Here is a 226,836-nt window from a genome sequence, read left to right as displayed (position 1 = left end):
CGGTGATGGCGGCCCTGTTCGCCGACCCGGCCACCCGGCGCGTGGTCGTGGAGCCGGACGTCCGCAACAAGGCCGTCCACGCGCTCAACGAGGCCGTCGGCTTCGTGCCGGAGCGCGAGATCACCAAGCCGGAGAAGGAGGCCCTGCTGTCCTTCTGCACCCGGGACCGGTTCGAGGCCGCGACCGGCATCTTCGCCGACGGCGAGGAGGCCGCCGCATGAGCATCACCGACGCCATCACCCACCTCTCCCCCGAGCTGTGGGCCCGCGCCAACCGCGCCCTGGTCCGCAAGGCGCTCGCCGAGTTCTCGCACGAGCGCCTGCTGACCCCGACCGCCCTCGGCGGCGACCGGTACGCCGTCCGCAGCGACGACGACACGGTGGAGTACTCCTTCACCGCCGCCCGGCACGCCCTGGACCACTGGGCGGTGGACGAGTCCACGATCACCCGCCACCGGGAGGGAGTGGCGGCCGAGCTCGACGCCATCGACTTCCACATCGAGTTCCAGCAGGCCCTGGGCCTGAGCCCGGAGGTCCTGCCGGTCTACCTGGAGGAGATCTCCTCCACCCTGGCCGGCTCCGCCTTCAAGTACACCAAGCCGCAGCTGACGGCGGCCGTCCTCGCCAAGTCCTCCTTCCAGGACATCGAGACCGGCATGACCGAGGGCCACCCCTGCTTCGTGGCCAACAACGGCCGGCTCGGCTTCGGCGTGCACGAGTACCACGCCTACGCCCCCGAGGCCGCGAGCCCGGTCCACCTGGTGTGGGCGGCGGCCCACAAGGAGGTCTCCACCTTCACGGCGGGCGCGGACCTGGACCACGACAGCTTCATGCGCGCCGAACTGGGCGACGCGGCGGTCGAGGGCTTCGCCGCGAAACTGCGTGCGATGGACCTGGAACCGGCGGACTACCACCTCTTCCCGGTCCACCCCTGGCAGTGGTGGAACAAGACGACGGTGACCTTCTCGGCCGAGATCGCCAACCGCCGCCTGGTCCTGCTGGGCGAGGGCGAGGACGCGTACCTCCCGCAGCAGTCGATCCGTACGTTCTTCAACACCACCACCCCCACCAAGCACTACGTCAAGACGGCGATCTCCGTCCTGAACATGGGCTTCATGCGGGGCCTGTCGGCGGCCTACATGGAGGCCACCCCGGCCATCAACGACTGGCTGCACGCGCTGATCGAGCAGGACGAGGTCCTGCAGTCGGTCGACTTCTCGATCATCCGCGAGCGGGCGGCGATCGGCTACCGCCACCGGCAGTACGAGCGCGCGACGGACCGCTACTCCCCGTACCGCAAGATGCTGGCCGCGCTCTGGCGCGAGTCCCCGGTGGGCTCGCTCAAGGACGGCGAGCGCCTGGCCACGATGGCCTCGCTCCTCCACGTGGACGCGGACGGCAAGTCCTTCATCGGCGCCCTCATCGAGGAGTCGGGCCTCACCCCGGCGGAATGGCTGCGCCCCTACCTCCGGGCCTACCTCCTCCCGCTCCTCCACTGCTTCTACCGCTACGACCTCGCGTACATGCCGCACGGCGAGAACACGATCCTGGTGATCAAGGACGGTGTCGTCGAGCGGGCGGTCTTCAAGGACATCGCCGAAGAGATCGTCATCATGAGCGGGGACGCCGTCCTGCCCCCCGAGGTCGAGCGCATCCGCGCGGACATCCCGGAGGACATGAAGCTCCTGTCCATCTTCACGGACGTCTTCGACTGCTTCTTCCGCTTCCTCTCCTCGATCCTGGTCACGGAGGGCATCTGCACGGAGCAGACCTTCTGGCAGGCCGTGGCCGACTGCGCCCACGACTACCAGGCCTCGATGCCGTGCCTGGCGGAGAAGTTCACCCGGTACGACCTCTTCGCGGACGAGTTCCAGCTGTCCTGCCTGAACCGCCTCCAGCTGCGCAACAACAAGCAGATGGTCGACCTCTCCGACCCCTCGGCCGCGCTCCAGCTGATCGGCACCCTCCAGAACCCCGTCGCGCCGTACGCGCGGCGGTGACCGGGGGAACGGGCGCGCGCACTCGAATACGGTCCCTCGGGCGCGCGCCCGTTCCCACCCCCGGACGGCGTGTCCTCCGGCCTGTCCTCACGTCCCCGAGGGGGGTGTGGGAAGCCCCTGTCCCCCGAGTGCGACGAGGGACAGGAGGGTGATCGAGCCCGTCCACGCGAGCGGGGCCACCGATGAGGGACTGCCCGTTCCGTCGACCTTCTCGTGCAGTTCGCCGAGTGGGTTCTTCTTGGAGATGAGCCAGTCCAGGATCCGCTCGGCCTTCGACCTCTCCCCCGTTGTGGCCCACGCCAGCGCGAAGAGCGACGTGCTGGGCGTCCAGGCGTTCCTCCCCCACGGTGCGGTGGGGGCGTTGCCGGGGGTGAGGCCTCCGTTGGGCATGAGCAGGGCCTTGTAGGTGGCGTCGAGCGCCCTGGCCAGGCCTGGCCGGGCCGTCGTGAAGGGCGGAGCCATGAAGGTGGCGGCGCTGTCGTGTCCGTGCCGTCCGTCGGCGGTGCGGCGGTACCCCAGGGGGGCGAAGTTCTTCGAGATGCCGGAGGACAGCCGCTTCGCGGCGCTTCGCCAGCGGGCCGCGTCCCCCGGATGGCCCGCTGCCACGGCAAGGTCTGCGGCCGAGTTCAGCCCGGCCAGCAGGGGCGCGGCGGTACCGATGTTCGGCGTGGTCGTCGCGAGCTCCCAGTAGTCGGGAGAGGCCGGCGGCAGGCCGTCGGCCCCCAGGGAGGACGCCGCGTAGTCGGCCGCCTTGCGGATCATCGGGTAGAGGACCGCCAGACCGGGCCGGCGGGTGACGGCAGGTGCCGCCTGGTACCACTGCCAGGTGGCCCAGGGGACCCAGCCGTTGGCGTCGAGCTGCCATCGTCTGCCGTCCGGCGGGCCGGATCCGTCGAGTTTGGTCCTCGCCTCCCAGGTGCCGTCGGGGCGCTGGGTGGCGGCGCTGTAGCGGAGGATCCGGAATGCCTCGGCGTGATGGCCGGTGTGGGCGAACGCCGCCGAGGTGAAGCTCGCGTCGCGGGGCCAGGAGTACTTCCAGCCGGGAGTCCACGCCGCCGCCAGGGCACCGTTCGGCTGCAGGAGGGCGCGCATGGAGAGCAGCGCACGCTCCGCACAGGCGCGCCGTTCCGGTGTGTCACCCGGCACCTTCCCGGCGGCCAGCCAGGCGCGGCTCTCCGCGATCTGCCGCCGGGCCGCCGGATCACCGGCCGCGACCACGACCGACACGGTCCGGCCTCTGGGAAGGTACTTCCACCTGCCCGACGGCAGCTGCAGTACGTTGCTCCCTTCGACGTACCGTGCGCCCCGGGCCGTCCATGCCGGGATGCCCTCGACGGAGGTCGTGTTGTACAGGAGGCCGACCGCGGGGACGACGGGGAGTGCGGGGGCGTAGCCGCCTTCGACGCCACCGGTCAGGCCGGTCATGTGGTGGCCCGGGGGGCGGACGGGGTACTCCGACTGCGCCGCGCCGCCGTGCCGGCCGGCGGCCGGGTGCCCCGGGACACACATGAGCAGGAGCGCGATCGCGAGGATCCCCGTGCCCGTGCCGACCGCCAGGCGGGCCGGCGAGGTCGCAGGCATGGCGGCTCCCTCCGTCGGCCCTTCGCGGTAGCCCTGACCGCCATCCTCGAAGCACGGCACGGCCCCGGCCACCGCATGTACGTCACCCGGGTGACGCGGGCCGTCAGGGAGACGCGAAGGCCCGCTGGAAGTCGGTCACGATCCGCCGGTACCCGGTGTGCCCGGTACACCGCGCATGCCGCAGCGCCCACACCGCGGTCGTGTCCTCCTCATCCGCCGGCCCTGACCCCGCATGGCACGAGGTGCACTCGACCTCGTGGATCGGCCCGCTCCCCGACCGGTCGACGCTCAACAGCCAGCAGCTCACCGGTCCTTCACGGACAGCTCGGCCCACACCCGCTTCCCCGGCCCGCTCCGCTCCCCCACGGCCCACCGGTCGGCCAGGGCGCTGACGAGGTGCAGCCCCCTCCCGCCGGTGTCCGCCCCCTCCCGGACCACCGGCCCGACCGGACAGGCGTCGTGCACCTCCACCCGGACCCCGTGTGCGAGCCGCACGTACCGCGTCTCGATCTCCCGGTCGCGGGGCGCGACGGCGTGCCGTACGGCATTGGTGACCAGCTCCGACGCGACGACGAGCGCATCGTCCTCCAGCTCCTGAAGGCCCCACCCGGCGAGCGCCTTGCGCAGCTCCGCCCTGGCGAGCGGCACGCACCGCGCCTCCCTCCGCCACCGCAGCACGACTTCGTTCCGGCCCTGGGGCTCACTCACCGGACCACCACCCGCCCGTGAATGACGCGGGGCCCGAGATCGATCCCGTAGGTGGCGAGCACCAAGACCTGCCGTCGCCACCATTGCCTCAGCGGTGACACCAACCCGATAAAATGCAACACGTTGACGCTCCTTCGTTAAGCGTTGGCCACGCCCCCGGACTGTTCGCGCAGTCGCGGGGGTTCTGCTTTCCGCAGCTTGGTCACGCATCGCAATGGCGCGCGTACCCCTTGCCACCTCAAGAGTGCTTGGGGCCAGTACAACTGGCAAGCCAAACTGCGTGATTGGCAAACTTGCCAAAACAACTTCCTTCCTGTGGGTGACGCTGTGCCAGCATGTGGATCGGTCGGGCGACGCAGGCAAGACTTGGCGGCAAGGAGCGAAAGGGCGGGTGGCCGTGACAGCACCAACCGTTCGGCGCAGGCGACTTGGATCCGAACTGCGCCGACTGCGCGAGGCCGCAAGGCTCACACTCGAAGAGGTGGAAGCACGGTCGGGTCTGAGCACTTCCAAGGTGTCCCGCATCGAAAGCGCTGCCCGAGGCGCAAAGCCGGCCGACGTCGAACAGCTCATGGACGTCTACCAGGTAGCGGACTCCGAGGTAAGGGCCTTCCTGAGCGCACTGGCCAGGGACGGCAGCAAGCGGGGCTGGTGGCAGACGTACGACCTCAAGCCCAGGTATGCCGACCTGATCAGCATGGAGCACGACGCTGTCACGGTCAGCACGTTCGAGCCGATGCTGGTCCCGGGCCTGCTGCAAACAGCCGCCTATGCCCGCGCCGTCATCGGCACGCTCAGCACGACGGCGACACCGCAGGAAGTCGCACGGTTGGTCGAGGTTCGAGTAGCGCGGCAGTCCGTTCTCACCAGGCCCGGACCGCTGGCACTGCACGCAGTCATCCACGAGGCAGCGCTCACCACCCGCGTTCCAGGTGCAGGCGTCATGCGCGATCAACTGCAACGGCTGCTCGATGCCACCGCACACCCGAACCTGACCGTTCAAGTGCTGCCGCTGGACGCCGAATTGCACCCTGGGGCCGCTGGCGGCTTCGCAACGCTCGGCTTCGGCCAACCCGCACTCGACGTCGTTCTCCTGGAGCAACTTGACCGCAGCCTGTACATCGAGGAGCCTCACGAAGTGAAGCGCTACGCAGATGCGTTCGAAACGCTCGCCGCGTTGGCGTTGACACCGGAGCAGTCACGCTGCTTCATCACAGCCAAGAAGGACGCCGTGCAGTGATCACTCAGACAAACCAGTCGCTCCAGGCACCCGAGCTCTGGCGCAAGAGCAGTCACAGCGGCGCCGACACCAACTGCGTCGAGGTCGCAAAGGTCGCAGACGGCGGGATGGCGGTGCGGGACAGCAATGACACCGCCCGCCCCGGCTTCCACGCCACTGCCCCGGCCTGGGCCGCCTTCGTGCGCGGAGTGAAGGGCGGCGGCCCGGTCTGATTCAGGTCGGCCTCATCTCCACCCGGAAGCTGCCGTCGTCCGGCAGTATGACCACCACCTCTCCGGACTTCCAGTCACGGGGGACGAGGTAGAAGTGTGTCGGTGACTTCGCCAGGGCGACAAAGCCGGTGTAGCGGAAGCGGTAGGGCCCGCTTTCGCTGCCCTCGTCCGCGACGGTGATCCCTGGTGCGTCATGGGCGATCTTCACGCGCGAATGGATCACAGCCTCCGGGTTGTTCTTGAATCCCTCGGCCGCGTCGCTTTCCGCATCCTGCCGGCCCGCGGCCGCTGCCTCCCCGGCCACGAACCAGAACAGCACCCCGGCCACCATCCCCACGTACATCACCTTGGTGAATAGCCACATTCGCCTACCACCGGGCGAAGTACGCCACGCCGCAGGCCCCACCCAGAGGCCGGAAAAGTACAGCGCAGATCCCATCGCCGTGACGAGTAGTGACACAGACGTACCCGGTTCTCCTCCCACCCACCAACCCAACACTGAGAACAGCCACGGGGCCAGCATGATGAGCATGCCGGAAACCAGGAGCCACCGTGCTACCACGCGGCGCCGTGCTACCAACCGGGGCGCTGCCAGCATGTTGTCGACCGACACCAGCAGCATGACCAAAGTCAGGCCGAAATAGAACAGGGGCCACACCGTGAGGAAGATCGCGCGTGGGCTCTTGACCAGGTAAGCCTGCACAGAGAGCTGCAGGTCACCTGGTGGAATCCCGAAGAAGGAGTAGTACGCCTCCGTGTACGTGTTGCCGTAGTAGTAGAGCAAGCCGATGACAGCGGTGCCCGGAGCGAGGACGTACGCCGCCATGTCGAGGAAGGACACCCGCCTCGGGGCCTCCGGCTGCGGCGACTGCTGCTCCGCCTGGCGCCCTCCGCCGCCACCAAGGGAGTCGGGCATGGTCACAATGTGACCAGCCATGCCCCCGGCCGCACGCCGGGCCGTTCCATCCGGCTGACGGCGGGTTGGGGCATCGGCGCGGGCGGGGCCGACGACGGCCATCCACGTAGCCGATACCGCGCGTCTCCCGACAGACACGCGGGTGCGATCCTGGGTTCTGGCTCAGCTCCTGCTTTCTGTGTGCGCGCACGCTGAGTGATCTCCGCTGGGAGACCAGATGGCCGAAGATGGATCTCAGGTGCAGACGATGGGGCAGCCACGCCGGATCGAGTGCTCGGCAGCGCGCAGGAACAGTGCGACGTAGAAGGCTGTGTCCAGGTCCTTGCTCCACGCTCCTGTTCGAGTCGTGGCCAGTTCCTGTGCTTGGTGCCTGAACCACATGCTCAGGTCGAGGTTGTCGCATGTCGCCGGGGTTTCGGGTGGCAGATCGACGGCTGCCGCCAGCTTCTCGGCGAGCGGTAGCACCTGGGGAGCGCCGACGACCATGGTCTCGTGGTCGCCGGAGTCGATGGGCAACCAGATCTCCTCATCGAGCGAGAAGGGCAGGAGCACGGCCCAGCCGCAGAGGATCTCCGTTTCCTCTCGTGACAGGTGCATCTGGCACAAGGCGAGGAACCCGGTCATGGAGGGGGTCAGTTTCTCCTCGAAGGCTTGCCCTGAGCCACGTGCGAATTCCGTCTCCGGGGGTACGTCCTCGTAGGGCGGCAGGCCCCGCCGCCTGAGTTCAGCGTTGAGCGCTGAAGCAACTGCGCCCCATCCGTCCTCCTCGTCACCGAACCATTCCTCCGCACCGACGCTCACCAGATATACACCCATGTCGGGAAGTTACAGCGCCCATCTGACATCGATCAGTGAGCCGACAGGACTCGCTTGCACAAGAAAAGTGAGGCCGGCAATGACGGCTTCACGGTAGCGGTCGATTCCCGTCTGACGGCCTCTGCCGGTCCGGCCCGGCATCGCGCTCGGAAATCCAGACGAATGCGGCGCGGGCGCGTGGTGGCTTTGCCTGAAGTCGGGGGCGATTCGTAGCCGACGGGTACCGCCACCAGCGACGATGCCCGGATGGCCACCGAGAAGGACACCGTTCCCGCTCCCTTTCCCGTACGTTCGGCGCACTCGGCGCCTGTGGTGTTCGGCGCGGGAGCGGCCATCGGCGTGCTGGGCGGGATGATCGGTCTGGGCGGTGCGGAGTTCCGCCTGCCGCTGTTGATCGGTCTGTTCGGGTTCGCCGCGATCTCGGCGGTCATCCTGAACAAGGCGATGAGCCTGGTCGTGGTCCTGGTCGCGCTGCCCGCCCGCCTGGCGGCCGTCCCGGCCGCCGCGGTGGCGGCGCACTGGACCGTCGCGGTCAACCTGCTGGCCGGCAGCCTGCTGGGCGCCTGGGCCGGAGCGACCTGGGCCGTACGGATGCGCAGCTCCACCCTCTACAAGGTGCTGGCCGCGCTGATGGTGCTCATGGCCGTCGCCCTGGTCGCCACACACACCACCACCCTCGCGACGCTCTCGCTGCCGCTGTGGGCACAGGTGCCGAGCGGGGTCGTGGCCGGCTTCGGCATCGGGGTGGTCGCGGCGATCATGGGCGTGGCCGGGGGCGAGCTGCTGATCCCGACGATCGTGCTGCTGTTCGCGGTGGACATCAGGACCGCCGGCAGCCTGTCGCTGCTGGTGTCGCTGCCGACCATGCTGGTGGCCTTCGCCCGCTACAGCCGTGACGGCAGCTTCACCGTGCTCGGCGCCAACCTCCGCTTCACCGCGGTCCTGGCCGCCGGCTCGATCGCCGGTGCACTGCTGGGCGGGCTGCTGCTCGGGGTGTTCCCGGACCTGGTGCTCATCCCCGCACTCGCCGTGGTCCTGCTCGTGTCCGCGGTCAAGCTCGCCCGACACGACTGACGGTCGGCCGCGACTCCCACGGCCCCGGCACAGGCGGGCCGGAAGAATGGGCGGCGTGACAGCTTCCCACCCGCTCGCCGGGATCGCCGCGGAGCCGGAGACGGCGGCCCGCTGGGCCCTGGGCCGCATCGCCTCGGCCGTCGCCGAGGACGTCCGCTTCGACGGTGTGGCCCGGTCGGTCGGGCACCGGGTGCCGGAGGACGTCTCCGGGCGTTACGGCTCCCACAGCACCGCCCGCTTCGGGAGCAGTGCGCCGGAGCCGGACGGCCACGAAGTGCTCGACGGCGCTTCGACGGCGGAGCTGCGTACGGACGTGTCCGTCGGGGTGGATCCGTGCCTGGCGCTCGCGGATCCGGCCCGGCTCGTCGGCGCGGTCGCCACCGCCACGGACGGGCGCCTCACCCGGCACGGCGAGCGGCCCGCCGTCGAGCTCGTCCTCACCCCCGACCCCGAGTCCGCCGACCCGAACGACCCCTGGCTCCCGCCCGGGGCGACCCGGCTCGTCGCCACGGTCGACGTCCGGACCGGCCTGCTCCTGGCAGCCCGCGTCTTCGACGCCCACGGCTGCTTCCGCAGCGGTGAGCTCCTCCTCACCCGCACCTCCGCCGACGCGGCAACCGCCGTACCCGCGTACGAAACGGGAGCCGGTGCCGTACTGGCCCGGATGGCGACCTCGCTCCTCGACCCGGTGCGGCTGCACGCCCTGGTCGAGGCCCGGCCCGGCGTCGACGCGCCACCGGCCGCGGCTTCGCTGCCGTCCCGGCGGGAGTGGACCGTCACCGTCCACAGCCCCAGCGGCACCCTCACCGCGGACATCAGCGGCCACTACCGCAGCGACCGGACATCCCCGGGCGCGGCCCGGCTCGCCGAGCTCCTCACCCCGGCCCGCATCGTGTCCCACCTCGCGTACGCCACGACGACCGGCTCCGCCTCCCTCCGCGCCACCGTCCGCCCCCTGCGCGGCTTCCCGCTCAGCGCCTGGGCCCCGGACGGGGACCTCACCTGCGCGTTCACCATCGACCCGGCGACCGGCGTACTCCTCCGCGCCCACACCACCGACGCCGCCTCCCGCACCCTCTTCCGCTGCGACGTCCAGCTCCACCGCCCCGCGTAGGGACGGCCGCGCAGTCAATACCGCCGGGGCCGTCGCGACCGTCCCCTCCGGGGGGAGCTAGTGCGCGCGGCCTGCGGCGGAGGCGAAGCCCAGCCAGGTGTGGCGGTTGCCCCACCAGCACCAGCCGACCTTCGGAGCGTCACGCCGCTCGCGGCCGTCCCGCCCGGTGCCGTTGCTGATCCAGATCGCCGGGGTGCGCGCGTCCAGGGCGCCGTTGGCCTTGCGCAGCCGGGAGCCGATGGTCATGAAGCAGTGGTTGCGCTCCAGGACCTCCGGCTGCTGGAGCAACCAGTGGATGCCTTCGCCGAGCAGCAGCGGGGTGCGGCCCTCCTTGGCGATGGCGGGCAGTGCCTCCTCCGGGCTCCAGTTGGCCATGTGGTCGCCGCGGTCGAGGCCGGTGACGACGTAGAGGGGGGCGTCGGGCAGCTCGACGGCGTCGGGGGCGAAGCGGTCGACGTCGGCCATGTCGGTGACGACGAAGCCGGGCTTGCCCTCGTGACGGAGCAGCGGTGCGAGGGCGGAGGCGGGAACCCGGTCCGGATGGATGGCGAGCAGGGCGTCTCCGGCGCCGGCCTCACCACCGGCGCTCTCCGCGAAGGTGCGCAGCTCGTCGGCGGGTATCCCCGCGAGCTCGTGCACCCCGAGCCGGATCAGGTGATCCGCCTGGGCGGCGAGCGCCGGGAGAAGGGGCGTGGCGGCGATGGACGGGGTAACGGACGGGGTATCGGACAAGGCACTCCTCGGTTCGCGGTTCGAGCAGTCGACTCGGGGCCAACGGCGAGGACGGCGGGAAGGTTCCCCGGAGTGCCGCGCCACTCCCGCGAGTTCAGCGGCCTGCCGGGCGCCGGAGCGCGTACCGCTGGAGCAGACGGGCGATGTCCCGTTCGGTGATGATGCCCGCCAGGGTGCCGGCGTCCGTGACGAGTACGTGGATGCTCGCGGCGGCCGGTGCCATGCGTTCCAGGACGTCCGGCAGGAGGTCGTCGGGGGCGCAGGTGGCGCACCGCTCCAGCGGGACCGCCACGTCGCGGACCCGGAGCTCCTCCCGCTGCGCGGGCGGGACCTTGGCGAGCCGGGCCAGGTGGAGCAGGCCGCTGGGGCGGCCGTCGAAGTCGAGCACCGGCAGCACCGCGTGGCGGGCGTGCAGGGCCACGTCCTGCACGCAGCGGTCCACGGTCAGCCAGTCCGGGCAGGTTTCCACCGGGCTCGACATGGCCTCGGCGGCCGGGACCCCGCGCAGGGCCGGCGCCAGCCCGGCGCGGCGGTGTTCCATGCCGGCGACGAAGAAGACGAAGAGGCCGATGAGCGCCAGCCACGCGCCGCCGGGAGTGCCCTGCAGCAGGGTCAGCCAGCCGACCGCGATCATCGCGGCGCCGAGGAACTGCCCGCTGCGGGCGGCCGCCTGTTCGGCCCGGTCCTGGTCGCCGGTACGCCACCACATCAGCGCCTGCACCACCCGGCCCCCGTCGAGCGGGGCGGCGGGCAGCAGGTTGAACACGCCGAGGACGGCGTTGATCCAGCCGAGCCACACCAGCACGGCCGCGGGCACGGACCACCCCGTCAGGGCGTCGAGCCCGACACCGGCCCCGAACGCCGCCGCCCCGACGACCAGGCTGGCGGCCGGTCCGCTCACCGCCACCAGGAACGCCGCGCGGGCGGCTCGCGGCCGGCCCATCTCGGTCACCCCGCCCAGCGCCCACAGCGTGATGCCCTGCACCGGGATGCCCTTCTTCCGGGCGGTGACCGCGTGGGCGGCCTCGTGCGCCAGCAGGCTGCCGAGCAGCAGGACCGCCCCGGCCGCGGCGGCGACCCCGTACACGGTCCCGGACCGGTCCGGTACCGAGGCGGGCAGCGTCCGGCTGCCCAGGCTGTACCCGAACAGCCACACCAGCAGCGGCACCGTCCAGTGCATGCGCAGCGGTATCCCGAAGACCCGCCCCATCGGCAACGAGTTCTTCATGGCCATCTCCTGCAAGCCGCCCCACTGACAGTCTTGCGCGGCGATGGCCGGGGTGGGCTGCGGCGGTGCGCTGGGCACCCAAACGCAGCCGGTCAGTAGAAGCCCAGCATCCCCGGGGCGTCAATGTCGACGGTGACGATGCCCGGCGGGTACGCCTCCTCGGTTCCGGTGAGCAGAATCGACATGCTCGCGAACTCCGCGCGCGGCAGCGCACAGTACAGAGCGTGGCAGGTGTCCGGACCTCCGTAGCCGTCACGGACCATCGTGCCCACGGTGACCGAGGCGATCGTGTCGAGATCATCGACGAGGACCGAGGAGAGGCCCAGCACACGGCGTGCTGCTCCCTCGTCCTCAACCTCGGCCTGCATCAGGCACAGGGCAGGGACGGTCAGATGGTCCCCCGGGGTCCGCGCCATGTTGCCCGCGAGCAGGCTCAGTGTCTTGTGACCGCCGGCCAGCGCCCGCACCGCACTGGTGTCGAGAATGATCACGCAGCATCCTGCCCGACCGCCCGGACCTTCTCAGCGGCGATCTTGTAGATGTTGGCGAGAACGTCCGGCGCCTGGTCGAATTCCTCGTCGCTGATGGCGACCCCGAGCACCTCACGCACCAGCTTCCGGTCGGCGGCGAGCCGCTTGTCGCGCTGTGCGGCGGTCAGCTGTTCGGCGGCCAGCGCCTCCACCAGCTGCCCGATGCTCAGTCCACGCTCTTTGGCGAGCTCCGCCAGGTGGTCACGGGTCTCTTTGGGAACCTGAATGGTCGTGGTTGCCATAGTCGCACTATAGGGCAGCCATAGCACCGGAGGGCCGACTCTTGCGGACCGGCCGTTCGACGCACCCCGGCGGACCCGTCAGCTGCGCTGGATGTCGTCGCGGGGCGGGAAGGGGGCCGTCGGGCGGGCCGCGGCCGGGGAGGGCAGGACCGGGGCGGGCCAGGGGACGTCGGGGGCGCGGAAGTAGTTGATCTGCTGGGCCTCCAGGCGGGGGCCGTGCGCGGCGAGGCGCTGGGCGTACGCCGGCCAGTCGAGCTTCCCGGCCGGGGACCAGCCGAGTTCGGCGAGGCCGAGAAGCCGGGGGAAGGCCATGTACTCCAGGTCGGCGCGGGTGGCGATGGTCTCCGTCCACAGCGGGGCCTCGACGCCGAGGATCGCCGATTCCGGGACGCCCGCGAAGTACGCCCCGGGGTTCCAGCCGTACGAGCGCCGCACCGGGACGTAGCCCGCCCACGCCAGACCCGGCTTGGTGTCCTTGTCGTACTTCATGTCGAGGTACGCGTGGTCGGCCGGGGAGAGGACGATCGGGTGCCCCGCCCTCGCGGCGGCGGCGACCCGGTCCCGCTCGGCCGCCGGGGTCCTGTCGTGGCCCCACCACTGGAGGACCGCGCCCGGCGCCGGGTCGGCCGCGGCCAGCTGGTGCCAGGCCACCACCGTCTTGCCGTACTTCGCCACCACCGCCTGCGCCCGCTCCATGAAGGCCGCGTAGTCCGCCGCCGGGGTGGAGTGCGCCTCGTCGCCGCCGATGTGGAGGTAGCGGCCGGGGGTGAGCTCGGCGACCTCGCGCAGCACGTCGTCGATGAACTCGTAGGTGATCTCCTTCGACACGCACAGCGAGCTGAAGCCGACCTTGGTGCCGGTGTAGCGGGCGGGGGCCCTGCCGTCGCAGTTGAGCTCGGCATAGGAGGCGAGGGCCGCGTTGGTGTGGCCCGGCATGTCGATCTCCGGGATCACCTCGATGTAGCGGTCGGCGGCGTACTCGACGAAGTCGCGGTACTCCTCCCGGGTCCAGTGGCCGCCGGCGCCTCCGCCGACCCCGCCCACCCCGCCGTAGGAGGCGAGCCGCGGCCAGGAGGCGATGTCCAGGCGCCAGCCCTGGTCGTCGGTCAGGTGCACGTGCAGCTTGTTGATCTTGTACTGGGCGAGCTGGTCGACGTACCGCTTCACCTGCGGGACGGTGAAGTGGTGACGGGCGATGTCGATCATCGCCCCGCGGTACCCGAACCGGGGGGTGTCGGTGACCGTGCCGCCGGGGACCTCCCGGCCGTCCGGGCCGGAGACCAGCTGGCGCAGGGTCTGCACCCCGCGGAACAGCCCGGCCGGGGCGTGCGCGGTCAGGGTCACGGCGGCGGCGGTGGACTCCAGGCGGTAGCCCTCCTCGCCGAGCCGCCCGTCGGACGTGTCCAGGCGCAGCCGGATGCCGTCGCCGCCGCCCGCCCCGCTGCCCGCCCCGCCGCCCGCCGCGTCGTCGACCACGGGCAGTGGCAGGCCGGTGGGGCCGCGGAGCTCCTCGGCGAGGCGTTCGCCGATCTGCCGGACCTCCTCGTCGCCGGCGCTGTCACCGGGGCCGGTACGGATCACCGTGCCGGGGGCGAGGCGGTGGGCGGGACCGCCGGGCCTGACCTCGGCGGGGGCCGGGAGCAGCCGCTCGTACGGCGGGGGGTCCGCGTACGCGAGCCGCTCGCCGGACTTCGCGTCGCCGGCCCCGCGGGCCTGGGAACAGGAAGCCGCGGCGGCGAGGACCAACAGGACACCGAACGTGCGCAGAACCCGATTCACGCACCCAGGTATAGGCCAACTGCCGTGATCGGCGCGGTGGAAGAATCGCAGGATGGCAGAAATCATCCAGAAGGACGGCACTTGGACCTTCGACGGGGACGCGGTGCGCATCGTGCCGGGCCACGAGAAGTCCACCGGGCTGCTGCGGCAGACCCTCGGCGAGGTCACCGTGCCCCTGCACGCGCTCGCCGGGATCTCGTACGAGCCGGGCCGCAAGGCGGGGCGGCTCCGGCTGAGACTGCGGGACGGGGCGGACCCACTGCTCCAGGTGACCGCCGGGCGCCTGCCCGAGGCCTCGGACCCGTACCGGCTGACGGTGGAAGGGGACCGGGGCGGGGTCGCCGAGTACTTCGTCGACGCGGTGCGCAACGCGCTGCTGCTGGACCAGGTGGATCCGGGGCCGGTGACGGAGTACCTGCTGCCGGGGCCCGCCGTGCCGATCACCGCGTCGGCCGGTGACGGGACGGCCTCGTTCAACGGCGACCGGGTCAGCCTGGAGTGGAACTGGAAGACGGAGGAGGCGAAGGCGTCCGGCGGGCCGCGGTCCTTCCGGGTGGCGGACATCACCTCGGTGGACTGGTTCCCGGCGGTCGGCCTGGAGAACGGCTGGCTGCGCTTCGTCCTGGCCGGGAACACGGCGAGCGCGCCCGCGGCCAAGTACGACCCGCACAGCGTGGAGCTCTTCGGGTTCAAGAAGGACCCGCTGATGGCGCTGGTCGCGGCGGCCGTGGCGGCCCGGATGCCGCATCCGGCGGCTCCGGCCGACGAGGCCCCGCCCGTGAAGGAGCTCACGGCGCCCGCGGCTCCGGCCGCGGCCGGAGCCGCGGCTCCTGGTGCCGAGGACCACGACGCGCTGCTGCGGCGCCTGCGCGAGCTCGGCGAGCTGCACCAGGCGGGGATCCTGACCGCCGACGAGTTCGGCACCGCGAAGGCGGCGGTCCTCCGCCGGTTCTGACCCTGCCGGTTCTGACCCTGCCGGTTCGACCCTGCCGGTTCTGACCGGAACCGGCGATTCTGGCCGGAATGACCCATTCCTTGGCCTGCACCATAAAGATCCTGCCCGAAATCGGGCAGGATCTTTGCGTTCCGAGGCGTGAGACGTCAGTATCTACGGGTGCTCGAACGCCGCCCGTCACATGACGACCTCGTCGACCACCTGGTGCGCAGCACCGCGCTGCAGCGCGGTGAGGCGGCCCGGGTGGTGCTCGACGTACTGGCGTACTTCGACGAGACGACGGAGGAGTTCGTCCGCCGCCGCCACCGCGAACTGCAGTCCGGCGGATCGGTGAACACGGAGATCTTCGACCGGATCGCGGCCGAGCTGCCGCACCGCGCCGTGGCACCCCCGGAGCTCTCGCTCCGGCAGCTGCGTCGCATCGTCTACGGCTGACCGCCGGCCGCGAACCGGCCGGACAGGACAGGGCAGAGCAGGGCACGGGCACACACGTAGGAACGTTCAGGAGGGGCATACACCCATGTGCGGAATCGTCGGCTACATCGGCAAGCGTGACGTCGCTCCGCTGCTGCTGGAAGGCCTGCAGCGGCTGGAGTACCGGGGTTACGACTCGGCGGGCATCGTGGTCAACAGCCCGAAGGCCAGCGCCCTGAAGGTGGTCAAGGCCAAGGGCCGCGTCCGCGACCTGGAGGCCCGGGTCCCCAAGCGCTTCGCCGGCACCACCGGTATCGCCCACACCCGCTGGGCCACCCACGGCGCCCCGAGCGACCACAACTCGCACCCGCACCTCGACCCCGAGAACAAGGTCGCCGTCGTCCACAACGGCATCGTGGACAACGCCTCCGAGCTGCGCGCCAAGCTCGAGGCCGAGGGCGTGGTCTTCGCGTCCGAGACGGACACCGAGGTCATCACCCACCTGGTCGCCCGCTCCGAGGCCGACACGCTGGAGGGCAAGGTCCGCGAGGCCCTCAAGGTGATCGAGGGCACGTACGGCATCGCCGTCATGCACGCCGACTTCGCCGACCGCATCGTGGTCGCCCGCAACGGCTCCCCGGTCATCCTCGGCATCGGCGAGAAGGAGATGCTCGTCGCCTCCGACGTCGCCGCGCTGGTCGCCCACACCCGCCAGGTCGTCACCCTGAACGACGGCGAGATGGCCACCCTCAAGGCCGACGACTTCCGCACGTACACCACCAGCGGGACGACCACCAACGCCACCCCCGAGACCGTGGAGTGGGAAGCCGCCTCCTACGACATGGGCGGCCACGACACGTACATGCACAAGGAGATCTCCGAGCAGCCCGACGCGGTCGACCGCGTGCTGCGCGGCCGGATCGACGACCGGTTCTCCACCGTGCACCTGGGCGGCCTGAACCTGGACCCGCGCGAGGCCCGCGCCATCCGCCGGGTCAAGATCCTGGGCTGCGGCACCTCGTACCACGCCGGCATGATCGGCGCCTCCCTCATCGAGGGCATGGCCCGCATCCCGGCCGACGCCGAGCCGGCCTCGGAGTTCCGCTACCGCAACCCGGTGGTCGACCCCGACACCCTCTACATCGCGGTCTCCCAGTCCGGTGAGACCTACGACGTGCTGGCCGCGGTCCAGGAGCTCAAGCGCAAGGGCGCCCGGGTGCTGGGCGTGGTCAACGTGGTGGGCTCCGCGATCGCCCGTGAGGCCGACGGCGGCGTCTACGTGCACGCCGGCCCGGAGGTCTGCGTGGTCTCCACCAAGTGCTTCACCAACACGGTCGTGGCCTTCGCGCTGCTCGCCGTGCACCTCGGCCGGATCCGCGACCTGTCCGTCACCGACGGCAAGCGGATCATCGAGGGCCTGCGCAAGCTGCCCGCCCAGATCAGCGAGATCCTGGAGCAGGAGGACGACATCAAGCGGCTGGCGGCCGAGTACGCCGACGCCAAGTCGATGATGTTCATCGGCCGGGTGCGCGGCTACCCGGTGGCCCTGGAGGCCTCCCTCAAGCTGAAGGAGATCTCCTACATCCACGCCGAGGCCTACCCGGCCTCGGAGCTCAAGCACGGCCCGCTGGCCCTCATCGAGCCCTCGCTGCCGACCGTCGCGATCGTCCCGGACGACGACCTGCTGGAGAAGAACCGCGCGGCGCTGGAGGAGATCAAGGCCCGCAGCGGCCGCATCCTCGCGGTCGCCCACCGCGAGCAGGAGAAGGCCGACCACACGATCGTCGTCCCGAAGAACGAGGACGAGCTCGACCCGATCCTGATGGGCATCCCGCTCCAGCTGCTGGCGTACCACACCGCCCTGGCCCTGGGCCGGGACATCGACAAGCCCCGCAACCTGGCGAAGTCCGTCACCGTCGAATAGCCGACGGCGTGCCGCAGCCCCCGTGCATCCGTGCACGGGGGCTGCGGCGTACCTGCGGCTGCGGGCGTCAGCCGGCGGCGGGGGCGCTGCGGCCCGCGCGGCCCAGGGACATCGGCCACTTCGCCAGGGCCGCGGTGGCGCCGTACCAGCCGAGGAGGCCCGAGACCGCGGCGACCCAGCCGCCGGCCTTGGCGAGTCCGCCGCTGTCCGCGAAGGCACCTATCGCGAGCAGGAGCAGGGAGAGGGTCAGCAGGGCGTAGACGCCCTGACTGAACAGACCGCTCGACGCGGCGACCGTGAGGGTCAGCGCGAGCAGCGCGAAGAGGACCAGAAACGTTCCGGCGGCCTCATCGGAGACCGTCGCGCCGGCACCCTTGGCCCAGGTGAACCAGAAGATGCCGAGGCCCGCGAAGGCAGTGCCGTTGAACCCGTTGCCGCCGCGGTACTCGAGGAGTCCGAGGAGGAAGAGGGCGACGCCTCCCACGTACATGGCGAGGAGGACGGAGTTGGCCGCGGAGACACCGTCGATCACGCCGGTGTGGCCGATTCCGAATGCGAGAAGGGTGAGACCCAGGGCCAGGTTCCCCAGGGTCGAAGTGGTGGCCGTGCTTCCCGCGGAGACGTCATTGTCCACGGCGGGCTCCCTTCGATCTGCTCTGTAATTGTGCTGCTACCCAGCGACTTTTATGTACCCTTTACGGCCCGGCACAACCGCACGATGCGCAGTCGCACGGTCACGGAATGACAACGGCACCGCGGGAGGGCGGTGCCGCCGGGAGAGGGCCGGTGGCCGATTGAAGACCGTCAGGGAATGAAGACCGTCAGGGAATGACGACGACGGGGCGCTGGGCCCGTTTCGCGAGGCGGCCGGCCACCGAGCCGAAGATGCGCCCCATGATGCCGTGCGTCGAGCCCACCACGATCGCGTCGGCCGAGTACTCCCGGCCGACCTCCTCCAGCTCGTGGCAGATGTCCCCGCCGCGCTCGACGAGGATCCAGGGCACCTCGGCCAGATAGTCGGCGCAGGCCAGTTCCAGTCCCAGCACCTCGGTGCGGTGGTCGGGCACGTCCACAAAGACCGGCGGCTCGCAGCCCGCCCAGACCGTCGTCGGCAGGCGGTTGGCCACGTGCACGATGATCAGCCCTGATCCGGACCGGCGGGCCATTCCGATGGCGTAGGCGAGCGCCCGCTCGCTGGAGGTGGAACCGTCGAAGCCCACCACCACGCCGTGCCGGAAGGCCGGATCGCAGGGCTGGGGGCGTGCCTCCTCGGCCGCGCGCAGATCGGCCGACGCGGCGTCGGCGAGGCGCTTGCGCTTGCGGTCCGCGGGTTCGGGGATGTCGTGACCGGCCATGGGTGTCTCGGCGTTCGGATCCTCGGGAAGCAACGGGCGGATTGACGACGCTGGGTGACGGGAGGGTGTGCGGGAAGCATCTTCCCAGGCCTTTACCCACCAGGGTACGGCGACACTCCTGTCCTGCACAGGGCTTGCCGCCCTTGGAGAGCGTCCCAGGGAGCATGCCGGAGAGGGCCCTCCTTGGCAATGGCGGTTGGCCCCTACAGGCAGTGACGAGCCACCCGTGCGCGCAGTGACCGGCGCCCGTCGAACGGCGTTGGACAAGAGTCCGACCGTGTCAGGAAGAGCCCGCAGGGAGTACAGCCGTGCCAGGCCGTCCCGTTCACCCCGCCCGCCCCGACCGGCCGCACCGGCCCGCCCGCGAGGACCCCGCCGGGGACGTGGTGCGCTGGGCGGCGTTCAGCTGTCTGCTCGTCCCGGTGGTCCTCGTGGTCTACGGGACCTCCTTCGGCGGCGCCGCCGTCGCCACCCTCGGCCTGGTCGCGGTGACGGCCGCGTGCCGGGTCATGCTGCGGCTCTCGGAGAAGAACGAGAGAGCCGCCCGGGTGCTCGCGGAACCCGCGGGCCAGGCCGCCGCCCCGCACCGCGGCCGGCACTCCCGGACCGGGGCGGGTACGCACCGCGGCTGTCACTCCTCCGGGGGAACGACCACCCAGGACTGACCGGTTCGCACACCCGCCCCCGCATGTTTTCAGCCAACTTCACTTTCGAGTACAACCCTGGGCGGAATCCCCCCACACCCCCCCTACCACCAGCGTCGACGGCGGGAGGGGGGTTCGGAGACCCTATGAGTACTGGCCACCGCCAACCCTTCCGCTTCCTCGCGAGGTCGCGGAGTGGAACGCTTACTGATCGAATGCTTTTCGCCAAGTTGCCAAGTCGACATAGCGCTGCGTGCTGAACTTGTCACGCCGACAGCACGGCACGCAGTAGATTCGATCATGTATTTACGGCGGGGGACACGTGCAAGGCCGAGGGGAAACGTGCAGGTGCGACCAGACCAAGGAGTCGCGACACCCAAGGGGGGCTTAGCGCCATGAGCCAGGACTCCACCGCCGTCGTCGCGGACGCCGGCCGGAAGCTCGCGGGGCGCCGCCGCAGGGAAATCGTCGCGGTGCTGCTCTTCAGCGGCGGACCGATTTTCGAGAGTTCCATTCCACTCTCCGTGTTCGGCATTGACCGGCAGGACGCGGGAGTTCCACGCTACCGACTGCTCGTGTGCGCCGGGGAGGACGGTCCGCTGCGGACCACCGGCGGACTCGAACTGACCGCCCCGTACGGGCTGGAGGCCATTGCCCGCGCCGGCACCGTGGTCGTTCCGGCCTGGCGGTCCATCACTTCGCCACCGCCACCGGAGGCGCTGGACGCACTGCGTCTGGCGCACGAGGAGGGCGCGCGGATCGTCGGACTGTGCACGGGGGCCTTCGTGCTCGCCGCCGCCGGTCTGCTGGACGGCCGGCCCGCGACGACGCACTGGATGTACGCGCCGACGCTGGCCAAGCGGTACCCATCCGTCCATGTCGATCCGCGTGAACTGTTCGTCGACGACGGCGACGTGCTGACCTCCGCGGGCACCGCGGCCGGAATCGACCTGTGCCTGCACATCGTGCGCACGGACCACGGAAGCGAAGCGGCCGGGGCCCTGGCCCGCAGGCTCGTCGTGCCGCCGCGCCGCACGGGCGGACAGGAGCGCTACCTCGACCGGTCGCTGCCGGAGGAGATCGGCGCCGACCCGCTGGCCGAGGTGGTGGCCTGGGCCCTGGAGCACCTCCACGAGCAGTTCGACGTGGAGACGCTCGCGGCCCGCGCCTACATGAGCCGCCGCACCTTCGACCGGCGTTTCCGGTCGCTGACCGGCAGCGCACCGCTGCAGTGGCTGATCACCCAGCGGGTGCTGCAGGCCCAGCGGCTGCTGGAGACCTCGGACTACTCCGTGGACGAGGTCGCCGGCCGGTGCGGCTTCCGCTCCCCGGTCGCGCTGCGCGGGCACTTCCGGCGGCAGCTGGGATCCTCCCCGGCCGCCTACCGGTCCGCGTACCGGGCGCGCCGCCCGCAGAGCGAGGTGGCCGCGGTGTCCGAGATCACCGGTGGTCCGCTGCCGCACCAGCGCACTCCGCAGCCCCAGCGGGCCGCGGCGGCCCTGGCGGCCAGCGGCCCCACGGTCACCGAGCTCTACGCGCCGGGCCGGGCGCTGCGCGAGCACGCGTGACCGTCCGCCCGCGCACCACGGCGCGCGGGCGCACCGCCTGAGGTCCCCGGATCGGTCCATGACCGATCCGGGGACCTTCCGCATAAGGTGAGACACATGAACGATCGCATGGTGTGGATCGACTGCGAGATGACCGGGCTCTCGCTGACGGACGACGCACTTATCGAGGTGGCCGCACTGGTCACCGACTCGGAGCTCAACGTGCTCGGCGAAGGCGTGGACATCGTGATCCGCCCGCCGGACGCCGCCCTGGAGACCATGCCCGACGTGGTGCGCGAGATGCACACCGCGTCCGGCCTGCTCGACGAGCTGGCCGGCGGCACCACGCTGGCGGACGCCGAGGCCCAGGTCCTGGCGTACGTACGGGAGCACGTCAAGGAGCCCGGGAAGGCACCGCTCTGCGGGAACTCGGTCGGCACCGACCGCGGTTTCCTGCTGCGCGACATGCCGGTCCTGGAGGACTACCTGCACTACCGGATCGTCGACGTCTCCTCGATCAAGGAGCTGGCGCGCCGCTGGTACCCCCGGGCGTACTTCAACAGCCCGCCGAAGAACGGCAACCACCGGGCACTCGCGGACATCAAGGAGTCCATCGCGGAGCTGCGCTACTACCGCGAGGCGGTCTTCGTGCCGCAGCCCGGACCCGACTCGGACACCGCCCGGACCATCGCCGCGAAGCACGTCCTGCCCGCCGAGTAGCGCGCGCCGGACGGACCCGGAGCAAGGCCGAGGGGTAATGGGTGCGCGAGCACCCTCGAGAACCCTGTACGCTTTTCTTCGGCCGGTCGGAATTCCGACCGGACATGGTGGGTGTAGCTCAGTTGGTAGAGCACCTGGTTGTGGTCCAGGTGGCCGCGGGTTCGAGTCCCGTCACTCACCCTGTACGAGGGCCCCGGTTCGCGGAAGCGGATCGGGGCCTTCTGCGTTGTCGGCTCCGACTGCCGCAGCTGTGAGACCGGTCACGCCGACTCCCGGACCACCAGCTCGGTGGGCAACACCACGGCTCCGGGTTCTCCCGTCCCGGCGATCCGCGCCAGCAGGGCCCGCACCATTTCCCGGCCCATGTCCCGCACCGGCTGCCGGACACTGGTGAGCGGCGGGTCCAGGTGCCGGGCCACCACCGAGTCGCCGAAACCGACCAGGGCCACGTCTTCGGGTATCCGCCGGCCTGCCGCGCGCAGTTCCCGTCCGGCTCCCGCGGCCATCGCGTCGGAGGCGGCGAACACCGCGTCCAGTCCCGGCCGCCGGGACAGCAACGCCCGCATGGCCCGCCCGCCTCCCTCCTCGCTGCCGTCGCCGGCCTCGGTCAGTTGCCCGTCGGGGGTGAACCCCGCGGCTCGCAGAGCCTGCCGGTACCCCTCCAGCCGGCACCCGGAGGCGTAGTCGCCCGGAGGCCCGGAGATGGCGGCTATCGAGCGGCGGCCGTGCGCGAGGAGATGCCCGGTGGCGGCCCGGCCTCCCGCCAGGTGGTCGAAGTCCACGCAGGGCAGGTCCTCGCCGGCGGACCGGCGCCCGTCGGCCACCACGGGGATCCCCATCCCGGCCAGCAGTCCCGGCAGCGGGTCTCCCGGGCAGGAGGAGACCAGCAGCACCCCGTCCACACGGTGCGCCGCCAGGTACCGGGCCGCCCGGCGCCGCTCCTGGTCGCTGCCGGCCAGGGTGAGCAGCAGCCGCATCCCGCTCTCGGCCAGGGCCCCGGCAACGCCCAGGATCAGTTCGTGGAAGTCCCGCTCGCCACAGGAACGGTCTTCGTGCCCGGGCACGACCAGCGCCACGGAGTCGGTGCGGTGGGCGGCCAGCGCACGCGCGGCCGGGTTCGGTACGTAGCCCAGCTCCGCCACGGCGGCCTCCACCACCGCCCGGCTGTGCTCGCTGACCCTGGCCGATCCATTGATCACCCGGGACGCGGTGCCCCGGCCGACTCCGGCCCGGAGCGCCACCTCTTCGAGGGTCGGCCGTCGTCCTGCGCGTCCCCGCCCGCCGTCCATGGCTGCCTCCCGCCTCCCGCGTCGCGGAGGACCATACCGGTCAGCCGGTGAAATCGGCGGCGTGGTCCTCGCACCAGGTCCGGAAGGAGCGGGCGGGGTGGCCGGTGAGCAGTTCGACATCGCCGGTGACCGGGACGGGAAGGCCGTCGGAGGCGGACCAGAAGTCGAGCAGGGCCTCGGCGTACGGGCCGGGCACGTACTCGGCGACGTCGGTCTTCCACTGCTCGGGGCTGACGGTCTCGACGGGTATGGGACGCTCCAGCACGCCACCGAGGATCGAGAGCTGGGTGGTGAAGGTCAGCGCGTGCGGTCCGGTGAGGGTGTACGCGCGGCCGGCGAGGGCGGGGTCGGTGAGGGCCGCGAAGGCGGCTTCGGACAGGTCCGCCTCGTGGACCGGGTCGGCGTAGGCACCCGGGTAGGGCAGGCGGACGGGGGATCCGGACTTGATCGGCCAGGCCCAGCCGCGGGCGTTGCTCGCGAAGGAGCCGGGGCGCAGCAGGGTGGTGCGCAGCGGTGAGGCGAGGAGCGCCTCCTCGACGGCGAGGTGGGAAGCGGCGATCGGGCTGTCGGCGGCGTCGGGGGCGAGCACCGAGGAGGACGACAGCAGCACGACGTGCTCGACGCCCGCGGCGACCGCCTCCTTGACGAAGGCGTCGATGCCGCCCGCCTCGGCGTACAGGAAGACCGAGCTCACTCCGCGGAGCGCGGCGGGGAAGCAGGCCGGGTCGGCGAGGTCGCAGTGGACGGTGCCCGGGGTGTCCGGCCGGCGCGAGGCCGGTCGGTACTCCACGCCGTGGCGGTCGAGCAGGCCGGTGAGGCCGCGGGCGACGGCGCCCCGGCCGCCGGTGACGAGGATCGTCATGGTCGTTCCCTCCGGTCGGTGTGACACGGCAGCGAGCGGATACACTTCTGGCGTGACACAGATTCTTCGCGACGCATTCTCTGCGTCACGCAGATAAATTTGGACCATGGGAGATGCCGATGTCAACCGATTCCCCTCGTTCGGGTGAGGAATGGACCCGGGCCGAGCTCCTCGCGCGGGTCGTCACCGAGAGCCAGCGGCACTACGCCGACTACTCGCTCTTCAACCAGGCCATGGCCGACCGGCTGCACCTGCACCCCACCGACATGCAGTGCATCGCCCTCCTCGACATGGAGCCCGGTCCGGTGAGCACCGGCGACATCGCCCGCCTCACCGGCCTGACCTCGGGCTCCGCCACCCGGCTCGTCGACCGCCTGGCCAAGGCGGGCATCGTGGAGCGCAAGGCCGATCCCCTGGACCGCCGCCGCTCACTGGTCTCCCTCAACACCGAGGCGCGGGAGCGGATCAGCACTGCCTGGGAGACCCCGGGCCGCGCCTTCGGCGCCGTCCTGGACAGCTACTCCGACGCCGAACTCGCCGTCATCGCCGACTACCTGCACCGGGCGGCCGAGGTCGGCCGGGCCCAGGCGGAACGCCTCACCTCCGGCGGCTGACCTCCGGCGCCCTCCGGCGCCCTCCGGCGACCGAACTCCGGCAGCCGACCTCCCGGCGACCGAACTCCGCCAACGGACCACAGACCACCGCCGGCGGATCACCGCCGGCGGACCGGGAGTGTCAGTGGCCTCCCCAGGAGCCTCCGCCGCCCGCCCCCTGGATGTGGAAGTTGAAGTCGGCGTGGCCGAGGCTGCCCATCAGCCGCAGCCAGATCGGCAGCAGCATCTCGGTGCCGCGCGCGGTCTCGATGCCGCCGAGGTCGAGGATCGCCCCCTCCGGCCACCCGAAGGAGAGCAGGAGTTCACGGACGGCCTTCTTCGCGTCCGCGTCCTCCCCGCTCAGGAACACGTGGTGGTCGCCGGCCACCCGCGAGGGATCGACCATCACCAGGCAGTTCATGGTGTTGAGGGACTTCACCACGCGCAGCCCGGGGAAGGAGCGCTGGATCAGTTCGCCGAGGCTGTCCGAGTCCACCGGGTCCAGCCGGGGCGGAAAGCCGTGGGAGAAGTCCAGCGGGTTCGCCACGTCGAGGAGCACCTTGCCGTCCAGGTGGGCGGCGTCCGCCTCGGTGAGGGCGGCGATGGAGACCTGCCCGCCGGTGGCGTTGACCAGGATCTCGCCGAACCGGGCCGCCTCGGCGAAGCCGGCCAGGCGGACCTCCGGGTGGTCCGCCTGCCAGCTGGCGTAGGGCGGGATGCCCATGGTCCCGGGTTCGGTGCGGGCCATGGTGGCTTCGGGGTCCCGGGTGCCGATGACCACGTCGTGGCCGAGGCCGGCGAGCCGGCCGGCCAGCGTGCGGCCCACGATTCCGGTGCCGAGTACTGCGTAACGCATTGGGGTTCACCCCTTCAGGGAGTGCGGCGTGCAGTGCGCCACACCTCTACCACGCGCCGTACGGCTTCGGGGGCGCGCCGGTTCAGCCCTTCCGGGCGTGCTGCGTGGCCGCCATGCCCTTCTTCATGTCCTCGTGGTTCATCACCGGCTGGACCTCGACCTCGGCGTGGAGGTCGAAGAACAGCGGCTCCAGCAGCGCCGGCAGGGCCGAACTGTCCGTCAGGTCACAGACGATCCAGAACGACCGGACCCCTTCGGAAGGGCCGAAATACGCCGCTTCCGGCTTGAGTTTTTCGATCAGGTCGTCCATCAGGCCGGGCAGCTTGCCTCCCTTGATGGCCTCGTTGCCCGCCACCGTGTCGACATGGCCCCGGATCATGACTCTCATGTGTGACTCCTTCCGTCACACCCACCGTCCGGCGGGCCCGGCGGACCGGCAAGCTGCCGGACGCCGTCCGGGTCAGGCCGCCGGACGCCGTCCGGGTCACCTGCGGCGCTTGCGCCGCCCGGCCCGCCGGCTCCCGGCCTGCCCCAGCTCCCGCCCGTCCAGCCCGATCCACACCCGCACTTCGGTGCCGCCGAGCACCGAGCTGCCCAGCCGTACGTCGCCGCCGGTCGACTCCGCCACCCGCCGTACGATGTCCAGCCCCAGCCCCGTGGAACCGGTCCGGCCCCCGTCGTTGCCCCGCCGCAGCGCCGCGTCCGGATCGGCGATGCCCGGCCCCGCGTCCGAGACCAGCACGATCACGGCGCCCGGGGTCTCGTGCACGTCCACCGCGAACGGCGTGCCCTCCGGGGTGTGCCGGAACACGTTGCCGAGCATGGCGTCCATCGCCGCCACCAGCTCGGGCCGCGCCACCGGGATCCGTATCGTCCGGGAGGCCCCGGCGAGCCGGACCTCGCGCCCCTGGTCCTCGGCCAGCGCCGACCAGAACTCCATCCGCTCCCGGATCACCTCCGCGGCGTCGCAGCCCGCCGCCGCGACCGTCGTGGACCGCTGCTCCCGGGCCGTCCGGATGATCGCGTCCACCTCGCGCTCCAGCTGCTCGACCGCCGCACGGGTCTGTTCCGCGGCCGGCCCGTCCCCGAGGGATGCCGTGTTGAGCCGGAGCACCGTCAGCGGGGTGCGCAGCCGGTGCGAGAGGTCCGCGGCCAGCTCCCGCTCGTTCGCGAGCAGCTCCATCACCTGGTCGGCCATGGAGTTGAAGGCCACCGCCGCCGACTGGAGTTCCTTGGGACCGTCCTCTGGCACCCGGGCGCCCAGCCTGCCCTCGCCGAGCTCCTGGGCGGCGTCCGCGAGCCGCCTGGCCGGGCCGATCATGCGGGCGCCGAGCCGGTCCGCGACCGCCACCGAGCCCACGACCAGCGCGGCCCCGACCCCGGCGAGCACCAGCCAGGCCGTGGTCACCCCGTTGCTGACCTCGCTCTCCGGAACGAGGATCTCCACGACCGCGATGTCCCCGGTGCCGATGGCCGTGGGCTGCAGCAGGGCGAACCCGCCGCCCGCGGCGCGCACGGTCCGCGCGGAGCCCTCCTGCCGGGTCCGCTGCACGGCGTCCGTGCCGGCCCAGCCGGGCTCGCCGATGATCACGGCGGCCTCGCCGTTCACGGCCGGCACGTGCACGGCCATCCGCCGGAGCGCGCCCATGTCGGTGCTCTCCACGGCCCGGTGCAGCTGCTGGGCGTCGGTCGTGATCGACAGGGTGGGGCCGATGGTGGCGGCCTGCCGCTCGGCGTTGGAGAACGCCCGGTCGCGGGCCATCTCCTGGACCACCATGCCCAGCGGCACTGCGAAGGCCACGACCACCATCACGGTGACCGCCAGACACACCTTGACCAGCGCCCACCTCATGCGGCGCGCACCGCGCTCACCGCGGCGGCTCCAGCTTCACGCCGACGCCGCGCAGGGTGTGCAGATAGCGGGGGCTGGCCGCGGTCTCCCCCAGCTTCCGCCGCAGCCAGGACAGATGGACGTCGATGGTCTGGTCGTCGCCGTAGGACTGCTGCCAGACCTCGGCGAGCAGTTCGCGCCGGGCCACCACCACGCCGGGCCGCCCGGCGAGGAAGGCCAGCAGGTCGAACTCCCGCCGGGTGAGGTCGAGTACGGCCCCGTCGAGCTCGGCCTGGCGGCGCAGCGGGTCGATCGACAGCCCTCCCACCCGGAGCACCCGGGAGGGCGGCTCGGCTCCGGCCGCGGAGCGCGCGCGGCGCAGCACGGCGGCCATCCGGGCGGACAGGTGCTCCACGGAGAAAGGTTTCGTGAGGTAGTCGTCCGCGCCGTCGTTGAGCAGCCGGACGATCTCGGCCTCGTCGTCCCGGGCCGTCGCGATGATCACCGGTACGTCGGTGATGCCGCGCAGCATCTTCAGGGCCTCGGAGCCGTCCAGGTCGGGCAGTCCGAGATCGAGGATGACCACGTCGAAGCGGTGGTGCGCGACCTCCCTGAGGGCCTCCAGCGCCGTCCCGACACTGCGCACGGTGTGTGCGGCATCGGTCAGGTGCCGGATCAGAGCGGAACGCACGAACTGGTCGTCCTCGACCACGAGCACACTTGCCATGGCCCGCACCGTACGCCATCCGGGGGACCCGGCGGGGTGGCGGGCGGACTCCGGGACGGGTGGTGCAGTATGTGCGCTGATGCAACGAGGACTTGTCCACGCACTTGCCTGGACGCTGGCGACCGGGGCGGCGGTGACGCTGTCCTGGTGGGGCGTGCGCACGGTGATGTCCGGGACGGCGTACGACCGGCCGAAGGCCATCCCGCTGACCGCCGGGCCGCTGTCCTCCTCCACGCACGGCACGAAACCGGAATCCCCGTCGGCGTCGGCGTCGGGATCGGCATCGGCATCGGCCGGCCCGTCCCCGTCCCCGTCGGCTTCCGCCCCACCGTCCCCGCCCGCGCCGTCCGGCCCGTCCGGGAAGCCGTCGCGGACGTCCCCGCGCCCCTCCCCCAGTGCCGGGAATCCCACCGGCGGCAAGAGCACGGGCTCGGGCCGGGTGGAGGGCCGTACGGTCGACGGCGGCCGGGTGGTCTTCGAGCTGGGCACCTCCTCGGCCGAACTGGTGTCCGCGACGCCGTCGCCGGGCTGGCAGATGCAGCTCTGGAAGCAGCCCACGTGGATCCGCGTGACCTTCACCAAGGACGGCCGCGAGTCGTCCGTCTTCTGCACCTGGCACGACCGCCCCCCGACGGTCGAGACCTGGCAGACCTGAGGCCCGCCCTGACCACCCCCACAGTGGTACGGTAATGCCGTACGTATCAGCGCTGTCAGGTGCGATCCGGAGGTCGGCGCATGCCCATTTCGGCGAACGAAGCCCGTCAGAAGTTCTACCCGCTGATCCGGAAGGTCAACGAGGACCACGTGCCGATAGAGGTCACCTCTCGGGAGCACGGCGACATCGTCATGATGTCGGCCGAGGACTTCCGGTCATGGGAGGAGACGGTCTATCTGCTGCGCTCGCCGCGCAACGCGCAGTCCCTGATGGAAGCCGTCGCCCGCGACAGAGCCGGCGAAGGAGCGGTCACCACCTCCATGGAGGAGCTTTCTTCCCTGACCGGTGACGAATGAGGAGCATTCACTTCGACCCAGCCGCGTGGGACGACTTCCTGTTCTGGTTGAGCGCGGACCGGAAGATGGCCCGAAGGATCACGCGGCTGATCGAGGAGATCCAGCGAACCCCCTTCGCCGGAATCGGGAAGCCTGAACCCCTGAAGGGGGACCTGTCCGGCTACTGGTCCCGCCGAATCGATGACGAACATCGACTGGTCTACCGGGCCGACGACAAAGAAGTGAAGATCCTCAAGGCCCGCTACCACTACTGACCGCCCGCACCCCTGGCGCAACCGCGATCACCGGAACACCGCCGGCGGTGGCGCCGGGGAGGCGGTAGCCGAGGCGTCCGTGACGGGGGCCGCGCCGCCGGCGAAGTCCGTGAGGGCGCGGCCGTGTTCGACGCGGCCGGGGTGGGGGTCGCTCGCCACCCGCCGGGTGAAGTCGGCGACCGGGAGGTCGGTGTCGGAGGCCACCAGGACCGCATTGCCGAATCGTTTCGCCCGCCAGACCACCGGGTCCGCCGCCATCGCCAGCCGGCCGAAGCGGGAGGCGGCGGTCGCGATCTGCCCTCGCAGGTGCGCCAGCGGCGGCCCGTCCGCGAGGTTCGCGACGTACCACCCGGTGGGCGACAGCACCCGCCGTACGTCGTCCAGGAACTCGGCGCTGGTCAGGTGGGCCGGCGTACGGGCGCCGCCGAACACGTCCGCGATCACCAGGTCCGCCCAGCCGTCCGGGAGCTTGGCCAGGCCGGCCCGGGCGTCCAGCGCGCGGACCCGGATCCGGGCCTGCGGGTCCAGCGGCAGGTGCTGCCGGACGAAGGCCACCAGCCCGGCGTCGATCTCCACGATCTGCTGGCTCGACCTGGGGCGGGTGGCGGCGGTGTACCGGGCGAGGGTGAAGGCGCCGCCGCCCAGGTGGACCACGTTCAGCGGCTGCCGGGCCGGTCCGGCCAGGTCGATCAGGTGCCCGATCCGCCGCTGGTAGGCGAAGTCGAGGCGGGTCGGCTCGTCGAGGTCCACGTGGGACTGCGGGGCGCCGTCGATCAGCAGGGTCCACGCGCGGGAGCGGTCACGGTCGGGGGCCAGCTCGGCCGTGCCGCCGTCCACCTGTCCGGTGACCGCCTCGGATATCCCGTTCTCGCGCTCGCCACCGCGCCGTCTGCTTCGTGCCACTGACCCATTATCGCCGGTCAGCGGCGTGTTCCGGATGTCGGACCGGGCAGGTCAGCGGCAGCTGTCCGCCGCCTCGATCAGCCGGGCCGCCTCACCGAGGGCCGCGCGCAGCACCTCCGGATCGGTCACCTCGCCGGCGCCCGCGTCCGGCGGGAGGAGCCAGCCGGTGCCCGCGCCGCCGGTGGTGGGGGCACCGCTCATCGCCGGGACCTCGTCGAACCGCATGCCGCGCCCGTTGGTCTGCGTACAGGCGCTGCCGGGGAGGTCCCAGGCGTCGGCGGTACCGGCCGGGACGAGGAATCCGAGGGTGTCGCCCGCACCGTCGTGGAGGACCGGGCCCACCCCCGTCGCGGAGGCGGCGGCGCGGCGGATGATGTCGACCGCCTCCAGCCCCTGCCGGGCGGGCACGGTCACGAGGTCAGGGGCGATGTCCGGCACGGATGCGGTGCCGGCGCTCGCTGCGAAGTTCTCCATCCCGGCCTCCAACAAGGGAACCCCTCCTCCTGCTCCTTGACCACTCCTCATGGTTCAACGCCCGGGAACGTCAACGGTGGCGGCGGTGAGCCGCCGCAAAGGATGGCAGTTCATGGCAGATCGCGGGTGAGATATCCCTTTTGTAGCCAAACAGTGTGTGGAGGCGGGGCACCTGGCGGTACGTTCATGCGCGCCGGACCCCCCACCAGAACCCGGCAGGAGTTCTCGCCAGAGAGGCCACGTCGATGACGGCGTCCCCCATCTCCCTCACGCCCAACACCTCCTTCCGGCGGCTGCGCGGCCGGCATTCCCCCGCCGAGTTCGCGGCCCTGGTGCGCCGGGCGGCACGGGAGATCGGAGAAACGGTTTCCTGCGACGCGCGCTACATCGGCCGCGTCGAGTCCGGCGAGATCCGCTGCCCCAACTACGCCTACGAGCGGGTCTTCCTGCACATGTTCCCCGGGCGCACCCTGGCCGACCTCGGATTCTCCCCACGCGAGGCGGTCCGTGGCCGGGACCGCCTCCGATTCCCCGCTCTGCCCACCGCATCCGTCTTCGTCCCGTCCCCCACCCCCTTCGAGGAGAGCGACGTGCTGCGTCGCGCATTCATGGCCGGCGGCTCGGCCACCGTGGCCGCCGCCGCGATCGACTTCAGCCCGCTGGGCGACCACCGCCGGACACCGGGCCGGGCCGGGGCGTCCGAGGCCGCCGCCGTCGAGGAAGCCGTACGCCGGATCCGGCTGCTGGACGACCGGCACGGCGCGGACGACCTGTACCGCCGGGCCGCCGAACCGCTGCGCGCGGCCTACGCGCTGCTGGACGCCGGGGCCATGCGGCAGTCCACCGAGGACCGGATCCAGGCGGGCGCGGGTGAACTGGCCCTCTCGGTGGGCTGGCTGGCGCACGACTCGGGCCGGTACGAGGACGCCCGGTCGCACTACGCGGAGGCGCTGGCCACCGCCCGGGTGTCCGGGGACGCCGGGCTGGAGGCCCACGCCTTCTCCAACACGGCCTTCCTGGCCCGGGACGGCGGGCGGCCGCGCGAGGCCGTCCGGGCGGCCCAGGCGGGACTGCGGGCGGCCCGAGGGCTGGGCTCGCCGCGGCTGCTGTCGCTGCTCTCGCTGCGGGAGGCCGGCGGCTGGGCGGGGCTGGGGGACCGCCGGTCCTGCGAGGAGGCGCTGAGCCGGGCGCACTCCCACTTCGCGCGCGGGGAGTCGCCCGCCGACCCGGAGTGGATGTCCTTCTTCGGGGAGGCGGAGCTGGAGTCCCTGGAGTCGCGGTGCTGGGCGGGACTGGGTGAGTACGGGCGGGCCGCGAGGCACGCGCGGCGTGCGGCGGACCTGCAGGAACCGCATTTCGCGCGGAACACGGCGCTGTACACCGCGGAGCTCGCCGAGGACCTGGCGCGGGCGGGGGCGCCGGACGAGGCGGCGTGGGCGGGCGAGCAGGTGCTGGACCGGCTGGCGGAGGTGCGGTCCACACGGGTGCGGTCGATGCTGTCGGGGACCGCGCGGGCGCTGGTGCCGCATCAGCGGTCGCCGCGGGTCGCGGCGTTCCTGGCGCGGCATGCGGAGGCGTAGAGCGGGGCGCGGCTGAGCTCGGCTCTGCGCGCTCGGCTCTGCGCGCTCGGCTCTGCCGGGCCGGGCCGGTCAGGCAGGGCCGGGCGCGGCGCGGGCCGTGGGGTGCGCTCCGGCTGGGCGGGGGTGCGGAAGCCGAGCGGGGTGTCCCGGTGTGCCCACCCGTCCCGCCCTGCGGGACGCCTGCCCACACCGGGGGTGGCTTACAGGTGGCCCGTGTCGTTCCAGCGGTCGAGGGCGGGGGCGCCGTATTGCCAGCCGAGGACCGACAGGGAGGTCGGGTCGAGGCGGATGCGGGAGCCGAAGAAGATGTCCTCGCCCAGCCAGCGGGCGGCCAGGCTGCGCAGGATGTGGCCGTGGGCGAAGACGAGGACGTCCCGCTCGGCCGAACGGGCCCAGGCCACGATCGCGTCGGCGCGCGCGGTGACCTCCGCGGTCGACTCGCCGCCGGGCGCGCCGTCGCGCCAGAGCAGCCAGCCGGGCCGGACCGCCTGGATCTCGGCCGGCGTCATGCCCTCGTGGTCGCCGTAGTCCCACTCCATCAGCGCGTCCCACGGCTCGGCCTGCCCGCCGAACCCGGCCAGGTCGCAGGTCTCGCTCGCGCGGACCAGCGGGCTGGTCCGCACCTCGACCCCGCGGAGCCCGGACCACGGGTCCCGGGCCAGCCGCTCGCCGAGCAGCTTCGCCCCGCGCCGGCCCTCCTCCAGCAGGGGGACGTCCGTCCGCCCGGTGTGCTTGCCGGAGAGCGACCAGGCGGTCTGTCCGTGGCGGGCGAGCAGGATGCGGGGGGGCATGTCGGTTTCTCCCAGGTTCGTACCTGTTGGATAGTCCGACAATCATCCATCACGTGAACGCGGGGCAACCCATCCGCTTCCGAGATCGTCTTACGTCGTATGACTGAACGGCACCGGCCCACCCGTTGGTGGGCCGAACTGCTGCTGCTGGGCCTCGTCTACGGCGTGTACTCAGGCGGCAGACTCCTCGCACGCGGCGACGTAGACCTCGCCGTGGAACACGGCCTCTCCATACTCCGGTTCGAGCACGTCCTCGGGATGGATTTCGAACGGCCCCTGAACCGCCTGTTCACCGAGCAGGCGTGGATCGGGGTGCCCGCCGACTTCGTCTACGCCTCCCTGCACTACCTCGTCACCCCGGTCGTGCTGGTCTGGCTGTACCGGCGCCGGCCCGCCCAGTACCGGTTCGCCCGCACCTGGCTGGTGTCCTCCACCCTGCTCGGTCTCATCGGCTTCACCCTGATGCCGACCTGCCCGCCCCGGCTGCTCGACGCCGCGCACGGGTTCACCGACACGATGGCGTACTACAGCGGCTACGGCTGGTGGGGCGCGGAGGCCAGCGCGCCGCGCGGCATGGGCGGGTTCACCAACCAGTACGCGGCGATGCCGAGTCTGCACGTGGGCTGGGCCCTGTGGTGCGGGGTGCTGCTCTGGGCGTACGGCCGGACCCCCCTGCTGAAAGCTTTCGGTCTTGCGTATCCGCTGGTCACGACGGTGGTGGTGATGGGCACCGCGAACCACTACTTCCTCGACGCGGTGGCCGGCGCAGCCGTCATGGGGGCCGGATTCCTGATCGCCCAGCGGATCGGTTCCCGAAGCCGCACCCGGATTGTCAGTGGCGGATGGGACACTTCCGCGGGTGAGCTCCTACCCAAGCAGCGTCCCGCCGCCGAAGACGACTCTCCGGCAGCGGCTCGCTGACCTGCGCGGCCCCGCCGTGCCACCCCGCCCGCTGGACGCCCGGGCACTGGCTGCGCTCGCCGCCAACCCCGGCTGCGGCAGACGCGCCCTGCTCGACGGCGCCGGGGTGGACAAGACCGCGCTGGCCACGGCCCTCGGCACGGCGGCCGCGTTCGGCCAGTCGCAGTTCGCCATCGTCCGCGGGCACTCCTTCGAAGCCGCCGTCAAGGGGGACGGCGGCTCCGCGCTGCTCCGCCTGGTGCACGACCGGCTCGGCGCCGGCAGCGAACCGCCGGGCCGGTCGGCCCGTGTCCCCGACCTCTCCGCGGCGGGCCCCGAGGGCCGGGCCGGGCGGACGGCGCTGGCGCTGCGCGAGGCCACCGAGGCGGCACTCACCGAGGGCGTCTGGACCCTGCTGGACCACCCGATGCTGGCGCTGGAGGTGGCCGGCACCCCGGCCTACCTGGAGCCGGACGCGATCGTGGCGCACCCCGACGGCCGCTGGACGGTCGTCGAGATCAAGTCCTTCCCGATGATCGACGGCACGGCCGACCCCGCCAAGGTGGGGGCCGCCGCCCGCCAGGCCGCCGTCTACGTGCTGGCCCTGGAGAAGACCGCCGCCCGGCTGGAGGGCGCCGAGGTCGCCCACCGGGCGCTGCTGGTCTGCCCGAAGGACTTCTCCAACCTGCCGACCGCGGCCGTGCTCGACATCCGCAAGCAGCGCGCGGTCACCCGGCGCCAGCTGGACCGGCTGACCCGGGTCGAGGACCTCGCCGCCGGACTTCCCGAGGGTCTCAGCTTCGACCCGTCCCGGCCGGCGGAGGAACTGGCCGAGGCGGTCGGAGCGGTGGCCGCGGCCTACGCCCCCGACTGCCTGGCCGCCTGCGAACTGGCCTTCCACTGCCGGGAGCGGGCCCGCGAGGACGGCTCCGTGACCGTGCTGGGCCGGTCCGTGCGCGCCGAGCTGGGCGTCCTGACCACGGTCGGCGAGGCCCTGGCCGCCGCCGACGGGACTCCGGCCCCGCCCGCCCCCGCCGAGTGCGCCGCCGACACCGACCGAGCCCCCGGCGGGGCGGAGCAGGATCCGACGGTGGAGGCCCTGCGGTACGCCGCACGGCTGCGCGCCGAAGCCCTGCACATCGCCGGCACCCCCGGCGCCCGCCCGCAGCACCGACCGGAGGCTCCGGAATGTCCCTGCTGAGCACCCTGGCCCGGCTGGAGGCCCTCCGCGCGGGGCGGGCCCGGCCGCTGGCGACCGTACGGCACCGGCATCTGAGCGAGCGCCCGCTGGTCTTCGTACCGCTGACCACCGCCGGTGAGGCCGGCGCCCCGCTCGGCGCGATGCTGGGCACGGACCCGGAGGAGCCGCGGATCCTGGTCATACCGCAGCCCCGGGACCGGGACCTGCGCTGGGAGTTCCTGGCCGACCTGGCCGCGTACGTGATCCCGTACGTCGAGGGGTTCGCGGACGAGGTGGAGCCCGCCGAGCGGACCGAGACCGACCCGGAGACCGGCAAGCGGGTCAAGGTCGAGACGGAACTGTGCACGGACGCCCCGCAGATCGTCGTGCCCAGCCGGGCGGGCATCGACTACGTACGGCTGCTCGGCCGCTCGATGCGGTTCCGCCGGACGGCGGAGGAGGACCCGGAGGCCCCCTACCCCGCGCCCGAACGGGTGCCGCTGCTGGGGCGCTGGTTCACCCATCTCGCCGAGCGGTCCCGGGTACCGGGGTCCTCGATGCTGGTCTCGGCGACGGACCTGCTGTCCCGGCACTGGGCGACCGGCCAGAGCAACCTGGAGGACCAGCACCTCGGTTCGCTGCTGGGCTGGATCGATCCCCCCGAGGGGGTTCCGGGTGAGGAGGCGGCACGACGGGCCGAGCTGGTCCGGGACGCGGCGGGGCAGCTGCTGGTGCCGCCGGCCGGCCCGGCCACCGACCCCGCCTTCGACAACAAGCTGCTGGCCCCGGCCATGGCCCGCTTCGACGCGGCCCGGTCGCACGGGGAGCCGCGCGACGCGGACGGTCCGCGGCTCACGGAGCGGGCGCTCCGGGAGCTGGTGGTGTCACAGATGGAACCCACCTGGCGGGCGGTGTGGCGGTCGCTGGACCTGGTCCGGGACCTGCCGCCCGGCGAGCACACCGAGGAGCGCTGGACCCGCGACCGCTGGTCGTTCACCGGGCACCGGGACCGGGTGCGCGCGGGTGAGCCGCCGCAGCCGCGCCGCGACGACGCGGTGACGGCGGCGCAGAAGCTGGCCTCGCGGGAGACCGAGCAGACCCGGCTGGACGCGCAGGAGGCGCTGGACGACCCGCTGGTGATGGCGGGCCGGAGGCTGTCCGGCGAGGCCTTCGCGGGCGAGGTCACCGAGGTGGTGATGGAGTGGACGGAGGCCAAGTCGCCCAAGCCGCGTCCGCTGGTGATCGTGGCCACCGACGACCGCCCGCAGCTGCCGGAGGGCGGCGGCGGGAAGGTGTACCGCTCGCTGGACGGGCGCCCGCAGGCAGCCCTGTTCGTGCGGCGCGAGGAGGACGGCCGGCTGGTGCTGCGGCTGCTGGACAAGATGGGCCGGGGACGGGACCCGGAGCCGGGCTCGGTGCCGGAGAAGGGCGACCGGGTGTGCTGGACGCTGTTCGAGCACGACGCGCGCGGCGGCCCGAAGCTGCCGGACCCGGATAACACCCCGTGGACGCACGGCGGCCCGCCTGGCGCCCTGACCGCCGCGATGCCGCAGGGCGCGCCCGACCCCGTGACCGACGAGGACCTCCTGTGAGCCGTCAGACCACAACCGCGTTCGATCCGGGCGCGGCGGCCGAGCGCGCCACCGCGGCGATCCTGCACGACACCCTGCACAGCCCGCAGCGCGGCGTGGTCGTCGACTCCCCGCCGGGCGCCGGGAAGTCCACGCTGGTGGTGCGGGCGGCCCGGGAGCTGGCCGCGACCGGGCGCCGGCTGATGATCGTCGCGCAGACCAACGCACAGGTGGACGACCTGGTGCTGCGGCTGGCCGAGAAGGACCCGGAGCTGCGGGTGGGCCGGCTGCACAGCAGCGACGCCGACGCCTACGACCCGGCGCTGCTCGGGCTGGAGTCGGTGGTGCTGTCGGCGAAGCCGGGTGACCTGGCCGAGCTGCCGGTGGTGATCTCCACCGCGGCGAAGTGGGCGTACGTCCAGGGCGTGGAGCCCTGGGAGCACGCGATCGTCGACGAGGCGTACCAGATGCGGTCGGACGCGCTGCTGGCCGTGGCCGGGCTGTTCGAGCGGGCGCTGTTCGTGGGTGACCCGGGGCAGCTCGACCCGTTCAGCGTGGTCGGGGCCGAGCAGTGGGCGGGGCTGTCGTACGACCCGTCGGCCTCGGCGGTGTCCACGCTGCTCGCGCACAACCCGGAGCTGCCGCAGCACCGGCTGCCGGTGTCCTGGCGGCTTCCGGCGTCCGCGGCGCCGCTGGTCTCCCGCGCGTTCTACCCGTACTCGCCGTTCCGCAGCGGCACGGACCACGGGGACCGGCGGCTGGGCTTCGGCACGGCCTCGGACGGCTCGGGGCCGGACCGGGTGCTGGACGTGGCGGCGGAGTCGGGCTGGGGCCTGCTGGAGCTGCCCGCCCGGCACACCCCGCGGACGGATCCGGAGGCGGTCCGGGCGGTGGCCCTGGTGGTCCGGCGGGCCCTGGACCGCGGCGCGGTCACCACGGACGAGCGGTCGCCGGACCCGGCGCCGCTGACGGCGGACCGGATCGCGGTGGGCACGGCCCACCGCGACCAGGCGGCGGCGGTGCGTACGGCGCTGGCGGAGCTGGGGGTGTCCGGGGTCACGGTGGACACGGCCAACCGCCTGCAGGGCCGCGAGTACGACCTCACGGTGGTGCTGCACCCGCTGTCCGGCCGGCCGGACGCGACGGCCTTCCACCTGGAGACGGGCCGCCTGTGCGTGCTGGCCTCCCGGCACCGGCACGCCTGTGTGGTCGTCGCCCGCGCGGGCATCGCCGACCTCCTCGACGAACACCCGTCGGTGGAACCGGTCCAACTGGGCGCGGCCGTCAAATTCCCGGACGGCTGGGAGGCGAACCACGCTGTGCTGCAACAACTCGCCGAACACCGCGTGGCCTGGCGGCCCTGAGGCAAGGGCTGCCAAGTGGTGATGACGGCCGGTCAGTCGAGGGACTTCCAGAATCCGTAGCGGTGGTCCTTCGCGAAGTGCACCGGGCGGATGCCGTTCGGGCCCGAGGCGAGGGACAGCGCGTTCACCGCAGCGGGGGTGGTGGGCTTCCAGTCCGCCGTGGAGCCGGGCGTCCCGGTGCGGGCGAAGTCCGTCCAGATGCGGATCATGTCGTCGGACAGGGCCCGCTGGGCCGGGGTGAGCTGCTCGTGCGCGGCGAGTTCGAAGATGTAGGGGAGTTCGAAGGTGTGCGGGGCGCCCGTCGGCCCGGCCGGCTTCGGAATGCTCGGGCCGGCGTACCAGGGGACATCGTTCTCGGCGAACTCGTAGGTGTACGTGCGGGTGCGCGCGGACAGCGCGCGGCCCATGTCCACGGTGTAGCGGGACCAGTTGCCGTCGGTGAGGGCGGCGGCCAGGGCGAGGGCGTACGAGCCGTCGTACGCGTCGGCGGGGTAGCGGGCGGCGATGGCCCGGGCCCGCTCCGCACCGAACTCCGGTTCCAGGAAGGCGAGGACGTCGGCCTGGTCGAGCCGGGCGTCCGGGTCGCCCGTCGTCGCCTTCTTCTGTCCTTCCATCGCGTACACCCGGCCGCGTTCCTCGTCCCGGTTGGTGCCGAGCAGCACCGGCACCCGGTTGAAGCGGCCCGAGGCGAAGGCCTCGCGCGGGGTCCGGGGCAGCAGCGTGCCGCCGTAGGACGGTGCGTACGCGGGCTCCTGTCCGAACGGGGCACGCACCAGGTACTCGGTGTCGGCCGTGCGCCAGTCGGCCGGGGCACCGGCCTGCTTGAGCCGGTCGGTGATCCCGGCTGCCGTCCGCTCGCCGTCCGCCAGCGCGGCCGCACGGTCGCGTCCGCCCTCGTCGCCGGTGCAGGGGGCGCTCTGGAGGATGACCCGGTCGAAGAGCCCGGCGGAGGACGGGGCGACCATGTGGGCGCAGCTGCTGTGGCCGCCGGCGGACTCGCCGAACAGGGTGACGTTGTGCGGGTCGCCGCCGAAGGCCGCGGCGTTGCGGCGGACCCAGCGCAGGGCTTCCTGCTGGTCGAGGAACCCGTAGTTGCCGGATTCGCCGCGCTTTTCGAGGTCTGGGTGGGCGAGGTAGCCCAGGGCGCCGAGCCGGTAGTTGACGGTGACGGCGATCACGTCGCCCTGGGCTGCCAGCCGCCCGGCGCCGTGCATGGCACCCGCGCCGTCGTTGTGGTCGCCACCGTGCAGGTAGACCATCACGGGCCGGGGCCGGGCCGGGCTGGTCCGCGGGGTGGTCACGTTCAGGAAGAGGCAGTCCTCGTTGTCGGAGAACGTGCCGAGGGGTGCGATGACTCCGGTCTGGGGGCAGGCGGGGCCGGGCCGTGTGGCGTCGAGGATGCCGGCCCGGCGCGGGGCCGGGGCGGGCGGGGCCCAGCGGCGTTCGCCGGTGGGCGGGGCGGCGTACGGGATGCCTTGGAAGGTGCGCACCGTGTCGGTGACCGTGCCGCGCACGAGGCCCTGGTCGGTGCGTACGGTCGGGCCGTCGGCGTGGCGCGCCGCGGCGGCCGTCCCGGAGGTGCCGGCCGCGCCGGCGGCGGTGCCCGCGGTGAGCGCGAGGGTGACGCCGACGGCGAGGGCGAGGAGAGGGCGTGCTGTCCGCTTCAACATGTAGACAAACGTATGGATCTGACGGTCCGGCGGTCAGCCGGACAACCCCCGGGCGCGGGGTGGGGCTACCCCCCCCGCCATCGTCAGGTGCGCCAGGGAGGGGAGTCGTTGAAGGCGGCTGCGAGGGTGTCGCCGAGGGCGGCCAGCGCCTCCAGCTGGTCGGGGGTGAGGAGGTCGATCAGGTGCCGGCGGACGGATTCGACGTGCATCGGGGCGGCCTCCACGATGACAGCGAAGCCGGCCTCGGTGAGGACGACCTCGGCCCCGCGGCCGTCCGCGGCCACTCCCTCGCGGCGGACCAGGCCTCGCTGTTCCATGCGGGTCAGCTGGTGGGAGAGGCGGCTGCGGGACCACAGCATGAGTTCGGCGAGGCCGCTGATCCGGCGGCGCCGGTCGGGGCTGCGGCTGAGCATCGCCAGTACGTCGTAGTCGGATTCGGAGAGCCCGCTGTCGCGGGCGAGGTCCCGGGCGATCGCGGCGTTGACCAGCGGGACCGCGCGCCGCCAGGCCTGCCAGGCGCGCATTTCGGCCTCGTCGAGCCAGCGCGGCTCGGGCTCCGGTCCGGACGGAGCGTGGGAGGTGTCGCTCATGGGGCCACTGTATCCAGGTAGGTGATATGTCATCTAGATGGTTGACACGTCATCGACTCACGGGTTTTATTGATGACACGTCAACTACTGGCGCCTGATCAACGGGGGTTCTCCATGCCGCGCCTGCTCGTCATCTCCACCAGCACCCGCCCGGTCTCCACCGGCCGCCCGCTCGCCACCTGGATCGGCGGGGTCGCCGAACAGCACGAGGGCTTCGAGGTCGTCCCGGCGGACCTCGCCGAGATAAACCTGCCCCTGCTCGACGAGCCGGCGGCGCCCGCCTCCGGCGAGCCGTACGTCCACCAGCACACCAAGGACTGGAGTGCGCTGATCGAGTCCGCCGACGCCGTGCTCTTCGTGCTCACCATGTACAACGGCGCCTTCACGGCCCCGCTGAAGAACGCCGTCGACTTCCTCTACCGCGAGTGGCAGGGCAAGCCGGTCGGCCTGGTCAGCTACACCGCCGGCCCGTCCGGCGGCACCCAGGCCGCCGAGGGCATCGCCACCGTGCTGACGCGGCTCGGCGCCCGCGTGGCCGAGAGCCGCGCCGCGGTCCCCAGCATCTACGGCCTCCTCGGCGACGAGGGCTTCACCGCTCCGGAGGGCCTCGCCGAGCAGGTGGCCGAGGTCCTCGACGAGCTGGCCAAGCTGGCCACCGAGGAGTCCGTCACCGCGTGACGAGCGCCCCCGCCAGGTGGTCGTAGGCGATGTGGGCGTGCAGCCGGACTCCGGTGACGAGGGTGTGGTCGTCGGCGTAGAAGCCCGGGTGGTGATTGCGGACGACTCCGCGGCCACCCGGCTCCGGCACCGCCTCCCCGTGCTCGTCCAGCACGGAGTCCTGCACGCCGAGCATCACGTACAGGCCGCCGAAGCGGTCGATCAGCTCGGACACGTCGTCGTAGCCGAGGGTGCCGCCGGTCTCGACGAGCCGGCCCTGACCGGCCACCCGGCGCAACGTGGGCAGCGCCGCCGTCACCCAGGCCTCGCTGTTGTGCACGGCCGGCACGTCCTGCAGGTACTCGACGGCCGCCGTGCAGCCGTACGCGCGCGCCGTGTGCTCGGCGAGCACCGTCAGCCGGGACCGGACCTCCGCCATGTCCTTCTCCTCCGCGCACCGGACGGTGCCCCAGAGGGTGACGGTCTCGCCGATGACGTTGAACCGGCCCACGTCCTCGATGTGCCCGATGGACACCGTGACCGGCGTGAACGCGGAGACCTGCCGGTAGAGCTGGCCGATCCCGGTGAGGAGCGCGCCGGCCGCCGGCATGGGGTCGACGCCGTGCCAGGGCGTGGAGCCGTGCGTCTGCTTCCCGTCGACGGTGATGCGGACCAGGCTGGACGCCGCGTACTGGTTGCCCACCCGGTAGCCGACGCACCCCTTGGGGTGCGGGGTGACGTGCATCCCGAAGGCCATGGTGGGCACGGGGTCCGCGAAGGCGCCCTCGGCCACCATCCGGCGGGCCCCGCCCTCCTCGTCCACCGGCGGACCCTCCTCGGCCGGCTGGAAGACGAACAGCACCGTGCCGGGCAGCCGGTCCCGTACGCCGGCCAGCACGACGGCGGCGCCGAGCAGCATCGCCGTGTGGCAGTCGTGCCCGCAGGCGTGCGAGACGCCCGGGACGGCGGAGGCGAAGGCGGTGCCGCAGCGGTCGGGAACGGGCAGCGCGTCGGTGTCGGCGCGGAGCGCGGCCACCCGGTGCCCCGGCAGACCCCCGCGCAGCACCCCGACCACGCCGTGGCCGGCGATGCCGGTGCGGACCTCGTCGAGTCCGAGGCCGCGCAGTGCCGCGGCGACGGTCCGGGCGGTGGCCTCCTCCCGGTTGGACAGCTCGGGGTGCCGGTGCAGGTGGTGCCGCCAGGCGATGACCTGCGGTGCGGCCCCGGCGGCCAGGCGGTCGAGCTCCTCGTGCATCCCCGCTCCTCCTCGATGTGTCGCTTCCCCCGGTCTGCCCGGCCGCACCACCCGGGTACTCCCCCGTCTCGCACTTCGGGCGGTCTTGCGCGGCGTTGGACAATAGAGGGTGGCCCGGAAGGACCGGTGGACCGCGAGCGCAGGAGGACACGCATGGCAGAGCCCGAGCGGACCGAGCGGAGGCTGCGGCCCGCGCCGCTGCTCTTCGAGCCCTCGGAGGCTGCCGCGGACCCGGAGCACTTCTTCGATCTCGAGTCCATCGACGACCCCCAGGAGCTGCTGGTCCGCGCGACGGAGCTGGCGCTGGCGTTCCGGGCCGCCCAGGACCGGGCCATGGAGTTCCAGGCGGTGGCCGCGGCCCAGCTGGCGGACCCCCGCCGGTTCGACCGGCTCTCGGCGGCTTCCATCGCGGAACGGGTCGAGTGGACCGAGGACTACGCCCGCAAGATGATCGAGTTCGGCGAGGACCTGCTCAAGGGCCACCCGGACGACTGATCGGCGCCGCGCGCCCGCTGCGCTCACGGCACCCACCGCCCCCACCGCGTCCCACCCATCCGGCGGCATCCCGGGCACCTGGCATATGCGGCGCGCAACATACCCCACCCCGGGTCGGCGTGTGGCCATTTCCGGTAACTCCGTGAAACCGGTTGCGCACGCGCGGTACTCCTGGATCCATGACGACGACGCTCACCCCGAACAGCGGCTGTCCCGCCCTCGAGTCCGCGCGGGTCGCGCAGACCACGCAGGTCACCCCGGAGGGTGCGGCCTGGCTCGCCTCCGCGTCGGCGTACCCGCAGAGCACCCTCTCGCTGTGGCGGCAGCGGCCCTCCGCACCCGCCGTGCTGCCGTGCGGGACGGCGTTCGACATCGTCAACGTCCCCGCCGTGTTCGGACGGCGGCTGCTGGACCTGCTGTGGGGCGAGGGGCCCGGCTCCGGGCCGGTGGCCGTGCACCGGGGCCGGATGCTGCTCTTCGCCGCGCCGGGGACCGCCCAGCGGCTCCCCGCCCTGCTGGACTGGGAAGAGTGGGGGGACTCCGTCCCCGCGCCGATCTGCCACGGGCGCGGCGATGCCGTGACCGTCCCGGCCCTGGTCCCGCCGACGGGCCCGTCGCGCTGGCTGGTCGCCCCGGACACCCGCAGCCCGTGGCTGCCCGGGCCCGAGGCCCTGCTCTGGGCCTGCGTCCGGGCCGCGCGGGCCACGTCCACCGCTTCCGCCGCCGACCTGCGGGTATCGATTTTTCCTTCGGCGGATCGGGATGCTAATGTCTACGACGTCAGCAGGCGCCGCTAGCTCAGTTGGTTAGAGCAGCTGACTCTTAATCAGCGGGTCCGGGGTTCGAGTCCCTGGCGGCGCACCGACGGAAGAAGCCCCTCGCAGCAGCGAGGGGCTTCTTCGTTGTCCGATCCGGTCCGGTCCGGTTTGATCCAGTCGGATCCGGTCGGGTCCGGTCGGGTCCGGCGGCCGCTCAGGTGGTGATCTTCACCGTGTAGGCCCCCGAGGGGGTCCGGTCGGCCACCTCGATCGTGATCCGCTCCCCCGGGACCGTGTACGTCTCCCCCACCTCCAGCGGGGCGTCCGCCAGCGGCGGGTACACCGACCGGTCCCAGCACGCCTCCGACTCCGGGTGCCCGTCGAGCACCTCGATCGGGCCGCCGCCGGAAGGCGCCTCGTTCCGGACCCGGTAGACGAGCACGCCCTCGGTGCAGGTGTCCCCGTCGTTGCCGGCCGACCCCCGTGCCTCCACGGCGATCGCGCTGCCCGGCCCGGTACGGATCACCGCCAGCCGGGTACCACCGCTGCCGCCGCGCGGCACCTCCTCGCCCAGCGGCTCCAGGGTGTGCCGGGAGGAACCGCTCTGCACGCAGTCCACCTGGCCCGTGCCGAGCCAGCCCAGCTTCCACTTGTGCCAGGCGAACAGGTCCGGGGCCATGCCGAACTGGCTGCCCATGACGTCCCAGTCGCCGACGTAGGTGTCCCAGTCGCCCTTGCCGTCCGTCGGACGGTGGTAGAGGTCCGGCAGGTCGAAGACGTGGCCGGTCTCGTGCGCGAGCACGTTCCGGTCCGGCGGGTGCTGTTCGAACACCGTCACGATCCGCCGGAGGTCGGCGCCGTCCGCGCGGATCGGCCGGTCGAAGTTGACGACCTTGGTGGCGTCGGAGTCCACGCCCGGGGCGTCCGGATCGGCGACGAAGTAGACGATGTCGTAGGCGGAGAAGTCGACGGCCCGGTCGGCGGCGGCGACCGCGTCCCGCAGGTAGGACGCCCTGTCGTCCGGGTCCCAGTCACGCTGTATGCGGTACTCGGTGGACGGCTTCGGCATCCGGATCCACTCCTTCCCCGGATGCGCGGCCAGCCGGAACCTGCCGTACGAGGCCCGCTCGAAGAACTCGCCGGTGGCCGGGAAGTAGTCGGCGGTCAGCTCCTTCGGGGTGGTCTTCGGTACGGCGTCCGGGAAGGACAGGAAGACCATGACCGCGTCGAGGGTGCGTTCCGGCTTGGGGTAGGCCCGGTTCCAGGTGTCCAGGCCCACCGAATGGTGCGCCGCCGTACGGGTGAGCGCACACGGGCCGGCGCCGGTGTCGGCGACCGCGGGTCCCGCGACGAGAGACGTGGCGGCGAGCGCCGTCATCGAAGTGAGGGCCGCCGCCGCACTGCGCATACGACGGTCCACTCCCCCGGGTGTCTGCTGTCGCGGCACGTCGACCTCCGGTGGGTGGGATTCGATCCATCCCAACCACCTTGCGGCGATTGTCCTACTTATGTCCTGTTCCGCTGCCCCACCTGAGTGAGCGACAGCGGCGGATCCTCTCGCACACACCCGAACTGGAGATTACGAAGCGTCACGACCGATCACGCGCGCGCCCTCTGTGTTCAGAGCCGCGCAGAAACGATCGGGCGGTGCGCGGGCACCCCCGGCCGACCCGCCGTCAGGAGGGCGTCAAGACGCCGATGCGCCCCGCCCGGGACGGCGACGCCGCTGGATAGGGCCTCCCGGCTGGCTCTATGATCGGCACACTTTCCTGCGCGGACATCACGAGCACTGCGGGAGCGAACGGTGGGCGGAACCTCAGAGGGAACCGGTTCGGCGGCCGACAGCATCCGACCGGCCACTACGGAGCGTGAACTGCGCGACTACCGGGCGGCCTTCAACGCGGCCCATCTCCCGATGGCGGTCGTCGACCGGAACGGCTTCGTCGTCGCCGCGAACGAGGCCTTCGGCGGACTGCTCGGCACGGAGCCGCACGAGCTGGTCGAGCAGTCCGCGGCCGACCTCGTCGACCTGGCCGCCGAGGCCCGGACCTGGCAGGCCTACCGGGAGGTGCTGCGCGGACGGCAGGCCAGACTGCGCTGCACCCGCCGGCTCAAACACCCCGACGGGCACACCCTGTGGACCGAGGTGACCCTCGGGCCGGTGCCCGGCACCCGGGACGTCCTGCTGTCCGTCGCGGACATCAGCGACCGGCGCGATCTGCAGGCCCGGCTCCGGCACCTGCAGATGCACGACCCGGTCACCCGGCTGCCCAACCGGGCACTGTTCTTCGAACGGCTGTCCGCCGCCCTGGAGGCGTCCTCGTACGAGCACGGCGGCACCGGCCGGATCGGGCTGTGCTACCTGGACCTCGACGGGTTCAAGGCGGTCAACGACACCCTGGGCCACCGGGTCGGGGACCGGCTGCTGACGGCGGTGGCGGCCCGGCTCACCCAGTGCGCCGACCAGTCCGGGTACGGGCGCACCGGCGGGCACCTGGTGGCCCGGCTCGGCGGCGACGAGTTCGCGCTGCTGGTCGAGGACTCCACCGGAACCGAGGAACTGGCCGACCTGGCCCGGTCCGTGCTGGCCGCCGTACAGGAGCCGTTCGACCTGGCCGGGCAGCGGCTGTCGGTGTCGGCGTCGATCGGCGTGGTGGAACGGGCCGCGGCCGGCACCTCGGCCACCGGGCTGATGCAGGCCGCCGACACGACGCTGTACTGGGCGAAGGCGGACGGCAAGGCCCGCTGGACGCTCTTCGACCCGGAGCGCAACGCGCACCGGATGACGAGGCAGGCGCTCAGCTCCACACTCCGTCCTGCCGTGGAACGGGGCGAGTTCGCGCTGGAGTACCAGCCGCTGGTGGACCTGGAGAGCGGGGCCGTACGGGGCGTGGAGGCCCTGGTGCGGTGGAATCATCCGCAGTTCGGATCGCTGGCGCCGAATCGGTTCATCGGAATTGCGGAAGAGGACGGCTCGATCGTCCAGTTGGGGCAGTGGGTGCTGCGGACCGCGTGCCGGCAGGCCAGGCGCTGGCAGATCGAGCACCCCAGTGATTCCCCGGTGTTCGTGTCGGTGAACGTGGCGGTCCGGCAGGTGTGGGACTCGGACCTGGTGGGCGACGTGGCGGAGATCCTCGCGGAGACCGGGCTGGCCCCGCAGCTGCTCCAGCTGGAGCTCACCGAGTCTGCGGTGATGGGTTCGGCGGGCCGGCCGCTGCAGGCCCTGCAGGCCCTGAGCGACATGGGCGTCCGGATCGCCATCGACGACTTCGGCACCGGCTACTCCAACCTCGCCTACCTCAGCCGGCTGCCGGTCTCGGTGCTGAAGCTGGACGGCTCCTTCGTCCGTGGCTTCCGCTACGAGGAGGGGACCCACCCCAATCCGGCCGACGAGACCATCGTCGAGGCGATGGTCCAGCTCGCCCACCGGCTGGGGCTGACGGTGACCGCCGAGTGCGTGGAGACGGCCGGCCAGGCGGCCCGGCTCCGCCGGGTCGGCTGCGACACCGGCCAGGGCTGGCTGTACTCGCGGGCGGTCGCCCCGGAGCTCATCGCGGAGATGATCAGCGGGCGCTCCGGGGGTGGTGCGGGCGGGAACGGCGGCACGGGCGGCGCCGGCAGCACGGGCAGTGCCGGCGGTACGGGCGCCACCGGCGGGACCTGACGCGGCAGAGCCGCCCCTGCCCTGGGGTGGGCGGGGGCGGCTCCTTCTCCGCTCGGCGCGAGGTGGGGGGATCAGCAGGCGCCGAGGTCCTTCCAGACACCCCATTCACCGGTCGTGCCCGGCTCTTCGTTCTGCGTCCACCACTGGGCCTTCCACTTGCGGCCCTTGTGGGAGACCTCGCTGCCGCCGGTGTAGACGGTGCCCGCCGTGTAGGCCGGGACGGAGCCGCAGCCGGTGGTCGGCGGGGTCGTCGGCGGCGTGGTGGGCGGGGTGGTCGGCGGCGTGGTGGGAGGCGTGGTCGGAGGCGTGGTCGGCGGGACGGTGGTGCCGCCGAGCGCGTCGTTGATCTGGTTCAGCAGGGTGGCGTTGTTGTCCAGGCCGAGGAGGGAGTACATCATCGCGCCGGCGAGGCCGCGCTGCTTGCCGTAGGCGACCCGCTCCTGGATGGACTTCTGGTTCAGGCCGGTGAAGAACTCGCCGTCCTTGTAGAAGTACGAGGACTTCGAGGCCTCGTCCCAGAAGGTGGTCGCCGGGTTGTCGACGATCCCGCCGAGCTCCTTGTAGTGCGCGATGCCGGCCTGCTGGCTGAGCGGACGGGCGCCGGAACCGCCGGTGGCGGGCTGGGCGAGGCCGTTGGTGGTGCCCGCGGGGACGCCCTTCCAGCCGCGGTAGTAGAACTCGTAGCCCAGGGTCAGCTTGCCGGCGGGGAAGCCGCCCGTGATGCCGTAGGCCGGGTTGCCGTCGATCCAGGAGTCGATGGCGTTGTCGATGCTGTACTTCTCGGTGCCCGGTGCGATCGGGTCGGTCGGGTCGGCCGCGGACGGGTACAGCGGTGACTGGTGGTACGTCGGCCCGTCGCCGTCCCAGGCGCCGTGCATGTCGTACGTCATGATGTTCGCGTAGTCCAAGTACTGGCCGATCTTGTCGGTCTCGATGTACTTGATCTTGTCCTGGCCAGCCGGCAGAGCTGCCGTCAGCAGGTACTTCTTGCCGCCGTTGGCCGCGCCCTCGGCGTCGAGCTGCTTGCGGAACTCCTGCAGCAGCAGGGTGAAGTTCTGCTTGTCCTCGGGGCCGTAGCGGTTGCCCAGGTGGCCGCCGGAGGAGCCCGGGTACTCCCAGTCGATGTCGATGCCGTCGAAGATGCCCGCGGCGGTGCCGGGGCCGCCGAAGCCGCCCTCCACCGGGAGGTCGCCCTTGATGTACTGCTTGATGCAGGAGGCGACGAACTTCTTTCGGGAGGCGTCGGTCTTGGCCGCGTCGTGGAAGTACTTGGAGTACGTCCACCCGCCGATCGAGATGTTGATCTTCAAGTGGGGGTACTTCGCCTTCAGCTCCTTGAACTGGTTGAAGACGCCCACGATCGGCTGGTCCCACTTGTCGGCGACACCGTCCACGCTGTCGGCCGCGCTGAAGGACTTCTGGTAGTCGGCGTAGCTGTCGCCCGCGCCGTCACCGGCGTTCGGGTTGTTGTCGTCGCCGGCCGCCTTGTTGGCCTCGAAACAGGTGAGTTCGGTGGGGTGGATGTTGCCGAACGAGTAGTTGATGACGTCCAGCTTGCTCGCGATGCCCCGGGTGTCGAGGTGCTTGGGATAGAAGGCGTTCCCGTACACGCTCCACTGGTCGTAGTAGGCGATCCGGACACCGCCGGCGGCGGCGGTCGAGGTGTCCGCGGCCTGTGCGGTGCCGAGGCCCGCGAAACCGGCCAGCGCTCCGGCGGCGAGCGCGGCCGTGGCGGCGGCCGCGACGAGGGGTTTACGGATGTGCATGAACAGCCTCCGGAGGTGGGAGGGGAGGACGTGGGGAGGATGTGACAGCCCGGGTGGGAGAAGTGATAGCGATCACCGGATGACCGCGTCAATGGTTTGAGCCAAAGAAGGACTAGACCATTCGCGGCGCAATTTCCCAGGTAGAAGGGCTGGAGACGCCTCGGAGACCGCCTGCCACCCCCGGTGACAAGCGGTTTAAGACTCCCTTGAGGAAGCCCGGCGCAAGGTTTCGGCAACAAACCAGCCGAACTCCGTTCATCCCCCGTCAGCCTCCGTCAGGCTCCGGAAACCTCCAGTCCGGTCATCCCGTACGCATCTGCGACGAGCTCGTACGAGCGCAACCGGGCAGCCCCGCCGTGCACGTTGGCGGTCAGCATCAGCTCGTCCGCGCCGGTGCGGGCCACCAGTGCGTCCAGCCCGGCCCGCACCCGGTCCGGGGTTCCGTGCACCACGTTCGCGAGCCAGTCGTCGATGAACTCCCGCTCCGCCGGGGAGAAGGCGTACCCGGCGGCCTCCTGCGGGGTCGGGACCAGTCCGGGCCGTCCGGTGCGCAGCCGCAGCATCGCCAGCGCGCCGGTGAGCACCTGGGCGCGGGCCTGCTCCTCGTCCTCGGCGGCCAGTACGGAGACGCCGATCAGGGCGTAAGGGGCGGCCAGGACGGCGGAGGGGCGGAAGCTCTCCCGGTAGAGCCGGAGCGCGGGCAGGGTGCCGGCCGCCGAGAAGTGGTGGGCGTAGGCGAAGGGCAGGCCGAGCTCGCCGGCCAGCCGGGCGCTGAAGCCGGAGGAGCCGAGCAGCCAGACCGGGGGGCGGGCCGTGGCTCCCTGGACCGGCCCGGGGACGGCGTGCACGCGGGCGTAGGGGTGCCCGTCGGGGAAGTCGTCGTCGAGGAACCGGGTCAGTTCGGCGAGCCGGCGCGGGAACTCGGCGGCCTCGGCGTCGGGGCGGCCGGTGCCGCGCAGCGCGGCGGCGGTCCGGCCGTCGGTGCCGGGCGCGCGGCCCAGTCCGAGGTCGATCCGGCCCGGCGCGAGGGCCTCCAGGGTGCCGAACTGCTCGGCGACGGCGAGCGGGGCGTGGTTGGGCAGCATCACCCCGCCCGAGCCGAGCCGGATCCGGGAGGTGTGGGCGGCGAGGTGGGCCAGGATGACCGCCGGGGAGGAGCTGGCCACACCAGGGAGGGAGTGGTGCTCGGCGACCCAGTGCCGGTGGTAGCCGCGGGACTCGGCGAGCCGGGCCAGCTCCACACTGGTCCGCAGGGCCCGGTGGGCGGTGCTGCCGCTGCCCACGGTCACCAGGTCGAGCACGGAGAGCGGGACCGGGGCCGTACCGCGGGCTGTGCCGTGGATGCCGTGGATGCCGTCCCGTGCGCCGCCCTCCGGGGCACCGCCGTGGATCCCGTCCCGCCTGTCACCCATCGTCGCTCCCGTCACAACATCTACCGTCCGGTACGGCGTACGGAGATCTCGAACCGGGGGTGGGCGCCGGGCATTCCCGGCGAGTCGGGGCACCGCCCTTGACCTTGGCATATGCCAGCGGAGTAGATCCAGGCCGAAGGGCGTGATCGAGTCATCAATCTCATCAACAGGCGCTCCACGTGGGCCTCTTGATGGCTATCGTGGTAGGGCAAGCGGTAACAACCTGCTAGGGGGAAACCGTGGCGCTGAAGCCCGAGCCGACCGCGCCGTTCCACTCGGTGCAGTACGCCCTGCGCGTGCTGGAAACGATCGGACGGCACCCTGGTGGCGTGACCGATACGCAGATCGCCCGTGAGACGGGCCTGCCGGCCGTCCACCTCGCCCCCATGCTGCTCATGCTGCGCCGCGAGGGATACGTGCTCCAGGTTTCGGACGGCGCCTATGCGATAGGCGACTCGCTGGTGCTGCTCGGCTCCGGCACCGACCGGCAGCAGGCCCTCCAGAACAAGCTGCAGGACACCCTGGACCGGCTGCGCGATTCGGTCGGCGCCGCCGTCTACATCAGCCGTTACGTGGACGGCGAGGTCAGGATCACGCAGTTCGCGGACAGTCCCCGCACCCCGAAGGTGCACGAGTGGGTCGACTTCCGCTCCGCCGCGCACGCGAGCGCGGTCGGCAAGTGCCTGCTGACGCAGCTCGACGTGAACGGGCGGCGCGACCACCTGTCCCGGCACCGGATCGCCCGGCTGACCTCCAAGACGATCACGAGCGAGCGGGTGCTCTTCTCCAAGCTGGACAGCCAGCCCGCCACCGTCCCCGTGCTGGACCTCCAGGAGTACGCGGTGGGCACGGTCTGCGCGGCGGTGCCGATCACGGCCGGGGCCTCGGTGGGCTGCCTGGCGCTGTCCATGCCCGTGGAGCACGCGCACCGGCTGCGGGCCGCGGCGGACGCGCTGAACCGGAAGGCCGCTCCCCTGCTGCTGTCGCTGACGCTCTGAGTCGCGGTCCGCGGCCGGTCCGCCGCCGGTCCGTGCCGCCCCGGCCCGCGCTCGGGCAGGCCGGGGAAGGCCCCGGCGAGGCTCCCGGAAGGGCTTCGGAGAGGCCCCGCAAAGCACTCAGGGCGGTCCCCGGTGAACCGGAAACCGCCCTGAGATCAGGTGCGCCGCCAGGGACTCGAACCCCGGACCCGCTGATTAAGAGTCAGCTGCTCTAACCAACTGAGCTAGCGGCGCCTGCTGACAGAGAAAATACTACCTGGTCCCAAGGGGTGCTCGTGACCAGCGCCCGTTCACCCCGTGGCTACCCGGCGGGAACGCCGGAAGGCCCGGCGTCCGGTGGTGGCGCGGGAGGGCGGAGGGCGATCCGGACGGCCCAGAGGACGGAGACCAGCGGGACGGCGACGACCGCGCCGACCACGCCGGCGGCGGTGGCGCCGGCCAGCACCGAGACCGCCACCACCAGGGGGTGGAGGCGCACCGCCCAGCTCATCACCAGCGGGTGCAGGAGATGCCCCTCGATCTGGCCGATGATCACGATCAGGGCGAGGACGACGGCGGCCGTCCACGGGCCGTTCGCCGCGAGGGCGACCACCGTCGCCACGGCCAGGGCCACCGGCGACCCCACCAGGGGCACGAAGGCTGCGAAGAACTCCAGCAGGGCCAGCGGCACCGCCAGCGGGACCCCGAGCAGGTAGAGGGCCACGCCGACCAGGATCGCGTTCGTGGCGGCGACCAGGACGATGCCGTGGGTGTACCCGGTGAAGGTGCGCCACGCGGCCCGCCCGGCCGTGTCCCAGCGGGGGCGGGCCCCCACCGGGAGCTGTGCGCAGAACCAGGCCCAGTGGCGGTGCCCGGCGTGGATGAAGAACACGGCGGAGAACAGCGCCAGCGCGAGCACGGCCAGGACGTGCGCCAGCGTGCCGGCCCCGCTGAGGGCCGTGCTCAGCAGCGTCGACCGGTGGGTGGAGACGTACTCCCCGATGCGGGACTGGAGACCGGTGAGGGCGTCCTCGTCCAGGTGGAACGGCGGCCTCGCCAGCCAGTCCTCGATCCGGTCGAGGCCCACCCGGAACTCCCGGACCAGGGTGGTGCTCTCGCCCGCCACCGCCTCACCGACCAGGGCCAGCACACCGAGCACCAGCGCGATGCTGCCGAGCAGCACGATCGCGACGGCCGCCCCGCGCGGCACCCCGCCGCGCACCACGATGTCGGCGGCCGGCCGCAGCATCGCCGTGATCACGAGTCCGAGGAAGAGGCCGACGCCGATCTCGTGGAAGCGGCCGAGCACGGCGAAGACGGCGTAGACGGCGGCACCGACGACGAGCAGCCGCCACGCGTGGGCCGCGGCCGAGCGGAGCAGCGGTGAGACGTGCGGTCGCATGCCCTTCCCCGTACCACCGGGGGTGGCCCGTGCCACGGCCCGGGCGGAGGATTGCTCCGACCGGGGGCCCGGACGCCCCGGTCAGACGGGGTCGTCCGTACGGGCCAGGACCAGGACGCCCGCGGCCACCAGGGCCACCCCTGCCAGCTGCGGCACCAGCCACCACCCTCCGCGTACCTGCTCCTCGTACAGCAGCACTCCCAGGAGCAGGCCGGTGCAGGCGTCGCCCAGGGTGAGGGCCGGCTGCGAGGCGACCAGCGGGCCGCCCTGCATGGCGTTCCCGAAGAGCAGCAGGGCCGAGATGCCCGTCACGACCATGCCGTACGTCGGCCAGCCGGTCAGGAACGCCTCCCACCCGCCCTCGTCGAAGTCGTGCACCGCCGATTTCATGAGCGCGGCCGTCAGCGCGTAGCAGAGGGCGGTGGCCAGGCCGAGGCAGACAGCCCGGATCCGGCCCGGCGGGCGGCGCAGTCCGGCCGCGGTCAGGGCCAGCACGGCACCGCCGCCCGCCACCAGCGTCGGGATCCAGCGGTCCAGCGGTACGTCCGTTCGGTTCCCGGTGGGCGAGAGCGCCGCCAGTGCCACGCCGAGCCCGCCCACCACTCCGGCGACGGCCGCCCACTGCGCGCCGGGCAGCGGCCTCCGGGCGAACAGCGAGGCGATCAGCAGGGCCAGCGGCAGTTCCAGCACGAACAACGGCTGTACGAGGGCCAGGGCGCCCGTCGCGAGGGCCGCTGCCTGGCCCGCGCCGGCGGCGATCACCGCCAGGATGCCGAACAGCCAGACCGGCTGCCGGACCAGGTCCAGGAACAGCCCGGGACGGAAGCCCGAGCTCTGCGGCACGGTCAGCGCGGCCCGCCGCTGCAGCACGGTGGCCAGCGCGTTGCTGCACGCGGCGAACAGCGCGAAGACGACCGGCACGACGAACCCCATGCGCCGATCCTGACCGCCCCGGGCCCGCCCGGCACCCCGGCGCGGCCCGCCCGTGGCGTCCGGCGGCGGCTACCGGGACAGCAGGTCGGCCCGTCCCTGGGCCTCGTACCGGGCGAGGAGCGCTTCGAGGTCGGGGGCGGTCAGGGGGCGGTAGGCGGCCCCGCCGTGCGGGCGGTGCCAGACCACGTCGGGGGCGACGGCGGTGGCGGGGGTGCCGGAGGTGGCGGGGGTGCCCTCCGGCGTGGGCCGGGGGAGGAAGGCGGCCCGGCGGAGGGCGACCCGGTGGACCTTGTTGGTGGCGGTGACCGGCATGGCGGGGACCACCCGGACGTACCGGGGTGTCATTTTCGTGCCGAGGTCGGGCTGCGCGGCCAGGAAGGCGGCGAAGGCGGCCGGGTCGAAGACGGCGCCGGGACGGAGCGCGAGCGCCGCCATCACCTGGTCACCGGCGACCTCGTCCGGGACCGCGTACACGGCCACTGCGGCGGCGTCCGGCCAGCGGGCGAGGATGTTCTCGATCATCGCGGCGGCCAGGTTCTCGCTGTCGACGCGGAGCCGGTCGTCGGTCCGCCCGGCGAAGTAGAGGTGGCCGTCGGCATCGCGGAAGAACAGGTCCCCGGTCCAGTACCAGCCGTTCCTGGTGCGGGCGGCCTCCGCGTCCGGGTTGCGCCAGTAGCCCTCGAACATGCTGCGGCCGCGGTTGACCAGTTCACCTATGGCCTCGTCCCCGTTGAGCAGCCGGCCCGCCGTGTCCAGCCGGGCCGGGGGGCATTCCCGGCCGGTGGCCGGGTCGACCACCGCGAGGTCGTCGCCGGGTGCGGCCCGCCCGAGGGCGCCGGGCGGGGTGCCGGGGCCGCGCTGGACGGAGGCGCCGCCCTCGGTGGCGCCGTATCCCTCGACGAGCCGGACCCCGAAGCGCGTCGCGAACCGGGCCGCGTCCACCGCGCCCGCCTCGGTGCCGAAGCCGAGGCGGAGCGGGTTGTCGTGGTCGTCGGGCCGGGGCGGGGTGGCGAGCAGGTACTGGACGGCCCGGCCGACGTAGGTGAAGTAGGTCGCCCCGTAGGCCCGTACGTCGTCCAGGAAGGCGGAGGCGGAGAAGCGGCGGCGGAGCGCCACCGAGGCACCGGCCGCGAGGGCGGGCAGCCAGTCCGCGATCACGGCGTTGCCGTGGAACATCGGCATGCAGACGTAGTGGACGTCGTCCGGGGTGACGGAGAAGTGCCGGGCGAGGGAGTGCCCGGCGGCGGCGAGCCGGCCCTGGGAGCAGACGGCCGCCTTGGGCGCGCCGGTGGAGCCGGAGGTGAAGTAGAGCAGGAGGCGATCGGCGGGCTCGGGCCGCCGTGCGGCCAGGTCCTGCGGGGTCGCGCCGGCGTAGGGGGCGAGGAGGCCGGCGTACTCCTCGCCGTCCGTGACCAGGACGCGTACGCCGGGCAGGTCGAGGCCGGCGAGCAGCGGCAGGTGGGCCCGTTCGGTGACGAGCAGGGCGCACTCGGTGTGCAGGATGTCGCGGGCGAGCTCGGCGCCGCGCCGGGTGGGGTTGATGCCGGCGACGGCGGCCCCGGCGAGGGCCGCCGCGCCGAGCCAGAACGGGAACTCGGGGGTGTTGTCGAGCAGCACGCCGACGTGCGGTTCGGCCTTCCGCGGCAGCAGGTCGGTGAGCAGTGCGGCACGGACGGCTGCCTCGCGGGCGGTCCGGTGGTGGCTGAGGACGGTGGTGCCGTACCTCAGCCCCGGCCGGTGGTCGCCCCACTGGCGTGCGATGAGCTCCGCGACGGTCGCGGGCGCTGACGCAGGTACGGCGTCCGCGCTTCCCCTGGCGCCGTCGATCCCCTTGGTCCCCATGCGCGGACCATAATTGACGGATCGTCAGAACTGAACGTCGGAGCAGGCGTAGAAGGCCATCGGGGTGTCGTGGACGGTCCAGACGGCGAGGATCATGTGCCGGCCGGACTTGCCGCCGGGCAGGTTGCCCTGGTGGGTGAAGGTCATGGGCGGGCGGGCGCCGTTGTAGGCCACGGTGAGGAAGGGCTGGGACTCCAGGGCGGACCGGGTGAGCGGCCTGGTCGGGTCCCAGCCGTCCTTGGTGACGAAGTACTTGAAGTCGGTCGTGGCGTGGTTGGCGGTGAACTGCCAGCGGAAGGTGTGCGGGGCCCCGCTGGTCAGCTTGGTCGCGGGCCAGGCGCCTCCGCGCGGGTTGTCGAGTTCGGCGAAGCGGGCGTTGCCGCCGGCGCAGATGGTGCCGTCGGAGGGGCCGAGGGCCGGGAAGCCCTTGAACCCCTCGACGCTCTGCGGTTCCCACTGGATCTCTCCGCAGTCGCCGACCGTCCTGTTCGCGCACAGTTTCTGTCGGCTGATCGGGCTGTCGGTGTATCCGTGGCCGCTCGCTCCGGGAGCGGCGAGGAGGGTGACCCCGGCTATGACGCCGAGGCCGAGCGCGGCGGCGCCGGCCCGTGCGGCGGTACGGGTATTGCGCATGGATGCTCCTTGAGCGTGGGGGGAGTCCGGTGAGCGTGCGCACGCGGGGGATCCGCGATCCGTGGGTGGGCGGATCACGGATCGACCGATCGACCCATCGATGGATCGATGGATCGATGGATCGATGGATCGTTCGAGGCGTAGGTCTAGACCAAGTCACAGATTATTTCCGGAAGTTGGCCATGTCCAGACCAATCGGCCGACCGATCCCCGCCACGGGGGCGGGGGCCGGCCGGCCGATCGGAAGGCCGTGCTCTTCTGCTGCGGTTACTCGGGGCGGCCGGTGTAGAAGGCCACGGTGAGGTCCTTCACCAGCGCCTTGCGTTCGTAGTCGTCGAGCTCGACGAGCCCGCGCGAGGTGAGCCGGTTGACGGTGTCGTCGACCGCGTCCACGACCGAAGTCAGCACGCTGTCCCGGTGTTTGGCATCGATCGCGGCCACCCGGCGGCGGCGCATGGCGGCGGCGACCTCGGGGGCGTACTCGATCCGGGTCGGCTGCGCGGAGAACACCTCGATCCCGACCGCCTCGGTCTCGGCCGCCAGCATCCGGGTGAGCGCCTCGCCGACCGCCTCCGCGTCGCGCAGGGTCGGGGCGTCCTCGTGGAAGGCGTCGGCGGGCAGCTGGGACAGCACCCGGGCCAGGGCGGATTCCACCTGCTCGGCGAGGTAGGAGGTGTGGTCGGCCACGGCGAGGGTGGCGCGGGCGGTGTCCCGTACCTGCCACACCACCTGGACGACGACCTGGAGGGCCAGCCCGCCCGCGTCGACGGCGGGCAGCGGGTCGCTGCGCCAGTGCCGCAGGCGTACGTCGACCCTGCGGCGCAGGAGCAGCGGGCTGATCCAGATCAGGCCGGTGCGCCGCACGGTGCCGCGGTAGCGGCCGAACAGGGTCAGCACCCAGGCGTGGCCGGCCTTGCCCCGGCCGAGACCGCCGAGGGCGAGCAGGGCCACGATGCCCAGGAGGGCGAGCGGGGGCCAGTGGTGCGCCTGCAGCCCGTGGTACGGGCGGGGGGCCGCGCCGAACGCGGCCACCAGGGAGCCGGGGAGGGCACCGGCCCGCCAGAGCGCGGCGACGCACCCGGCGAGTGACAGCGCGCCGACGGTCGCGGCGGCCCAGCCGGGCAGCGCGGGGCCGCGACGCTCACACAGCCGGTCGTCCCCGCCCGGCACCCGGCGCACCACCGGCCCGCGCGGGCGCTGCGGGGCCGGCAGCGGACGCGACCGCGCGTCGAAGCGCGGGGCGGGGACGGCGGCGGAGGCGGGGGCCGGGGCGGGCGCGAGTGCAGGCTCGGGAACGGGTGCGGGCTCGGGTGCGCGCTCGGGTGCGGGTACGGCGACCGGGTCCCGGAAGAGCAGGTGCACCGGGATCTCGGTGGGGGCGACGGGCCGGATCGCCCCGACCCGCGGCGGGTCGTGGGCGTCACCCCCGGCCATGCCCCGGGCGAGCGCGTCGGCGACGATCACCTCCACGCCGGGGCCGGGAATCCGCACCTCGGCCCTGCGGTCCGCTGTCTCCCCTTCCGCCACTTCGTCCGTCGCGGTCGGGTTCGGGGCGCTTACAGGCGATTCCGCTTGGGCCGCGGACGCGTGCACGGCGACGACCGGCTGCGTCGCAGCCACGGTCGTCTCGGCGGCTCCCTCCGTTTCCGCCGCCGCCCCGGCGCAGGACCGACCCGCCTCGGCCGGTCGCGGCACCTCCGCTGCTGCCGGTGCCGGTGCCGGCGTTGATGCCGGCACCGACACCGGTTCGGGTGCCTGCACCAGTTGCGTCCCGGCCTCGCCCTGCTCCGCCCGGACCAGCCAGGGCGGCAGCTGGAGCCGCGCTGCCGCGGCCTCCTCGGCGACCGCCCCGACCGGGACGGGCCCGCCGGTCGCGACGCACTCCGCCTCGCGGACGACCGCCGGAGCCGACCGGGGCGCGCCGGACTCCGCCTCACCGGGGCCCGGCGCGCCGTCCCCGGCCGCGATCGGGCAGGGGGCCGGGGGCGGGGCGGCGGCCTCGATCCGGCCCGTGGCCTCCGGGGCCGGGGCCACGGCGGCCGGTACCGGGCTCGGGGCGGCCGGGGACCGCTCCGGAGCGGGAGCGGGAGCGGCTGCGGGCAGGGGCATGGTGCCCGTCGTGGACGTGGTGCGCGTGGGGAACATCGTTTCCTCCGTCATGCGAACAGCCGTCGCCAGGTTTCCGGCCCCGGGTAGCCGTCGGCCTCGGCGCCCCGCCAGCCCTGCGCGCGCTGGAACGCCTCGACGGCTCGCCGGTCCGCCTCCGACCAGCGGGGTCCAGGGCCCGACCGGTAGTACTTGCCGAAGCCCTTCAGGGCCAGCCGCCGGCCCAGCGCCTCGATCGCCGGGTGGGTCTGCCCCGGCCTGAACACCCCGGCGCCGGGGAAGGGCGGCACCTTCACCGGCTTGACCGGCCGGGTGCCGCTGCCGGTGCCGGCGCCGGTCCCGGCAGCCGGGGGCGCCGTCGGCTTCGCCGGCTTTGGCGGCTTCGCCGGCTTCGGCGGCGTACCGCCCGCCACCGTCGGGACGATGTCCATGCCGTACCCGTCGACCAGCAGCTTCCACGTGTCCGGTCCCGGGATCCCGTCCGCCTCGGCGTCCGTCCACCCCTGGGCCTGCTGGAACGCCTGGGTGGCGAGCCGGTCCGCGTCCGTCCAGCGGGTCGACGGCCCGTTCGGGTAGAAGCGCATTCCGCCGCGGTCGATCAGCATCCGCCCGAGCCGGGCGACGTGCTCGTTGTCCGCTCCCGGGCCGAACTTCGACGTGCCGGGGTAATCGGTCGACGCGATCGGCTTCACCGGCGGTTTCGCGGGCGGCCCGCCCGGGTTCGCGTCGTCCGGACTGATGCCGCCCGTGACCCCGTTGAAGCGGTACGGGATGTACTTCGCAGCGTTGTTCCAGTACCCGTACGGCGTCGCCAGCCTCCGCGTGCCCGGCTTGGTCTGCTCGTACGCGATGTAGTGCGTCCGCGTCTCGTCCACCCAGCCGCCGAAGAGCACGACGTGCGATCCCTTGTTCGGGTTCGACGGGTTGTGGAACAGCATCATGTCGCCCGGCAGGAGATCGTTCCTGGAGATCCTGGTCGCGAACTTGTCCAGGCTCCCCGTCCACTCGTTCGTCCCGAGGTTCCAGGCCATCGAGACGTAGCCGGAGCAGTCCTGCCGGTACCCGTCCGACCAGTACTTCTCCATGCTGTACGGGACCTGCGCGTCCAGCCACAGCTTCGCCCGGTTGATGATCGCCGCCCGCTCGATGCGCCGGACCGTCGGCACCTTCGCCGGCGTGGTCCTCGGCGGTCGCGCCGACACCCCCGACGGGCCGTGCAGCGGACCGCTCTGCCCTTGCGGGGTGCCGGGGTCCTCGGCGACGGGGCCGCCCGGTGGCACCGGCTCCGTCGCCGCCGCCGAGGTGACACCGCCGCCGCCCAGCACCACCCCGGCGGCCGTCGCCAGCACCAGCGCGCGCCTGGCACCGTGCGCCCCGGGGTGCCCGCCGTCCCGGAGCGGTACGGTGCGCCCGGCGGCCATGGCCCGGCGCCGCTGGACGCATCCCCGGCACGGGCAGTCGCCTGCAGGCTCGTACTCCTCGAAGACCGGCTCCCGGATCACCGGCATCTCTGTCGTCGGCGGCTGCGCCTGCGTCTGCGTCGTCATGCGGTTCCGTCCACTCCTCACCCAGCCCGGAGAAACCTGGCGCATCGTCAGATGCGACGCGACCAAGAGATATAGTGCACGGAAAAGGGCCGGAATATGGGTTAATCGGACAAGCCGGGCGTGGCTGGTCACGCGCACCGCGAAACGTGGGGTAGAGTTTTCTCTGTCAGCAGGCGCCGCTAGCTCAGTTGGTTAGAGCAGCTGACTCTTAATCAGCGGGTCCGGGGTTCGAGTCCCTGGCGGCGCACCGACGGAAGAAGCCCCTCGCAGCAGCGAGGGGCTTCTTCGTTGTCTCCCGCGTTCCCCCTGCCGGTCAGGACCGCGCGGTCCCGGTCAGGTACGCCGACACCACCACGTTCGCCGTGTACTCCTCGGCCGCCTTGTCGTATGTCCCGCCGCAGGTCACCAGCCGGAGCTCGGCCCGTCCCGGCACCTTCGGCCCGTACGCCTTGTGCGCGTCGAAGGACCGGCGCTCGTAGACCTGGACGTCCTCGACGGTGAACTCGGCGACCGTGCCGTCCGTACGGGCGACCCGGACCTTGTCCCCCGGCTTCGCCGTGCTCAGCCCGTAGAACACCGCCGGCTTCGACGCGGTGTCCACGTGCCCCACCAGCAGGGCGGCCCCCGCCTCTCCCGGCCGGGTGCCGCCGCCCCACCAGCCGACCGTTCCGGGGCGGTCGAAGGGGGGCGGCTCGATCGCCCCGTCACCGTCCAGGCCCCGCGGGATCAGCGGGGCGCGGATGCCCATCGAGGGAACGTCGACCCGCTTCGGGAGGGCGGGACCCAGCGGGGCGTGCGCGGCGGGCAGGCCGGCCGGGGCCATCGCCCCGGCCTGGCCCGCTCCGCCGCCGGGCCGCACGTCGGTGATCTCGCGTCCCCACAGCCACAGGCCCAGCACCAGGACCGTCCAGGCGGCGACGGTCAGCACCCGGCCCCCGCCGGAGGACCTCGGCTCGGTCACTCCCCGCTGCGGCGGCGCCGCAGCTTCAGCGCCCGGCCCGCCACGGCGAGGGTCGCGGCGGCCGCCAGGAACGCGCCGATCAGGGTGTGCGGCAGGCCCGGGCCCTGCGGCGCCGGGTGCTTCTTCGCCGCGGCGAGGTTCTCGGCGGCGGGGTTCCCGGCGGGCTTTCCGGCGGCAGGGAGCTGCTCTGCGCCGGGAAGCTTCCCGGCCATGCCGCCGCCGCCCGCGTGGACCGGCCAGCGGGGGGTGTGGTGGGCGTACGGCGGCCGGTCGTGGTCGGGCTTGCCGTGGTCCGGCTTGTCGTGGTCCGGCTTGTCGTGGCCGCCGCCGCGGTGCGGCACCACCTGGATCGAGCCGGTCGCCCTGCCCGCCCCGCCCTCGCAGTGCGCCTCGATGGTGTGCCAGCCCGGCTTGGCGTGCGAGCTGATCATGGCCTCGCCGAAGAGCTCGCCGCCGTAGACGCTGCGGCCACCGTGACCGCCCCGGCCGTGCAGCGGGACGGGCGAGACGAAGACCGGCGACTTCGCGACCCCCTTCCCGCCGTCGCAGCCCAGGACGCGCAGCTCGACCTGCGCCCCCGGCTCGGCCGTGGTCGGGGTGGCCCAGACCGTGCCCCGGTTCCCCTCCTCGGCCAGGGCGGCGGGCCCGGCGAACACGGAGACGGCGGTCAGGGCGGCGGCCGCGCCGGTGGCACGGAGAGCGAGCAGAGCAGTGCGCATCGTGAACCTCCTCGTGCAAGGAGGTTCACTCGCGGAACACGCCGCCGCATCCGGGACGCGGCAGACGGGTCAGCCGGATCAGCCGATCAGACCAGGTCCACCAGATCCGCGATGGAGTCCACGGTCTTGGTCGGCCGGTACGGGAACTTCTCTGTGTCCTCGACCGTGGTGAGCCCGGTGAGCACCAGGAAGGTCTGCATGCCCGCCTCGAGGCCGGCCAGCACGTCGGTGTCCATCCGGTCGCCGATCATCGCGCTGGTCTCGGAGTGCGCCCCGATCGCGTTGAGGCCCGTACGCATCATCAGCGGGTTGGGCTTGCCGGCGAAGTACGGCTTCTTGCCGGTCGCCTTGGTGATCAGCGCGGCCACGGCTCCGGTGGCGGGCAGCGGGCCCTCGGTGGACGGGCCGGTCTCGTCGGGGTTGGTGCAGATGAAGCGGGCGCCGGCGTTGATCAGGCGGACGGCCTTGGTCATCGCCTCGAAGGAGTACGTCCGGGTCTCCCCCAGGACGACGTAATCGGGCTCGTGATCGGTGAGCACGTAACCGATGTCGTGCAGGGCGGTGGTCAGACCGGCCTCGCCGATCACATAGGCGGTGCCGCCGGGGCGCTGGTCGTCCAGGAACTTGGCGGTGGCCAGGGCCGAGGTCCAGATGTTCTCGACGGGCACGTCCAGCCCCATGCGCTGGAGGCGGGCGTGCAGGTCGCGCGGGGTGTAGATGGAGTTGTTGGTCAGGACGAGGAAGGGCTTGCCGGACTCGCGCAGCCGCTTGATGAAGGCATCGGCGCCGGGGATGGGAGTGCCCTCGTGGATGAGGACCCCGTCCATGTCGGTGAGCCAGGATTCGATCGGCTTGCGCTCTCCCACGGACTTCTCTCCGCTCTGGCCTCGCCGGCCATTGACCTGTGGTCTGTACCACCACCCTATCGGTGGAGCGTGACGGCGTGTGGCGGCGTCCGGTGCCCGGACGTGGCCTCAGCGTGAACGTTCCAGGACGATCACCTCGAAACCGGCACAGACGACGAGCTCGCCGCCGGGGCCGAAGGCCACTGCTCTGGGCGGGACGGGCAGCGCAATGCGGTGCAGCAGCCGTCCGGTGGTGAGCTCCCTCACCCATACGCCCCCGGTCCCCGCGATGGCAAGCGCATCGACGCCGCCGAAGACTCCGCAGGCGATGTCGGAGGCCCAGGACGGGCCGTCGGACATGGCGTGCAGCGGACGGCCGGTCCGTGCGTCCCAGCAGACCGTCCTTCCCGACACCGCGGCGATGACCAGGTGGCGGTAGCCATCGGAGCCGCAGGCCACCGCGCCGACCGGGCCATCCACGGGGAACTCCCGGAGCCGTTCCCTCCGGGCCAGGTCCCACAGGTGGACCGCGTTCGGGGCAAGAAGCCGATGCGCCACTGCGGCAACAGGCACGCCGTCCCACACCGCGGTGGCGACCTTCCCTCCGAACCTCAAGCCCGTACCGATGCTGCCCTGATATCGACCCGATGCCACGTCCCACAGCGCACACTCGTCGGTGTGCGCTTGCTCGGAGTAGGCGCCGGTCACGGCGAGGAGCCGACCGTCAACCACGGCACACGCTACAAGCGCCCCCTGGATCGGTGAGAAGCGCGCCTGCCGGGTGCGCGTGGCGAGGTTCCAGACCACCACCGAGGCGTCCTCGGAGGCTGAGAGGACCACCGGTGTTCCGTCGACCGTGGCGCAAGCAACGGAGGTGACAGTGCCGTGGTGGCCCCGCAACAGGACGAGTTCCCTGCCCGAGGCAAGCTCCCACACCCGGACCGTGTGGTCGACGCTGCCCGTGACGGCCACCGGTTCACCCTCGATGACGGCACAGGAGACGGACACGGCGGAGCCCATGTGGGCTTTGCGCGGCCCGGGCTCGTCCAAGGCCTCGAGATCCCACAGTCGGACGGTGCCGTCCTCGCTGCCCGTCGCAACGTGCGCCACCCCGTCGATCGTGAGGGTGGCCATGGAGACGATGCTGGCCGTGTGACCGTTGAGCAGCCCGAGCGACCGGCAACCGACCGGGTCCCATACTCCCACCGTGCCGTTCCAGCAGCCGACCAAGATGACTGCGCTGCCTCCCAGTTCGGCGAGAGCCAGAGTACGGAAATGGGTGAGTGCGAGCGTCCGCTCCGTCAACCGTTCGCCGGCTTCGATGTCCCACAGTTCGAAGCCGACGAAGTCGCCGACCACAAAAAGCACTCGGCCGCCGATGTCGGCTGCGGCCACCGGCGGAGCCACCCCTTCCAGCAGCCCCTCGACCCGTACCTCTGCCATGTCACCCGTGGCCGGCATCCAGCGGAAGACCCCATCCGTGACAACGAGGACGGCCGTCTCTTCCCCGGTCCCCGCGCACACCATGGCCAAGCGACTGCTCGCCGGCAGCCGCCCGTGTTCCATGAACTGCCGGACCTCTCCGGTCAGCAGGTCCCGGGCCCAGACGGGCCCTCCGCGCTCACAGCCGACCACGACCGGTCGGCCCACCAGCCTGGTGCACGCCAGGCCACGAACCCTGGTGGCCACCTGAAACCGGATCCGCTCGGCAGCGGCGGCCAGGTCCCAGACGCGCACCATGTCGTCGGAATCGGCGGTCACCACAAGGGTTGTACCGTCCGCCTCCGTGCCGGTAATGGCCCTGAGTGGGCCGTGGTGTCCCTCGAGTGTCGCCAGCAGCAGCCGGTCCCTTGGTTCCCATACCGAGACTGTGCCTTCGTTGCCTGCCGTGAGCAGCACATCCCGCCCGTCCCACCGCACGGAGGCCAGCAGCCCCGGATTGACTTCATGCCCGGAGACGAGCACGCCTCGGAAATGCGGGCTGGCCTGGCTCCCAGTAGCCCAGCGCACACCCCACCCGAGCCTCGCCGACAGCGCGGCCCGGTGTCCCTCCAGGCCGTACCGGGCGGCATCCACCGCCAGAACCTGTGCACGGTCGGCGGTTGATGCGCCTCGGTGCAGGTGTGCTGACGTCCGGTACATCGCGCGGACGGGACCCGGCGGCATGGCCGCCAGCAAGGCGTCCGGGTCCGCGTGGACGAGGAACCAGGCGTCCTCCACGAGCCGTTCCAGATCGCCCGAGGCATCGGCGTGACCCGTCAGGTGAGCGAGGAGATACGGGTGGGCGCGGGCCCAGTCCGGGTCGCCCTGGGAACGGGACGGGACCGAGGCGAGCAGGGCTGCCGTCATACGGCGCTGGTCCTCGCGGGCGCGGCGGGGGTCGCGGAGATGGTCTGCCAGAGCCTCGTGATAGAGGCGGAAGACCGAGCGGCCCTCGTTCAGTGGGACTTCGAGGATGTACGCACCCGCATTGCGCAGCAGCCAGTCCACGTCGTCGTCGGTACACGGGACGCCGGACAGGGCCGTGACCAGAGGGGCCCACAGGGAGTCCCAAGGAAGACCGGTGCCTTCGGCGTAGGCGAGGGGGCGGAGGAGGCGCCGAACCTTGGGCTCGTCGTCACCGTAGCGGGCGAGGTAGGCATCGAAGGCCTGGCCGACTTCCGAAGGGAGGTCCGCCTCCCAGCCGGGGCGGTCGACGTCGACCGCCAGGTCACCGTGGACCAGCGCTCGTACGGTCATCCGCGCGACCAGGAACGAGCGGCCCGCCCTGCCTGCGACCGCCCTTGCCAGCGCCTCGCGGTGCACTGGCTCCGGCAGCAGGCCGGCGGCGTACACCTCGATGTCCTCGCGGCCCGTGTACGCGTCCGTGTCCAGGTCGATGATCTCGACGGCCCGCCCCAGGTCAGCGATGCCGCTGCGGCGGGTGCCAATGATCAGGCGGAGGTGCGGGAGAGCTGACAGGGGGCGGAGTAATTCCCGTGCGATGCGCTGGGGTTCGCGGCCGCCGACGCCCGTGCCCGCTTCGTCCAGGGCATCGATGAGGACCGTTCGGATTTGGTCTCCGTCCGCCAGTGCGGCCAGCAGCTCCGGCGGGGAGTCCGCGTCCACCGCCAGGGCCGTCGCCAGGCGGGACGTGAGCTGTTCCAGGGTGGTGCCGTGGGCGTGGACGGCCACCGTGACGCAGCCGACCGGCGGGAGGAGGTGCGCCGGCGCTTCGGGGCGGTCCTCTCGGGTCAGGGCCAGCAGCCGGCCCAGGACCGCCGACTTGCCCGAGCCCGGGTCGCCCGTCACGACCCGGGCGCGGGCGTCGTGGCGCGGTTCGCGGAGCCATCCCGTCAGGGTGGCCAGCGCCTGGCGGCGGCCGGTGAAGTGGTCGCCCTTCTCGCTCGCGTACTCCACTCCCCGGCCGCACGGGTCGAAGTGGGCCGTCCACTCGCGGGCCGATTCCACGTCCACGGGGTGTTCGGGAAGGCCCGGGCGGTGTTCCCGGTTGGGGAAGAACGGCGGCACGGCTTGGCCGGACGCGGCGTGGTAGGTGGCCCGCTGGTCGGGGCGGTGCTCCGCCAGGTGTGCGTTGATCCGGGCCGTGAGCGTGGCCACGTCCAGGTAGCGCGGCCGCATCCCGGCCGCGCCGTTCCGGACCGCCCGGTCCAAGCCGTCCACGAAGGCGTGGTCGTGGGCGATGCCCCGGGCGCGGGCCGATGCGAGCAGCCACAGGCCGTCCGCGTCCGGCGGGCGTACGTCCACGAGCTCTGCGGCCGCCTTGGTGATCCCGGCCGCGCCCAGTTCGGCGTAGCAGGTGTCGAGGATCAGGAGGGCGTGGCCGACGGGGGATCCGGCGAGCAGTTCGGCGAGCTCCGAGGTGCGGATCGTGCTCGTCTGCCGGTCCTGGCGGCTGGTGCGGCAGGTGAGCCGGTGGTGGGTCTCGCGCAGGCCGTGGCCGGCGTAGTAGACGGTCAGGACGTCCGTCTCGGTGCGCGCCGGGTCCTGGAGCCAGTCCTCCAGGCCGGCCAGGACCTGGCCTGCGTCCGGTGCGTCGCGGAGCTCGGGGAGGATCGGCCGGTAGCCGAGTCCGGAGAGGAGCTCTCCGACGCGGTGCAGGTCGTCCGGCACGCCCGGCAGGTCGGGCAGGTACGGGTCGGCCGGATAGGTGCCCGAGCCGAAGGCGAAGAGGTGGCGGGTGAGGCCGTCGGCCGTGCCGCCGGTCACGCCAGGAGCCCCGCCGCGATCGCCGTGCCCGTCTCCGCCGCCGTCAGGTACGCCGCCATGCTGTGCATCTGCGCGCCGTTGTCGACGGTGCCGTCCTGGACGCCGGGGCCGAAACGGGGTGCGAGTTCGCGGACGAGGGCGACGACGTCTCCCTCGTCGGCCAGGTTGTGCCAGGTCTTCACGGGGCCCGGCCACGTGCCCCGGCCGCCCTCCGGCGGCGGCTGGAGGCGGTCGAAGACCAGGTTGCCCAGTCCCAGCGGGGAGCCGAGGGTGACCAGGGTCAGTGGCTGCCACTGCGGGTGCGTGCACAGGGTCTCGTAGGCGACGACCGAGCCGAGCGAGTGGGCGACGACCACCCTCGTGTCCGGGGTGATGCGTTCGGCGACCCGGTCGCGGGCGGCCTGCCGGAGCTCCGGCTCGGAGAAGTAGCGGCGGACCTGCTTGAGGTCGGAGATCAGCAGCCGGTCGGAGACCGCGCCGAAGAACCGGTTGCGGGTGAGGGCGTCCAGAGCGCGCCGGATCAGGGCGAGTCGGAGGGGGCGGCTCGCCAGGTGTCCGACGGCTCCCCTGCCCTCGGCGCCGGGAGGTGTCACGGCCGGGTCGAGGCGGGCCGCCTCCCGCCACCACTCCAGCAGCAGGTCGGTCTCGAAGCCGGGCTCGACGTCCTCGGCGGCGTAGTGGGGTTCGCCGCGGGTGCCGGACTGCCGGTAGAGGTCTCCGTAGCCGGCGCAGGCGATGTCGCCGTGGGTGACCGCGGGCAGGGACGGGTCGTGACGGCGGGCGAGTGCGGCCCCGCCGAGGAGGGCGGGGCCGACTTCGGCCAGGAGCGTCTCGGCGGTGCCGAGTTGGTGTCCCACTCCGTGCACGACCACGATCCGGCTCACGGCGGCAGCCCTCCCCTTGTGGTGACAGGTGGTCAGGCTACCGCCGGTGGGCGGCCGGTGTGCGGCCTGTGGATATGCGGCCTGTGGATGTGCGGGGGTCAGCTCAGGGTGACGTTGTCGACGGTCCAGAACCAGTTGTTGGTGCCGGTGTAGCGGAAGCGGACCTGGACGTCGGTGGCGCCGACCGGGACCTGGAGGGTGAGGGCCTCGGACTTGGCCAGGGCGTCGGCCGTGTGGTTCTTGACCACGGTCGCGGCGCCACCGTTGTAGGAGACGAGGACCTGGGCGGTCTGGCCGGCCTCGTGGCGGTAGTGGGTCTGGTAGCGCAAGGTCTTCGTGGTGCCGCCCGTCACCGCCCACTTGGGGGTGATCAGGGTGGAGTCGAAGGTGCCGGTGTGGGTCTTGTCGTCCCACTCGTCGGAGTCGGCGACGGCGAACACGTCGCGGGATCGCACGTTCAGCTCACGCCACTGGTCGCGCTGTGCCTGGGACCAGAACTCGTCGGTGGCGAAGGCCCATCCGGCCCACTCCCGCACACCTCCCGTGCCCATCTTCGAGTTGTCGACCGACCAGCCGGCCGGCGGGGTGTGGGTGAAGCCCTTGGTGCCGGCCGGGATGCCGGTCTCGTCCAGGCGGGCCTGGAGGCTGGGGCGCAGGGTGTCGAAGGGGTCACTGTCGGGGGCGTTCAGCGGGACGCCGTCGAGAGTGGAGGGGGCGGCCACGCCGACGTGCTGCAGGGCGATGGCGGCGACGTCCACCAGGCGGACGTCGTCACGGACCGAGCCGGCCGGGATGCCGGCGCCCCTGGCGATGACGAAGGTGCCGCGCTCGGCGATGGTGGAGCCGCCGTGGCCGCCCGCGGCGGTGTGCCCGTGGTCGGTGGTGACCAGGATCTTCCAGTTCTCCTGGGCGTACGTCGGGCGCTGCTGGACCGCGGTGAGGAGCTGGCCGACGAGGGCGTCGACCCGGGCGATGGCGTCAAGGTACGCCTGGCTGGAGGCGCCACTGGAGTGGCCGGCGGCGTCGACCTCGCCGAGGTAGACGAAGGAGGCGTCGGGGTTGGCGTCGCGCAGTTCGGCGGCGGCGGCCGCGGCGACCTTGGGGTCCTCGTTGCGGTAGCCGTCCCGGTCGCCCTTGAGGGAGAGCCGCTTGTCGACCTTCGCGGAGAAGATCGGGCCGTTCTGGTCGGTGGAGGTGATGGGCTCCCAGTCGGCCGCCGCGTAGGTGTTGAGCGCCGGGGAGGCGTTCTCGATGCGGGTCAGGAAGTCCGGGTAGGCGGTGTAGTTCTTGCCGGTGAAGGAGTTGTCCTTCACTCCGTGCTTGTCGGGCCAGACGCCGGTGGCGATGGTGGACCAGCCGGGGCCGGAGGAGGTGGCGGCCATCGGGTTGGCGTAGAGGGTGCTCTTGGCCGTGAGGCCCTGGGCCATCAGGCCGTTGAGGTTCGGGGCGTTGGCGGCCTTGATGCGGTCGAGGACGACCCCGTCGAGGCCGATGACCAGGACCTTGTCGGTGCCGGCGGCGGCCGCCGCGGGCGCGGGGGCGGCACCGGCGGGGGTGGTGGCGGCGAGGGTCGCACCGAGCAGGGCGGCCGCGGTGGCGCTCACCGCAGCGGTGCGGCGGCGTCCGGTGGGACGGCGTCCGGGCAGGGCTGTGGACACGTACTCCTCCAGGAGCATGCGGTCGGGGGTGCTGCGGGGGGGGGCTGAGGGGGGACTGCGGGGGGGGGGGAAGGAGAGAGGGCGCGCAGGCAGGTCCGGACCGAACGGTGCGGGCGTTCGGTCCAGACCCGTTATCTTCGTGTCACACAATGGCGTCCGAGGGTGACCGCCGGGTTACGGCTCAGCTGCCGGTTGCGGACTTCCACGCGTCGACGTACGCCGTCAGGTTCTTGTCGATGTCCGCCCAGTCCGGCTCGAAGATCTCCACGCCGTTCATCAGCTTGGTGAGCTCGACCGCGTTGGCGTCGGTGGGCTTGACGTCCGTACGGGCCGGGAAGCCGCCGCCGACCTCGCTGACCAGCTTCTGGGCCTCCTCGCTGAGCAGGTAGTCGAGGAGCTTCTTGCCGTTCTCGGTGTGCGGGGCGTCCTTGACCAGGCCGGCCGCGTAGGGGAGGGCGAAGGTGGTGGGCGCGCCGCCTTCCTTGGCCGGGAACCAGATGCCCAGGTTCGGCATGGACTTGGACTGGGCGAAGTTCATCTGCACGTCGCCGTTGGCGACGAGGATCTCGCCCTTGTCGGTCTTCGGCGCCAGCTTGCTGGTCGAGGACGACGGACCCACGTTGTTGGCCTGGAGCTTCTTCAGGTACTCCATGGCCGGCTCCTTGCCGGCGAAGTCGTGCATCGACTTGATGAGCACGGCCGTGCCGTCGCCGGCGACACCGGGGGTGGAGTACTGCAGCTTGCCCTTGAACTTCGGGTCGAGCAGCTGCTCCCAGGTCTTGGGGGCCTCCGGGAGCTCCTTCTTGTTGTAGACGAAGCCGAAGTAGTTGTTGACCACGGAGGTCCACTTGGCGTCGGCGTCCTTGTCGCGGCCGTTGACCTTGTCGGCGCCCTGGGGCGCGTACGCCTGGAGGAGTCCCTTGCCGTCGGCCTGCTGGATGAACGGCGGCAGGGTGATCAGTACGTCGGCCTGGGTGTTGGTCTTCTCGCGGACGGCGCGCTGGACCATCTCGCCGGAGCCGCCCTCGACGTACTTCACCTCGATGCCGGTCTTCTTGGTGAAGTCGGCGAAGACCTTGTCGTACCAGCCGTCGCCCTTCTCGCCCTTGAGGCCGTCGGCGCTGTAGACGAGGACGACCTTCTCGCCGCTCTTGGACTCGGTGGAGGAGGCGTCGCAGGCGGTGAGGGCGGAGGCGAGGGTGAGGGCCGCGGTGACGGCGGTGGCGGTGCGCAGGAGCTTGCGGGACATGGGGGTTCCTTCGGGAAACTTTTCGGGGGCTCTTCGGGGACTCTTCGGGGGACTTTTGACGGACGGGCAGACGGGGGTTCAGCGGTAGGAGGCTCTGGTGCGGATGCGGGAGACGGCCAGCAGGACCAGCAGGGTGGTGGCCATCAGGACCACGGCGACGGCGGAGCCGCCGAACAGCGAGCCGCGGTCGGTCGCGGTGAAGATCCGGACGGGGAGGGGCGTCCAGTCCGGCGGGTAGAGCATCATCGTGGCGCTCAGCTCGCCCATGGAGAGGGCGAAGCAGAGACCGGCGGCCGCGTTGAGGGAGGGCAGCAGCAGGGGGAGTTTGACCCGCCACAGGACGTACGCGGGGCGGGCGCCCAGGCTGGCGGCCGCCTGCTCGTACGCGGGGTCGAGACGCAGGATGGCAGCCGAAACCGACTGGTAGGCGAACGCCGTGACAAGAATGGTGTGCGCGAGGACGACGATGCTGCTGGTGCCGTTGAGCAGCAGCGGCGGCCGGCTGAACGCGACTAGGACGGCGAGGCCGACGACCACGGACGGCACCGCGACCGGCAGCATGAACAGGGCGTCCAGGGACCGCTTCCCGCGCCGGCGCAGGCCCGCGGCGGCGAGCGCGGCCCAGGCGCCGGTGGCGAGCGCGAGCAGGCTCGCGGTGACGGCGGTGACCAGGCTGGTGGTGAGGGCCTGGAGGGATTCGCCGCGGACGGCGGAGGCGTAGTGCTCGGTGGTGGGACCGGAGGGGAAGGCCCCGGACCAGTGGGTGGCGAAGGAGGCCGCGACCACCACGAGCAGCGGCAGCGCGAACAGCGGCAGGAAGAGGACGAGGAAGAGGGCCCAGGCCGCCCAGCGGCCCGCCCGGCTATGCACCAGCACGCTTGCTCACCACCCGGTAGAGGCCGAACAGGCCCACGGAGATCGCGATGTTGACGACGGCGACCACGCATGCGGCCGGGTAGTCGGATTCGAGGATGGCCTTGCCGTAGACCAGCATCGGGAGGGTGGTGACACCCTTGGCGCCGGTGAAGAGCACGATGCCGAACTCGTTGAGGCACATCACCAGGACGAGGCTGCCGCCGGCGGCGAGGGCGGGCAGGGCCTCGGGGAGGATCACCCGGCGGACGATCCGGAGGGGCCGGGCGCCCAGGCTCGACGCCACTTCCAGCTGCGCGGTGTCGATCTGGGAGAACGCGGCGAGCAGCGGGCGCATCACGAAGGGGGTGAAGTAGGTGATCTCCGCGAGGAGTACGCCCCAGGGTGTGGTGAGGAAGTGGAAGGGCCCCTCGGTGGCGCCGGTCGCGTCGGTCCACAGGCCGTTGGCCATGCCGACGTTGCCGTAGATGAAGAGGAGGGCGAGGGTGATGAGGAAGGAGGGGAAGGAGAGGAATACGTCGATGAACTTGGCGACGGAACGGGCGCCGGGGAACGGTACGAAGGCGATGACCAGGGCCAGCACGAAACCGAGCAGCAGGCACCCGGCGGTGGCACCGACGGCCAGCCACACGGTGGTGCCGAGCGCGTCGCGGAACGCGGTGGAGCCGAAGACCTTGGCGTAGGCGCTGAAGGCGCCGCCGCTGTCGGGGGTGAGGGACTGCTGCACCACGAGCGCGAGCGGATAGAGGAAGACCAGCCCGAGCACGGCGACGGGCGGCAGCGCCCAGACGCTGCGCGGCACCCGCAGTGCCCTCCGGCCCGGTCCGGCCCGGTCCGGCCTTTGCGCGTGCCTCGGGTCCGGCACGCGCTGTGCGTCCGCAGGGGCCGGGGCCGCGCCGGAGAGCACCGGCCGCGTCGCGGAAGACAACCGCTCAGCCATCCGACACCCCAGCCGACGCCCCGGCCGACGCCCCGGCCGACGCCCCGGCGGACACCCCGGCCGACAGCAGCACCGCGTCCCGCGGTTCGAAGTGCAGCGTGACCTCCTCGCCCAGTGCGGGGGTGTCGCGCAGCTCCGGCAGGTCCGCCTTGACCCGGTGCCCGTCCACGTCGACGTACAGCCGGTGGGTGGAGCCGCGCCACTGGACCTCGGTGATCCGGCCGCGGAGGGCGTTGGGGCCGTCGCCCAGTCCGAGCAGGTGTGGCCGGACGCACAGGGTGGCCTGGGAGCCCGGGGCGGCGCGGCCCCGGTCGAGCGTGAGGTCGCGGCCGGCGAACACCGCCCCGGCCTCGGCGACGGTGACCGGCAGCAGGTTGGCGTTGCCGACGAACGAGGCCGTGAATGCGGTCCGCGGCGACCGGTACAGCTCGTGCGGGGTCCCGCAGTCCTGGAGCCGGGCCCGGTCCATCACCGCGATCCGGTCCGCCAGGGTCAGCGCCTCGACCTGGTCGTGGGTGACGTAGAGGATCGACACGTCCGGGAGTTCCCGGTGCAGCCGGGCGAGTTCCGTGAGCATCCCGGAGCGCAGCTGGGCGTCGAGCGCCGACAGCGGCTCGTCCAGCAGCAGTACCCCGGGGCGGATGGCGAGCGCCCGGGCGATCGCCACGCGCTGCTGCTGGCCGCCCGACAGCTCCCGCGGGTAGCGACGGGCGTAGGCGCCCATGCCGGTCATCTCCAGGGCTTCGGCGACCCGCCCGGGGATCTCCGCCTTCGGGGCCTTCTGTGCGCGCAGCCCGAAGGCGACGTTCTCCTCGACCCGCATGTGCGGGAACAGGGCGTACTGCTGGACGACCATGCCGATGCCCCGCCGGTGCGGCGGCAGCGCGGTGACGTCCCGCCCGCCGATCAGCACCCGTCCCGAGACCGGCCGGACGAAGCCGGCCACCGCCCGCAGTGCGGTCGTCTTCCCGGACCCGGACGGCCCGAGCAGCGCCATGACCTCGCCCGGCTCGACGGTCAGGTCGAGCGAGTCCAGGACGGTGGTGCCGCCGTAGGCGACCGACACCGAGTCGAACCGTATGCCGCTCACGCCCGCCGCTCCCGTGCGTCCAGCAGGCCGGGGAGTTCGGCGACCGATCCGAGGACGTCGGTGGCGCCGTTGGCCGACAGGGCCTCCCGGTCGTGCGCGCCGGTCAGCACCCCGGCAACCACCCCGGCCCCGGCCCGGCTCCCGCTGAGCATGTCGTACGCCGTGTCCCCGGCCACCGCCACGTGCCGTACGTCGTCCACCGCGCCGGTGCGCAGCAGCGCGGCCAGCACCATGTCCGGGTAGGGGCGGCCGCGGCCGCCCGCGTCGGCGGGGCACAGGGTCAGCTCGACCAGGTCGCGCCAGCCGAGGGCGTCGAGGATCGCGTCCTGGGTGACCCGGGCGAAGCCGGTGGACAGGACGACGGTGCGGCCGGCGGCGCGGAGCTCCTCGATGGCCTTGCGGGCGCCGGGGACCTCCGCGATCAGGCCGCCGTCGACGAGTTCGCCGTAGGCCTCCTCGAAGGCGGTGTTGGCCTGCCGGGCCGCCTCCTCGGTGCCGAAGAGGTGGCGGAAGACGGAGATCTTCGACTCGCCCATGGTGTCGCGGACGTACCGGAGCTTCGCGGCGTGGTCGGCGGAGCCTGGCTCGACGCCGAGGCGTTCGGCGGCCCGCTCGAAGGCCCGATCGACGAGGCCGCCGTCGGCGACGGTGGTGCCGGCCATGTCGAGGACGACGAGGCGGTAGGTGGTGTTGCTGCTGCTGTTGTCGGTGGGGTTGTTCACGGTGTCACCAGCCCAGTTCGTTCGCGGTGGTTTCGGCGATGGCCGGGGAGCAGGTCATGCCGCGGCCGCCGGGTCCGGTCACCAGCCATACGCCGTCCCGGAGTTGCTCGCGGTGCACCACCCGGGTGGTGTCGGTGCACTGCGCGTACACGCCCGCCCAGCGGCGGCGGACCTTCGGCAGCGGGCGGCCCAGGAAGGACTCGACGACCTCGGTGAGGTGGTCGTAGGGGTCCTCGAGGGTGTCGAAGGCGAAGGGGTGCTCGTACTCGTGGGTGTCGCCGATGGTCAGGCCGCCGTCGAGGCGCTGCACCATCAGCAGCTGCATCCTGTGCGCGGCGGCGGTCTCCGTCTGGGCCTGCTCCGCGTTGAGTTCGTCGAGCGCCGCCGAGCGGTAGGCGGGGTAGTAACGGAAGCTGTCGGCGTCGGCGACCGAGGTGGTCAGCCGCTCGCCCAGCGGTTCGGTCTGCATCATCTGCAGGCGCACCCGGCGGACGGGCAGTTCGGGGGCGAGTTCGCGGACCAGGCCGGACAGCCAGGCGCCGGTGGCCAGGATGACGGCGTCGCCGGCGTGGACCTCGCCGTGGTCGTCGCGGACCGCGCCGGGGCCGACGACGTCACGGACCTCGCGGCCGGGGAGGAAGGTGTAGCGGCCGGTGGCCCGCAGCGCGGCGCGCAGGGCGGGTTGGGCGGTGCGCGGCTCTACGGCCGCGTCGCGCTCGCACCACAGGGCGGCCTCGAAGGCGCCGCGCAGGGCCGGGTTGGCCGCACGGGCCTCGGCGGCCGTCAGCACCTCGTAGCCGCGGGCGGCGGCATCGGGCCGGCGGGTGGCGGCCTCGGCAACCGCGTACTCACGGTCGGTGCGGACCGGGGTGAGCGAGCCGTTGGCCCGGAATCCCAGGTCGGGGACCTGCGCCCCGATCTCCTCCCAGAGCTCGCGGGCCCGGAGCGCGGTGTCGAGCTCCTCACCCCCGGCCCGCCCGCTCACCCAGATCTGGCCGAAGTTGCGCAACGAGGCGCCGCGCGCTTCCGCCTCTCGCTCGATCTGTACGACCTCGTGGCCGCGCTGGACTGCCTGCCAGGCGTGCATGGTGCCGACCACGCCGCCTCCGACGACTATGACTCGCATGGCGTCCAAAGTGGTGGCGGGCGGTGACCCGGAAGGGGCGGAGCGGCGACGCGACGGTGAACAGCCCCCGACACTTGGACTAGACCCGTTATCATACCGTGATAATGTAGCGCCCCGGATGTCCGTAAATGTGGCCCCTCTGTGGCCCTACTGGGCCTTGAGGTGGGTCGTGAAGCTGAATCGATCACCACGGTAGAGCGAACGCACCCGCTCCAGCGGCCGCCCGTCCTGGTCGCGCGAGAAGCGGTGGATGAGCAGCATGGGCAGTGCGGGCGGGGTGCCGATGAGCAGCGCCTCGCGGGGGGTGGCGAGGACCGTCTCCAGCTTCTCGTCGGCGTCGCCGAAGGCGATCCCGAGCCGGTCGCGGAGGTACCCGTAGAAGGAGGAGTCCGGCTGGAAATCGCTGTCCAGGCGCGGGACCCGGGCCACCCGGACGTACGTGCTCTCCAGCCCGACCCGCTCGTCGTCGGCGAGCAGCACCCGTTCGAGGTGCCAGACCGGTTCGCCCGGTTCGGCGCCGATGCCCGGGGCGAGCTCGGGCGGGCAGGGGAACTGCTCCAGCCCGATCAGGTTCCGGCCTGGCCTGCGCCCCTGCCGCCGTACGCCCTCGGTGTAGCTGGCGAGGGACAGCGGCTGCTCCAGCTTGGGCCCGGCGACAACGGTGCCGCGGCCCGAGCGGCGGAGCCGCCCTTCGAGCAACAGCTCGCGCAGGGCCTGCCGGACGGTCTCGCGGGCCACCTCGTAGCGCTCGGCCAGGTCCCGTTCGGTGGGCAGCAGTCCGCCCTCGCCGAGCTCCTCGATGAGCTCGGCGATGCGGGCCTTGACGGCGTAGTACTTCGGGATCCGGCCGTGCTCGGGGATGCCGGAACGGACGGGCGAGCCGGGGCGGTGATCGTTTGGTTCCACGCTGGGACTGTACGCGGCGGGACGGGCGCTCTGCCCGGACGGCGGGGCCCGGGGCGTGGTGCGGGGCCCAGGGTGTGCTGCGCGGGGGGCTCAGGGTGTGGTGCGGAGCCGCCGGGCGAAGAGGAGCAGGCCGCCGCCGGCCGCCAGGGCGGCGCCGGCCAGCCCGGCGGTCACCCACCGGGCCCGCTCGCGCGCGCGGTCGACGGCGGCGGCGGCGCCGTCGTCACCCGCGCCACCGGCTGCCCGCCCCGTCCCCTCTCCGGCACCGGTACCGGTACTGGTGCCGGTATCGGTACCGGTATCTGCCAGCGCCCCGGCTTCCCCTGTTTCCGGTGCCTCGCCTGACCGGCCCGCGCCCTCCGAGGCGCCCTCGGCCGACTCGTCGGGCCCGTCGACGGAGAACCGGTACCCGCCGCTCTCGCCGATCCATTCGCCGTCGTCGCCCTTGCGCTGGACGAGGGCGGCATCGGCGACCACCTCGCCGGCGGGTGCGCCCCGGTCGAAGGAGAGGCCCACCTTGACGGTGACCGTGGCACCGGGCGCCACGGAGAAGCCGGGGAAGGCACTGCCGCCGTCGAAGACGGCGATGACCTCGTCGCGATCGGTGCGCTCCATGCTGACCGGGTAGGTGCCGCCGGCCGTGTCGAACTCCATCCGGAGGTGCTCGGGCCGCAGGGCGCGGGCGGAGTCGGTGAACACGACCACGGGGTGCACCGCCGTACAGGGGGCCGGGCCGGTGTTGGCCAGGTCCAGGTACCAGCTCTGCGGTCCCCCGCCGCTCCGGTACACGGCGGGTCCGCCGCGGATCCGGGCACCGATGGGGAACTCGGTGCTCTTGCCCTCTCCGCACTCGGCGGCCCGCAGCCGGGCGGGGAGGGCGGGCGCGGGCTTGGCGCCGGCACCGGCGCCGGCACCGACGTCCCGCGTACCGGCGCCGGGGGCAGGGGCGGGGGCGGGGGCGGCGGCCCCGGTCCGGGTCCCGGGCGTGGGGCCGGTACGCGGGGGAGCGGACGGAGGAGAAGCGACCGGAGCGGCGGCGACCGCAGAGGCGACTTGCGGGGCAGCTGCCGCGCCGGGCCCCGAGGTGAGCACTGCGGCAGAAGCGGCGGCCGGCCCGCCGAGGCCGAGCAGGACCCCCGAGAGGGCCAGGGCTTCGCGCAGTCGCATGGAGGGCTGCCTTCGCTGCTTGCCGGACGATGGTCGGACCAGGTGACTATCACCCTGCCCGGCCCGCAGCCTCGCACGCGTACGGATACCCTCCAGCCTGCCACGCCTGCCTCACCCCGGTTTCCGCCCGTTCGGCCCCGGCCGCCGACCTACGGCCGCGCGGGTCATGCCGCCGAGGCGGCCAGGGACACCAGGAACCGGGCTTCGGCCTTGCGGCGAACGGCACCAGACGCCGCGGGCCGATCCGGCCTGATCGACAAGACACCCCCTAGCCGGCGCGGCCGAAGAGGGGCGCCAGCACCAGCTCGGCCGCCCCCTCCGCAACCCCGGCCCTCGCCGTCAGCACCTCCGCCGCGCCCCGCGCCCCCACGGCCCTCGCCACGCCCGCCACGAAACCGTCCGGGTCCGCCTCCACCACCCGTCCGCCCAGCAGCACCCGCTCCACGTCCAGCAGCGCGACCAGGTTCGCCACCGCCTCCCCGATCACCCGGGCCGCCTCGGGCAGGTCTCCCCGCGCCACCGCCTCCAGGCACAGCACCTCCACGCACCCCCGCGCCCCGCACCGGCAGGGCGGGCCGTCCAGCAGCAGCACCTGGTGCCCGAACTCGCCCGCCGCCGAGCGCCTGTCCCGACCGCGGTACACCTCGCCGTCCAGCACCAGCCCGGCGCCGACGCCCGTGGCGACGTGCACGTACGCCGTCGGGCCCGGGCGGCCGGCGGCCGCGGCGGCCGCGGCCCCCGCGTTGGTGTCCTTGTCCAGGTCCACCGCAGTCCCCAGTCGTTCGGCCAGCGCGTCCCGGAGCGCGAAGCCCTCCCACTCGGGGTGTCCGGTGACCCGGCCCAGCACCCCGGTCCGCCGGTCGAGCGGGCCCGGTGCCGCCACCCCCACCCCGAGCAGGACCGGCCACGCCGCGCGCCCGAGCGCACGTACGTCCACGCGTACGTCCACGGCGGCCGGGCCCTCGTCGGACGCACCCGCCCCGGGGGCGGCCGGCCAGGGATCCGACAGGAAGGCCATGCCGTCCCCGACGTGTACGCCCACCTCCCGCACGCCCGCCACCACCGCGTCCACCACCGGCTCCGGCCCCGCCGCGAAGTCCACGGCCGACCGTGCCTCCGCCACCACGCGCCCGGCCAGGTCCACCCGGACGACCCGGAGCGCGTCACGGTCGAGGTGGACGCCGACCGCGTACCCGGCCTCCGGGACCAGTCTGAGCAGGGTGCGGGGCTTGCCGCCGGTGGACTCGCCACGGCCGGCCTCCGCGATCAGGCCGTCCGCCCGCAGCCTGGCCGCGATCTTGCTGACGGCTTGCGGGGTCAGCCCCGTGCGCAGCGCGAGTTCGCCGCGTCCGAGTCCCGCCGCCCCCGCCTCGCGCAGCAGCCCCAGCACCAAGGCGGCGTTGTGTCCGCGCAGCCCCGGCAGGTTCGCTCCAGTTCCCCTGTTCACCCACCCATTCTCCGCCCCTCCTTGCACTTCGGCAACACTGTTGCGAAAGTGGCGCCATGAGCACCAGCAGCACGAGCAGCCCAAGCCCAAGCAACGGCTCCCGACCCGGCAGCCCCCTCCGCGTCGGCCTCATCGGCTACGGACTCGCCGGTTCCGTCTTCCACGCCCCCCTGGTCGCCGCGACCGACGGGCTGGTCCTCGACACCGTGGTCACCACCCGCCCCGACCGGCGCGAGCAGGCGCGGGCCGAGTTCCCCGACGCCCGGATCGCCGCCACCGCCGACGAGCTGTTCGCGCGTACCCCCGCCGTCGACCTCATCGTGATCGCCTCCCCCAACAAGACGCACGTACCGCTGGCCACCACCGCCCTGAAGGCCGGCATTCCGGTGGTCGTGGACAAGCCGCTGGCCGCCACGGCCGCGGAGGCCCGCGCCCTGGCCGAGCTCGCCGAGCAGCGCGGCACGTTCCTCTCCGTCTTCCAGAACCGCCGCTGGGACAACGACTTCCTCACCCTGCGGCGGCTGATCGCGACCGGCGAGCTGGGCGAGATCCAGCGCTTCGAGTCCCGCTTCGAGCGCTGGCGGCCGCAGCTGAAGGGCGGCTGGCGCGAGTCCGGCGCGCCGGAGGAGATCGGCGGCCTGCTCTACGACCTGGGCAGCCACCTGGTCGACCAGGCGCTGGTGCTGTTCGGGCCGGCCGTACGGGTCTACGCCGAGACCGACACGCGCCGCCCGGGCGCGGAGACCGACGACGACACGTTCATCGCGCTGACCCACGCGAACGGGGTCCGCTCCCACCTCTACATGAGCGCGACCGCCGCCCAGCTGGGACCGCGCTTCCGGGTCCTGGGCTCTTCGGCGGGCTTCGTGAAGTACGGCCTGGACCCGCAGGAGGCGGCCCTGCGCGAGGGGCGCCGGCCCACCGGCCGGCCGTGGGGCGAGGAGCCCGAGCACTGCTGGGGGACGGTCGGCTCCGGGGAGTCCCCGCTGACCGGCGGCGGGCGGCCGGAGCCGACCGCACCGGGCGACTACCCGGCGTACTACGCGGCGGTGGCGGCTGCCCTGCGGAACGGCGGCCCGGCCCCGGTCACCGCGTACGAGGCGGCGCACGCACTGGAGGTGCTGGAGGCGGCGCGCAGGTCCTCGGCGGAGGGCGTCACCGTCCCGCTCGGGAACTGACGGCGGACCACCGGAACGGGCAGACCACCCGACCACCGGACCACCGCAATGCGCGGCAGGGGTGGGCGCCGCCCGAAGGCGGCGCCCACCCCTGCACCCGTCGGCAGCGAGCCGACTACGCGCTCTTGAACTCCTGGCGCTGACGGCCGAGGCCCTCGATCTCGACCTCCACGACGTCCCCGGCCCGCAGGAACGGCTTGGGCTCCGGCTGCCCCGCAGCCACACCCGCCGGGGTGCCGGTGACGATGACGTCGCCCGGGTGGAGGGTCATGAAGTGGCTCAGGTACCGCACGACCTCGCCGACCGGGAAGATCTGGCTGGCGGTCGTACCGTCCTGCTTGAGCTCGCCGTTGACCCAGAGCTTCACGCCCAGCGCCTGCGGGTCCGCGACCTCGTCGGCGGTGACCAGCCACGGGCCGATCGGGGTGAAGGTCTCGCAGTTCTTGCCCTTGTCCCAGGTGCCGCCGCGCTCGTTCTGGAAGGCGCGCTCGGTGACGTCGTTCACCAGGGTGTAGCCGGCGACGTGGGAGAGGGCCTCCTCGGCGGAGGACAGGTAGCGGGCGGTGGCGCCGATGACGACGCCGAGCTCGGCCTCCCAGTCGGTCTTCACGCTGCCGCGCGGGATCAGCACGTTGTCGTCCGGGCCGACGACGGTGTCCGGGGCCTTCATGAAGACGATCGGCTCGGCGGGCGCCTCCGCGCCGACCTCGGCCGCGTGGCAGTGGTAGTTCAGGCCGATGCCCACGATCTTGCCGATCCGCCCGACGGGCGACCCGATCCGCTGCCCCTCCGCGTCGAGCGCCGGAAGCTCACCGGAGGCCGCCGCGTCGCGTACCCGGGACAGGGCGGAGTCGTCGGCGAGCAGCTCGCCGTTCACGTCCGCGACAAGGCCGGACAGGTCCCGGAGGGTCCCGTCCTGGTCGAGCAGTGCGGGGCGCTCAGCACCCACCGGACCGACACGCAGCAGCTTCATGGGCATTCTCCCGTGGTCGAGGGTGGTCGGCCCTGGGCATGCCCCGGGCCGGACGATGGGTTGCGGCCATCGGAGGATTGGTTGATCCTCCAAGGTTCCGGTCGAATGCGCAAACCTTGTTCACAGACTGGACCGTAACCTTCCACCCTCGCCCCGCTATGCCCCGATTCCGGCCTTTTCCTTCTCCCCGCTCTTCCCCTCCTCCCTCTTGGCCCAGCGGTACTGGAGCCAGGCGCGCTCGCCCGCCGTCCAGGCGGTGGTGGTCAGCAGGTAGAGGCCCGCCGCGAGCGGCACGACGGCCGCGGTGACCAGCGTCCCGAACGCCATCAGCGGCATCACCTTCACCATCCGCCGCATCACCGCCGCCCCCGGCTCGTCCGCGCCGGACCCGGCAGCACCCTTGCGCCCCGCACCGCCGGCGATGGGCAGCACCGGGCCGTTCCCCGCCGCCATGGCCCGCCGCGCCCGCAGCACCGTCCACGCGGCCACCGCCGCGATCGCCGCGAACAGCCCGAGGAACACCAGCCCCCTCGCACCGAGCAGGCCGCCGTCACCGAGGGCGTCCCCCCACGTCCCGCCGAGCGGGGCACCGAACAGCTCCTCGCCGAGCAGCCCGTTGACCTCCCCGTCGACCTTCCCCGACGAGAACACCCGGTACATCACGAAGAACACCGGCAGCTGCACCAGCATCGGCAGGCATCCGGCCAGCGGAGACGTGCCGGCCTCCGCATGCAGGTCGAGGACGGCCTTCTGCAGCCGGTCGGCGTTCTTCGGCCCGGGATGGCGGCGCTTGAGCTCGGCCAGCCGCGGCGCCAGCGCCGCCCTGGCCCGCTCGCCGCGGAAGGCGGCCCGGGTCAGCGGGTGCATGGCGACCCGTACGAGAACGGTGAACACCACGATCGCGACCGCGGTGGCGGAAGCCGCGAAGACGGGGTCGAGCACCTCGGCAAGCCGGGAAACGAGCAGACCGAACACACCAAAAACGGACACGCGAACCCTCCGGGGTCAGTCCTGCCGCCGTGCACGGCCACAAGGCCGCACGGGCACGGCGGCACCGAAAACATGGGATCTCGGCGTGACGAACCACGAGGGGCGGCGCTCCTGACCACAGGAGCGCGAAAGGACGAACGGGAAACCGGAACGGAACCCCTACGCGGCCGTCAGGGACGGCCGGCCGGGCGCCCTGGGCCGGGCCCGGCCCGAGGCGTCGGGATCACGCTGCGGAAGGAAGGCCGTACGCTGCTCGCGATCACGGATCGCGGTACGTATGCGGGTGGGCGGCACAGGCGAGGCGGCCCGCGCGACGAGGGCGACACAGCCCAGCACGGCCGTCGCCGCGAGGCTCACGGCAGAGATCAGCCCGCCCTCGCCCAGCACGGCCGAGCCCACCAGGGCCGACCCGAGCAGGAGCGCGAAGAACACCAGGAGAGCGGGCCCGGCGACCGGCCCGAGCCGCACGAAAGCACCGCGGAACCCCTTGCCCATCCCTTCCCCTCCGCCCCTGCGACACACCTCCACCGGACCACCCGGCACTGTCCCCCACAACGCACCCCGCCGACGCCGAGTTCCCGCCCCCGGCAAAACTTCACCGCAGCGTTCCCCACACCACCAGCCGGTACTTGGAGCTGTACTCGGGCGTGCAGGTGGTCAGCGTGATGTACGACCCGGGGCCGTCGTACCCGTACTCGGGCCGCACCAGACTCCTCGGCACCTCCGCGATCACCCCGGTGTCCCGCGGCGAGGTCTCCGGCAGCACCTTCCCCACCACGTAGACGTACCTGCGCCCCCGCACGTCGACGAAGATCTCGTCCCCCGCCCGCAGCCGGTTCACGTACCGGAAGGGCTCACCATGCGTGTTGCGGTGCCCGGCCAGCGCGAAGTTCCCCCGCGCCCCCGGCTCCGCCGTCCCCGGGTAGTGCCCCACGTACCCCTTGTCGAGCACCCCCCGCCGCCCGATCCCCTCGGCCACCGGCACCACGACCCCGAGCCGCGGTATCCGCAGCACGGCATACGCCCCCCGCTCCCGCGACCCCCCACCCACCCCGGGGCCAGCACCGGAGGACGAACCGGAACCGGGGCCGGAACCGGCATCCGACCCGGACCCGAAATCAGGCGCATTCGGAGACACAGGCGCAGACGCAGACTCCTCAGATTCAGACTCAGCCGCGGACTCAGCCGCGGACGGCCGTGGAGACGGAAGAAGCGGAGGCACCCCCCACTCCTCCTCCAACACCGCCACCTGCTCCCTCGCGCCGGCGACGGCCTGCCGGTTCGTCCACCACACCTGATGCACCACCAGCAACAACACAACCACCCCGAAGGTGATCGCCAGTTCAGCCCCACCCCACAACCCCCGGGCCAGCACCCCGCGGCTCCGCCGCTGCACCACCACCGGTATGCGATCTCTCACGGCCGGCACCCTAGGACCTCCCCCCTCAACTGACCAGCGGCAGTACGGTGTGAACCATGCGCCCCGACACGCCTGCCGAGCACATCGCCGAAGCCGAGCGTCTGATCCGCACGGCGACCCGTTACCCCGAGGACCAGGAGCCACTGCTCCTCCAGGCCGCGGCCCACCTGGAACTGGCCGACGAACGGGACCGGGCGAGCACCCTCTACGACCAGCTGCTGTCCTCCTCCCCCGCCGACCCCCACCTCGTGAAGGCCCTGCAGGCCGCCAATCTCTGGGAGTACGGCCACGAGGCGGAGGCCCGCGCCCTGATCTCCGGCATCCGCGCCGCCGCACCGACCGACCCGGCACCGTGGGAGGTGATCGCGGAAGCCCTGGAAGCCCACGACGAACTGGCCGCCGCCGAGGAGTGCTTCACGGAAGCCGCCACCCTCCTGATCAAGGAACCGGAACCCCTCACTCCGGCAACCACGGCCCTCCTCACCGGCCGCCACCGGGTCCGCCGCCTGCTCGCACTGCCGCACGACGAATGGGACATGGTCGCCGACACCCGCCACACCGGCCCCGTCCCGCTCGACGAACTCCACGACCCCAAGCGCATCTGGGCCCTGGGCTCCAACGACCCCGCCGAACTCCGCGCCGAGATCGCCCGCCTCCGCGCCGAACTCGGCGACCGCCGCGCCGCCCTCTCCCGGCCCTTTCCGGTCGCCCTCCTCCACTGGCCCGTCGAGGAGCTCACCGAACTCCTCACCGCCTACCCCACCCTCGCCACGGAGTACCCCTCCCACGCGGCCCACCTGACCGCCGTCGAGACCTCCCTCCGCACCCTCGCCGCCTCCGGCACCCACAACCTGGGCATCGTCACGGGCAGCGTCCCCTCCTACGAAGCCTTCGCCGCCTCCGAGAAGACCTCCCCGGCCTCCCCCTCCCTCCTGGCCGAGTACGCCACCACCCTCGCCGCCCGCGGCAAAGCCACCCCCTGGCCCCCCTCCCCCACCTCCCCCTGCTGGTGCACCTCCACCAAGCCCTACGCCACGTGCCACGGCATCTGAATCTGCCGATGCCCCAAGCCTCGGTCTCCCACTTCGGCCGTTCCCCCTCTGCCGCGTGCCGGGTATGAGTACTACGCTCGTGCCCGGCACGAGACGACACCAAGGCAGGAAATGACAGATCGCTGGCAGTTCGAGGTACCGACCACCGGGACCAAGCACCTCCCTCCGGACGCCCGCTACATGGAGGCGCTGAGCAGCCAGGGCTACGGCTTCGAGGTAGCGATCGCGGACCTGGTCGACAACTCGATCGACGCCGGCGCACGCGACGTGGTCATCCATTTCCTGCGCGACGCGGACCGTCTCGTCAGCCTGCTGGTGATCGACGACGGCAAGGGCATGACCGAGGATGAGCTCGACGTGGCCATGACCGTGGGTGGCCGGCGTGACTACGACGCCAACGCCCTGGGCATGTTCGGGACCGGACTCAAGTCGGCCTCGCTCAGTCACGCCTCCGCGGTCACCGTCGTCACCAAGACGCGACGCACCCGCGCGGTCGGCCGGCGCTGGCTCATGGAACGGGCCGTGAACGGCTACCAGTGCGACATCGTGGCCCCCGACTACGCCCAGACCCTGATCGACCGCTACTCCGAGCGACCCATCGTCTGGCAGGGCACGGTCATCCGCTGGGACGGAGTGAAGAACTTCCCCGCGCACGGCGGGGGCGGGCAGACCGACCGCTACCTGCACCGCACCATCAACCGCCTGGGAATGCAGCTGGGCCTCTCGCTGCACCGGTTCCTCGCCCTTGACGACTTCAACATCACGATCGCCGTGGAGGACGTCAACACCGGAACCGAGTACATGAACTTCGGTGTCGACCCCTTGGACCCCTTCGGTTACCCGACGCCCGGCCACCCGGAGTTCCCACGGAGGTTCACGGCCCCCCTGCCCTCGGTGGGGGGCGTGGTCCTCGACGCCCACGTCTGGCCCGCCAAGTCCACCCTGGACGAATACAAGGCGGTCGGCTCCGTACTCGATCGTCAGGGGTTCTACTTCTACCGCCACAACCGGCTGGTGCAGGCGGGCGGCTGGAACAACTTCCGGCAGCCCGACCAACACCTCTCACTCGCCCGTATCGCAGTCGACCTGCCGGAGAACGGCGACGGCGTCTTCCGACTCACCGTGAAGAAGGACGGAGTCGAAACGTCCCCCGAGTTCGCCGATGCGCTGAACGAAGCCGTGGACTCCGACGGCCGTCCGTTCACCGAGTACGTGGGCGCGGCCGAATCCGTGTACCGGGAGGCCCGCAGGAAGGCGGGTACGACCCGAAGGCCGGTCATCGGACCGGGCAAGGGATTCGACCCCGCGTTGCGCGAGGCGATGGAGGACGAGCTTCCGGTACTGCCGTACGAGGACCCCATCTCGGTCCGCTGGGAGAAGCTGGACAACGGCAACTTCTTCGACATCGATCGAGAAGACCGCGTCATCGTGCTCAACCGGCACTACCGCTCCGCTGTCCTCGGTGGGCGGCGTGGCGGACTCAACGACGCGCCGACACTGAAGTCCCTCATGTACCTGCTCCTACACCAGGTGTTCGAGAAGGAGTACAGCGGCTCCCGGGAGAAGGACAACCTCCAGCTCTGGCAGTCCATCCTGGTCGCCGCGGCACGGGCCGAACTCGAACGCATGGCCGACGATGACTGAGCCCCGGCTCCCCTGGTCGACCGTCGAGTACTACCTCGGTCTGCGCCAGGCGGCCAGCTACCGTCTTTCGGCTCCCACCGCGGAACGAACCGTCTCCTACGAGATAGACGACGACGGCCGCGGGATAGCACTGCACGTGGAGCTCGGGCACAACCGGCAACCGCCGCGTTCCCCGGTGCCGGCAGTGGCCATCGACCAGGTCGCCCACCGGGGCATGCGCATGGCCCGCGTCCGCACGACTCAGGTCGAACTCATGAGGGACTTCCACGATCTGCTGATGGCCGTCGCCGACCGCATCGTCAGCGGTGAGCGCGAACTGGGGCAGGCGCTGGACGAGACCCTCGACGCCTGGGCCGGGTTGCTCTCGCGGCCCCGCGGACTGGGCGCCCAGCGGCGCATCGGGCTGCACGGTGAGCTCGCGGTCCTGCTCTCGGTGGCCCGAACGCACGGCTGGGAGGGGGCCGTCACCTCCTGGACCGGCTCCCGAAGCGAACAGCATGACTTCGGTCTGCCCGACTCGGACGTCGAGGTGAAGACGACCTCGTGCGAGGACCGCAGACACACCGTCCACGGAATCGGCCAGCTGGAGGAGACGAACGGGCGCCCTCTCTGGCTGGCGTCGCTGCAGCTGACCCGCGGCGGGACGGGCGGGCGGTCGCTCCAGGAGTCCGTGGCCTCGGTCGTCCGGGACGCACGCGCTGCCTCCCGGATCGCGGGAGCGCGCCTGGAAGAAGCTCTCGGCCGGACCGGCTGGAGCCCGACCGAACCGGACGACGAGCGGTGGACCCTGCGCAGCGACCCGCTTCTGGTGCCCGCGGACAGGCTGCCCCGCCTCACCCGGGCCATGCTGCCGCCCGATGTCCGTGATCACGTGCTGTCGATCGACTACGACATACGGCTGAACCACTTGGGCCCCGTGCCCGGGGCCCCCGTCGACCTCACCGATTTCCGCCTCCCGTGACGACCCCAGGAACCGCGATGACCACCCCCGAAGACCTCAGACTCGAACTGCACCGCGCCGTGCTCGCGGACCTGGACGGCAGCCGCCCGAAGAGCCTCGCGAAGGCGCTCGCGTACCAGGTGGACGACATGGCACCGGAAGCCGAGGCACACGCCTCGGAAGCCGACTTCCGGGAGGCCCTGGGAACCGCGCACGCCACGGATCCGGTGGTCGAGCTGTGGCGCCGGCAACTGACCAAGTGGGACTACGCGGAGGACCCCGCCTGGTCCTCGACCGCGCCCCGCACCGACGAGCGACGCACCGAGGTGTACGGGCTGCTGAGGGTCGACGCCACGACGGGCTCCCTGCTGGACGACCTCGTTCCCGTTTCGAGGACGGCCGGCCCGCTGGTCATCAGCGACACCCCCCGTCCCTGGTACTCGCCGACGTCCCCGGCGTCCCCGCCCTACTACTGGCCCGCGTACCGGCGCCTGCTCACGGACAAGGGGTGGCCCGCCCAGGCCGTCGCCGATCTGGACGAGGCCACGGACCGGGTCGTCGAGCGCCTGGCCGACCCCACGGCCGAGGCGGCGTACCAGTCCAAGGGGCTCGTCGTCGGTTACGTCCAGTCGGGCAAGACGGCCAACTTCACGGGTGTCATCGCCAAGGCCTTCGACTCCGGATACCGCCTGGTCATCGTGCTCGGCGGAATCATCAACACGCTGCGGGCGCAGACCCAGCGCCGCCTGGACATGGAACTCGTGGGGCGGGAGAACATCCTGCGGGGCAGCGCCGAGGCGGAGGCGGACTACGCGGACGACCCCGCCTGGCAGGCGGGGCGCTTCCTGTCCTTCGGGGATCTGCCGTCGGCCCTGGGTGCCTTCGACATCGTGCGGATGACCACCCGCGACGACGACTACAAGAGCCTCCTCCAGGGGATCACGGCTCTGGAGTTCCACAAGCGCAAGCCGGGCCGCCCGCTGTACGACCCGGAGAACCTCCACGCCTGCGCGGGACGGCTCATGGTCGTCAAGAAGAACAAGACCGTGCTCTCGAAGCTGGTCAAGGACCTCGGGAAGATCAAGACCCCCCTGGACCAGATCCCGGTCCTGATCATCGACGACGAATCGGACGAGGCCTCGGTCAACACCACCAGGCCGGAGGCCGAGAAGCGCAGCGCCATCAACGAGCAGATCTCCAAGCTGCTGAGGATGCTGCCGCGAGCCCAGTACGTGGGGTACACCGCCACCCCGTTCGCCAACGTCTTCGTCGACCCCAGCGACACCGAGGACATCTTCCCCAAGGACTTCATCATCTCCCTCCCGCGTCCGGCGGGTTACATGGGCGCCCGTGACTTCCACGACCTCGACTCCGCACTGGAGGAGGGCGAACGCACCCTCGCCAACTCCAACGAGCTGGCCCACGTCCGAGACATCGGCGCGGGCGCCGACGACGACGACACCTGCCTGCGGGAGGCCATGGACATGTTCGTCCTCACGGCCGCCGTGAAGCTGTACCGGGAGCAGGTCGGCGGACTCGGTGACGGCCACTTCGAGCACCACACGATGCTCGTCCACGAGTCCGTCCGGACGAACGACCACCGCGAACTGCACACCCGGGTGCTCGGCCTCTGGGAGAACGCCGGGTACACCGGCCCGAGTGGGCACGCGCGGCTGCGCAAGCTGTTCGAGACCGACATCGCACCGGTGTCGGCCGTGCGCGCCGACGGTCATGCCGTGCCCCCGACGTACGACGACCTCATCCCCTTCGTGGGACCGGCCGCCATGCGCATCGGCCGGGACGACAGGCCCGTCATCGTGGTGAACGGGGACAAGGACCTGGAGACCGGCGAGGCCGACTTCGACAAGCGGCCCATCTGGAAGATCCTGGTGGGCGGTCAGTTGCTGGCGCGCGGCTTCACCGTCGAGGGGCTCACCGTCTCCTACTTCCGTCGCCGGGCGGGCAACGCGTCGGCCCTGATGCAGATGGGACGCTGGTTCGGCTTCCGGCGGGGGTACCGGGACCTGATCCGCCTCTACCTGGGGCGCAACGAGGCCGGCACGGGCAACAACAAGGACAAGGACCTCGACCTGTACGAGGCGTTCCACGCCCTGTGCCTGGACGAAGAGGCGTTCCGCGGCGAGTTGGAACGCTACTCCGTGATGGTCGACGGACTGCCGCAGATCACGCCGGACAAGGTTCCGCCATTGGTGTCGCAGCACCTTCCGTGGCTGAAGCCGACGAGCCCGAACAAGATGTACAACGCGAGGCTCGAACTGGTGCGGTCGGCCGGTCGGTGGGAGGAGCCGACGGCCTATCCGCAGAAGCGTGCGGACCTCGCGGGCAACACCGGGCTGTGGGTGCCCGTGCTCGACTCCCTGGGCCGGGACGCCGGGACGTACGCCTGCACCCTGGAGGACGAGAAGGCGGGGAAGGTGGTCCACCGCTACCGCGCGCTGACCGGCACTCTCGGGGCGGACGACTTCCTGTCGCTCGTGAGCGAACTCGTGTGGGAGCACCCGCAACAGTTCGCTCCCCACCTGCGTTACATCGAGGAGATCACCAAGAAGGGTCTGGTCGAGGAGTGGGTGGTGCTGGCGCCCCAGCATGCGGGAGCCCACGGAAAGAGCGTGGTCCTCGGCTCGGAGGGACGCCGTTACTCCTGGTTCGAGCGTGACCGCCGTCGGGACCGGTTCCCGCTCTTCGGTGCGATCAGCGACAAGAAGCACCGTGGTGTGGCCCACCGCATCGCCGGGGCCCTGCCCGACTCCGGCGACCCGGCGACGGAGTCCCTGGTCGCCGACCGGCGGGGCGCGGTGGTCCTGTACCCGATCGTGGAACGGGAGCACCGGGAGTCGTTCCAGGACGGGAGCATCGACGCCGGCAGGCTCGTGATGGCCTTCGCGTTCGTGGCCCCTGCGGCGGCCCACAGCGCGAACGGCCAGGTTGTCCAGTTCACGACGATCTCGTCGAGCCAGGATGCGATCATCGACGTCTCGAAGATCGCCGTTCGGTGATCTGCTCGTCGGGGTCGGCTGCGGGTGTCGGGGGAGACGCGTGAACGATCGGGAACCGGGGCGACTGCGCTCACTTGACGTCTGCTCCGGGGCAGGTGGGCTCGCGCTCGGCCTGGAGCGGGCGGGCTTCGACCCGGTGCTGCTCGTGGACGATCGTGACGTGGCATGCGAGACGCTGCGGTCGAACCGTCCTGGGTGGAGCGTGCACGAGGGTGACCTCCTGGCCTTCGACCCCTCCGAGCACACCCGGACGTACGACGTCGACCTGCTGTCGGCGGGGCTGCCCCGGGTGAAGGCGACCGCCACGGTGAACCGCAAGGACAGCGAGGCCGAGGTGCGCCTGCTCCAGGCGACGATTTGGCTGCTCCACGGTGTACAGCCTCGGGCGCTGCTGATAGAGAACGTCCCGCACCTGGTCAGGAGGGCCGACTACGAGCCTCTCCGCGACTACATCGCGGAGGAGTTGGCGCACCTCGGCTATCGCCACAGGTGGTTCGTGGTCAACGCCGCCGACTTCGGGGTTCCGCAGATCCGCCTGCAGGGCATCCTCGTCGCCTTCAAGGGGGACGCGCTGGACGCGTTCGTCGAACCCTCGCCGACCGTGAAGGAACACCGGACGGTCGGCGAGGCCCTGGGTCGGTCCATGGCCACGCGGGGCTGGGCGGACGCCGAGCGCTGGGCCCGCCAGGCGGACGAGCCGGCCCGCACCATCGTCGGAGGGTCCTGGGACCGCGGTGGTGGTGACCTCGGACCGAGGGGGACGAAGACGGCCTGGGAGCGCATGGGCGTGTACGGCGGCAGCATCGCGGACGCCGTACCGGACCGCTCCTTCGTCTGGGATCCCGGTCTGGGCCGCGAGGGCCTGGTCAGGCTGACCACGGAACAGACCGCGATCCTGCAGGGTTTCCCGGAGGACTGGGCTTTCGCCGGCCGGAAGACCGCCCGGTACCGGCAGATCGGCCATGCCTCACCGCCGCCGGTCGGGCAGGCCCTGGGGGCGGCGATCGCCGCCGCCCTCCGGGCGTGAGGAACCGCTCCCGCCTTCCACAACGACCGGGATGACCCGGCTTGACAGTGATTACACTTGGAACCCATGACCAGCACGCAGCCCCAGGCATCACATTCCGGACAGGTCCGAGTAATGGACCTGTTCGCCGGGGCAGGTGGCTTTTCTGCCGGTTTCGCCACGTATGAACCGAAGAGTGGCGGCAACCCGTTCACGCCCGTCGCCGCAGTCGAGTTCGACGCGGCCGCTGCATCGACGTACGCCGCCAACTTCGGTCGCGCTCACGTCTACCCGGGCGACATCGCCAAGTTCGACGCCACGGAGTTCAAGGGCGAAGTCGACGTGATCATGGGCGGTCCGCCCTGCCAGGGCTTCTCGGGCCTCGGCAAGGAGGACCCCGACGATCCGCGGAACGAACTGTGGCAGGAATACGTCAAGGTGGTCGCCAAGGTCCACCCCAAACTGTTCGTCATCGAGAACGTCGACCGGTTTCTGAAGTCCCCGCAATACCAGGACCTCTGCACCGCGTCGAAAACCCCGGGGCATCCGCTCCACGACTACACCGTGGTCCCCGCACTGCTCAATGCCGCCGACTACGGTGTTCCCCAGGCCCGCAAACGGGTCATAGTCATCTGTACGCACAAGGATTTCGCGGAACCGCTCGTCCACCCCGACGCGACTCACGACAAGCGCGGGGACGCTCCCGAGGCGGACGGGGCCCAGGCTGCCCTTTTCCAGGCCGGCGGCACCGAGGGCCCGGGGAAGCCCCGATGGAATTCGGTTCGGGACATCTTCGAGAAGTCCGACAAGAAGTCACTCGCGGACGGGCTCCCCGAACCCCGGGTCGGCGAGGAACCCCTTGTGGCCGGAGTTCCCGGCCATTACCTCACCAGGGACCTGCATTTCGGCCGCAATCCGGTTACACTTTCCCGGGCCCGGTACAAGGCGATTCCCGAAGGTGGGAACCGGAAGAACCTTCGCGGGGTCTACTACCGGCTCGATTCGAAGGGCGAGATCCGACTCTCGACGGACGCCGGATACGAACTCCTGAACACCCCCGAGCACCCCCTGTCGACCGAAAGCTGGGACAAGCACAACTCGGGATCGGGCGATGTCATGGGCCGGCTTCGGTGGGACTCGCCCTCCGTCACGATTCGCACCGAGTTCTACAAGCCGGAGAAGGGGCGCTATCTGCACCCCTCTGATCCCCGGCCCATCACCCACTACGAGGCCGCCTTGATCCAGGGGTTCCCCGAGGGCTTCAAGTGGTTCGGGACCAAGACCCAGATCGCCCGGCAGATCGGCAACGCGGTGCCCGTCGGACTCGGACGGGCCCTGGCCGAGTCGATCCACCGGTTCCTTGCCCCGGGGTCCTGATCCTCCTCGGCCTGGTGATCAGCTCCGGTCCGTGGCCTTCACCAGGGACACCCCGGCGGGTGTCCGGGCCGCGGGAACCCTGACGCCCTTCGACCGGTTCCTCAGCGGAGCGCTCTTGAGGAGCTCTTCGAAGATCGGGACGAGAGCATCGACCGCCCCGGCGCGGACCGGCCCGTCGTCCGGTCCGTCGGGCAGGGCGTCCCAGGGCACCGGCGGGGCGTCCTCGGAGTCGTCGATCCAGTCCCGCAGAGCGTCGGTGTCCGGTGTCTCGTCCGGCGCCAGCACGTCGTAGACCAGGGTGCTGCCCGCCGTGTTCACCGCCGCGGAGAAGGCGTTGACGCGATCTCCCATGCGTGTGGCGCCCTCGGCCATACGGCGCTCGATCACCCGCAGCATCGCCTGGGCGGTGGGCCGGTGGTCGATCACGTCCAGGCGCATGGTGGTCTGCAGGACGTCCTGCACCCGGCAGGCGGTCTCCACCGGCCGGTAATCGGATCCATCGCGGAACAGCTCGGCGGCCCACCACAGACGCGAGAAGGCCTGGGTGTAATGCGGCCCTCGGAAGCGAGCGGCCTGGACCGTCCCCAGCCCGTCCTCGGAGTCGGCTCCCCTGTGACGCCAGGACACGTAATCGGGAGCCACGACCATGGCGAGGAAGTTCCACAGACGGCTGTCCGCCGCCTCGGAACGCGTCATGCGCAGGGTGGCATGCAGGCGAGGAGCCAACCAGCCGTCCGCCTCGGCCCTCCTCGAATCGAACCGTTCCATGGCCTTGTCGACCAGCTCGCGCACTGGTTCCGTCTGCCAGCGCCGGGCCGGACCGAGTGTCTCCGAAGCCCGCCGGAGTGCGACCTGGGGCGGCCTCTGCTCACCGGTCTGCACGGCAAGGGACAGATGCCGCGCGGCCGCCATGTCGGGCAACAGCCCGAGGGTGGGCGGAAAATCGTGGACGTCTCCGCGGCTCATCGATCCCCTCCCGCTTCGAGCGCGGCGCCCAGCGAGCGAACCGCGGTGGTCAGGTTCCTTCCGTTGCGGCTGCGCCGGCCCGCGGCGAACTGCACGCCGGTCTGGAGCTCCGCCCAGCCGTAGCCCTTCTCCCGACGCTGCAGGATCTCGTGCAAGGCATCCGCGGGCTGAAGTCCGGGCAGTACGTGGGGGAGCATGGAGCGCAGCACCGACTCACGCCAGCCGCTCGGCATGATCGGGGTGCCGTCCTCGTCGGTGTCCAGGTCACCGGCGGCGCTGTGGAACATCGCCGTCCACGCATCCTGGGCGATCATGCTGTGCGTCATGTCGCGGACCGCCCGCTCTGCCGGTGTCCCACCGCGCGCGTGGAGAAGCTCGATCAGTCCCTCCACCGCCGCCGTGTTCAGGTAGACGGTGGGCATGTCACCCGTCGTCTCGACGATCCACACCGATTCCCGGTAGGGGCGCAACCACTCGTGTTCTCCACCGCCGAAATCGGTCTCGACGATCTCGATCTCCTGACCCCGTTCCGGGGTCGAGGCACGGAGATCCACATACCAGGGTTCCTTGCCGGAACCGATCAGTCGTCCCGCGACCCCGTCGACGGTCGCCACGACGGACACACCCAGCGTGACCCGGTCATGGTGACGCGCCCGGTCCAACTCGACGGTGCCCTCGACCGTCCCGCCTGCGGTCCTGTGAAGCACCCCGGTGGCCCGGGCATTGGTCGCCTTCTCGGACAGGGTCGCGAGGAACACCACGTCCGACCAGGGCCCGTCGGCCAATTCCGAGTCCGGAACGGTCACCGCCACCCGGAGACGAGCCCGTTCCCACGAGCCACGACCGGCCTGGTGCAGGGCGACCGTACGCCCCGACGGAGAGATCATCGAATAGGGAAGTTCGTCACCGTCCACCCGAACGGAGAGGACCCGGACGGCGACGTCGCCGAACAGGACGGGATAGGGGAACGCCCGGATCACACGGCACCTCCGCGGGTCTTCTGGACCTCGACGACCAAGCGGGCCAGAGCACCGGGCACGGGGTGACTGGCGGGATCGGTGATTCCCCGGAACTCCACCCGCCGGACTCCGGCATCGACCACCAGGTGTCCGCGGTCGATCCGGCAGTTCTCCGTGGCGGCCAGGCTCGCCCAGTCCACCACCGGCTTTCCTCCGGACCTCACGTCGAACTTCGCGACCGGCGTCAGGAGCCACGGATCCTCGGCGGCGGGCAGCTTGACCGTCACCGTCACGCTCCACGCGCCGGACGGCTCCACACGGGCATCGAGCCTGTCCACGGTCGGGAACGCCGTCGATCGGCGTTGCGCCGGCACATCGTGATCCAGACGCAGCAGTTCCCGCAGCCCCGCCGGGCCTTCGGTGCGCGGGGTCGCATCCCGCTGCACCAGACCGCGGACGGCCTTGTCGATCTCCGCCCGAAACTCCTTCAGCCGGGTGAGCGCACCCCGTTCGTAGAGCGAGGTGAGCTCCTCCGTACGGTCCCAGCGGTCGTGCTCCGGCGGCTCCGACGCACGCAGGAACGCCTCGGCGAGCGCGACGTCGTCCCCCTCCCGCTCCGTCGCGTACCCGGCCAGCAGCACGGCCTGGAACGGAATGGAGCCCGGCGGCAGCTCCCGCGGCCGGTGTTCGGTGATCGTCATGCGGTTGCCCCGCATGCAGACGACGCGACTGTGCCTCTCGTCCCCGTCGGCCGCGGGGGTGAGCAACAGGACCGCCTTGTGCTCCCGCCCCTTCGCACGCGCACCGGCACGCCCCTTGAGAGGGGTCACCACGAGCGGTACGTCGACCACGGCAACCTGCTCCTCCGACGTGAGCGCCGCCACCGTGTCGCCGTCGAGGTACGCCCGGAGCGCACGGCACAGAGCCGGGTGCCGGATCGAGGGGTCCACGCGCTCCTCGGGCACGACCTCCTGTCCGTCCCGCAGGGTCCGCACGGTCGCCTGCAGCAGCGCACCGGCCTGTCGTCCCCCGACCATCGCGGCCCAGAATCCGTCCGCGAGGGAACGGACCAACTTGTCGTGCAGCTCCCGGAGGTCTTCCGCGTCTCCCGACGCGTCGTGGGCGCCGACGATGAGGAACGACGTTCCCGGTTCGGCACCACGTCGTTCGAGATGGAGGTCCCGGACCGTCTGCCCCTCGGCCCACCAGGACCGGGACACGTCCCGGTGCTCGGCGGCCGTGTCCGGCTCGCCGAACCAGGCCGGTCCCGCGTACGCGATCCCGTCGACCTCGTGCCACGGGAGGTCGAGACGGCCGATCACCCGGCGGTCGGTGCGCCCTTCATGCGCTTCGGACAGGGTGGAGTTGACCAGCACCAGACCGAACCGGCTCGTCGCCCAGAGGGTGGCCTTGCCCAGGCCGTAAGAACCGCCCGCCCGGCTGCCGGACTCCTTGCGGCTGTCCAGCTGCCGCCGGACCACTGCGGCGAACCGACCGTCCTCGTACTCGGGACCGGTGAGACCGGTCGCGTTGTGGTCGTCCACCCTCAGCAGGAGCAGCGAATCCGCCGTGCGCAGCTCCTCCAGTGCCGCGCGGAGGCTCCGCGAGACCTTCTGCTGTGCTGCGGCGGCCTGCTCGTAGTGCGGGCGGAGTTCGTCCCAGTGCAGGGCCGCGAGGAATTCCCGCAGGCGCGTACCGGTGAGCTCGTGCAACGTGTACTCGACCCGCACCGGCGCACGTGGATCGAGCCGTTCGTCCAACGAGTTCTGGGTCGCCTCTCGGGTGAGGACCGCCATGTCCGCGTCGAAGGCGAACGCCGCGGCGTTGCCGTACTCCCGACCACCGTCCGCGTGGGCACGGCGGTGGTACCACCGCAGGGGGCCTGCGGTGACGGCGTCGGGCACGCCGCGCTCCGACGAGGGGGGTGCCGATCCGAAGATCTCGGCCAGGGCCGTTCTGGTGTCCTCACGGGGCTCCGAACGGCCGTCGGCCCAGGCGGAAATCATCGCGACGGTGAAGCCCAGCCGCTGGGCCAGTTCGCCCCGGGACATGTCCAGACGATCCAACTGTCCTTCCAGCCAAGGACCGAAACCTGCCCTGCTCTCCCCCACTGAACGCCCCCGTCCGTACCCGACACGCTCTTGGAAACGCTCAGCGTATCAGCGACATTTGACAGATTTCGGCTGTCAAATGAACTTACCCGCCCTGCGCGTGGCCCGCCGGAGCGCCGCCGCCTCGCGACGCTCCGCGACGGCCTCGATGACGCGCTCCGCCGCCACCGTCGCGTCCTCGTGCTCCCAGATCCGTACGGGCAGCCAACCCGCCTCGGCGAGGCGGACGTCCGTGTCCACGTCCCGCCGGCGATTGCCCTCGATCTTCGTCCGCCAGAACTCGGCGTTGTTCCGTGGCCAGGTCGCGTGTTCCGGGCAGCCGTGCCAGAAGCAGCCGTCGACGAACACGGCCACCTTGACGGGCCCGAACACGATGTCCGCCTCCCGACGCACCCCCTTCATCGGGCGCCGGTGGATCCGGTAGCGCAGGCCGGAAGCATGCAGCAGCTTCCGCAGGGCGACCTCGACCCCGGTGTCACGGCTCTTCTGGCTGCTCATGCGTCGGCGCACTCCGGCCGTCGTCTGGAGTTTCTCCACACGTCCATTGTCGACGCCCCGATCCGGGCGATCACCAGGTCAGGGGGAATTCGAGCTGCTGATGGCCGCGGGCGAGGGCCGATGGAGGCGCCGGGCGGGAGGTGGTCAGGGTGAGGAGGGTGCGGAGGGCGGAGATGACGGTTGTGGGGGTGGTGCGGAGGAGGGAGGGGGTGGTGGATACGACCAGGATGCCGTGGGATTCCAGGCGGAGGCGGCGGTGGAGGGTGGCGTGCCAGGCGTCGCGGGTGAAGTGGTATTCGACTGAGTCGATCTCCAGGGCCACGCCGTGGTCCGGCCAGTACGCGTCCGGGGTGGCGAGGAAGTGGCCGTCCGGGGTGTAGAGGCGGGCGTTCCAGAGGGGGGTCGGGAGGTCGGTCGCCGCGAGGGTTTCGCGGGCCTGGGCCTCGGCCGGGGAGCGGGTTCCGGCGAGGAGTTCGGCGGCCGCCTCGCGGGCCGCGGGGCGGTTGAGGAGGCGGGCCGCGCGGAGTTCGGCGTGGAGGTCGGCCGGGTGGCACCAGCCCGACTGGACCACGTGGGCCAGGACCGAGCGGACCAGATCCGGGCTGTCGGTGCGGGCCGCGAAGTCCGCCGCGGCGCGGAGCGGGCGGGCGCAGGGGATGCCGGTGACGGACAGGGTGACCGGCCAGCGGGTGGTCGGCCACGGCCGGGTGTCGGCGGCCGGCCGGAGCCGGCGCGGGGCGCGGATCAGGACGTCGTACGGGGCCGATGGCGCTTCGCGTACGCCGAGCAGGGCGAGGGCGGCTCCGCCGGTGAGGGCTGCGGTCGCGCCGGAGAGGGGGTCGCTCGTGGTGGGCCCGGCGGCGTAGAGGACCGCGGCGAGGGCGCGCTGGCGGTGGTCCGGGGGGCCGGTCTGGAGGAGGTGGACCCGGGGCAGGAGGCGCTGCCAGGGGCCGCCGGGGCGGCAGCGGTTCCTGATGGTGGAGGGCGCGATTCCGGCCTCGCGGAGTTGTCGGTGGGTCGCCAGGTTCAGCTGTCGCTGCGCGACGGCCGTACCGTGCCGCCCGTCGGCCCCGGGGCGCCGGTGCCCACCGCCGTACCCGGCCTGTCCGTGCCCACCCTCCGGAGCCTCCCGAAGCCTGTCCGCCCCGGACTGTCCGCGTCCGCCTTCCCCGGCCGCGGGGCGGGTGGCCACCGGGGCCGCAGGATGGCCGGGCTCCGGGTGCGGCCCTCGGTGGGTCGGCCGACGGGGCCGGGCGGCCCGGGGTGGGGCCTCGTGTGGCGGCCCGGGCCGGAGCGGGGGGTGGTGGGGCGGCTGTGCCGGCGGGGGTGTTGTCGTCGTCATGGGGCGGGGATGCCCCGGGGGCGGAGGTTCGTAACGCTCAGTGACCGGGGTGGTGCGGGGAGAGGAAGACCACGACGGCGTTGTGGGTGCCCGGGAGGGGGGCGACCTCGTGCCAGCCGAGGCGGTGGTACGTGGCCACGGTGTCCGTCGCCGTGCGGGAGGTGAGGAGCCAGGCGCGGCGGGCCGGGGCGTCGGCGGTGATCTCGGCGAGCAGGGCGCGACCGGTGCCCTGGCCGCGGGCGTGGGGGCGTACGGCGAGTTCGTCGATCTCCAGGGCTCCGACCAGGAGGTCGCGGACCCGGTCCGGACCGAGCTGGGCGGCTACCTGGGCGTAGCCGCGGTCCGTGGGGAAGGAGGTCTGGGTCAGCCAGCCGGTGGCGAAGCCGTCGATGCCGGCCTCGGACTGGGCGAGGGCGGTACGGAAGCCGGTGCGGCGGGCGTCGGCGGTCAGCCGGCCCGCGAACTGGCGAATGGTTTCTTCGTTCTCGTTCCACGGCGGGGCCGAGAACACCTCGGCGTAGGCGTCGAGGAGTTCGTCCGCCAGGTCGAGGACCGTCGGTCCGTAGCAGATCACCGGTTTCATTCCGATCCTGGGATGGGTGGGGCATTTACTCCCCTATGGAGAGTGAATGTAGGGCCGGGGCGTTCCCGGAGTCGCGGGATCGGCGGATGCGGCGAGTGTGCGACAAATCCACCCGTGTCGGGTGCCCGACGGCCCGTTCGCCCCGGCCCGTGTCGGGCGGCCGCCCGGGGCGTTGGACGGGCATGGAGAGACTGGTCGGCGCGCTCGGCGCGTGTGCCCTCACGTTCCTGCTCGTGCTGGGGTTCCTCGCGCTGCTGCCCGCGCCCGTGCAGGAGGCCGTGCCCGATGCCGTGGTCGGTGGCGTGGTGCTGCTGCTGGGATTGCTGGCGGTACGTCGTTTCGTACGACGATCGCGTTAGCCTCGAGAGCTCACGAGACGGCTCATGACGTCTTGGACGAATTCCGGCGAAGGGACAGGATTCATGGCTCAGGTTCCGACCTCAGCAGTGGCCGCCGCAGGGCTGGTCGGCGGCTATGCGGTCGCGCGGTTCACCCGGAAGCGCCCGCTGGGCGGGGTCGTGCTCGGCGCGGCCGGGCTCGCGGCCGGCCGCGAGTGGTACCGCCGGGCGGGCACCCCCGCCGCGGCCGCGCTCGGCACGCTGTACGTGGCGGCGTTCGCCGGGTCGCACCCGCTGGCCAAGAAGATCGGGGCCTGGCCGGCCGTGCTCGGCGTCGCCGGTGTCGTCGCCACGGCCTCCTGGGCCGTCGCCGACCGGGGCTGACCCGCCGCAGGGGGGACGCGGGCGGCGGGATCGCCGCCGCTCCGTCACCCCCGTCACCCCGTCACCCCGTCTCCCCGTCACGGCAGTCGCGTCACGCCCCCAGCGCCTGCGACACCGAGTAGATCAGCAGGCCCGCCAGGGCGCCGACCACCGTGCCGTTGATCCGGATGAACTGCAGGTCGCGGCCGATGTGCGCCTCGATCTTGCGGGAGGTGTGCTCGGCGTCCCAGCCCGCCACCGTGTCCGTGATCAGCGAGGTGATCTCGGCCCGGTAGTTGGTGACCACGTACACCAGCGCCCCCTCGATCCACCCCTCCACCTTGTCCTGGAGCCGTCCGTCCGACGCCAGCCGCGCCCCCAGCGACATCAGCGAGGACCGTACCCGGAGCCGCAGCTCGCTCCGCTCGTCCTCGGCCGCCGAGAGGATCATCGACCGGATCGCCGACCAGGCCGAGGCGATGACGTCCTGGACCTCGCCGCGCGCCAGGATCTCCGACTTCAGCCGCTCCACCCGGACCCGGGTTTCGGAGTCCGCCTGCAGATCCGCCGCGAAGTCCCGGAGGAATCGGTCGACCGCACCGCGCGCCGGGTGCTGCGGCATGTCCCGCATCTCCGTGACGAACCGCAGCAGCTCCTTGTAGACGCGTTCGCCGACCTTGCGGTCCACGAACCGCGGGGTCCAGCCGGGCGCACCGCCCTGCACCGCGTCCATCACGGAGTCCCCGTGCAGGACCAGCCAGTCGGCGGCCTTGGCGCACATCAGGTCCACCACCCGCCGGTGGCCGCCGTCCGAAACGATCCGCTCCAGGGTCTTGCCGACCCCGGGCGCGATCTCGGCGGTCTCCGCCCGCCGCGTGATCGCCTCACCGACCACCGCCTGGACGTCGGAGTCCCGCAGGACGGTGAGCGCGCCGCGCAGGGCCGTCGCCAGCTCCGCCGTGACCCGGTCGGCGTGCGCGGGCTCGGCCAGCCAGGACCCGAGCCGGCCGCCGATGGAGAGGGCGTGCAGGCGGGCGCGTACGACGTCCGGGGAGAGGAAGTTCTCCCCCACGAACTCGCCCAGCGAGACCCCGAGCTGGTCCTTCTTGGTCGGGATGATCGCCGTGTGCGGGATGGGCAGGCCGAGCGGGCGCCGGAACAGCGCCGTGACCGCGAACCAGTCGGCCAGCGCGCCCACCATGCCGGCCTCGGCGGCGGCCGCGACGTAGCCGGCCCAGCCGCCCGCTCCCCAGGCGTTCTGCGCGACCTTCGCGAGGACGTAGACCAGTGCGACCAGGAGGAGCAGGCCCGTCGCCGTGGCCTTCATACGGCGGACGCCGCGTCTGCGCTCCTCGTCCGCGGCGTTGAACACGAAGCCGCCGCCGGGGGTGCCGCCGCGGGGCGGGCCGGAGCCGCCGGGGCCGCCGCCGGGGCCGGAGCCGCCGCCGGAGCCGCCGCCGGCCGGGCTGCCCGGGCCGCCCGGGCCGGAGCCGGTACCGCTGCCTGGTGCGACGGCCGCGCGTCGCGCTGTGCGTTCCACGTGCTCCTGCCTTCCCCCGGGGGCGCCGGGGCGCCTGCTTTGTCTGCATAGCATCCGACTCCCGGAGGGCTCCAGGAGTTCCCGGCACGCCAGTGGGGCTTCTCGGGGCCCTCGTGTCCTCCGTGCGCGGGTTCGGTGCCCGGCTCCAGCGGAGCGGTGCGCTTCGGCGGAGCAGGGTTTCCGCTGAGCGGCGTGCGACCGCTGAGCAAGGTGCAGCTGCCGGGGGTGGGTACGACCGCTGAGCGGGGGTGTCCCGGTGTGCCCACCCTCCCCCAAGCTCTCGACTGCGCTCGAGCAGGGGGGACCCCCATCGCCCTGCGGGACGCCTGCCCACACCCGGGGGGCCGACGTCTGCCCACCCCAGGGGGCGGCAGCCGGACCCGCTAGAGCTCCTTGCGCAGGGAGGGGCCTGCGGGTGGCAGCTCCGGGTCCGTCGGCGTCTTCGCCGACTTCGGCGCCTTCGCCGACTTCGGCGCCTTCGCCGACTTCGCGCCCTTCGGCGCCTTCACCTTGACCTCGACCCCGCCCCAGAAGGCGAAGCCCGTCACCACCACGCGCGGAGCGCCTGGTTCCGCCGGACCGGGGAAGTCCTTCTGGTCGAAGGCTCCCATCAGGCCGAAGCCGCGTACGTCCAGCTCCACGCCCGGCGGCACGACGACCTCGATGCCGCCCATGACGGCGAAGCAGTTGATCACGACCTCGCGTTCCGCGAACCGAGCCTCGCGCAGGTCGATCTTCCCGCCGCCCCAGAACGCCACCGCGTCGAACCGTGCCGGCACCGTCCACCGTCCCGCACGCCGGAAGCCCGCCATGACCGCGACCGCCGCCGACGAAGTCCCCGACCCGCCGATCCGGACCGGCCAGGAACCGGCCCCCGCACCCGCAGCCGCCCCCGCAGCCGGCGGACCGGCTCCCGGCCCGCCCGCCGGCGCCGCCGGAAGGTCCCTGGTCAGCGGCTCCAGCTCGGCGTACGTACGGGCGCTGAACGCCGCCTCCAGCCGCTCCTCGAACTCCTCCATGTCGAGCCGCCCCTCGGCGACCGCATCGCGCAGCCGCTCGGCGACCCGTTCGCGGTCCGCGTCCGAGGCCCGCAGATCGGGCAGGTCCCGCCGGTCATCGCTCATGACCAACAGCCTAGCCATTCATGCGAGTTACGTGACCCGGACCCGCAGCGCACCCCGACGCGCAGCGCACCCCGACCAGCAGCGCACCCCGCCCGGCAGCGCACCGGTCACCCCCGCCCCGCGTACATCCGCGCGATCACGTCCTCGATGTCCGGCTCCCGCACCGACAGGTCCACCAGCGGATACGCCGCCGCCACCGCCGCCACCAGCGGAGCCGCCGACTGCCCGGCCGGAAACGCCAGCCACTGCCGCGGCCCCTCCACCCGCACCGTCCGCGCCCCCGCCACCTCGATCGGCGGAAGCTCCCGCTCCAGGTCCACCACCAGGGTCCGCTCGCTCTCCCCCGCGCCGCCCGCCGAGTGCAGCCCGCCCAGCGGCCCGTCGTACATCAGCCGGCCGTGGTCGATCACCATCACCCGTTCGCAGAGCTGCTCGATGTCCTGCAGGTCGTGCGTGGTGAGCAGCACCGTCGTCCCGAGCTCCTCGTTCAGCTGCCGCAGGAAGCCCCGCACCTTCGCCTTGCTGATGACGTCCAGCCCGATCGTCGGCTCGTCCAGGTACAGCACGTCCGGGTCGTGCAGCAGCGCCGCCGCGATGTCCCCGCGCATCCGCTGCCCCAGCGACAACTGCCGCACCGGCACGTCGAGCAGCGCGCCGAGGTCCAGCTGCTCCACGCACCGGTCCAGGTTCCGGCGGAACCGCTCCTCGGGGATCCGGTACATCCGGCGCATCAGCCCGTACGAGTCCTTCAGCGGCAGGTCCCACCACAGCGTCGTACGCTGCCCGAACACCACCCCGATCCGGCTCGCCAGCCGGGTCCGCTCGGCCGACGGATCGATCCCGGCGACCCGCAGCCGGCCGCCGCTCGGGGTCAGGATCCCGGTCAGCATCTTGATCGTCGTCGACTTCCCGGCGCCATTGGGCCCGATGTAGCCGACCACCTCCCCCCGCGCGACCTCGAAGCTGATCCCGTCCACCGCCCTGACCTGGTGTTTCTCCCGCCGGAACCGCCCGGCCCGACGCCGTACGTCAAAGACCTTCGCCACTTCGTGCAGTTCGATCAACGCATCCACGTGCTCAGCTCAGCTCCCCGTACTCCGGTACGAACGAAGGCCCGCCCGCCACGCCAGCGACGCGGGCACGAACACCACGAAGGCGACCAGCGGACTCAGGTACGCCACCCAGCCCGGCAGCCCCAGCGGATCCGGCCGCCCCAGCACCTCCAGCGCCGGCAGCCAGTTCACGAAGGCCAGCGGCACCACGAAGGTCACCCCGCGCAGCAGGTCCCGTGCGAAGACCGTCGGCGGGTACTGCAGCATCGTGGCCCCGCCGTACGTGAACGAGTTCTGCACCTCCGCCGCGTCCCCGGCGACGAACTGGAACGCCCCGCCCGCCACGAACACCGCAGCGAAGATCGCCGCCCCGGACAGCACCATCACCGGGACCAGCAGCACCCGCCCGAGCGTCCACTCCACGTCCAGCACGGCCAGCGACCAGACCAGCACCGCCAGCCCCTGCGTCACCCGGCCCAGCCGGCGCAGCGCGAACCGGTCCGCGGCCACCTGCGCCAGCACCGGCACCGGCCGCACCAGCATCGTGTCCAGCGAGCCGTCCCGCACCCGCTGCCCCATCCGGTCCATGTTGCCCAGCAGCAGGTCCGTCAGCCCGAACGAGGCCGAGCAGGACCCGTACAGCAGCGCGATCTCCGGCAGCGAGAACCCGCCCAGCGTGTCCACGTGCCGGAACATGACGTAGATGCCGGCGAAGTCGAGCAGGGTGATCGCCGCGTTCCCGACCGTCGCCAGCAGGAAGGACGTCCGGTACGTCATCGTGGCGCGGATCCACATCGCCACGATCAGCGCGTACCCCCGCAGCCCCTCCCCCAGCCGGGCGGCCCACCGCCGGCCGGCCCACCGGCGGCCGCCCCGGGGCCCGTCCTCCGCCGCCGGCCCGTCCCCGCCGGGCCGGCGCACCAGCGTGTCAACCACCCTGGACCACCACCTTCCGCGTCGCCGCCGCCTGCACCAACCGCCCCGCCGCCAGCAGGGCCAGCGCCCAGCCGGCCTGGAAGGCCAGCGCCCCGGCCGCCGCCCCCGCCCCGGAGTGCTTGCCCAGCAGCACGTCCAACGGCACCTGGAGCATCGCCGACCAGGGCAGCATCCGGACCAGTTCGCCGAACCAGCCCGGGAAGACGGTCAGCGGCAGCAGCACCCCCGAGAAGGCGATCATGACGACGGTGGCCACCATGTTGATCCCCGACCCGTCGAGCAGCCAGAACGCGGCCAGCCCGATCAGATAACGCACCGCGAAACTGACCACCAGCCCCAGCAGTACGGACACCAGGAACAGCAGCCACCGCTCCGGGGCGACCGGCAGCGCCAGCGGAAAGACCAGCGCCCCGACCAGCAGCGGCACCGTGCCGCGGCCCAGCAGCTGGAAACCGGCCCGCCCCAGGTCGGCGGCCAGCCACCACAACTGGAGGTCGGCCGGCCGGTACAGGTCGACCGCGATGTCACCCGTACGGATGCGCTCCTGAAGTTCCTCCTGGAAGCCGCCGCCGATCAGCGCGGCCGAGGCGAGCAGCGACTGGCTGACGAAGACGAAGGCCAGCGCCTCCGCCCGGTCATAGCCCCCGAGACCGGGCCGCTCCGACCACAGGGCGATGTAGGTGTACGCCACGATGAACCCGAAGACGGTGTTGGTGAAGACCCCCGCCGCAGTGGCGGTTCCGTAGGTGGCGTAGCGGCGGAACCCGCCCGCGGCCACCGCGAGATAGAGACGCACCGTTTCTCTTCCACTCCCGCTCTCGTTCCCACGTCGGCCAAAGGGCGCGAGCTTAGTGCGGAGGGGCGATCCACGCGACGCAATTACGCCCTCACGGAACGGAACCACCCTCCGTCGGGTAGACACACCAGCAGGTACAGACACGTCATTGGGTATGTGCGCGGACAATTCGTGCGCAGCGCCGAGGAGCCCTGGAGATGAGCGACCCGTCACCACCACCGGCCTGGTCTCCCCGCGACCCCGACACCCCCGCCACGGGAACGCCGGCGAACGCGAAGAAGCCGAAAGGCCCGGACAGGGCAGGGAAGAAGCCCCAGCGGAAGCGCACCGGCCTGCGCCGCCTGATCCCCACCTGGCGCATGTTCCTCGGCGCTTTCCTGCTGTTCGCCCTGCTCGTCATCGGCGCCCTCACCGCCGGCTACCTCCTGGTCGACATCCCGCCCGCCAACGCCGCCGCCACCGCCCAGTCCAACGTGTACCTGTACGCCGACGGTTCACCACTCGCCCGCGACGGCGAGGTCAACCGCCAGAACGTCGCCCTCTCCGAAGTCCCCCGGACCGTACAGCGCGCCGTACTCGCCGCCGAGGACCGCGACTTCCACTCCGAACGCGCCGTCGACCCCGCCGCGATGCTCCGCGCCGCCTGGAACACCGCCACCGGCAAGGGCGTCCAGTCCGGCTCCACCATCACCCAGCAGTACGTCAAGAACTACTACCTGGGCCAGGAACAGACCATCACGCGCAAGGCCAAGGAGTTCTTCATCGCCATCAAGCTCGGCCGGGAGAAGTCCAAGGACTACATCCTGGAGGGCTACCTCAACACCAGCTACTTCGGCCGCAACGCCTACGGCATCCAGGCCGCCGCCCAGGCCTACTACGGCAAGGACGCGAACCGGCTCACCACCACCGAGGGCGCCTACCTCGCCACCCTCCTCAACTCCCCCAGCGCCTTCGACGTCGTCACCCACCCGCAGAGCCGGGACCGGGCCGTGGCCCGCTGGAACTACGTACTCGACGGCATGGTCAAGAAGGACTGGCTGAGCCCGGCCGAGCGCGCCGGCGCCCGCTTCCCCGAACCCGAGAAGGTCCGCCCCGCCTCCGGCCTGTCCGGCCAGCGCGGCTACCTCGTCGAAGCCGTCAAGGACCACCTCACCGCCCACGGCATCCTCGACGAGAAAACCCTCGCCGAAGGCGGCTACCGGATCACGACCACCATCGACAAGCGCCGCGAGACCGCGCTCGTGAACGCCGTCGAGGAGCAGCTCGTCAGCCGCCTCGACCCGCAGACCCGCGGGGCCGACCGCCTCGTCCGGGCCGGCAGCGCCTCCATCGACCCGGCGACCGGCGAGGTCGTCGCCCTCTACGGCGGCATCGACTACACCCGGCAGTACGTCAACAACGCCACCCGGCACGACTACCAGGTCGCGTCCACCTTCAAGCCGTTCGTCTTCGCCTCGGCCGCCGAGAACGGCTCCCGCACCCAGGACGGCCGCCGCATCACCCCGGACACCTTCTACAACGGCGACAACAAACGCCCCGTCACCGGGAGCCGGACCCCCTACGCACCCGAGAACGAGGGCCAGGTCTCCTACGGCCCCATCACCGTCAGCACCGCCACCGACCTCTCCGTCAACGCCGTCTTCGCGCAGATGGTCGTCGACGTCGGCACGCTCAAGGTCAAGGACACCGCCGTCGCCCTGGGCATCCCGGCCGACACCCCCAACTTCGACCTCGGCCCGGCCATGGCCCTGGGCACCCTGCAGGCCTCCGTCCTCGACATGACCCAGGCCTACGCCACCCTCGCCGACCACGGCCGGTACACCCCGTACACCCTCGTCAAGAAGATCACCAAACGCGGGGACAGCATCCCGCTGCCCCCGCGGCAGCCCCGCCAGGCCATCAGCCGGGAAGCCGCCGACACCACCACCTCGATGCTGGTCAGCGTCGTCGACAACGGCACGGGCACGGCGGCACTGGCAGCCGGACGGCCGGCCGCCGGCAAGACCGGCACCGGCGAACTCGACCGCTCCGCGTGGTTCGCGGCGTACACCCCGGACCTGGTGACGGTGGTCGCCATCATGGGCCAGGACCCCGACACCGGCACCCTGGAGTCCCTCTACGGCGCCCTCGGCCAGAACCGCATCAGCGGCGGCGGCTACCCCGCCCGGATCTGGGCGGCGTACACCCGCGACGCCCTGGAGGGCTCGGAACCGGCCGAATTCGACCTCGAACTCCAGCCGGACGCGTACCGGCCGGTGCCCCCGCCGCAGCCCTTCCCGCCGACCGGGCCGGCCTCCGAACCACCCCGCACCGGCCGCCCGCCGAACGGCACCCGCCCCCCGGCCCCGGACCGCCCGACCCCGAGCCTGCCGGACGGCCAGGACCAGGGTGGACAGACGGACGGCGGCCAGGACCAGGACGGGCAGGACAACGGCGGCCAGAACCAGGGAGGCCAGGACAACGGCGGGCCCACGAACGGCGGCCAGACGGAGGGTGGTGAGACCCAAGGCGGCCAGACGAACGGCGGACCGACGGACGAAGGCGGGACCGACGGCGGAGGCACCAGCTCCGGCCCGGCCGATCAGTGACCTGAGGTCGCCTTCAAACCCACCACCGCGACCAGCAGCAGACAGATGAAGAAGATCCGGGCGGCGGTCACCGGCTCACCGAGCACCACCATCCCCAGCACCGCCGCACCGGCCGCACCGATGCCGACCCACACCCCGTAGGCCGTACCGATCGGCAGCGACTTGGCCGCGTACGACAGCAGCACCATGCTGGCGACGATCCCCGCACCCGTGAACACGCTCGGCCACAGCCGCGTGAACCCCTCGGTGAACTTCATGCCGATCGACCAGCCCACCTCGAGCAGACCGGCGAGCAGAAGCAGAACCCAGGCCATGACAGGCACCTCCGGAACGAGTACGGAACGGGGGTGCGTCGTCTTGTCGTACCCGGTACGGCGCGTCTCGTCGGGGTTCTCCCCCACCGTAGCAAAGGGCACGCGAAAGGGCCGGTGACCCCGGTCACCGGCCCTCTCGGAGGATCTGGCGGAACTACAGGTAGAGCCCGGTGGAGTCCTTGGACCCCTCCAGCCGCTCCGCGGCCACGGCGTGCAGGTCCCGCTCCCGCATCAGCACGTACGTCATGCCCCGGACCTCGACCTCGGCCCGGTCCTCGGGGTCGTACAGCACCCGGTCGCCGGGCTCCACGGTCCGGACGTTCTGCCCGACGGCGACCACCTCGGCCCAGGCCAGCCGCTTGCCCACCGCCGCGGTCGCGGGAATGAGGATGCCACCGCCCGAGCGGCGCTCACCCTCGGGCGAATCGGACCGTACGAGCACGCGGTCGTGCAGCATGCGGATGGGCAGCTTGTCGTGGGTGGGGTTCTCGCTCACGTCAGTGAACCTACCTGCCCCGGTCAGCCGCGCCTGCGCCGGGCCGACAGGGCGAGCAGCCCGATCACCCCTACGGCGAGCAGCGCGACCGGCACGACCCGCTCCGGGCGGGGCGCGCCGGAGTGGTCGAACAGCCCGCCCTTGACGTCCTCGACCACGCGGTGGACGTGGGCGAAGGCACGGCCGAGGGTGTGGTCCACCTGGGAGACGGCCTTGGCCTTGGCGTCCCCGATGATCGTCTTCGGGTGCATGCGCACACCGATCTCGTCGAGCGTCTCGGCGAGCTGCTCGCGCCGGCGCACGATGTCCGCCTCGATCTGCGCTGGGGTCCTGGCTTCGGGCACCGCGCCGCCTCCGTCGTGGTGTGTGGTCACTGTCCGGTCACTGTCCTGTGAGATCAGTCTGTCAGCTTACGCTCGGGGAGGTACCGATCCCCTCCCGAGGAGACAGTGAGACATGAGCGAGCGACTGCAGCCGGGCGACACCGCACCCGCCTTCACCCTGCCCGACGCGGACGGCAACGAGGTCTCGCTCGCCGACCACCTCGGCCGCAAGGTGATCGTCTACTTCTACCCGGCGGCGCTGACGCCGGGCTGCACCAAGCAGGCGTGCGACTTCACGGACAACCTGGAGGTGCTGGCCACCGCCGGGTACGACGTCATCGGCGTCTCGCCGGACAAGCCGGAGAAGCTGGCGAAGTTCCGCGAGGCGGAGCACCTGAAGGTCACCCTGGTCGGCGACCCGGACAAGGAAGTCCTGGCGGCGTACGGCGCCTTCGGCGAGAAGAAGCTCTACGGCAAGACGGTGACCGGCGTGATCCGCTCCACGGTGATCGTGGACGAGGAGGGCAAGGTCGAGCGCGCCCTCTACAACGTCAAGGCCACCGGCCACGTAGCGAAGATCATCAAGGACCTGGGCATCTGATCCCGCCCCCCTCCTCCGGAGCGGCCCGCACCAACGACCGGTGCGGGCCGCTCCGTTTATCGGACGGAATGCCCCGTAACCGTCCGACTATCGGCCCGTTACTCCATGCGAGGGCCGCACAGGCGGCCGAAACGGAGGGGTGGGCACATGCCGGTCAGCCAGTACACACGGGAACGCCTCGAAGAAGCGGCGCGCACGTCGCGGACGCTGAGCGAGGCGGTCGAAAAGTTGGGCGCAGAGCCCAGCCCCGGCAAACGGCGTTACGTCCGCGACCGGATGAGGAAGCTGGGGTTGGACACATCACATTTCGAGCGGGAGGGGGTGAAGTGGACGAGGGATGTACTGATGGAGGCCGTGGCGGCCTCCGGCAACATGTACGAAGTGCTGCGCCAGCTCGGCCTGGAGGCGGTGGGCGGCCACCACACTCACATCAGCCGCAAGGTGAAGGCATTCGGCATCGACACCAGCCATTTCACCGGCCCCAGCCGGACAGAGCGGATGCACGACAACCGGCGACGGCGTACGGCGGATGAGATCCTCCGCGAGGAGACCTCGGCCATGCCGACCCGCGTGCCAAACTCACGACTGAGGCGCGCGCTCCTCAAAAGCGGCACAGAAGAACGGTGTGCCGAATGCGGCATCGAGGCCGTCTGGTTGGGCGACCCGCTACCCCTGGAGGTCGACCACATCAACGGGGACTGGCGCGACAACCGCAGGGGGAATCTTCGGCTCCTGTGTCCCAATTGCCACTCCACAACGGACACCTACCGCGGTCGCGGCAAGGGGCGGCGACGGTGACGCGAAGGTCATACACACCTGAGGTCCTGGCTGAAGCCGCTGCTCACTGCACCAGCATCGACGAGGTGATCGACTTCCTGGGCATCAAGAGGTACCAGCGGCTCGAAAGCTACTTGGTGGGGAAGTTCGGCAAGTTCGGCATCGACATCTCGCACTTCAACCGCCGGAAGTACGAACGACACGTGAAGCCCGACGCGGCGACCCTGCGTGAGGCTGTGGCAGCTTCACACTCCATGGCGGGAGCACTGCGACGGCTGGGGAAGACCGCGTCCAGCAGCCAGTACGGCGCTCTCGCTCGATGGATCCGCGAGGACGGCCTGACGACCGAGCACTTCCTCGGTCAAGCCCACCAGCGCGGCAGGCCGGGCCCTGTGCCCCGCAAGCCGGCATCGGAGATCCTGGTGAAGCACACTGGGGTGCGGCGGACGGCGACGCGGTTCCTGCGCCGCGCCCTCAAAGATGTGGGCGTGCCGGAGCACTGCGATCGGTGCGGGGTCGCCCCAGAGTGGCGCGGTCACCCCATGACGCTGGAGGTCGACCACATCAACGGCGACTGGAGTGACGACCGGCGTGAAAATCTGCGCCTGTTGTGCCCCAACTGCCATGCGACGACGAGCACCTGGTGCCGGGGAGGACGCCGCAGGACGGTCGCAGGATAGATCGGGGCAGCCGTACACTAGCCACGGCACGTCGGACCAGATGTCCGAATCGACCAATATGTCGCGGTCGTGGCGAAATAGGCGATACGCGCAGGTCTTAGGAACCTGTGGGAGAAATCCCGTGGGGGTTCGAGTCCCCCCGGCCGCACCAACGTGAAGGCCCCGCACGCATCGCGTACGGGGCCTTCCGCGTAAACGGGTGTCAGCCCAGGAGGTCTCGGAGGACCGGGACCATCGCGCGGAAGGCCTGGCCTCGGTGGGAGATGGCGTTCTTCTCGTCCGCCGTCATCTCCGCGCAGGTGCGGGTCTCGCCGGCCGGCTGGAGGATCGGGTCGTAGCCGAAGCCTCGGGTGCCGGACGGCTCGTGGCGGAGGGTGCCGAGGAGACGGCCCTCGACCACGCGTTCCGTGCCGTCGGGGAGGGCCAGGGCGGCGGCGCAGAAGAAGTGGGCGCCGCGGTGGGCTTCGTCGATGTCGCCGAGCTGGGCCAGGAGCAGGTCGAGGTTGGCCTTGTCGTCGCCGTGGCGGCCGGCCCAGCGGGCGGAGAAGATACCGGGGGCGCCGTTGAGGACGTCCACGCAGAGGCCGGAGTCGTCGGCGATGGCAGGCAAGCCGGTGGCCTGCGCCAGGGCGTGCGCCTTGAGGAGGGCGTTCTCGGCGAAGGTGACGCCGGTTTCCTTGACGTCGGGGATCTCCGGGTAGGCGTCCGCGCCGACCAGCTCGTGCGGCAGGCCGGCGTCGGACAGGATGGCCCGGAGTTCGGTGATTTTGCCCGCGTTGCGGGTGGCGAGGATCAGGCGCGTCATGTCACCGATTATCCCGGGACGTCAGGGGGCGTCAGCGGGAGTCAGCCTGCGTCAGGGGGTGCAGACCTTCGAGATCTCGGCGGCGGCGTCGGCGACCGGCTTGACGTCCGGGTTGGGGTTGCCCTGCTCGATGGCGGTGCGGACGTTCTTCACGGCGGCGGTCATGTCGTCGATGGCCTTGCCCAGGTCCGTGTTGTCGGTCTGGTCGCCGATCTTCTTGAGGTTCTGGTCGATCTGGTCCAGGGCGGTCTTGGCGTCCTGGGGGCTGTTGCCCGCGTTGGCGACGGCCTGCGTGAGGTCGTTCGCCGACTCCGTGATGGTCACCGCGGTGTTCGCGCAGTCGAGGGCGGTGGATATCGCGTCGCAGGCCGCGAGACCCGGGACGGTCAGGACCGCGGCCAGGGCCAGGGCGGCTGCGCGGTGGTGCTTCTGCATCGGGACGGTTCCCCTCGATTGCGGGTGCATGCGTGCGTGCGTGTGCGGACGGGCGTACGGCTGTGACACCGTACGCCCGTGCTGTTGGGGACGTCACCCGGCCCCCGGCGGTTGCGTCAGTCCGTCAGGCCGAGCGCGCGGAGCTGGATGGCCTCCAGGTCGGCGCAGCCGCCGGCGGCGAGGTCGAGCAGGGCGTTGAGTTCCTTGCGGTCGAAGGGCTCGCCTTCGGCGGTGCCCTGGACCTCGACGAAGCGGCCGTCGCCGGTGCAGACGACGTTCATGTCGGTCTCGGCGCGGACGTCCTCTTCGTAGCAGAGGTCGAGGAGGGGGACGCCGTCGACGATGCCGACGCTGACGGCGGCGACGGTGCCGGTGAGCGGCTTCCGGCCGGCCTTGATCAGCTTCTTCTGCTGGCCCCAGGCGACGGCGTCGGCGAGGGCGACGTAGGCGCCGGTGATGGCGGCGGTGCGGGTGCCGCCGTCGGCCTGGAGGACGTCGCAGTCGAGGACGATGGTGTTCTCGCCGAGGGCCTTGTAGTCGATGACGGCGCGGAGCGAGCGGCCGATGAGGCGGGAGATCTCGTGGGTGCGGCCGCCGATCTTGCCGCGGACGGATTCGCGGTCGCCGCGGGTGTTGGTGGAGCGGGGCAGCATCGAGTATTCGCTGGTGACCCAGCCTTCGCCGGAGCCCTTGCGCCAGCGCGGGACGCCCTCGGTGAAGGAGGCGGTGCAGAAGACCTTGGTGTCGCCGAAGGAGATGAGGACGGAGCCCTCTGCGTGCTTGCTCCATCCCCGTTCGATGGTGACCGGGCGGAGCTGTTCGGGCGTACGGCCGTCGATGCGAGACATGCTTCCGAGCCTAGCCGGTGCGGGGGGACGCGAAGACCCCGTCCGGGTGGTCCGGGACGGGGTCCGGTGGTGAGCGTGGGGCTCAGGTCACATCATGTCTTCGATCTCGGCGGCGATGGGGTCGGCGTCGGTGCCGATGACGACCTGGATCGCGGTGCCCATCTTCACGACGCCGTGGGCGCCGGCGGCCTTGAGGGCGGCTTCGTCGACGAGGTCGGCGTCGTTGACCTCGGTGCGGAGGCGGGTGATGCAGCCCTCGATCTCTTCGATGTTGTCGAGTCCGCCGAGCGCAGCGACGATCTTCTCAGCCTTGGTGGCCATGTGTTCTCCCTGAGTGCCTGAGGTGCGGGTCCGCTTGCGGTGATCCGCTTCGTCACGGTAACCCACGTTTGGCCCATGTATGCGGGCGGACTTCCGGCTTCTGCCGAATGATGACGATCAGCAGCTCCCTGCCCGCTGCGCGGGTGGTGCTGCCACCGCATCACGACTGGTCTACACCAGTGTGGCGTCACTGCCAAACCGGCCGGTGAGGGAGGACTGATGGGCGCGAGCAGCACCGCCGCGGCACCACGGCAGAGTTGGTGGAGCGGCTTCTTCCAGGGGCTCCAGAAGATGGGGCGCAGTCTGCAGCTGCCGATCGCGGTGCTGCCCGCCGCGGGCATCCTCACCCGGCTCGGGCAGCCGGACGTGTTCGGCGCGGACGGGCTGGACTGGACGGTCGTGGCGCGGGTGATGGCCGGTGCGGGCGGCGCGCTGCTGGATCCGGACCTGGGTCTGCCGCTGCTCTTCTGCATCGGTGTCGCGATCGGCATGGCGAAGAAGGCGGACGGGTCGACGGCGCTGGCGGCGGTGGCCGGGTTCCTGGTGTACCGGGGGGTGTTGCACGCGTTTCCGGAGCCTTGTCCGGCCGGGTCGAAGGCGGTCGGGGGCGGCTGCCTGACGCCGACGGACACCTTCGAGGGGTTCACGTACCAGAATCCGGGGGTGTTCGGCGGGATCATCATGGGTCTGCTGTCCGCCTGGTTCTGGCAGCGCTACCACCGGGTGAAGCTGGTGGACTGGCTGGGGTTCTTCAACGGCCGCCGGCTGGTGCCGATCGTCATGTCCTTCGTCGCGATCGGGTTCGCCGCGGTGTGTCTGTGGGTGTGGCCGGCGGTGGGCGCCGGGCTGGAGAGCTTCTCCGACTGGCTGGTGGGGCTGGGTTCCTGGGGTGCCGGGATCTTCGGGGTGGCGAACCGGGCGCTGCTGGTGATCGGGCTGCACCAGTTCCTGAACGTCCCGGTGTGGTTCCAGTTCGGGTCGTACACGACGCCGGAGGGGAAGACGGTGCACGGTGACATCAACATGTTCCTGAACGGGGATCCGGACGCGGGGATGTTCCTGTCCGGGTTCTTCCCGATCATGATGTTCGCGCTGCCGGCAGCCGCGCTGGCGATCACGCACTGTTCGAAGCCGCAGCGCCGCGCGGAGGTCGGGGGGCTGATGCTGTCGGTCGCGCTGACCTCGTTCGTCACGGGCATCACGGAGCCGCTGGAGTACTCCTTCCTGTTCGTGGCGCCGGCGCTGTACGTGGTGCACGCGGTGCTGACGGGTGTGTCGATGGCGGTGACGTGGGCGCTGGGGGTGCACGACGGGTTCAGTTTCTCGGCGGGTCTGATCGACTACGTCATCAACTGGGGTCTGGCGACGAAGCCGTGGCTGATCATTCCGATCGGGTTGTGTTTCGCGGTCGTCTATTACGTGGTGTTCCGGTTCGCGATCACGAGGTTCGACCTCGCGACGCCGGGGCGGGAGTCGGACGAGGAGATCGCGGCGATGCAGGCGGACACGACGAAGGCGTAGCCGACCGCACCGGGCATGCCCCCTCCGCGCCCCGTCCCGCCCCACCCCGCCCCTCCCCGCTCCTCCCCGCTCCTCCCTTTCCAGGCCCTCGGACCTGCGGTCCGGGGGCCTTCGGCTGTGTCGCCGAGGGGCGCGGAGGCGGGCATTCCGGGCTCTTTATCCCGCCGCGACGAGTGTGGCGTAGACCACAGGAAAACGAAGGTTCCTTATCTAACGCCGACCGTGCTACAACTGGTCTACACCACGCATTGGTGTAGACCACGGCAGCCGCTTCCGAGCTCGCTCCGTGCCACCGTTCCGAGACGTCGCCGTCCCCGCGTGTGTCCTCCGGCGGCGCCTTGCCCCTCCCCCAGCCTCCGGCCGGGGGGACCCCCAGGAGGAAGTTGTGACCACGGCCAGCGCTGCCCCGGCGGCGGCGAAGAAGAAGGGTGCCGGGGCGATGGCGGTCATGCAGCGCATCGGCCGGAGCCTGATGCTCCCCGTTGCGGTGCTGCCCGCCGCCGCCCTCCTCGTCCGCCTCGGCGACAAGGACATGCTCGGATCGGCCTCGCTGCCCGAGTTCATCAACAAGATCGCCGGCTATATGACCGCGGGCGGCGGAGCGATCCTCGACAACATGGCGCTGCTGTTCGCCGTCGGCATCGCGATCGGCTTCGCCAAGAAGTCCGACGGGTCCACGGCGCTCGCCGCCGTGACCGGCTACCTGGTCTTCAAGAGCGTGCTCGGCACGTTCACCGACTCCAACCTGCCCAAGATCGCGAAGGTCGTCGACGGCAAGGTGGCCATGGTCGAGGCCCCGGTCGACGCCAAGGTCCTCGGCGGCGTGGTCATGGGCATCGTGGTCGCCCTGCTCTACCAGCGCTTCTACCGCACCAAGCTGCCCGAGTGGGCGGGCTTCTTCGGCGGCCGCCGCCTGGTCCCGATCCTGTCGGCCTTCGCCGGTCTGGTCATCGGCATCGTCTTCGGCCTGATCTGGCCGGTCCTCGGCAAGGGCCTGCACGGCCTCGGTGAGTGGCTGGTCGGCTCCGGCGCCGTCGGCGCGGGCATCTTCGGTGTCGCCAACCGCGGTCTGATCCCGGTCGGCATGCACCACCTGCTGAACTCCTTCCCGTGGCTGCAGGCCGGCGAGTACAACGGCAAGAGCGGCGACATCGCCCGCTTCCTGGCCGGTGACCCGAGCGCCGGCCAGTTCATGACCGGCTTCTTCCCGATCATGATGTTCGCCCTCCCCGCCGCCTGCCTCGCGATCGTCCACTGCGCCCGCCCCGAGCGCCGCAAGGTCGTCGGCGGCATGATGTTCTCCCTCGCGCTCACCTCCTTCGTCACCGGCGTGACCGAGCCGATCGAGTTCACCTTCATGTTCATCGCCCCGGTCCTGTACGCGGTGCACGCGGTGCTGACCGGTGTCTCCATGGCGCTGACCTGGGCGCTCGGCATGAAGGACGGATTCGGCTTCTCGGCCGGCGCCATCGACTACGCGCTGAACTTCGGCAAGGCGACCAACCCGCTGGGCCTGGCCTTGGTCGGCCTCTGCTTCGCCGTCCTCTACTACGCGGTGTTCCGCTTCGCGATCACCAAGTGGAACCTCCCGACGCCGGGCCGCGAGTCCGACGAGGAGCTGGCCGAGCTGCAGAAGGCCGAGGCCAAGTAGCACCTCGGGCCGGATCCCGGCCCCTGCCCCCGGCCCCGGGCTTCCCTGGCCCCGGGGCAACGGCGAAGCCCCCGCTCTCCCTTCCGGAGGGCGGGGGCTTCGCCGTTCCCGTCAGCCCTCCGCCGTCACGGGGCCGTGGCCGTGGCCGTCCGGACGCGGTGCTCGCGCCAGAACGACGTGAGGTCGGTGGACGTCGCCGCCTGCGCCGCGCGCTGGAAGTCGGCGGTCGTGGAGACCCCGTACCAGTGGTCGCGCGCGTAGCCCTTGAGCATGGCGGCCATCGCCGGGGCGCCCAGCACCTTCTCCAGGTCGTGCAGTACGCACGCGCCGTTGACGTAGATGAAGCGGCTCCAGCCCCGGCCGTAGGCGGCCCAGTAACCCATCGAGTTGGTGACGGCCTGGGTGTCGTCCTCCCAGCCGGGCATCTCCGCGCACGATTCGCCGTGGTCGCCCACGAGCAGCTCGGCGGAGTAGGAGGCGAACGCCTCGTCCAGCCAGGGCGATGCGTACTCGTCGTTGCCGACGATCCCGTACCACCACTGGTGGGCCAGCTCGTGGAGGATGCCGCTGCTGTCCTCCTCCGTCCAGACCAGGACCAGGCCGGGGAACTCCATGCTGCCGATGGGCGCGAACCCGTTGCTCAGCACCGCGTCGACCTCACCGTGGGGGTAGCGGCCGAACCGCTTCCCGAGCTCGTCGACGGCGCGGAGCGCCTCGGCGCGGGCGGCCGTCACGCCGGCGTCCGGGGTGCCGTCCGTCCACCAGGAACGCACCGTGACGCCGCCCGGCGAGGTCGCCACGGCGCCGCGGAACGGGCCGGCCGCCCAGGCGAAGTCACGCACCTGGCGGGCGGTGCTGGTGGTGACGGTGCGTCCGGGGGCGCCGGGCCGGGTGGTGGTGGTGCCGGTCGCGGGGACCTTCAGCGCGGACGGGTGGTCGAGGGTGACCCGGAAGTCGGAGGCCAGCGTGTAGTAGCTCTCGCCGATGCCGACGTCGGGGTCCAGGTGCCAGCCCCGCGCGTCCCGGACGGCGAGCACCGGCAGGGCGTTGCCGAGGTAGCGGTGGGCGCCGTCGCGGCCGAAGCGGTGCAGCCGGTCGGGGACGGTGATCGAGAGGTCGAAGCCGACCGTGGCCCGGCCTCCGGGCGGCAGTGGGGCGGGCAATGCGATCCGGACCGCGGTGCAGCCGACCGACGGGGCGCCCGGGGCGCCTCCGGTCACCCGGCTGATCCGGACCGGGGAGGGTGCCTGCGGCGTTCCGCAGCCGTCGGTGCCGTTCCCCCACAGGCGGACGTAGACCTCGCGCAGCGGCTCGGCGGAGCGGTTGCCGAAGGTCACCGTCTCGTGGCCGGTCCAGCGGGTGCCGGTGTCGTCCGCGCGCAGGTCCACGCGGTAGGCGGGCCGGGAGGGGGCGGCCTGTTCGGTACCGCGCCCGGTGCCGGGCGTGGTGCCGCTCCCGGAGTCCGCGGAGGCCGGGGAGCCGAGCCCCGTGACGCCTAAGAGTGCCGCGAGCGCTGTGCCCGCGATCCTGTTCCTGATCCGGATCCGTCGCATGGTCCGCCCCCGTGGTCGTGGTCGTCGGCTGGTGCGCCGCCGACGCTACGGGAGTGCCACGGTCCTGCCCATAGTCCCGTGCGATCCCAACTCGGGTTGCGCGGACCCGGCTTCGGGGAAGGGGCCGCCGGGGACCGGTACGGGCGCTCGGCTCAGACCTCGTACACCGCGCCCGCGAAGGCGAGCTCGGCCGGGCCGTCGTAGACCGCACGCGCGTCGGCCAGGTTCCGTTCCGCGTCCGTCCACGGCGGGACGTGCGTCAGCACCAGTCGGCGCGCGCCCGCCCGGCGGGCGTACTCGCCGGCCTCCCGGCCGTTGAGGTGCAGGTCCGGGATGTCCTCCTTGCCGTGCGTGAAGGAGGCCTCGCAGAGGAACAGGTCGGTGTCCTCGGCCAGCAGGCCCAGCTCGGCGCAGACTCCGGTGTCGCCGGAGTAGGTCAGCGACCGGCCGCCGTGCTCGACCCGGATGCCGTACGCCTCCACCGGGTGGGCGAGCTTCTCGGTGCGCACCTGGAAGGGGCCGATCTCGAACGTCCCGGACTTGAGGGTGCGGAAGTCGAAGACCTCGCTCATCGACCGCTCGTCGGGGACGTCGTCGTACGCCGTGGCCAGCCGCCGCTCGGTGCCCTCCGGTCCGAAGACCGGGATGGGGCCGCAGCGGCCGCCCTCGTGGCGGTAGTAGCGGGCGACGAAGTACGCGCACATGTCGATGCAGTGATCGGCGTGCAGATGGCTCAGGAAGATCGCGTCGAGGTCGTACAGACCGATGTGGCGCTGCAGCTCGCCGAGGGCGCCGTTGCCCATGTCGAGGAGCAGCCGGAAGCCGTCGGCCTCGACGAGGTAGCTCGAGCAGGCCGATTCCGCGGACGGGAACGACCCCGAGCAGCCGACGACGGTGAGCTTCATGGAGCAGGAACCTCCGTGGGGATCGGCGGAGCCGTGCGTGGGTCGAGCGTAAGGCGCGAAACGTCCGGTCGCTCCTCCGCGGCGGGCCGTTGTGGGGGAACTCACCTGTGGTGTCACCCGGGTGAGGGACGGGCGGCGTCCGGGTTGCCGTGCCGCCGCCATCCGGAATGCCGCCGGGCCGCCGCGGGCGGTGTGCCGTGCCGGGCGGCTGCCGTGGCGGTCCATTACGGTCGGTATATGGACACGTCGTGGTGGCCGGCGGCCGCCGCGGTGGTGGCCGTCGTGCTCGTGGTGCTGGTCGCGGGCCGCCGCCCCGCTCCCCCGCCTCCCGCCCGGGCACGGCACGGCACGGGCCCCGAGCCGCGGCCCCGGCCGGGTGAGATCTGGCGGCTGGACGACGGCCTCACCTGCCTGGTGCTGTCGGTACGGGCGCACCGGGCGCGGATCGCGCGGATCACCTCGAAGTACCACGACGAGCGTCCGGGCGTGCTGCCGCTGCCTCCGGGCGGGGCGGGTGACGTGCACGGCCGGCCGGGCTTCCTGGAGGCGGACCGGCCGGTGGAGGTGTCGGTGTGGGAGTTCCGCACGCGGGTCGGGGAGCTTGATCCGGCCTTGTGGGACGAGGTGAAGGGGCTGGGAGGCGGACGATGATCCGGTTGAAGCGGGTGTACGAGGAGCCGGATCCGGAGGCCGACGGGGTGCGGGTGCTCGTGGACCGGCTGTGGCCGCGGGGGCTGGCGAAGGCGGACGCGGGGGTGGACGAGTGGCCGAAGGCGGTGACGCCGTCGGCGGAGCTGCGGAAGCGGTACCACTCGGGTGAGCTGGCTTTCGCGGAGTTCCGCGAGCGGTACGAGGCGGAGCTGGGCGGGGTGGAGGCGGGGGTGGAGGTGGCTCGGCTGCGGGCGCTGGCTGCGGTGGGGACGGTGACGCTGGTTACCGCGGTGCGGGAGCCGGCGTCCAGCCATGCTGCGGTGCTGGCGGAGTATCTCGCTGCGGCGTCTTAGCGCGGCGGCGCTGCCGCTGCCGCGGCCGCTGAGCGGGGCTCAGGCTGGGCGGGGCTCAGGCTGGGCAGGGCTCAGGCTGGGCGGGGTACGGCTGCTGAGCGGGGTGTCCCGGTGTGCCCACCCGTCCCGCCCTGCGGGACGCCTGCCCACACCGCGGGTGCGTGTCCACACCGCGGGTGCCTGCCCACACCGCGGGTGCGTGTCCACACCGCGGGTGCCTGCCCACACCGCGGGTGCGTGTCCACACCGCGCCGTCATGAGGGAGAGCCCGCCCCATGGGGGCGGGCTCTCGTTGGGCCTGGCGTCAGTCGAAGACGCTGCCGCTGCGGTCCACGCAGAGGGCCCAGATCACGAAGACGCAGATGGCGATCGCGACGATGGACCAGAAGGGCTGGTAGGGCAGCCACAGGAAGTGGAGGATGGCCGCGATGCCGGTCAGTGCGATGCCGACGGCCCGGCCCCAGGTCGTGCCCTTGAGGATGAAGATGCCGGTGACCAGGAGCAGGATGCCCAGCAGCAGGTGGATCCAGCCCCAGCCGGTCAGGTTGAACTTGAAGGTGTAGCCGCGGACCCGGAAGATCACGTCGTCGTTGGCCAGTGCGGCGATGCCTTCCAGGATCCCGAACACGCCGATGACCATCATCATGACGCCGGCGAACATGGCACCGCCCGCCGCCCAGGGTGACGACTCCCCGGTCGGGGAAGGGCCTCGGGGACTTCCCGGGGCCGCGGGGTTGGGGGTGGTCGTCATCGCGCCACCATCCTCTCTGTGCGGTCGGTCGAGCACGTTCAGCCTTGACCGGGACCGCCGTCCCTGCGACTCGCGAGCGCCGTTCGGGTGAACGGCGCTCGCGAGTCACCCGGGCGGGAAGCGGAACGGCCCGCCTCCCCCGTGGAGTCGGGGGAAACGGGCCGTGGAGTGCGCGGGGCGGTGGGCGGCGTCGTGCCTAGGCCCAGAGCTGGCCCTGGAGGACCTCGATGGCCTCTTCCGTCGTGGCCGCCGTGTAGACGCCCGTCGAGAGGTACTTCCAGCCGCCGTCGGCGACGACGAACACGATGTCGGCGGATTCGCCCGCCTTGACCGCCTTCTTGCCGACGCCGATGGCCGCGTGCAGCGCCGCGCCGGTGGAGACGCCCGCGAAGATGCCCTCCTGCTGGAGCAGCTCGCGGGTGCGGGTCACCGCGTCGGCGGAGCCGACGGAGAAGCGGGTGGTCAGCACGGAGGCGTCGTAGAGCTCCGGGACGAAGCCCTCGTCGAGGTTGCGCAGGCCGTAGACCAGGTCGTCGTAGCGCGGTTCGGCGGCGACGATCTTCACGTCGGGCTTGTGCTCGCGCAGGTAGCGGCCGACGCCCATGAGCGTGCCGGTGGTGCCCAGGCCGGCCACGAAGTGGGTGATCGAGGGCAGGTCCGCGAGGATCTCCGGGCCGGTGCCGGCGTAGTGCGCGCCCGCGTTGTCCGGGTTGCCGTACTGGTAGAGCATCACCCAGGAGGGGTTCTGCCCGGCCAGTTCCTTCGCCACGCGGACCGCGGTGTTCGAACCGCCCGCCGCCGGCGAGGAGATGATCTCGGCTCCCCACATGGCGAGCAGGTCACGCCGCTCCTGCGACGTGTTCTCCGGCATCACGCACACGATCCGGTAGCCCTTGAGCTTCGCGGCCATGGCCAGCGAGATGCCCGTGTTGCCCGAGGTGGGCTCCAGGATGGTGCACCCCGGGTACAGCCTGCCGTCCTTCTCGGCCTGCTCGACCATGTGCAGGGCCGGGCGGTCCTTGATCGAGCCGGTCGGGTTGCGGTCCTCCAGCTTCGCCCAGATCCGGACGTCCTCGGACGGGGAGAGGCGGGGCAGGCGGACCAGCGGGGTGTTGCCGACCGCTGCCAGCGGGGAGTCGTAGCGCATTACTTCGATCCGCCGGCCACGGCCGGGAGGATGGTGACGTTGTCCCCGTCGGAGAGCTTGGTGGAGATGCCGTCGAGGAAGCGGACGTCCTCGTCGTTGAGGTAGACGTTGACGAAGCGGCGCAGCTGGCCGTTGTCGACGATGCGCTCCTCGATGCCCTGGTGGCGGGTCTCCAGGTCGGCGAAGAGGTCGGCGAGGGTGGCGCCCTCGCCGGTCACGGCCTTCTGGCCGCCGGTGTAGGTGCGGAGGATGGTCGGGATGCTGACCTCGATGGCCATGACTGGCTCCAGAATCGTCACGTAGGGGCGGGCGCGCGCGGCTCTTCGCCCCCGCGCGGGTGGGGCGTGGTGCTCGGGTGGTGCGGCGGTTCAGGCAGCGGAACAGATCGCGCTGGCGAGGCGGCACAGGTCGACGTGCAGCCGCGCCACGAGCAGCAGCTGCCTGCCGGGCGTCTCGATGCTCACGTCGTGGGAAACCATGCGGGCATCGTAACGATTCCCTGTCACCCGAATGGAGTGTTGTCTCGGATCGCGGACCGAAATCGTTCACATGTCGGGCAGGGCAGGGTCAGTACGCGGCTACGACCTGCACTTCTTCCTCGGTGATGACCCCGTCCACGATCCGGTACGAGCGGAACTGGAAGTCGCCCAGGCCGTCGGTGTCGGCGGTCGAGACGAGCACGTAGTGCGCGGCGGGTTCGTTGGCGTAGGTCACGTCGGTGCGCGAGGGGTAGGCCTCGGTCGCGGTGTGCGAGTGGTAGACGATCACGGGCTCCTCGTCGCGGTCGTCCATCTCGCGGTAGAGCTTCAGCAGGTCCTTGGAGTCGAACTCGTAGAACGTGGGCGACCGGGCGGCGTTGAGCATCGGGATGAACCGCTCGGGGCGGCCGGTGCCGACGGGGCCGGCCACGACGCCGCAGGCCTCGTCGGGGTGGTCCTTGCGGGCGTGTTCGACGATCCGCTCGTACAGGTCCTGGGTGATGGTCAGCATGAGCGACAGGATAAGCAGAGGGGCCCTCCCGTACCGAGGAATGGAACGGGAGGGCCCGAATGCTGGACGGCGGCCGGTGCGGCCCGGGGTTACGGGCGCTTGGCGAAGGCCGCGTTCTGCGGGTTGCGGTTCTTGAGCACCAGGTAGGTGACGCCCAGGATCGCACCCCACAGCGGGGCGCAGTAGAGCGAGATGCGGGCGTCCTTGTCGGCACCCATCATCACGATGACCATGGCGATGAAGGCGAGCGCGAACCAGCTGGTCCACGGGGATCCGGGCGCCTTGAAGGGGGAGGCGGGCAGTTCGCCGCGGTCCGCCCTGGCGCGGTAGCGGATCTGGCAGACCAGGATCATGATCCAGGCCCACATGCCGGAGATGGTGGCGAAGGAGACGACGTAGTCGAAGGCCTTGCCGGGGGCCACGTAGTTGATCCAGACGCCGACCAGCATCAGAGCGGCCGAGAAGGTGGTGCCCACCAGCGGGGTGCCGTTCCCGGTGAGCCGGGTGAAGAACTTCGGGCCCTGGCCGTTGAGCGCGAGGTCGCGCAGCATGCGGCCGGTGGAGTACATGCCCGAGTTGCAGGAGGACAGGGCGGCCGTCAGGACGACGAAGTTGACGATGGCGGCGCCGACGCCCAGGCCCATCCGCTCGAAGGCGGCCACGAAGGGCGAGACGCCCGGCTGGAAGTGCGTCCAGGGCACGACCGAGAGGATCATGATCAGGGCGCCGACGTAGAAGACGGCGATCCGCCACGGCACGGTGTTGATGGCCTTGGGGAGCGTCTTCTCGGGGTCCTTGGACTCGCCGGCGGTGACGCCGACCAGTTCGACCGCGAGGAAGGCGAAGACGACGATCTGCAGGGTCATCAGGGTGCCGCCGATGCCCTTGGGGAAGAACCCGCCGTCGTTCCACAGGTTGGCGACGGAGGCGGTCTCGGCTGCGTCGGAGAAGCCGATGGTGAGGATTCCGGCGCAGATCAGGATCATGCCGATGATGGCGGTGACCTTGACCATCGAGAACCAGAACTCCAGCTCGCCGAAGAGCTTCACGGAGATGAGGTTCGCCGCGTAGAGGACGACCGTGAAGATCAGGGCGTACGCCCACTGCGGGAAGCTGTCGCCGGTCCAGTAGGCCATGTACTTGGCGGCGGCGGTCACCTCGGTGATGCCGGTGACCACCCAGAACAGCCAGTACGTCCAGCCTGTGGCATAGCCCCAGAAGGGGCCGAGGAACTCCCGCGCGTAGTCCGAGAAGGATCCCGCGACGGGGCGGTACATGAGCAGTTCGCCCAGGGCCCGCATGATGAAGAAGATGACCAGGCCCGCGATGGCGTAGGCCAGGATCAGGCTGGGGCCGGCCTTCGAGATGGCCTTGCCCGCGCCCAGGAAGAGCCCGGTGCCGATGGCTCCGCCGATCGCGATCATCTGGATCTGGCGGGCGCCGAGCGTGCGGTGGTAGCCCTCGCCCCCCGCTGCTTCGCCGCCGTCGGGGCGGTCGTTCGTCTCGACCTGCACAGAGGTCATGTTTGGTGCGCCTTTCTCCACGCCGACCCGCGCCGGTTGCGGCGGCTGCGGGTCGGGTCCTCGTCCCCCCGGATACGGATGGAGTTGCACGCCGGCGGTCTGCCGGTTCAAGCGCCGCCGCCGGGGCATGGGTGGCGTCCCGGCGGCGGTCGAGAAGATTTATCACGGGTTTATGGGTCATGTGCGACATGGATTGTGACCCGGGACACAGGGAGAACAGGGCAAGATCCACAAAAACGATCAGATCACCGCACAGCGGTGATCTGATCGTTATCCGGATTTGAGCGTCCGCTGAGCGAACGATCTTCAGACGAGGGTCTCGATGAGGGTCTCCTGGAGCCCGCCGAGCCACAGGTAGGCCATCACCAGGGGCTTGCGCGCGTCCTCGTCGGGCAGCCTGAACAGCTGCTCGCTCTGCTCGTCCTCGGTGATCTCCAGCCGGGCGCCGATGGTCAGCCGCAGGTCGTTGAGCGCGCCCAGCCAGCGCAGCGGGAGCTCCCCGGTGAGCTCCAGTACGGCCCCGCCGTCACCCGCGGGAGTGAGCGCGTCCAGGCTGTGCACGACGGCCAGCGCGTCCTCCCGCTTGCGGGTGCGCAGGTCGTTCTCGGTGAACCGGCGGAACTCGGACGACCGCGCCTTCAGTTCGGCCGGGTCGACGCCCTCGCCCTCCGGGGACGGGCCGCCGTAGGCGTCGGGGAACAGCCGGGCCAGCGCCGGGTCGGACGGGGGCTCGGTCGGTCCCTCCGCGAACAGCGCGGCCAGCGGGTCGGCGTCCGGCTCGTCCCCGCCGGGGCCGGGGCCGATCAGCTCCAGGAGCTGTACGGCGAGGGAGCGCAGGATGGAGATCTCGACCTCGTCCAGCGCGACGGCGGCGCCGCCGCCCTTGAGCGGCACGAAGGTGCCGGGAGCGCGCCCCATCAGTTGCGGTCCTGGGAGAGGGTCGCCCACAGGCCGTAGCCGTGCATGGCCTGCACGTCGCGCTCCATTTCCTCGCGGGTGCCGCTGGACACGACCGCCCGCCCCTTGTGGTGTACGTCCAGCATCAGTTTGTGCGCCACGTCTTTGGAGTAGCCGAAGTACGCCTGGAACACGTAGGTCACGTAGCTCATGAGGTTGACCGGGTCGTTGTGCACCAGGGTCACCCAGGGGACGTCGGGTTCGGGGACGGCCTTGGTTTCCTCGGCCGATTCGGTGCGTTCGATCTCAATGGGAGCAACACTCACTCGTCCCATGCTGCCACCTCGGGGGCGCCACCGCTTGGACGGGTCCCCTGACCGTGTTCCGGGCGCCCGCCCTTAGATCTCGTCACTTTGACGAAATGTGCGCTAGCATCCCTGACATGAACCCTGCGGACCTGGGCCTGCCGGTGGACGTGCCGTCGACAGCGCTCTTCACGGATCACTACGAGCTCACGATGCTGAAGGCGGCACTGGCCAACGGCACGGCCGACCGCCGCTCGGTCTTCGAGGTGTTCACCCGGCGGCTGCCCGAGGGGCGGCGCTACGGCGTGGTGGCGGGCACCGGCCGGGTGCTGGACGCGGTGGAGAACTTCCGCTTCGACTCGGCGGTGCTGGAGTTCCTCCGGGAACGCGCCGTCGTCGACATGCGGACCCTGGACTGGCTGTCCTCGTACCGCTTCTCGGGCGACATCTGGGGCTACCCGGAGGGCGAGACGTACTTCCCCGGCTCGCCGATCCTGCGGGTGGAGGGCACCTTCGCCGAGTGCGTGCTGCTGGAGACGGTGATCCTCTCGATCCTCAACCACGACTCGGCGATCGCCGCGGCGGCCTCCCGGATGACCTCCGCCGCCGGTGACCGGCCGCTGATCGAGATGGGGGCGCGGCGGACCCACGAGCTGGCGGCCGTCGCCGCCTCCCGGGCCGCGTACGTGGGCGGCTTCACCTCCACCTCGGACCTGGCGGCCGGCTTCCGCTACGGCATCCCCACCGTCGGCACCTCCGCCCACGCGTTCACCCTGCTGCACGACTCGGAGCGGGACGCGTTCCAGGCCCAGGTGACCTCGCTGGGCAACGGCACCACCCTGCTGGTCGACACCTACGACGTCGCCGAGGCGGTGCGCACGGCCGTGGAGGTCGCCGGGACGGACCTGGGCGCGGTCCGCATCGACTCCGGGGACCTGCTCCTGGTGGCGCACCGGGTGCGGCAGCAGCTGGACGAGCTGGGCGCGACCGGGACCCGGATCGTGGTCACCTCCGACCTGGACGAGTACGCCATCGCCTCGCTGGCGGCGGCGCCGGTGGACGCGTACGGGGTGGGCACCCAGCTGGTGACCGGCAGCGGGCACCCGACCTGCTCGATGGTCTACAAGCTGGTCGCCCGGGCCGCCTCCGCCGACCCCAAGGCCCCGCTGGTCCCGGTGGCCAAGAAGTCCACGGGCGGGAAGACCTCCATCGGCGGCCGCAAGTGGGCCGCCCGGCGGCGGGACGCGGACGGGGTCGCGGAGGCCGAGGTCGTCGGCACCGGCCCGGTGCCGCAGGCCCTGGCGGGCTCGCAGCTCCTGGTCCAGCTGGTCAAGGGCGGCGAGGTGGTCGCCCGCGAACCCCTGGACGCCGCCCGCGAACGCCACCTCGGGGCGCGTGCCGCGCTCCCGCTCTCGGCGACGCAGCTGTCGCGCGGCGAGCCGGTGATCCCGACCGAGTACGCCTGAACCCTCCGGGGGCCGTGCCCCGCCCGGTTCGGGGCGGAGCCCCCGGGAGTCCGGGGCTCCGCCCCAGTTACGGGAAGGGGCGGGGTGGGGATGAAGCCCCGCAGGGACCACGAGCGAACACAGGACACTTCGAGTTAAGGACCGCGTCATGCACCGCGCACTGATCGTCGTCGACGTACAGAACGACTTCTGCGAAGGCGGCAGCCTCGCGGTCGCCGGCGGCGCTGACGTCGCCGCCGCCATCACCGAGCTGATCGCCCAGGCCGTGCCCGCCTACCGGCACGTGGTCGCCACCCGCGACCACCACGTCGACCCGGGCGCGCACTTCGCCGGCCCGTCGGCCGAGCCCGACTTCGAGACCAGCTGGCCGGTGCACTGCGTGGCCGGCACCGAGGGCGTCGGCTTCCACCCGAACTTCGCCCCCGCCGTCGCCTCCGGTGCCGTCGCCGCCGTCTTCGACAAGGGCGCGTACGCCGCGGCGTACAGCGGCTTCGAGGGCGCCGACGAGAACGGCGCCGGCCTGGCGGACTGGCTGCGGGAGCGCGGCGTCACCGAGGTGGACGTGGTCGGCATCGCCACCGACCACTGCGTCCGGGCCACCGCGCTCGACGCGGCCCGCGAGGGCTTCCGTACGCACGTGCTGCTCGACCTGACCGCCGGAGTGGCCCCGCACACCACCGAGCGGGCCCTGGCGGACCTCCGGGCGGCCGGTGTGGAGCTCAGCGGCACGCCCGTGGTGGCCGCGGCCGGCTAGGGGGTGTGCGTGCCCGGGGCGGGGTCTACGCGCCCCGCAGCAGGGCCGCTATCGGGTGCCAGAGCTCGTCCGCGCAGTCCGGGACGGTCCGCCACAGCAGGCCGTCGGGGTGGTGGAGCACCGCCGTGACCTCGTCCGGGGTCGGCGGCTGGGTGTTCCCCCGCAGGTAGACGGCCCGCATGCCGAGGTTCCGCAGCCGGGTCAGGGCACGGGCCCGGTTCGCGGCGTGGACGAGCACGCGGACGGGTCCGTCCGCGGTGTCGGGGCGGCCGCCGCCCGGCTGCCGCCCGGAATCGGGTCTGGGCAGCGTCAGGGCCACCACCACGCTGCCGGTCGGCAGCTTGACGAAACCTCCACCTGGCATGGACAGCACATCCCCCGTGAGACGGTCCCCGGCCGGGACCGGTCGAGCCCTCGGCCGGAGCGGGTGTCAGTGACGGCACCCGCAATCGCATCTAAACGCGATCGGCCGCCGCCCGCTAGAGGGCGACGGCCGATCATGCTTTGACCTGCGGTTTTACCGACTACTTGGTCGAGGGACCAACCTCGATCGTCATCTGGAGACCGTCGTAGGTCTCCTTGGCGATCTTGATCTTGGTGTTGGTGTCAGAGACCTTGACGGAACCGGTCGGGTTCTCGTCGTAGTAGTACTTGCCCTTGTGGTCGTCGAAGACCATGTTGGCGGCCTTCGGCTTCACGAACAGCTCCTGGCCGTTCTTGTGCAGAGTGAAGGCGTCCGTCGAGTACGCGCTGAAGGTGGCGTCGTACGGCTGGATCTTGTTCCGCAGCAGGGTGCCGTCCGACCACTTCATCGGCTTGGCGTTGGCGTCGACCGGCAGGATCAGGCCCTGGCCGGGGTGGACGCTGGTGTTGTTGTCCTTCTGGGAGGTGTCCCAGAGCCAGACCAGCAGACCGTCCTGGTACGGGTAGTGCTCGACCCAGTCGGGACGGGTGGAGCCCCAGCCGAAGTTGTACGGGCCGACCTTGAGGGTCGTGTCGTACGAGACGTAGCGGCGGTTCTCCGCGAGGTAGTACTGCGCGTAGTCCTTGGTGAAGCCCGCGCCGATCCGGGAGAAGCCCTTGCCGGTCCAGCCGTTGTCGCCGTTCTCGGCGCCGTCGGTGAACAGGTTCGCGCCGTCGGCCTTCAGGGTGATGGCGTCGGCGGTGAAGCCCTTGCCGCCCGCGCCGCCGTCCGTCTGGTAGCGGAAGCGGAGGTCGAACTTCTTGCCCGCGTAGGCGTCGAGCGGGAAGTTCAGGTCCTGCCAGCCGCCGGAGACGTCGGTCAGCGACGGGGCGCCCGCGGCGTCGACCGGGATGGCCTTGCCGTTGGCGGTGCCGGCGAGGGCGGTCCAGGTGGCGCCGCCGTCGGTGGACACCTCGGTGTAGAGGTAGTCGTAGTCCTTCTCGATGTCCCACCAGCCCTTGAGGGACAGCGAGGCGGAGGACTTGCCGGTCAGGTCGACGGACCGGGTCAGGGTGTTCTTGAGGTCGTCACCCATGCCCGACCACCACTGGTTGGCACCCTCGGCGGGGGCCACCACATCGGTGCGGACCTGCTTCTTGGGCAGCTCGACGACCAGCGCCTGCTTGTCCTTGGTGTTGTACTCGGACACGCCCAGCTTGTGGGTGGACTTCGTCGCGGCCTTGGCCCGGTCGTAGTTCAGCCAGCCCAGCTGCAGCTTGTCCCAGGCGGTCATGTCGCCGGGCAGGTCGCCTATGGACTCCTTGCCCTCGCCGAGCCAGGAGCCGGCCGACATCAGGGACCAGAAGCCGACCGAGTTGTCGCCGCCACCGGAGGTGTCGTAGAGGTCCGGCAGGCCCAGGTCGTGGCCGTACTCGTGGGCGAAGACGCCGAGGCCGCCGTTCTCGGGCTGCACGGTGTAGTCGCCGACCCAGATGCCGCTGGTGCCGATCTGGGTGCCGCCGGCCTTGTTGTTCGACGGGCCGGTCTTGCCCGCGTTGGTGCCGTAGGCGTACCAGCGGTGCGCCCACAGCGCGTTGGCGCCCTCGGCGCCGCCGCCGGCCGACTCGTCCTCGCCCGCGTGGACGATCTGGAAGTGGTCGATGTAGCCGTCGGGCTCGTTGAAGTTGCCGTCGCCGTCGAAGTCGTAACGGTCCCACTGGTCGTACTGCGCCAGCTTGGCCTTGATCTCCGCGTCGGTCTTGCCGGCCGCCTTCTGCTGCTCGACCCAGGCGGTCACACCGTCGCGGACGGTGTCCCAGACGTTGGCGCAGTTGGACTGGCCGCAGTAGTTCGAGCCGTAACGGGCCTCGTTGTACTGGACCTTGACCCAGTCGGTGACCTCGCCCTCGACCGAGTAACGGCCCGAGGAGGTCTTCTCGTAGTAGGTCTTCAGCGAGTGCTTGCCCTTGGCGGTACCGAAGTACAGCTCCTGGAAGTACTGCTGGTTGAAGTCCTTGCGCCAGGCGGTGCTGTTGTCCTTGGCCCGGTCGGGCTGCGGGATCTTGTTGTGCAGCGGACCGGGGGTGCCGCCGTACTTGACGACCGGGGGCTTGGGGCCCTCGGCGCCGTCCGGGTCGAACATGGTCTCGTTGTCGACCTTGTCGCCGAACTCGACCAGGATGGTGAAGATCTTGTCGGTCTTCTCCCGGGCGAGCTCGACGTACTTGGCGTCGTCGAGCTTGACGACCTTGGAGGCGCCGCGCTGCTCGGTCTTCTTCTTGCCCGACAGCACCTGCTCCAGAGCGGCCTTGCGGGCCTGCTCCTTCTGCTTGCTGAACGGACCCTGCAGGTCGTGGTCCACCCGCGCCTTGGCCGGAGCGGCCGGGTCCTGCTGGTCGATGTGCGGGGCGAGCACCGGGGCGCCGGGGCCCTTGTCGTCGGCCTGGGCGCTGAAGCCGAGGGCGACGCCGGACGCCGCGGTGGCGGCCAGGGTCACTGCGATGGCGGCGGTACGCACGGCACGCCGCCTCGCGGAATTGTTGGTCACTTGATGTGTTCCCCTCCCGCGGCCGCTCATGGACGTCCGGAACTTCGCCAAAGGAGTGGGGTGTTCCGCGCGGCGCGCGTCTCAAGTGACGCCATTTGACCGGAGCAACGCCAGAAAAGACAGACCTTGACTTGGACCGGTCAATTGCACTATGCGGTCAGTTGGTTCCGATATTCGGACAGCAATCGGACATTCCGCCATGCGCGTTCAGCCTGTCGAACGCGTGAGCCCCGTGCGCCCCCCGTGCTCCGGCACCGTGTGTCAGGTCACGCTTACCGGCGGTCCGGCTCGGGAACCAACCGTCTTAGAGTCCCTCCGCCTTGAGGACGGATACCGCCATGCCGCGACCGACCGCCGCACAGCTCGCCTACGGGTCCGCGACCGTGATCGCGTCGACCATCGCCATGCTGCTGCTCTCGCAGACCGGTGCCGGGCCGGGCATCGCCGTCATCGCCACCGCCGCCCTGGCGCTCGGGCTGCTGGTGGCGGTCACCGTACCGCCGCCGGGACGGCGCCGGAAGACCGCGGACGCGGGGACCGCCGCGCGGCCGGCGACGGCAGTGGTGTCCGCGACGGTGACCGATGCCCTGTCAGCGGACACGACGGCGGCCGCCCGGGTTCCCGAACCCCGGACGGCCGCGGCCGAACATCCCGCACAGCTCTGACTAGGTGGCGGTGACCACCACCGTCTTGGCCACCTTGTCGTGCAGGCCCTGCTTGTACGGCTTGTCCACGAGCATCGAGACGATGAGCGCGAGCGGCCACAGGCAGAAGCAGCACAGCAGGGTGGGGATCCACAGCATGGCGGCGCGGCCCAGTGCGGTACCGGAGGGGGGCACGCTGCCGTCGCTGAGCATCGCCACGCGCATGCCCAGCGCCTTCTTGCCGATGGTCTGACCGTTCTTCCCGGTGAAGAACCAGTCGTAGCCGACGAACGCGATGATCGCGATCAGCGTCCAGATCAGCCCGGTGCCGTTGTAGGAGCGGGTCCAGATCTGGGTGACGTCCTCGCCCTCGTTCGTCTCGACCGTGTACCGGTTGATGTTGAACGGGATCTGGATGAGGAAGAACGGGACGCCCACGATGAGCGCGTCGATGATCCGGGCGGCGAGCCGCCGTCCGAAGTCCGCGAGCGGGGGCATGCCGGCCAGCGGGTCGGGCATGCCGTATCCGCCGCCGCTCCCGTACGGGTCTCCGCCGTAGGGAGGCGGCGGAGGCGGGTAGCCCCCGCCCCCACCGCCGGGCGGGGGCGGCGGGGGCGGAAAACCTCCTCCTTCCCCTGGCGGGGGGCCGCCGGGCGGAGGGCCGCCGGGGGGCGGACCGCCCGGCGGGGTGCCTCCGGCGGGGGGCTTGTCGTACGGAGAGCCGCCTGACGGGGGCGTCGGCTCCTGGGGCTTCTTGAGGAACGGGTCGTCCTCCGGCCGTTCGCCCGGCGGCGGCTGATCGGTACTCATGGCCCGAGTCGAACCCGGCCCCGCGGACCCCGCAACGGCACCGCGTCCGTCCGGGCGACGGCCGGGTGCTACCGGGTGACGAAGGTACCGGCGGCCTTGTCGTGCCAGGCCTGCCGGCGTGGCCGGTCGACCAGGCACCACAGGGCGCCGGGCAGCCCGAGGAGCCCGTACACCAGCCAGCGCCGCAGCGCCGCCCCGAAGCCGGGCGGGCGACCGGTGGACACCGCCGCCACACGGATCCCGAGCAGCTTCTTGCCGAGGGTGCGGCCCCAGCGGGCGGTGGGCAGGGCCTCGTAGAACACGCCGAAGACCAGTACCACGCCGAGCACCAGCGCCAGATGGCCGGCGGTGGTGGCGTCCAGCAGCCACACGGTGACGGTCTCGCCGCCTGCGTCCCGGGCGGCGGCGTCCAGCTTGGCCTGGATGTGGTCGGTCACCGCCGGTACGGAGGGCCATGCCGCGGCGGCTCCGGCGGCGGCGAGCGGGACGCAGTCCAGCACCCGGGCGAGGAACCGCCGACCGAGCCCGGCGGGCCGGGCGGCCCGCTCGGCCATCCGCTCGAAGACCTCCGGGTCGGTACGGGGGCGGGCGGCGGCGGTGCCGTTCGCGTCGGCGGCCTCCCCGTTGGCCTTCCCGGCGTCCGCTGCCCCGGCATCTGCCCCTCGGGCGTCTGCCGCTCGGGCGTCTGCTGCTCGGGCGTCCACCGGACCGTGGGCACCGGAACGCTCGCTGCCACGCGCGACCGTCTGGCGGGGCACCACCGCCTCGGCAGCAGCGGCAGCAGCAGCAGCAGCCGGAGAACGGGCCGACAGGATGCCGGGCATGGCCTCGGCCGCACGCCCCGCCCCGGGGGCGGCCCCGGCCCCCGCCCCGGACCTACGCCCACCGGAATCGCCGTCGGAGGGAGACGCGGTCCCCTGTGCGGAGGCGGGAGCCGGCGCGGGAGCGGGAGCGGGAGCGGGAGCCGGAACTGCCAAGGCTTCGGGGGCGGGCCAGCGGCCGTCGTCGCCGGGCGCGGGCGCGGGCGCCGTGCGGGACGCGACGCCGGCCGCGGAGGCGGGTGCGGTGCTGGACGACGACGGCGCGGCAGAGGCAGCCGGCCCCGGCCAACGACCGTCGGTGTCGTCCTCCCGCATGGGTTGGGGCTCGGGAGTCAGGCGGCTCAGGGAGATGCCACGGCCCTGCGCCGTGCGGCGGTCCGGCGGGGGCGCATCGGTGGGGGTCCCCCAGGAGACCCGGCGGTCGTGGGGGCCGCCGAAGCCCGACTGCTGGGCGGGATCGGCTGCCCAGGCCGGGGCTTCGGCCAGGGCACCGGTCTCGTCCAGGAAGACCGGACCGGTCTCCTCCACGCGGGCGACACCGGCAGACGACGAAGCCGAAGCCGGGCCCGGGGCCGCGCCGTAGGCCGGCTCCGGAGCGGAGCCCACGCCCTGGGCGGGACCCGGAGCCGGAGCGGACGCAGCGGGCCGGGCAGCCGGGGCCGCACCGTGGCCGGCGCCGGGGGCAGAAGCCACTCCCGGGGCGGGGGCCGGAGCAGCAGCAGACCCGGCAGCGGGCCACCGCGCCGGTGCGGGGGCCGGAGTCGAGCCGGCAGACCACGAATCCGGGGCCGCGCCGTAGGCCGGCGCCGGGGTGGAGGCCTCGCCCTGGGCAGACCCGGGAGGCTGAGCCGACGCGGCGGACCACGAATCCGGGGCCGCGCCGTATCCCGACGCGGGGACGGAACCCGCGCTTGGGGCGGAAGCCACGCCCGGGGCGGAACCCGGAGACTGAACTGACGTGGCCGGCCGCGAAGCCGGGGCCGCGCCATGGCCCGGCGCGGGGGCCGGGGCCGTGCCCGGGGCGGAACCCGGAGCCTGAGCCGAGGCGGCGGGCCATGAGGCCGGGGCCGCGCCATAACCCGACGCGGGGGCGGAAGCCGCGCCCCGGGAGGAGGCGGCCGGGGCCGCGCCGTAGGCCGGCGCCGGGGTGGAGGCCCCGCCCGGGGCGGCGGGCCACTGAGACGGTGCGGGTGAGGGCACCGGGGCAGCGGGCCAGGAAGCCGGGGCGGGAGCCGGAGCCGGGGCGGGAGCCGGGGCGGCAGCAGGTCCCGGGGCCGCGACCGCGTCGCGGATCGGTCCCGCGGAGCCGGCCGGGGCCGGACCCCGGCCGGGTCCGGGTGCGGGATGCGAGCCCGCGGCAGGCCGGCGGTCCGGTGCGGGAGCCGGCGCCGGCGCCGGCCGCGGCGTGGGGAGCGGGGCCGGCGTACGGAGGTCCTGCGCACCGGGACCTCCTCCCGGCCGGCTCCGGTCGGCCGGGCCGGTGGCGGAGGCCCACGCCGCCTCGTCCTCCGGGGTCACACGGCGGCTCGTCCCCGGCACCCACGCGGAACCGTTCCAGTAGCGGACGAATCCGGGGATGGACGGATCGGGGTAGTAGCCCTCGCGGGCCGCGTGCTCACCGTCACCTGGGGAGGCCGTCAATGTCCCCAACTCCGATCGTGGCTTGAGGCTTGTGCGCGTGGCACAAGGGGCGTGCGCAAGGGAGGACCATAACCAAGAACGCCGCTCCCGCAGGGCCGGTAACGGGAGATTCCAAGCGTTCGAGGGAACCCTGTGCGGTTCCGCCCCCACGGTCCCGTTCCGGCCAGACGATGACTTCCGGCCAACCTGTGCCAGCCGCCCCGAAGTCGCGTCATACCCGGACAGCACCGTGCTCTCTCCTCATGTCGGGCCGACTCGGCCCGCCCGCACCGCAGAGAGAGGCACCGCCATGCACCACCCCGTGATCGAGCGCGAGCTGGAACTGAAGCTGGTCCTTTCGCCCGAGCGCAGCGTCGCCGTCCCCGCCCGCCTGCTGTACCGGACGACCGACCCGTACGCCGTGCACATCACCTTCCACGCCGGCTCCAGCGCACCCGTGAACTGGACCTTCGCCCGCGAGCTGCTGGTCGAGGGGGTGTTCCGGCCGTGCGGTCAGGGAGACGTGCGGATCTGGCCCACCAAGGTCGACGGCAAGGCGGTGCTCTGCATGGCCCTCAGCTCCCCGGACGGCGACGCCCTGATGGAGGCCCCGGCCGCCGCGCTCTCGGCCTGGCTGGAACGCACGCTGCGGGTGGTCCCGCCGGGCACCGAGGCGGAGCGGCTCGGTCTGGACGAGGCCCTCGCCGAGCTGCTCGCCCCGACCCCGGCGGACGAAGTCTGGCTGCGCGACCCGTGGCCCTCCGACGAGTCCGCGGAAGGCGACGTGTGAACCCGGGCCGCGCGGCACGGCGGAACGGCGCCCGGCGGGGTCAGAACAGCTTGCCGGGGTTCAGCAGGCCCAGCGGGTCGAAGGCGTGCTTCACCGCGCGCTGCATCTCCAGCCCCACCGGGCCGAGTTCGCGGGCCAGCCATTCCTTCTTCAGCACGCCGACGCCGTGCTCGCCGGTGATCGTGCCGCCCAGTTCCAGCCCCAGCGCCATGATCGCGTCGAAGGACTCGCGGGCGCGCCGGGCCTCGTCCTCGTCGGCGGGGTCGAAGCAGACCACCGGGTGGGTGTTCCCGTCGCCCGCGTGTGCGCAGACCCCGACGGTGAGCCCGTACCGTTCGGCTATCGCCGCCGTCCCGTCCAGCATCCGCCCGAGCCGCGACCGCGGCACGCACACGTCGTCGATCATCGTGGCGGGCCGGAGCGCCTCCAGCGCGGTCAGCGACATCCGCCGTGCCTGGAGCAGCAGTTCCGACTCCGCCTCGTCCTCCGCGGGCACCACCGCCGTGGCGCCGGCGGCGGTGCACAGCTCCCCCACCGCCGCCAGGTCGGCCGCCGGGTCCGGGGTGTCGAACGCGGCCAGCAGCAGCGCCTCGGTGGTCTCCGGCAACCCCATCCTGCCGAGCGCGTTGACCGCGCGTACGGTCGTACGGTCCATCAGCTCCAGCAGCGAGGGCGTCAGACCCGCCTCCATCACCGCGCACACCGCCTCGCAGGCCGCGGCCGCCGACGGGAACTCGGCGGCCAGCGCGAGCTGCCGGGGCGGCGCGGGGCGCAGCGCGAGGACGGCCCCGACGACCACCCCGAGGGTGCCCTCGGAGCCGGTGAACAGCCGGGTGAGGTCGTACCCGGCGACGCCCTTGGCGGTACGGCGGCCGGTGCGCAGGAGCCGGCCGTCGGCCAGCACGACGTCCAGGCCGAGCACGTACTCGGCGGTGACCCCGTACTTGACGCAGCACAGACCGCCGGAGGCGGTGCCGATGTTGCCGCCGATGGTGCACTGCTCCCAGCTGGACGGGTCGGGCGGGTAGTACAGGCCCCGTTCGGCCACCGCCCGGGACAGCACCGCGTTGACCACGCCGGGTTCGACCACGGCGATCCGGTCCACGGTGTCGATCTCCAGGATCCGGTCCATCCGGATCAGCGAGAGCACGATGCAGCCGTCGGAGGCGTTGGCGCCGCCGGACAGGCCGGTACGGGCGCCCTGCGGGACGACCGGGACGCGGAGCGCGGTGGCGGTGCGCATGACGTGCCGGACCTGTTCGACCGTGCGGGGCAGGACCACGGCGGCGGGCCGGCCGGCGGTGCAGAAGCTCGCCATGTCGGTGGCGTAGGAGGCGGTCACGTCGGGGTCGGTGAGCAGGGCCTCCGGCGGGAGGCCGGCGGCGAGCCGGGCGTGCAGGTCCGCGAGGTCGTACGCGGGGCCGTCGGCGGGGCCGTGCGTGAGGGCATGCGCGGGGCTGTTGGCGGGGTCGGGCGCCGGGTGGGGTGCGCCGGGCTCACGGGGCTGCGCGGGAGGGTGTGAGAGGGGTTGCACGGAGGGATCCGCGGCCGGCTGCGCGGGGTGGTGCGCGGCGGACTGTGCGGTGGGCCGAACCTGAAGATCGTCCATCGGACCAGGGTGGCACCGGGGGCCATCGGTGTGAACCCGGCCGCGACCCTCTTCGGACACCGCGGCTCACTCTTCATATTTGACGCACAGTGAGCGGGTGGAACGCGAAGAACGCCAAGACGTGGCATACCAGCCGGAGCGGCCCGTGACCTTCACCGGCCGCAAGACGCTCGTGCCTGCGGCGGTCGCCGTGGTCCTGATCGCCGCGGCGCTGCTGGTCCGCCCGGCGCGGGTCGACGACGACGCCCGCCCGCCCGGACCCTCCGAACGCGCGGCCTCGGCCGTCGGCATGGGGGCGCCCGCGGCGCAGGTGGACCTGACGGCGCTGATCGACGACCGGGAGAAGTGGCTGCGCGGGCACGAGGACGACCACGGTTCGTGGGCGGTGCTCGGGGCGGCGTACCTGGAGCAGTCGCGGCGGGGGCCGGACGCGGCCTGGTACCCGAAGGCGGAGCGGGCGTTCAAGCGCTCGCTGGACCTGCGGCCGGCCGAGAAGGGCAACTTCGACGCGATGACGGGCATGGGCGCGCTGGCCAATGCCCGGGGGGACTTCGTGACCGGGAAGAAGTGGGGTGAGCTGGTCCGGGCGCAGTCGCCGCGGCGCTGGACGGCGTACCCGGTGCTGGTGGACGCGTACACCGGGGTCGGCGAGTACAAGGCGGCCGAGGCGGCGCTGGAACGGCTGCTGGAGCTGCGGCCCGGGCTGGCGGCGTACTCGAAGGCGGCGCAGGTCTACCGGGACCGGGGCTGGCGCGAGGACGCGGCGGTCGCGATGGAGCAGGCGGCCGGCGCGGCGAAGACCCCGGCGGAGAAGGCGTACTGCCTGTACCGGCTGGGCGAACTGGCCTGGGAGCGGGGCGAGGCGGCGGAGGCCCTGCGCTTCTTCGAGGGTGCGCTGCGGACGGACCCGGCGCAGGACCAGGCGCTGGGCGGGAAGGCGCGGGCGCTGGCCGCGATGGGGCGGAGCGGGGAGGCGGTCCGGGACTACCGGATGGCGCTGGGCCGGTCGCCGGTGCCGCAGCTGGCGCTGGAGCTGGGCGAGCTGCTGCAGGCGTCGGGCCGGGAGGACGAGGCTCGGGCGGCGGACGGGCCGTACGCGATGCTGGGCGTGCTGGCGGCCAAGGGCACGGCGAACGGCGTGAACGAGTCGGTGGTGCTCGGGCTGTACGAGGCGGACCACGGCGACCCGGCGGACGCGGTGCGGCGGCTGACGGCGGAGTGGGCCCGGCACCGGAGCGTGCCGGTGGCGGACGCGCTGGGCTGGGCGCTGCACCGGGCGGGGGACGACGAGGAAGCTCTGGAGTACGCGAAGAAGGCGACGGATCTGGGGCTGCGGAGCGCGGAGTTCGCGTACCACCGGGCGCAGATCGAGCGGGGGCTGGGCGATGTGGCGTCGGCGCGGCGCGACCTGCAGCTGGCGTTGCGGACGAATCCGCGGTTCTCGCCGGTACGGGCGCCGCTGGCGCGACAGGCGCTCAGCCGGCTGGGTGAGCCGGCCGGGGGCGGACCGGACAACGTCCAGCCGAAGGGCCCCTGGGTGGCGCCGGACATGAGCCAGTACATCGTCCCGGCCAAACCGAAGCACTGAGCACCGCGCGGGGCCGGGAGGTGGCGTCGAGGCCCGCCGCCCCGGCTCTGCGGGCCTCCCGCCCGCACCCGGGTGGCCCCGGGGCCGCGCCCGCCGACACGAGGGCCCGGCCTCGCGGCGGCGGACCGGTTCCCGGCGGTCCGCCGGCCCCCCGACCGGCGGACCGCCGGGCCCCCGCCCGGCCCGCCCCGCGGCGTACCGGTGTACCGGCGTACCGGCCTGCGGGCCGCCGGGCCGGCTCGTCGACGCCTCGGACGCGCCACGGCCGGGGTCCGGCTGCTCCCCTCCCGCCTCCGGAACCGCCGGCCGTGCCCTGCGGGCGGCCGTCCCCTCGCACCGCGCTCCCCCGGACCGGACACCGCGCAGCCCCGCCCGGTCGGGGCGGGGCTGCGCGGCGGTGGAGCCGGGGTGCGGTCAGAGGTTGCCGCGCTTCTCCTGCTCGCGCTCGATGGCCTCGAAGAGGGCCTTGAAGTTGCCCTTGCCGAAGCCCATGGAGCCGTGGCGCTCGATGATCTCGAAGAAGACGGTCGGGCGGTCCTGCACCGGCTTGGTGAAGATCTGCAGCAGGTAGCCGTCCTCGTCGCGGTCCGCGAGGATCTTCAACTCGCGCAGCTCGTCGATCGGCACGCGGGTGTCGCCGACCCACTCGCCCAGGGTGTCGTAGTACGTGTCCGGGACGGACAGGAACTGGACGCCGGCGGCGCGCATGGTGCGCACGGTGGCGACGATGTCGTTCGAGGCGAGGGCGATGTGCTGGACGCCGGGGCCGTTGTAGAACTCCAGGTACTCGTCGATCTGCGACTTCTTCTTCGCGATCGCCGGCTCGTTGATCGGGAACTTCACCTTCTTGGTGCCGTCCGCGACCACCTTGGACATCAGCGCCGAGTACTCGGTCGCGATGTCGTCGCCCACGAACTCCTTCATGTTCGTGAAGCCCATGACCTTGTTGTAGAACGCGACCCACTCGTTCATGCGGCCCAGCTCGACGTTGCCCACGCAGTGGTCGATGGCCTGGAAGGTCCGCTTGGCCGGCGGCTCGACGATCGGGTCGGCGGCGGCGAAGCCCGGCAGGTAGGGACCGGTGTAGCGGGAGCGGTCGACCAGCGTGTGGCGGGTCGTGCCGTAGGTGGCGATGGCCGCCAGCACCACGGTGCCGTGCTCGTCGGAGATCTCATACGGCTCGTCCAGGCCGCGGGCGCCCTGCTCGACGGCGTACTTGTACGCCGCCCGCGCGTCCGGGACTTCGATGGCGAGGTCGATCACGCCGTCGCCGTGCTCGGCCACGTGCTCGGCGATGAACCGGCCGTGGTCGGTCGTGGCCTTGATGACCGAGGTCAGGACGAAGCGGGCGGAGCCGTTCGTCAGGACGTAACTGGCCGTCTCCCGGCTGCCGTTCTCCGGTCCGGAGTAGGCGACGAGCTTCATGCCGAAGGCGGTGGAGTAGTAGTGCGCCGCCTGCTTGGCATTGCCGACGGCGAAGACCACCGCGTCCATGCCCTTCACCGGGAAGGGGTCGGCCTCACGCGCGGTCTCGGGGGTGTGATCCAGGGTCTCAGTCATGAGCGCAGAGTCCCGCCGATCCACAAGCTGCGCAATAGTTCCCTGTTCGGGTGTACATACTGACCAGCGATAGCCCAGGATGAATGGGAAATCTGTGCAGTATGACCAGCGGACGGAAGGAAGGCATGCCACATGGGCATCGACAAGCTCGACGGCAGGCTCATCGTGCTGCTCGCGCGCGAGCCCCGGATCGGGGTCCTGGAGGCCTCGCGGCGGCTCGGCGTGGCCCGCGGCACGGTCCAGGCCCGGCTCGACCGGCTCCAGTCGAACGGCGTGATCCGCGGCTTCGGCCCGCAGGTGGACCCGGCGGCGCTCGGCTACCCGGTCAGCGCGTTCGCCACGCTGGAGATCAAGCAGGGCCAGGGGGCCGACGTACGGGCACACCTGGCGACGGTGCCGGAGGTGCTGGAACTGCACACGACCACCGGGCACGGGGACATGCTGTGCCGGCTGGTGGCCCGCTCCAACGCCGACCTGCAGCGGGTGATCGACCGCGTGGTCGGCTTCGAGGGGATCGTGCGGGCCTCGACGGCGATCGTGATGGAGAACCCGGTCCCGCTGCGGATCATCCCGCTCGTGGAACAGGCCGCCGAGGACCACTGAGGCGCTTTACAGAGAATCCTTTGCAAAGGAACCATTGCATGGATTCCTTTGCGTTCCTACGCTCGCGGCATGCCCGAGAACGAGCTCAACCTCCGCAAGCTCGACGCCCGCGCCCTGCGCGGCCTCGCCCACCCGCTCCGCATCCGGCTGCTCGGAGCCCTGCGCCACACCGGCCCCGCCACCGCATCGCAGCTGGCCGCGCGCTTCGGCGAGTCCAGCGGGGCCACCAGCTACCACCTGCGCCAGCTGGCCTCGTACGGGTTCGTCGAGGACGACCCCGGCCACGGCAAGGGGCGGGAGCGCTGGTGGCGGGCCGTCCACGACGGCACGGCCTTCGACGAGAGGCTCACCGAGGACGCCGACCCGGACGTGCGCGGGGCCGCCGACGTCTTCCTCCGCGAGATCGCCGCCATCCACGCCCAGGAGCTGGGCGCCTGGCTGGGCCGTGCGCACACCTGGCCCCAGGAGTGGCGGCGCGGGTCGGACCTCAGCGACTTCACCGTGCGGCTCACTCCCGAGCAGAGCCTGGAGCTGATCCACAAGCTGCACGACGCGATCGACGGCTACCGCGGACTCCCCCCGGCCGAGGGCGCCCTGCCGGTCCGCTTCCACGTGCACGCCTTCCCTCACGAGACCTTGGACGCGCGATGAGGACGCCCGCCCGTCCGCGGGTTCCCTTCGCCGCCCTCTTAGCGGCCAACGCCGTTTCGGTGGCGGGCAGTTCGCTCACGCTCATCGGCGTCCCGTGGTTCGTGCTGCAGACCACCGGAAGCGCGGGCCGGGCCGGGGTGGTGGCCTTCTGCGCCACCCTCCCCGTGGTCCTGGCCGCCCTGGTCGGCGGGCCCGTCATCGACCGGATCGGGCGCCGCCGCGTCTCCGTCCTCTCCGACCTGCTCTGCGGCATCGCGGTGGGCGCGGTGCCCCTGCTCCACTGGGCGGGGCTGCTGCACTTCTGGATGCTGTGCGCGCTGATGGCCCTGAGCGGCCTCGCCCACACCCCCGGCATGACCGCCCGCTCGGTGCTGCTGCCGGCCCTCGCCGAGCGCGCCGGGACCGGGCTCGGCCGGGCGGCCGGCCTCTACGACGCCGTCTTCCGCGGGGCCCGGATGGCCGGGGCCGCCGTGGCCGGGGTCCTCGTGGCGGTGTCCGGCGCGGAGTCCGTGCTGCTGCTGGACGCGGCGACCTTCGCGGTCTCCGCGCTGCTGGTCGGCGTACTGATCCGCGGGGTGCCGGCCGCCGACCCGCAGCCGGCCCCGGGCGCGGTCTCCCTCGCCGGCTACCGCGCCGAACTGCGCGAGGGCTGGGTGTTCCTGATGCGGTCCCGGCTGCTGCTGGGCATCACCGTCATGGTGATGCTGACCAACGGCCTTGACCAGGGGTGGAGTTCGGTACTGCTGCCGGTGCACGGGCGAACCGACCTCGGCGGGGCCGCCGCCGTCGGCCTGCTGGTCTCCCTCTTCGGCGGATCCGCCCTGATCGGTGCGCTGCTGTACGGGATGTGGGGCGAACGGCTGCCCCGGCTGGCCGTGTTCACGGGGGCATTCCTGATCAGCGGGGCGCCGCGGTACGTGGTGGCGGGCCTCACCGACAGCACCCTGCCGCTGGCGGTGACCATGGCGGTGGCCGGGCTCGGCGCGGGCGTGCTCAACCCGGTGCTCGGCACGGTGATGTACGAGCGGGTGCCGGAGGAACTGCGGAGCCGGGTCCTCGGGGTGACCACGGCGGGCTGCGAACTCACCATGCCCCTGGGCGGGCTGGGCGCGGGCCTGCTGGTGGACGGGCTCGGCATCCCGGGCGCGCTGCTGCTGTTCGGCGGCGGCTATCTGCTGACCACCCTGGCCCCGCTGGTGTTCCCGGCCTGGCGGACGATGGACCGGCCGCCGGAGGAGGCCGGGCGTGCGGACGTCAGCAGGACGGGACCGAGCCTCCCTTGTTCAGCTCCCGGAGGGCGGACACCGCACCGGACAGGGAAGTGACCGGGATCAGCTGCAGCCCCTCCGGCAGCTCGGACCGCGCGTCGGAGCACTCGGCCTCCGGTACGAGGAACACGGTCGCCCCGTCCCGCGCGGCGGCCTGGGTCTTCAGCGCGACCCCGCCGACCGGGCCGACCTTGCCGTCGGCGGTGATGGTGCCCGTACCGGCGATCGTGCGGCCGCCGGTGAGGTCGCCGCTGCCGTCGCCGTCGAGCTTGTCGACGATGCCGAGGGAGAAGAGCAGTCCGGCACTCGGCCCGCCGACGTCGGCGAGGTTGAGGTCCACCTTCACCTGCTTGGGGTCCTTCTTCAGGTACCCGAGGGCGGCTTCGGTCGCGGTCGACTGCGACTTCGCCATCTGCTCCAGGTTGTGCTTCTCGATCTCCTTGTCGGAGCCCCCGGTCGGGTAGACCGCCTCCTTGGGCATGACCGCCCGGTCCGTGCGGAACCAGTTGTCGACCAGGTCGGGCAGGCTGACGTCCTGCGAGGGGCCGGTGGCGACGATGGTGGTCATGCGGAGCTGCCCACGGGTCTCATGGGTGGGCGCCCCGGTGATCGTGATGACGCTCTTGCCGTCCTTGCTGCCGAGCACGTCGGCCGTCAGGCCGGGCTGGGCGAGCACGAAGGGCAGCGGCGCGAAGGCGGCGACCACCAGCAGGACCAGCGTCGGCGCGGCGCACAGGGCGAGGGCGACGGGGCGCGGGAGACGAGAGAGGCGTGAGAGCAGCACCCGGCCAATCTACTGGGCTCGGCGCGGGGACCCGGCCGGGTACGTCGGGCCGGGCCAGGGCACCCGGCCGCGTGGAGCTGCGGCCGGGTGCGCCGCCGGGTGCCGTGTGCCCACCCGTGCCGCCCTGCGGCACGACTGCCCACACGGCCGGGGCCCGCTAGCGGAGTGCGTCCGCGACCTCGCGGGCCGCGTCCACCACGCGCGGGCCGACCCGCTCGGGCACCGCGTCGGCGAGCATGACCACGCCGACGCTGCCTTCCAGGCCGGTGATGCCGATCAGCGGGGCGGCGGCTCCGCTCGCGCCTGCTTCGAGCTCTCCGTGGGTGAGGGTGTAACCGGGCTCGATGAGCCCACCCTGCCTGGCGGCCAGGATGGCTCGGCCCGCGGCTCCGCGGTCGAGGGGGTGGCGGAACCCGGCCCGGTACGCGACGTGGTAGTCGGTCCAGGTCGGCTCGACGACGGCCACGGCGAGTGCCTCGGTGCCGTCGACGAGGGTGAGGTGGGCGGTCGCGCCTATGTCCTCGGCGAGCGATCTCAGCACCGGCAGGGCCGCCTCGCGTACCAGCGGGTGGACCTGCCGGCCCAGCCGCAGCACACCGAGACCGACCCGGGCCCGGCCGCCGAGGTCGCGGCGGACCAGGGCGTGCTGCTCCAGTGTGGCGAGCAGACGGTAGACGACGGTCCGGTTGACCCCGAGGCGGTTCGAGAGCTCGGTGACGGTCAGACCGTGATCGGTATCGGCGAGCAGTTTGAGGACTCTGAGTCCCCTGTCGAGAGTTTGGGAGGTTTCCGCGGTCACGACGCCTCTCCCTCTTCTGGTGAGCGGCGGTGAACTCTCACGGGCGGAGGCGGCACCGGTCCCATCGGCGACGCACGGAGAGGCCGCCGGGTAGGCCACATGGCACCGGCATGCGCTCCCGCGGCGGCGCTGCCACGGGGCGTATCGATGCGGGGACAGTAGCGAGCGGGTCCCGCTCAGCGGAAGGGCTCGTCCAGAATCCGGGCGCGGAATCCCCGTATGTGCGTTTTGGGGCACGGCTGTTGTACCGATTCGTAACCTCGATTGCCACAGGAGGCTTTTTCCTTCCCGCGGCTCCGATCGGGGTCGAAACTGCGGGGTGGAGACCTCGGAACAGAAAGTTCCGGTCAGCGGCGACGGCCGGTCGGACGGCCGTCCCCCGGCCCCGGGAAACGGGTGCCTGTCGGCACCGACGAGACCGGCGGGGACCCAATTCGTAGGAAGTGCTCCACCGGCCGGCCCGGGCTGGGCCCGCGCCCATGGTGCGAAGGGCTCATACCGACGGCGCGCGGGGCGCGGGCCGATGGTGCGAAGGTCCCACCGGCCATGCGAAAGCGCCCCGCACCGATGGTGCGAGGCGCTCACGGCCGCGGGCTCAGCGCATCCGGGTGGCCCACTCCTGGACCTTCTTGATCCGCTCCCGCAGCTGCCCCGCGGTGGCCTCCGCGCTCGGCGGTCCGCCGCACACCCGCCGCAGCTCGGTGTGGATCACGCCGTGCGGCTTGCCGCTCTGGTGGACGTACGCGCCGACCATGGTGTTCAGCGACTTCCGCAGCTCCAGCAGCTCCTTGTGCGAGACCACCGGCCGCCGCTCGGCGGGCAGCTCCAGCAGGTCCGCCTCCGCGTCCGGCTTCTTCCGGCTGTGCGCGATCTGCCGGGCCTGCCGCTTCTGCAGCAGCATCTGCACCTGGTCCGGTTCGAGCAGGCCCGGGATGCCCAGGTAGTCCTGCTCCTCCTCGCTGCCCGGGTGGGCCTGCATGCCGAACTCGGCACTGTTGAACAGCACCCGGTCGAAGACGGCGTCGGACTCCAGCGCCTCGAAGGGCAGCATGTCCTGCTCGCCGGTGTCCTCGTCCTCCTGCCTGTTCGCCTCGTCCATCTCCTTCTCGGACTCGGCGTACGGGTCCTCGTCCTCGCCGGCCTTCTTCGGCTTGTCGAGGACGTGGTCGCGCTCGACCTCCATCTCGTTGGCGAAGCCGAGCAGGTAGGGGATGGTCGGCAGGAACACCGACGCGGTCTCGCCGCGCCTGCGCGAGCGCACGAAACGGCCGACGGCCTGCGCGAAGAACAGCGGGGTGGAGATGGTCGTCGCGTACACGCCGACCGCGAGCCGGGGCACGTCGACGCCCTCGGACACCATGCGGACCGCGACCATCCAGCGGTCGTCGTTCGCGCTGAACTCGTCGATCTTCTTCGAGGCGCCCGCGTCGTCCGAGAGCACCACGGTGGCCTTGCTGCCGGTGATCTCCCGGATCAGCTTGGCGTACGACCGCGCCGAATCCTGGTCGGAGGCGATCACCAGGCCGCCCGCGTCCGGGATGCCCTTGCGGACCTCGGTGAGCCGGGTGTCGGCGGCGCGCAGCACGTTGGGCATCCAGTCGCCGCGCGGGTCGAGGGCGGTGCGCCACGCCTGGCTGATGGCGTCCTTGGTCATCGGCTCGCCCAGCTTGGCGGCGATCTCGTCGCCGGCCTTGGTGCGCCAGCGCATGTTGCCGCTGTAGGAGAGGAAGATGACCGGCCGGACGACGCCGTCGGAGAGGGCGTTGCCGTAGCCGTAGGTGTAGTCGGCGGAGGACCGCCGGATCCCGTCGTTCCCCTCTTCGTACGTGACGAAGGGGATGGGGTTGGTGTCGGACCGGAAGGGGGTTCCGGTCAGGGCCAGGCGCCGGGTCGCCGGGTCGAAGGCCTCCAGGCAGGCCTCGCCCCAGGACTTGCTGTCGCCGGCGTGGTGGATCTCGTCGAGGATGACCAGGGTCTTGCGCTGCTCGCAGCGGTTGCGGTGCAGCATCGGGCGTACGCCGACACCGGCGTAGGTGACCGCGACCCCGTGGTAGTCCTTGCTCAGCGGGCCGGCCGAGTACTCCGGGTCGAGCCGGATGCCTATCCGGGCGGCGGCCTCGGCCCACTGTTTCTTCAGGTGCTCGGTCGGGGCGACCACGGTGACCTGCTGGACCACGTGGTGGTGCAGCAGCCAGGAGGCCATGGTCAGCGCGAAGGTGGTCTTGCCGGCGCCGGGGGTGGCGACGGCGAGGAAGTCACGGGGCTGGGTCTGGATGTACTTGTCCAGCGCCCCCTGCTGCCAGGCACGCAGCTTGCTGGCGGTGCCCCAGGGGGCGCGGCCGGGGAAGGCGGGTGAGAGGTGGTGGGAGGCGGTAGTAGTCACGGTCTCCGGTTCGGGGCTCTCGGGGGAAGTCGTACGTAGGACAACCGGGCCACCCTACCGGGGCGGGCCCGCCCCTCGCGGAGGGACAGGCCCGTGACCTGGGGACGTGCGGCGAGCGTCACACGGCTTCGTGGAGCGCCCTCAGACTCCGCCCGATCAGTTCCACGTCCTCAAGGGAGCCGCTGGCCACCTCGATCACCAGCTTGTACGCCTCGTCCTGGTCGACGTCGACCATGTCGGTGCCGTTGAAATCGAGGAAGACCACCGTGCACATCCAGGCCATGCGCTTGTTGCCGTCCACCAGGGGGTGGTTCACGGCGAGCGACTGCAACAGCGCGGCGGCCTTCTCGAACAGGTCCGTGTACGCCTCGACGCCGAACATCTGCGACTGGGGCCGGTGCACGGCGGAGCTCAGCAGGCCGAGGTCACGCACCTCGACCCGCTGTCCCCCCATGGCCAGCTCCGCCAGTTCCAGGGCTTCCTGGACGGTCAGGTACTTCACTTACTCCCCCAGGCGGCGCAGCAGGTCGGCGTGGTGCCTGGCGTACTTCTCGCCGAGGCGGCGGACGGTCTGCTGATCCGCCTCCTGCTCGAGGTACCGGTCGATCGCCTGGAGCACTATCGCGTGCATGCTGCGGCCCTCCTGCTCGGCGCGCTGCTTCAGAGCCTCGGTCTGGTCGTCGCGGAGACGCAGGTTCATAGCCATACCAAAACGGTACCAGCGGCGGTACCGAAGTGGTACTAATTACGCCCGCGCGGGTGAGTCCGCAGTGGCCGACGCAGCTCGGACGGGATCCAGCCGGGTGGCCACCCAGGCGCCGGCCAGCGCCACGCAGGCCATCGGCAGGAAGATGACCACGAACGCCCCCGGGTGCGAGGCGGCGCCCGAGGCCGCGTCGCCGACCGCGCTGTGGACCGCGCCCACCGCCCCGCCGCCGAGGGCGGCGAACGCCGCGCCGCCGGCGGCCAGCAGCACCACGTTGGCCAGCCCGTCCGAGATCTGGAGGGCCGCCGAGTTGGTCCCGGCCTCCTCCGGCGGCGACAGCTTCAGCAGCAGCACGCTGGTGGAGCCGATCACCAGGCCCAGACCCAGGCAACCGACCGCCCAGGTCAGCGCGAGGATCCAGGCCGGCACCGACTCGATGAGCACCAGGGGCGCCGCGGCGATGGCGAACGCCTCCAGCACCATGCCCAGCACCATCAGCCGCTCCCGGTACGGCGCCATCCGCGCCTTGGACTGGATCGCCGACCCGCCGGCCCAGGTCAGTCCGCCGAGCGCCAGCGCGAACCCGGCCAGGGTGGGACTGATCCCGCGCTGGGTGACCAGCATCAGCGGGATGAAGCTCTCCGCCGAGATGAAGGCACCCATCGCGAGCCCGCGCAGCAGCACCACCGCCGGCAGCCCGCGCCGCGCCAGGTAGGTGCCGCGGGGCAGCAGCCCGCGCACGGCCGGCACCACCAGGGCGGCGCCCGCGAGGCCCGGAATCAGGGAGAGCCAGCGCAGGTCCTGGGCGGCGTACTGGAGCAGCCCGGCGCCCACCGAGATGCCGAGCGCGAGCCGGATCCGCCGCCGGTCGAAGGGCGCGGCAGCGGCGGTGCGGTCCACCGGGCCGGACGCGGTCCGGCGTATCGCGGGCAGCGCGACGGCCAGGGGTATGACCACCAGCACCGGGATACCGAGGAACACCCAGCGCCAGCCGAAGTGCTCGGTGACCGTGCCGGAGGCCAGCGGGCCGACGATGGAGGGCACCACCCAGCTGGCGGCGAAGGCCGCCATGATCGCGGGCCGCAGGTGTTCGTCGTAGGCGCGGCTGACCACCACGTACAGCGCGACGATGACCAGCCCGCCGCCCAGCCCCTGCACGGCGCGCCCGAGCACGAAGAGCCACATGGCCCCCGCGGTCCCGGCCAGCACCAGGCCGGCGGCGAACGCGGCGATGCCGAGGGCCAGTGGCCGCAGCGGGCCGTCCCGGTCGCTCCACTGGCCGGACAGCACCATGCCGAAGAGGCTGGTGGTGAAGTAGGCCGAGAAGGCGAAGGCGTACAGCGCCATCCCGTCCAGCTCGCGGCCGGCGACGGGCATGGCGGTGCCCACGGCGGTGGCCTCGAAGGCGATCAGGAAGATCACACTGATCATGCCGATGCTGAGCGTCCGGTGCGCGGGCCCGAGGACACCGCCGCCACCGCCGCCACCGCCGGCCGGCTCGGATGCGGACGGTCTCGGGGTGTCGTCGGCCGTCTCGTCGGCACGGGGTTCGAGGGCGCTCATCGCACCAGCGTAAGGGCCATGACCGTATTTCGTCCCTGTCATTTCGGCGGATGCGGGGTCCTCCGGGAGTCCTAGGACCGGCGGACGACCACGGTCCGGCGAAGGCCCTTTGTGAACGCGGCATGGCAGTCCCGTTGCGGGCGCCGGGTTCCCCTTCCGGCCCCGGCGCGGTCCGCCGTACGGTCATGATCAGCAAGACAACCCACGGCCGTGTGCCCGAGTGGCCCAGGGACTCGCCTGCAAAGCGGGGTACGCGGGTTCAATTCCCGCCACGGCCTCGGAGAGGTGCCGAAGGCCGCCCGGAATCCGTTCCGGGCGGCCTTCACTCACATCCGAGCTCCTTCTGCGCGAAGGTCAGCGGTTCCTGGCTCGTACGGCGACTGCGGTGACGGCTCCGCCGATGAGCACGGCGGCGCCGATCCCGAGGGCGATCCAGGGCAGGCTGCTGCCGCCGTCGTCGTCCTTGTCGGCCGCCTGCGCGGCGGGCGAGGGTGCGGCGGAGGCCCCGGCGGACGGCGCGGCGGCCTCACCGGACCCGGACGAGCCGGGCGCGGGCGAGGCCGCGGCGGCGAGGTCGGGCAGCGGCCACTTGTCGGCGGGGCCGGGGTCGCCGGGGTTGCTCAGCGCGATCCGCGGACGGACCACGCCGTACCCGATGTGGTTGTTCCGCTCGACGCCGTCACGGGGCTTGCCGGCGGTGTTGAGCATGACCCGGAGGACCTGGTTGTTGGTCCAGTCGGGGTGGGCGGCCCAGATGAGCGCAGCGGAGGCGGAGGCTAGGGCGCTGGCGTCACTGGTGCCGTGTGTCTTGCAGACGCCGGTCTTGCTCGTGCATGCGGTGACGATGTCGACCCCGGGAGCCGCTAGGTCAACCTGGGCCCCCTTCTGGGACTCCGCCGTGGCGTTGCCTTGGCGGTCAATGGCTCCGACGCCCACGACGCCCACTGTGGCGCCTGGGTACTCAACCTCATTGGTAGTGTCACCCGAGTTACCCACGGCGGCAAAGACCAACTTGCCCTTGGAAAGGGCGTACTTCACAGCCGCAGCGCGGTCAGGGTCGTCCGTCTGAGTCGCGTTGGTCGTAGCCAGCGAAATATTGATCACCTTGGCGTCGGAATCCGCCGCATACCGAATGGCCTCCGTCCACGTCGGCTCCTTTGAACCAACCTCTCCCTTCACCCGGAGAGGGAGAATCTTCACACCCGGCGCGATACCAAAGGCGCCGTCCCCGGACGGGTGCTTACCGGTCCCAGCGATCATGGCAGCGATGCCTGTGCCGTGATTGCTGTGGTCAACGCGCTCATCGCCCTTGGCGTTGGGCGCGAAGTTCTTCCCGGGCAGGACCTGGCCCTCCAGCTCAGGCACACGGCCAACACCACTGTCGATCACCGCAATGGTGACCCCCTTACCGGTGCTGACCTTCCACATCTCGTCGGCCTTCATGGAGTCGAGATGCCATTGCTGCGCCCTGATACTCGCCGCGTGGGCCGGGGTCGCGGCGACCCCGGCCAACAGCAAGCCCAGCAGGACAGACGTGGCTTTCCGCATGCGCATCTCGTGCAGTGTCCGTTCGCTCAGTCGACTACCGGCGGGCCAACACAGCGGTTGTCCTGCCACGTCTCTTCGTCCTCGACCAGGTAGTCGGGGCGCTCGCCGTTCTGCTCGTCCCGCCGAGTGCCTCGCGGCTGCCCACCGGCAGCACCGACGGGGCCGGCAGCTTGGCTGCCCCGAAGCAGTCCGGAACCGCCCTGTGTGAAGGGCTGACCGGGCGTGCCGGCGGCCGGGCGCCCGCCGATCACACCGCCGGACTCCCGCGCCAGCCGACGGCCAGCCCCGGGCGCTCCCTGGGCAGGTGCACCACCCGCGAAGCTGCCGCCTCCCATGCCGGGACCGTATCCGGGCGTTCCCGGACGGCCGGGCTGACCGTGCGGGCCCTCACCGATGACCGTGCCACGCGGAATGCTGGTGCTCGGGCCGCTCCGGTTCACCTGTCGGCCGCCGGAGATACCGTTGTCCCTCGGCGCGAGTTCCGGCATGCCGGGGATCTTGCCGAGCGGCGATTCGCCCCTGGGCAGTCCGGGTACGAGCGGGCCGGTCGGGTTCACCGGGGTACGGCCGAGCGGCCCCGGAACGCCCGGAACGGACTTGCTCACCGGCGGGGCACTGCCGATCGGCGGGAGGGTCACCGGCGGGACCATGCCGACGGGCGGCGGGCCACCCGGGACGTGGGGCACGTTCGGAGCCGGAGGCGTGGGCGTGACCTGTGTCGGGGGCGGAGGGGTCTTTACGGTGTCAAGGTCAGTGTTCACATCCCGGTCGGGGGTGACCACGGGCGGAACCGAATCCGGAGTCCGAGGCGTGGGCTGGACCGGCGTGGTGGGGTCCGGATTCGTCGGCTGATGGCCGTCAATCAGGCCAGGAGTGTCCGTACGAGGGTCACCGTTGGGCGTGGAACGGGTCGCCTCCCTCGGGGCGTAGCCGGTCTCGGTGTATCCGCCCGAACGGCTGATCTCCTCACTGCCATAGGCGCCTTCAGGCACAAAGTCCTTCGGCGCCGGCGGAAACGTAGGGATCGGCGCCGCGTTCATCTGCGTAGACGACTGCTCGTACGACTCGGCCAGCTTCTTCATCGCCAGCACGGCCTGCGTCCGGTCCGCCGACAGCTTGGAGTGGGCCTCCTGGCCGATCTTCGCCGAGTCCGGGTCGTTGCGGTACTCCCGGGCCGCGTCCAGGTTGTCCTGCGCGCCCTGGTCGAACTTCGGCATGTTGGCCTTGACCTCGGTGATGGTCTGCGCAGCGTTGACCATCCAGGTGCCGCCGGTCTTGCTGTACTCGCCGAGCCGCAGCGTGGAGTTGCCCAGGCCGTTGACCCAGTTCTGGAAGGACTCGGCGGCCTCGCCCTCCCAGCTCTCGACCTTGTGGTTCTTGAGGTCGTTGCCGATCTTCGTGATCTCGATCTCGGCGTCCTTGAGGAGCTGGCCGCGCGACCTGACGGTCTCGGCGTCCACCGAGGCCAGCATCGCCAGCAGTTCCTTGTGCGAGTACGGCTCGAAGTCGGTCGCCATTACATGTCACCCCCGGACGTGCTGGTGTCGTTGTTCGGCTGGGGGGACGACGTCGAAGGCCCGTTCGGTTCCGGCTTGTGCTGCGCCTGCGCGCCCGGGTCCCGCTTCGGGTCGTACTGCTCGCGCGCCTGCTTCTGCAGGGACCGCATGCGCGCCTTGACTTCCTCGTCCATGTTCTCGTAGCCGACCCGCGACGCCTCGATGGCGATGGCGAGGGACTCGATCTGGTTACCCAGCGCCTTCGAGAGGTTCTCCATCTCGGTGCGGACCTTGCTGTAGGCCTTGTGGAGGTCGTCGGCCTCCGCGAAGCCCGTGCCCAGCTTGCCCGAGCTCAGGGTGCCGTCGGCGAACTTGCCGTGGTCCGCGTTCGAGCCCTTCAGCTGGTCGAGCAGTGCGTCGACCCGCTTGCGGTACTCGACCATGTTCTGCTTCTCGACGAACAGGGCCGGCGCCTGGGCAGCCAGCAGCCCCCTGTTCGCCAGCGAGAGCATGCTGCCGCCCGGAACGAACGGCAGCACCGCCTCAATTGCATCGTCCGCTGCCACGATGGCCTCCCCGTCTCCCCGTCTTTCCCCGTTGCACGGCGCACCGTTGTACGGCGGCGCCGCTCCCCGTCCCCGTTCGCATACGTACGGACAACTCTAGCCAGCGACGCCGACAGCCCCAACCCCGGGGTTGCACGTGCAATGCGGGGCACACGGTCAGGAGTTGGGCACTCCGCCCGTGGCCGCGACCGCCGCCGAGGGGCGGATCGGGAGCCGGTTCACCGGACGCCCGGTCGCCGCGCGCACCGCCGAGGCTACCGCCGCGGGAGCGGTGACCACAGGGACCGCGCTGGCCGCCTTCGCGCCGAACGACGCGACGACGTCCCGTTCTTCGACGAGTCTGACGATCCGCACCGCCGGGGCGTCGAGTGCCGTCGGCAGCGCATAGCCCGTCAGATCGGGGTGGCGGACCAGCCCGGAGGCCGTGCGCAGGTTCTCGGTCAGGGCCGCGCCGACGCCCTGGGTGACGCCCGCCTCGATCCGGGCGGCCAGCTGGCGCGGGTTGAGCACGCGGCCGACGTCCTGGGCCACGGCCAGCTCCACCACGCGCACCGAACCCAGTTCGATGTCGACGTCGACCACCGCGCGGATCGCGCAGAACGCGAGGCCGACGAACGCGTCGCCCTGGCCCTCGGCGTCCAGCGGCTCGGTGGGGTGCGGGCGGCACTGGGCGGTCGCCCAGAGCTCCTTGCCCTGCAGGGCCTCCGTCACCGGGGTGGAGAAGGCGCCGTCGTACGAGGTGATCCGGCCGTCCTTGATCTGCAGCAGCTCCGTGGACATGCCGAACTTGGCGGCGAGCGGCTGCAGCAGCTGCGTGCGGACCATCTTCGCGGCGCGTTCCACCGCGCCGCCCGAGACCCAGGTGTGGCGGCCGTGCGCCGACGGGCCGGCCGGCGGCTGGTCCGTGTCGACCGGCGCGACGTACACGTCGTCGACCCCGAGGGTCTCCTGGACGATCTGGCGGGCCAGGGTGGTGAAGCCCTGCCCGGTCTCGACGGCGGCGCAGATGACGGTGGCGATGCCGTTCTGGACCTTCACGGTGGCGGTGGACACCTCGTCGGCGCCCTCCGCGCCGAGCATGTGGACCATGCCGAGGCCGTAGCCCACGCCGCGCCGGACCGCGCCCGGCTCGCCCGCGCCCTCGGGTCCGCCCGGCAGCAGCCACTCCTCCTCCGGGGCGTCCTTGGGCAGCGAGGGCAGCTCGAAGTCGCGCACCGCGCGCAGCAGTTCGGCGACGGGGGCGGGGCAGGTCACGGCCTGGCCGGTGGGCAGCGAGTCTCCGGTGGCCAGGACGTTGCGCAGGCGCAGTTCCGCGCCGTCGAGGCCGAGCCGGTCGGCCAGCTTGTCCATCTGGCCCTCGTACGCGGCGCAGACCTGCATCGCGCCCTCGCCCCGGACGTGGCCGGAGGGCGGGTTGTTGGTGCGTACGGCCCAGCCCTCCACGAAGGCGTTCGGGACGACGTACGGGCCGCAGGCGAACGCGACGGCCGCGGCCAGGGATTCGGCGGAGGAGTCGGCGTACGCGCCGGCGTCCATCAGGATCTGCGCCTCGACCTTGACCAGCCGGCCCTCGGCGTCGGCGTGGTGGCGGTAGCGGAGCAGGGTGGGGTGCCGGTGGGCGTGGCCGAGGAAGGACTCCTCGCGGGTCGCGGCGAGCTTCACCGGGCAGCCGGTGCGCAGCGCGAGCAGGCCGAGCGGGAGCTGGAAGCCGGAGTCCTCGCGGTCGGCGGTGGCGCCGGGAACTCCGGTGACGACGACCTTGACCCGCTCCGGTTCCAGGCCGAAGCAGGCGGCGGCGAGGTCGCGGTCGGTGTGCGGGTCGGTGGAGGCGGTGTAGAGCTCGACGCCGCCGTCGGGGCGGGGCACGGCAAGGCCGGCCTCGGCGCCGATGGGGGCGGGGTCCTGGCGGCCGATCCGGTACAGGCCCTCGACGACCACCTCGCCGACGGCCTCGGGGTCGCCGTAGCGGAGCGGGATGTGCCGGATCAGGTTGCCCTCGGGGTGCAGCGGCGGCGCGCCGAAGGACTGCTCGGGGTCGGTGACCGCGTCGAGGAGCTCGTACTCGACGGCGATGGCGGCGGCGGCGAGCCGGGCGGCGTCCGGGTGGTCGGCGGCGACGGCGGCGATCGGCTCGCCGTGGTGGCGGACGACGTCGTGGGCGAAGACCGGGCGGTCGGCGATCCGTCGGCCGTGGGTGGCGGCGCCGGGGACGTCGGCCTGGGTGACCACGGCCCGTACGCCGGGCATCTGCGCGGCCGCGCTGGTGTCGATGGAGACGATCCGGGCGTGTGCGTGCGGGGACCGGAGCACGGCCGCCCACAGCAGCCCCTCGGCCCACAGGTCGGCGGCGTAGGGGAAGGTTCCCTCGGTCTTGGCGCGGGCGTCGGCGGGCGGGACGGAGGCGCCGAGTCCGCGCGGGGGCGCGTCGGCCGCGGAACCGGCGCCCGCGGCGTGGGCGGTGACCGGGGCGGTCACGATGGCCGTTGCCGCGTCGCCGACGGTCATGCGGTGCCTCCGTGCTGGTCGTACTGGTCGGGGTGGTGGCCGTGGTGGACCGTGTGCACGCCGCCCGCGCCGGGCGGGGCCTGGTGCGGGATCAGGGGCGCGCCGGGGACGAGACCGGCCTGGGCCGCCTGCGCCGCCTGCGCCTCGTGGGCCGCCTGGGCCGCCGCCTCCGCCGTGGCCGCCGCCGTGGCGTCCCGTTCGGCGACGACCTCGCGGACGGCGTCGAGCACGCCCTGGTAGCCGGAGCACCGGCAGAGGTTGCCGCAGAGGGCCTGACGGGTCTCCAGCTCGCTGGGGGCGTGGTTGCCCTCCAGCAGGTCGTGGATGGTCATGGCCATGCCGGGGATGCAGAAGCCGCACTGCACGGCGCCGGAGCCGCACAGGGCCCGCTGGACGTCGGACAGCTCGCCCTGGGTGGCGAGGCCCTCGACCGTACGGACCTCCGAGCCGGCGGCGGTGGCCGCGGGCACCAGGCAGGAGTTGACCAGGCGGCCGTCCACCTGGACGGCGCAGGCCCCGCACTCGCCCTGGGAGCAGCCGTCCTTGGCACCGGCCAGGCCGAGGCGCTCGCGCAGCACGTAGAGCAGCGACTCGCCGATCCAGGCGGAGGTGACGGGGCGGTCGGCCCCGTTGACGCGGAGCACGTACGAGGCGAGCGGGTGCTCCTCGGTGTGCGTGGTGGCCGGGGCCTCGTGCGCGAGCCCGGCGTACGGCTCGCCCGGCAGGTGCGGTTCGGCACCGGCGTGCCCGGCCGGCGCGGTCTCCCCGGCGGGGGTGTCCGTGCCGCCGTCCGCCGGTACGGGTGCCCCGTCCGGGACCTCCCCGCCCTCGGCCGGGGTGTGCGCCGGCCCGTCGGCCGAGGGCGGCTGCGGCTGTGACTGCGGCTGTCCTGCGTCTCCGCCGTCCCCGGGGTGGGCGCCGCCGGAGCCCGGCTCCGCGCCGCCGGGCAGGGCAGCACCGTGCGCGGGGGTGCCGTCCGGCAGGCCCGCGGCATCGGCCGGGACACCGTCCGGCAGGGGCACGCCCTGGGCCGGGGTGCCGTCGGTGAAGGCCACCCCGTGGCCGAGCGTCCCGTCCGGGAAGGCGGTGCCGTGCGCCGGAGTGCCCTCGTGGAAGGCGATGCCGTGGCCGAGCGTGCCGCCGGGAACGGCCGTACCGTCCGCCGCGGTGCCGTCCGGGAAGGCGGTGCCGTGCGCCGGGGTGCCGTCCGGGAGACCCGGGGTGTCGGCCGGGGCGCCGTCGGGCACGGCCACCCCGTGGCCGGGCGTCCCGTCCGGGAAGGCGATGCCGTGGCCGAGCGTCCCGCCCGGGACGGCCGTACCGCCCGCCGGGGTGCCGTCCGGCAGTCCCGCGGCATCCGCCGGGGCGCCGTCCGTGAGGGACATGCCGTGGCCGAGGGTGCCGTCCGGGAAGGCGGTGCCGTGGCCCTGGGTCCCGTCGGTGAAGGCCATGCCGTGGCCGAGCGTCCCGTCCGGGAAGGCCACCCCGTGGCCCAGGGTCCCGTCGGTGAAGGCCATGGCGTGGCCGATGGTGCCGGTCTGGGCGTACGGCGGCAGTGCCTGCCCGTCCGCGGTGCTCCGGTCGCCGGAGACGGTGGGGCCGGCCAGGGGCACGCCCTCGGGCGGGGTGTGGCCGGCCGCCGCGTACGGGTCCGCCTCGGGGGCGGCCACGACGGCGGTCGGTTCGTACCCGTGGGCACCCGGGAGGCCCGGCAGGGCCACGCCCTCGGCCGGCGTGTGGGTGTATCCGTAGGCGGCGTACGGGTCCTGCTCGGCCGCGGCGGGCGCGGCGGCGGTCCCGGTCTCGTCCGCGTACGGGTGGCCGGCCGGTGCGTGGCCGTCCTCCGCGCGCGGGGCCGGCAGGGTGCCGTGGTGGTCGGCCGGGGCGTGGGCCGCGTCGATGTCCGGGGCGGCGTGGACCGGTTCGCCCTCCGGGAGGGTGCCCACGCCGGGGCCGCCCAGCAGCCGCCCGCGCACCTGCGCCACGGGCGCGGACGGCGCGTACGCCCGTACGCCGTCGAACTCCGCGGCCTGCGGCCCGTCCGCCCACGGCGCGGCCGCCCCGCCCGGCAGGGTCGCCGGAGCCTGGCTCCAGTCGGCCGCCGGGGAGGGCCACTGGCCGGTGTCGGAGCCGGTGCCCGCGGCCGGCTCCCCGTCGGTGTGCACCGCGTCCGGGAAGTGCCACTCGGCCGTGGCGCCCGGGTCCGGGGCCCGGTCCGTCCCGGCGAGAGCGGCAGGAGCGACGGAAGCGGCGGGTCCGGCCGCGCCGGCGGCGGCCGGCTCCGGCCACTGCGTCGGGAGCGTCCAGGTGCCCGTGGCCGAGGCCGGGTCGGCGCTCGCGGCCGGCGGGGCCGTGTCCACCGGCATCGGCGGGACCGCGATCACCGGCGGCACGATGACCGGCGGCACGTATCCGTGCCCCGGTGCCGCCAGCGGCTCGCCGGTGCCGGAGGCGCCCAGCATCTCCTGCGGCAGCTGCACGAACGCCGTCGCGTCGGAGTCGTACTCGCCGCCCTGCGGGACGGGCTCCCAACCCCAGCCCGACCCCCCGTTCCCCTGACTCACGTGCCCGTTCCCGTTCCCGTCCGCGTTGCCGTTCCCGCTCATGAGCTCAGTGCCCTCCCCAGGGCCCGGCGTGCCAGCACCGACACCGTCCGCCGCAGCTGGAGGACGCCTGCCGGGACCGGGTCGCCCTGGTCGGGCACGCAGGCCGCCGCGACGTAGTCGCCGAACGCCGCCAGCGCCTCCGGCGCGAGCGTCCGCTCCGCGTCCCAGTCGATCAGCGAGGCCACCCACTGCTCGGCCTCCAGCGGCCGCAGCGGCATCGGCGCGACCGCGCCCACCGCGATCCGCACACCGCGCCGTGCCGGGTCCAGCACCAGGCCCACCGAGGCGATGGCGCGCCCCGGCCCGGTCCGGCCGGTCGCCTTGAGGAACACCTGCGGGGCGTGCAGCAGCGGCACCCGGACGAAGCCGATCAGTTCGCCGGGCCGGAGCATCTCGCGGCCCGCGAGCAGGTGGGAGACCGGGATCTCGCGCCGCGCGCCACCGGGCCCGGCGATGATCAGCACGGCTTCCAGCGCGGCCAGTACCGGCAGGGAGTCCCCGGTGGGGGCGCCCGTCACGATGTTGCCGCCGAGGGTGCCGGCGTTGCGGATCTGCGGCGGGCCGGCCGCCCGCGCGGCCGCGGCCAGCGCCGGGATCAGCGCGGCGAAGTCGGGGCGGCCCATCCGGGCGTGCGTGAGGCCGGCGCCGAGCAGCGCGTGCCCGTCCTGGTACTGCCAGCCGCGGATCTCGTTGATCCGCCCGAGGCCGACCAGTCCGGCCGGGCGCAGCAGCCCGGCGTTGACGGCCGCCATCAGGTCGGTTCCGCCCGCCACGGGTACGGCCGCGGGCATCGCGGCGAGAGCGTCGACGGCTTCGTCGAGCGAGCCGGGCAGCATGACGGACTGCGTCACCGGCTGCGCCGCCTGCGGTGCGTGAGTGGTCAACCCAGCTGCCCCTTCCCGATGTCCCGGCGCTCACGGCTGTTGCGCCGTACGGTACGTGCTCACAGCCGGGACGTGGCAACTCTGGCACATCTTCCCGGCCGTCCCGGCGCGAGGGTGGCCCGGGCGCCCCCTGGAGGCCCCGGCTCCGCTCCGGCCCGCGCCACCACGGAAGAAAGGTCCCTTTTCTGCGGTTTTCCACCCCTGGGAACCGACTTGCGAGGAGAAGGCGGAAAGGGAATTGGTTGCCGCAGTCACACGATCGGGGGCGGCCCTTCGACCGGGCGTCCGATCAGTCCGGGCCGCCGCTGCCACGGAAGCGGACCGTCCGGGCGCCGGTAGGCCACCCCCAGCGCGTCCAGCCGCGCGCAGTGCGCCCCCATCCGCCGCTCGAAGCCGGCCCAGTCCCGCCGGGACGGCTCCGGCAGCGCCGACCACACCGTCTCCGCGAACGCCGCGAGCCGCGGGAACACCTGGTAGTCCACCCTGCCCTGGTTCTCCGTCACCTCGGTCCACATATTGGCCTGCGCGCCCAGCACCCGGGGGACCGCCGCCTCCGACAGGCCCGGTGGAACCGGATCAAACCGGTATACGTCCTCCAGGGTGCGCACGTAACCGATCGGCACCGGCTCGTCCGCGCCGCCGTCCTGACGGTGGTCCAGGTACACCTGCTGCTCGGGGCACATCACCACGTCGTGGCCGGCCTCGGCGGCCGCGATCCCGCCCGCGTACCCGCGCCAGGACGACACCGCGGCGCCGTCCGCGAGTCCGCCCTCCAGGATCTCGTCCCAGCCGATCAGCCGGCGGCCGCGGTCGGCCAGCCAGCGGTCGAAGTGCCGGACGAACCAGGACTGCAGGCCGTCCTCGCCGTCCACGCCGAGCTCGCGGATCCGCTCCTGCGCGGTCTTCGACCGCCGCCACTGCGTCTTGGGGCATTCGTCGCCGCCGATGTGCACGAAGGGCGAGACCTCCGCCGGGAACAGCTCCAGCAGCTCCTCGAAGACGCCCTCGTAGAAGCGCAGTACGGGCTCGGTCGGGGCGAGCACGTGCTCGCTGATGCCCCAGTCGTCCCACACCTCCGGGGCGGCGGTGCCGTTCGCGTCGGTGTTGCCCAGTTCCGGGTAGGCGGCGATCGCGGCCTGCGAGTGCCCGGGGATGTCGATCTCGGGGACCACCCGGATGTGCCGGTCGGCGGCGTAGGCGACGATCTCCCGGATGTCGTCCTGGGTGTAGAAGCCGCCGTGCGGGGTGTCGTTCCACAGCGGCGACGCCCGGTGGCCCAGACGGCTGCGCCGCCGCCAGGCGCCGACGGAGGTCAGCCGCGGGTGGCGGCGGATCTCGATCCGCCAGCCCTGGTCGTCCGTCAGGTGCAGGTGCAGCACGTTCAGCTTGTGCGCGGCGAGCAGGTCCAGGTAGCGCAGCACCCCGTCCTTGGGCAGGAAGTGCCGGGCCACGTCGAGCATCATGCCGCGCCAGCCGAAACGCGGGCCGTCCTGGACGTCACCGGCCGGGATCGTCCAGGTCCGTCCCCGGTGCAGCGGTGCCCTCCGGTACGCGTCGGGCCCGAGCAGCTGACGGAACGTCTGGGCGGCCCAGAACAGCCCGGCCGGACCGGCGCCTTCCAGCAGCACACCGCGGTCCGCCACGTGGACCTCGTGCCCCTCCGGGCCGAGCGTCCGGGCGAGGTCGGGGCGCAGTGCCAGCCGGACCGTCTGCCGTACGCCCTCAAAGGCCCCCGCCGCAGGCCGCGGCTCCGCCTCTCCCGGGGACGGCAGGGCCCAGCCCGTGGCCGCGCCGATCTCGCGGCGGAGCCAGGCTGCCGTGGAGGCGGTGCCGGGGCCGGCGACGAGCAGCGGATCGGCGAGCGCGACCAGGCGCGTGCCGCCGTCCGCGAACCGCGCGTACCGGGGTGCGGGGATCAGGTCCATGAGCGGGCAGCCCTTCGCGACGGGGTCGTGGCACACCGCGACACGCTCCGCGGGCGGCCGCGTTCCGACCCTAGGGGGTGTCCGGCGGATCAGGGCCGGATCAGCCCGGGTGGTCTGGGTGCCGGACGCGCCGGGCCCGGCGATGATCCGTAAGACGCCCCCTGGTGCGGCGGAGGCCCCCGGCGTACGCGATCGCGCGCGCCGGGGGCCTTGGTCCCGCGGGACGGGGCGAGCCCGTGGAGGGCCGGCCGGACTACTTGTCCTTGCCGCCCTTGTCCTTGTCGCCGCCCGGACCCATGGATTCGTAGATCTCCTTGCAGAGCGGGCAGACCGGGTACTTCTTCGGGTCGCGGCCCGGCACCCAGACCTTGCCGCACAGCGCCACGACGGGGGTCCCGTCGAGGGCGCTCGCCATGATCTTGTCCTTCTGGACGTAGTGGGCGTAGCGCTCGTGGTCGCCGTCGCCGTGGGACACCTGCGGCGTCGGCTCTACGAGGGTCCCGGTGCCAGTCCCGCGCTCGGGCTCAAGAGTGCTCATGCAGCCAGGGTACTGAACGGCGCCGGACTCAGTTCAGCGACGGGTCGTCCGGGTAGGTGGCGACCATCGCGAGTTCGCTGCGCTGGCGGCGCAGCACCGCCCGCCACAGCCGTTCCGGGTCCGGGAAGGAGATGTCGCCCGGCTCGGACTCCACCACGTACCAGGCGCCGTCGCTCAGCTCGTCCTCCAGCTGGCCCGGACCCCAGCCGGAGTAGCCGGCGAAGATCCGCAGGCAGCCCAGGGCGCCGGAGAGCAGTTCCGGCGGGGCCTCCAGGTCGACCAGACCGATCGCGCCGTGCACGCGTCTCCAGCCGACCGGTCCCTCCTCCCCCGGGATGACCGCGATGCCGAGGGCGGAGTCCAGGGCGACCGGGCCGCCCTGGAAGACCACGCCCGGATCTCCGGCCAGTGCGGCCCAGGGCAGCAGGATGTCGCCGACGCCCACCGGGGTCGGGCGGTTGAGGACCACGCCGAGCGAACCCTGCTCGTCGTGGTCGAGCAGCAGCACGACCGCGCGGTCGAAGTTCGGGTCCGCGAGCGCGGGTGTGGCGACGAGCAGCCGCCCGGTGAGGGAGGACACCTCGGTCATGCGGCCATGATCCCCCATGTTCGGCGTTCCGGGGGAGTCGGAGCCCGGCCGCCCGTGTGGGCGGACACGGGCGCACGGCAGCAGCGGGGAGCGCGCGCCGGGCGTGCGAACGGGTGACGTGCCGCGAAGCCGGCGGAACACAACCCTCCGCCATTTCCCGGGCACGGAGGGTGCTGTGCCGAATTCATGACAGTCCTACGGCCGCGTCAGCCCTACGAACAGGGGGGTTTCGCCCCTTACCCTTACCTCTGATCCCCTGCCCCTCGTCTCCCTGGCTCGTCCGGGGGGCCCATCGGAACGCGAGATTCATGACCGGCACTGACAGTCACGACGACGTACTGCTCGTCCATGGCGGTACCCCGCTCGAGGGCGAGATCCGTGTCCGAGGCGCGAAGAACCTCGTGCCGAAGGCCATGGTCGCGGCCCTGCTCGGCAGTGAACCCAGTCGGCTGCGCAACGTTCCGGACATCCGTGACGTGCGGGTGGTCCGCGGTCTCCTGCAGCTGCACGGTGTGACGGTCCGCCCCGGCGAGGAGCCGGGCGAGCTGGTGCTCGACCCGACCCACGTGGAGAGCGCGAACGTCGCCGACATCGACGCGCACGCGGGCTCCTCCCGCATCCCGATCCTGTTCTGCGGCCCGCTGCTGCACCGCCTCGGCCACGCCTTCATCCCGGGGCTGGGCGGCTGCGACATCGGCGGCCGGCCGATCGACTTCCACTTCGACGTGCTGCGGCAGTTCGGCGCGACCATCGAGAAGCGCGAGGACGGCCAGTACCTGGAGGCCCCGCAGCGGCTGCGCGGCACCAAGATCCGCCTGCCGTACCCCTCCGTGGGCGCGACCGAGCAGGTGCTGCTGACGGCGGTGCTCGCCGAGGGCGTGACCGAGCTGTCGAACGCGGCGGTCGAGCCGGAGATCGAGGACCTCATCTGCGTCCTGCAGAAGATGGGCGCGATCATCGGCGTCGACACCGACCGGACCATCCGGATCACCGGTGTGGACAAGCTCGGCGGCTACAACCACGCGGCGCTCCCGGACCGCCTGGAAGCCGCCTCGTGGGCTTCCGCGGCGCTGGCGACCGGCGGCAACATCTACGTGCGCGGCGCCCAGCAGCGCTCGATGATGACCTTCCTGAACACCTACCGGAAGGTCGGCGGCGCCTTCGAGATCGACGACGACGGCATCCGCTTCTGGCACCCGGGCGGCCCGCTGAAGGCGATCGCGCTGGAGACGGACGTCGCCCCCGGCTTCCAGACCGACTGGCAGCAGCCGCTGGTCGTCGCCCTGACCCAGGCCACCGGCCTCTCCATCGTCCACGAGACGGTCTACGAGTCCCGCCTGGGCTTCACCGAAGCGCTCAACCAGATGGGTGCTCACATCCAGCTGTACCGCGAGTGCCTGGGCGGCTCGGCCTGCCGCTTCGGCCAGCGCAACTTCCTGCACTCCGCGGTCGTGTCCGGCCCCACCAAGCTGCAGGGCGCCGACCTGGTCATCCCCGACCTGCGCGGCGGCTTCTCGTACCTGATCGCGGCCCTGGCCGCCGAGGGCACCTCGCGGGTCCACGGCATCGACCTGATCAACCGCGGCTACGAGAACTTCATGGAGAAACTGGTCGAGCTCGGCGCGAAGGTCGAGCTCCCCGGCGGCGACCTGGTCTGACGACCGGCCCGCAGCCACCGGCACGCCGAAGGGCGGCCGCCCCGTACGGGGTGGCCGCCCTTCGTGGTACTGCGTACCAGTGGCCAGAGGCCAGCAAGGACTTACTTGCCCTTGGCGGCTTCCTTGAGCTTGGAGCCCGCGGAGACCTTCACGCTGTAGCCGGCCGGGATCTGGATGGGGTCGCCGGTCTGCGGGTTGCGCGCGGTGCGAGCGGCACGGTGGGTGCGCTCGAAGGTCAGGAAGCCGGGGATGGTGACCTTCTCGTCGCCCTTGGCGACGACCTCGCCGATGGTCTCGGCGAGAGCGGCCAGAACGGCGTCGGCGTCCTTGCGGGTCACCTCGGCGCGCTCGGACAGAGCGGCCACCAGCTCACTGCGGTTCATGTTGTACTCCCGTGTTCAACTTGCCTATGAGGCGTGAGATCGAAGCCGATGCTGCCAGGGCCCTCGGACAGTCCCCGGACCCGGGTCTGCTGTCAGACCCTCCCGCCACGGTTACGCATCCTGCCCCCACCAGCGGCGGGAAAGCCAATCCGGCACCCGCCAGGGTCACACGAAAAGCGCCACCGTCACGCCGCGGTGACGCTCCGTCCGCATCCGGGGCCGGCCGAGCGACACCCGGATGCTTCAGCCGCTGACCTCGCGGGCATCGCCGCAACCCTAGAGGCGCGCCGTCGGCCCCGCATCCCGCGACGCGCCGGTTCAGGCGGACGTGGGGCCCGTCACAGCGGCCGTCGCGGCCTTGCGGACCGCACCCGCGACCGCACCGGCCACCTTGTCGTTGAACACCGAAGGAATGATGTAGTTCGCGTTCAGCTCGTCCTCACCGACGACGTCCGCCAGGGCGCTCGCCGCCGCCAGCATCATGTCCGTGTTCACCGTCCGGGACTGCGCGTCCAGCAGGCCGCGGAAGACACCCGGGAAGACGAGGACGTTGTTGATCTGGTTCGGGAAGTCGGAGCGGCCGGTGGCCACGACGGCCGCCGTCTGGCGGGCGATGGCCGGGTCCACCTCGGGGTCCGGGTTCGCGAGCGCGAACACGATGGCGCCGTCGGCCATGGCCGCGACGTCCTCGCCGCCGAGCACGTTCGGGGCCGAGACGCCGATGAACACGTCGGCGCCGACCACGGCCTCCTTGAGGGTGCCGGTGTAGCCCTCGGGGTTGGTGTTCTCGGCGATCCAGCGCAGCGGCGAGTCGGCCGCGGCGTCGACCAGGTCGGTGCGGTCCGCGTGCACGACGCCGTGCACGTCGGCCACCACGGCGTTCTTCACACCGGCCGAGAGCAGCAGCTTGAGGATGGCCGTACCGGCCGCGCCGGCGCCGGACATGACGACCTTGACGTCGCCGACGGCCTTGCCCACCACGCGCAGGGCGTTGGTCAGGGCGGCCAGCACCACGATCGCGGTGCCGTGCTGGTCGTCGTGGAAGACGGGGATGTCGAGGGCCTCGCGGAGCCGCGCCTCGATCTCGAAGCAGCGGGGGGCGGAGATGTCCTCGAGGTTGATGCCGGCGAAGCCGGGGGCGATCGCCTTGACGATCGCGACGATCTCGTCGGAGTCCTGGGTGTCCAGGCAGATCGGCCAGGCGTCGATGCCGGCGAACCGCTTGAAGAGGGCCGCCTTGCCCTCCATGACCGGCAGCGCGGCCTTGGGGCCGATGTTGCCGAGGCCGAGGACGGCCGACCCGTCGGTAACAACTGCGACGGAGTTGCGCTTGATGGTGAGGCGGCGGGCGTCCTCGGGGTTCTCGGCGATCGCCATGCACACGCGGGCCACGCCCGGGGTGTAGATCATCGAGAGGTCGTCACGGTTGCGGATGGGGTGCTTGGCCGCCATCTCGATCTTGCCGCCGAGGTGCATCAGGAAGGTACGGTCCGAGACCTTGCCGAGCGCGACACCCTCGATACCGCGCAGCTTCTCGACGATCTCGTCGGCGTGCGCGGTGGAGGTGGCGGCGATGGTGACGTCGATACGGAGCTTTTCGTGGCCGGAAGCGGTCACGTCGAGGCCGGTGACCGAGCCACCGGAGGATTCCACGGCGGTGGTGAGCTGGGATACCGCGGTTCCGCTCGCGGGCACCTCCAGGCGGACCGTCATCGAGTACGAGACGCTGGGCGCCGTTGCCATGACCGGTTTCCTCTGCTTTCCCTGTGTTCAGTGTGCGGGTCCCGCCACACGGTCGGCATGGCAGGACCTGTTGTCCGATCGTCCCACCTACCGGCTGGTACAAGGTAACCAGCTACAAATTTCGGAAAGACTCTTCCACCATACGAGATTTGACAGGGGCTGGGAAGGGTAGGGGCACACAAAACAGGTCCGCGCCCTCCGACTGCGGAGGGCGCGGACCTGTATGAACTACCGAAAGTCAGTGGCACCGACCCGCCATGCTCGCCTCGCGGCAAGTGGTCGCTCTAAGCGACGAAGGTTGGGCCCGGGGGCTTGGATCGAGCCGGTGCCGTACCCAGGCTAACAAAGGATCGCGCGATGTGATCCCCCCTGGGCGGGTTGACCCGTTCTCGCCACGCGCCTGGCCGCGGGCCATCCGGCCCAGTGGGCTCGTCGGCCCGGTCAGTCGCGCAGCAGGACCGGCACTCCGTTCTCCGGGGCGTCACGGTCGGTGGACACCACCGTCAGCTGCTGGGTGGCGCGGGTCAGGGCCACGTACAGCACCCGCAGGCCCGCCGGGGACTCCTCGGCGATCTCCGCCGGGGAGACCACGACCGTGGCGTCGTACTCCAGGCCCTTCGCCTCCAGGCTGCCGAGCGCGACCGCCCGCCCGCCCAGGTCCGCCAGCCACCGTGCCGCCTCGGCCCGGCGGTCCATGGCGACGACCACGCCCACCGTGCCGTCCACCTGCTCCAGCAGCCGGCGGGTCTCCTCGCGCACGGTTTGCGCCAGGTCAGCGCCCTCGTGGAGGGCGGTGAACCGGGGCCGCAGGCCGGTGGAGCGGACCGCCGTCGGCGGCTCCATCCCGGGCATGGCCAGCCGCAGCACCTTCGCCGCCAGCTCGGCGATCTCCGCCGGGTTCCGGTAGTTCACGGTCAGGGTGAAGCGGCGGCGCGGGCGGGTGCCCAGCGCCTCGTCGCGGGCCGCGGCCGCCTCCGCCGGATCCGTCCAGGAGGACTGCGCCGCGTCGCCGACCACGGTCCAGGTGCCGTGACGGCCGCGCCGGCCGACCATCCGCCACTGCATCGGCGTCAGGTCCTGGGCCTCGTCGACGATCACGTGCGCGTAGTCGACCCGCTCGGCCGCGAGCCGTTCGGCCCGCTCCCGCTGGGTCTCCTCGCGCTGCGGCATCAGCTCCTCCAGCCCGGTGAGCTGGTCGAGCGGGTCGAGCTCGCGCTTCTTCTTCGGCCGGGCCGGCGCGCCGAGCAGCATCTGCAGCTCGTCGAGCAGGGCCACGTCGTGCACGGACAGCGCGTCGCGGCGCAGCGAGCGGGCCAGCTGCCGGGTCTCGCGCGGGTTGAGCACCCGCCGCGTCCAGCGGCCGAGCCGTCGCTCGTCGGCCATCGCGGCGAGCACCCCGCGCGGGGTCAGCTCGGGCCACCAGGCGTTCAGGAAGTCGATGAACACGTCCTCCGTCGAGATGTCCTCGTCGAAGGCGGAACGCAGCTCGGCGGCCAGCTCGGGGTCGGTGTGCCGGCTCGCGCCGCCGGACTTCTGCCACAGCGCGTCCAGCAGCAGCCGGCGGGCCCGGGGCCGGAGCAGGTTGACCGGGGCGGTGCCGCCCAGCGCGGTCTGCCGGATCCGGTCCAGGTCCGCCGGCTCCAGCTCCTGGCGGCGGCCGAAGGCGACCACCCGCAGGGTGTCCGGGGCGGCGCCGTTCGGGCCGCCGAGCTCCAGGGCGCCCCGTACGGCCTTGCGCAGCACCTTCAGCATCCGCGAGGAGCCCTTGACCCGGGCCACGGCCGGCTCGTCGTACGCCGTCGCCTCCGCGCCGTCCACCAGCGAGCCGAGCGCGCGGATCGCGACCTGGCCCTCCTCGCCGAGCGAGGGCAGCACGCCCTCGGTGTAGGCGACGAGCAGCGGGGTCGGCGAGACGATCAGGATGCCGCCGGCGTAGCGGCGGCGGTCCTGGTAGAGCAGGTAGGCGGCGCGGTGCAGGGCCACGGCCGTCTTCCCGGTGCCGGGCCCGCCGGACACCTCGGCCACCGAGGCGGCGGGGGCCCGGATGACCAGGTCCTGCTCGGCCTGGATGGAGGAGACGATGTCCCGCATGGTGTGGGTACGGGCCCGGCCGAGGGCGGCCATCAGCGCACCGTCACCGATGGAGGGCAGCTCCTCGCCGCCGAGGAAGGCGGTCACCTCGGGGCGCATCAGGTCGTCCTCGACGCCGAGCACCTTGCGGCCCTTGGAACGGATGACGCGACGCCGCACGACACGGCCGGGGTCCTTGGGGGTGGAACGGTAGAAGGGTGCGGCGGCGGGCGCACGCCAGTCGATCACCAGCGGGGAGTAGTCGGCGTCGAGGACGCCGATCCGGCCGATGTGGAGGGTCTCGGCGATGTCGGCGGTCAGGTCCGCCGAGATCGCGTCGTCGGCCGGGTCCACGGAGGTGTAGGCCCCGTCGGGCCCGCGCTCCCCGTCCTTGCCCAGCACCAGGTCGATCCGGCCGAAGAGGAAGTCCTCGAACTCGTTGTTGAGGCGGTTGAGGTGGATGCCGGCCCGGTAGACCTGGGCGTCGCGCTCGGCGAGCGCGCCCGGGGTGCCGACCTGGCCGCGCTTGGCCGCGTCGTTCATCAGGAACTCGGCCTCGTGGATCTTCTCCTCGAGGCGGCGGTACACCTGGTCCAGATGACTCTGTTCGACCGCGATCTCCCGATCGCGGAGGGACTCCGCCGTGCTGTCGACAGCGTCGACAGCGGCATCCTGCGCGGCCACCAAGGCCCCCTTCTGACGTGCATGGGCGACCGTCAACCGTACGCGAACCGGCGGGGTGTCCGCACTCTGGTTCCACTCGGACCGGTGTACGGACCCGGGTACGGGCGGGTGACCGGGCCTGTGGGGGGCTCTAGCCCGCCCTGGACGCCAGGGCGCGGCGGCGGTGCCGGGCGACCCGTTCGCGGTTCCCGCACAGCTCGCTGCTGCACCAGCGGCGCCGGTGCCCGCGGGAGGTGTCCAGGTAGACCCGGGTGCATCCGTCGCCCTCGCAGGCCCGCAGCAGGGCCCGGTCGCCCGGGTCGGTGAGCAGCTCGACGGCGTCCCGGGCGACGGCGGCGAGCAGCGCGGCGCGCTCGACGCCTCCTCTCAGCTCGCGTACGAGGTGTCCGTCCCCGTCGCGTACGGCGCACAGGCCGGGCGGCGGCCCGGCGGCCGCGGAGTTGACCCGGGCGAGGGCCGCGTCGTCGGGGACACTGCCGGCGAGCTCGGCCCGCACCAGCGTGCCGAGGTCCCGGCGCAGCTCCCGGAAGGGCAGCAGCCAGTCGTCGTCGACCCCGGCGAGGGGGGTCCCGTACGGCACCAGTCCGGCACCGGTGAGCCACATCCGCAGTTCCGCGCCGTCCCGGAGCACCTCGGGAGGCCCGAAGGTGCCGACCAGGTCCAGGCAGAGCCGCCCGGAGTCGAACCACATGCCCCCAGAGTGCCCCCGGGCAGCGCAGCGGGGAAGCCCCCGTGCGGGGCTTCTGCTGCGCGATGTTGATGCTGTCCGATACCTTTGGACATGCCATACATCACACAAGGGAGCCCGCGATGTCCGTCACGCAGATCGACCTCGACGACGACGCACTCGCCGAAGCCATGGCACTGTCCGGCGCCCGCACCAAGAAGGAGACGGTGAACCTGGCCCTGCAGGAGTACGTCGAACGCCGGCGTCGCACCGAAGCCAGACTCCGCCACTTCCAGGAAGCCCGGAGCTGGGACGAGGAGAGCTACTGGCGTCGCCACCGCGCGGAGAAGGGCGAGCTCTGAGTGCTGCGGTACCTGATCGACTCGTCGGCGCTGTGGCGCCTCCAGCGGAGTCGTGAACTCAACGAGGCATGGGCGCACGAGATCGACGAGGGCAGCATCGGGTCCTGCCGCCCCCAGCGCACCGAGTTCCGCGCGTCCGCCCGCGACCTCGACGAGTTCGAGGCCATGACCGACATGTTCGACGACCTGTTTCCCGAGGCGGTCGTACCCAAGAGCGCCTGGCAGTGGATCGAGACCGCGCAGTACCGCCTCGCCCGCCGCGGCCGGCACCAGAGCCTCTCGGTCGTGGACTGGCTGATCTGCGCCACGGCCGCACACCACGGCCTGATCGTGCTGCACGACGACAAGGACTTCTCGGCTGCCGCCGGGCTCCTCTCGGACCTGCAGGAACGGAACGTGCACCAGGTGCCCCGCTGACCGGCCGCCCACGCGGCCGCCCGGCCCGGCTCCGCACCTATGCCCCGCCGTACTTCCCCTCGGAGGACGGGTCCAGCGAGAGCCGGTAGCCGCGCTTGACCACCGTCTGGATGAGCTTCGGGGCGCCCAGGGCCGCGCGCAGGCGGGCCATCGCCGTCTCCACGGCGTGCTCGTCGCGGCCCGCACCGGGCAGGGCCCGCAGCAGGTCCGCCCGGGAGACCACCCAGCCCGGACGCCTGGCCAGCGCGCGCAGCAGGGACATGCCGGCCGGCGGCACCGGGCGCAGTACGCCGTCCAGCAGGACCGCGTGGCCGCGGAGCTCCAGCGAGTGCCCGGCCACCCTCAGCCGGCGGGCCCGTGCGGGCAGTTCCTGGCACAGCAGCTGCACCAGCGGGCCCAGCCGGAACCGCTCGGGCTGGACGGTGTCCACGCTCCGCGCCTGCAACGGCAGGGCCGTGACCGGCCCCACGCAGGCGGCCAGCACCCCGCCCCGCAGCGCGGCCAGGACCTCCTCGCCCATCCCCCGCTGCTCCGCCCGCGACATCAGCGAGGCCGCGGCCGGCGCCGAGGTGAAGCTGACCGCGTCCACCCCGCCCGCCGCCACCGCGTCGAGCAGCCGGTCCAGCGGGCCGAGGTCCTCCGGCGCCATCCACCGGTACACGGGCACGACGACCACGTCGGCCCCGCCCGCCCGCAGCGCCTCGACGAAGCCCGGCAGCGGTTCCCCGTGCAGCTGGAGCGCCACCCGCCGCCCCGCCACCCCGGCCGTCAGCATCCGGTCCAGCACCTCGGCGAGGGACTCGGACTCCGGCGACCAGGCCTCGGCCAGCCCGGCCGCCCGGATCGCACCCCGCACCTTGGGCCCGCGCGCCAGGAGTTCGGACCCGCGCAGCCGGGCGAGCAGCTCCTCGCCGAGGCCCCAGCCGTCGGCCGCCTCGATCCACCCGCGGAAGCCGATGGCGGTGGTGGCGACGACCACGTCCGGGGCGCGGTCGACCAGTTCCTTGGTGGCGGCGAGGAGTTCGCCGTCGTCGGCCAGCGGCACGATCCGCAGGGCCGGCGCGTGCAGCACGGCCGCGCCTCGCCGCCGCAGCAGGGCGATGAGTTCGTCGGCCCTGCGGGCGGCGGTGACCCCGACGGTGAAGCCGGACAGCGGACCGGGGCCGTCGGCCGCCGCGGCGGCCGTCCGGTTCGCAGGACTGTGGATGCGGTCGGTCCGGTCGGTCTGGGCGTCGATCATCGTGACCTGCCTCGTGGTGCATGTCGGGGGGCGGTACGGCGTGAACCGTGGACCGAGCCTGCCAAGCGGGCGTGTCGGGCTCGGTTCACGATCGTTTCGCGCCGGTTACGCCGCCGGTCCGCTACACGGACGTGAGCTGCGGCTTCGCCCCGTTCTCGGCGGCCCGCGGCACCGCCCCGGCGGTGGCCGGCCGGCGAAGGTATACCGCCCAGGTGACCAGGCAGCACACCGCGTAGAAGCCGAGGAAGGTGACGAACGCGGCCGTCCCGGACCCCGAGCTCAGGAAGGCCTCCCGGAACACCAGGTTGATGCCGAGCCCGCCGAGCGCACCGACCGCCCCGATGATGCCCATCGACGCCCCGCTCAGCCGCCGTCCGTACGCCGCGGCCGCCTCCCCGGTCATGCCGCGGGCCACCGCCTTCGCCTGGAAGATGCCGGGGATCATCTTGTACGTGGAGCCGTTGCCGAGCCCGCTGAGCACGAACAGGGCCACGAAACCGGTCAGGAACACCGGCAGCGACTCCTGCACCGAGGCCAGCACCACCACGCCGGTGGCCGCCGCCATCCCCACGAAGGTCCCCAGCGTGATCCGGGCCCCGCCGAAGCGGTCCGCGAGGCGGCCGCCCACCGGCCGGATCAGCGAGCCGAGCAGCGGCCCCAGGAAGGTCAGCGAGGCGGCCTGCAGCGGCGTCCGCCCGAACTGGGTCTGCAGCACGAGCCCGAAGGCGAAGGAGTAGCCGATGAAGGAGCCGAAGGTGCCGATGTAGAGGAAGGACATGATCCAGGTGTGGCCGTCGCGGAGGCTCTCGCGGACCGCGCCGGAGTCGTTCCGGACCGGCGCGAGGTTGTCCATGCGCAGCCACGCCAGCGCCGCCGCGATCACGATCAGCGGGAGGTAGGCGGCGAGCAGCACGCGCGGGTGCGCGGCCCCGGCGGTACCGATGACCAGCAGGCCGGCCAGCTGGACCACCGGCACGCCGATGTTCCCGCCGCCCGCGTTCAGCCCGAGCGCCCATCCCTTCAGCCGCAGCGGGAAGAAGGCGTTGATGTTGGTCATGGAGGAGGCGAAGTTGCCGCCGCCGACCCCGGTCAGCGCGGCGACCAGCAGGAAGGTCCCGTACGAGGTGCCCGGCTCCATCACCACCAGCGCGGCGACGGTCGGCGCGAGCAGCAGCAGCGCGCTGAACACCGTCCAGTTGCGTCCGCCGAACCGGGCCACCGCGAAGGTGTACGGCACCCGGGCGAGGGCCCCGACGAAGGTGGCCGTGGCGATCAGGAAGAACTTCCCGGCCGGGTCGATCCCGTACTGCGGCCCCATGAAGAGGACCATGACCGACCACAGCGTCCAGATGGAAAAGCCGATGTGCTCGGAGAAGACCGAGTAGACGAGGTTGCGCCGGGCGGTCCGCTCTCCGGTCTCCCGCCAGAAGGCCTCGTCCTCGGGGTCCCACGTCTCGATCCAGCGGTCCCCGGTGCGGGGTGCCCTCGGCTCGGTTGCGGTCATCTCACGCCTCCACAGCTGTCGCGTCCGTGGAACCGACCGTAGGGACGGCGCGTTTCGGGCCCGGTCCCCCGCCGGTGACCGCCGCGCAACCTCGTTCTCACCCGCCGCCCGGACCGGATGTGAGCGATTCCGGCCACCAGGTGCCCTCCGGTACGGAGAGCCAGCCGTGTACGCCCGCCAGTTCGGCGGCGGCCGCGCGCAGCGCGTCGAGACCGGGGTGGCGGAAACCGTTCCGCCAGACCATGGACAGCGGGGACAGCGGCACCGGGTCCACCAGGGGGCGTTTCACACTGCCCGGCAGGTCCGTGAAGTCCACGGTCACCAGGACCGGGTTGCGGCTCTTGGCCATCACCCGGCGGAACTCCTCCTTGCCGACGGCCACCGGCGCGGGCGGCGCGATGCCGATGCCGCGCCCCGCGAACAGGTCCTCGGCCAGCGAGGTCCATTCGAGGGTGCGCGGGTTCCCGGCCCCGGCGTACACGGCCTCCCCGGCCAGCGCGGACAGCGGCACCTCCGGTGCCGCGGCCAGCGGGTGGTCCTCGGGCAGCAGCACGGCCAGCGGCTCGTACCGTACGGGCTGCCGGCCGAGCCGGTCGCGCAGCCGGGCGTCCAGCCCGCCGTACCGGCCGAAGGAGACGTCGAGGCGGCCCGCGAGGATCTCGGCGGCGGCGTGGGTGAGGCCGCTCTCGAACCGGGCCATCAGCTCGCAGCCGGGGGCCAGTTCACGGGCCCGCTCCAGTACGGAGCGGGCGGTGCTGGGCCCGTCGGTGTTGAGGTCCACCAGCAGCGGGCGGTCCGCGTCGCGGGTCCGCGCGAAGGCGGTGGCGAGCTCCTCGTGGGCGCCGACCACCCGCCGGGCGAGCGGCACCAGGCGTTCCCCGTCGGCGGTCAGTTCCACCTGCCGGGTGGTGCGCAGGAACAGCTCCGCGCCGAGCTCACGCTCCAGCCGGCGCACGTCCCGGCTCAGCGCCTGCTGGGCGACGTAGAGGCGGGCGGCGGCCCGGGTGAAGTGGAGCTCCTCGGCCACGGCGAGGAAGCCGCGCAGCAGCCGGGGGTCGAGATCGCGGTCGTTCACCGCAGGAGATTAACAACGGACGCGGGTGAATGGTCGCCGGACAGGTGTTGGACGCCTGCCGCCCCCGCGCCGGAGCCTGTTGACCATGCCCAGCACGACTTCGACCCCGCGCCGCGCCCCGTCCCCGTCCCTCCTCCCTTCCCCTTCCCCTTCCCCTTCGGTCTCCGCATCCCGCACCCGCGGCGCCGCGCTGATGACCGTGACCGGCGGCACCCTGGTGCACGCCGCCCCACGACCGGCGGTGCGCCGCCCGCCCGGACCGTACCGGCGGCTGCTCGCCACCCCCGGCGCCCGCGGGTTCACCGCAGGGAACCTGATCGCCCGGCTGCCCATCGGCATGTTCGGGGTGAGCGCGGTGATGATGATCGCCGGGCAGCGGGGGTCGTACGCCCTGGCCGGCGCGGTCACCGCCACCGGCCTGGCCGCCACCGCGCTGGTCGGGCCGTGGACCGCGCGGCTGATCGACCGTCACGGGCAGGCCCGGATCGCGCTCCCCGCGACCCTGGTCGCGGTCCTCGGCTGCCTCTCGCTCGTGCTGTGCGTCCGTACGGGTGCGCCCGCGTGGACCCTCTTCGCCTCGTACGCCGCCATGGCGACCACCCCCAACATCGGGGGCATGTCCCGGGCCCGCTGGACGCACCTGCTGCGCGAGGACCCGGACGCCCGGCACACCGCGATGTCCTTCGAGCAGGCCGCCGACGAGGCCTGCTACATGCTGGGGCCGGTGCTGGCCGCGGCCCTGTGCACCGGCCTGTTCCCGGAGGCGGGCACGCTCGCCGGGGCGGCCCTGCTGCTCACCGGCATGCTGGTCTTCACCTCCGCGCGGGCCACCGAACCTCCGGTGCTGCCGAGGGTCCACCGCCGCTCCCCGCTGCGCACCCCGGGCACGGCGGCACTGCTGCTGCTCTTCACGGCCCTGGGCGCCGTCTTCGGCTCCATGGAGATCGCCTCGATCGCCCACCTGGACGGGCTCGGGCTCGGCGCGGCCGCCGGGCCGGTGCTCGCGCTGCAGGCGGCCGGATCCTGTGCGGCCGGTCTGCTCTACGGCACCCTGCGGCCGCGGTCGCTGCGGACCTGCACGACCGCGCTGGCGATCGCGATGGCGGGGCCGTTCGCGGCGGCGGCCGCGGGTCCGCTGCCGCTGCTGGCCGCCGCGCTGCTGGTGGCGGGGATGGCCACGGCGCCCACCATGGTCACCGCGATGTCCCTGGTGCACCGCCGCACACCGGCGGAGCAGCTCAACGAGGGCATGACCCTGGCCGTCACCGCGATCCTCGCCGGGATCGCGGCCGGTGCCGCGGGCGGCGGCTGGGCGGTGGAACACCTCGGCCCGGGCATCGCGTACGCGGCCCCGGCGGTGGCGGCGCTGGCGGCCGCCCTCGTGACCGTACCGGCGCAACGGGCCTCCGGCGTACGGGTGACCCGGGTCGCGCCCTGACGGACTCGGTGTCATCATCCGCTTTTACTGGTGAGGGCCTCTCGCCCTCCGGCCGGCCGCGATCCGTGGTCACCCGCCGGTTTCCGTCGCCTTCCCTCGCGGAGGATCCCCCTTGCCTGCCCTGTCTACTTCCCGCCGCCTGCCCGCGGCCCTGGTCGTGGCGGCCGTCACGGCCTCGTGCATGATGCCCGCCCTGCCCGCCCTGGCCGACTCGGCGAACATCCGCTTCTCCCAGCCGTACGTCCCCTCCATCGCGCCGGGCAAGACGGGCCGCGTCGTGATCGTGGCCGGCAACGGTGCCGACGCGGCCGTCAGCTCCACCTTCCGGATCACCGCTCCGGAGCGGACCACCTTCCCGGAGGCCCGCTTCTACTGGAACAACCAGCGGGCCGGCGCACCCTGCACGCTGTCGGCCAATGCCCGGCAGCTGACCTGCAACGCGGCCACCCGGGCGGGCTTCACCTTCCCGGCGAACACCCGGACCAGGCTGGCGGTGGCCCTGCGCGTGGACCCGAAGGCTCCCGAGGGCACCACGCTGGACGGCGGCGAGTGGGTGACGGGCGCGGAAGAGACGGCGCTGTTCGCGGTCGCCACCCCGGTCACCGGGCCGAAGGGCGAGAAGGGCGATCGGGGCAACCCGGGGCCGGACGGTCCTCCCGGCCCCGAGGGCCCTCCCGGACACGAGGGCAAGCCGGGCCATGAGGGCAAGCCGGGTCACGACGGCCACCACGGCAAGCCGGGGAAGCCCGGCCCGCCCGGACCCACCGGCCCGACGGGCGACACGGGCCCGACCGGCCCGACGGGCGACACGGGCCCGACCGGCCCGACGGGCGACACGGGCCCGACCGGCCCGACGGGCGACACCGGACCCACCGGCCCGACCGGCACCACCGGCCCGACCGGCCCGACCGGCACCACCGGCCCGACCGGCCCCACTGGCACCACCGGCGCCACCGGCGCCACGGGCCCGACCGGACCTCAGGGCGCCACCGGACCCACCGGACCGACCGGACCCACCGGCCCCTCCCAGGGCCCGACCGGACCGCAGGGCCCGACCGGACCCACCGGCCCCACCGGCCCCTCCCAGGGCCCGAAGGGTGACACCGGCCCGACCGGACCGACCGGACCCACCGGCCCCTCGCAGGGCCCGAAGGGTGACACCGGCCCGACGGGTCCCACCGGCCCGCAGGGCAAGCCGGGTGTCTGCAAGAAGTGCGGCAAGCACCACCACGGCAAGGACCACGACCACGGCAAGGGTCACGGGAAGGACCACGGGAAGGACCACGGCAAGGACCACGGCAAGGGTCACGGCAAAGACCACGGGAAGGACCACGGCAAGGGCAAGTACAAGGCCCGCATCGTCTCGCCCGAGAAGAAGCTGAAGGTCCGCTCCGGCCCGAGCACCACCTACGGGGTCAACGGCATCGTGAACAACGGTTCCGTGGTCGACGTGCAGTGCAAGGTCAACGCCCAGTCGGTGGAGGGCAACTCGGTCTGGTACAAGCTCGCCGACGGGCGCGGCTGGATCGCCGCCCGCTACGCGCAGAACCAGAACAAGATCCCGTACTGCCCGAAGGACTGACCTCCGGCCCCCGGACACCCGGACATGACGAAGGCCCCGCGACCGAACCGGTCGCGGGGCCTTCGCCCACATGGGATGAGTGGAGATGGCGGGAATCGAACCCGCGTCCAACGGTGCAGAACCAGGGCTTCTCCGTGTGCAGTCTGGTACGAGTTTCTCAGCCCTCCGGATCACCCAGACAAGTCCGGAACGGGCTCAGTCACTGTTTGATTTCCCTCTTCACCCCGTGACCGGGATCAAGGTTTAGTTCCCTAGCTGATGCCAGGATCCGGGTCGGGAACAGCCCCGGGCTGACACTTCGCAAGTCGCTACTTAGGCAGCGAGGGCGAAGGAATCGCGCTTGGTGTTGGCGATTATTGGTTTCGGCGCGTGGTTTACGAGATCATTGCCGCTTCCTCGACACGCTTCCCCTGCTTCGACATCCGCTGTCGAAACCGATCATCCCCATGTTCATATTTCAATGCAGCGCACCCTCTGTGAGGTGCACGGCCCATCGTACGTGACCAACGCGTACCGTCGCCAGCCTATTCCGGATGGTCAGCCGGCCTGGGCCGCCCGCTGCCGCCGGCGGGCCGCCGCGATCGCCCTGCTCGCCTCGCGCGTGTCCTGCTGCTCGCGCAGCGTCTGGCGCTTGTCGTACTCCTTCTTGCCCTTGGCGAGCGCGATCTCGCACTTCACCCGGCCGGACAGGAAGTACAGCGCGAGGGGCACGATCGTGTGACCCGTCTCGGAGGCCTTCTGCTCCAGCTTGTCGATCTCCTCGCGGTGGAGCAGCAGCTTGCGCTTCCGCTTCGCGTGGTGGTTGGTCCAGCTGCCCTGCAGGTACTCGGGGACGTGGATGTTGTGCAGCCACGCCTCCCCGCCGTCGATCTGGACGAAGCCGTCCACCAGCGAGGCCCGGCCCATCCGCAGCGACTTCACCTCGGTGCCCATGAGGACCACCCCGCACTCGTAGGTGTCGAGGATGTGGTAGTCGTGCCGCGCCTTCTTGTTCTGCGCGATGAGCTTGCGCTCGGGCCCCTTCTCCGGGGTCTTCTTCTTGGCAGGCTTGCCCTGCACGTTCACGAGTCCCTTTGCCATAGTGCGGTCATTTTCGCACTACGGGACCACCCCGAGGCCACCGAATACCCCGCGGGCCCGTTCCTCGGCCCGCTCCCCGCCCGCCGTCAGGTCGGGGGTGATGCCCCGGCCGTCCACGCAGCGGCCCCCGGGAGTGCGGTACGTGCCCACCGTCAGCTCGGCCACCGAGCCGTCCGGGAGCTCGGTGGGCATCTGCACGGAACCCTTGCCGAAGGTCCGGCTGCCCACGGTGACGGCCCGCCCGCGGTCCTGCAGGGCGCCTGCGAGCAGCTCGGCCGCGCTCATGGTGCCGCCGTCGACCAGCGCCACCAGCGGGCGGACGGTATCGCCGCCGCGGTCCGCGTACAGGGCGCGCTGGGAGCCCCGTACGTCGTACGTGGCGACCAGCCCGCCGTCCAGGAAGACGGACGCGGCCCGCACGGCCTCGGCGACCAGACCTCCGGGGTTCCCGCGCAGATCGAGGAGGATCCCGCCGCCGGGCGGGGTGGACGCCACGGCCTCGCGGACCCGCTCGCCGGAGCCCCGGGTGAAGGCGGACACCTTGATCACGGTGATGCCCCCCGTGAGCCTGCGGACGGAGACCGGGTCGGTGTGCAGCTGCTCGCGGACCAGCTTCTCGGTGCGGGGCACACCGCCGCGTTCCAGGTCGAGGACCACGGAGGTGCCGGCGTCCCCGCGGAGCAGGGCGACCACGGCCGCGGTGGGCAGACCGGCGACGGGGTGTCCGGCGACGTTGACCAGCCGGTCCCCGGCCCGGATGCCGGCCCGGTCGGCGGGGCCGCCGGACTGCACCCGGTCCACCCGGACCAGGCCGTCGCGGTGCCGTCCGGCCCACAGGCCGACGCCGGTCCAGCTGCCGTCGAGGTCCTGTTCAAAGCCGGCGTACTCGGCGCGGTCGTAGACCACCGCCCAGCGGTCGCCGCTGCGGCTGACCATGTCCTGGGCGGCCTTCTTGCCGGACTTCCCTTCGGCGACGGCGTCCGCGGCGGCTCGGGCGAGGGCCTCGCGGTCGACGGTCGCGGGGGGTTCGGCGGGAGGTGCGAGGGGGGTGGCGGAGGCCGTTAAGCCGGACCCTCCGGCCCGGGAGAACTCGACCGTACGGTCGTCGTGGGCGCCGAAGCAGCCGGTGCTGGCCGCGGTGCCCAGGGCACCGAGCAGCGCCAACGTGAGGAAGGCCCCGCGACGCAGGTCACGGGGCTGCAGACAGAAGGCGGGACGGCCCGGCATGGCGCCGAGTCTAGGACAAGCCCCGTGGCGGAGCGGCCGGTTGGCCGTTCCGCTCACGGGGCGCTCGTCACACCTTCAGGTACTTGCGCAACGCGATGAAAGCCGCCAGCGAGGGCATCAGCACCCCGATGACGAGCACCAGCGGCAGCTTGGTGAGGACCGAGTCCCAGCCGATGAAGTTGATCAGTTCCATCTTGTCGCGGAGCGCGGCCCCGTGGTCGATCACGAAGTACTGGCCGGTGCCGAGCATCGCGCAGGCGAGCACCGCGCCGATGAGCCCGGCGAAGGCGGCCTCCATGATGAAGGGCACCTGGATGTAGAAGCTGGAGGCACCCACCAGCCGCATGATCCCGGTCTCCCGCCGACGGCTGAACGCCGAGACGCGCACCGTGTTGACGATCAGCAGCAGGGCCACGATCAGCATGATCAGCATGATGCCGAGGGCGGCGTAGTTGAGGTAGTTCAGCATCCGGAACAGGTTGTCGAGGTACGACCGCTGGTCCTGCACCGAGTGCACGCCGTCCCGGCCCGCGAAGGCGCTGGTGATGACCTTGTACTTCTCCGGGTCCTTCAGCTTGACCCGGAAGGACTCCTGCATCTGGTCCGGCGTGATCGTGGAGGCCAGCGCGGTGTGCCCGTACTGCTCCTTGTAGTGCTTGTACGCCTCGTCCGCGGACTCGTAGCGGACCGCCTGCACGATGTCGAGCTTCTTCAGCTCGCCCTCGATCGCCTGCTTCTGCTCCGAGGTCACCGCGCCCTTGCCGCACAGCGCGCCGGCGGCCGCGCCGCCCGCGCCGGTGCCCGAGGCCCCGGCCTTGCCGCTGTCCTCGGCGTCGTTCTTGTTGCAGAGGTAGATGGTGACGTTGACCTTGTCGTACCAGTAGCCCTTCATCTGGCTCACCTGGTCGCGCATGAGCAGGGAGCCGCCGAACAGGGCCAGCGACAGGGCCACGGAGATGACGACGGCGAAGGTCATCGTCAGGTTGCGGCGGAGACCGACGCCGATCTCCGACATCACGAACTGGGCGCGCATGGCGTCTCTACGGCCTTTCGGTCTTTCAGTGCTGGTAGCCGTAGACGCCGCGCGACTGGTCGCGGACGAGACGGCCCTGTTCGAGTTCGATGACGCGCTTGCGCATCTGGTCGACGATCTGCTGGTCGTGCGTCGCCATGATCACGGTGGTGCCGGTCCGGTTGATCCGGTCCAGCAGCTTCATGATGCCGACGGAGGTCTGCGGGTCGAGGTTGCCGGTGGGCTCGTCGGCGATCAGCAGGGCCGGCCGGTTGACGAACGCCCGGGCGATGGCGACCCGCTGCTGCTCACCGCCGGACAGCTCCCCGGGCATCCGCTCCTCCTTGCCGCCCAGTCCGACCAGCTCCAGGACCTGCGGGACGGCCTTGCGGATCTCCCCGCGCGGCTTGCCGATGACCTCCTGGGCGAAGGCCACGTTCTCCGCGACGGTCTTGTTGGGGAGCAGGCGGAAGTCCTGGAAGACGGTGCCGAGCTGGCGCCGCATGTGCGGGACCTTCCAGTTGGAGAGCCTTGCCAGGTCCTTGCCGAGGACGTGCACCTGACCGTGGGTGGCCCGCTCCTCGCGCAGGATGAGCCGGAGGAAGGTGGACTTCCCGGAGCCGGAGGAACCGACGAGGAAGACGAACTCGCCCTTCACGATCTCCAGGGACACGTCCCTGAGTGCGGGGCGGTTCTGCTTCGGGTAGGACTTGGAGACACTGTCGAATCGGATCACGGGTGCACCAGGGTCGCCGGGAGTAGGTGTGCGTGACCATACGCGAACCGGCGCGAGGCGGGGACCCGGCATCCGGAGTTGCCCGATATGTTCCGGAGATGTCCACGGGCCGTTCCGGGCGGGCCGCGCCGAATGCCGATGGAGCTGGCACAGTGGTAGGGGGAACCGGACGGTTCCTCCGGCCGTTGTTGCAGGGGACGAGAGGAGGAGAGCGCATGACATATGACCGGCTCGTGTGCGCGAACTGCGCCGCGCCCGTCAGCCAGGGCCGCTGCCCGGTGTGCCGGGCGAACCGGGAGCGCCTCCAGCAGGAGGGCCCCTTCGCCGGCCTCAACCCCACGGCGCTCATCGCGCTGATGGTGGTGCTCGTGGCAGCGCTGGCGCTGGTGGCTCACCAGACCGCCTAGCGCCCGTGCGGCGCCGTGCCGCCGCGTCCGATCGTAGGTCGTTGCAACAGGAAGCAAAGATCGCAGCATGCAAGAGGGCCCGGACGATGTCCGGGCCCTTCTCACGGGTGCTGCGGGGCGTCAGGGGTGCTGCGGGACGCCTCAGGAGGCCGGGGTCTCCTGCTGCTTGCGCCAGCGGATGCCCGCCTCCAGGAAGCCGTCGATCTCGCCGTCCAGGACGGCCTGCGGGTTGCCGACCTCGAACTCGGTCCGCAGGTCCTTGACCATCTGGTACGGGTGCAGGACGTAGGAGCGCATCTGGTTGCCCCAGGAGCTGCCGCCGTCCTTGAGGGCGTCCATCTTGGCCTGCTCCTCCTGGCGGCGCCGCTCCAGCAGCTTGGCCTGGAGGACGTTCATGGCGCTGGCCTTGTTCTGGATCTGCGAGCGCTCGTTCTGGCAGGAGACCACGATGCCGGTCGGGAGGTGCGTGATGCGCACCGCCGAGTCGGTGGTGTTGACGCCCTGGCCGCCCGGTCCGGAGGCCCGGTAGACGTCGATGCGCAGATCGGAGTCCTCGATGTCGACGTGGTCGCTGGACTCCACGACGGGGAGCACCTCGACGCCCGCGAAGGAGGTCTGCCGGCGGCCCTGGTTGTCGAAGGGCGAGATGCGCACCAGGCGGTGCGTGCCCTGCTCGACGGAGAGGGTGCCGTAGGCGTACGGGGCCTTCACGACGAAGGTGGTCGACTTGATGCCGGCCTCTTCGGCGTACGAGGTCTCGTAGACCTCGGTCGCGTAGCCGTGGCGCTCCGCCCACCGCAGGTACATGCGCTGCAGGCGCTCGGCGAAGTCGGAGGCGTCGACACCGCCGGCCTCGGCACGGATGTTGACCAGCGCCTCGCGCTCGGCGTACTCGCCGGACAGGAGGGTGCGGACCTCCATCTCGTCCAGCGCCTTGCGGACGGCGACCAGCTCGGTCTCCGCCTCCGCGCGGGTGTCCGGGTCGTCCATCTCCTCGGCGAGCTCGAAGAGCACCGCGAGATCGTCGATGCGGCCGCGCAGCGCCTCGGCCTTGCGGACCTCGGCCTGGAGGTGCGAAAGCTTGCTCGTGATCTTCTGGGCGGCCTCCGGGTCGTCCCACAGGGACGGGGCGGCGGCCTGCTCCTCGAGCACGGCAATGTCTGCCCTCATCTTCTCGAGGTCCAGGACGGCCTCGATCGACCCCATGGTCGAGGAGAGGGACTTCAGCTCTTCGGAAACATCGACGACTGCCACGGGTCCAGCGTAGCCGGTCCCGTGGCAGTGCCGTCCGGCGTACCCTCGGGCTATGCCCCTTCTCTTGAATCCTCCCCCAGCGGAGGCGAGGGGATTCCTGGCTCACGCAGCTCCGCCGCTCGACGAACGATGGAGTCCTATGCGATCAGCGCCAGCCGGGTTGAAACCAGCCCGGTTGCCCAAAACGACAAGGCTTTTGCACGCGCTTGGCTCTCGCAGCGTGCGGCACCCAGCCTACCCCAGCGCAACCCACCGTGTCCGCCAAATCACGATCTGTCTACCGCCGGACCAGAACCAGCAACAAGTCTGATTCCTCCGGTCCTGCGCGGCTCGTGCGGCCCCGGCGCCACCCCTTGCCGGCGGCCTCCCTCCACCCGCTCTCCCGCCACCTCCGGGAGCAGGACCCCGTGACATCCGAAACGGAGCCGTCATGCCGTCCGCGCACACCTCTCTGCCCGTGCTCGACCTCTCCCTCGCCGACGATCCCGCCCGGCGGGGCGCGTTCCACGAGGACCTGCACGCGGCCGCCCGGGACACGGGCTTCCTGCACCTCACCGGCCACGGCGTCACCGCCGCCGAGACCACCCGCATCCTTGAGCTGACCAGGGCTTTCTTCGCCCTTCCCGAAGACGACCGGCTGGCCGTGAGCAACCTGAACTCCCCGCACTTCCGCGGCTACACCCGGATCGGCCACGAGGTGACCGGCGGGGCCAACGACTGGCGCGACCAGCTGGACGTCGGTGCCGAGCGGCCCGCGCCCGAGGTGGGGCCCGGCGACCCGGCCTACCTGTGGCTGGAGGGCCCCAACCAGTGGCCCGCGGCCCTGCCGGAGCTGCGCCCGGTGGTCCTGGCCTGGCAGGAGCGGCTGGCGGCGGTGGCGCACCGGCTGCTCCGGGAGCTGCTGACCGCGATCGGCGCCCCGGAGGACTTCTTCGACGAGGCCTTCTCCGGGAGCCCGCACCTCCACACGAAGCTGATCCGCTACCCCGGGGCCGACCCCACCGGTGCCGGGCAGGGCGTGGGCGCGCACAAGGACTACGGCTTCCTGACCCTGCTCCTGCAGGACTCGGTCGGCGGCCTCCAGGTGGTCAAGGACGGCGGCTACCTGGACGTGCCTCCCCTCGACGGAGCGTTCGTGGTCAACCTGGGCGAACTGCTGGAGATCGCCACCCAGGGCTACCTGAAGGCCACGGACCACCGGGTGGTGAGCCCGCCCGGCGCGGTGGAACGATTCTCCGTGCCGTTCTTCTACAACCCTCGGCTGGACACGGTCGTGCGGACCGTGCCGGGCCCCTACCTGGCGAAGGCGCCGGGCCTCTCGGCGGACGAGGCGAACCCGCTGTACCGCGAGTACGGCCGCAACGAGCTCAAGGGCTTCGTCCGGGCCCACCCGGCGGTGGCCCGCCGCTGGCACCCCGACCTGGCGGCGTAACCCCCGGAGCTCCGCCCCGGCCCGTGCGGGGCTCCGCCCCAGGCCCGTGCGGGCCGGACCTCGGACCCCGTGAGCGGGGCCGGCCCCGGGTCCCGTGAGCGGGGCTTCGGGTTGGGCGGGGTACGGACGTTGCGCGGCGGTGTCCCGGTGTGCCCACCCGTCCCGCCCTGCGGGACGCCTGCCCACACCGAGGTGGGCGGCCTGCCCGCACCGAGGTGGTGTCCGCCCGCACTTACGGGCGGTACCGGAGGGGGACGGGGGTGGAGGCTGGGGGTGTCCGGGACACTCAAGCGTGATTTGTGGCGCGCCCCCCGCTCAGCAGCCGGATCCCGCTCAGCGCGCCGTAAATCATGCCGTCCCGGACACCCCCAGCCGGAGCCCCCGGCCCCCGCACCCGAAGCCACCCCTGCCCCAGGGCCCCGCACGGCAGCCGGAGCCCACGCCCCGGAGGGCTACGGCGTGGGATCGGCCGGCTGCTGCTGCCTGGTGTCCTGCGGGGCAGGGTCGTCCGAGTCGGACGGGGACGCGGCAAGCCAGCCGCCGATCCCGACCGCCGCCGCCACCGCGACCGCCGCCCCGGTCAGCATCAGCCGCCGCTTCCGCACCGCCTCCGCCCGGTGCCGCGCCGACCCCGGCCGGTGCCCGCCCGCGGGCCGGGGCACCCGCGCCGTACCCAGCGCACCGCCCGCCAGCTCGTCCGGCCCCGGCACCCGCATCGAGGTGTGGGTGTCCCGGTTGGAATCCGTCGCCGAGCCCGGCACCAACGGCACCACCCGCCGCCGCCCGAACCCGTCCCCGGCCCCCGCGGCCTCCCCCGCCGCCCCCGGCCCGCCCGCCCCGGCAGCAGCCGCAGCGGCCGCTGCCGCGGCCGCCTCGTCGGCTTCCTCCTCCGCCTCCGCGTCGTACGGCTCGTCCACGTCCAGTGCCGGCATCCCCGCCAGCATCGGCAGCAGTTCCCGCAGCCGCACGGACATCTCGGAGGCCCGCAGCCGGGACGCCGGTGCCTTGGCCAGGCACTGCACGATCAGCTGCCACAGCTCGTCCGGGATCCCCGGCAGCGGCACCACGGTCTCGGTGACGTGCCGCCGCAGCACCGCCCCCGGGTGCCCGCCGCCGAAGGGCGTGAACCCGGCCAGCAGCTCGTACAGCACGGTGGCCAGGGCGTAGATGTCCACGGCGGCCCGCGGTGGCAGCCCCTCGACGATCTCGGGCGCGAGGTAGTCGGGCGTGCCGATGATCCGGGTCGGCTGGGAGGACCGGGGCGCGCCCGGCGGCGGTCCGGCCCGCCGCGGCGAATCGATCAGCTTGGCCACACCGAAGTCCGTCAGCAGCGCCGGGTGCGCGCCGCCGGGCCCGAGCGGCCCCTGCATGTCGAGCAGGACGTTCTCCGGTTTGACGTCCCGGTGGACCACCCCGGCCGCGTGCGCGGCGGCCAGCGCGTCCGCGACGTCGGCGCAGATGGCCACGGCGGCCTCCGGGGCGAGCCGGCGTTCCCGGTCGAGCCGGGTGCGCAGGTCGGTGCCCCGGACCAGGTCCATGACGAGCGCCAGGTCGTTCCCGTCCACCACCAGGTCGCGGACGGACACCACGTGCGGATGCTCCAGCCCGAGGAGCGCGCTGCGCTCCTGGACGAAGCGCCCCACCAGCTCCTGATCGGACGCGAGGTCCTCCCTGAGCAGTTTGACGGCGACGGGCCCGTCCGGGCCCTCCCCGAGCCACACCGTGCCGGCGCTGCCCCGCCCCAGGATCTGGTGCGCGGTGTACCGGCTGCCGATCTTCCGTGCCACGACTGCTCCCTCAGCGGCTGGCGTACGTGCCAAAACTACGCGGCCGGAAGCCGCTCGTACGCCATTAGAGGGCCCAGTTCGCGGTGACCTTCACTTCTGCGGGCCAAAACCTGCCCCAGATGTCGACAAATCCATGAACCAGGCACTCCCCATCCACCGTGAAGGTGCTACCGGGCTCCGGAACCACCGCTTCCGCCGTCGCCCCCGGTGTCGCTCCCGGTGTCGACGATGTCGCCGATCCAGTCGATCGTGTCCGAGCCCCAGGTCCAGAGCTGGTCCCACCAGCCGCGGCCGGTGCCGACCCACGACTGGAGCGGGGTGAGCTCCCAGACCAGCCAGCCCGCCACCACGAAGATGACGATGACGAACAGGCAGCCCTTGAGGCAGCCGAGGCCGGGGATGTGCATCGGGTTGGCGCTGCGGCGCCGCGGCTCGCGGGGCTCCCGCGGAGCGGGCGCGGGCCGTTGCGGCGGGGGTGCCTGCGGCGGCTGGTACTGCGGCCGGTGCGGCTGCGGCTGCTGCATCTGCGGAGGCGGCTGCGGCTGGTAGTGCTGCGGCGGCGGCGCGTACTGCTGCGGCGGCTGCTGGTACTGCTGCGGCTGCTGGTACTGCTGGGGCGGATACGGCGCGGGCGGCGGAGGCGCCTGCCGGTACTGCTGCGGCTGCTGCTGGGGCCGACGGCGGCTGCCCGGCTCCTGGTACGGCGGAGCCGGCGGCGGCGCCTGCCGCTGCGGGCGGCGGCGCAGCGGGTCCTCGCTGGGGTCCAGGTACTGGATCTGGGTCTGCTCGTTGCGGTCGCGGGCGGCCGCCATCTGGTTCTGCCAGGGGTGCGGCGCGTCCGGCCGCTGCACCGGGGGCATCACGGCGGTCGGGTCGGCGGCCGCCGGCCCGCCGGTGGCGGGCAGCACGGAGGTCGCGTCCTCCGAGCCGGGCGCGCCGGGCGCACCGACGGGTGGCAGCACACTGGTCATCGCGTTCGGGTCGTACGCGCCCGCACCGGCCGGAGCCGCGGAGCCGGCCGGCAGCACCTGGGTCGCGTCGGCGGCGCCGACGGGCGCCCCCGGCGTCTCGGGCACCGGGGCCGGCGAGGGGTCCGGGGCGAGCAGTGCGCCCACGCCGAGGGCCGCCTCGACATCGGCCGGGGCGGAGTGCACGCCGATGCCGGCGGCGACCACCCGCAGGGCGCGGGCCAGGCTCTCGGCGCTGGGGCGCTCGTCCGGCTCCTTGCGCAGGCAGCGCTCGATGACCGTCCACAGCGGCTCGGGCACGGTGGAGGGGCGCTGCGGCTCCTCGCTGAGGTGGCGGTGCAGCACCTCCAGCGCCGTCCCGCCGGCGAACGGCGGGCGCCCGGTGACCAGCTCGTAGAGCAGGATTCCGGCGCCGTAGATGTCCACGGCGGAGGTCTGCGGGCGGCCTTCGGCGGATTCGGGGGCGACGTAGGCCGGGGTGCCGACGAACTCGTGCGTGCGGGTCAGGCCCGGGGAGTCGGCCAGCCGCGCGATGCCGAAGTCGGTGAGCATCGGGCGCATCTGCCCGTCGCTCTCGTCGAGCAGCACGTTGGCCGGCTTGAGGTCGCGGTGGACCACGCCGTCGGCGTGGCTGGCGGCGAGCGCGTCGGCGATCTGCGCCGTCAGCAGGCTCGCGGCGACCGGGGTGAAGGGGCCGTTCTCGCGGATGTACCGGTGCAGGTCGGGGCCCTCGACCAGGTCCATGACCAGTGCGAGCAGGTCCCCCTCCACCACCAGGTCGCGGGTGCGCACGATGTTGGGGTGGGTCAGGCGCAGCAGCACCGACCGCTCGCGCAGGAAGCGCATGACGATGTCGGCGTCGTTGGCCAGCTCTTCCTTGAGGACCTTGATGGCCACCGTCTCGCCGGGCCCACCGGTCCCGCCGGGCTGACCGGCGTCCTGCTGGCGCGCACGCCAGACGGTGCCCGTGGCGCCGCGGCCGAGCGGCTCCTCGAGCAGGTACTTGCTGCCGACTGGCCGCACGTCTCGCGCTCCCCTGCTGATGCTGTGTTCCTAGCTGTTTTCCAGTCCGCCCACTCTAGGGGGTGTCCCCGTGGAAGACGCGGGGTGCGCGAGGTTGGTTGCCGTACACATGTGCGAGGGGTGACGATTTACGTCCGTATATGCGCCACCGGGGTACGAGGTAACGATCGATCAAGATCAATTACCGGTGGTCGCCGGGCGTGTTGTCGGCGGCAGGTGCGAGGATGCATCCGTACGGAACACCGGGCGGGGAGCCCCGCGTTCCGGGCTGACCTGACCGGACGGAGGCGTCCGCGCCGGGTGGGGGGCGGACGGGCCGGCAGCGATGCCCCGGCACCGCCCGGGTCCCGCCGGGTGCGACTCGCACCGCGCAGAAGGGACCGCGACGGCGATGCAGATCCGGCTGACCGTCATCGGGCCGCGCAGCGGCCACCAGAGCGCGCCCGCGCCCGCCAGCTGTGACGTACTCGTCACCGCGCCCGTCGGCACGCCTCTGTCGGCGGTGGCCTCCGGGCTGGCCGGGGCGGTCGGCGGGCCGGACACGGGCGGCACGGTCGTGCTCTACGCCGGGACCGAACGACTGGATCCGCAGCGGGCGGTGCTGGGCGAACCGCCCCTGGTGGACGGTGCCGTACTGGCCGTCCACGGGCCGGTCCCGGACCGGCCCGGAGGTCCGGCGCAGCTGGCCCAGCTGGCCCGTGCGGAGCGGCTGGCGCAGCTGGAGGTGGTGGCCGGGCCGGACGCGGGCGGCGTGCACCTGCTGCACCCCGGCGAGGTCCGGATCGGCCGGTCCGGCGATGCGGACGTCCCGCTGGACGACCCCGACGTGTCGCGGCAGCACTGCGCGGTGCTGGTCGGGGAGGACGGCCGGGTCTCCGTCGCGGACCTGAACTCGACGAACGGCACCGCGGTCGACGGCACGGAAGTCGGGCCGGCGCCGGTCGCCCTGCCGCCGGGCGCGCTGCTGCGCGTCGGCGAGTCGACCCTCCGGCTGTCCTCCGCGGGCACCCCCGATCCCCTCCCCCTGACCCCGGACCTGGAGGGCCATCTGACCCTCCCGCCGCCGGCCCGCCACGACACCGGGTACGACGCCCCTGACGCCGCCACACCGCCGGCCGTCGGGGGCCACCCCGGCACGCCGGCACCCGGCCCCGCCCCGGCAGGCAGGCCGGAACACGGCCACACCACCCCCGCAGCCGCACACCCCGGCCCGGAGGCGCACCCGCCCGCCCACGCCCCGGCCCCGTACGGCAGCTCCGGCGGTGCCGCGCGCGGCCATTCCGCCTCGGGATCCGGGCACCCCGGCGTGGCGGCTCACACGACCGGACAGGGCACCGGCCCCCACGGCGCCCCCGGGACGCCCGCACCGCAGGCCGGGGACGGGGTCCGGGGCTCAGCCCCGGTTTCCGGACGGGAGTCCCTCCGGCGAGGCCGGGGTGACGGAGGAGCGGGAGCGACCCCGCCCACAGCTCACTCCGAACACGGCTACGCCCCCGCCCCCCGGCACGACGCCACGGCAACGCCCGCCGGCCACGGCCACGCCCCGCACGGCCCCCGCACGCAGGCCAACACCATCGGCAACAGCAACAGCGCAGGTTCGCCGGACGCAGGCTCGGGCGCAGGCTCCCGGCTGCGGGCATGGGCGCGGAAGTGGGTGGGCCGGGAGGACGCCGTCACGGACGAGGGCGTGGCCGAGGGCCCGGCCACGCAGCTGCCCGACGACGGAAACCCCGCCGCGCTCCTGCTCGCCGCGCTCGCACCGAGCGCGGACCTGTGGGCCGGCAGCGCCCATCCCGACCGCACCCACCCCACCGGTACCCGAGCCAGCGGCACCGAAGCCGCCGGCGCCCACCCCGGCCCGCTCACCCTCACGCTCGGCGCGGGCTGCCGCGTCGCGCTGACCGGCGCCGGCGCCCTCGGTCTGGCCGGCCCGCGGACCCGGCTGACCGGGCTGACCCGCTCCGTCCTGGCGCAGCTCGCCGCCCGGCACGCACCCGGCGAGCTGGAGATCGTACTGCTGGCCAACGACCGGACCCGGCCGTCCCAGGAGCGTGTACGGGACTGGGGCTGGCTCGGCTGGCTGCCGCACACCCGGCCCGCGCACGGCCAGGACTGCCGGCTGCTGCTCGCCTACGACCGCGACCAGGCGGCCGCGCGCGCGGCCGAGCTGGCCCGGCGGCTCGACGACAGCGCGCTCGGCTCCGGATGGTCCTCCGCCGAGCCGGACGCCGTCCTGCGTACGGCCGCGGCGTACCGCGGGCCGTACACGGTGGTGCTGGTCGACGGCGACCCCGGCCCCGGCCCGCTCCGCGACCTCACCCGGCGGCTGGCCTCGCACGGCCCGGCCGCCGGGATCCACCTGCTCTGCCTGGCCGAGGCCCCGGCCGCCAGCCCCGCCTCCCCGGTCACCGAGACCTTCGAGACGGCCTGCGCGGCGGCACCCGCCTTCCGCGACTGCGGCACGGTGGCGCTGCTCAGCGGGGACGTGGCCACCACCGTCCGGGTGTTCCCCGTGGCGGCCGGCCGGCTCGGAGCCGACTCCGGGACGGCCACGGCCGACGCCGTCTCCGCCGCCTGGGCGGAGCGGTTCGCACGCGCCCTCGCGCCGCTGCGCACCGGCAGCGCGATGCCGGCCGCCGCCCGGCCCGCGGCAGCCCTTCCGCAGACCGCCCGGCTGCTCGACGAACTCGGCCTGGCCCGGGCCACCCCCGCGTCCCTGATGGCCCGCTGGGCCGAGGCCACCGACCAGGGCCAGTCCGTCGGCGGGCACGCCCAGATCGTGCTGGGCAGCGGCCGGGGCGGCCCGGTCGGCGTGGAGCTGGTCGCCGAGGGCCCGCACCTGCTGATCGAGGGCCCGCCCGGCAGCGGCCGTACGGAGCTGCTCCGCTCCGTCGCCGCCTCCCTCGCCTCCGCCGCCCGCCCCGACCGCCTCGGTCTGCTGCTGCTCGACGGCGCGGGCGGGGAGCGCGGCGAGGGCCTGGCCCCGTGCACCGAGCTGCCGCACGTGTCGGCGCACCTGGTCGCCTCCGACCCGCTGCGGATGCGGGAGTTCGCGCAGGCCCTCGGCGCCGAGCTCAAGCGCCGGGACGAGCTCCTCGCCGGGGTTCCGTTCGCGGAGTGGCACGAGCAGCGCGAGGTCTCCGGCCGGATGGTCTCGCCGCGCCGGCCCGCCCCCGGCGAGCTGCGCGGGGAAGCCCGCGGCGATCTGGACTCCCCGCGCACCGGCACGCTCCGGCTGCGTGCGCAGGCCGGCGCGCAGACCAGGGCGGAGGCGGGTCCCGGCCCGCTGCCCCGGCTCGTGGTCCTGGTCGACGACTTCGACGCGCTGACCTCGCCCGCCCTGGGCAGTACGGGCCGCCCGGCCGCCGGCTCGGTCGTACGGGCCCTGGAGGCGGTGGCCCGGGAGGGCGGCCGGCTCGGGGTGCACCTGGTGACGGCCAGCGCCCGCCCGGAGCGCACCGCCGACACCGAGCCGGCCCGGCTGGCGCGGCTGCGGGTGGAACTGGACGCACCCGACCGGCCCGGTCCCGGCCGGGGCGTGCTGCACCACCCGGAGGGGCGCATGACCCCGTTCCAGGCGGGCCGGGTGACGGGCCGGATCCCGCGCACGGCCACCCAGCGGCCGACGGTGGTCCCGCTGGAGTGGGAGCGGATGGGCGACCCGCCCGCCCGCCGCCCGGTCCGCGAGCTGGGCAACGGGCCGACGGACCTGGCGCTGCTGGCCAGTGCGCTGGACCGGGCCTCCCACCTGGTCTCGGCGATACCGGTGCCGTTCCCGCCCGCGCCCTAGGGTCTGCCCGCCGCCCGCCCCGCACCCGCACCCACGGACCCCGGGCCGACTCGCCCAAGTCGGTCCGGACGGGGGACGCGGTATTGCCCGTGGCTCATGTCCGGCGTAGACCTGTGGCACGGAACACACCACGGAACACCACTGGACACCACCGGCATCGGGGGCCAAGCCATGCGCATCCGCGGACGAAGCCGTACGACCACATACGCCTGGGTGGCGCTGGCCGCCACATCGGTGCTCGCCCTGGGCGCCTGCGGCGACGGGGACGACGGAGGTGACGGGGGCGGTACGCCCGGCGTGCCGCCGAGCGGCCAGGCCCAGCCCGGCGGCTCGCCGGGCGTGGAATTACCGTCCCTGTCGGGCGAGAAGGTCGAGGTCGCGGCCGTCTGGACCGGCCCCGAGCAGGAGAACTTCACCAAGGTCCTGAAGGAGTTCGAGAAGCGGACCGGCGCGAAGGTCACCTTCGTACCGGCGCAGGACCCGATCGTGACCTTCCTGGGCACCAAGGTGGCCGGCGGGCAGCCGCCGGACGTGGCGCTGCTGCCGCAGGTCGGTGCGCTGGTGTCGGCCGTGCAGAACAAGTGGGCGCAGCCGGTGGGCCCGGAGGCGCAGGCGCAGCTGGACAAGAACTACTCCAAGGGCTGGAAGGACCTCGGCGCGGTCGGCGGCACCCAGTACGGGGTGTACTACAAGGCCGCGAACAAGTCCCTGGTCTGGTACAACACCAAGGCGTTCGAGGCGGCGGGCGCGAAGGTCCCCAAGACCTGGCCGGAGTTCATCGCGACCGCGGACACCCTGTCGGCGTCGGGCGTGCCCGCGGTGTCGGTGGCCGGCGCGGACGGCTGGACGCTGACCGACTGGTTCGAGAACGTCTATCTGTCCCAGTCCGGCCCGGACATGTACGACAAACTGGCCAAGCACCAGATCAAGTGGACGGACCCGAGCGTCGGTGAGGCCCTGCGGACCCTGGCGTCGCTGTTCGGCCGGAAGGACTTCCTGGCGGGCGGTCAGACCGGGGCGCTGGCCACCGAGTTCCCCAAGTCGGTGACGCAGACCTTCACCGGCGGCGACCAGCCGGCCGCGGCGATGGTCTTCGAGGGCGACTTCGTGGCGGTGAACATCGCCCAGACCGAGGCGAAGATCGGCGAGGACGCGAAGGTGTTCCCGTTCCCGGCGGTGGGCGCCAAGGCGCCGGTGGTGTCGGGCGGTGACGTGGCGGTGGCGCTGAAGCCGTCGAAGGGCGCGCAGGCCCTGCTGACGTTCCTGGCCTCGCCGGACGCGGCGGAGATCCAGGCCCGCGAGGGGGGCTTCCTCTCGCCGAACAAGTCGGTCCGGCCGGAGGCGTACCCGAACGACATCCAGCGGGAGATCGCGAAGTCGCTGATCGCCGCGGGCGACGACTTCCGGTTCGACATGTCCGACCAGGCCCCGGCGTCGTTCGGCGGTACGCCGGGCGCGGGCGAGTGGAAGGTGCTGCAGGACTTCCTGAAGAACCCGTCCGACGTGGCGGGGACGCAGGCCAGGCTGGAGGCCGAAGCGGCCAAGGCGTTCGGGAACTGATCCCGGTGCCCGGGACGTCACGGTCCGCCGTGCCCGCGGACGGGCGACGCCGGCAGCGGAGGCGGCAGCGGCTGGTCGCGGTGGCCTTCCTGCTGCCCGCCCTGGTGCTGCTGGGCGCGCTGGTGCTGGAGCCCATCGTCTACTCCGTCTACCGCAGCCTCCTGGACCGGTCCGGTGACACCTTCGTCGGCCTGGACAACTACGGGGAGATCCTGCGGGACGACACGATCCGGACGGCGCTGAAGAACACGGCGGTGTGGGTGGTGCTGGCGCCGGCCGCGGCGACGGCGCTCGGTCTGATCTTCGCGGTGCTGACCGAGCGGGTGCGCTGGGGCACCGCGTTCAAGCTGGTGGTGTTCATGCCGATGGCGATCTCCATGCTGGCGGCGGGGATCATCTTCCGGCTGGTCTACGACCAGGACCCCGACCGGGGTGTGGCGAACGCGGTGTGGGTGGGGGTGCACGACACGTTCGCGGAGGCCTCGGCGTTCCCGAAGGCCCGGCCGGGCCGGGATTCGCCGCTGGCGCCGGCCGGCGGGGGTGCGTTCGCCACGAGGGAGCCGGTCCGGGCGGGCGTTCCGGTGCTGCTGCCGATGGTCGGGGTGGCTCCCGCGGCGCTGCCGGAGGGCACCGGGCCGGCCCGTCCGGCGCCGGCCGAGCCGGGGAAGGTCACGGGCACCGCCTGGCAGGACTTCACCCGGGGCGGCGGCGGCCGCACCAACACGGTGGACCCGGCCGAGCCGGCGTACGCGGGGATGCGGATCGAGGCGGTCAAGGACGGCAGGGTGGTGGACTCCACCCGGGCCCGGGCCGACGGCACCTTCACCCTGTCGGCGAAGGCGGACGGGGCGGTGCTGCGGCTGCCCGCGGAGAACTTCCGCGAGGCGTACGCGGGCGTGGACTGGCTGGGCCCGTCGCTGGTGACCCCGGCGGTCATCGGCGCGTACGTCTGGATGTGGGCCGGGTTCGCCATGGTGCTGATCGGGGCCGGGCTGGCGGCGGTGCCGCGTGAGCTGCTGGAAGCGGCCCGGGTGGACGGGGCGAACGAGTGGCAGGTGTTCCGCCGGATCACCGTGCCGGTGCTGGCACCGGTCCTGGCCGTGGTCCTGGTGACCCTGGTCATCAACGTGATGAAGATCTTCGACCTGGTCTTCGTGATCGCACCCGGGTCGGTGCAGGACGACGCGAACGTGCTGGCACTGCAGCTGTACCGGACCTCCTTCGGCACGGACGCCGACCAGGGGCTGGGCAGCGCCATCGCCGTGCTGCTGCTGGTGCTGGTGGTCCCGGTCATGCTCTACAACATCCGCCGGCTGCGGAAGGAGGGCTCCCGATGAGCGGGCCCGTACAGACCCGGCCCTTGCCGGGCTCCCCCGGCAGGCCCCCGGTGGCGGCGCGGCTCGCCGCCCGGGCCGCGGGCGGTGCCGTCAGGGTGTTCCTGGTGCTGGCGGCCCTGTTCTGGCTGCTGCCGACGCTCGGCCTGCTGCTGTCCTCGTTCCTGTCGCCCACGGACCTGAACCGGGAGGGCTGGTGGCAGGTGCTGAGCGCGCCGTCCCGGCTGACCGCCGCCAACTACGGCGACCTGCTGGCGAACGAAACCATCACCAGGGCGCTGATCAGCACGGTCGCCATCACCGTCCCGGCGACCCTGCTGGTGATCACGCTGGGTGCGTTCGCCGGATACGCCTTCGCCTGGCTGGAGTTCCCCGGACGGGACTGGCTGTTCCTGCTCGTGGTCGGGCTGTTGGTGGTGCCGGTCCAGGTCGCGCTGATCCCGGTGTCCGAACTCTTCGGCTCCGTCGGACTGTTCGAGACCACGGCGGGAGTGGTGCTGTTCCACACCGCCTTCGGTCTGCCCTTCGCCGTGTTCCTGCTGCGCAACTTCTTCGCGGAGATCCCGCGCGAGCTGCTGGAGGCGGCGCGGCTGGACGGGGCGGGCGAACTGCGGCTGTTCGCCCGGGTGGTGCTGCCGCTGGGCGCCCCCGCGATCGCCTCGCTGGGGATCTTCCAGTTCCTGTGGGTGTGGAACGACATGCTGGTCGCGCTGGTCTTCGCCGATTCGGCGAACCCGCCCGTCACGGTGGCGCTGCAGCAGCAGGTCCGGCAGTTCGGCAACAACATCGACGTGCTGGCACCGGGCGCGTTCCTGTCGATGGTGGTGCCGCTGCTCGTCTTCTTCGCGTTCCAGCGGCAGTTCGTGACGGGGGTGATGGCGGGAGCGGTGAAGTGACCGCACATGGCGACCGCACATGGTGACCGCACGTCATGGCCGGATGCGGTGGCCGGACACGGCGACCATGCGCGGTGACCGTGCACGGTGACCGTACGTCGCGATGTTGACGCCGCGTAACCCGATTGCCGCAGTCCGCGTAACCCGATGATCTCCGGCACGGTTCCCGGGCAATATGCCCGCGCCGACCCCTGGATGTCCCGTGCCCCGGTTCAGCGTCATCGTGCCCGCGTACAAGGTCCAGGCGTACCTGCAGGAGAGTCTGGACTCGGTCCTCTCCCAGTCGTACCCGGACCTCGAACTGATCGTCGTGGACGACGCCTCACCGGACGCCTGCGGGCCGATCGCCGACGAGTGCGCGGCCCGTGATCCGCGGGTCCTGACCGTGCACCTGGCGCACAACCTGGGCCCGGGCCCGGCCCGCAACGCGGGCCTGGCCCGGGCCACCGGTGACTACGTGCTCTTCCTGGACGGGGACGACACGCTGACCCCGGGCGCGCTGCAGGCCATCGAGGCCCGCCTCAAGGAGGCCGAGGCGCCGGACGTGCTGGTCTACGACCACGCGCGCGTGTTCTGGACCGGCGAAGCGGCCCGGAACGGGTCGTCCCCCCGGCTCTCCGAGGAGGGTCCGGCCTCTTTCCGGATCGCGGACCGGCCCTCCCTGCTGGGCCTGCCGGCGGTCAGCTGGAACAAGGCGTACCGGCGCGAGTTCGCCGAGCGCGAGGGCCTGGCCTTCCCGACCGGGCTCTACGAGGACGTCCCGTGGAGCGGTCCGGCACTGCTGACCGCCGGATCGATCGCGGTCCTGGACCGGGTGTGCGTGCACCACCGGCAGCGCCGGACCGGCTCCCTCCTGACCACGGCCGGCTCCCGCCGGCTGGACCTCTTCGACCAGTACGACCGGCTGTTCGCCTTCCTGGCCGGCCGCCCGGAGCTGGAGCAGTGGCGGCCGACCCTGCACCGGCGGATGGCCCGGCACCACTGCACGGTGTTCTCGGACGGGCGGCGGCTGCCGCGCGGCTCACGCGCCGAGTTCTTCCGGCGGGCCTCCGAGCAGCTGCGCCGCCTCCGGGTGCCGGGCGGCGAGGCGCTGCCCGTGTCCCGGGCGGACCGGCTGCGGCACACCCTGATGCGGCTGGGCGTGCGGCGGACGTTCCGGACGCTGTCCCGGCTGAGGGCGGGCCTGGCCACCGCGGTCCGCTGGTCGGCGGCCGCCCGGCAGGGGCTGCGGGAGGCACGCGGCCGGCTGTACTACGGCGCCTTGCGGATGCTGCCGCTCCGCTCCGACCTGGCCGTGTTCAGCGCGTACTGGCACGGCGGCTACGCCTGCAACCCTGCGGCGATCGAGGGCAAGCTGCGGGAACTGGCGCCGGGGATGCGGACGGCCTGGATCTGCGCACCGGAGCACGCGGCGACCCTCCCGCCGGCGACGGCGGCGCTGCGCCCGGGGTCGTTCGGATACTGGGCGGCGCTGGCCCGCGCCCGGTACCTGGTGAGCAATGTGAACTTCGACCGGGCGCTGGTGAAGCGGCGCGGCCAGGTGCTGCTGCAGACGCAGCACGGGACCCCGCTGAAGCGGGTCGGCCTGGACCTGCTGGACCGGCCCGCGGCCACCCCGACCACGGACCTCGCGGGGCTGCTGCGGGGCGCCGACCAGTGGGACTTCCTGCTGTCGGCGAACCGGCACTCCACGCTGGTCTGGGAGAAGGCGGTGCCGGCCGGCTACACCACGCTGGAGTACGGATACCCGCGGAACGACGTGTTCCAGCACGCCACGGCCGCCGATGTGGCGGAGCTCCGCGACCGGCTGGGCATCCCGCCCGGCACGACCGCGATCCTGTACGCGCCCACGCACCGGGACTACCGCCGGAGCCGGCCGGAGTACCTGGACTTCGAGCGGGTCCTGCGGGACCTCGGCCCCCGTTTCGTGCTGCTGACGCGGGCGCACCTCACCTACCGTCCGGGGCCGCTGGCACCGGACACCGGCCCGGGTTCACGGCTGATCGACGTCTCCGCGTACCCCTCGGTCGAGGAGCTGTGCCTGGCCTCGGACGCCCTGGTCACCGACTATTCGTCGCTGATGTTCGACTACGCGGGGCTGGACCGGCCGATCGTGATCCACGCGGACGACTGGGAGGCGTACGAGGCGGCCCGCGGCACGTACTTCGACCTGCGGCGGTTCCCGCCAGGCGCCATCGCCCGGACCGAGGACGAGCTGGTGGACATCTTCTCCACCGGGCACTGGCGGGGGTCGCGGTCCGCCCAGCTCCGGGCGGCGTTCCGGGCGCGGTTCTGCGCGCTGGACGACGGGCTGGCGGCGGAGCGGGTGGTGCGCCGGGTGTTCCTGGGGCAGGTGGACCGAGTGCCGCCCTTCGTCCCGCCGGAGGCGCGCCGCCCGGCCCCGGCCCCGGGTCCGGCCCCGGCTCCGGCCCTGACGGCGGGGGCCGCCGCCCCGGCGGAGCCCCTGACGGGCCTGGCCGACCTGGCCGCGCCGAGGTGGCCGTAGGGGGTACGGGGCAGTGTCCGCGGCAGCGTGAGGGGCGGTGTGCCGGGCGGCTCCGGAGCCCGGCGATTCCCCGTGCCCGCGGCGGGCGGGACCTACGCTTGTGCCGCATGGACCGTCTTCTTCATCTCGACCGGACCCTCGACGAGTTGGACCCGACCCGCTGGGCGGATCCGGCCGGTGACGCGACGCACCTGGTCAGGAAGGTGCACGCGCTGCGGCACGTACCGATGGGCGAGCTGCGGCCGGCGGATCTGCGCACGCTGATCTCGCAGCGGGTCGCCGACTGTTGATTCGTCTGTTGGCCGTGGTTGGCCAGGGTGTCCCTCGATGGGGTGAACGGGGTCGGTTCCCGGGTTCTGGCACGCGTGCGGAACGGATGATCGCTGGTGGCTGGTTCGTTCGATGCGGCTTTGGGGCGGGGGGTGGCTGGTGGCACGCAAGCGGGGGCGGAAGCGTGAGCTGCGCGTGCTTACTGCCCCGTTCACGGTGGCCGCTCCGTCCGGGGCAAGGATCCGGGACCGGTTGAAGGGCCTCACGGCAGGGGATGTGAAGGTCCTTGTGCTGGTGGGCAAGCACCTGGGGCATCACCAGCGGGCGGATCTCGCCGCGCGAGTCCGGATCGGAAACGTTCCGGCCAGGCAGACCGGGCGGGCCGGGCGGAAGAAGCAGCTCACGGCGGTCTCCTCGTCGCGGTGGGCAGGGGCGATGACCCGGGCGTCGGAAGACCAGTACCAGCTCTCCATGCGCTGCCTGATCGCCGAACGGGCCAGTCTGCGGCGCCGGATCGGGAAGATCGAGCCCCGCCTGGCGGTGCCGTGCGGCCAGAAGCACGGGCGGGTGCGTGGTTACGCGAACCGGGCCGAGCGCTACCAGAAGCAGCGGCGTCTGAGGGTTCTGCAGGCCCGGCTGGCGGTGGTGGAGCGGCAGATCGACCAGGGGCGTCCCCCGGTCGTGGCCGGCGGAGGCCGGCTGGCGAGGGTGCGGCACCACCTGACCGAGGCCGGGCTGACCGAGGCCGGCTGGCGGGAGCGGTGGGACGCCGCACGGATGTTCCTCACCGCCGATGGAGAGTCCGGCGCCCCGCACGGCAACTACACCATCACCGTCGCCCCGGACACCGGCGAGGTCTCGCTCGTGCTGCCCGAGCCGTTGCGGCACCTGGCGAACGCCCCGCGCGGCCGCTACCGGCTCGCGTGCACGGTCACCTTCCACCACCGCCGTCAGGAGTGGCTGGACCGGGTGACCGCCAACCGGGCCGTGCGCTACGACATCGTCCACAACCCGGCCCGCGACCGCTGGTACCTCGACGCATCATGGTCCACCGATGCCGCCGTCCTGCCGACCCCGAAAGAGATCCGGCAGTCCGGCCAACGCCTCCTCTGCATCGACCTGAACGCCGACCACCTCGCCGCATACGTCCTCGACCCGCACGGCAACCCCACCGGCACGCCCCACACCATCCCCATCGACCTCACAGGCCCGGCATCCCGTCGGGACGGCCGCCTGCGGGCCGCGATCACCGAACTCATCGCCCTGGCAGAACAGCACCGGTGCGTGGGAATCGTGGTGGAAAACCTCGACTTCGCGGACGCCCGCACCACCGGCCGCGAGACGATGGGCCGGGGCGGACGCGGCAGGCGATTTCGTCGCACCGTCGCCGGTATCCCCACCGCCCGGTTCCGCGAACGTCTGCGCGGCATGGCTTTCCACGCGGGTCTTGTCGTCATCGCGGTCGATCCGGCGTACACCAGCTTCTGGGGCGAGCAGCACTGGAAGGGCCCGCTCCGGCAGACCCACACGAAGACCACCGTCACACGCCACCACTCGGCGGCTGTGGCGATCGGCAGGCGCGGCCTGGGACACAGGATCCGGCGTCGGCCAGGTGTGACCGGCACCTACCAGAGGATGAGTGCGCGGAGAGCTACCGGCCAGACCGTATTCGTTCCCAGGCCGCGCGGGACCACGAGCCCACCCAGGACGGCGAGCACGCCCAACAGAGGCGGCAAGACTCGACCGGACCAAGGTGACCAGCTCGCGCTGTTCCCCGATCCCGAAGACCGTTCGCGGGATCACCGGACCACACGTCCGGAAACCAGTGATCTGGCCAACACTGGCCAACATCGCTAGGAACGGTTCGTCTGGTTCTGGAAGGCAGAAGGAGTACGGCCGTGGCTGACCCGACCGCCCCGACCCCGGCCCGCCCGGCCGCACCCGCGGCCACCCGGGTCCCCACCGTCATCGCGGAGGAGGTCCACGTCGTCTACCGGGTCCACGGCGCCGCGGGCGGCCGCGGCAGCGCCACCGCCGCGCTCGGCCGCATCCTGCGCCGGAAGGACCCCCGCCCGCCGGCCCGCGAGGTGCACGCCGTACGCGGGGTCAGCTTCACCGCGTACAAGGGCGAGGCCATCGGCCTGATCGGCTCCAACGGCTCCGGGAAGTCCACCCTGCTGCGGGCCGTCGCCGGACTGCAGCCGGTGGCGTCCGGCCGGGTCTGGTCGCAGGGGCAGCCGTCGCTGCTCGGCGTCAACGCGGCCCTGATGAACGACCTGACCGGCGAGCGGAACGTGATCCTCGGCGGTCTCGCGATGGGCATGACCCGGCAGCGGATCCGCGACCGCTACGCGGAGATCGTCGACTTCTCCGGGGTCAACGAGAAGGGCGACTTCATCTCCCTCCCCATGCGGACGTACTCCTCCGGTATGGCGGCACGCCTGCGGTTCTCCATCGCCGCCGCCAAGAACCACGACGTGCTGATGATCGACGAGGCCCTGGCCACCGGCGACGCCCGCTTCCAGCGCCGCAGCCAGGCCCGGATCGAGGAACTCCGCAAGGAGGCCGGCACCGTCTTCCTGGTCAGCCACGGCATCGGCACCATCCGCGAGACCTGCGACCGGGCGATCTGGCTGGAGCGCGGCGAGCTCCGCATGGACGGCCCGGCGGCGGAGGTCTGCGACGCGTACGAGGCGTTCACCAGGGGCGGGTGACGCGGCCCGGCCGCGACGCGCACCGCCCGGGCTCCCGGGCGGAACGGCCTCTCCCACAACCACAACCCCGGCCCCCCGCCCCGGGCCCGGGCAGAACGGCCCCGGCCCCCGGACCGAGTGGTCCGGGGGCCGGGGCCGCCGTTCAGCGGGACGCGCGTGCCGGCCGGGACTAGCCGTGCGCCCGCAGCAGGCTGCGCATGGTGCGCATGGCCACCGACAGGTTCGCCAGGTCGAAGTCGTCCGAGCCCTGGATCTCGTCCAGCGTCGTCCGCGCACGGCTCAGGATCGCCGTGTTCTTCTCCTCCCACGCCTTGAAGCGCTCCTCGGGAGTGGCGTCCCCGCTGCCCACCGCCAGCACGTCCGCGGTCAGCCCCGCGTGCGCCGCGAACAGGTCCTCGCGGATGGAGGCACGGGCCATGGACTGCCAGCGGTCGGCCCGCGGCAGCTCGATGATCCGGTCCATCAGCTGGGTGATGTCCAGGCGGTCGGCCAGGTCGTAGTAGACCTCGGCGACGTCCAGCGGGTCGATGCCGGTGCGGTCCGCGATCGCGACGATGTCCAGGGTCGGGAACGCCGAGGAGAACCCGGCGACCTTCGCGCCCAGCTCCTCCGGCACGCCCGCCTCGGTCAGCTCGTCCAGCACCAGCTGGTACCACTCCAGGTCCGCGCCGCGCACCAGCTTCGGCAGCTCCGACCAGACCTGCGCCACCCGCTCGCCGAAGAAGGCGATGGTCTCGCCGATCTGCAGCGGCTGCGGCCGGTTGTTGAGCAGCCAGCGGGTGCCGCGCTCGACCAGGCGGCGCGAGTGCAGCCGGATCCGGGTCTGGACGTCGGCCGGGACCTTGTTGTCCAGTGCCTCGACCGCGTCCCACACCTCGGCCAGGCCGAAGATCTCGCGGGCCGACAGCTGCGCCCGGACGATCTCCTCCAGGGAGGCCCCGGTCTCCTCGCGCAGGCGGTGCAGGAAGGTCGAGCCGCCGGTGTTGACGGTGTCGTTGACCAGCAGCGTGGTGACGATCTCCCGGCGCAGCGCGTGCGCGTCGATCTGCTCGGGGAACTTCTCGCGCAGCGCCGTCGGGAAGTACGCGTGCAGCAGGGTGCGCAGGTACGGGTCGTCCGGCAGCGTGGTGTGGACGAGGTCGTCCGCCACCGTGATCTTGGTGTAGGCGAAGAGCACCGCCAGCTCGGGCTGGGAGAGTCCCTCGTTCCGGTTCAGCAGCTCGCGGATCTGCCGGTCGTTGGGCAGGAACTCCAGGGCGCGGTCCAGCCGGCCGTCCCGGCCCAGGCGGCGCATGAAGCGCTGCTGGGCGTGGAGCAGGCTGGGGGCCTGGGAGCTGCCGTTGGCCAGGGCGGTGTTCTGCGCGTAGTTGTTGCGCAGCACCAGGCGGCCGACCTCGTCGGTCATCTCGGCGAGCAGCTTGTTGCGCTGCTTGAGGGTCATGTCGCCCTCGGCGACCAGCGCGTTCAGCAGGATCTTGATGTTCACCTCGTGGTCGGAGGTGTCCACGCCGGCGCTGTTGTCGATGGCGTCGGTGTTGATCCTGCCGCCTTCGCCGCCGGCGCCGGTCCGGGCGTACTCGATCCGGCCCAGCTGGGTCAGACCGAGGTTGCCGCCCTCGCCTACGACCTTGACCCGCAGGTCGTGGCCGTTGACGCGGATCGCGTCGTTCGCCTTGTCGCCGACGTCGGTGTGCGACTCCGCCGAGGACTTGACGTAGGTGCCGATGCCGCCGTTCCACAGCAGGTCGACCGGGGCCTTGAGGATGGCCTGCATCAGCTCGGCCGGGGTCAGCTTGGTGACTCCGTCCTCGATGCCGAGGGCCTCCCGCATCTGCGCGTTGACCGGGATGGACTTCGCGGTGCGCGGGTGGATGCCGCCGCCCGCGGACAGCAGCGCGGTGTCGTACTCGGCCCACGAGGAGCGGGGCAGCTCGAACAGGCGGCGGCGCTCGGCGTAGGAGACGGCCGCGTCCGGGTGCGGGTCGATGAAGATGTGCCGGTGGTCGAAGGCGGCGACCAGGCGGATGTGCTCGGAGAGCAGCATGCCGTTGCCGAACACGTCACCGGACATGTCCCCGACGCCGACGACCGTGAAGTCCTCGGTCTGGGTGTCGTGGCCCAGCTCGCGGAAGTGCCGCTTGACGGACTCCCAGGCGCCGCGGGCGGTGATGCCCATGCCCTTGTGGTCGTAACCGGCCGAGCCGCCGGAGGCGAAGGCGTCGCCGAGCCAGAAGCCGTACTCCTGGGCCACTCCGTTGGCGATGTCGGAGAAGGTCGCGGTGCCCTTGTCGGCGGCGACGACCAGGTACGTGTCGTCCTCGTCGTGGCGGACCACGTCCTTCGGCGGCACGACCTCGCCGCCGACCATGTTGTCGGTGATGTCGAGCAGCGCCGAGATGAAGATCTTGTACGAGGCGATGCCCTCGGCCAGCCACGCGTCGCGGTCCACCGACGGGTCCGGCAGGTTCTTCGCGACGAAGCCGCCCTTGGCGCCGACCGGGACGATGACGGTGTTCTTCACCATCTGCGCCTTGACCAGGCCGAGGATCTCCGTACGGAAGTCCTCGCGGCGGTCGGACCAGCGCAGGCCGCCTCGGGCGACCTTGCCGAAGCGCAGGTGGACGCCCTCGACGCGCGGCGAGTACACCCAGATCTCGAAGGCCGGGCGCGGGGCCGGCAGGTCCGGGATGGCCTGCGGGTCGAACTTCATCGACACGTAGGAGTGCGGCCCCCCGGACGCGCCCGTCTGGAAGAAGTTGGTCCGCAGCGTTGCCTTGATCATCGTCAGGAAGGCGCGCAGGATGCGGTCCTCGTCGAGCGAGGCGACCTGGTCCAGGGCCCCGTCCAGCTCCTCCAGCATGGCGTCGACGAGCTCGGTGCCGGCGGCCTGGCGGCCGGGCGACATCCGGGCCTCGAAGAGCGAGACCAGCAGCCGGGTGGTGTGGACGTTGTTGCGGAGGGTGTCCTCCATGTAGTCCTGCGAGAAGGTGGAGCCGGCCTGGCGCAGGTACTTGGCGTACGCGCGCAGGACGACGGCCTGCCGCCAGGTCAGCCCGGCGCGCAGCACCAGGTTGTTGAAGTTGTCGTTCTCCGCGTCGCCCTGCCAGACCGCGGCGAAGGCGTCCTGGAAGCGCTCGCGGGCGTCGTCGCCCAGGAAGGAGGCCTCGCCGTTGCCGGCGGGCGCGGGCAGCCGCAGGCCGAAGTCGTAGATCCACGCGTTGGCGCGGTCGGCGCAGCGCAGCTCGTACGGACGCTCGTCGGTGACCTCGACACCCAGGCGCTGCAGCACCGGCAGCACCGCGGACAGGGAGACCTGCTCGCCCGTGCGGTAGATCTTGAACCGGCGCTCACCGGGACCGGCGCCGACCGGCTCGTACAGCGACAGCGCGAAATCGCGGTCGCTGGCGACGAGCTTCTCCAGGTGCAGCAGGTCGGCGACGGCCGCACGCGGCGAGTGGTCCGACTTGTAGCCCTCGGAGAAGGCGGTGCCGTAGCGGCGCAGCAGCTCGGCGGCACGCTCCTCGCCGCACTCGGCGATCAGCGCCTCCTGGAAGCCGTCGGCCCAGGAGCGGGCGGCCTCGACCAGGCGGGCCTCGACGTGCTCGATGTCGCCGTCGGTCAGGACGGGCAGCACGGTGCCCTGCGGGACGCGGATCACGAAGTGGATCCGGGACAGGATCGACTCGGTGTTCCAGGCGGTGAAGTCGACGCTGGTGCCGCCGAGCTCCTCCTTGAGGATGTCCATCAGGCGCAGCCGGACACCGGTGGTGAACCGGTCGCGCGGCAGGTAGACCAGCGCGGAGTAGTAGCGGCCGTACTCGTCCTGGCGCAGGTACAGCCGCAGCCGGCGGCGTTCCTGCAGGTAGAGGACCGAGGTGACGATGGACTGCAGCTGCTCGACCGGGGTCTGGAACAGCTCGTCGCGCGGGTAGGTCTCCAGGATCTGCGTCAGGTCGCGGCCGTCGTGGCTGTTGGGCTCGAAGCCGGCCCGCTCGAGGACCTCGGCGACCTTGCGGCGGATCACCGGGACGCGGCGCACCGACTCGGTGTACGCGGCGGAGGAGAACAGGCCGAGGAAGCGGCGCTCGCCGACCACGTTGCCCTCGGCGTCGAACTTCTTGACGCCGACGTAGTCGAGGTAGCTCGGGCGGTGGACGGTGGAGCGGCTGTTGGCCTTGGTCAGGACCAGCAGCTTGTGCTCGCGGGCCTTGGCGCGGGCGTCGGCGGGAAGCCGGTTGAAGGACGGCGAGACCGGGTGTCCGTCCTCCTTGCCGTGGTGCGGGTCGGAGCGCAGGATGCCGAGGCCGGTACCGGGGACGGCGGACAGCGAGTCGCCGTCGACGAGGTTGTACTCGCGGTAGCCGAGGAAGGTGAAGTGGTCGTCGGAGAGCCAGCGCAGCAGCTCCCGGGCCTCTTCGAGCTCGTACTCCTGCAGGTCGGGGGCGACGGGCTCCTCGGGCAGGCCGTCGGCGATGCGCAGCGCCGCGTCGCGCATCTTCTCCCAGTCCTCGACGGCCTCGCGGACGTCGGACAGGACGCGGAGGAGGTCGGCGTTGATCTGCTTGAGGTCGGCGCGGTCGGTCTCGCGGTCCATCTCGACGTGGATCCAGGACTCGACGAGGGCGTCGTGCGGGCGCCCGGCCTTGCCGCCGGGGGTCTCGCCGTTCTGGCCGAGGATCTCGATGAGCTTGCCGGTGACGTCACGGCGGACGACGACCTGAGGGTGGATGACGAGGTGGATGCCGCGGCCCTGCCGGGACAGCTCGTTCGTCACGGAATCCACGAGGAAGGGCATGTCGTCGGTGACGACCTCGACCACCGAGTGGCTGGAGGTCCAGCCGTTCTCCTCGACGGTGGGCGTCTGGACGCGCACGTTCGCGGTGCCCTGCGGCCGGTTCTCGGCGAGCCGGAAGTGCGAAAGAGCGGCACCGAAGACGTCGACGGGGTCGCGGTCCGTCAGGTCCTCGGGTGCAGTGTGCAGGTAATAGCGCTGGAGGTAGTCGAGCACCGTGTCCCGGTCTGGCCGACCGGCCCGCTCGGACCCAGTCGGAAGTAGCCCCCCGGCCGGGCTGTTCTCAGCTACCCGGGCCGCCCGTGCGAGCAGCTCGGCCTTTGCTTCGTCCAGCTTGGTCTGCATGTCCTCATGGCTCCTGTCGCGCGCCGTTGCGTGACGTAGGTGAAGGAAGAAAACGCGGAAATCGCAGTCGACGACGACGCTATGTCGAGGTGGGATGTCACCGGAACGGAATCAGCCAAGATCGGCCAGAGGGTCCGGTCGTTCCGCGCGCGTGAAGCAGCGAAGGCCCGGGCGCGCAGGGGCGCCGGGCGCAGGCCGGGGGCGTCGGTGCCCCCGATGGCTATCGCGCTGATCACGGGTACAAGGCTATCTCGCAACACCCCCGGCGCGTCATGAGCTGTATGTGTACAAAAGCCGGTGCGGAACTTTGACACTCTGGACAGCGCGCGGGCCGGTATGTGCGTGCAGTGCCTATTCGGCCAGGTCGCGCGCGGTGCGCACGGCTTCCTCGAGGGTGTCGACGACCGGCACACCGGCCGATTCCAGACTCGTCCGGCTGTGCGAACCACCGGTGTAGAGGACCGCCCGGGCTCCGACGTGCGCGGCGGCCGCCGCGTCGTCCAGGGCGTCCCCGATGAGCACGGTCCGGGCGGCGGTCACGCCGTCGGCGGCCAGCGCCTCCAGGTGCCGGACCAGGTGGCCGGCCTTGCTGGTGTGGGAGGGGCCGACCCGGCCGTCGACGCGGAGGAAGTGGCCGTCGATGCCGTGGGTGCGGACGAGCGGGACCAGCCGGTCGTGCGGGGCGAGCGAGAGCAGGGACTGGCTGAGGCCGGCCCGCTGCCAGTCTCCGAGCAGCTCGCGGGCTCCTTCCGCCAGGCCGGAGTCCGCGGCGGCCGTCCAGTAGTGCCGGTGGAAGGTCTCGTCCATGACGAGCCATTCCTCCTCGGTGGGCAGCCGCCCCATGATCCGCTCGTAGAACTTCGGCACGGGTACGACGTACAGGTCGCGGTAGCGCTCCAGGGTGATCGGATCGAGGCCGAGCTCGGCGAAGGAGGCGTTGGTCGCGGTGATGACGGCGTCGATGTCGTGGAGCAGCGTGCCGTTCCAGTCCCACACGAGGTGCGGCCCGCGCACCGCGGCGGCTATCGGGTTCGCAGCACTCATCGGACCAGCCCCGGGATCTCCTGAACGCCGAACCAGAGCAGCTCGTGGTCATCGGCGCCGTCCACGGTGAACCGGGCGTCGTCGTCCCCCGCATCGGCGGCCGGGAGCGCCTCCGCGGCGGCCGCCACGTCCTTCTCGGCCTCGGCGGCGTCCGCGTGCACGGCGGCGGCCACGGCGAGCCGTACGGTGCCGGCCAGGGTGACCTGGCCCAGCGTGGCCTCGTCGAGCCCGGGGACGGCGGTGGCGGCCTTGTCCGGTACGTCGACGGCGACGACGACCCGGCGGCGGGGCGCGTCCGCGTCCTCGGCGAGCATCCGCAGCGAGGCGGCGGCGGCCCGGCCGAGGGCGGCGTACTCGAGCTCCTCGATGTCGTCCGACACGTACCACTCGCGCAGGCCGGGCGTGACGGCGTACGCGCGCACGGGGGCGGGTCCGAGCTCGCCCGCCTGGTGCGCTTCGGCGAGCCGGGGGAGGGTGAGGGGGACGTACACGCGCATGGCCGGCTGCTTTCCGTAGTCGAGACGCCCTCAGGATACGACCGCCCCACCCCGCGGCGGACTCCGTCCGGCCTACGGGCCCGGACGCCGGAGAGCCCCGCGCCGGGCACGTTTCATTCGCCCGCGGCGCCCACGGCGCCCGCGGTCTCGTCCTCGGTCCCCTCCTCGGCCGCGGCCTCCCAGCGCAGCAGGTCGCCCGGCTGGCACTCGAGCGCCTCGCAGAGCGCGGCCAGGGTCGCGAAGCGCACGGCTTTGGCGCGGCCGTTCTTGAGCACCGCCAGATTGGCGGGCGTGATCCCCACGCGGTCCGCGAGCTCACCCACGGACATCTTCCGCCTGGCCAGCATCACGTCGATGTCGACGGCGATCGGCATCAGATGACCCCGTCCAGTTCGGCCTGCATCTGCGTGGCTTCGACATCGCGCGCGACGGCCTGGGCGAGCAGCATCCGCAGCACGAGCACGATGAGCGCGACTCCGAGGATGGCCAGGCCGATCCCGCCCATGATGACGGTGACGCCCGGGTCGTCCCGCTGGCCCGGCGCATTGACGGCCGTGACCGCGAACCACAGGAGGGAGGCCGCCACGATCGCGCCGATCACCCCGTCCACGTAGCGGAAGGCCGCGTGGGAGAACACGGTTCCGCGTCGCACCATCGCCACCAGCCGCCACACGCAGACCAGGGCGACCTGGACCGCCACCATGCCCAGGATCGTGATCAGGCGCAGCGGGGTCAGCGGGAGCGCCCCGTCCTCCGGATCGTTGAACAACGCCCACACCATCGACACCTGCACGAACACCGTGCCGGTGAGCACCACCGCGAGCACGGCGCGCAACGCAGCCACCGTCAGCTTTCCCATGACCCAACCCTCCATCGACTTCCGATGGAAATCTATCGAGATTCGATAGGCGCGGCAAGGGCTGGGGCACGAAAGCGGAAGGTGGCCACATCGGCGCACCCAGCCGCGGCGGCGTCCCGTCCGGACCGGCACGACGGTCCGTCCGGGGGCCCGCACCGTCCCCCATCGAAGGGCGCCCGGAAGCCGGGGTGACGTCCACCAGGCGCCTCCGGACCGCCCCTCTTCCCCTTGCGGGACAAGGTCCGAGTACCCCGGATAGGTGAATCCGGGCGGGCTTCCGTCGGAGCGCGGGGGCCCGTTGCGGGCCGCGACCGGCAGCCCGTAGGAATCCCCCACCAAGTTACCGCCCGGTACCCACCGGGCCGGACCCTGCGGGGGACCCTCCATGCCCACGAACACGACGCCGGCGACGACCACGCCCATGGCGACGACCACGGCGACGGCCACGCCCACGCCCACGCCCACGGCCTCGACCACAGCCACGGCGGCGGTACGGGCCGCGGCGGCGATCGCCGGTACGAGCACGGCGCCGGACACCACCCCGGGCAGGACCGGCAACGGCGCCGGGAGCGGCGGCCCCGCGGGCACCCGGCGCCCGCCCGGGCACCCCGGGGACGGCGCCCGCCGCCGCACCCCTGCCCGGACCCGCCCGGCCTCCCGCCGCGACCAGCGCCGCCCCGCCCTCCCCTCGCCCGACCCGCGCCGCCGGGTCACCGCCCCGCACCACTGGTTCGCGGAGGCCCTGCTGGCCGTGCTGAGCGGGCAGCGCCCGGTGCACTTCCTGCTCGGCCACACGGTCGGCCCGGCCTACGAACAGCTCATCAAGCTCACGCAGGAGGGCCCGCCCCGCGACGGCCTCCGCCCGGTCCTCCGCCACTGCGGGCTCTTCCGCCCCCGCGCGGGCGCCATCGAGGCCTTCGCCCGCGTCGCGGTCGGCGACCGCGTCACCGCGATGGCCTTCCGCCTGGAACGCGGCCAGGACCTCCGCTGGCGCTGCGCCGCGGTCGAAATCGCCCCCCGCCCCTACTGACCGGGCCCAGGGCACCCCTCGGACGCCGCACCCTCCGGCGCCGCAGGCGCCCGGCAGGGCCGTTCTGCAGCCGCGCCGGCGTCTGAGGCGTTACGGGAAGGGGCAGGGTGGGGGAAAGGCCCTGCAGGGCCAACCAGCGCCCCACCACGGCCGGGCACAGACCTCGCGCCGCCGCAAGCCCGCAGAGCCCCCGCACGGCCCTGCACAGCCCGCACGGCAGTGCAACGCGGCCGGGGCCGGGCCCCGAAGAGGAGCCCGGCCCCGGCCGGAGGTACGCGGGAGCGGACTACCGCCCCGGCGCGCCTACTTCTTGCGGCGGCGGCCACCGGCCGCCTTCGCGGCCTTGCGCCGCTCGGCCCGCGTCAGGCCGTCGCCCGCCGGCTGCCCGTCCGAGTCGAAGTCGCCTTCCACGACACCGCCCTCACCGTCCACCGTGGGAGCGGAGAAGTGCAGGCGGTCCGGCCGCTGCGGAGCGTCCAGCCCCTTGGCGCGGATCTCGGCCCGCGGCGCCGGCGGCGCCACGTCCTTCACCAGCGACGTGTCCTGCACCGGGACCTCCTCGACCTGCTGCTCGACCTGGACCTCCAGGTTGAACAGGTAGCCGACGGACTCCTCCTTGATGCCCTCCATCATGGCGTTGAACATGTCGAAGCCCTCGCGCTGGTACTCGACCAGCGGGTCCTTCTGCGCCATCGCCCGCAGGCCGATGCCCTCCTGCAGGTAGTCCATCTCGTAGAGGTGCTCACGCCACTTGCGGTCCAGCACCGACAGCACGACCCGCCGCTCCAGCTCCCGCATGATGTCGGAGCCGAGCTGCTTCTCGCGCGTCTCGTACTGCTCGAAGATGTCGTCCTTGACCGACTCCGCGATGAACTCCGAGGTGATCCCGGCCCGGTCGCCCGCCGCGTCCTCGAGCTCGTCGACCGTCACCTTCACCGGGTAGAGCTGCTTGAACGCGCCCCACAGCCGGTCCAGGTCCCAGTCCTCCGCGAAGCCCTCGACGGTCTCCGCCGCGATGTACGCGTCGATGGTGTCGTCCATGAAGTGGCGCACCTGCTCGTGCAGGTCCTCGCCCTCCAGCACGCGGCGCCGCTCGCCGTAGATGACCTCGCGCTGCTTGTTCAGCACCTCGTCGTACTTCAGGACGTTCTTGCGCGTCTCGAAGTTCTGCGTCTCGACCTGCGACTGCGCCGAGGCGATGGCCCGGGTGACCATCTTGTTCTCGATCGGCACGTCGTCCGGCACGTTCGCCATCGCCATGACGCGCTCGACCATCTGGGCCTTGAACAGGCGCATCAGGTCGTCGCCCAGCGACAGGTAGAAGCGGGACTCGCCCGGGTCGCCCTGACGGCCGGAACGACCGCGCAGCTGGTTGTCGATACGACGCGACTCGTGCCGCTCGGTACCGAGCACGTACAGCCCGCCGAGGGACTTGACCTCCTCGAACTCGGCCTTCACGGCCGACTCCGCCTTCGAGAGCGCCTGGGGCAGGGCGTGCGCCCACTCCTCGATGTGCTCCTCCGGGTCGAGGCCCTGCTGCCGCAGCTCCGCCTCGGCGAGGTCGTCCGGGTTGCCGCCGAGCTTGATGTCCGTACCTCGGCCGGCCATGTTCGTGGCGACCGTGACCGCGCCGCGGCGGCCGGCCTGGGCGACGATCGTGGCCTCGCGCTCGTGCTGCTTGGCGTTGAGCACCTCGTGCGGGATGCCGCGCTTGCTGAGCTGCTGCGAGAGGTACTCGGACTTCTCGACCGAGGTGGTGCCGACCAGGATCGGCTGGCCCTTCTCGTGCTTCTCGGCGATGTCGTCGACGACGGCGGCGAACTTGGCGACCTCGGTCCGGTAGATGAGGTCCGGCTGGTCCTTGCGCTGCATCGGCCGGTTCGTCGGGATCGGCACGACGCCCAGCTTGTAGATCTGGTGGAACTCGGCGGCCTCGGTCATGGCCGTACCGGTCATGCCGGACAGCTTGCCGTAGAGGCGGAAGAAGTTCTGCAGGGTGATCGTGGCGAGGGTCTGGTTCTCGTCCTTGATGTCCACCCCTTCCTTCGCCTCGATCGCCTGGTGCATGCCCTCGTTGTAGCGGCGGCCGGCCAGGATACGGCCGGTGTGCTCGTCGACGATCATGACTTCGCCGTCCATGACGACGTAGTCCTTGTCCTTCTTGAACAGCTCCTTCGCCTTGATGGCGTTGTTCAGGTAGCCGACGAGCGGGGTGTTCACCGACTCGTAGAGGTTGTCGATGCCGAGCCAGTCCTCGACCTTGGCGACACCGGCCTCGTGGATGCCGACGGTGCGCTTCTTCTCGTCGACCTCGTAGTCGCCGGTCTCCTCGATGCCCTTGAGGGGCTGGCCGGGCTCACCCTTGGTGAGCCGGGTGACCAGCTTGGCGAAGTCGCCGTACCACTTGGTGGCCTGGTCGGCCGGGCCGGAGATGATCAGCGGCGTACGGGCCTCGTCGACGAGGATCGAGTCGACCTCGTCGACCACGGCGAAGTTGTGGCCGCGCTGCACCAGCTCGTCCTTCGACCACGCCATGTTGTCGCGCAGGTAGTCGAAGCCGAACTCGTTGTTCGTGCCGTAGGTGATGTCGCAGCCGTACTGCTCGCGGCGCTGCGCCGGAGTCATGTTCGCAAGGATGCAGCCGACGCTCAGGCCGAGGAACTTGTGGACCCGGCCCATGAGCTCGGAGTCGCGCTCGGCGAGGTAGTCGTTGACGGTGATCAGGTGGACGCCCTTGCCGGACAGCGCGTTCAGGTACGCGGGCAGGGTGCCGACCAGGGTCTTGCCCTCACCGGTCTTCATCTCGGCGACGTAACCGAGGTGCAGGGCGGCACCGCCCATGAGCTGTACGTCGTAGTGGCGCTGTCCGAGGACGCGCTTGGCGGCCTCGCGGACCGTGGCGAACGCCTCGGGAAGCAGATCGTCCAGGCTCTCGCCGTCCTGGTAACGCTGCTTGTACTCGTCCGTGAGCGCCCGCAACTCGGCGTCGGAGAGGTTGACGAAGTCCTCTTCGATGGAGTTGACCTGGTCCGCGATGCGGTGCAGTTTGCGCAGGATCTTGCCTTCGCCTGCACGCATGAGCTTGTTGAAGACGGACACCGAGGTTTGTCTCCTTGCCGGTCGGGCCTGGCACTGGTTCGTGACGGGCACGGCAGGTGGACCCCACCGCAACGGTCATCGTAAGCGAGGACGCCACCGCGCCGGGAGGTCTGCCGCGGTCGCGGGGCGGCACCGCGCCCGGAATGAGAACGTACGGGGGACACGGAAGGTGCCGCCCTCCCCGAAAACTGTTCGCCCGGACCGCCCGCCGACCGCAGAATGCGCGCATGGAACAGACCATCCTGGCCACCGAGCGGCTGACCCTGCGCCCCCACCTCCCCGAGGACGTCGCCGAGGTGCTCGCCGCCTGCCAGGACCCGGAGATCCAGCGGTGGATCCCCGTCCCCCTGCCCTACGGACGGCCCGAGGCGGAGGCGTACGTGACGCGGGTGCCCGCGGGCTGGCGCGACGGCACCGAATTCAACTTCGCGGCCCGGCTCGGGCCCGACGGGACGGGGCCGCTGGTCGCCTGCCTGGCCGTGGTCCCTCGCGGCACGTCCGCGCACGAGATCGGCTACTGGACGGTCCCCGGGCACCGCGGCCGCGGCTACATGACCGAGGCGGTGCTCGCCGTGGCCCGCTGGGCGTTCACCGAGGCCGGATGTGTACGGATGGTCTGGCGCGCCGGGGTCGGGAACCACGGCTCCCGGGCGGTCGCGGAGAAGGCCGGGTTCGTGATCGAGGGGGTGCAGCGGGCGGGCATGGAGCACCGCGGCACCCTGCGGGACTGCTGGGTGGGGGCACTGCTCCCGTCCGACCTGGGCCTGCCCTCCCGGCTGCCGTACCTGCCGTCGCCCGCGGGGGCCGCCGGTGCGGGAGGCCGTGCCGGCATCGGTGCGGGCGTCGGTGCGGGCGTCGCTGTCAGTGCCGAGGTCTAAGGTGCGGGCATGACCGTGCTCTCGCTGTCCGCCGACGAAGCCCGCCGAATCGCCCTGCGCGCCCAGGGGTTCACAGGAGCTCCCGACCGGCGCGGCGGGGTCCGGGGGGTGCTGCGGCACCTGGGCGCGGTACAGCTGGACACGATCTCGGTGCTGGCGCGCTCGCACGAGCTGATCCCGTACGCGCGGCTGGGCGCGGTGGGCCGGACCACCGTCGAACGCGCGTACTGGACCGAGCAGCACGCCTTTGAGTACTGGTCGCACGCGGCGTGCATCCTGCCTATCGAGGAATGGCCGCATTTCGCCTTCAGGCGCCGCGCGAAGCGGGCGGACGGCTACCGCTGGCACAGGATGAAGGACAAGGAGGGCTCCTGCCGGCTGGTCCTGGACCGGCTGCGCGCCGAGGGCCCCCTGACCTCCACCGAGCTGGGCGGCGCCAAGAACGGCGGCCCGTGGTGGGACTGGTCCGAGACCAAGATCGCGGTGGAGTGGCTGCTGGACGCCGGCGACGTGGTGTGTACCGAGCGCCGGGGCTGGAAGCGGGTGTACGACCTGGCCGAGCGGGCGGTGCCGGACGAACTGCTCCACGACGACCTGGACGACCGCGAGTGCCTGCGCCGCCTGGTCGGGCTGGCGGGGAAGTCGCTGGGAGTCGGCACCCGCGCGGACATCGCGGACTATCACCGGATCAAGGTCGAGCAGTTCGAGGCGGTGATCGCGGACTCCGGCCTGGTGCCCGTGGAGGTCGAGGGCTGGGGGAAGCCTGCCTGGGCCGACCCGGGGGCACTGGCCACGGCCCCGCGCGGGCGGCACCGGACGACCCTGCTGTCGCCGTTCGACTCCCTGGTCTGGGACCGCCCGCGGACCGAGCGGATCTTCGGCTTCAGCCACAAGCTGGAGGCCTACGTGCCGCGCGAGCAGCGGATACACGGCTACTTCGCGATGCCACTGCTGGCCGGCGGGCGGCTCCAGGGCCGGGTGGACCCGGCTCGCGAGGGCCGGACCCTGGTGGCCCGGCAGCTGTCCCTGACCTCGCCCAAGGCGGCCCCGGCGATGGCCGCGGCGCTCCGCGAGGCGGCGGAGTGGGTCGGCTGCGACGCGGTCCGGGTGGAACGGGCGCAGACGCAGGCGGAGGCCACTGCGGTCACCGCCGAACTGACCGCCCTCGGCTGAGGCTCCTCGCCGAGACCGAGGCCGAGCCCGAGACCGAGCCCGAGGCCGGGCCCGAGTCCGAGTCCGCCCCTCCGGGAACGGCTAGCGGATCTCGAGGATCTTCTCCCGCATGGCGTACACCACCGCCTCCATCCGGGAGTGCAGCTGCAGCTTCTCCAGGATGTTCCGCACGTGGTTCTTCACCGTGTTCTCGGAGATGAACAACTCCTTGGCGATGTCACGGTTGTTCATCCCGGTGGCGACCAGCTTGAGGACCTCCAGCTCGCGGTCCGTCAGCCGCGGCGCCGGCACCAGCCGGCGCTCGTCGGTCCGCTGGATCATCGACTTGAACTCGGTCAGCAGCTTCGACGCCATCGACGGGCTGATCTGCGACTGCCCGTCGGCCACGGCGCGGATCGCGGTGGCCACCTCGTCGGTGGAGATCTCCTTCAGCAGGTAGCCCGTGGCCCCCGCCTTGATCGCCTCGTAGAGGTCCGCCTCCTCGTCGCTGATCGTCAGCATGATGATCTTCGCGGAGGGGGCCACCTCCTTGATCGAGGTGCACGCCTCGATCCCGCCCCGGCGCGGCATCCTCACGTCCATCAGCACGATGTCGGGCAGCAGGTCGGCGGCCTTGTCCACGGCCTCCGCGCCATCTCCGGCCTCGCCGACGACCTGGATGTCCTCCTCCTGCGCCAGGACGATCTCCAGCCCGCGCCGGAACAGCGCGTGGTCGTCCACCACCAGCACCCGGATCGGCTCACGGCAGCCCGCACCGTCGTCGTCACCGCGCACCGGTCCGAAGCTGTCCGCCATCGTTCCTCCCCCTGCAGGCCATGGACCGTGGCCCGAAGTCCAGTTGACTGTCCGCCATGATTCCATGCCAGAGAGACAACCGCCGGAGTACTTCGCGCCGGTTTGGCTCATACGGGTGCCCCCGCGGGACGCCTGAGCGATCCGCGGGGGCACCGGGTGTCGTGTGTGCCGCCGGCAGCCGTCAGCTGCCGAGCGCGCCGCCCGCGCCGCCGGCCTCGACCTCGCCGGAAGTGGCGGCGTCGGGGCTGAGGTGGATCACGCCGTAGTCATATCCGTGGCGCCGGTAGACGACGCTGGGCTGCTTGCTGTCTGAATCGACGAACAGGTAGAAGTCGTGGCCGACCAGCTCCATCTCGTAGAGAGCCTGGTCGAGTGTCATGGGTGCCGCCGCGTGCGTCTTCTCGCGGACGACCAGGGGGCCTTCGCCCTGCACTTCGAGCGATCCGATCCGGGTCGTCGGGATCGCGTCCAACTGCTCCTCGGAGACAACTTCTCCGTTCCCGTTCAGGGTTGCGGCATCCGGTACCGCGTCGGGTACCTCGGCCGCGGTGAGCCGCCCATTGCCACGGCGGCTGTGGCGCTTGTCGTGCTGCCGGCGCAGCCGGGCCTCGAGCTTCTCGTGCGCCAGGTCCAGCGCCGCATACGCGTCGCCTGCTGCGGCCTCCGCACGGATGACGGGACCGCGCGATCGGACGGTGATCTCCACGCGGTCGGAACGGTCGGCCTGACGCGGGTTGAGCTCCTTGGACACCTCGACGTCGAGGCTGATCACCTTGGCGTCATACTTCTGGATCTTGTCCAGGTTGAGCTTCTCGGCCACGTGCTTGCGGAACCGCTCGGGCACTTCGGTCTTGCGGCCCTTGACGACGATGTCCACGCAGAACTCCGTTCCCGGATCACTCCGCCCTTCGCCGGGCGAAGCGTCTCCCTCTTGCACCAGACTCCGGTGGGCACCGGAGTCTCGGACTTGGCGACTTTCACCTCCTCCTCCCCCATCGGCAAGATCACCACCCCACCGACTTCGGGAGTCGGGAGCCACCAGCTGCACACGTGTCCCGACTGCGTCGGCGCCCAAGGATCGCCAGTTCCTTACAACCGAACATAGCTCTGATGGACGGTTGTCGGCACCCGCTACCGGGACAAACCTCCGTTCAGCTGACCCTTCCCTCTTACTACCTGCAACGATGCGCGTTCCCCACCGGTTCCAAATCTATTCACAAATTATTTGCTCCAAACGATTTTTCGAGCCGTTTCCCGGAGCGTCCCCGAAGGCGTCCGCCGGGGCCGCCACGACCGCCGCGCCCGCCACCACCAGGCCGGCCGCCCGGACCGCCCTTGCCGCCTCCGCGAGCGTCGCCCCCGTGGTGATCAGGTCGTCCACCAGAACCAGGCCGCCCCCGCCCGCCGGCACGGCCCGCGCACCGCCCGGACGCACCTCCAGTGCACCGGCCAGGTTCTCCCGGCGCTGCCGCGCCCCCAGCCCCGCCTGGTCCGCCACCGCCCGGCGCTGCCGCAGCACCGGCGCCACCCGTGCCGCCGTACCTCCGCGCCGCAGCTCCGCCGAGGCCGCCAGGGCGATCCGCCGGGCCGGGTCATGGCCCCGCGCCCGCACCTGCCGCCGCGCCGACGGCACCGGCACCAGGACCACACCACCGTCCGGCGCCCGGGCCCCGCCCGCCCCCGCCCGTACCGCGCCGGCCAGCGCCCGCCCCAGCACTCCGGCCAGCGGCAGTGCCCCGCGCTCCTTGTGGGCCAGCAGAACGGCCCGCACGACCCCTTCGTACGGCACCGCCGCACGTACCTCCGGCAGCCCCGCCGGCCTCGGCCGGGGCCGCACAGCCCCCGCCCGGGCCCGACCGAACACCTGCCCGCACGCCCCGCACACCATCGTCCGCGCCTCCCCGCACCCGGCACACTCCACCGGCAGCACCAGCCCGGCGAGCTCCTGCCACCATCCCCGCACGTCTCCACGATGCCGGGCCGGCGCGAGAGCCCGCGACCCCTGTGGAAAACCCCGCGCACGGGCCGGAACAGGCCGGAACAGGCCGGAACAGATGAAGACCCGGATCAGGCCGGATCGGGCCCGATCAGAGAAGACCCGGATCAGCCCGGGTACACCGGCGCCCGGCCGCCCGCCGCCACGGTGCGCCACTGCGCACCCGGCGGCAGCCACACGATGCCGTCGTCCTCCGAGTACGCCACCACCGGCTTCTTCTCGTCCTCCGACGCGGCCACCGCGCTCACCCCGGTCGCCCCGGGCAGGCTGCCCCCCGCCGTCGAGCCGTCGGCCTGCATGTAGCGGGCCTGCGAGACCCCGCCGCTCTCCCGGCCCACCACCAGCAGCCGGCCCCGCGGCGCCCAGCTCATCGCCGTCACGTCCGCCATCCGCGGCGCCGCCGGACGCAGCTCGCGCACCGAGACCGGACCCGTCGCCCCGGAGGCCCCGGAGCCCCCGGACCCCTCAGCCCGCTCAACCCGCCCGATCGACAGCTCGTTCTTCCGCGTGCCGTCCTTGCCCACCCTGGAGACCAGCAGCGCCATCCGCACGCCGTCCGAGGACACCTTCAGCGCCTCGATCCGTCCGTCCAGCCCCGCCACGTCCACCTTCTGCGGTGTCCCCGTCCCGGCGGGGATCCGCCACAGCACCGGGTTCTGCGGGTCCCGGTCGGCGATCCACAGGTCGCCCCGGCCGTCCCAGCTCGGCGCCGACAGCCCGTCCTTGACCCGGCTGCTCAGCACCGCCTCGGGCATCTGCCCGGCCTGGGTCAGGGACACCACGTACAGATGGTGTCCGTCCTGGCCGACGACGGCGGCGCGCTTCTCCTCGTACGCCACGGCGGCCGAGGCGAGCTTCAGCTGCTGCGCCGTGGCCAGCGGCCCGCTCACCGGAGTCGCGGCCCCGGGCGTGCCCTCCGGATCACTCGGCAGCGTGATCTTGAGCAGCCGCCCGCCGTCGATGAAGTACTGGTGCGTGGGCGACGGCACCCGGCCCGCGATGCCCGCGGCGACCGCCTCGCTCACCCTGCAGATGACGGACTTCTTGTCGGGACGCACCAGCTCGACCTGGGCCACCCGCGAGGAGGCCAGGTCGCGGACGGTGTACATCAGCTGGGTGGCCATCCGCTCGCACTGCGGACCGGCCACGTTCTCCGCCTTCTCGTTCAGCGGCACGCGCAGGGTGTCCTGGGCGTCGTACGAGAGGGTCTTGGTCCCGTCCAGCAGGGTCGTGCCGGTCGGGAAGGTGGACGTGACCACCGGCCCGAGCCACCTGGACGGTCCGTCCAGCAGCGACTTCACCGTCTGCGTCATCCGGTCCATACGGGAATCCGGATCGGTGCGCTGCCGCACGTACACCGGGTCCGCGACCAGCGTGTCCGCCGCGAAGTAGTACTTGTTGACCGGCATGAAGATGCGCTGGAAGTCGGACTCGCTGAGCACCAGGCCGTCGGGCGGCGAGTCGATCCGCCACTCGTTGTCCTCCTTGACCAGCTGGAGGAACCGCTCATACGGCTTCCTGCCGACCTCCGGGTGGTAGGTGCTCCGCTCGTCCACGGTGGCCACGCGGGTGCCGTACAGCTTGAAGCGGGGCAGCGCGTCGGGGTCCTTCCCCTGCTTGTCCGAGGACACGTCACGGCCGGAGGCGAGCACGGTGACGCTGGCGTTCGGCTTCCAGGTCTGCGCGGCCTCCTTGCTCAGGTACTGGCGGGCGGTGGCCAGCCCCGGGTCGTCACTGGTCATGGCCTCCAGGAAGCCGTCGACGATCTCCCGCGGTCCCGCCTTGGGAGCCGGCGGCACCCCGTACACACGGACCTCCGAGTCGGCGCCCTGAGAGGCGGACACCTGCTTGACCTCGCCGTGGTCGGGCATCGAGGCGCAGCCCGCCAGCAGCAGGCCGGCACCACCCAGCGCGAGGACGCCCCGCGCCCGCCGCGCCCGCCGTGCCGGGCCACTGTGCCGATTGGCGTCCACGCTCAGCCTCCACCCTCGTTGCCGTCTCGTTCCGGGGTCTCGCCCGGGCCGCCCGGCCGGGCCACCACCCGAGCACCGCTTCCGGGCAGCGCCGTCGGGTCGGCCGGCACCGGCACCGCCGTGGTCACCGCGGGCCGCGGCGGTATCGGCGACCGCGGGTCGGTGCCGCCGGGCGGCTGCTGCTCCTGCTCGCGCTTCCGGGCGCCGCGCGCGGCCGCCGCCTTGGCCCGGTTGGCGCGCGAGTCCTCGGGTTCCAGCGGGATCGGAGAGCCGCGCAGCGGCTCGTCGGCGGTGCGCGGCAGGGTCAGCCGGAACTGCGAACCGCCGCCCGGCTCGCCCCACGCCTGCAGCCACCCGCCGTGCAGCCGGGCGTCCTCGACGGCGATGGACAGGCCGAGGCCGGTGCCGCCGGTGGTCCGGGCCCGGGCCGGGTCGGCCCGCCAGAACCGGTTGAACACGCGGGTGGCCTCGCCCGGCTTCAGGCCGACGCCGTAGTCCCGCACCGCGACGGCGACCGCGCCGCCCGCGGAGGCGAGCCGGACCACCACGTCCCGGCCCTCGCCGTGCTCGACGGCGTTGACGACGAGGTTCCGCAGCACCCGCTCCACCCGGCGGGCGTCCGCCTCGGCGACCACGGGCTGGGAGTCGCCGAGCACCCGGATCCGGGTGCCCTTGGCCTCGGCCAGCGGTTCGGCGCCGTCGATGACCCGGCGTACGACGTCCCGCAGGTCTATCGGCTCGGCCTCCAGCGCCGCCGCACCCGCGTCGAACCGGCTGATCTCCAGCAGGTCGGCGAGCAGCGACTCGAACCGGTCCAGCTGGCCCGCCAGCAGCTCGGCGGACCGCGCCGTGACCGGGTCGAAGTCGACGCGGGCCTCGTGGATGACGTCGGCGGCCATCCGGACCGTCGTCAGCGGGGTGCGCAGCTCGTGCGAGACGTCGGAGACGAACCGCCGCTGCATCCGCGACAGGTCCTCCAGCTGCTGGATCTTGTTGTGCAGGCTCTGCGCCATCTTGTTGAAGGCCTCTCCGAGCCGCGCGATGTCGTCCTCGCCGGTGACCTTCATCCGTTCCTGGAGCTTGCCCGCCGAGAGCCGTTCGGCGATCCCCGCGGCCATCCGCACCGGGGTGACCACCTGCCGTACGACGAGCCAGGCGATCGCGCCCAGCAGCACGACCACGAACAGCCCGGCGGTCGCGATCGTCCCCTTGACCAGGGTGAGGGACTCCTCCTGCTGGGTCAGCGGGAAGAGGTAGTACAGGTGGTACGGGTCCCCGTTGATGTCGGTCAGCCGCTTGCCGATCACCAGCGCCGGCTCGGCGGACTGGTCCGGGGTGCTGTACCGGATCTTCGAGAAGGTCTGGTACGCGCCTGCCCGGGTGTCCACGGCCTTGCGCAGCGCGTCGGGGATGCTCGTCGCCGGGTCCACTTCACCCGACGCGCGGGCCCCGCGCACGCCGCGGGAGGAGTCCCCGCTGCCGGCACCCAGCGCGACCACCTCGAAGGCGGTCTGGCCGCCCGAGGCGAGCTGCTTGACCAGCCCGTTCATCCAGGTGCTGGCATCCCGCCCGACGTTGTTGTCGAGAGTGGCGGAATCCTGCCCCTCCGCCGTGGACGGGGTGTTCGCCTTCTCCTGGGCGACGGCGAAACCGCCCGCCGCCTGGCTCTGCGCGGCTTCCTGCTTGGCGTCCAGCAGGCCGTTGCTGACCTGCCCGATGACCACGAAACCGAGCAGCAGAACCACGACGAGGGACATCAGCAGGGTGGCAGCCACCACCCTGAGCTGGATGTTCCGCCGCCACAGCCGGACAGCGGGCAGCAGCGGCCGGCGCACCAGACGCATCAGCAGCCGCAGCGCGGGGCTGCCGGGCGCCCCGTCGTGGAGCAGCCGGCCGGCCCACGGGGACCTGCCGGTGTTCATGCTCAGCTCGGTCCGGCCTTGTATCCGACGCCGCGCACCGTCACGACGATCTCCGGACGCTCAGGGTCCTTCTCGACCTTGGAGCGCAGCCGCTGCACGTGCACGTTGACCAGGCGGGTGTCCGCCGCGTGCCGGTAGCCCCAGACCTGCTCCAGCAGCACCTCGCGGGTGAACACCTGCCAGGGCTTGCGGGCGAGCGCGACCAGCAGGTCGAACTCCAGCGGGGTCAGAGCGATCGAATGGCCGTCACGTTTCACGGAATGCCCGGCCACGTCGATGACCAGGTCACCGATGGCCAGCTGCTCCGGCGCGGGCTCCTCCGAGCGCCGCAGCCGGGCCCGGATCCGGGCCACCAGCTCCTTGGGCTTGAACGGCTTGACGATGTAGTCGTCGGCCCCGGACTCCAGGCCCACGACGACATCGACGGTGTCGCTCTTCGCGGTCAGCATGACGATCGGCACGCCGGACTCGGCGCGGATCAGCCGGCAGACCTCTATGCCGTCCCGTCCGGGCAGCATGAGATCCAGCAGCACCAGGTCCGGCTTGGCCTCTCGGAAGGCAGCCAGGGCCTTGTCGCCGTCCGCGACGAACGACGGCTCGAAACCTTCTCCACGCAGCACAATGCCGAGCATCTCGGCCAGCGCGGTGTCGTCGTCGACGACAAGGACGCGTCCCTTCATGGTTGACATCATCCCATTACCCAATCGAGACCCGGCGTGAGCTGGCACACAGCGGGGATACCCAGCGGGAATGCTGGTTCCGGTCGTCCAGTCTGCCCCGCCCCCGGGGGACAATCGAAGGGGGGAGGGGAACCGGTCTTCAGGGGCGGGCCGGTCCGCCCGGAGATCACTCGTGGCACGATGGCTGCCGACCAGCGCCCCGCCCCTTGATGTACGGGCATCCCTGAAGGAGCGACGATGAACGACTCTCCGGGCTGGGCCTCGCCCGGGTCCGACCCGTCCGAGGGCGACCGGCCCCAGCAGCCGGCGCAGCCCGACCGGCCCGGAGACCCCGGCCGGCCGGCACAACCCGGCGAACCGGGCACGAAGTGGTCCGCGGAGCAGCCGCCGCCCGGCGCCGGGACGCCCCCGAACGGCGTCTGGGGCAACCCGGACCCCGGCCAGACCCCGCCGCCCGCCACCGGCCGGCAGCCCGGCACCGGCTGGGGCCCGTACGGCAGCCGGCCCGGCCAGGCCCCGTACGGCCCGCCCGGCGGCGGCTGGGGCAAGCCCCCGGCCGCGAAGCCCGGCGTCATCCCGCTGCGCCCGCTCGGCCTCGGCGAGATCCTGGACGGCGCGGTCACCACGATGCGCACCCACTGGCGCTCGGTGCTGCCCATCACCCTGGTCGTGGCGGTGCTGATCGAACTGATCAGCATCACCCTGCAGCGCACGGTGCTGTCGGAGTACCTCGTCGTCCCGGACGAGTCCGCGACGCCCGAGGAGGCCCTGGAGGCCCTGGGCGACACCATGGTGGTCAGCATGGCCGACAGCTTCATCCAGCTGGTCGGCTCGGTGGTCGTGACCGCCCTGCTCATGATGATCTTCAGCCGTGCGGTGCTCGGCCGGCCCTCCAGCATCGGCGACGCCTGGCGCGAGGCCCGGCCCCACCTGCTCAGGCTGGCCGGACTCACCCTGCTCCTGATCGTCGGCGCGCTGGCCATCGCCCTCGTCCTGATGCTGCCCGGCGCACTCGTCGACAGCGCCGGACTGGTCGCCCTGGGCGCCATCGGCGCCCTGGTGCTCATCGCCTGGCTGTGGGTGAAGTTCGCGCTGGCCGCGCCCGCGCTGATGCTGGAGCGCGGCGGGGTCATCCCGTCGCTGCGCCGGTCCGCGAAGCTGGTCCGCGGCGCCTGGTGGCGGATCTTCGGCATCTCCATCCTCACCAGCATCATCACCGGCTTCGTCGCGATGATCATCGTGAGTGCGTTCGCCGTCGTCGGCTCCCTCTTCACCGACGAAGGCGTGTCCGGCTTCGTCGAGGGCACCTCCGTGGACAGCTGGCCGTTCCTGATCATCTCCGGGATCGGAGCCGTGATCGCGCTGACCATCGTCATGCCGATGCAGGCCGGCGTCACCGCCCTCCTCTACATCGACCAGCGGATCCGGCGCGAGGCCCTGGACCTGGAACTCGCCCGCGCCGCAGGCGTCGAGGGCTACGGCGGCACGCCCGGCACCACGCCGCCGGCCACGGGGAGCTGATGCGGTGACCGGCCCGGGGGGACTGCCCATCGCCGAAACACCGCCGGTGACGACACCGCGCGAGGCCGCCCGCGAGGCGGCCGAACGCGAACTGTCGAAACCGGTCTACCACGAGAACGAACCGAACCTGTTCACCCGCATCCTGGGGAAGTTCTTCGACTGGATCGACGAACTGTTCGGCTCGGCCGCCGGGGCAACCCCCGGCGGCACGCTGGGCATCATCGTCATCGTCCTCCTGGTCGCCGTGGCCGTCGCGCTGCTGTGGTGGCGGCTGGGCACCCCCGAACGCTCCCCCGCCGGCGCCGGCACGCTCTTCGGCGAACGGGACCGCACCGCCGCCGAGCACCGCGCGGCCGCCGAGGCCCACGCGGCCGCCGGACGCTGGACGGAAGCCGTCCAGGACCGCATGCGGGCCCTGGTGCGCTCCCTGGAGGAACGCACCCTCCTGGACCCCCGCCCGGGCCGCACCGCCGACGAGGCCGCCGCCGAAGCGGCCGCGGCCCTCCCCGGGCACGCCGAAGGACTCCGGGCGGCCGCCCGTGCCTTCGACGACGTCACCTACGGCGGCCGCACCGCCGACCGGGCCGTGTACGAGCGCCTCCGCGACCTCGACACCGCGGTCGAACGCACCAGGCCCGTCCTCTCCGGACCGACGGGAGCCGGTGCATGACCGCGAACGGGCCCACCACCACGCTCACCAGTCACCCCATCACCTCCACCGCGCCCGGCGCCGCGGATCTGTGGCGGCGCTTCCGCGGCTTTCTGATCTTCCTCGCCGTACTGGTCACGGCCGGGGTCGTCCTCGCCGCCCTCCGGTCCGGCGCCCACCACGGCGCCCTCGACCCCCGCTCCGCCGACCCCGCCGGCAGCCGGGCCGTCGCCGAACTGCTGAAGGAACGCGGCGTCACCACCCGCGTGGTGACCTCCGCTCAGGAAGCCGCCCGCGCAACCGGATCCGACACCACCCTGCTCATCGCCGCCCCGAACCTCCTCGGCCCCGATCGCCGCGAGGAACTCCGCGCCGCCGCCGAACGCTCCGGCGGCCGCACCATCCTCCTCTCCGCCCGCGGCGACGCCGCCGACGCCTTCGCCCCCGGAGTGGACGCCCGCGACGCCGGACCCGGCAAGGTCCGCGCCCCCGCCTGCGCCCTGGCCGCCGCCGTCTCCGCCGGCACGGCCCTGACCGGAGGCGACGTCAGCTACCACACCGTCACCTCCACGGCCGCCGCCTGCTATCCGGAGGACGGCCGTCACACCCTGCTCGTCCTTCCCGGCACCGTCGGCGGCGACACCGTCCTCCTCGGCAACGGCGCCCTCCTCCGCAACGAGAACCTGGCCTCGGAGGGCAACGCCTCCCTCGCCCTCCAACTCCTCGGCTCCCGGCCCCAGCTCGTCTGGTACCTGCCGTCCCTCGCCGAAGCCACCGCGGCCGACACCGCCGAGGAGAAGACCTTCCTCGAACTCATCCCGGCCGGCTGGGGCTGGGCCCTCCTCCAACTCACCCTCGCCGCCGCCGTCGCCGCCCTCTGGCGCGGCCGCCGCCTCGGACCCCTCGTCACCGAACGCCTCCCGGTCGTCGTCCGCGCCTCCGAGGCCACCGAGGGACGCGCCCGCCTCTACCGGCGCGCCGGCGCCCGCGACCGCGCCGCCGACGTCCTGCGCGCCGCCACCCGCGAACGTCTCGCCGCCCTGCTCGGCGTACCGGCCTCCCATGCGCACGACCCGGCCGCGCTGCTGCCCGCCGTGTCACACCGACTCACCGGCCCGGCCAGGGACCTGACGTCCCTTCTGTTCGGCACCACACCCGCCGACGACGCGGCACTCGTCGCGCTCGCCGACCACCTCGACGCCCTCGAAAGAGAGGTCCGCACCTCATGACGTCCCCGACCACCGCTCACGCGGACGACGCACGCGCCTCCCTGGAAGCGCTCCGCACCGAGATCGGGAAGGCCGTGGTCGGCCAGGACTCCGCCGTCACCGGTCTCGTCGTCGCCCTCCTCTGCCGCGGCCACGTCCTCCTCGAAGGCGTCCCCGGCGTCGCGAAGACCCTCCTGGTACGGGCCCTCGCCGCCTCCCTCGAACTCGACACCAAACGCGTCCAGTTCACGCCCGACCTGATGCCCTCCGACGTCACCGGATCGCTCGTCTACGACGCACGCACCGCCGAGTTCTCCTTCCAGAACGGCCCGGTCTTCACCAACCTGCTGCTCGCCGACGAGATCAACCGCACCCCTCCCAAGACCCAGTCCTCCCTCCTCGAAGCAATGGAGGAACGCCAGGTCACCGTCGACGGCGTGCCGCGCCCCCTGCCCGAACCCTTCCTCGTCGCCGCCACCCAGAACCCCGTCGAGTACGAGGGCACCTACCCCCTCCCCGAGGCCCAACTCGACAGGTTCCTCCTGAAACTGACGGTCCCGCTGCCCTCCCGCGAGGACGAGATCGGCGTCCTGACCCGGCACGCCGCCGGCTTCAACCCGCGCGACCTGCAGGCCGCGGGCGTCCGCCCGGTCGCCGGACCCGCCGACCTGGAGGCCGCCCGCCAGGCCGTCGCCCGTGTCGCGGTCTCCCCCGAGATCACCGGCTACGTCGTCGACATCTGCCGCGCCACCCGCGAATCGCCCTCCCTCACCCTGGGCGTCTCCCCGCGCGGCGCCACGGCACTGCTCGCCACCTCCCGCGCCTGGGCCTGGCTGACCGGCCGCGACTACGTCACCCCCGACGACGTGAAGGCCCTCGCCCTCCCCACCCTCCGCCACCGCGTCCAGCTCCGCCCCGAAGCGGAGATGGAAGGCGTCACCGCGGACTCCGTGCTCAGCTCCGTCCTGTCCTTCGTCCCCGTCCCCCGCTGATGGGCTTCACCGGACGAACCGCCCTGCTGGCGGCCCTCGGCAGCATCCCCGTCGGCATCCTCGAACCCAGCTGGACGGGGATCCTGGCGGTCAACGCCCCGCTGGCCCTGGCCTGCGCCGTCGACTGCGCCCTGGCCGCCCCGGTCCGCACCTTGCGCCTGGAACGCTCCGGCGACACCTCGGTCCGCCTCGGCGAAACCGCCGAGGTGCACCTCACCCTCACCAACCCGGGCGACCGCAAGCTCCGCGCCCGTATCCGTGACGCCTGGCCGCCCAGCAGCTGGCTGCCCGGCACGGAGACGGCCGCCTCCCGGCACGCCCTGACCGTCCCGGCGGGCGAGCGGCGTCGGCTCACCACCCGCCTCCACCCGACCCGCCGCGGAGACCGCACGGCCGACCGGGTGACCATCCGCTCCTACGGGCCGCTGGGCCTCTGGGCCCGTCAGGGTGGGCACGCCCTCCCCTGGACGGTCCGTGTCCTGCCCCCGTTCACCAGCCGCAAGCACCTCCCCTCCCGGCTGGCCCGGCTCCGCGAACTCGACGGCCGTACCAGCGTCCTGACCCGCGGTGAGGGAACCGAGTTCGACAGCCTCCGGGACTACGTCCCCGGCGACGACACCCGCTCCATCGACTGGCGCGCGACCGCCCGCCGGCCCAAGGTGGCCGTCCGCACCTGGCGCCCGGAGCGCGACCGGCACATCCTGATCTGCCTCGACACGGGTCGTACCTCGGCCGGCCGGGTGGGCGACGCGCCCCGCCTGGACGCCGCCATGGATGCGGCCCTCCTGCTGACCGCGCTGGCCACCCGTGCCGGCGACCGGGTGGACCTCCTGGCCCACGACCGCCGCACCCGCGCCCTCGTCCAGGGCCGCGCCGCCGCGGACACACTCCCCTCCTTCGTGAACGCGATGGCTCCGCTCGAACCCGAACTGGTCGAGACGGACGCCCGTTCCCTGGTCTCCACCATCCTCCGCAGTGCCCCGCGCCGCTCCCTGGTGGTCCTGCTGACCAGCCTGGACGCAGCCCCCGTCGAGGAGGGCCTGCTGCCGCTCCTGCCCCAGCTCACGCAGCGCCACACGGTGCTGCTGGCTTCCGTCGCAGACCCCCGGGTCGCGACGATGGCCGGCGCCCGTGGCTCCGCCGACGCCGTGTACGAAGCCGCCGCAGCCACCCAGTCCCAGTCCCAGCGCCGACGTACGGCCGACCAACTCGCCCGCCATGGCGTCACCGTCGTGGACGCCACCCCGGACACCCTGGCCCCCTCCCTGGCCGACGCCTACCTGGCCCTGAAAGCCGCCGGCCGCCTGTAGAAACACGAAAGGCCCCCGAGATTCGGGGGCCTTCAGATACAGGTCCATTGGGATCCACGCGGTAAACACCGTAAACGCAAGAAAGCCCCGGACCATGAGGTCCGGGGCTTCCCGCAATGATTGTTCGGCGGCGTCCTACTCTCCCACAGGGTCCCCCCTGCAGTACCA

General features: G+C 72.4%; 200 protein-coding genes, 6 tRNA genes, 1 other RNA gene and 1 riboswitch (1 of these 208 only partly in view). Of the genes, 79 read left to right on the top strand and 128 right to left on the bottom strand.

The genetic code is table 11. The features are described from left to right. Both ACGFQ9_RS19165 and ACGFQ9_RS19160 read left to right on the top strand, forming a co-directional pair. Window positions 1-221, top strand: the 3' portion of a protein-coding gene (locus tag ACGFQ9_RS19165; protein WP_393575024.1) for a GNAT family N-acetyltransferase. Its footprint begins 382 nt before the window's first position; 221 of the gene's 603 nt are visible here — the last part of the coding sequence; the start codon falls outside the window, past its left edge; it ends in the stop codon at window positions 219-221. Next, window positions 218-1,999: an IucA/IucC family protein gene (locus tag ACGFQ9_RS19160; RefSeq protein ID WP_393575022.1), complete on the top strand. Its 1,782-nt coding sequence runs from the start codon at window positions 218-220 to the stop codon at window positions 1,997-1,999. Before ACGFQ9_RS19165 ends, ACGFQ9_RS19160 begins: the two co-directional genes overlap by 4 nt. Window positions 2,000-2,086: 87 nt before the next feature. Here ACGFQ9_RS19160 and ACGFQ9_RS19155 read toward each other — a convergent pair whose 3' ends face one another. Next, a complete protein-coding gene (locus ACGFQ9_RS19155; protein ID WP_393575021.1) occupies window positions 2,087-3,580 on the bottom strand; it encodes a hypothetical protein in 1,494 nt (497 codons plus the stop codon). 303 nt (window positions 3,581-3,883) lie between these two features. Then, window positions 3,884-4,288: an ATP-binding protein gene (locus ACGFQ9_RS19150; protein ID WP_393575020.1), complete on the bottom strand. Its 405-nt coding sequence runs from the start codon at window positions 4,286-4,288 to the stop codon at window positions 3,884-3,886. Between the two features lie 280 nt (window positions 4,289-4,568). Here ACGFQ9_RS19150 and ACGFQ9_RS19145 point away from each other — a divergent pair, with 280 nt between their 5' ends. Both ACGFQ9_RS19145 and ACGFQ9_RS19140 read left to right on the top strand, forming a co-directional pair. After that, a complete protein-coding gene (locus ACGFQ9_RS19145; RefSeq protein ID WP_393575019.1) occupies window positions 4,569-5,528 on the top strand; it encodes a helix-turn-helix domain-containing protein in 960 nt (319 codons plus the stop codon). Continuing rightward, the gene (locus ACGFQ9_RS19140) at window positions 5,525-5,740 is read left to right on the top strand and encodes a DUF397 domain-containing protein (protein WP_393575017.1); all 216 of its coding nucleotides are present in this window, start codon (window positions 5,525-5,527) and stop codon (window positions 5,738-5,740) included. Before ACGFQ9_RS19145 ends, ACGFQ9_RS19140 begins: the two co-directional genes overlap by 4 nt. A 1-nt stretch (window position 5,741) precedes the next feature. On the opposite strand, the gene ACGFQ9_RS19135 is transcribed toward ACGFQ9_RS19140, so the two are convergent. Both ACGFQ9_RS19135 and ACGFQ9_RS19130 read right to left on the bottom strand, forming a co-directional pair. After that, window positions 5,742-6,758, bottom strand: coding sequence for a hypothetical protein (locus tag ACGFQ9_RS19135; protein WP_393575015.1), 1,017 nt, complete (start codon window positions 6,756-6,758; stop codon window positions 5,742-5,744). Between the two features lie 132 nt (window positions 6,759-6,890). Beyond that, window positions 6,891-7,472 carry a hypothetical protein gene (locus ACGFQ9_RS19130; RefSeq protein ID WP_393575013.1) on the bottom strand — a complete coding sequence of 194 codons (582 nt, stop codon included), beginning with the start codon at window positions 7,470-7,472 and terminating at the stop codon, window positions 6,891-6,893. A gap of 246 nt (window positions 7,473-7,718) precedes the next feature. Here ACGFQ9_RS19130 and ACGFQ9_RS19125 point away from each other — a divergent pair, with 246 nt between their 5' ends. Beyond that, window positions 7,719-8,546, top strand: a complete 828-nt coding sequence (locus tag ACGFQ9_RS19125) for a sulfite exporter TauE/SafE family protein (RefSeq protein ID WP_393575011.1) — start codon at window positions 7,719-7,721, stop codon at window positions 8,544-8,546. 55 nt (window positions 8,547-8,601) lie between these two features. Further along, window positions 8,602-9,660, top strand: a complete 1,059-nt coding sequence (locus tag ACGFQ9_RS19120; protein ID WP_393575010.1) for a hypothetical protein — start codon at window positions 8,602-8,604, stop codon at window positions 9,658-9,660. 57 nt (window positions 9,661-9,717) lie between these two features. On the opposite strand, the gene ACGFQ9_RS19115 is transcribed toward ACGFQ9_RS19120, so the two are convergent. The 5 genes from ACGFQ9_RS19115 to ACGFQ9_RS19095 form a co-directional block, all read right to left on the bottom strand. Beyond that, window positions 9,718-10,392, bottom strand: a complete 675-nt coding sequence (locus tag ACGFQ9_RS19115; protein WP_393575008.1) for a DUF5701 family protein — start codon at window positions 10,390-10,392, stop codon at window positions 9,718-9,720. A gap of 94 nt (window positions 10,393-10,486) precedes the next feature. Then, window positions 10,487-11,620 carry a site-2 protease family protein gene (locus ACGFQ9_RS19110; protein WP_393575006.1) on the bottom strand — a complete coding sequence of 378 codons (1,134 nt, stop codon included), beginning with the start codon at window positions 11,618-11,620 and terminating at the stop codon, window positions 10,487-10,489. A 92-nt stretch (window positions 11,621-11,712) separates the two neighbouring features. Beyond that, window positions 11,713-12,111, bottom strand: a complete 399-nt coding sequence (locus ACGFQ9_RS19105; RefSeq protein WP_393575005.1) for a hypothetical protein — start codon at window positions 12,109-12,111, stop codon at window positions 11,713-11,715. After that, window positions 12,108-12,392: a ribbon-helix-helix protein, CopG family gene (locus tag ACGFQ9_RS19100; protein WP_393575003.1), complete on the bottom strand. Its 285-nt coding sequence runs from the start codon at window positions 12,390-12,392 to the stop codon at window positions 12,108-12,110. Before ACGFQ9_RS19100 ends, ACGFQ9_RS19105 begins: the two co-directional genes overlap by 4 nt. A gap of 78 nt (window positions 12,393-12,470) precedes the next feature. Further along, window positions 12,471-14,171 (bottom strand): beta-N-acetylhexosaminidase, encoded by a 1,701-nt coding sequence (locus tag ACGFQ9_RS19095; protein WP_393575002.1) that lies wholly within the window; start codon window positions 14,169-14,171, stop codon window positions 12,471-12,473. A gap of 52 nt (window positions 14,172-14,223) precedes the next feature. Here ACGFQ9_RS19095 and ACGFQ9_RS19090 point away from each other — a divergent pair, with 52 nt between their 5' ends. The 3 genes from ACGFQ9_RS19090 (at window position 14,224) to glmS (ending at window position 17,464) form a co-directional block, all read left to right on the top strand. Further along, window positions 14,224-15,126: a DUF4429 domain-containing protein gene (locus ACGFQ9_RS19090; protein WP_393575001.1), complete on the top strand. Its 903-nt coding sequence runs from the start codon at window positions 14,224-14,226 to the stop codon at window positions 15,124-15,126. A gap of 159 nt (window positions 15,127-15,285) precedes the next feature. Continuing rightward, window positions 15,286-15,561: a hypothetical protein gene (locus ACGFQ9_RS19085; protein WP_393575369.1), complete on the top strand. Its 276-nt coding sequence runs from the start codon at window positions 15,286-15,288 to the stop codon at window positions 15,559-15,561. A gap of 85 nt (window positions 15,562-15,646) precedes the next feature. Continuing rightward, window positions 15,647-17,464: a glutamine--fructose-6-phosphate transaminase (isomerizing) gene (gene glmS, locus ACGFQ9_RS19080; RefSeq protein ID WP_393575000.1), complete on the top strand. Its 1,818-nt coding sequence runs from the start codon at window positions 15,647-15,649 to the stop codon at window positions 17,462-17,464. 67 nt (window positions 17,465-17,531) lie between these two features. On the opposite strand, the gene ACGFQ9_RS19075 is transcribed toward glmS, so the two are convergent. Both ACGFQ9_RS19075 and ACGFQ9_RS19070 read right to left on the bottom strand, forming a co-directional pair. Continuing rightward, a complete protein-coding gene (locus ACGFQ9_RS19075; protein WP_393574998.1) occupies window positions 17,532-18,098 on the bottom strand; it encodes a GPR1/FUN34/YaaH family transporter in 567 nt (188 codons plus the stop codon). A 187-nt stretch (window positions 18,099-18,285) separates the two neighbouring features. Next, window positions 18,286-18,819, bottom strand: coding sequence for a universal stress protein (locus tag ACGFQ9_RS19070; protein ID WP_393574996.1), 534 nt, complete (start codon window positions 18,817-18,819; stop codon window positions 18,286-18,288). 308 nt (window positions 18,820-19,127) lie between these two features. Here ACGFQ9_RS19070 and ACGFQ9_RS19065 point away from each other — a divergent pair, with 308 nt between their 5' ends. The 4 genes from ACGFQ9_RS19065 to ACGFQ9_RS19050 all read left to right on the top strand — a co-directional run bounded on the left by ACGFQ9_RS19065 (window position 19,128) and on the right by ACGFQ9_RS19050 (window position 21,910). Beyond that, entirely contained in the window at window positions 19,128-19,484 is a 357-nt protein-coding gene (locus ACGFQ9_RS19065; protein WP_393574995.1) for a hypothetical protein, read from the top strand. A 374-nt stretch (window positions 19,485-19,858) separates the two neighbouring features. Next, window positions 19,859-21,031, top strand: coding sequence for a helix-turn-helix domain-containing protein (locus ACGFQ9_RS19060; protein ID WP_393574994.1), 1,173 nt, complete (start codon window positions 19,859-19,861; stop codon window positions 21,029-21,031). Between the two features lie 96 nt (window positions 21,032-21,127). Further along, on the top strand, window positions 21,128-21,730 hold the full coding sequence (gene orn, locus ACGFQ9_RS19055; protein ID WP_393574992.1) for an oligoribonuclease: 603 nt from the start codon (window positions 21,128-21,130) through the stop codon (window positions 21,728-21,730). Between the two features lie 107 nt (window positions 21,731-21,837). Then, window positions 21,838-21,910 (top strand) — tRNA-His (locus ACGFQ9_RS19050). Between the two features lie 80 nt (window positions 21,911-21,990). Here the strand turns inward: ACGFQ9_RS19050 and ACGFQ9_RS19045 are convergent. Beyond that, window positions 21,991-23,019 (bottom strand): LacI family DNA-binding transcriptional regulator, encoded by a 1,029-nt coding sequence (locus ACGFQ9_RS19045; protein ID WP_393574990.1) that lies wholly within the window; start codon window positions 23,017-23,019, stop codon window positions 21,991-21,993. Window positions 23,020-23,059: 40 nt separating this feature from the next. After that, window positions 23,060-23,881: an NAD(P)H-binding protein gene (locus ACGFQ9_RS19040; protein ID WP_393574989.1), complete on the bottom strand. Its 822-nt coding sequence runs from the start codon at window positions 23,879-23,881 to the stop codon at window positions 23,060-23,062. Between the two features lie 119 nt (window positions 23,882-24,000). Between ACGFQ9_RS19040 and ACGFQ9_RS19035 the strand changes: the two genes are divergently transcribed. After that, a complete protein-coding gene (locus ACGFQ9_RS19035; protein WP_393574987.1) occupies window positions 24,001-24,495 on the top strand; it encodes a MarR family winged helix-turn-helix transcriptional regulator in 495 nt (164 codons plus the stop codon). A gap of 121 nt (window positions 24,496-24,616) precedes the next feature. Here ACGFQ9_RS19035 and ACGFQ9_RS19030 read toward each other — a convergent pair whose 3' ends face one another. The 4 genes from ACGFQ9_RS19030 to ACGFQ9_RS19015 all read right to left on the bottom strand — a co-directional run bounded on the left by ACGFQ9_RS19030 (window position 24,617) and on the right by ACGFQ9_RS19015 (window position 27,888). Beyond that, the gene (locus ACGFQ9_RS19030; RefSeq protein ID WP_393574986.1) at window positions 24,617-25,330 is read right to left on the bottom strand and encodes an NADPH-dependent F420 reductase; all 714 of its coding nucleotides are present in this window, start codon (window positions 25,328-25,330) and stop codon (window positions 24,617-24,619) included. Between the two features lie 82 nt (window positions 25,331-25,412). After that, window positions 25,413-25,718 (bottom strand): hypothetical protein, encoded by a 306-nt coding sequence (locus ACGFQ9_RS19025; protein WP_393574984.1) that lies wholly within the window; start codon window positions 25,716-25,718, stop codon window positions 25,413-25,415. A gap of 96 nt (window positions 25,719-25,814) precedes the next feature. Then, window positions 25,815-27,182, bottom strand: coding sequence for an ATP-binding protein (locus ACGFQ9_RS19020; protein WP_393574982.1), 1,368 nt, complete (start codon window positions 27,180-27,182; stop codon window positions 25,815-25,817). Between the two features lie 16 nt (window positions 27,183-27,198). Beyond that, the gene (locus ACGFQ9_RS19015; RefSeq protein WP_393574980.1) at window positions 27,199-27,888 is read right to left on the bottom strand and encodes a response regulator transcription factor; all 690 of its coding nucleotides are present in this window, start codon (window positions 27,886-27,888) and stop codon (window positions 27,199-27,201) included. 79 nt (window positions 27,889-27,967) lie between these two features. On the opposite strand from ACGFQ9_RS19015, the gene ACGFQ9_RS19010 reads away from it, so the two are divergent. From ACGFQ9_RS19010 to ACGFQ9_RS19000, 3 genes are all read left to right on the top strand, one after another. Continuing rightward, window positions 27,968-28,543, top strand: coding sequence for a hypothetical protein (locus ACGFQ9_RS19010; protein WP_393574978.1), 576 nt, complete (start codon window positions 27,968-27,970; stop codon window positions 28,541-28,543). An 80-nt stretch (window positions 28,544-28,623) separates the two neighbouring features. Beyond that, on the top strand, window positions 28,624-28,899 hold the full coding sequence (locus ACGFQ9_RS19005; RefSeq protein WP_393574977.1) for a type II toxin-antitoxin system Phd/YefM family antitoxin: 276 nt from the start codon (window positions 28,624-28,626) through the stop codon (window positions 28,897-28,899). Then, the gene (locus ACGFQ9_RS19000) at window positions 28,896-29,153 is read left to right on the top strand and encodes a Txe/YoeB family addiction module toxin (RefSeq protein ID WP_393574976.1); all 258 of its coding nucleotides are present in this window, start codon (window positions 28,896-28,898) and stop codon (window positions 29,151-29,153) included. The genes ACGFQ9_RS19005 and ACGFQ9_RS19000 overlap by 4 nt, the downstream gene beginning before the upstream one ends. Before the next feature lie 27 nt (window positions 29,154-29,180). Here the strand turns inward: ACGFQ9_RS19000 and ACGFQ9_RS18995 are convergent, their stop codons facing one another. Both ACGFQ9_RS18995 and ACGFQ9_RS18990 read right to left on the bottom strand, forming a co-directional pair. Next, complete coding sequence (locus ACGFQ9_RS18995) at window positions 29,181-30,056, bottom strand: spermidine synthase (RefSeq protein ID WP_393574975.1); 876 nt, start codon at window positions 30,054-30,056, stop codon at window positions 29,181-29,183. 51 nt (window positions 30,057-30,107) lie between these two features. Next, window positions 30,108-30,530 (bottom strand): hypothetical protein, encoded by a 423-nt coding sequence (locus ACGFQ9_RS18990; protein ID WP_393574974.1) that lies wholly within the window; start codon window positions 30,528-30,530, stop codon window positions 30,108-30,110. Between the two features lie 245 nt (window positions 30,531-30,775). Here ACGFQ9_RS18990 and ACGFQ9_RS18985 point away from each other — a divergent pair, with 245 nt between their 5' ends. Then, window positions 30,776-32,110: a tetratricopeptide repeat protein gene (locus tag ACGFQ9_RS18985; RefSeq protein WP_393574973.1), complete on the top strand. Its 1,335-nt coding sequence runs from the start codon at window positions 30,776-30,778 to the stop codon at window positions 32,108-32,110. 200 nt (window positions 32,111-32,310) lie between these two features. On the opposite strand, the gene ACGFQ9_RS18980 is transcribed toward ACGFQ9_RS18985, so the two are convergent. Next, window positions 32,311-32,901 carry a histidine phosphatase family protein gene (locus tag ACGFQ9_RS18980; protein WP_393574972.1) on the bottom strand — a complete coding sequence of 197 codons (591 nt, stop codon included), beginning with the start codon at window positions 32,899-32,901 and terminating at the stop codon, window positions 32,311-32,313. Between the two features lie 99 nt (window positions 32,902-33,000). Between ACGFQ9_RS18980 and ACGFQ9_RS18975 the strand changes: the two genes are divergently transcribed. Genes ACGFQ9_RS18975 through ACGFQ9_RS18960 form a run of 4 tightly spaced genes read left to right on the top strand, consistent with a single transcriptional unit; the run spans window position 33,001 to window position 37,916 of the window. Then, window positions 33,001-33,822 carry a phosphatase PAP2 family protein gene (locus tag ACGFQ9_RS18975; RefSeq protein ID WP_393574971.1) on the top strand — a complete coding sequence of 274 codons (822 nt, stop codon included), beginning with the start codon at window positions 33,001-33,003 and terminating at the stop codon, window positions 33,820-33,822. Then, window positions 33,761-35,002: a hypothetical protein gene (locus ACGFQ9_RS18970; RefSeq protein ID WP_393574970.1), complete on the top strand. Its 1,242-nt coding sequence runs from the start codon at window positions 33,761-33,763 to the stop codon at window positions 35,000-35,002. Before ACGFQ9_RS18975 ends, ACGFQ9_RS18970 begins: the two co-directional genes overlap by 62 nt. Next, the gene (locus ACGFQ9_RS18965; RefSeq protein WP_393574968.1) at window positions 34,990-36,573 is read left to right on the top strand and encodes a hypothetical protein; all 1,584 of its coding nucleotides are present in this window, start codon (window positions 34,990-34,992) and stop codon (window positions 36,571-36,573) included. Before ACGFQ9_RS18970 ends, ACGFQ9_RS18965 begins: the two co-directional genes overlap by 13 nt. Then, window positions 36,570-37,916 (top strand): AAA domain-containing protein, encoded by a 1,347-nt coding sequence (locus tag ACGFQ9_RS18960; RefSeq protein ID WP_393574967.1) that lies wholly within the window; start codon window positions 36,570-36,572, stop codon window positions 37,914-37,916. The genes ACGFQ9_RS18965 and ACGFQ9_RS18960 overlap by 4 nt, the downstream gene beginning before the upstream one ends. Before the next feature lie 32 nt (window positions 37,917-37,948). Here the strand turns inward: ACGFQ9_RS18960 and ACGFQ9_RS18955 are convergent, their stop codons facing one another. After that, window positions 37,949-39,586 carry a carboxylesterase/lipase family protein gene (locus ACGFQ9_RS18955; protein ID WP_393574965.1) on the bottom strand — a complete coding sequence of 546 codons (1,638 nt, stop codon included), beginning with the start codon at window positions 39,584-39,586 and terminating at the stop codon, window positions 37,949-37,951. An 83-nt stretch (window positions 39,587-39,669) separates the two neighbouring features. Then, window positions 39,670-40,176 (bottom strand): MarR family winged helix-turn-helix transcriptional regulator, encoded by a 507-nt coding sequence (locus ACGFQ9_RS18950; protein WP_393574964.1) that lies wholly within the window; start codon window positions 40,174-40,176, stop codon window positions 39,670-39,672. 114 nt (window positions 40,177-40,290) lie between these two features. On the opposite strand from ACGFQ9_RS18950, the gene ACGFQ9_RS18945 reads away from it, so the two are divergent. Further along, window positions 40,291-40,854: an NADPH-dependent FMN reductase gene (locus ACGFQ9_RS18945; RefSeq protein ID WP_393574963.1), complete on the top strand. Its 564-nt coding sequence runs from the start codon at window positions 40,291-40,293 to the stop codon at window positions 40,852-40,854. Here the strand turns inward: ACGFQ9_RS18945 and ACGFQ9_RS18940 are convergent. Next, the gene (locus ACGFQ9_RS18940; protein WP_393574961.1) at window positions 40,844-42,088 is read right to left on the bottom strand and encodes a M20 family metallopeptidase; all 1,245 of its coding nucleotides are present in this window, start codon (window positions 42,086-42,088) and stop codon (window positions 40,844-40,846) included. The genes ACGFQ9_RS18945 and ACGFQ9_RS18940 overlap by 11 nt on opposite strands. Window positions 42,089-42,241: 153 nt before the next feature. Between ACGFQ9_RS18940 and ACGFQ9_RS18935 the strand changes: the two genes are divergently transcribed. The 3 genes from ACGFQ9_RS18935 (at window position 42,242) to ACGFQ9_RS18925 (ending at window position 43,444) form a co-directional block, all read left to right on the top strand. Next, window positions 42,242-42,583: a hypothetical protein gene (locus ACGFQ9_RS18935; RefSeq protein WP_393574960.1), complete on the top strand. Its 342-nt coding sequence runs from the start codon at window positions 42,242-42,244 to the stop codon at window positions 42,581-42,583. A 179-nt stretch (window positions 42,584-42,762) separates the two neighbouring features. Beyond that, window positions 42,763-43,380, top strand: coding sequence for a bifunctional DNA primase/polymerase (locus ACGFQ9_RS18930; protein ID WP_393574958.1), 618 nt, complete (start codon window positions 42,763-42,765; stop codon window positions 43,378-43,380). Further along, window positions 43,371-43,444 (top strand) — tRNA-Lys (locus tag ACGFQ9_RS18925). The genes ACGFQ9_RS18930 and ACGFQ9_RS18925 overlap by 10 nt, the downstream gene beginning before the upstream one ends. A 111-nt stretch (window positions 43,445-43,555) precedes the next feature. On the opposite strand, the gene ACGFQ9_RS18920 is transcribed toward ACGFQ9_RS18925, so the two are convergent. Then, window positions 43,556-44,749 (bottom strand): M6 family metalloprotease domain-containing protein, encoded by a 1,194-nt coding sequence (locus ACGFQ9_RS18920; protein WP_393574956.1) that lies wholly within the window; start codon window positions 44,747-44,749, stop codon window positions 43,556-43,558. Between the two features lie 396 nt (window positions 44,750-45,145). Here ACGFQ9_RS18920 and ACGFQ9_RS18915 point away from each other — a divergent pair, with 396 nt between their 5' ends. Further along, on the top strand, window positions 45,146-47,005 hold the full coding sequence (locus tag ACGFQ9_RS18915; RefSeq protein ID WP_393574955.1) for a putative bifunctional diguanylate cyclase/phosphodiesterase: 1,860 nt from the start codon (window positions 45,146-45,148) through the stop codon (window positions 47,003-47,005). 71 nt (window positions 47,006-47,076) lie between these two features. Here the strand turns inward: ACGFQ9_RS18915 and ACGFQ9_RS18910 are convergent, their stop codons facing one another. Further along, window positions 47,077-48,771, bottom strand: a complete 1,695-nt coding sequence (locus ACGFQ9_RS18910; RefSeq protein WP_393574953.1) for a glycosyl hydrolase family 18 protein — start codon at window positions 48,769-48,771, stop codon at window positions 47,077-47,079. Between the two features lie 275 nt (window positions 48,772-49,046). Then, entirely contained in the window at window positions 49,047-50,183 is a 1,137-nt protein-coding gene (locus tag ACGFQ9_RS18905) for an LLM class flavin-dependent oxidoreductase (protein ID WP_393574951.1), read from the bottom strand. Window positions 50,184-50,422: 239 nt separating this feature from the next. On the opposite strand from ACGFQ9_RS18905, the gene ACGFQ9_RS18900 reads away from it, so the two are divergent. Continuing rightward, on the top strand, window positions 50,423-51,181 hold the full coding sequence (locus ACGFQ9_RS18900; RefSeq protein WP_365107182.1) for an IclR family transcriptional regulator C-terminal domain-containing protein: 759 nt from the start codon (window positions 50,423-50,425) through the stop codon (window positions 51,179-51,181). A 160-nt stretch (window positions 51,182-51,341) separates the two neighbouring features. Here ACGFQ9_RS18900 and ACGFQ9_RS18895 read toward each other — a convergent pair. The 7 genes from ACGFQ9_RS18895 to ACGFQ9_RS18865 all read right to left on the bottom strand — a co-directional run bounded on the left by ACGFQ9_RS18895 (window position 51,342) and on the right by ACGFQ9_RS18865 (window position 59,575). Continuing rightward, window positions 51,342-51,415 (bottom strand) — tRNA-Lys (locus ACGFQ9_RS18895). Between the two features lie 67 nt (window positions 51,416-51,482). Further along, on the bottom strand, window positions 51,483-52,562 hold the full coding sequence (locus ACGFQ9_RS18890; protein WP_393574950.1) for an AI-2E family transporter: 1,080 nt from the start codon (window positions 52,560-52,562) through the stop codon (window positions 51,483-51,485). Window positions 52,563-52,643: 81 nt separating this feature from the next. Then, entirely contained in the window at window positions 52,644-53,495 is an 852-nt protein-coding gene (locus ACGFQ9_RS18885) for a DMT family transporter (protein WP_393574948.1), read from the bottom strand. Window positions 53,496-53,564: 69 nt separating this feature from the next. Then, entirely contained in the window at window positions 53,565-55,337 is a 1,773-nt protein-coding gene (locus tag ACGFQ9_RS18880; protein WP_393574947.1) for an AMP-binding protein, read from the bottom strand. Between the two features lie 24 nt (window positions 55,338-55,361). Continuing rightward, a complete protein-coding gene (locus ACGFQ9_RS18875) occupies window positions 55,362-55,970 on the bottom strand; it encodes a lytic polysaccharide monooxygenase (protein WP_393574945.1) in 609 nt (202 codons plus the stop codon). Between the two features lie 267 nt (window positions 55,971-56,237). Beyond that, window positions 56,238-58,115, bottom strand: coding sequence for an SPFH domain-containing protein (locus ACGFQ9_RS18870; RefSeq protein ID WP_393574944.1), 1,878 nt, complete (start codon window positions 58,113-58,115; stop codon window positions 56,238-56,240). Window positions 58,116-58,126: 11 nt separating this feature from the next. Beyond that, window positions 58,127-59,575, bottom strand: coding sequence for a peptidoglycan-binding protein (locus ACGFQ9_RS18865; protein WP_393575367.1), 1,449 nt, complete (start codon window positions 59,573-59,575; stop codon window positions 58,127-58,129). A gap of 221 nt (window positions 59,576-59,796) precedes the next feature. On the opposite strand from ACGFQ9_RS18865, the gene ACGFQ9_RS18860 reads away from it, so the two are divergent. Next, window positions 59,797-59,870: transfer RNA gene (locus tag ACGFQ9_RS18860), tRNA-Lys, on the top strand. Window positions 59,871-59,936: 66 nt separating this feature from the next. Here the strand turns inward: ACGFQ9_RS18860 and ACGFQ9_RS18855 are convergent. The 15 genes from ACGFQ9_RS18855 to ACGFQ9_RS18785 form a co-directional block, all read right to left on the bottom strand. Next, entirely contained in the window at window positions 59,937-60,584 is a 648-nt protein-coding gene (locus tag ACGFQ9_RS18855) for a class F sortase (protein WP_393574943.1), read from the bottom strand. Next, window positions 60,581-61,303, bottom strand: a complete 723-nt coding sequence (locus tag ACGFQ9_RS18850; RefSeq protein ID WP_393574942.1) for a hypothetical protein — start codon at window positions 61,301-61,303, stop codon at window positions 60,581-60,583. The genes ACGFQ9_RS18855 and ACGFQ9_RS18850 overlap by 4 nt, the downstream gene beginning before the upstream one ends. Before the next feature lie 86 nt (window positions 61,304-61,389). Next, window positions 61,390-62,169 (bottom strand): HAD-IIA family hydrolase, encoded by a 780-nt coding sequence (locus tag ACGFQ9_RS18845; RefSeq protein ID WP_393574941.1) that lies wholly within the window; start codon window positions 62,167-62,169, stop codon window positions 61,390-61,392. A gap of 108 nt (window positions 62,170-62,277) precedes the next feature. Beyond that, on the bottom strand, window positions 62,278-66,357 hold the full coding sequence (locus tag ACGFQ9_RS18840; RefSeq protein ID WP_393574939.1) for a caspase family protein: 4,080 nt from the start codon (window positions 66,355-66,357) through the stop codon (window positions 62,278-62,280). Next, window positions 66,354-67,241 carry a hypothetical protein gene (locus ACGFQ9_RS18835; protein WP_393574937.1) on the bottom strand — a complete coding sequence of 296 codons (888 nt, stop codon included), beginning with the start codon at window positions 67,239-67,241 and terminating at the stop codon, window positions 66,354-66,356. Before ACGFQ9_RS18835 ends, ACGFQ9_RS18840 begins: the two co-directional genes overlap by 4 nt. 98 nt (window positions 67,242-67,339) lie before the next feature. Continuing rightward, window positions 67,340-68,917: an alkaline phosphatase family protein gene (locus ACGFQ9_RS18830; protein ID WP_393574936.1), complete on the bottom strand. Its 1,578-nt coding sequence runs from the start codon at window positions 68,915-68,917 to the stop codon at window positions 67,340-67,342. Between the two features lie 163 nt (window positions 68,918-69,080). Further along, the gene (locus ACGFQ9_RS18825) at window positions 69,081-70,148 is read right to left on the bottom strand and encodes a 2-aminoethylphosphonate ABC transporter substrate-binding protein (RefSeq protein ID WP_393574934.1); all 1,068 of its coding nucleotides are present in this window, start codon (window positions 70,146-70,148) and stop codon (window positions 69,081-69,083) included. A gap of 78 nt (window positions 70,149-70,226) precedes the next feature. Next, entirely contained in the window at window positions 70,227-71,024 is a 798-nt protein-coding gene (locus tag ACGFQ9_RS18820; RefSeq protein ID WP_393574933.1) for an ABC transporter permease, read from the bottom strand. Further along, the gene (locus tag ACGFQ9_RS18815) at window positions 71,011-71,961 is read right to left on the bottom strand and encodes a 2-aminoethylphosphonate ABC transporter permease subunit (protein WP_393574932.1); all 951 of its coding nucleotides are present in this window, start codon (window positions 71,959-71,961) and stop codon (window positions 71,011-71,013) included. Before ACGFQ9_RS18815 ends, ACGFQ9_RS18820 begins: the two co-directional genes overlap by 14 nt. Further along, window positions 71,954-73,051 (bottom strand): ABC transporter ATP-binding protein, encoded by a 1,098-nt coding sequence (locus ACGFQ9_RS18810; protein WP_393574931.1) that lies wholly within the window; start codon window positions 73,049-73,051, stop codon window positions 71,954-71,956. Before ACGFQ9_RS18810 ends, ACGFQ9_RS18815 begins: the two co-directional genes overlap by 8 nt. After that, complete coding sequence (locus tag ACGFQ9_RS18805; RefSeq protein WP_393574930.1) at window positions 73,048-73,773, bottom strand: phosphonatase-like hydrolase; 726 nt, start codon at window positions 73,771-73,773, stop codon at window positions 73,048-73,050. The genes ACGFQ9_RS18810 and ACGFQ9_RS18805 overlap by 4 nt, the downstream gene beginning before the upstream one ends. Window positions 73,774-73,777: 4 nt before the next feature. Beyond that, the gene (locus ACGFQ9_RS18800; protein ID WP_393574929.1) at window positions 73,778-74,899 is read right to left on the bottom strand and encodes a TIGR03364 family FAD-dependent oxidoreductase; all 1,122 of its coding nucleotides are present in this window, start codon (window positions 74,897-74,899) and stop codon (window positions 73,778-73,780) included. Window positions 74,900-75,046: 147 nt separating this feature from the next. Next, a complete protein-coding gene (locus ACGFQ9_RS18795; protein WP_393574928.1) occupies window positions 75,047-75,805 on the bottom strand; it encodes a GntR family transcriptional regulator in 759 nt (252 codons plus the stop codon). 90 nt (window positions 75,806-75,895) lie between these two features. Further along, window positions 75,896-76,972 (bottom strand): hypothetical protein, encoded by a 1,077-nt coding sequence (locus ACGFQ9_RS18790; RefSeq protein WP_393574926.1) that lies wholly within the window; start codon window positions 76,970-76,972, stop codon window positions 75,896-75,898. A 268-nt stretch (window positions 76,973-77,240) separates the two neighbouring features. Continuing rightward, entirely contained in the window at window positions 77,241-78,419 is a 1,179-nt protein-coding gene (locus tag ACGFQ9_RS18785; protein ID WP_393574925.1) for an ROK family protein, read from the bottom strand. Between the two features lie 56 nt (window positions 78,420-78,475). Here ACGFQ9_RS18785 and ACGFQ9_RS18780 point away from each other — a divergent pair, with 56 nt between their 5' ends. Then, window positions 78,476-79,597, top strand: a complete 1,122-nt coding sequence (locus tag ACGFQ9_RS18780; protein WP_393574924.1) for a Gfo/Idh/MocA family oxidoreductase — start codon at window positions 78,476-78,478, stop codon at window positions 79,595-79,597. A gap of 115 nt (window positions 79,598-79,712) precedes the next feature. Here the strand turns inward: ACGFQ9_RS18780 and ACGFQ9_RS18775 are convergent, their stop codons facing one another. From ACGFQ9_RS18775 to ACGFQ9_RS18760, 4 genes are all read right to left on the bottom strand, one after another. After that, the gene (locus ACGFQ9_RS18775) at window positions 79,713-80,570 is read right to left on the bottom strand and encodes a fumarylacetoacetate hydrolase family protein (RefSeq protein WP_393574922.1); all 858 of its coding nucleotides are present in this window, start codon (window positions 80,568-80,570) and stop codon (window positions 79,713-79,715) included. A 156-nt stretch (window positions 80,571-80,726) separates the two neighbouring features. Then, window positions 80,727-81,560 (bottom strand): YidC/Oxa1 family membrane protein insertase, encoded by an 834-nt coding sequence (locus ACGFQ9_RS18770; protein WP_393574921.1) that lies wholly within the window; start codon window positions 81,558-81,560, stop codon window positions 80,727-80,729. A 159-nt stretch (window positions 81,561-81,719) separates the two neighbouring features. Further along, a complete protein-coding gene (locus ACGFQ9_RS18765; RefSeq protein ID WP_393574919.1) occupies window positions 81,720-82,055 on the bottom strand; it encodes a DUF6412 domain-containing protein in 336 nt (111 codons plus the stop codon). A 100-nt stretch (window positions 82,056-82,155) separates the two neighbouring features. Continuing rightward, window positions 82,156-82,935 carry a class E sortase gene (locus tag ACGFQ9_RS18760; protein WP_393575365.1) on the bottom strand — a complete coding sequence of 260 codons (780 nt, stop codon included), beginning with the start codon at window positions 82,933-82,935 and terminating at the stop codon, window positions 82,156-82,158. A gap of 101 nt (window positions 82,936-83,036) precedes the next feature. Here ACGFQ9_RS18760 and ACGFQ9_RS18755 point away from each other — a divergent pair, with 101 nt between their 5' ends. The 6 genes from ACGFQ9_RS18755 to ACGFQ9_RS18730 all read left to right on the top strand — a co-directional run bounded on the left by ACGFQ9_RS18755 (window position 83,037) and on the right by ACGFQ9_RS18730 (window position 92,016). Next, on the top strand, window positions 83,037-84,032 hold the full coding sequence (locus tag ACGFQ9_RS18755; RefSeq protein ID WP_393574917.1) for a hypothetical protein: 996 nt from the start codon (window positions 83,037-83,039) through the stop codon (window positions 84,030-84,032). A 111-nt stretch (window positions 84,033-84,143) separates the two neighbouring features. Further along, entirely contained in the window at window positions 84,144-85,676 is a 1,533-nt protein-coding gene (locus ACGFQ9_RS18750) for an ATP-binding protein (RefSeq protein ID WP_393574915.1), read from the top strand. After that, window positions 85,669-86,637 (top strand): PD-(D/E)XK motif protein, encoded by a 969-nt coding sequence (locus ACGFQ9_RS18745; protein WP_393574913.1) that lies wholly within the window; start codon window positions 85,669-85,671, stop codon window positions 86,635-86,637. Before ACGFQ9_RS18750 ends, ACGFQ9_RS18745 begins: the two co-directional genes overlap by 8 nt. Window positions 86,638-86,654: 17 nt before the next feature. Beyond that, window positions 86,655-89,633 (top strand): Z1 domain-containing protein, encoded by a 2,979-nt coding sequence (locus ACGFQ9_RS18740; protein WP_393574912.1) that lies wholly within the window; start codon window positions 86,655-86,657, stop codon window positions 89,631-89,633. Window positions 89,634-89,673: 40 nt separating this feature from the next. Further along, window positions 89,674-90,660, top strand: coding sequence for a DNA cytosine methyltransferase (locus ACGFQ9_RS18735; RefSeq protein WP_393574911.1), 987 nt, complete (start codon window positions 89,674-89,676; stop codon window positions 90,658-90,660). 66 nt (window positions 90,661-90,726) lie between these two features. Further along, a complete protein-coding gene (locus ACGFQ9_RS18730; RefSeq protein WP_393574910.1) occupies window positions 90,727-92,016 on the top strand; it encodes a DNA cytosine methyltransferase in 1,290 nt (429 codons plus the stop codon). Window positions 92,017-92,034: 18 nt separating this feature from the next. Here ACGFQ9_RS18730 and ACGFQ9_RS18725 read toward each other — a convergent pair whose 3' ends face one another. The 6 genes from ACGFQ9_RS18725 to ACGFQ9_RS18700 all read right to left on the bottom strand — a co-directional run bounded on the left by ACGFQ9_RS18725 (window position 92,035) and on the right by ACGFQ9_RS18700 (window position 98,475). Continuing rightward, complete coding sequence (locus tag ACGFQ9_RS18725; protein ID WP_393574908.1) at window positions 92,035-92,982, bottom strand: DUF6339 family protein; 948 nt, start codon at window positions 92,980-92,982, stop codon at window positions 92,035-92,037. Then, complete coding sequence (locus tag ACGFQ9_RS18720; protein ID WP_393574907.1) at window positions 92,979-93,962, bottom strand: hypothetical protein; 984 nt, start codon at window positions 93,960-93,962, stop codon at window positions 92,979-92,981. The genes ACGFQ9_RS18725 and ACGFQ9_RS18720 overlap by 4 nt, the downstream gene beginning before the upstream one ends. Further along, window positions 93,959-95,992: a multiprotein-bridging factor 1 family protein gene (locus tag ACGFQ9_RS18715; RefSeq protein ID WP_393574906.1), complete on the bottom strand. Its 2,034-nt coding sequence runs from the start codon at window positions 95,990-95,992 to the stop codon at window positions 93,959-93,961. Before ACGFQ9_RS18715 ends, ACGFQ9_RS18720 begins: the two co-directional genes overlap by 4 nt. A gap of 135 nt (window positions 95,993-96,127) precedes the next feature. Next, on the bottom strand, window positions 96,128-96,562 hold the full coding sequence (locus ACGFQ9_RS18710; protein WP_393575364.1) for a very short patch repair endonuclease: 435 nt from the start codon (window positions 96,560-96,562) through the stop codon (window positions 96,128-96,130). 58 nt (window positions 96,563-96,620) lie between these two features. Beyond that, a complete protein-coding gene (locus tag ACGFQ9_RS18705) occupies window positions 96,621-97,742 on the bottom strand; it encodes a hypothetical protein (protein ID WP_393574905.1) in 1,122 nt (373 codons plus the stop codon). Window positions 97,743-97,929: 187 nt separating this feature from the next. Further along, on the bottom strand, window positions 97,930-98,475 hold the full coding sequence (locus ACGFQ9_RS18700) for a GNAT family N-acetyltransferase (protein ID WP_393574903.1): 546 nt from the start codon (window positions 98,473-98,475) through the stop codon (window positions 97,930-97,932). A gap of 182 nt (window positions 98,476-98,657) precedes the next feature. On the opposite strand from ACGFQ9_RS18700, the gene ACGFQ9_RS18695 reads away from it, so the two are divergent. Together ACGFQ9_RS18695 and ACGFQ9_RS18690 are read left to right on the top strand one after the other, a co-directional pair. Next, window positions 98,658-98,834, top strand: coding sequence for a hypothetical protein (locus tag ACGFQ9_RS18695; protein WP_393574901.1), 177 nt, complete (start codon window positions 98,658-98,660; stop codon window positions 98,832-98,834). Between the two features lie 63 nt (window positions 98,835-98,897). After that, complete coding sequence (locus tag ACGFQ9_RS18690) at window positions 98,898-99,197, top strand: hypothetical protein (protein WP_393574900.1); 300 nt, start codon at window positions 98,898-98,900, stop codon at window positions 99,195-99,197. 91 nt (window positions 99,198-99,288) lie between these two features. Here the strand turns inward: ACGFQ9_RS18690 and ACGFQ9_RS18685 are convergent, their stop codons facing one another. The 5 genes from ACGFQ9_RS18685 to ACGFQ9_RS18665 form a co-directional block, all read right to left on the bottom strand. Beyond that, a complete protein-coding gene (locus ACGFQ9_RS18685; protein ID WP_393574899.1) occupies window positions 99,289-100,770 on the bottom strand; it encodes a DUF445 domain-containing protein in 1,482 nt (493 codons plus the stop codon). 329 nt (window positions 100,771-101,099) lie between these two features. Continuing rightward, the gene (locus ACGFQ9_RS18680) at window positions 101,100-101,840 is read right to left on the bottom strand and encodes a DUF1707 domain-containing protein (RefSeq protein WP_393574897.1); all 741 of its coding nucleotides are present in this window, start codon (window positions 101,838-101,840) and stop codon (window positions 101,100-101,102) included. 107 nt (window positions 101,841-101,947) lie between these two features. Further along, window positions 101,948-102,913, bottom strand: a complete 966-nt coding sequence (locus ACGFQ9_RS18675) for an ATP-binding cassette domain-containing protein (protein WP_393574896.1) — start codon at window positions 102,911-102,913, stop codon at window positions 101,948-101,950. 9 nt (window positions 102,914-102,922) lie between these two features. Further along, window positions 102,923-103,828 carry an ABC transporter permease gene (locus ACGFQ9_RS18670; RefSeq protein ID WP_393574895.1) on the bottom strand — a complete coding sequence of 302 codons (906 nt, stop codon included), beginning with the start codon at window positions 103,826-103,828 and terminating at the stop codon, window positions 102,923-102,925. Continuing rightward, window positions 103,821-104,624, bottom strand: a complete 804-nt coding sequence (locus ACGFQ9_RS18665) for an ABC transporter permease (protein ID WP_393574893.1) — start codon at window positions 104,622-104,624, stop codon at window positions 103,821-103,823. Before ACGFQ9_RS18665 ends, ACGFQ9_RS18670 begins: the two co-directional genes overlap by 8 nt. Window positions 104,625-104,821: 197 nt before the next feature. On the opposite strand from ACGFQ9_RS18665, the gene ACGFQ9_RS18660 reads away from it, so the two are divergent. Then, window positions 104,822-107,212, top strand: a complete 2,391-nt coding sequence (locus ACGFQ9_RS18660; RefSeq protein WP_393574891.1) for a transglycosylase domain-containing protein — start codon at window positions 104,822-104,824, stop codon at window positions 107,210-107,212. On the opposite strand, the gene ACGFQ9_RS18655 is transcribed toward ACGFQ9_RS18660, so the two are convergent. The 3 genes from ACGFQ9_RS18655 to ACGFQ9_RS18645 all read right to left on the bottom strand — a co-directional run bounded on the left by ACGFQ9_RS18655 (window position 107,206) and on the right by ACGFQ9_RS18645 (window position 108,366). Then, window positions 107,206-107,526 (bottom strand): DMT family transporter, encoded by a 321-nt coding sequence (locus ACGFQ9_RS18655; protein ID WP_393574890.1) that lies wholly within the window; start codon window positions 107,524-107,526, stop codon window positions 107,206-107,208. The genes ACGFQ9_RS18660 and ACGFQ9_RS18655 overlap by 7 nt on opposite strands. A 32-nt stretch (window positions 107,527-107,558) precedes the next feature. Further along, a riboswitch (guanidine-III (ykkC-III) riboswitch) is annotated at window positions 107,559-107,630 on the bottom strand. 50 nt (window positions 107,631-107,680) lie between these two features. After that, the gene (locus tag ACGFQ9_RS18650; RefSeq protein ID WP_393574888.1) at window positions 107,681-108,022 is read right to left on the bottom strand and encodes a GroES family chaperonin; all 342 of its coding nucleotides are present in this window, start codon (window positions 108,020-108,022) and stop codon (window positions 107,681-107,683) included. 23 nt (window positions 108,023-108,045) lie between these two features. Then, window positions 108,046-108,366 (bottom strand): DUF3618 domain-containing protein, encoded by a 321-nt coding sequence (locus ACGFQ9_RS18645; RefSeq protein WP_393574887.1) that lies wholly within the window; start codon window positions 108,364-108,366, stop codon window positions 108,046-108,048. 112 nt (window positions 108,367-108,478) lie between these two features. Here ACGFQ9_RS18645 and bcp point away from each other — a divergent pair, with 112 nt between their 5' ends. From bcp to ACGFQ9_RS18625, 4 genes are all read left to right on the top strand, one after another. Next, window positions 108,479-108,946 carry a thioredoxin-dependent thiol peroxidase gene (bcp, locus tag ACGFQ9_RS18640; protein ID WP_393574885.1) on the top strand — a complete coding sequence of 156 codons (468 nt, stop codon included), beginning with the start codon at window positions 108,479-108,481 and terminating at the stop codon, window positions 108,944-108,946. Window positions 108,947-109,093: 147 nt separating this feature from the next. Continuing rightward, entirely contained in the window at window positions 109,094-109,744 is a 651-nt protein-coding gene (locus ACGFQ9_RS18635; RefSeq protein WP_393574884.1) for an HNH endonuclease signature motif containing protein, read from the top strand. A 56-nt stretch (window positions 109,745-109,800) separates the two neighbouring features. After that, on the top strand, window positions 109,801-110,403 hold the full coding sequence (locus ACGFQ9_RS18630) for an HNH endonuclease signature motif containing protein (protein WP_393575363.1): 603 nt from the start codon (window positions 109,801-109,803) through the stop codon (window positions 110,401-110,403). A gap of 63 nt (window positions 110,404-110,466) precedes the next feature. After that, window positions 110,467-110,554: transfer RNA gene (locus ACGFQ9_RS18625), tRNA-Leu, on the top strand. Between the two features lie 51 nt (window positions 110,555-110,605). On the opposite strand, the gene rdgB is transcribed toward ACGFQ9_RS18625, so the two are convergent. The 4 genes from rdgB to ACGFQ9_RS18605 form a co-directional block, all read right to left on the bottom strand. Beyond that, window positions 110,606-111,208 carry an RdgB/HAM1 family non-canonical purine NTP pyrophosphatase gene (gene rdgB, locus ACGFQ9_RS18620; protein WP_393574882.1) on the bottom strand — a complete coding sequence of 201 codons (603 nt, stop codon included), beginning with the start codon at window positions 111,206-111,208 and terminating at the stop codon, window positions 110,606-110,608. 51 nt (window positions 111,209-111,259) lie between these two features. After that, complete coding sequence (locus ACGFQ9_RS18615) at window positions 111,260-111,643, bottom strand: hypothetical protein (protein ID WP_393574880.1); 384 nt, start codon at window positions 111,641-111,643, stop codon at window positions 111,260-111,262. Window positions 111,644-111,759: 116 nt separating this feature from the next. Further along, window positions 111,760-112,491, bottom strand: coding sequence for a ribonuclease PH (gene rph / locus ACGFQ9_RS18610; protein ID WP_393574879.1), 732 nt, complete (start codon window positions 112,489-112,491; stop codon window positions 111,760-111,762). Window positions 112,492-112,578: 87 nt separating this feature from the next. Continuing rightward, window positions 112,579-112,878 carry a glucose PTS transporter subunit EIIB gene (locus ACGFQ9_RS18605; RefSeq protein ID WP_393574877.1) on the bottom strand — a complete coding sequence of 100 codons (300 nt, stop codon included), beginning with the start codon at window positions 112,876-112,878 and terminating at the stop codon, window positions 112,579-112,581. A 153-nt stretch (window positions 112,879-113,031) separates the two neighbouring features. On the opposite strand from ACGFQ9_RS18605, the gene ACGFQ9_RS18600 reads away from it, so the two are divergent. Beyond that, window positions 113,032-114,333: a PTS transporter subunit EIIC gene (locus tag ACGFQ9_RS18600; protein ID WP_393574876.1), complete on the top strand. Its 1,302-nt coding sequence runs from the start codon at window positions 113,032-113,034 to the stop codon at window positions 114,331-114,333. Window positions 114,334-114,718: 385 nt separating this feature from the next. After that, window positions 114,719-115,984 (top strand): PTS transporter subunit EIIC, encoded by a 1,266-nt coding sequence (locus ACGFQ9_RS18595; RefSeq protein WP_393574875.1) that lies wholly within the window; start codon window positions 114,719-114,721, stop codon window positions 115,982-115,984. Between the two features lie 125 nt (window positions 115,985-116,109). Here the strand turns inward: ACGFQ9_RS18595 and ACGFQ9_RS18590 are convergent, their stop codons facing one another. Next, window positions 116,110-117,537: a M1 family metallopeptidase gene (locus ACGFQ9_RS18590; RefSeq protein WP_393574873.1), complete on the bottom strand. Its 1,428-nt coding sequence runs from the start codon at window positions 117,535-117,537 to the stop codon at window positions 116,110-116,112. 152 nt (window positions 117,538-117,689) lie between these two features. Further along, window positions 117,690-118,442 carry an MBL fold metallo-hydrolase gene (locus ACGFQ9_RS18585; protein ID WP_393574872.1) on the bottom strand — a complete coding sequence of 251 codons (753 nt, stop codon included), beginning with the start codon at window positions 118,440-118,442 and terminating at the stop codon, window positions 117,690-117,692. Between the two features lie 237 nt (window positions 118,443-118,679). Between ACGFQ9_RS18585 and ACGFQ9_RS18580 the strand changes: the two genes are divergently transcribed. Both ACGFQ9_RS18580 and ACGFQ9_RS18575 read left to right on the top strand, forming a co-directional pair. Next, complete coding sequence (locus ACGFQ9_RS18580) at window positions 118,680-119,093, top strand: hypothetical protein (RefSeq protein WP_393574871.1); 414 nt, start codon at window positions 118,680-118,682, stop codon at window positions 119,091-119,093. Beyond that, a complete protein-coding gene (locus tag ACGFQ9_RS18575; protein WP_393574869.1) occupies window positions 119,090-119,446 on the top strand; it encodes a DUF488 domain-containing protein in 357 nt (118 codons plus the stop codon). The genes ACGFQ9_RS18580 and ACGFQ9_RS18575 overlap by 4 nt, the downstream gene beginning before the upstream one ends. A 304-nt stretch (window positions 119,447-119,750) precedes the next feature. On the opposite strand, the gene ACGFQ9_RS18570 is transcribed toward ACGFQ9_RS18575, so the two are convergent. The 8 genes from ACGFQ9_RS18570 to clpS all read right to left on the bottom strand — a co-directional run bounded on the left by ACGFQ9_RS18570 (window position 119,751) and on the right by clpS (window position 125,089). After that, complete coding sequence (locus ACGFQ9_RS18570) at window positions 119,751-120,197, bottom strand: hypothetical protein (RefSeq protein ID WP_393574867.1); 447 nt, start codon at window positions 120,195-120,197, stop codon at window positions 119,751-119,753. Between the two features lie 196 nt (window positions 120,198-120,393). Beyond that, complete coding sequence (locus ACGFQ9_RS18565; protein WP_393574866.1) at window positions 120,394-121,344, bottom strand: PLP-dependent cysteine synthase family protein; 951 nt, start codon at window positions 121,342-121,344, stop codon at window positions 120,394-120,396. Continuing rightward, on the bottom strand, window positions 121,344-121,622 hold the full coding sequence (locus tag ACGFQ9_RS18560; RefSeq protein WP_393574864.1) for a MoaD/ThiS family protein: 279 nt from the start codon (window positions 121,620-121,622) through the stop codon (window positions 121,344-121,346). Before ACGFQ9_RS18560 ends, ACGFQ9_RS18565 begins: the two co-directional genes overlap by 1 nt. Before the next feature lie 90 nt (window positions 121,623-121,712). After that, window positions 121,713-121,823 carry a putative leader peptide gene (locus tag ACGFQ9_RS18555; protein ID WP_365107341.1) on the bottom strand — a complete coding sequence of 37 codons (111 nt, stop codon included), beginning with the start codon at window positions 121,821-121,823 and terminating at the stop codon, window positions 121,713-121,715. A gap of 88 nt (window positions 121,824-121,911) precedes the next feature. Further along, entirely contained in the window at window positions 121,912-122,334 is a 423-nt protein-coding gene (locus ACGFQ9_RS18550) for a Mov34/MPN/PAD-1 family protein (protein ID WP_393574863.1), read from the bottom strand. 89 nt (window positions 122,335-122,423) lie between these two features. Further along, window positions 122,424-123,857 (bottom strand): amino acid permease, encoded by a 1,434-nt coding sequence (locus ACGFQ9_RS18545; protein ID WP_393574861.1) that lies wholly within the window; start codon window positions 123,855-123,857, stop codon window positions 122,424-122,426. Between the two features lie 306 nt (window positions 123,858-124,163). Next, complete coding sequence (locus ACGFQ9_RS18540) at window positions 124,164-124,775, bottom strand: DUF2017 domain-containing protein (protein ID WP_393574859.1); 612 nt, start codon at window positions 124,773-124,775, stop codon at window positions 124,164-124,166. Then, complete coding sequence (gene clpS / locus ACGFQ9_RS18535) at window positions 124,775-125,089, bottom strand: ATP-dependent Clp protease adapter ClpS (RefSeq protein WP_393574858.1); 315 nt, start codon at window positions 125,087-125,089, stop codon at window positions 124,775-124,777. Before clpS ends, ACGFQ9_RS18540 begins: the two co-directional genes overlap by 1 nt. 107 nt (window positions 125,090-125,196) lie before the next feature. Between clpS and ACGFQ9_RS18530 the strand changes: the two genes are divergently transcribed. Together ACGFQ9_RS18530 and ACGFQ9_RS18525 are read left to right on the top strand one after the other, a co-directional pair. Further along, window positions 125,197-126,525: a nicotinate phosphoribosyltransferase gene (locus tag ACGFQ9_RS18530; protein ID WP_393574856.1), complete on the top strand. Its 1,329-nt coding sequence runs from the start codon at window positions 125,197-125,199 to the stop codon at window positions 126,523-126,525. Window positions 126,526-126,673: 148 nt separating this feature from the next. Further along, the gene (locus ACGFQ9_RS18525) at window positions 126,674-127,279 is read left to right on the top strand and encodes an isochorismatase family protein (RefSeq protein ID WP_393574855.1); all 606 of its coding nucleotides are present in this window, start codon (window positions 126,674-126,676) and stop codon (window positions 127,277-127,279) included. 25 nt (window positions 127,280-127,304) lie between these two features. On the opposite strand, the gene ACGFQ9_RS18520 is transcribed toward ACGFQ9_RS18525, so the two are convergent. Together ACGFQ9_RS18520 and ACGFQ9_RS18515 are read right to left on the bottom strand one after the other, a co-directional pair. Next, window positions 127,305-127,643 (bottom strand): hypothetical protein, encoded by a 339-nt coding sequence (locus ACGFQ9_RS18520; protein WP_393574853.1) that lies wholly within the window; start codon window positions 127,641-127,643, stop codon window positions 127,305-127,307. Window positions 127,644-127,803: 160 nt separating this feature from the next. Then, window positions 127,804-130,260, bottom strand: coding sequence for an immune inhibitor A domain-containing protein (locus ACGFQ9_RS18515; RefSeq protein WP_393574852.1), 2,457 nt, complete (start codon window positions 130,258-130,260; stop codon window positions 127,804-127,806). A 308-nt stretch (window positions 130,261-130,568) separates the two neighbouring features. Between ACGFQ9_RS18515 and ACGFQ9_RS18510 the strand changes: the two genes are divergently transcribed. Next, on the top strand, window positions 130,569-130,895 hold the full coding sequence (locus tag ACGFQ9_RS18510; protein WP_393574851.1) for a hypothetical protein: 327 nt from the start codon (window positions 130,569-130,571) through the stop codon (window positions 130,893-130,895). Here the strand turns inward: ACGFQ9_RS18510 and ACGFQ9_RS18505 are convergent, their stop codons facing one another. Both ACGFQ9_RS18505 and ACGFQ9_RS18500 read right to left on the bottom strand, forming a co-directional pair. Next, entirely contained in the window at window positions 130,896-131,393 is a 498-nt protein-coding gene (locus ACGFQ9_RS18505) for an RDD family protein (protein ID WP_393574850.1), read from the bottom strand. A 359-nt stretch (window positions 131,394-131,752) separates the two neighbouring features. Beyond that, window positions 131,753-133,033, bottom strand: coding sequence for an RDD family protein (locus ACGFQ9_RS18500; RefSeq protein WP_393574849.1), 1,281 nt, complete (start codon window positions 133,031-133,033; stop codon window positions 131,753-131,755). 1,402 nt (window positions 133,034-134,435) lie between these two features. Here ACGFQ9_RS18500 and ACGFQ9_RS18495 point away from each other — a divergent pair. Next, window positions 134,436-134,915, top strand: coding sequence for an SsgA family sporulation/cell division regulator (locus tag ACGFQ9_RS18495; protein WP_393574848.1), 480 nt, complete (start codon window positions 134,436-134,438; stop codon window positions 134,913-134,915). Between the two features lie 40 nt (window positions 134,916-134,955). Here ACGFQ9_RS18495 and ACGFQ9_RS18490 read toward each other — a convergent pair whose 3' ends face one another. Next, window positions 134,956-136,524 (bottom strand): FAD-binding oxidoreductase, encoded by a 1,569-nt coding sequence (locus tag ACGFQ9_RS18490; RefSeq protein ID WP_393574846.1) that lies wholly within the window; start codon window positions 136,522-136,524, stop codon window positions 134,956-134,958. A 121-nt stretch (window positions 136,525-136,645) separates the two neighbouring features. Between ACGFQ9_RS18490 and ACGFQ9_RS18485 the strand changes: the two genes are divergently transcribed. After that, window positions 136,646-138,112 (top strand): tetratricopeptide repeat protein, encoded by a 1,467-nt coding sequence (locus tag ACGFQ9_RS18485; RefSeq protein WP_393574844.1) that lies wholly within the window; start codon window positions 136,646-136,648, stop codon window positions 138,110-138,112. Between the two features lie 414 nt (window positions 138,113-138,526). On the opposite strand, the gene hppD is transcribed toward ACGFQ9_RS18485, so the two are convergent. Continuing rightward, window positions 138,527-139,672 carry a 4-hydroxyphenylpyruvate dioxygenase gene (hppD, locus tag ACGFQ9_RS18480; RefSeq protein WP_393574843.1) on the bottom strand — a complete coding sequence of 382 codons (1,146 nt, stop codon included), beginning with the start codon at window positions 139,670-139,672 and terminating at the stop codon, window positions 138,527-138,529. A 132-nt stretch (window positions 139,673-139,804) separates the two neighbouring features. Here hppD and ACGFQ9_RS18475 point away from each other — a divergent pair, with 132 nt between their 5' ends. The 3 genes from ACGFQ9_RS18475 to ACGFQ9_RS18465 all read left to right on the top strand — a co-directional run bounded on the left by ACGFQ9_RS18475 (window position 139,805) and on the right by ACGFQ9_RS18465 (window position 142,251). Then, window positions 139,805-140,275: an Lrp/AsnC family transcriptional regulator gene (locus ACGFQ9_RS18475; RefSeq protein ID WP_393574842.1), complete on the top strand. Its 471-nt coding sequence runs from the start codon at window positions 139,805-139,807 to the stop codon at window positions 140,273-140,275. A 69-nt stretch (window positions 140,276-140,344) separates the two neighbouring features. Next, entirely contained in the window at window positions 140,345-140,926 is a 582-nt protein-coding gene (locus tag ACGFQ9_RS18470; RefSeq protein ID WP_393574841.1) for a helix-turn-helix domain-containing protein, read from the top strand. Next, window positions 140,923-142,251 (top strand): MFS transporter, encoded by a 1,329-nt coding sequence (locus ACGFQ9_RS18465; RefSeq protein ID WP_393574840.1) that lies wholly within the window; start codon window positions 140,923-140,925, stop codon window positions 142,249-142,251. The genes ACGFQ9_RS18470 and ACGFQ9_RS18465 overlap by 4 nt, the downstream gene beginning before the upstream one ends. On the opposite strand, the gene ACGFQ9_RS18460 is transcribed toward ACGFQ9_RS18465, so the two are convergent. From ACGFQ9_RS18460 to ACGFQ9_RS18435, 6 genes are all read right to left on the bottom strand, one after another. Further along, complete coding sequence (locus ACGFQ9_RS18460) at window positions 142,181-142,975, bottom strand: PDZ domain-containing protein (RefSeq protein WP_393575361.1); 795 nt, start codon at window positions 142,973-142,975, stop codon at window positions 142,181-142,183. The two genes, ACGFQ9_RS18465 and ACGFQ9_RS18460, sit on opposite strands and share 71 nt — an antisense overlap. A gap of 160 nt (window positions 142,976-143,135) precedes the next feature. Next, on the bottom strand, window positions 143,136-143,777 hold the full coding sequence (locus ACGFQ9_RS18455) for an IclR family transcriptional regulator (protein WP_393574839.1): 642 nt from the start codon (window positions 143,775-143,777) through the stop codon (window positions 143,136-143,138). A 595-nt stretch (window positions 143,778-144,372) separates the two neighbouring features. Continuing rightward, complete coding sequence (locus ACGFQ9_RS18450) at window positions 144,373-146,160, bottom strand: DEAD/DEAH box helicase (RefSeq protein WP_393574838.1); 1,788 nt, start codon at window positions 146,158-146,160, stop codon at window positions 144,373-144,375. 118 nt (window positions 146,161-146,278) lie between these two features. Then, on the bottom strand, window positions 146,279-146,662 hold the full coding sequence (locus ACGFQ9_RS18445; RefSeq protein ID WP_393574837.1) for a type II toxin-antitoxin system death-on-curing family toxin: 384 nt from the start codon (window positions 146,660-146,662) through the stop codon (window positions 146,279-146,281). Further along, the gene (locus ACGFQ9_RS18440; RefSeq protein WP_393575360.1) at window positions 146,663-146,860 is read right to left on the bottom strand and encodes a ribbon-helix-helix protein, CopG family; all 198 of its coding nucleotides are present in this window, start codon (window positions 146,858-146,860) and stop codon (window positions 146,663-146,665) included. Window positions 146,861-146,905: 45 nt separating this feature from the next. Further along, complete coding sequence (locus ACGFQ9_RS18435; RefSeq protein WP_393574836.1) at window positions 146,906-148,429, bottom strand: MFS transporter; 1,524 nt, start codon at window positions 148,427-148,429, stop codon at window positions 146,906-146,908. A gap of 206 nt (window positions 148,430-148,635) precedes the next feature. Here ACGFQ9_RS18435 and ACGFQ9_RS18430 point away from each other — a divergent pair. Next, window positions 148,636-148,707: transfer RNA gene (locus ACGFQ9_RS18430), tRNA-Cys, on the top strand. A gap of 76 nt (window positions 148,708-148,783) precedes the next feature. Here the strand turns inward: ACGFQ9_RS18430 and mycP are convergent. The 9 genes from mycP to ACGFQ9_RS18385 all read right to left on the bottom strand — a co-directional run bounded on the left by mycP (window position 148,784) and on the right by ACGFQ9_RS18385 (window position 161,086). Continuing rightward, window positions 148,784-149,983 (bottom strand): type VII secretion-associated serine protease mycosin, encoded by a 1,200-nt coding sequence (gene mycP, locus ACGFQ9_RS18425; RefSeq protein WP_393574835.1) that lies wholly within the window; start codon window positions 149,981-149,983, stop codon window positions 148,784-148,786. 20 nt (window positions 149,984-150,003) lie between these two features. After that, window positions 150,004-151,494, bottom strand: coding sequence for a WXG100 family type VII secretion target (locus ACGFQ9_RS18420; protein WP_393574834.1), 1,491 nt, complete (start codon window positions 151,492-151,494; stop codon window positions 150,004-150,006). After that, window positions 151,494-152,039, bottom strand: coding sequence for a hypothetical protein (locus ACGFQ9_RS18415; protein ID WP_393574833.1), 546 nt, complete (start codon window positions 152,037-152,039; stop codon window positions 151,494-151,496). The genes ACGFQ9_RS18420 and ACGFQ9_RS18415 overlap by 1 nt, the downstream gene beginning before the upstream one ends. Before the next feature lie 156 nt (window positions 152,040-152,195). Beyond that, window positions 152,196-154,544 (bottom strand): xanthine dehydrogenase family protein molybdopterin-binding subunit, encoded by a 2,349-nt coding sequence (locus ACGFQ9_RS18410; protein ID WP_393574832.1) that lies wholly within the window; start codon window positions 154,542-154,544, stop codon window positions 152,196-152,198. Further along, window positions 154,541-157,108 carry a 2Fe-2S iron-sulfur cluster-binding protein gene (locus tag ACGFQ9_RS18405; RefSeq protein ID WP_393574831.1) on the bottom strand — a complete coding sequence of 856 codons (2,568 nt, stop codon included), beginning with the start codon at window positions 157,106-157,108 and terminating at the stop codon, window positions 154,541-154,543. The genes ACGFQ9_RS18410 and ACGFQ9_RS18405 overlap by 4 nt, the downstream gene beginning before the upstream one ends. 38 nt (window positions 157,109-157,146) lie before the next feature. Next, entirely contained in the window at window positions 157,147-158,034 is an 888-nt protein-coding gene (locus ACGFQ9_RS18400; protein ID WP_393574830.1) for an FAD binding domain-containing protein, read from the bottom strand. A 251-nt stretch (window positions 158,035-158,285) separates the two neighbouring features. Next, window positions 158,286-159,959, bottom strand: a complete 1,674-nt coding sequence (locus ACGFQ9_RS18395) for a beta-N-acetylhexosaminidase (RefSeq protein WP_393575358.1) — start codon at window positions 159,957-159,959, stop codon at window positions 158,286-158,288. A 253-nt stretch (window positions 159,960-160,212) separates the two neighbouring features. After that, window positions 160,213-160,497, bottom strand: coding sequence for a DUF3039 domain-containing protein (locus tag ACGFQ9_RS18390; RefSeq protein ID WP_393574829.1), 285 nt, complete (start codon window positions 160,495-160,497; stop codon window positions 160,213-160,215). A 28-nt stretch (window positions 160,498-160,525) separates the two neighbouring features. After that, entirely contained in the window at window positions 160,526-161,086 is a 561-nt protein-coding gene (locus ACGFQ9_RS18385; protein ID WP_393574828.1) for a YqgE/AlgH family protein, read from the bottom strand. Between the two features lie 308 nt (window positions 161,087-161,394). Between ACGFQ9_RS18385 and murA the strand changes: the two genes are divergently transcribed. Beyond that, complete coding sequence (gene murA, locus ACGFQ9_RS18380) at window positions 161,395-162,744, top strand: UDP-N-acetylglucosamine 1-carboxyvinyltransferase (RefSeq protein ID WP_393574827.1); 1,350 nt, start codon at window positions 161,395-161,397, stop codon at window positions 162,742-162,744. 101 nt (window positions 162,745-162,845) lie between these two features. Here murA and ACGFQ9_RS18375 read toward each other — a convergent pair whose 3' ends face one another. The 4 genes from ACGFQ9_RS18375 to ACGFQ9_RS18360 all read right to left on the bottom strand — a co-directional run bounded on the left by ACGFQ9_RS18375 (window position 162,846) and on the right by ACGFQ9_RS18360 (window position 168,315). Next, window positions 162,846-163,127 (bottom strand): HU family DNA-binding protein, encoded by a 282-nt coding sequence (locus tag ACGFQ9_RS18375; RefSeq protein WP_030875040.1) that lies wholly within the window; start codon window positions 163,125-163,127, stop codon window positions 162,846-162,848. 318 nt (window positions 163,128-163,445) lie between these two features. Beyond that, a complete protein-coding gene (locus ACGFQ9_RS18370; protein ID WP_393574826.1) occupies window positions 163,446-164,870 on the bottom strand; it encodes an NAD-dependent malic enzyme in 1,425 nt (474 codons plus the stop codon). A gap of 441 nt (window positions 164,871-165,311) precedes the next feature. Then, window positions 165,312-167,624, bottom strand: coding sequence for a HelD family protein (locus tag ACGFQ9_RS18365; RefSeq protein WP_393574825.1), 2,313 nt, complete (start codon window positions 167,622-167,624; stop codon window positions 165,312-165,314). Between the two features lie 130 nt (window positions 167,625-167,754). Continuing rightward, a complete protein-coding gene (locus tag ACGFQ9_RS18360; RefSeq protein WP_393574824.1) occupies window positions 167,755-168,315 on the bottom strand; it encodes a CGNR zinc finger domain-containing protein in 561 nt (186 codons plus the stop codon). A gap of 119 nt (window positions 168,316-168,434) precedes the next feature. On the opposite strand from ACGFQ9_RS18360, the gene ACGFQ9_RS18355 reads away from it, so the two are divergent. Together ACGFQ9_RS18355 and ACGFQ9_RS18350 are read left to right on the top strand one after the other, a co-directional pair. Then, window positions 168,435-168,653 carry a type II toxin-antitoxin system VapB family antitoxin gene (locus ACGFQ9_RS18355; protein WP_393574823.1) on the top strand — a complete coding sequence of 73 codons (219 nt, stop codon included), beginning with the start codon at window positions 168,435-168,437 and terminating at the stop codon, window positions 168,651-168,653. Continuing rightward, window positions 168,654-169,070 (top strand): PIN domain-containing protein, encoded by a 417-nt coding sequence (locus ACGFQ9_RS18350; RefSeq protein WP_393574822.1) that lies wholly within the window; start codon window positions 168,654-168,656, stop codon window positions 169,068-169,070. 37 nt (window positions 169,071-169,107) lie between these two features. Here ACGFQ9_RS18350 and ACGFQ9_RS18345 read toward each other — a convergent pair whose 3' ends face one another. The 3 genes from ACGFQ9_RS18345 to ACGFQ9_RS18335 all read right to left on the bottom strand — a co-directional run bounded on the left by ACGFQ9_RS18345 (window position 169,108) and on the right by ACGFQ9_RS18335 (window position 172,889). Beyond that, window positions 169,108-170,310 (bottom strand): uroporphyrinogen-III synthase, encoded by a 1,203-nt coding sequence (locus ACGFQ9_RS18345; protein ID WP_393574821.1) that lies wholly within the window; start codon window positions 170,308-170,310, stop codon window positions 169,108-169,110. Window positions 170,311-170,431: 121 nt separating this feature from the next. Next, entirely contained in the window at window positions 170,432-171,814 is a 1,383-nt protein-coding gene (locus ACGFQ9_RS18340; RefSeq protein ID WP_393574820.1) for a nitrate/nitrite transporter, read from the bottom strand. Between the two features lie 97 nt (window positions 171,815-171,911). Then, a complete protein-coding gene (locus ACGFQ9_RS18335; protein ID WP_393574819.1) occupies window positions 171,912-172,889 on the bottom strand; it encodes a LysR family transcriptional regulator in 978 nt (325 codons plus the stop codon). 193 nt (window positions 172,890-173,082) lie between these two features. On the opposite strand from ACGFQ9_RS18335, the gene ACGFQ9_RS18330 reads away from it, so the two are divergent. Together ACGFQ9_RS18330 and ACGFQ9_RS18325 are read left to right on the top strand one after the other, a co-directional pair. Beyond that, complete coding sequence (locus ACGFQ9_RS18330; RefSeq protein ID WP_393575356.1) at window positions 173,083-174,327, top strand: MFS transporter; 1,245 nt, start codon at window positions 173,083-173,085, stop codon at window positions 174,325-174,327. A 112-nt stretch (window positions 174,328-174,439) separates the two neighbouring features. Next, on the top strand, window positions 174,440-175,909 hold the full coding sequence (locus tag ACGFQ9_RS18325; RefSeq protein WP_393574818.1) for an SH3 domain-containing protein: 1,470 nt from the start codon (window positions 174,440-174,442) through the stop codon (window positions 175,907-175,909). Between the two features lie 77 nt (window positions 175,910-175,986). Here ACGFQ9_RS18325 and ssrA read toward each other — a convergent pair. The 5 genes from ssrA to ftsE form a co-directional block, all read right to left on the bottom strand. Then, window positions 175,987-176,355: a transfer-messenger RNA gene (ssrA, locus tag ACGFQ9_RS18320) on the bottom strand. Between the two features lie 91 nt (window positions 176,356-176,446). Next, the gene (smpB, locus tag ACGFQ9_RS18315) at window positions 176,447-176,989 is read right to left on the bottom strand and encodes an SsrA-binding protein SmpB (protein ID WP_393574817.1); all 543 of its coding nucleotides are present in this window, start codon (window positions 176,987-176,989) and stop codon (window positions 176,447-176,449) included. A gap of 18 nt (window positions 176,990-177,007) precedes the next feature. Then, entirely contained in the window at window positions 177,008-178,216 is a 1,209-nt protein-coding gene (locus ACGFQ9_RS18310) for a S41 family peptidase (RefSeq protein WP_393574816.1), read from the bottom strand. 67 nt (window positions 178,217-178,283) lie between these two features. Continuing rightward, window positions 178,284-179,249, bottom strand: coding sequence for a permease-like cell division protein FtsX (ftsX, locus tag ACGFQ9_RS18305; protein WP_393574815.1), 966 nt, complete (start codon window positions 179,247-179,249; stop codon window positions 178,284-178,286). A 25-nt stretch (window positions 179,250-179,274) separates the two neighbouring features. Continuing rightward, window positions 179,275-179,964, bottom strand: coding sequence for a cell division ATP-binding protein FtsE (ftsE, locus tag ACGFQ9_RS18300; RefSeq protein ID WP_393574814.1), 690 nt, complete (start codon window positions 179,962-179,964; stop codon window positions 179,275-179,277). Between the two features lie 215 nt (window positions 179,965-180,179). Here ftsE and ACGFQ9_RS18295 point away from each other — a divergent pair, with 215 nt between their 5' ends. Then, entirely contained in the window at window positions 180,180-180,371 is a 192-nt protein-coding gene (locus ACGFQ9_RS18295) for a hypothetical protein (RefSeq protein ID WP_365107465.1), read from the top strand. A gap of 141 nt (window positions 180,372-180,512) precedes the next feature. On the opposite strand, the gene prfB is transcribed toward ACGFQ9_RS18295, so the two are convergent. After that, window positions 180,513-181,625 carry a peptide chain release factor 2 gene (gene prfB / locus ACGFQ9_RS18290; protein WP_393574813.1) on the bottom strand — a complete coding sequence of 371 codons (1,113 nt, stop codon included), beginning with the start codon at window positions 181,623-181,625 and terminating at the stop codon, window positions 180,513-180,515. A 430-nt stretch (window positions 181,626-182,055) separates the two neighbouring features. On the opposite strand from prfB, the gene ACGFQ9_RS18285 reads away from it, so the two are divergent. Continuing rightward, window positions 182,056-183,057, top strand: coding sequence for an isopenicillin N synthase family dioxygenase (locus ACGFQ9_RS18285; RefSeq protein ID WP_393574812.1), 1,002 nt, complete (start codon window positions 182,056-182,058; stop codon window positions 183,055-183,057). Between the two features lie 452 nt (window positions 183,058-183,509). Here ACGFQ9_RS18285 and ACGFQ9_RS18280 read toward each other — a convergent pair whose 3' ends face one another. After that, a complete protein-coding gene (locus tag ACGFQ9_RS18280) occupies window positions 183,510-184,844 on the bottom strand; it encodes a serine/threonine-protein kinase (protein WP_393574811.1) in 1,335 nt (444 codons plus the stop codon). A gap of 167 nt (window positions 184,845-185,011) precedes the next feature. Continuing rightward, entirely contained in the window at window positions 185,012-186,835 is a 1,824-nt protein-coding gene (locus ACGFQ9_RS18275) for a protein kinase (protein WP_393574810.1), read from the bottom strand. Window positions 186,836-187,226: 391 nt separating this feature from the next. On the opposite strand from ACGFQ9_RS18275, the gene ACGFQ9_RS18270 reads away from it, so the two are divergent. From ACGFQ9_RS18270 to ACGFQ9_RS18235, 8 genes are all read left to right on the top strand, one after another. Further along, window positions 187,227-190,625, top strand: coding sequence for an FtsK/SpoIIIE domain-containing protein (locus ACGFQ9_RS18270; RefSeq protein WP_393574809.1), 3,399 nt, complete (start codon window positions 187,227-187,229; stop codon window positions 190,623-190,625). Window positions 190,626-190,796: 171 nt separating this feature from the next. After that, the gene (locus ACGFQ9_RS18265) at window positions 190,797-192,185 is read left to right on the top strand and encodes an ABC transporter substrate-binding protein (protein ID WP_393575355.1); all 1,389 of its coding nucleotides are present in this window, start codon (window positions 190,797-190,799) and stop codon (window positions 192,183-192,185) included. 5 nt (window positions 192,186-192,190) lie between these two features. After that, complete coding sequence (locus ACGFQ9_RS18260; protein WP_393574808.1) at window positions 192,191-193,522, top strand: carbohydrate ABC transporter permease; 1,332 nt, start codon at window positions 192,191-192,193, stop codon at window positions 193,520-193,522. Further along, window positions 193,519-194,415: a carbohydrate ABC transporter permease gene (locus ACGFQ9_RS18255; RefSeq protein ID WP_393574807.1), complete on the top strand. Its 897-nt coding sequence runs from the start codon at window positions 193,519-193,521 to the stop codon at window positions 194,413-194,415. The genes ACGFQ9_RS18260 and ACGFQ9_RS18255 overlap by 4 nt, the downstream gene beginning before the upstream one ends. Window positions 194,416-194,617: 202 nt before the next feature. Then, a complete protein-coding gene (locus ACGFQ9_RS18250) occupies window positions 194,618-196,921 on the top strand; it encodes a CDP-glycerol glycerophosphotransferase family protein (protein WP_393574806.1) in 2,304 nt (767 codons plus the stop codon). A gap of 107 nt (window positions 196,922-197,028) precedes the next feature. Beyond that, a complete protein-coding gene (locus ACGFQ9_RS18245) occupies window positions 197,029-197,211 on the top strand; it encodes a contact-dependent growth inhibition system immunity protein (protein ID WP_393574805.1) in 183 nt (60 codons plus the stop codon). A 256-nt stretch (window positions 197,212-197,467) separates the two neighbouring features. Continuing rightward, on the top strand, window positions 197,468-199,048 hold the full coding sequence (locus ACGFQ9_RS18240) for a hypothetical protein (protein ID WP_393574804.1): 1,581 nt from the start codon (window positions 197,468-197,470) through the stop codon (window positions 199,046-199,048). Window positions 199,049-199,089: 41 nt separating this feature from the next. After that, entirely contained in the window at window positions 199,090-199,905 is an 816-nt protein-coding gene (locus ACGFQ9_RS18235) for an ABC transporter ATP-binding protein (protein ID WP_393574803.1), read from the top strand. A gap of 169 nt (window positions 199,906-200,074) precedes the next feature. On the opposite strand, the gene ACGFQ9_RS18230 is transcribed toward ACGFQ9_RS18235, so the two are convergent. From ACGFQ9_RS18230 to ACGFQ9_RS18210, 5 genes are all read right to left on the bottom strand, one after another. Continuing rightward, window positions 200,075-205,042 (bottom strand): NAD-glutamate dehydrogenase, encoded by a 4,968-nt coding sequence (locus ACGFQ9_RS18230; RefSeq protein ID WP_393574802.1) that lies wholly within the window; start codon window positions 205,040-205,042, stop codon window positions 200,075-200,077. Between the two features lie 351 nt (window positions 205,043-205,393). Then, window positions 205,394-206,086 carry an HAD family hydrolase gene (locus ACGFQ9_RS18225; protein WP_393574801.1) on the bottom strand — a complete coding sequence of 231 codons (693 nt, stop codon included), beginning with the start codon at window positions 206,084-206,086 and terminating at the stop codon, window positions 205,394-205,396. Then, the gene (locus ACGFQ9_RS18220; protein ID WP_393574800.1) at window positions 206,083-206,583 is read right to left on the bottom strand and encodes a DUF6912 family protein; all 501 of its coding nucleotides are present in this window, start codon (window positions 206,581-206,583) and stop codon (window positions 206,083-206,085) included. The genes ACGFQ9_RS18225 and ACGFQ9_RS18220 overlap by 4 nt, the downstream gene beginning before the upstream one ends. Window positions 206,584-206,696: 113 nt before the next feature. Beyond that, complete coding sequence (locus ACGFQ9_RS18215; protein WP_393574799.1) at window positions 206,697-206,957, bottom strand: helix-turn-helix domain-containing protein; 261 nt, start codon at window positions 206,955-206,957, stop codon at window positions 206,697-206,699. Next, window positions 206,957-207,442, bottom strand: coding sequence for a DUF2975 domain-containing protein (locus ACGFQ9_RS18210; RefSeq protein WP_393574798.1), 486 nt, complete (start codon window positions 207,440-207,442; stop codon window positions 206,957-206,959). Before ACGFQ9_RS18210 ends, ACGFQ9_RS18215 begins: the two co-directional genes overlap by 1 nt. Window positions 207,443-207,827: 385 nt before the next feature. On the opposite strand from ACGFQ9_RS18210, the gene ACGFQ9_RS18205 reads away from it, so the two are divergent. Beyond that, on the top strand, window positions 207,828-208,472 hold the full coding sequence (locus tag ACGFQ9_RS18205) for an Rv3235 family protein (protein WP_393574797.1): 645 nt from the start codon (window positions 207,828-207,830) through the stop codon (window positions 208,470-208,472). A gap of 303 nt (window positions 208,473-208,775) precedes the next feature. On the opposite strand, the gene secA is transcribed toward ACGFQ9_RS18205, so the two are convergent. Continuing rightward, the gene (gene secA / locus ACGFQ9_RS18200) at window positions 208,776-211,571 is read right to left on the bottom strand and encodes a preprotein translocase subunit SecA (RefSeq protein ID WP_393574796.1); all 2,796 of its coding nucleotides are present in this window, start codon (window positions 211,569-211,571) and stop codon (window positions 208,776-208,778) included. Between the two features lie 227 nt (window positions 211,572-211,798). On the opposite strand from secA, the gene ACGFQ9_RS18195 reads away from it, so the two are divergent. Both ACGFQ9_RS18195 and ACGFQ9_RS18190 read left to right on the top strand, forming a co-directional pair. Beyond that, window positions 211,799-212,449, top strand: coding sequence for a GNAT family N-acetyltransferase (locus tag ACGFQ9_RS18195; protein WP_393574795.1), 651 nt, complete (start codon window positions 211,799-211,801; stop codon window positions 212,447-212,449). Between the two features lie 9 nt (window positions 212,450-212,458). Then, window positions 212,459-213,622 carry a winged helix-turn-helix domain-containing protein gene (locus tag ACGFQ9_RS18190; RefSeq protein ID WP_393574794.1) on the top strand — a complete coding sequence of 388 codons (1,164 nt, stop codon included), beginning with the start codon at window positions 212,459-212,461 and terminating at the stop codon, window positions 213,620-213,622. An 81-nt stretch (window positions 213,623-213,703) separates the two neighbouring features. Here ACGFQ9_RS18190 and ACGFQ9_RS18185 read toward each other — a convergent pair whose 3' ends face one another. The 6 genes from ACGFQ9_RS18185 to mtrA all read right to left on the bottom strand — a co-directional run bounded on the left by ACGFQ9_RS18185 (window position 213,704) and on the right by mtrA (window position 221,000). Continuing rightward, window positions 213,704-214,417: a response regulator gene (locus ACGFQ9_RS18185; protein ID WP_393574793.1), complete on the bottom strand. Its 714-nt coding sequence runs from the start codon at window positions 214,415-214,417 to the stop codon at window positions 213,704-213,706. 181 nt (window positions 214,418-214,598) lie between these two features. After that, entirely contained in the window at window positions 214,599-215,294 is a 696-nt protein-coding gene (hpf, locus tag ACGFQ9_RS18180; RefSeq protein WP_393574792.1) for a ribosome hibernation-promoting factor, HPF/YfiA family, read from the bottom strand. A 333-nt stretch (window positions 215,295-215,627) separates the two neighbouring features. Next, a complete protein-coding gene (locus ACGFQ9_RS18175) occupies window positions 215,628-216,380 on the bottom strand; it encodes a ComF family protein (RefSeq protein WP_393574791.1) in 753 nt (250 codons plus the stop codon). Window positions 216,381-216,520: 140 nt separating this feature from the next. Next, window positions 216,521-218,386, bottom strand: a complete 1,866-nt coding sequence (locus ACGFQ9_RS18170; RefSeq protein WP_393574790.1) for an LpqB family beta-propeller domain-containing protein — start codon at window positions 218,384-218,386, stop codon at window positions 216,521-216,523. A 2-nt stretch (window positions 218,387-218,388) separates the two neighbouring features. Next, window positions 218,389-220,308, bottom strand: coding sequence for an MtrAB system histidine kinase MtrB (gene mtrB, locus ACGFQ9_RS18165; protein ID WP_393574789.1), 1,920 nt, complete (start codon window positions 220,306-220,308; stop codon window positions 218,389-218,391). Window positions 220,309-220,310: 2 nt separating this feature from the next. Then, window positions 220,311-221,000, bottom strand: coding sequence for a two-component system response regulator MtrA (mtrA, locus tag ACGFQ9_RS18160; protein ID WP_393574788.1), 690 nt, complete (start codon window positions 220,998-221,000; stop codon window positions 220,311-220,313). Window positions 221,001-221,225: 225 nt separating this feature from the next. Here mtrA and ACGFQ9_RS18155 point away from each other — a divergent pair, with 225 nt between their 5' ends. Genes ACGFQ9_RS18155 through ACGFQ9_RS18135 form a run of 5 tightly spaced genes read left to right on the top strand, consistent with a single transcriptional unit; the run spans window position 221,226 to window position 226,668 of the window. Next, window positions 221,226-222,509: a hypothetical protein gene (locus ACGFQ9_RS18155; RefSeq protein ID WP_393574787.1), complete on the top strand. Its 1,284-nt coding sequence runs from the start codon at window positions 221,226-221,228 to the stop codon at window positions 222,507-222,509. Window positions 222,510-222,513: 4 nt separating this feature from the next. Beyond that, window positions 222,514-223,179, top strand: a complete 666-nt coding sequence (locus tag ACGFQ9_RS18150; RefSeq protein ID WP_393574786.1) for a DUF4129 domain-containing protein — start codon at window positions 222,514-222,516, stop codon at window positions 223,177-223,179. Further along, complete coding sequence (locus ACGFQ9_RS18145) at window positions 223,176-224,387, top strand: DUF4350 domain-containing protein (protein WP_393574785.1); 1,212 nt, start codon at window positions 223,176-223,178, stop codon at window positions 224,385-224,387. Before ACGFQ9_RS18150 ends, ACGFQ9_RS18145 begins: the two co-directional genes overlap by 4 nt. Next, complete coding sequence (locus ACGFQ9_RS18140) at window positions 224,384-225,358, top strand: AAA family ATPase (RefSeq protein WP_393574784.1); 975 nt, start codon at window positions 224,384-224,386, stop codon at window positions 225,356-225,358. The genes ACGFQ9_RS18145 and ACGFQ9_RS18140 overlap by 4 nt, the downstream gene beginning before the upstream one ends. Next, window positions 225,358-226,668, top strand: a complete 1,311-nt coding sequence (locus ACGFQ9_RS18135) for a DUF58 domain-containing protein (protein WP_393574783.1) — start codon at window positions 225,358-225,360, stop codon at window positions 226,666-226,668. The genes ACGFQ9_RS18140 and ACGFQ9_RS18135 overlap by 1 nt, the downstream gene beginning before the upstream one ends. The last annotated feature ends 168 nt before the right edge of the window (window positions 226,669-226,836 follow it).

Source organism: Streptomyces sp. NPDC048603 (genome assembly GCF_043199475.1).
Classification (GTDB): domain Bacteria; phylum Actinomycetota; class Actinomycetes; order Streptomycetales; family Streptomycetaceae; genus Streptomyces.
This window is presented reverse-complemented; position numbering and strand designations above follow the sequence as displayed.

Coding starts and splice junctions, on each gene's coding strand:
- ACGFQ9_RS19160 (WP_393575022.1), top strand. CDS start 218: ATGAGCATCACCGACGCCATCACCCACCTCTCCCCCGAGCTGTGGGCC.
- ACGFQ9_RS19155 (WP_393575021.1), bottom strand. CDS start 3,580: ATGCCTGCGACCTCGCCGGCCCGCCTGGCGGTCGGCACGGGCACGGGG.
- ACGFQ9_RS19135 (WP_393575015.1), bottom strand. CDS start 6,758: ATGGCCGTCGTCGGCCCCGCCCGCGCCGATGCCCCAACCCGCCGTCAG.
- ACGFQ9_RS19130 (WP_393575013.1), bottom strand. CDS start 7,472: ATGGGTGTATATCTGGTGAGCGTCGGTGCGGAGGAATGGTTCGGTGAC.
- ACGFQ9_RS19125 (WP_393575011.1), top strand. CDS start 7,719: ATGGCCACCGAGAAGGACACCGTTCCCGCTCCCTTTCCCGTACGTTCG.
- ACGFQ9_RS19110 (WP_393575006.1), bottom strand. CDS start 11,620: ATGAAGAACTCGTTGCCGATGGGGCGGGTCTTCGGGATACCGCTGCGC.
- ACGFQ9_RS19100 (WP_393575003.1), bottom strand. CDS start 12,392: ATGGCAACCACGACCATTCAGGTTCCCAAAGAGACCCGTGACCACCTG.
- ACGFQ9_RS19090 (WP_393575001.1), top strand. CDS start 14,224: ATGGCAGAAATCATCCAGAAGGACGGCACTTGGACCTTCGACGGGGAC.
- glmS (WP_393575000.1), top strand. CDS start 15,647: ATGTGCGGAATCGTCGGCTACATCGGCAAGCGTGACGTCGCTCCGCTG.
- ACGFQ9_RS19070 (WP_393574996.1), bottom strand. CDS start 18,819: ATGGCCGGTCACGACATCCCCGAACCCGCGGACCGCAAGCGCAAGCGC.
- ACGFQ9_RS19060 (WP_393574994.1), top strand. CDS start 19,859: ATGAGCCAGGACTCCACCGCCGTCGTCGCGGACGCCGGCCGGAAGCTC.
- orn (WP_393574992.1), top strand. CDS start 21,128: ATGAACGATCGCATGGTGTGGATCGACTGCGAGATGACCGGGCTCTCG.
- ACGFQ9_RS19045 (WP_393574990.1), bottom strand. CDS start 23,019: ATGGACGGCGGGCGGGGACGCGCAGGACGACGGCCGACCCTCGAAGAG.
- ACGFQ9_RS19040 (WP_393574989.1), bottom strand. CDS start 23,881: ATGACGATCCTCGTCACCGGCGGCCGGGGCGCCGTCGCCCGCGGCCTC.
- ACGFQ9_RS19035 (WP_393574987.1), top strand. CDS start 24,001: ATGTCAACCGATTCCCCTCGTTCGGGTGAGGAATGGACCCGGGCCGAG.
- ACGFQ9_RS19030 (WP_393574986.1), bottom strand. CDS start 25,330: ATGCGTTACGCAGTACTCGGCACCGGAATCGTGGGCCGCACGCTGGCC.
- ACGFQ9_RS19025 (WP_393574984.1), bottom strand. CDS start 25,718: ATGAGAGTCATGATCCGGGGCCATGTCGACACGGTGGCGGGCAACGAG.
- ACGFQ9_RS19020 (WP_393574982.1), bottom strand. CDS start 27,182: ATGAGGTGGGCGCTGGTCAAGGTGTGTCTGGCGGTCACCGTGATGGTG.
- ACGFQ9_RS19015 (WP_393574980.1), bottom strand. CDS start 27,888: ATGGCAAGTGTGCTCGTGGTCGAGGACGACCAGTTCGTGCGTTCCGCT.
- ACGFQ9_RS19010 (WP_393574978.1), top strand. CDS start 27,968: ATGCAACGAGGACTTGTCCACGCACTTGCCTGGACGCTGGCGACCGGG.
- ACGFQ9_RS19005 (WP_393574977.1), top strand. CDS start 28,624: ATGCCCATTTCGGCGAACGAAGCCCGTCAGAAGTTCTACCCGCTGATC.
- ACGFQ9_RS19000 (WP_393574976.1), top strand. CDS start 28,896: ATGAGGAGCATTCACTTCGACCCAGCCGCGTGGGACGACTTCCTGTTC.
- ACGFQ9_RS18990 (WP_393574974.1), bottom strand. CDS start 30,530: ATGGAGAACTTCGCAGCGAGCGCCGGCACCGCATCCGTGCCGGACATC.
- ACGFQ9_RS18985 (WP_393574973.1), top strand. CDS start 30,776: ATGACGGCGTCCCCCATCTCCCTCACGCCCAACACCTCCTTCCGGCGG.
- ACGFQ9_RS18980 (WP_393574972.1), bottom strand. CDS start 32,901: ATGCCCCCCCGCATCCTGCTCGCCCGCCACGGACAGACCGCCTGGTCG.
- ACGFQ9_RS18975 (WP_393574971.1), top strand. CDS start 33,001: ATGACTGAACGGCACCGGCCCACCCGTTGGTGGGCCGAACTGCTGCTG.
- ACGFQ9_RS18965 (WP_393574968.1), top strand. CDS start 34,990: ATGTCCCTGCTGAGCACCCTGGCCCGGCTGGAGGCCCTCCGCGCGGGG.
- ACGFQ9_RS18955 (WP_393574965.1), bottom strand. CDS start 39,586: ATGTTGAAGCGGACAGCACGCCCTCTCCTCGCCCTCGCCGTCGGCGTC.
- ACGFQ9_RS18950 (WP_393574964.1), bottom strand. CDS start 40,176: ATGAGCGACACCTCCCACGCTCCGTCCGGACCGGAGCCCGAGCCGCGC.
- ACGFQ9_RS18945 (WP_393574963.1), top strand. CDS start 40,291: ATGCCGCGCCTGCTCGTCATCTCCACCAGCACCCGCCCGGTCTCCACC.
- ACGFQ9_RS18940 (WP_393574961.1), bottom strand. CDS start 42,088: ATGCACGAGGAGCTCGACCGCCTGGCCGCCGGGGCCGCACCGCAGGTC.
- ACGFQ9_RS18935 (WP_393574960.1), top strand. CDS start 42,242: ATGGCAGAGCCCGAGCGGACCGAGCGGAGGCTGCGGCCCGCGCCGCTG.
- ACGFQ9_RS18930 (WP_393574958.1), top strand. CDS start 42,763: ATGACGACGACGCTCACCCCGAACAGCGGCTGTCCCGCCCTCGAGTCC.
- ACGFQ9_RS18920 (WP_393574956.1), bottom strand. CDS start 44,749: ATGCGCAGTGCGGCGGCGGCCCTCACTTCGATGACGGCGCTCGCCGCC.
- ACGFQ9_RS18910 (WP_393574953.1), bottom strand. CDS start 48,771: ATGCACATCCGTAAACCCCTCGTCGCGGCCGCCGCCACGGCCGCGCTC.
- ACGFQ9_RS18905 (WP_393574951.1), bottom strand. CDS start 50,183: ATGGGTGACAGGCGGGACGGGATCCACGGCGGTGCCCCGGAGGGCGGC.
- ACGFQ9_RS18890 (WP_393574950.1), bottom strand. CDS start 52,562: ATGCGACCGCACGTCTCACCGCTGCTCCGCTCGGCCGCGGCCCACGCG.
- ACGFQ9_RS18885 (WP_393574948.1), bottom strand. CDS start 53,495: ATGGGGTTCGTCGTGCCGGTCGTCTTCGCGCTGTTCGCCGCGTGCAGC.
- ACGFQ9_RS18880 (WP_393574947.1), bottom strand. CDS start 55,337: ATGGGGACCAAGGGGATCGACGGCGCCAGGGGAAGCGCGGACGCCGTA.
- ACGFQ9_RS18875 (WP_393574945.1), bottom strand. CDS start 55,970: ATGCGCAATACCCGTACCGCCGCACGGGCCGGCGCCGCCGCGCTCGGC.
- ACGFQ9_RS18870 (WP_393574944.1), bottom strand. CDS start 58,115: ATGTTCCCCACGCGCACCACGTCCACGACGGGCACCATGCCCCTGCCC.
- ACGFQ9_RS18850 (WP_393574942.1), bottom strand. CDS start 61,303: ATGCGCACTGCTCTGCTCGCTCTCCGTGCCACCGGCGCGGCCGCCGCC.
- ACGFQ9_RS18830 (WP_393574936.1), bottom strand. CDS start 68,917: ATGCTCCTGGAGGAGTACGTGTCCACAGCCCTGCCCGGACGCCGTCCC.
- ACGFQ9_RS18825 (WP_393574934.1), bottom strand. CDS start 70,148: ATGTCCCGCAAGCTCCTGCGCACCGCCACCGCCGTCACCGCGGCCCTC.
- ACGFQ9_RS18815 (WP_393574932.1), bottom strand. CDS start 71,961: ATGGCTGAGCGGTTGTCTTCCGCGACGCGGCCGGTGCTCTCCGGCGCG.
- ACGFQ9_RS18800 (WP_393574929.1), bottom strand. CDS start 74,899: ATGCGAGTCATAGTCGTCGGAGGCGGCGTGGTCGGCACCATGCACGCC.
- ACGFQ9_RS18790 (WP_393574926.1), bottom strand. CDS start 76,972: ATGCGACTGCGCGAAGCCCTGGCCCTCTCGGGGGTCCTGCTCGGCCTC.
- ACGFQ9_RS18780 (WP_393574924.1), top strand. CDS start 78,476: ATGAGCACCAGCAGCACGAGCAGCCCAAGCCCAAGCAACGGCTCCCGA.
- ACGFQ9_RS18775 (WP_393574922.1), bottom strand. CDS start 80,570: ATGAAGCTGCTGCGTGTCGGTCCGGTGGGTGCTGAGCGCCCCGCACTG.
- ACGFQ9_RS18765 (WP_393574919.1), bottom strand. CDS start 82,055: ATGGGCAAGGGGTTCCGCGGTGCTTTCGTGCGGCTCGGGCCGGTCGCC.
- ACGFQ9_RS18755 (WP_393574917.1), top strand. CDS start 83,037: ATGCGCCCCGACACGCCTGCCGAGCACATCGCCGAAGCCGAGCGTCTG.
- ACGFQ9_RS18750 (WP_393574915.1), top strand. CDS start 84,144: ATGACAGATCGCTGGCAGTTCGAGGTACCGACCACCGGGACCAAGCAC.
- ACGFQ9_RS18745 (WP_393574913.1), top strand. CDS start 85,669: ATGACTGAGCCCCGGCTCCCCTGGTCGACCGTCGAGTACTACCTCGGT.
- ACGFQ9_RS18740 (WP_393574912.1), top strand. CDS start 86,655: ATGACCACCCCCGAAGACCTCAGACTCGAACTGCACCGCGCCGTGCTC.
- ACGFQ9_RS18730 (WP_393574910.1), top strand. CDS start 90,727: ATGACCAGCACGCAGCCCCAGGCATCACATTCCGGACAGGTCCGAGTA.
- ACGFQ9_RS18725 (WP_393574908.1), bottom strand. CDS start 92,982: ATGAGCCGCGGAGACGTCCACGATTTTCCGCCCACCCTCGGGCTGTTG.
- ACGFQ9_RS18715 (WP_393574906.1), bottom strand. CDS start 95,992: ATGTCCCGGGGCGAACTGGCCCAGCGGCTGGGCTTCACCGTCGCGATG.
- ACGFQ9_RS18700 (WP_393574903.1), bottom strand. CDS start 98,475: ATGAAACCGGTGATCTGCTACGGACCGACGGTCCTCGACCTGGCGGAC.
- ACGFQ9_RS18695 (WP_393574901.1), top strand. CDS start 98,658: ATGGAGAGACTGGTCGGCGCGCTCGGCGCGTGTGCCCTCACGTTCCTG.
- ACGFQ9_RS18690 (WP_393574900.1), top strand. CDS start 98,898: ATGGCTCAGGTTCCGACCTCAGCAGTGGCCGCCGCAGGGCTGGTCGGC.
- ACGFQ9_RS18685 (WP_393574899.1), bottom strand. CDS start 100,770: ATGCTATGCAGACAAAGCAGGCGCCCCGGCGCCCCCGGGGGAAGGCAG.
- ACGFQ9_RS18680 (WP_393574897.1), bottom strand. CDS start 101,840: ATGAGCGATGACCGGCGGGACCTGCCCGATCTGCGGGCCTCGGACGCG.
- ACGFQ9_RS18660 (WP_393574891.1), top strand. CDS start 104,822: ATGAGCGACCCGTCACCACCACCGGCCTGGTCTCCCCGCGACCCCGAC.
- ACGFQ9_RS18655 (WP_393574890.1), bottom strand. CDS start 107,526: ATGGCCTGGGTTCTGCTTCTGCTCGCCGGTCTGCTCGAGGTGGGCTGG.
- bcp (WP_393574885.1), top strand. CDS start 108,479: ATGAGCGAGCGACTGCAGCCGGGCGACACCGCACCCGCCTTCACCCTG.
- ACGFQ9_RS18635 (WP_393574884.1), top strand. CDS start 109,094: ATGCCGGTCAGCCAGTACACACGGGAACGCCTCGAAGAAGCGGCGCGC.
- rdgB (WP_393574882.1), bottom strand. CDS start 111,208: ATGACGCGCCTGATCCTCGCCACCCGCAACGCGGGCAAAATCACCGAA.
- ACGFQ9_RS18615 (WP_393574880.1), bottom strand. CDS start 111,643: ATGCAGAAGCACCACCGCGCAGCCGCCCTGGCCCTGGCCGCGGTCCTG.
- rph (WP_393574879.1), bottom strand. CDS start 112,491: ATGTCTCGCATCGACGGCCGTACGCCCGAACAGCTCCGCCCGGTCACC.
- ACGFQ9_RS18600 (WP_393574876.1), top strand. CDS start 113,032: ATGGGCGCGAGCAGCACCGCCGCGGCACCACGGCAGAGTTGGTGGAGC.
- ACGFQ9_RS18590 (WP_393574873.1), bottom strand. CDS start 117,537: ATGCGACGGATCCGGATCAGGAACAGGATCGCGGGCACAGCGCTCGCG.
- ACGFQ9_RS18585 (WP_393574872.1), bottom strand. CDS start 118,442: ATGAAGCTCACCGTCGTCGGCTGCTCGGGGTCGTTCCCGTCCGCGGAA.
- ACGFQ9_RS18580 (WP_393574871.1), top strand. CDS start 118,680: ATGGACACGTCGTGGTGGCCGGCGGCCGCCGCGGTGGTGGCCGTCGTG.
- ACGFQ9_RS18575 (WP_393574869.1), top strand. CDS start 119,090: ATGATCCGGTTGAAGCGGGTGTACGAGGAGCCGGATCCGGAGGCCGAC.
- ACGFQ9_RS18570 (WP_393574867.1), bottom strand. CDS start 120,197: ATGACGACCACCCCCAACCCCGCGGCCCCGGGAAGTCCCCGAGGCCCT.
- ACGFQ9_RS18565 (WP_393574866.1), bottom strand. CDS start 121,344: ATGCGCTACGACTCCCCGCTGGCAGCGGTCGGCAACACCCCGCTGGTC.
- ACGFQ9_RS18560 (WP_393574864.1), bottom strand. CDS start 121,622: ATGGCCATCGAGGTCAGCATCCCGACCATCCTCCGCACCTACACCGGC.
- ACGFQ9_RS18555 (WP_365107341.1), bottom strand. CDS start 121,823: ATGGTTTCCCACGACGTGAGCATCGAGACGCCCGGCAGGCAGCTGCTG.
- ACGFQ9_RS18550 (WP_393574863.1), bottom strand. CDS start 122,334: ATGCTGACCATCACCCAGGACCTGTACGAGCGGATCGTCGAACACGCC.
- ACGFQ9_RS18545 (WP_393574861.1), bottom strand. CDS start 123,857: ATGACCTCTGTGCAGGTCGAGACGAACGACCGCCCCGACGGCGGCGAA.
- ACGFQ9_RS18540 (WP_393574859.1), bottom strand. CDS start 124,775: ATGGGGCGCGCTCCCGGCACCTTCGTGCCGCTCAAGGGCGGCGGCGCC.
- clpS (WP_393574858.1), bottom strand. CDS start 125,089: ATGGGACGAGTGAGTGTTGCTCCCATTGAGATCGAACGCACCGAATCG.
- ACGFQ9_RS18530 (WP_393574856.1), top strand. CDS start 125,197: ATGAACCCTGCGGACCTGGGCCTGCCGGTGGACGTGCCGTCGACAGCG.
- ACGFQ9_RS18525 (WP_393574855.1), top strand. CDS start 126,674: ATGCACCGCGCACTGATCGTCGTCGACGTACAGAACGACTTCTGCGAA.
- ACGFQ9_RS18520 (WP_393574853.1), bottom strand. CDS start 127,643: ATGCCAGGTGGAGGTTTCGTCAAGCTGCCGACCGGCAGCGTGGTGGTG.
- ACGFQ9_RS18515 (WP_393574852.1), bottom strand. CDS start 130,260: ATGAGCGGCCGCGGGAGGGGAACACATCAAGTGACCAACAATTCCGCG.
- ACGFQ9_RS18510 (WP_393574851.1), top strand. CDS start 130,569: ATGCCGCGACCGACCGCCGCACAGCTCGCCTACGGGTCCGCGACCGTG.
- ACGFQ9_RS18505 (WP_393574850.1), bottom strand. CDS start 131,393: ATGCCCGACCCGCTGGCCGGCATGCCCCCGCTCGCGGACTTCGGACGG.
- ACGFQ9_RS18495 (WP_393574848.1), top strand. CDS start 134,436: ATGCACCACCCCGTGATCGAGCGCGAGCTGGAACTGAAGCTGGTCCTT.
- ACGFQ9_RS18490 (WP_393574846.1), bottom strand. CDS start 136,524: ATGGACGATCTTCAGGTTCGGCCCACCGCACAGTCCGCCGCGCACCAC.
- hppD (WP_393574843.1), bottom strand. CDS start 139,672: ATGACTGAGACCCTGGATCACACCCCCGAGACCGCGCGTGAGGCCGAC.
- ACGFQ9_RS18475 (WP_393574842.1), top strand. CDS start 139,805: ATGGGCATCGACAAGCTCGACGGCAGGCTCATCGTGCTGCTCGCGCGC.
- ACGFQ9_RS18470 (WP_393574841.1), top strand. CDS start 140,345: ATGCCCGAGAACGAGCTCAACCTCCGCAAGCTCGACGCCCGCGCCCTG.
- ACGFQ9_RS18465 (WP_393574840.1), top strand. CDS start 140,923: ATGAGGACGCCCGCCCGTCCGCGGGTTCCCTTCGCCGCCCTCTTAGCG.
- ACGFQ9_RS18440 (WP_393575360.1), bottom strand. CDS start 146,860: ATGAACCTGCGTCTCCGCGACGACCAGACCGAGGCTCTGAAGCAGCGC.
- ACGFQ9_RS18435 (WP_393574836.1), bottom strand. CDS start 148,429: ATGAGCGCCCTCGAACCCCGTGCCGACGAGACGGCCGACGACACCCCG.
- mycP (WP_393574835.1), bottom strand. CDS start 149,983: ATGCGCATGCGGAAAGCCACGTCTGTCCTGCTGGGCTTGCTGTTGGCC.
- ACGFQ9_RS18420 (WP_393574834.1), bottom strand. CDS start 151,494: ATGGCGACCGACTTCGAGCCGTACTCGCACAAGGAACTGCTGGCGATG.
- ACGFQ9_RS18410 (WP_393574832.1), bottom strand. CDS start 154,544: ATGACCGTCGGCGACGCGGCAACGGCCATCGTGACCGCCCCGGTCACC.
- ACGFQ9_RS18395 (WP_393575358.1), bottom strand. CDS start 159,959: ATGGACCTGATCCCCGCACCCCGGTACGCGCGGTTCGCGGACGGCGGC.
- ACGFQ9_RS18390 (WP_393574829.1), bottom strand. CDS start 160,497: ATGAGCACTCTTGAGCCCGAGCGCGGGACTGGCACCGGGACCCTCGTA.
- ACGFQ9_RS18385 (WP_393574828.1), bottom strand. CDS start 161,086: ATGACCGAGGTGTCCTCCCTCACCGGGCGGCTGCTCGTCGCCACACCC.
- murA (WP_393574827.1), top strand. CDS start 161,395: ATGACCGGCACTGACAGTCACGACGACGTACTGCTCGTCCATGGCGGT.
- ACGFQ9_RS18375 (WP_030875040.1), bottom strand. CDS start 163,127: ATGAACCGCAGTGAGCTGGTGGCCGCTCTGTCCGAGCGCGCCGAGGTG.
- ACGFQ9_RS18370 (WP_393574826.1), bottom strand. CDS start 164,870: ATGGCAACGGCGCCCAGCGTCTCGTACTCGATGACGGTCCGCCTGGAG.
- ACGFQ9_RS18360 (WP_393574824.1), bottom strand. CDS start 168,315: ATGTGGTTCGACTCCGGGCGGCTCTGCCTGGACCTGGTCGGCACCTTC.
- ACGFQ9_RS18355 (WP_393574823.1), top strand. CDS start 168,435: ATGTCCGTCACGCAGATCGACCTCGACGACGACGCACTCGCCGAAGCC.
- ACGFQ9_RS18345 (WP_393574821.1), bottom strand. CDS start 170,310: ATGATCGACGCCCAGACCGACCGGACCGACCGCATCCACAGTCCTGCG.
- ACGFQ9_RS18340 (WP_393574820.1), bottom strand. CDS start 171,814: ATGACCGCAACCGAGCCGAGGGCACCCCGCACCGGGGACCGCTGGATC.
- ACGFQ9_RS18330 (WP_393575356.1), top strand. CDS start 173,083: ATGACCGTGACCGGCGGCACCCTGGTGCACGCCGCCCCACGACCGGCG.
- smpB (WP_393574817.1), bottom strand. CDS start 176,989: ATGGCAAAGGGACTCGTGAACGTGCAGGGCAAGCCTGCCAAGAAGAAG.
- ACGFQ9_RS18310 (WP_393574816.1), bottom strand. CDS start 178,216: ATGCCGGGCCGTCCCGCCTTCTGTCTGCAGCCCCGTGACCTGCGTCGC.
- ftsX (WP_393574815.1), bottom strand. CDS start 179,249: ATGCGCGCCCAGTTCGTGATGTCGGAGATCGGCGTCGGTCTCCGCCGC.
- ACGFQ9_RS18295 (WP_365107465.1), top strand. CDS start 180,180: ATGACATATGACCGGCTCGTGTGCGCGAACTGCGCCGCGCCCGTCAGC.
- ACGFQ9_RS18285 (WP_393574812.1), top strand. CDS start 182,056: ATGCCGTCCGCGCACACCTCTCTGCCCGTGCTCGACCTCTCCCTCGCC.
- ACGFQ9_RS18270 (WP_393574809.1), top strand. CDS start 187,227: ATGCAGATCCGGCTGACCGTCATCGGGCCGCGCAGCGGCCACCAGAGC.
- ACGFQ9_RS18265 (WP_393575355.1), top strand. CDS start 190,797: ATGCGCATCCGCGGACGAAGCCGTACGACCACATACGCCTGGGTGGCG.
- ACGFQ9_RS18255 (WP_393574807.1), top strand. CDS start 193,519: ATGAGCGGGCCCGTACAGACCCGGCCCTTGCCGGGCTCCCCCGGCAGG.
- ACGFQ9_RS18245 (WP_393574805.1), top strand. CDS start 197,029: ATGGACCGTCTTCTTCATCTCGACCGGACCCTCGACGAGTTGGACCCG.
- ACGFQ9_RS18230 (WP_393574802.1), bottom strand. CDS start 205,042: ATGCAGACCAAGCTGGACGAAGCAAAGGCCGAGCTGCTCGCACGGGCG.
- ACGFQ9_RS18225 (WP_393574801.1), bottom strand. CDS start 206,086: ATGAGTGCTGCGAACCCGATAGCCGCCGCGGTGCGCGGGCCGCACCTC.
- ACGFQ9_RS18220 (WP_393574800.1), bottom strand. CDS start 206,583: ATGCGCGTGTACGTCCCCCTCACCCTCCCCCGGCTCGCCGAAGCGCAC.
- ACGFQ9_RS18215 (WP_393574799.1), bottom strand. CDS start 206,957: ATGCCGATCGCCGTCGACATCGACGTGATGCTGGCCAGGCGGAAGATG.
- ACGFQ9_RS18210 (WP_393574798.1), bottom strand. CDS start 207,442: ATGGGAAAGCTGACGGTGGCTGCGTTGCGCGCCGTGCTCGCGGTGGTG.
- ACGFQ9_RS18205 (WP_393574797.1), top strand. CDS start 207,828: ATGCCCACGAACACGACGCCGGCGACGACCACGCCCATGGCGACGACC.
- ACGFQ9_RS18195 (WP_393574795.1), top strand. CDS start 211,799: ATGGAACAGACCATCCTGGCCACCGAGCGGCTGACCCTGCGCCCCCAC.
- ACGFQ9_RS18190 (WP_393574794.1), top strand. CDS start 212,459: ATGACCGTGCTCTCGCTGTCCGCCGACGAAGCCCGCCGAATCGCCCTG.
- ACGFQ9_RS18185 (WP_393574793.1), bottom strand. CDS start 214,417: ATGGCGGACAGCTTCGGACCGGTGCGCGGTGACGACGACGGTGCGGGC.
- mtrB (WP_393574789.1), bottom strand. CDS start 220,308: ATGAACACCGGCAGGTCCCCGTGGGCCGGCCGGCTGCTCCACGACGGG.
- mtrA (WP_393574788.1), bottom strand. CDS start 221,000: ATGATGTCAACCATGAAGGGACGCGTCCTTGTCGTCGACGACGACACC.
- ACGFQ9_RS18155 (WP_393574787.1), top strand. CDS start 221,226: ATGAACGACTCTCCGGGCTGGGCCTCGCCCGGGTCCGACCCGTCCGAG.
- ACGFQ9_RS18145 (WP_393574785.1), top strand. CDS start 223,176: ATGACCGCGAACGGGCCCACCACCACGCTCACCAGTCACCCCATCACC.
- ACGFQ9_RS18140 (WP_393574784.1), top strand. CDS start 224,384: ATGACGTCCCCGACCACCGCTCACGCGGACGACGCACGCGCCTCCCTG.
- ACGFQ9_RS18135 (WP_393574783.1), top strand. CDS start 225,358: ATGGGCTTCACCGGACGAACCGCCCTGCTGGCGGCCCTCGGCAGCATC.